At 70.2% G+C, this 162,190-nt stretch carries 140 protein-coding genes, 4 tRNA genes, 1 pseudogene and 1 riboswitch; of the genes and pseudogenes, 62 read left to right on the top strand and 83 right to left on the bottom strand.

Annotated elements, in window-relative coordinates:
• Nucleotides 1-25 precede the first annotated feature (25 nt).
• Nucleotides 26-601, bottom strand: a complete 576-nt coding sequence (locus O3W51_RS00725) for a TerD family protein (protein ID WP_138351212.1) — start codon at nt 599-601, stop codon at nt 26-28.
• Nucleotides 602-809: 208 nt separating this feature from the next.
• Nucleotides 810-1,334 carry a PadR family transcriptional regulator gene (locus O3W51_RS00720; protein ID WP_138351211.1) on the bottom strand — a complete coding sequence of 175 codons (525 nt, stop codon included), beginning with the start codon at nt 1,332-1,334 and terminating at the stop codon, nt 810-812.
• 116 nt (nt 1,335-1,450) lie between these two features.
• Here O3W51_RS00720 and O3W51_RS00715 point away from each other — a divergent pair, with 116 nt between their 5' ends.
• From O3W51_RS00715 to O3W51_RS00690, 6 genes are all read left to right on the top strand, one after another.
• Nucleotides 1,451-2,017, top strand: a complete 567-nt coding sequence (locus O3W51_RS00715) for a hypothetical protein (RefSeq protein WP_269282830.1) — start codon at nt 1,451-1,453, stop codon at nt 2,015-2,017.
• Between the two features lie 6 nt (nt 2,018-2,023).
• Nucleotides 2,024-3,373 (top strand): carotenoid oxygenase family protein, encoded by a 1,350-nt coding sequence (locus O3W51_RS00710; protein WP_198357262.1) that lies wholly within the window; start codon nt 2,024-2,026, stop codon nt 3,371-3,373.
• A 93-nt stretch (nt 3,374-3,466) separates the two neighbouring features.
• A complete protein-coding gene (locus O3W51_RS00705; protein WP_187144949.1) occupies nt 3,467-4,189 on the top strand; it encodes an aquaporin in 723 nt (240 codons plus the stop codon).
• Between the two features lie 66 nt (nt 4,190-4,255).
• On the top strand, nt 4,256-4,867 hold the full coding sequence (locus O3W51_RS00700; RefSeq protein WP_138351207.1) for a TetR/AcrR family transcriptional regulator: 612 nt from the start codon (nt 4,256-4,258) through the stop codon (nt 4,865-4,867).
• A complete protein-coding gene (locus tag O3W51_RS00695) occupies nt 4,851-6,485 on the top strand; it encodes an acyl-CoA dehydrogenase family protein (protein WP_198357261.1) in 1,635 nt (544 codons plus the stop codon). Before O3W51_RS00700 ends, O3W51_RS00695 begins: the two co-directional genes overlap by 17 nt.
• Nucleotides 6,482-7,285, top strand: a complete 804-nt coding sequence (locus tag O3W51_RS00690) for a crotonase/enoyl-CoA hydratase family protein (RefSeq protein ID WP_138351205.1) — start codon at nt 6,482-6,484, stop codon at nt 7,283-7,285. The genes O3W51_RS00695 and O3W51_RS00690 overlap by 4 nt, the downstream gene beginning before the upstream one ends.
• A gap of 163 nt (nt 7,286-7,448) precedes the next feature.
• Here O3W51_RS00690 and O3W51_RS00685 read toward each other — a convergent pair.
• Nucleotides 7,449-7,531 (bottom strand) — tRNA-Leu (locus O3W51_RS00685).
• Between the two features lie 414 nt (nt 7,532-7,945).
• On the opposite strand from O3W51_RS00685, the gene O3W51_RS00680 reads away from it, so the two are divergent.
• The 6 genes from O3W51_RS00680 to pknB all read left to right on the top strand — a co-directional run bounded on the left by O3W51_RS00680 (nt 7,946) and on the right by pknB (nt 15,896).
• Nucleotides 7,946-8,806, top strand: coding sequence for an FhaA domain-containing protein (locus O3W51_RS00680; protein ID WP_138351204.1), 861 nt, complete (start codon nt 7,946-7,948; stop codon nt 8,804-8,806).
• A 10-nt stretch (nt 8,807-8,816) separates the two neighbouring features.
• Nucleotides 8,817-9,332, top strand: coding sequence for an FHA domain-containing protein FhaB/FipA (locus O3W51_RS00675; protein WP_138351203.1), 516 nt, complete (start codon nt 8,817-8,819; stop codon nt 9,330-9,332).
• A 51-nt stretch (nt 9,333-9,383) separates the two neighbouring features.
• Nucleotides 9,384-10,892 carry a PP2C family protein-serine/threonine phosphatase gene (locus tag O3W51_RS00670; protein WP_269283049.1) on the top strand — a complete coding sequence of 503 codons (1,509 nt, stop codon included), beginning with the start codon at nt 9,384-9,386 and terminating at the stop codon, nt 10,890-10,892.
• A gap of 22 nt (nt 10,893-10,914) precedes the next feature.
• Nucleotides 10,915-12,297 (top strand): FtsW/RodA/SpoVE family cell cycle protein, encoded by a 1,383-nt coding sequence (locus O3W51_RS00665; protein ID WP_138351201.1) that lies wholly within the window; start codon nt 10,915-10,917, stop codon nt 12,295-12,297.
• On the top strand, nt 12,294-13,757 hold the full coding sequence (locus O3W51_RS00660; RefSeq protein ID WP_138351200.1) for a peptidoglycan D,D-transpeptidase FtsI family protein: 1,464 nt from the start codon (nt 12,294-12,296) through the stop codon (nt 13,755-13,757). The genes O3W51_RS00665 and O3W51_RS00660 overlap by 4 nt, the downstream gene beginning before the upstream one ends.
• A 177-nt stretch (nt 13,758-13,934) precedes the next feature.
• On the top strand, nt 13,935-15,896 hold the full coding sequence (gene pknB, locus O3W51_RS00655; RefSeq protein WP_138351199.1) for a Stk1 family PASTA domain-containing Ser/Thr kinase: 1,962 nt from the start codon (nt 13,935-13,937) through the stop codon (nt 15,894-15,896).
• A gap of 92 nt (nt 15,897-15,988) precedes the next feature.
• Here pknB and O3W51_RS00650 read toward each other — a convergent pair whose 3' ends face one another.
• The 6 genes from O3W51_RS00650 to O3W51_RS00625 all read right to left on the bottom strand — a co-directional run bounded on the left by O3W51_RS00650 (nt 15,989) and on the right by O3W51_RS00625 (nt 20,675).
• Nucleotides 15,989-16,681, bottom strand: coding sequence for a class E sortase (locus tag O3W51_RS00650; protein ID WP_244809293.1), 693 nt, complete (start codon nt 16,679-16,681; stop codon nt 15,989-15,991).
• A 43-nt stretch (nt 16,682-16,724) separates the two neighbouring features.
• A complete protein-coding gene (locus O3W51_RS00645) occupies nt 16,725-18,239 on the bottom strand; it encodes a class E sortase (RefSeq protein WP_269282808.1) in 1,515 nt (504 codons plus the stop codon).
• Nucleotides 18,236-18,874, bottom strand: coding sequence for an aminodeoxychorismate/anthranilate synthase component II (locus tag O3W51_RS00640; protein WP_138351196.1), 639 nt, complete (start codon nt 18,872-18,874; stop codon nt 18,236-18,238). The genes O3W51_RS00645 and O3W51_RS00640 overlap by 4 nt, the downstream gene beginning before the upstream one ends.
• Nucleotides 18,871-19,065 carry a hypothetical protein gene (locus tag O3W51_RS00635; RefSeq protein ID WP_138351195.1) on the bottom strand — a complete coding sequence of 65 codons (195 nt, stop codon included), beginning with the start codon at nt 19,063-19,065 and terminating at the stop codon, nt 18,871-18,873. Before O3W51_RS00635 ends, O3W51_RS00640 begins: the two co-directional genes overlap by 4 nt.
• A gap of 61 nt (nt 19,066-19,126) precedes the next feature.
• On the bottom strand, nt 19,127-19,849 hold the full coding sequence (locus O3W51_RS00630; protein ID WP_138351194.1) for a class E sortase: 723 nt from the start codon (nt 19,847-19,849) through the stop codon (nt 19,127-19,129).
• 43 nt (nt 19,850-19,892) lie between these two features.
• Nucleotides 19,893-20,675 carry a DUF881 domain-containing protein gene (locus O3W51_RS00625; protein WP_244809289.1) on the bottom strand — a complete coding sequence of 261 codons (783 nt, stop codon included), beginning with the start codon at nt 20,673-20,675 and terminating at the stop codon, nt 19,893-19,895.
• A gap of 140 nt (nt 20,676-20,815) precedes the next feature.
• Here O3W51_RS00625 and crgA point away from each other — a divergent pair, with 140 nt between their 5' ends.
• Nucleotides 20,816-21,070 (top strand): cell division protein CrgA, encoded by a 255-nt coding sequence (gene crgA, locus O3W51_RS00620; RefSeq protein WP_138351193.1) that lies wholly within the window; start codon nt 20,816-20,818, stop codon nt 21,068-21,070.
• Nucleotides 21,071-21,335: 265 nt separating this feature from the next.
• Here the strand turns inward: crgA and O3W51_RS00615 are convergent, their stop codons facing one another.
• Together O3W51_RS00615 and O3W51_RS00610 are read right to left on the bottom strand one after the other, a co-directional pair.
• Nucleotides 21,336-22,184 carry a rhomboid family intramembrane serine protease gene (locus tag O3W51_RS00615; protein WP_138351192.1) on the bottom strand — a complete coding sequence of 283 codons (849 nt, stop codon included), beginning with the start codon at nt 22,182-22,184 and terminating at the stop codon, nt 21,336-21,338.
• A gap of 84 nt (nt 22,185-22,268) precedes the next feature.
• Nucleotides 22,269-22,802, bottom strand: coding sequence for a peptidylprolyl isomerase (locus tag O3W51_RS00610; RefSeq protein ID WP_138351191.1), 534 nt, complete (start codon nt 22,800-22,802; stop codon nt 22,269-22,271).
• Nucleotides 22,803-23,041: 239 nt separating this feature from the next.
• On the opposite strand from O3W51_RS00610, the gene O3W51_RS00605 reads away from it, so the two are divergent.
• Nucleotides 23,042-23,776, top strand: coding sequence for a DUF5324 family protein (locus O3W51_RS00605; protein WP_138351190.1), 735 nt, complete (start codon nt 23,042-23,044; stop codon nt 23,774-23,776).
• A 166-nt stretch (nt 23,777-23,942) separates the two neighbouring features.
• Here the strand turns inward: O3W51_RS00605 and O3W51_RS00600 are convergent, their stop codons facing one another.
• The 3 genes from O3W51_RS00600 to O3W51_RS00590 form a co-directional block, all read right to left on the bottom strand.
• Entirely contained in the window at nt 23,943-25,610 is a 1,668-nt protein-coding gene (locus O3W51_RS00600; RefSeq protein WP_138351189.1) for an MFS transporter, read from the bottom strand.
• Between the two features lie 46 nt (nt 25,611-25,656).
• Nucleotides 25,657-29,025 (bottom strand): BTAD domain-containing putative transcriptional regulator, encoded by a 3,369-nt coding sequence (locus tag O3W51_RS00595; protein ID WP_187144948.1) that lies wholly within the window; start codon nt 29,023-29,025, stop codon nt 25,657-25,659.
• A gap of 83 nt (nt 29,026-29,108) precedes the next feature.
• Nucleotides 29,109-29,181 (bottom strand) — tRNA-Ala (locus O3W51_RS00590).
• Between the two features lie 100 nt (nt 29,182-29,281).
• On the opposite strand from O3W51_RS00590, the gene O3W51_RS00585 reads away from it, so the two are divergent.
• Nucleotides 29,282-29,833: a helix-turn-helix domain-containing protein gene (locus O3W51_RS00585; RefSeq protein ID WP_269282792.1), complete on the top strand. Its 552-nt coding sequence runs from the start codon at nt 29,282-29,284 to the stop codon at nt 29,831-29,833.
• A 29-nt stretch (nt 29,834-29,862) separates the two neighbouring features.
• Nucleotides 29,863-31,164, top strand: coding sequence for a serine/threonine protein kinase (locus O3W51_RS00580; RefSeq protein ID WP_198357241.1), 1,302 nt, complete (start codon nt 29,863-29,865; stop codon nt 31,162-31,164).
• Nucleotides 31,165-31,170: 6 nt separating this feature from the next.
• Here the strand turns inward: O3W51_RS00580 and O3W51_RS00575 are convergent, their stop codons facing one another.
• The 12 genes from O3W51_RS00575 to dnaA form a co-directional block, all read right to left on the bottom strand.
• Nucleotides 31,171-32,484 (bottom strand): hypothetical protein, encoded by a 1,314-nt coding sequence (locus O3W51_RS00575; RefSeq protein ID WP_269282788.1) that lies wholly within the window; start codon nt 32,482-32,484, stop codon nt 31,171-31,173.
• Nucleotides 32,484-34,394 carry a vWA domain-containing protein gene (locus tag O3W51_RS00570; protein ID WP_269282785.1) on the bottom strand — a complete coding sequence of 637 codons (1,911 nt, stop codon included), beginning with the start codon at nt 34,392-34,394 and terminating at the stop codon, nt 32,484-32,486. The genes O3W51_RS00575 and O3W51_RS00570 overlap by 1 nt, the downstream gene beginning before the upstream one ends.
• A 186-nt stretch (nt 34,395-34,580) precedes the next feature.
• Nucleotides 34,581-34,721 (bottom strand): DLW-39 family protein, encoded by a 141-nt coding sequence (locus O3W51_RS00565; RefSeq protein ID WP_018559211.1) that lies wholly within the window; start codon nt 34,719-34,721, stop codon nt 34,581-34,583.
• Nucleotides 34,722-34,901: 180 nt separating this feature from the next.
• Nucleotides 34,902-34,975, bottom strand: a tRNA-Ile gene (locus O3W51_RS00560).
• A 62-nt stretch (nt 34,976-35,037) separates the two neighbouring features.
• Complete coding sequence (locus O3W51_RS00555) at nt 35,038-35,745, bottom strand: DUF3566 domain-containing protein (RefSeq protein ID WP_138351184.1); 708 nt, start codon at nt 35,743-35,745, stop codon at nt 35,038-35,040.
• Between the two features lie 3 nt (nt 35,746-35,748).
• Nucleotides 35,749-38,334, bottom strand: a complete 2,586-nt coding sequence (gene gyrA, locus O3W51_RS00550; protein ID WP_138351183.1) for a DNA gyrase subunit A — start codon at nt 38,332-38,334, stop codon at nt 35,749-35,751.
• A 41-nt stretch (nt 38,335-38,375) separates the two neighbouring features.
• Nucleotides 38,376-40,409, bottom strand: coding sequence for a DNA topoisomerase (ATP-hydrolyzing) subunit B (gyrB, locus tag O3W51_RS00545; protein WP_138351182.1), 2,034 nt, complete (start codon nt 40,407-40,409; stop codon nt 38,376-38,378).
• A 257-nt stretch (nt 40,410-40,666) separates the two neighbouring features.
• Nucleotides 40,667-41,248 (bottom strand): DUF721 domain-containing protein, encoded by a 582-nt coding sequence (locus tag O3W51_RS00540; protein ID WP_138351181.1) that lies wholly within the window; start codon nt 41,246-41,248, stop codon nt 40,667-40,669.
• Nucleotides 41,245-42,378: a DNA replication/repair protein RecF gene (gene recF, locus O3W51_RS00535; protein WP_164295672.1), complete on the bottom strand. Its 1,134-nt coding sequence runs from the start codon at nt 42,376-42,378 to the stop codon at nt 41,245-41,247. The genes O3W51_RS00540 and recF overlap by 4 nt, the downstream gene beginning before the upstream one ends.
• 31 nt (nt 42,379-42,409) lie before the next feature.
• Nucleotides 42,410-43,285, bottom strand: a complete 876-nt coding sequence (gene gnd, locus O3W51_RS00530) for a phosphogluconate dehydrogenase (NAD(+)-dependent, decarboxylating) (protein ID WP_138351179.1) — start codon at nt 43,283-43,285, stop codon at nt 42,410-42,412.
• Between the two features lie 65 nt (nt 43,286-43,350).
• Entirely contained in the window at nt 43,351-44,481 is a 1,131-nt protein-coding gene (gene dnaN, locus O3W51_RS00525; protein WP_138351178.1) for a DNA polymerase III subunit beta, read from the bottom strand.
• An 833-nt stretch (nt 44,482-45,314) separates the two neighbouring features.
• A complete protein-coding gene (gene dnaA, locus O3W51_RS00520; RefSeq protein WP_138351177.1) occupies nt 45,315-47,087 on the bottom strand; it encodes a chromosomal replication initiator protein DnaA in 1,773 nt (590 codons plus the stop codon).
• Nucleotides 47,088-47,483: 396 nt separating this feature from the next.
• Between dnaA and rpmH the strand changes: the two genes are divergently transcribed.
• From rpmH to O3W51_RS00475, 9 genes are all read left to right on the top strand, one after another.
• A complete protein-coding gene (rpmH, locus tag O3W51_RS00515; RefSeq protein ID WP_138351176.1) occupies nt 47,484-47,621 on the top strand; it encodes a 50S ribosomal protein L34 in 138 nt (45 codons plus the stop codon).
• Between the two features lie 19 nt (nt 47,622-47,640).
• The gene (rnpA, locus tag O3W51_RS00510) at nt 47,641-48,012 is read left to right on the top strand and encodes a ribonuclease P protein component (protein WP_138351175.1); all 372 of its coding nucleotides are present in this window, start codon (nt 47,641-47,643) and stop codon (nt 48,010-48,012) included.
• Nucleotides 48,009-48,341 carry a membrane protein insertion efficiency factor YidD gene (gene yidD / locus O3W51_RS00505; RefSeq protein WP_138351174.1) on the top strand — a complete coding sequence of 111 codons (333 nt, stop codon included), beginning with the start codon at nt 48,009-48,011 and terminating at the stop codon, nt 48,339-48,341. The genes rnpA and yidD overlap by 4 nt, the downstream gene beginning before the upstream one ends.
• A 3-nt stretch (nt 48,342-48,344) precedes the next feature.
• Complete coding sequence (gene yidC / locus O3W51_RS00500; protein ID WP_138351173.1) at nt 48,345-49,484, top strand: membrane protein insertase YidC; 1,140 nt, start codon at nt 48,345-48,347, stop codon at nt 49,482-49,484.
• 26 nt (nt 49,485-49,510) lie between these two features.
• Complete coding sequence (locus tag O3W51_RS00495; RefSeq protein ID WP_138351172.1) at nt 49,511-50,029, top strand: Jag family protein; 519 nt, start codon at nt 49,511-49,513, stop codon at nt 50,027-50,029.
• 102 nt (nt 50,030-50,131) lie between these two features.
• Complete coding sequence (rsmG, locus tag O3W51_RS00490) at nt 50,132-50,896, top strand: 16S rRNA (guanine(527)-N(7))-methyltransferase RsmG (RefSeq protein WP_138351171.1); 765 nt, start codon at nt 50,132-50,134, stop codon at nt 50,894-50,896.
• Nucleotides 50,897-51,129: 233 nt separating this feature from the next.
• On the top strand, nt 51,130-52,179 hold the full coding sequence (locus O3W51_RS00485; RefSeq protein ID WP_138351170.1) for a ParA family protein: 1,050 nt from the start codon (nt 51,130-51,132) through the stop codon (nt 52,177-52,179).
• A complete protein-coding gene (locus tag O3W51_RS00480; protein WP_138351169.1) occupies nt 52,176-53,270 on the top strand; it encodes a ParB/RepB/Spo0J family partition protein in 1,095 nt (364 codons plus the stop codon). The genes O3W51_RS00485 and O3W51_RS00480 overlap by 4 nt, the downstream gene beginning before the upstream one ends.
• A 263-nt stretch (nt 53,271-53,533) precedes the next feature.
• The gene (locus tag O3W51_RS00475) at nt 53,534-54,151 is read left to right on the top strand and encodes a GNAT family N-acetyltransferase (RefSeq protein ID WP_138351168.1); all 618 of its coding nucleotides are present in this window, start codon (nt 53,534-53,536) and stop codon (nt 54,149-54,151) included.
• Nucleotides 54,152-54,247: 96 nt separating this feature from the next.
• On the opposite strand, the gene trxA is transcribed toward O3W51_RS00475, so the two are convergent.
• The 7 genes from trxA to O3W51_RS00440 form a co-directional block, all read right to left on the bottom strand.
• The gene (gene trxA / locus O3W51_RS00470; RefSeq protein ID WP_138351167.1) at nt 54,248-54,586 is read right to left on the bottom strand and encodes a thioredoxin; all 339 of its coding nucleotides are present in this window, start codon (nt 54,584-54,586) and stop codon (nt 54,248-54,250) included.
• Nucleotides 54,587-54,634: 48 nt separating this feature from the next.
• A complete protein-coding gene (trxB, locus tag O3W51_RS00465) occupies nt 54,635-55,585 on the bottom strand; it encodes a thioredoxin-disulfide reductase (protein ID WP_138351166.1) in 951 nt (316 codons plus the stop codon).
• A gap of 101 nt (nt 55,586-55,686) precedes the next feature.
• Nucleotides 55,687-56,589, bottom strand: a complete 903-nt coding sequence (locus O3W51_RS00460) for a hypothetical protein (RefSeq protein ID WP_244809287.1) — start codon at nt 56,587-56,589, stop codon at nt 55,687-55,689.
• Nucleotides 56,586-57,263, bottom strand: coding sequence for an RNA polymerase sigma factor SigM (sigM, locus tag O3W51_RS00455; protein WP_138351165.1), 678 nt, complete (start codon nt 57,261-57,263; stop codon nt 56,586-56,588). The genes O3W51_RS00460 and sigM overlap by 4 nt, the downstream gene beginning before the upstream one ends.
• A gap of 21 nt (nt 57,264-57,284) precedes the next feature.
• Nucleotides 57,285-58,988 (bottom strand): protein kinase family protein, encoded by a 1,704-nt coding sequence (locus tag O3W51_RS00450; protein ID WP_269282761.1) that lies wholly within the window; start codon nt 58,986-58,988, stop codon nt 57,285-57,287.
• 124 nt (nt 58,989-59,112) lie between these two features.
• Entirely contained in the window at nt 59,113-61,221 is a 2,109-nt protein-coding gene (gene murJ / locus O3W51_RS00445) for a murein biosynthesis integral membrane protein MurJ (RefSeq protein WP_138351163.1), read from the bottom strand.
• A gap of 43 nt (nt 61,222-61,264) precedes the next feature.
• On the bottom strand, nt 61,265-63,664 hold the full coding sequence (locus tag O3W51_RS00440; RefSeq protein ID WP_138351162.1) for a DUF6049 family protein: 2,400 nt from the start codon (nt 63,662-63,664) through the stop codon (nt 61,265-61,267).
• 145 nt (nt 63,665-63,809) lie between these two features.
• On the opposite strand from O3W51_RS00440, the gene O3W51_RS00435 reads away from it, so the two are divergent.
• On the top strand, nt 63,810-65,225 hold the full coding sequence (locus O3W51_RS00435) for a CCA tRNA nucleotidyltransferase (RefSeq protein ID WP_138351161.1): 1,416 nt from the start codon (nt 63,810-63,812) through the stop codon (nt 65,223-65,225).
• Nucleotides 65,226-65,357: 132 nt separating this feature from the next.
• Here the strand turns inward: O3W51_RS00435 and O3W51_RS00430 are convergent, their stop codons facing one another.
• From O3W51_RS00430 to O3W51_RS00415, 4 genes are all read right to left on the bottom strand, one after another.
• Nucleotides 65,358-66,146, bottom strand: a complete 789-nt coding sequence (locus O3W51_RS00430) for an LppU/SCO3897 family protein (RefSeq protein WP_187144947.1) — start codon at nt 66,144-66,146, stop codon at nt 65,358-65,360.
• Between the two features lie 48 nt (nt 66,147-66,194).
• Entirely contained in the window at nt 66,195-67,484 is a 1,290-nt protein-coding gene (locus tag O3W51_RS00425) for an MFS transporter (RefSeq protein ID WP_138351160.1), read from the bottom strand.
• A gap of 147 nt (nt 67,485-67,631) precedes the next feature.
• Nucleotides 67,632-68,711: an inositol-3-phosphate synthase gene (locus tag O3W51_RS00420; RefSeq protein WP_138351159.1), complete on the bottom strand. Its 1,080-nt coding sequence runs from the start codon at nt 68,709-68,711 to the stop codon at nt 67,632-67,634.
• 20 nt (nt 68,712-68,731) lie between these two features.
• Nucleotides 68,732-69,382, bottom strand: a complete 651-nt coding sequence (locus O3W51_RS00415; RefSeq protein ID WP_138351158.1) for a PadR family transcriptional regulator — start codon at nt 69,380-69,382, stop codon at nt 68,732-68,734.
• Between the two features lie 381 nt (nt 69,383-69,763).
• Here O3W51_RS00415 and O3W51_RS00410 point away from each other — a divergent pair, with 381 nt between their 5' ends.
• Nucleotides 69,764-72,502 (top strand): transglycosylase domain-containing protein, encoded by a 2,739-nt coding sequence (locus O3W51_RS00410; RefSeq protein ID WP_198357237.1) that lies wholly within the window; start codon nt 69,764-69,766, stop codon nt 72,500-72,502.
• Between the two features lie 93 nt (nt 72,503-72,595).
• Nucleotides 72,596-74,137, top strand: coding sequence for a glycosyltransferase family 87 protein (locus tag O3W51_RS00405; RefSeq protein ID WP_138351156.1), 1,542 nt, complete (start codon nt 72,596-72,598; stop codon nt 74,135-74,137).
• Nucleotides 74,138-74,155: 18 nt separating this feature from the next.
• Here the strand turns inward: O3W51_RS00405 and O3W51_RS00400 are convergent, their stop codons facing one another.
• The 3 genes from O3W51_RS00400 to O3W51_RS00390 all read right to left on the bottom strand — a co-directional run bounded on the left by O3W51_RS00400 (nt 74,156) and on the right by O3W51_RS00390 (nt 76,745).
• The gene (locus O3W51_RS00400; protein ID WP_138351155.1) at nt 74,156-75,187 is read right to left on the bottom strand and encodes an alanine racemase; all 1,032 of its coding nucleotides are present in this window, start codon (nt 75,185-75,187) and stop codon (nt 74,156-74,158) included.
• A gap of 36 nt (nt 75,188-75,223) precedes the next feature.
• Nucleotides 75,224-76,345 carry a lipid II:glycine glycyltransferase FemX gene (locus tag O3W51_RS00395; protein ID WP_138351154.1) on the bottom strand — a complete coding sequence of 374 codons (1,122 nt, stop codon included), beginning with the start codon at nt 76,343-76,345 and terminating at the stop codon, nt 75,224-75,226.
• 97 nt (nt 76,346-76,442) lie between these two features.
• Nucleotides 76,443-76,745: a hypothetical protein gene (locus O3W51_RS00390; RefSeq protein ID WP_138351153.1), complete on the bottom strand. Its 303-nt coding sequence runs from the start codon at nt 76,743-76,745 to the stop codon at nt 76,443-76,445.
• Between the two features lie 256 nt (nt 76,746-77,001).
• Here O3W51_RS00390 and rpsF point away from each other — a divergent pair, with 256 nt between their 5' ends.
• From rpsF to O3W51_RS00350, 8 genes are all read left to right on the top strand, one after another.
• Complete coding sequence (gene rpsF / locus O3W51_RS00385) at nt 77,002-77,292, top strand: 30S ribosomal protein S6 (RefSeq protein WP_138351152.1); 291 nt, start codon at nt 77,002-77,004, stop codon at nt 77,290-77,292.
• A gap of 65 nt (nt 77,293-77,357) precedes the next feature.
• The gene (locus O3W51_RS00380) at nt 77,358-77,966 is read left to right on the top strand and encodes a single-stranded DNA-binding protein (protein WP_138351151.1); all 609 of its coding nucleotides are present in this window, start codon (nt 77,358-77,360) and stop codon (nt 77,964-77,966) included.
• 43 nt (nt 77,967-78,009) lie between these two features.
• Nucleotides 78,010-78,246, top strand: coding sequence for a 30S ribosomal protein S18 (gene rpsR / locus O3W51_RS00375; protein ID WP_031512678.1), 237 nt, complete (start codon nt 78,010-78,012; stop codon nt 78,244-78,246).
• A gap of 17 nt (nt 78,247-78,263) precedes the next feature.
• Nucleotides 78,264-78,710 (top strand): 50S ribosomal protein L9, encoded by a 447-nt coding sequence (gene rplI, locus O3W51_RS00370; protein WP_138351150.1) that lies wholly within the window; start codon nt 78,264-78,266, stop codon nt 78,708-78,710.
• A 230-nt stretch (nt 78,711-78,940) separates the two neighbouring features.
• Nucleotides 78,941-80,548 carry a phenylacetate--CoA ligase family protein gene (locus tag O3W51_RS00365; protein ID WP_198357236.1) on the top strand — a complete coding sequence of 536 codons (1,608 nt, stop codon included), beginning with the start codon at nt 78,941-78,943 and terminating at the stop codon, nt 80,546-80,548.
• A gap of 3 nt (nt 80,549-80,551) precedes the next feature.
• Nucleotides 80,552-81,112: a DUF4188 domain-containing protein gene (locus O3W51_RS00360; RefSeq protein ID WP_198357235.1), complete on the top strand. Its 561-nt coding sequence runs from the start codon at nt 80,552-80,554 to the stop codon at nt 81,110-81,112.
• Nucleotides 81,109-82,224 carry a GNAT family N-acetyltransferase gene (locus O3W51_RS00355; protein WP_138351149.1) on the top strand — a complete coding sequence of 372 codons (1,116 nt, stop codon included), beginning with the start codon at nt 81,109-81,111 and terminating at the stop codon, nt 82,222-82,224. Before O3W51_RS00360 ends, O3W51_RS00355 begins: the two co-directional genes overlap by 4 nt.
• Entirely contained in the window at nt 82,221-83,306 is a 1,086-nt protein-coding gene (locus tag O3W51_RS00350; RefSeq protein WP_187144946.1) for a hypothetical protein, read from the top strand. The genes O3W51_RS00355 and O3W51_RS00350 overlap by 4 nt, the downstream gene beginning before the upstream one ends.
• Here the strand turns inward: O3W51_RS00350 and O3W51_RS00345 are convergent.
• Nucleotides 83,284-84,651 carry an MATE family efflux transporter gene (locus O3W51_RS00345; protein ID WP_138351148.1) on the bottom strand — a complete coding sequence of 456 codons (1,368 nt, stop codon included), beginning with the start codon at nt 84,649-84,651 and terminating at the stop codon, nt 83,284-83,286. The genes O3W51_RS00350 and O3W51_RS00345 overlap by 23 nt on opposite strands.
• A 422-nt stretch (nt 84,652-85,073) precedes the next feature.
• On the opposite strand from O3W51_RS00345, the gene dnaB reads away from it, so the two are divergent.
• The gene (dnaB, locus tag O3W51_RS00340) at nt 85,074-86,570 is read left to right on the top strand and encodes a replicative DNA helicase (RefSeq protein ID WP_187144945.1); all 1,497 of its coding nucleotides are present in this window, start codon (nt 85,074-85,076) and stop codon (nt 86,568-86,570) included.
• Nucleotides 86,571-87,086: 516 nt separating this feature from the next.
• Entirely contained in the window at nt 87,087-89,444 is a 2,358-nt protein-coding gene (locus tag O3W51_RS00335; RefSeq protein WP_198357234.1) for a PKD domain-containing protein, read from the top strand.
• A gap of 97 nt (nt 89,445-89,541) precedes the next feature.
• On the opposite strand, the gene O3W51_RS00330 is transcribed toward O3W51_RS00335, so the two are convergent.
• On the bottom strand, nt 89,542-90,366 hold the full coding sequence (locus O3W51_RS00330) for a MerR family transcriptional regulator (protein WP_138351146.1): 825 nt from the start codon (nt 90,364-90,366) through the stop codon (nt 89,542-89,544).
• A gap of 98 nt (nt 90,367-90,464) precedes the next feature.
• On the opposite strand from O3W51_RS00330, the gene O3W51_RS00325 reads away from it, so the two are divergent.
• The 5 genes from O3W51_RS00325 (at nt 90,465) to O3W51_RS00305 (ending at nt 96,305) form a co-directional block, all read left to right on the top strand.
• The gene (locus O3W51_RS00325; RefSeq protein WP_138351145.1) at nt 90,465-91,862 is read left to right on the top strand and encodes a serine hydrolase domain-containing protein; all 1,398 of its coding nucleotides are present in this window, start codon (nt 90,465-90,467) and stop codon (nt 91,860-91,862) included.
• 110 nt (nt 91,863-91,972) lie between these two features.
• The gene (locus tag O3W51_RS00320; RefSeq protein ID WP_138351144.1) at nt 91,973-92,722 is read left to right on the top strand and encodes a DUF4097 family beta strand repeat-containing protein; all 750 of its coding nucleotides are present in this window, start codon (nt 91,973-91,975) and stop codon (nt 92,720-92,722) included.
• Nucleotides 92,723-92,986: 264 nt separating this feature from the next.
• Complete coding sequence (locus O3W51_RS00315; protein WP_138351143.1) at nt 92,987-93,631, top strand: HAD family hydrolase; 645 nt, start codon at nt 92,987-92,989, stop codon at nt 93,629-93,631.
• 321 nt (nt 93,632-93,952) lie between these two features.
• On the top strand, nt 93,953-95,473 hold the full coding sequence (locus O3W51_RS00310; RefSeq protein ID WP_269282722.1) for a globin domain-containing protein: 1,521 nt from the start codon (nt 93,953-93,955) through the stop codon (nt 95,471-95,473).
• Nucleotides 95,466-96,305 carry a pyridoxamine 5'-phosphate oxidase family protein gene (locus tag O3W51_RS00305; protein ID WP_269282718.1) on the top strand — a complete coding sequence of 280 codons (840 nt, stop codon included), beginning with the start codon at nt 95,466-95,468 and terminating at the stop codon, nt 96,303-96,305. The genes O3W51_RS00310 and O3W51_RS00305 overlap by 8 nt, the downstream gene beginning before the upstream one ends.
• 39 nt (nt 96,306-96,344) lie before the next feature.
• Here O3W51_RS00305 and O3W51_RS00300 read toward each other — a convergent pair whose 3' ends face one another.
• The 4 genes from O3W51_RS00300 to O3W51_RS00285 form a co-directional block, all read right to left on the bottom strand.
• Nucleotides 96,345-96,857: an NUDIX domain-containing protein gene (locus tag O3W51_RS00300; RefSeq protein WP_269282715.1), complete on the bottom strand. Its 513-nt coding sequence runs from the start codon at nt 96,855-96,857 to the stop codon at nt 96,345-96,347.
• 177 nt (nt 96,858-97,034) lie between these two features.
• Nucleotides 97,035-97,934, bottom strand: coding sequence for a LysR family transcriptional regulator (locus O3W51_RS00295; RefSeq protein WP_269283042.1), 900 nt, complete (start codon nt 97,932-97,934; stop codon nt 97,035-97,037).
• A 211-nt stretch (nt 97,935-98,145) separates the two neighbouring features.
• Entirely contained in the window at nt 98,146-99,288 is a 1,143-nt protein-coding gene (locus O3W51_RS00290) for a cystathionine gamma-lyase (RefSeq protein ID WP_138351140.1), read from the bottom strand.
• Nucleotides 99,289-99,511: 223 nt separating this feature from the next.
• Nucleotides 99,512-99,889 (bottom strand): phage holin family protein, encoded by a 378-nt coding sequence (locus tag O3W51_RS00285; RefSeq protein ID WP_138351139.1) that lies wholly within the window; start codon nt 99,887-99,889, stop codon nt 99,512-99,514.
• Between the two features lie 58 nt (nt 99,890-99,947).
• Here O3W51_RS00285 and O3W51_RS00280 point away from each other — a divergent pair, with 58 nt between their 5' ends.
• Nucleotides 99,948-100,265 (top strand): cupin domain-containing protein, encoded by a 318-nt coding sequence (locus tag O3W51_RS00280; protein ID WP_138351138.1) that lies wholly within the window; start codon nt 99,948-99,950, stop codon nt 100,263-100,265.
• 143 nt (nt 100,266-100,408) lie between these two features.
• Nucleotides 100,409-100,624, top strand: coding sequence for a DUF5326 family protein (locus tag O3W51_RS00275; protein ID WP_138351137.1), 216 nt, complete (start codon nt 100,409-100,411; stop codon nt 100,622-100,624).
• 116 nt (nt 100,625-100,740) lie between these two features.
• Here O3W51_RS00275 and O3W51_RS00270 read toward each other — a convergent pair whose 3' ends face one another.
• From O3W51_RS00270 to O3W51_RS00260, 3 genes are all read right to left on the bottom strand, one after another.
• On the bottom strand, nt 100,741-102,234 hold the full coding sequence (locus O3W51_RS00270) for a flotillin family protein (RefSeq protein ID WP_187144944.1): 1,494 nt from the start codon (nt 102,232-102,234) through the stop codon (nt 100,741-100,743).
• 182 nt (nt 102,235-102,416) lie between these two features.
• Entirely contained in the window at nt 102,417-102,617 is a 201-nt protein-coding gene (locus O3W51_RS00265) for a hypothetical protein (protein ID WP_138351136.1), read from the bottom strand.
• A gap of 58 nt (nt 102,618-102,675) precedes the next feature.
• Nucleotides 102,676-103,986, bottom strand: coding sequence for a YibE/F family protein (locus O3W51_RS00260; protein ID WP_138351135.1), 1,311 nt, complete (start codon nt 103,984-103,986; stop codon nt 102,676-102,678).
• A gap of 61 nt (nt 103,987-104,047) precedes the next feature.
• A riboswitch (TPP riboswitch) is annotated at nt 104,048-104,160 on the top strand.
• Between O3W51_RS00260 and thiC the strand changes: the two genes are divergently transcribed.
• Nucleotides 104,154-105,971: a phosphomethylpyrimidine synthase ThiC gene (thiC, locus tag O3W51_RS00255; protein ID WP_138351134.1), complete on the top strand. Its 1,818-nt coding sequence runs from the start codon at nt 104,154-104,156 to the stop codon at nt 105,969-105,971. (Overlaps the previous riboswitch by 7 nt.)
• Nucleotides 105,972-106,088: 117 nt before the next feature.
• Here the strand turns inward: thiC and O3W51_RS00250 are convergent, their stop codons facing one another.
• The 5 genes from O3W51_RS00250 to O3W51_RS00230 all read right to left on the bottom strand — a co-directional run bounded on the left by O3W51_RS00250 (nt 106,089) and on the right by O3W51_RS00230 (nt 113,051).
• A complete protein-coding gene (locus tag O3W51_RS00250) occupies nt 106,089-107,543 on the bottom strand; it encodes an amino acid permease (RefSeq protein WP_138351133.1) in 1,455 nt (484 codons plus the stop codon).
• Nucleotides 107,544-107,700: 157 nt separating this feature from the next.
• A complete protein-coding gene (locus O3W51_RS00245; RefSeq protein ID WP_138351132.1) occupies nt 107,701-108,657 on the bottom strand; it encodes a hypothetical protein in 957 nt (318 codons plus the stop codon).
• Nucleotides 108,658-109,371: 714 nt separating this feature from the next.
• Nucleotides 109,372-110,262 (bottom strand): hypothetical protein, encoded by an 891-nt coding sequence (locus O3W51_RS00240; RefSeq protein WP_331284027.1) that lies wholly within the window; start codon nt 110,260-110,262, stop codon nt 109,372-109,374.
• A gap of 148 nt (nt 110,263-110,410) precedes the next feature.
• On the bottom strand, nt 110,411-111,655 hold the full coding sequence (locus O3W51_RS00235) for a metallophosphoesterase (protein WP_269282692.1): 1,245 nt from the start codon (nt 111,653-111,655) through the stop codon (nt 110,411-110,413).
• Nucleotides 111,656-111,950: 295 nt separating this feature from the next.
• On the bottom strand, nt 111,951-113,051 hold the full coding sequence (locus O3W51_RS00230; protein ID WP_138351129.1) for a LacI family DNA-binding transcriptional regulator: 1,101 nt from the start codon (nt 113,049-113,051) through the stop codon (nt 111,951-111,953).
• A gap of 293 nt (nt 113,052-113,344) precedes the next feature.
• Here O3W51_RS00230 and hisC point away from each other — a divergent pair, with 293 nt between their 5' ends.
• The 5 genes from hisC (at nt 113,345) to O3W51_RS00205 (ending at nt 122,485) form a co-directional block, all read left to right on the top strand.
• Nucleotides 113,345-114,418 (top strand): histidinol-phosphate transaminase, encoded by a 1,074-nt coding sequence (gene hisC / locus O3W51_RS00225; RefSeq protein ID WP_138351128.1) that lies wholly within the window; start codon nt 113,345-113,347, stop codon nt 114,416-114,418.
• 207 nt (nt 114,419-114,625) lie between these two features.
• On the top strand, nt 114,626-116,134 hold the full coding sequence (locus tag O3W51_RS00220) for a cytochrome ubiquinol oxidase subunit I (RefSeq protein WP_244809282.1): 1,509 nt from the start codon (nt 114,626-114,628) through the stop codon (nt 116,132-116,134).
• A 16-nt stretch (nt 116,135-116,150) separates the two neighbouring features.
• Nucleotides 116,151-117,152, top strand: a complete 1,002-nt coding sequence (cydB, locus tag O3W51_RS00215) for a cytochrome d ubiquinol oxidase subunit II (protein ID WP_138351126.1) — start codon at nt 116,151-116,153, stop codon at nt 117,150-117,152.
• Between the two features lie 67 nt (nt 117,153-117,219).
• The gene (cydD, locus tag O3W51_RS00210) at nt 117,220-120,732 is read left to right on the top strand and encodes a thiol reductant ABC exporter subunit CydD (protein WP_138351125.1); all 3,513 of its coding nucleotides are present in this window, start codon (nt 117,220-117,222) and stop codon (nt 120,730-120,732) included.
• Between the two features lie 37 nt (nt 120,733-120,769).
• Nucleotides 120,770-122,485, top strand: a complete 1,716-nt coding sequence (locus O3W51_RS00205; RefSeq protein WP_138351124.1) for a sensor histidine kinase — start codon at nt 120,770-120,772, stop codon at nt 122,483-122,485.
• Nucleotides 122,486-122,532: 47 nt separating this feature from the next.
• Here the strand turns inward: O3W51_RS00205 and O3W51_RS00200 are convergent, their stop codons facing one another.
• From O3W51_RS00200 to O3W51_RS00175, 6 genes are all read right to left on the bottom strand, one after another.
• The gene (locus O3W51_RS00200; RefSeq protein ID WP_381584511.1) at nt 122,533-123,390 is read right to left on the bottom strand and encodes a Cof-type HAD-IIB family hydrolase; all 858 of its coding nucleotides are present in this window, start codon (nt 123,388-123,390) and stop codon (nt 122,533-122,535) included.
• 112 nt (nt 123,391-123,502) lie between these two features.
• Nucleotides 123,503-123,952 carry a hypothetical protein gene (locus tag O3W51_RS00195; protein WP_138351122.1) on the bottom strand — a complete coding sequence of 150 codons (450 nt, stop codon included), beginning with the start codon at nt 123,950-123,952 and terminating at the stop codon, nt 123,503-123,505.
• A gap of 8 nt (nt 123,953-123,960) precedes the next feature.
• Nucleotides 123,961-124,938 carry a MerR family transcriptional regulator gene (locus O3W51_RS00190; RefSeq protein WP_138351121.1) on the bottom strand — a complete coding sequence of 326 codons (978 nt, stop codon included), beginning with the start codon at nt 124,936-124,938 and terminating at the stop codon, nt 123,961-123,963.
• A gap of 16 nt (nt 124,939-124,954) precedes the next feature.
• A complete protein-coding gene (locus O3W51_RS00185) occupies nt 124,955-125,848 on the bottom strand; it encodes a metal-dependent hydrolase (protein ID WP_269282679.1) in 894 nt (297 codons plus the stop codon).
• A 75-nt stretch (nt 125,849-125,923) separates the two neighbouring features.
• On the bottom strand, nt 125,924-127,726 hold the full coding sequence (locus O3W51_RS00180; RefSeq protein ID WP_269282676.1) for an SDR family oxidoreductase: 1,803 nt from the start codon (nt 127,724-127,726) through the stop codon (nt 125,924-125,926).
• A complete protein-coding gene (locus O3W51_RS00175) occupies nt 127,723-128,592 on the bottom strand; it encodes a M24 family metallopeptidase (protein WP_198357229.1) in 870 nt (289 codons plus the stop codon). Before O3W51_RS00175 ends, O3W51_RS00180 begins: the two co-directional genes overlap by 4 nt.
• 273 nt (nt 128,593-128,865) lie before the next feature.
• Between O3W51_RS00175 and O3W51_RS00170 the strand changes: the two genes are divergently transcribed.
• The 4 genes from O3W51_RS00170 to O3W51_RS00155 are packed head-to-tail and all read left to right on the top strand — an operon-like array spanning nt 128,866 to nt 132,493.
• Nucleotides 128,866-129,900: an ABC transporter ATP-binding protein gene (locus tag O3W51_RS00170; RefSeq protein ID WP_381584722.1), complete on the top strand. Its 1,035-nt coding sequence runs from the start codon at nt 128,866-128,868 to the stop codon at nt 129,898-129,900.
• Nucleotides 129,890-130,828 carry an ABC transporter permease subunit gene (locus O3W51_RS00165; RefSeq protein WP_138351116.1) on the top strand — a complete coding sequence of 313 codons (939 nt, stop codon included), beginning with the start codon at nt 129,890-129,892 and terminating at the stop codon, nt 130,826-130,828. The genes O3W51_RS00170 and O3W51_RS00165 overlap by 11 nt, the downstream gene beginning before the upstream one ends.
• Complete coding sequence (locus O3W51_RS00160) at nt 130,825-131,742, top strand: ABC transporter ATP-binding protein (protein WP_138351115.1); 918 nt, start codon at nt 130,825-130,827, stop codon at nt 131,740-131,742. Before O3W51_RS00165 ends, O3W51_RS00160 begins: the two co-directional genes overlap by 4 nt.
• 31 nt (nt 131,743-131,773) lie before the next feature.
• On the top strand, nt 131,774-132,493 hold the full coding sequence (locus O3W51_RS00155) for an ABC transporter permease (protein WP_138351114.1): 720 nt from the start codon (nt 131,774-131,776) through the stop codon (nt 132,491-132,493).
• A gap of 37 nt (nt 132,494-132,530) precedes the next feature.
• Here O3W51_RS00155 and O3W51_RS00150 read toward each other — a convergent pair whose 3' ends face one another.
• Both O3W51_RS00150 and O3W51_RS00145 read right to left on the bottom strand, forming a co-directional pair.
• On the bottom strand, nt 132,531-133,787 hold the full coding sequence (locus O3W51_RS00150; RefSeq protein WP_381584505.1) for a CynX/NimT family MFS transporter: 1,257 nt from the start codon (nt 133,785-133,787) through the stop codon (nt 132,531-132,533).
• A gap of 35 nt (nt 133,788-133,822) precedes the next feature.
• Entirely contained in the window at nt 133,823-134,533 is a 711-nt protein-coding gene (locus O3W51_RS00145) for a FadR/GntR family transcriptional regulator (protein WP_138351113.1), read from the bottom strand.
• Nucleotides 134,534-134,647: 114 nt separating this feature from the next.
• Between O3W51_RS00145 and O3W51_RS00140 the strand changes: the two genes are divergently transcribed.
• Together O3W51_RS00140 and O3W51_RS00135 are read left to right on the top strand one after the other, a co-directional pair.
• The gene (locus O3W51_RS00140; protein ID WP_138351112.1) at nt 134,648-135,268 is read left to right on the top strand and encodes a YceI family protein; all 621 of its coding nucleotides are present in this window, start codon (nt 134,648-134,650) and stop codon (nt 135,266-135,268) included.
• Nucleotides 135,269-135,350: 82 nt separating this feature from the next.
• Nucleotides 135,351-136,112, top strand: a complete 762-nt coding sequence (locus O3W51_RS00135; protein WP_187144943.1) for a rhomboid-like protein — start codon at nt 135,351-135,353, stop codon at nt 136,110-136,112.
• Here the strand turns inward: O3W51_RS00135 and pdxR are convergent.
• The 10 genes from pdxR to O3W51_RS00085 form a co-directional block, all read right to left on the bottom strand.
• Nucleotides 136,057-137,391 carry a MocR-like pyridoxine biosynthesis transcription factor PdxR gene (pdxR, locus tag O3W51_RS00130; protein WP_138351329.1) on the bottom strand — a complete coding sequence of 445 codons (1,335 nt, stop codon included), beginning with the start codon at nt 137,389-137,391 and terminating at the stop codon, nt 136,057-136,059. The two genes, O3W51_RS00135 and pdxR, sit on opposite strands and share 56 nt — an antisense overlap.
• Nucleotides 137,392-137,552: 161 nt before the next feature.
• The gene (locus O3W51_RS00125; protein ID WP_138351111.1) at nt 137,553-138,371 is read right to left on the bottom strand and encodes an HAD family hydrolase; all 819 of its coding nucleotides are present in this window, start codon (nt 138,369-138,371) and stop codon (nt 137,553-137,555) included.
• The gene (serS, locus tag O3W51_RS00120) at nt 138,368-139,645 is read right to left on the bottom strand and encodes a serine--tRNA ligase (RefSeq protein WP_138351110.1); all 1,278 of its coding nucleotides are present in this window, start codon (nt 139,643-139,645) and stop codon (nt 138,368-138,370) included. Before serS ends, O3W51_RS00125 begins: the two co-directional genes overlap by 4 nt.
• A 553-nt stretch (nt 139,646-140,198) precedes the next feature.
• Nucleotides 140,199-141,125: a prephenate dehydratase gene (gene pheA, locus O3W51_RS00115; RefSeq protein ID WP_138351109.1), complete on the bottom strand. Its 927-nt coding sequence runs from the start codon at nt 141,123-141,125 to the stop codon at nt 140,199-140,201.
• Between the two features lie 27 nt (nt 141,126-141,152).
• A complete protein-coding gene (gene efeB, locus O3W51_RS00110; protein ID WP_138351108.1) occupies nt 141,153-142,451 on the bottom strand; it encodes an iron uptake transporter deferrochelatase/peroxidase subunit in 1,299 nt (432 codons plus the stop codon).
• Entirely contained in the window at nt 142,448-144,331 is a 1,884-nt protein-coding gene (locus tag O3W51_RS00105) for a copper resistance protein CopC (RefSeq protein ID WP_138351107.1), read from the bottom strand. Before O3W51_RS00105 ends, efeB begins: the two co-directional genes overlap by 4 nt.
• An 11-nt stretch (nt 144,332-144,342) precedes the next feature.
• A complete protein-coding gene (locus O3W51_RS00100; RefSeq protein WP_138351106.1) occupies nt 144,343-144,825 on the bottom strand; it encodes a copper chaperone PCu(A)C in 483 nt (160 codons plus the stop codon).
• On the bottom strand, nt 144,822-145,466 hold the full coding sequence (locus O3W51_RS00095) for an SCO family protein (RefSeq protein WP_138351105.1): 645 nt from the start codon (nt 145,464-145,466) through the stop codon (nt 144,822-144,824). The genes O3W51_RS00100 and O3W51_RS00095 overlap by 4 nt, the downstream gene beginning before the upstream one ends.
• A gap of 154 nt (nt 145,467-145,620) precedes the next feature.
• Entirely contained in the window at nt 145,621-146,343 is a 723-nt protein-coding gene (locus O3W51_RS00090) for a YcnI family copper-binding membrane protein (RefSeq protein WP_138351104.1), read from the bottom strand.
• Nucleotides 146,344-146,452: 109 nt separating this feature from the next.
• Nucleotides 146,453-147,235 (bottom strand): hypothetical protein, encoded by a 783-nt coding sequence (locus O3W51_RS00085; protein ID WP_232484877.1) that lies wholly within the window; start codon nt 147,233-147,235, stop codon nt 146,453-146,455.
• Nucleotides 147,236-147,440: 205 nt separating this feature from the next.
• Here O3W51_RS00085 and O3W51_RS00080 point away from each other — a divergent pair, with 205 nt between their 5' ends.
• The gene (locus O3W51_RS00080; RefSeq protein ID WP_138351102.1) at nt 147,441-147,884 is read left to right on the top strand and encodes an ATP-binding protein; all 444 of its coding nucleotides are present in this window, start codon (nt 147,441-147,443) and stop codon (nt 147,882-147,884) included.
• A 21-nt stretch (nt 147,885-147,905) separates the two neighbouring features.
• On the opposite strand, the gene O3W51_RS00075 is transcribed toward O3W51_RS00080, so the two are convergent.
• From O3W51_RS00075 to O3W51_RS00065, 3 genes are all read right to left on the bottom strand, one after another.
• Nucleotides 147,906-148,451 (bottom strand): ArsR/SmtB family transcription factor, encoded by a 546-nt coding sequence (locus O3W51_RS00075; protein WP_187144942.1) that lies wholly within the window; start codon nt 148,449-148,451, stop codon nt 147,906-147,908.
• Between the two features lie 81 nt (nt 148,452-148,532).
• Nucleotides 148,533-149,984, bottom strand: a complete 1,452-nt coding sequence (locus O3W51_RS00070; RefSeq protein WP_381584494.1) for an aminopeptidase P family protein — start codon at nt 149,982-149,984, stop codon at nt 148,533-148,535.
• 147 nt (nt 149,985-150,131) lie between these two features.
• Complete coding sequence (locus tag O3W51_RS00065; protein ID WP_138351099.1) at nt 150,132-151,685, bottom strand: PP2C family protein-serine/threonine phosphatase; 1,554 nt, start codon at nt 151,683-151,685, stop codon at nt 150,132-150,134.
• Nucleotides 151,686-152,264: 579 nt separating this feature from the next.
• Here O3W51_RS00065 and O3W51_RS00060 point away from each other — a divergent pair.
• Both O3W51_RS00060 and O3W51_RS00055 read left to right on the top strand, forming a co-directional pair.
• Nucleotides 152,265-152,951, top strand: coding sequence for a bifunctional DNA primase/polymerase (locus tag O3W51_RS00060; RefSeq protein WP_138351098.1), 687 nt, complete (start codon nt 152,265-152,267; stop codon nt 152,949-152,951).
• A 219-nt stretch (nt 152,952-153,170) separates the two neighbouring features.
• Nucleotides 153,171-153,818 carry a hypothetical protein gene (locus O3W51_RS00055; protein ID WP_269282606.1) on the top strand — a complete coding sequence of 216 codons (648 nt, stop codon included), beginning with the start codon at nt 153,171-153,173 and terminating at the stop codon, nt 153,816-153,818.
• Between the two features lie 269 nt (nt 153,819-154,087).
• Here the strand turns inward: O3W51_RS00055 and O3W51_RS00050 are convergent, their stop codons facing one another.
• From O3W51_RS00050 to O3W51_RS00040, 3 genes are all read right to left on the bottom strand, one after another.
• Entirely contained in the window at nt 154,088-155,050 is a 963-nt protein-coding gene (locus tag O3W51_RS00050; RefSeq protein ID WP_138351096.1) for a DUF5926 family protein, read from the bottom strand.
• A gap of 173 nt (nt 155,051-155,223) precedes the next feature.
• Nucleotides 155,224-155,769, bottom strand: coding sequence for an ATP-binding protein (locus O3W51_RS00045; protein ID WP_138351095.1), 546 nt, complete (start codon nt 155,767-155,769; stop codon nt 155,224-155,226).
• A gap of 143 nt (nt 155,770-155,912) precedes the next feature.
• A complete protein-coding gene (locus O3W51_RS00040; protein ID WP_244809280.1) occupies nt 155,913-156,743 on the bottom strand; it encodes a glycerophosphodiester phosphodiesterase in 831 nt (276 codons plus the stop codon).
• A gap of 205 nt (nt 156,744-156,948) precedes the next feature.
• Here O3W51_RS00040 and O3W51_RS00035 point away from each other — a divergent pair, with 205 nt between their 5' ends.
• Nucleotides 156,949-158,724, top strand: a complete 1,776-nt coding sequence (locus O3W51_RS00035) for a S1C family serine protease (RefSeq protein ID WP_269282595.1) — start codon at nt 156,949-156,951, stop codon at nt 158,722-158,724.
• A gap of 75 nt (nt 158,725-158,799) precedes the next feature.
• Here O3W51_RS00035 and O3W51_RS00030 read toward each other — a convergent pair whose 3' ends face one another.
• From O3W51_RS00030 to O3W51_RS00020, 3 genes are all read right to left on the bottom strand, one after another.
• Nucleotides 158,800-159,465: a response regulator gene (locus O3W51_RS00030; protein WP_138359515.1), complete on the bottom strand. Its 666-nt coding sequence runs from the start codon at nt 159,463-159,465 to the stop codon at nt 158,800-158,802.
• Nucleotides 159,458-160,507 carry a sensor histidine kinase gene (locus O3W51_RS00025; protein ID WP_138359517.1) on the bottom strand — a complete coding sequence of 350 codons (1,050 nt, stop codon included), beginning with the start codon at nt 160,505-160,507 and terminating at the stop codon, nt 159,458-159,460. Before O3W51_RS00025 ends, O3W51_RS00030 begins: the two co-directional genes overlap by 8 nt.
• Before the next feature lie 164 nt (nt 160,508-160,671).
• On the bottom strand, nt 160,672-161,214 hold the full coding sequence (locus tag O3W51_RS00020; protein ID WP_138359513.1) for a hypothetical protein: 543 nt from the start codon (nt 161,212-161,214) through the stop codon (nt 160,672-160,674).
• 200 nt (nt 161,215-161,414) lie between these two features.
• Between O3W51_RS00020 and O3W51_RS00015 the strand changes: the two genes are divergently transcribed.
• Nucleotides 161,415-161,501 (top strand) — tRNA-Ser (locus O3W51_RS00015).
• 59 nt (nt 161,502-161,560) lie between these two features.
• On the opposite strand, the gene O3W51_RS00010 is transcribed toward O3W51_RS00015, so the two are convergent.
• Together O3W51_RS00010 and O3W51_RS00005 are read right to left on the bottom strand one after the other, a co-directional pair.
• Nucleotides 161,561-161,791, bottom strand: a complete 231-nt coding sequence (locus tag O3W51_RS00010; RefSeq protein WP_138359511.1) for a hypothetical protein — start codon at nt 161,789-161,791, stop codon at nt 161,561-161,563.
• Between the two features lie 165 nt (nt 161,792-161,956).
• Nucleotides 161,957-162,190 (bottom strand): annotated as a pseudogene (locus O3W51_RS00005) (bifunctional DNA primase/polymerase); the annotation flags it as partial.

Below are 162,190 nucleotides of genomic sequence, written 5' to 3'. Positions count from 1 at the left end.
GGCCCTTCCGCAGGTGACGCCGAGGTCAGAGGTTGACGCCGAAGTCCTGCGCGATACCGCGCAGCCCCGAGGCGTAGCCCTGGCCGACGGCCCGGAACTTCCACTCCGCGCCGTTGCGGTACAGCTCGCCGAAGACCATCGCGGTCTCGGTGGAGGCGTCCTCGGTGAGGTCGTAACGAGCCAGTTCGTTGTTGTCCGCCTGGTTCACCACACGGATGAACGCGTTGCGGACCTGGCCGAAGCTCTGCTGACGGCTCTCGCCCTCATAGATCGAGACCGGGAACACGATCTTGTCGACCTCGGGCGGAACGGTCGCGAGGCTGACCTTGACGGCCTCGTCGTCGCCCTCGCCCTCACCCGTGAGGTTGTCGCCGGTGTGCTCGACAGAACCGTCCGGGCTCTTGAGGTTGTTGAAGAAGATGAAGTGCTTGTCCGAGACAACCTTGCCGGTCGTATCGACCAGCAGCGCACTCGCGTCCAGGTCGAAGTCGGTGCCGGTCGTCGTGCGCACGTCCCAGCCCAGGCCGACGGTGACCGCCGTCAGTCCGGGGGCCTCCTTCGTCAGCGAGACATTGCCGCCTTTGGAGAGGCTGACACCCATGATGGACTCCCTGCTCAATCCGGCGCGGGCCGCGCCGCTTGACGATTCCTTTGCCCAATAGCTCCAACGGACACCACCCTGCCCCGGTTCCCGCCGGCCTGCCACCCTTGCGCGGCCGGTCCGCACCGGCCGCTCCGCCACTCGGCCGATCGGTGCCGATCCAGCGGCTCCGCGTGCCGGCGCCGGGCACCCGGCACCGGCACGCGGTTCAGCGCGCGCGGCCCGCGACCTGGTCGGCGGCCCAGCGGGCCCATTCCTCCTGCATGGCGGTGAAGCGCAGCCCGTACTCCAGGGCCAGCCGGCCGTAGACGGACGGCTGGTCGTCGCCCCAGTCCACCGCCGCCTCCAGCTCCTTCAGCGAGGCCCGGTGATCGGCCGCGCGGGAGGCCTCGTTCCCGAGGTACGCGCACGCCTCCACCGGAGTGAGCACGCCCAGGAAGAAGACCCGCAGCAACGTTTCGCTGCGGCGCACCCGGTCGGGTTCCGTCTCGGTGAGCCAGTGCCGCAGCTCGGCGAGGCCTTCGTCGGTGAGGGCGTACTCCTTGCGGCCGCGCGGTCCTTCCGCGGCCACTTCCAGCAGGCCCGTATCGGCGAGACGCCCCAGCTCGCCGTAGACCTGGCTCTGGGTCGCGGGCCAGACATTGGCGAGGGAGGTCTCGAACAGTTTCATCAGGTCGTAGCCGCTGGCCGGACGTTCGACCAAGAGGCCCAGCAGTGCGTGGCGGAGGCTCATGTGGTCCATCCTACCTTCCACTCTTGACACGTCAATGCTGGACGTTCTACTTTTGACACGTCGGAAATGGAATACCGGAAACCCGGACACCAGACCGGACCACTGGAAGGCTTGTCATGAACTACCTGCGCGGCTTCATCCCCTGGATCGCCTTCGCCGCCGTCTCCTCGGCCGGCTGGCAGTGGGGAGCCCTCACCGGTCTTGTCCTCGGCATCTGGCTGCTGATCCAGAACCGCAAGGCGGGCATCGCCGCCGAGTCCCAGATCCTGGAGTTCAGCACGATCGCGTTCTTCGCGGTCCTCAGCGTGGTCGCCTTCTCCCGTCCGGACTCCGGCCTGGAGGACTACAGCGGGGCGCTCTCGCTCGGCTGGCTGGCCGTCACCGCCTGGGCCACCCTCGCCGTCCGCCGCCCCTTCACCACCGGCATCGCCAAGCGCCAGGCGCCGCCCGAGGTGTGGAACACCCCGGTCTTCCGCCGGATCAACGTGGTGATCACCGCCGCCTGGGCCGCCGCCTTCACCGTGACCGCCGCCGTACTGATCCCCATCTACGCCGCGGACCTGGGCAGCGGTGTCTCGATCCCGGTCCAGGTCGCCGGCTTCGTGGTCCCCGCGCTCTTCACCGCCCGTTACCCGGACCGCGTCCGGGCCCGCCTCTCCGAGCCCGGCACGCAGGAAGGCTGACCCCGCATGACCCAGCAGCCCGCCGTCGCCCCGCACCTGTCCGGCAACTTCGCCCCCGTCGCGGAGGAACTGACCGCCTACGACCTGCCGGTCACCGGATCGATCCCACCCGAGCTGACCGGCTGGTACTTGCGCAACGGCCCCAACCCGCAGGACGCCGCCTCCCCGCACTGGTTCTTCGGCGCCGGGATGGTGCACGGCGTCCGTCTGGAAGGCGGCCGCGCCACCTCGTACCGCAACCGCTGGGTCCGTACCTCGACCTTCACCCACGGCGCCCGGATCTATGACGACCAGGGCAATCTGGATCTCACGGCCGGCCCCGCCAACACCCACATCGTCCGGCACGCGGGCCGCACCCTCGCCCTGGTCGAGGCCTCGTTCCCGTACGAGATCGACTGCCGCCCGGGGCATGAGCTGGAGACCGTCGGACCGCACGACTTCGGCGGCCGGCTCGAGACCCCGATGACCGCCCACCCCAAGACCTGCCCGACCACCGGGGAGCTGCACTTCTTCGGTTACGGCGGGCTCACCGCGCCGTACCTCACGTACCACCGGGCCGACGCCTCCGGCGAGTTGGTCGTCAGCCGCCCCGTGGACGTCCCGGCGCACACGATGATGCACGACTTCCATCTCACCGCCTCCCACGTGGTGTTCATGGATCTGCCCGTGGTCTTCAACCTCCAGGAGGCCATGCGCCCCGGCGGCGGCATGCCGTACCAGTGGGACCCGGCCTACGGCGCCCGGCTCGGCGTGCTGCGCAGGGACGATCCGTACGGCGTCGTCCGCTGGTTCCCGATCGACCCCTGCTACGTCTTCCACGGGCTCAACGCGTACGACGAGGGCGACGGTGACCGGATCGTCCTGCACGTCACGCGCTATCCGCACCACTACGCGCCGGATCTGGTCCACCGGCCCGCCACCTTGTGGCGCTGGACGCTGGACCTCGTGACGGGCACCGTCGCCGAGGAGCAGATCGACGACCGGCCGTGCGAGTTCCCCCGGGTCGACGACCGGCTCGCCGGACAGCCGGCCCGGTTCGGCCATGTCACCACGGCCGAGGGTCTGGGACGCGGGCCGGTGGCCGGCGCCCTGGTCCGCTACGACCTGCGGACCGGCGGCGTCACCAGCCATGAGTTCGCGCCCGGCCGCACCCCCGGCGAAGCCGCCTTCGCCCCGGTGGACGACCTCGCGGGCGGCCCCGGCTGGCTGCTCACCTATGTGTACGACGCCGGCACCGGTACCAGTGACCTGGTGATTCTGGACGCCGAGCACCTCGCCGCCCCGCCGGTCGCGACCATCCACCTGCCCCAGCGGGTGCCCTACGGATTCCATGGCAACTGGCTTCCCGACCAGTGAGCGGCCCTCTGGAACCGGCCGATGGCGATACCGAACCTGTCTCATTTCCAAGATACGGAAACAATATTCCGAAATAGGCCGCAGAATCTGGGTATGCAGACACAGGCCGTGCCGGCGCGGGAAGCCACCCCGCCAGCTGTCCCGCCGCTCAGGAAAGCCGCCGCCGAACTGGTCGGCACCGCCGCCCTGGTGGCCGTCGTGGTCGGCTCCGGCATCCAGGCCACCCGCCTCAGCCACGACGTCGGGGTGCAGCTGCTGGCCAATGTGCTGGCCACCGCCCTGGGACTCTGGGTGCTGATCACCCTCCTCGCCCCGGTCTCCGGCGCGCATCTCAACCCCGTGGTCACCCTCGCCGACTGGTGGACCGCACGCGGCGGCCCGACCGCGTACGGCGCCCGGACCGTGGCCCTCTACGTCCTCGCGCAGACCACCGGCGCCATCGCCGGATCGGTGCTCGCGGACGCCATGTTCGACCGCCCGCTGATCAGCTGGTCCACCCACGACCTGTCGGCCGGGCATCTGCTGCTGGGCGAAGTCGTCGCCACCACCGGACTCGTCCTGCTCGTCACCGGCCTGGTCCGCAGCGGCCGTACGCAGCTGGCACCCGTCGCCGTCGCGACCTATATCGGCGCCGCCTGCTGGTTCACCTCCTCCAGCTCGTTCGCCAACCCCGCCGCCACCGTCGGCCGCTCCTTCAGCGACACATTCACCGGCATCGCCCCCGGATCACTGCCCGGCTTCATCGCCGCCCAGCTGACCGGAGCCGTCCTCGGACTGGCCCTGGCCACCGCGCTCTTCACCCCGAAGAAGCCCTGAGGGAGCCCCCGTGGCAGCCAGGACCGGGTCTTGATGAAGAACTGAATCACTGCTTCACTTCTACGCATGCCCTACCGCAGGACCCCCACCATCCAGGCGCGCCTCGACGCCCAGCGCGACGCCGTACTCCACGGAGCGGTCGAGCTGCTCGCCGAACGCGGATACGCCGCCTGCTCGGTGGCCGCGGTCGCCGAACGGGCGGGTATCGCGGCCGGCAGCGTGTACCGCTCGTTCCCCAGCAAGGCCGAGCTCGTCGCGGAGCTGTTCCGGGTGGTCTGCAGCCGGGAGGTCGAGGCCGTCCGGGCCGCCGCCAACCGGCCCGCCGACCTGCCCGACCGGGTCGCCGCGATCATCGAGACCTTCGCCGGACGGGCCCTGAAGTCACCGCGGCTGGCCTACGCCCTGCTCGCCGAGCCGGTCGACGCCGCCGTCGACGCCGAACGGCTCGTCTTCCGCCGCGCGTTCCGCGATGTGATCGCGGAACAGATCGCCGCCGGCGTCGCCTCCGGACGACTGCCGGCCCAGGACCCCCAGCTCACCGCCGCCGCCCTGGTGGGGGCCGTCGGAGAAGCCCTCGTGGGGCCGCTCGCCGACGGCGGCGCACCCGACGACCTGATCCCCGCCCTCGTCTCCTTCGCCCTACGCGCTCTGGGAGGACGCAATGCCGCAGACTCATGAGGTCACCAACCAAGCACCGCCCCTGACCGGCCACGATGTCGCCGCCGACGCCACCCTCATCGAGGGCCTGCACCGCCAGGGCGCCGGCTGGTCCGAGGACTCGCTGCACACCCTGGGAACGCTCGCCGGCACCGAACACGCCCAGGAATTGGGCCGGTTGGCCAACGAGAACGAACCGGTGCTGCGCACCCACGACCGGTACGGCAACCGCATCGACGAGGTCGAGTTCCACCCCGCGTGGCACGAACTGATGGACACCGCCGTCAGCCACGGCCTGCACGCGGCCCCCTGGCGCGACGACCGGCCCGGCGCCCATGTCGCCCGCGCCGCCAAGCTCTACGTCTGGGGCCAGGTCGAAGCCGGCCACATCTGCCCGGTCTCCATGACGTACGCCGTCGTCCCCGCCCTGCGCGCCAACCCCGCGCTCGCCGCCGCGTACGAGCCGCTGCTCGCCGCCCGCGAGTACGACTTCGGGCTCCGCGCCCCGGCCGGCAAGCGCGGTCTCATCGCCGGTATGTCGATGACCGAGAAGCAGGGCGGCTCGGACGTCCGCAGCAACACCACCCGGGCCGTTCCGGCCGGTGGCGAGGCCGGCACGTACACGCTGACCGGCCACAAGTGGTTCACGTCCGCGCCCATGTCGGACCTGTTCCTGACCCTCGCGCAGGCCCCCGGCGGCCTCTCCTGCTTCCTGCTGCCGCGCGTCCTCCCCGACGGCACCCGCAACCGCATCCAGCTGCAGCGCCTCAAGGACAAGCTCGGCAACCGCTCCAACGCCTCCGCCGAGATCGAGTACGACGGCGCCCTCGGGTATCTCGTCGGCGAGGAGGGCCGCGGGGTCCGCACCATCATCGACATGGTCAACCTGACCCGTCTGGACTGCGTCCTGGGCACCGCCACCGCCATGCGTGCCGGGCTGATCCGGGCCGTCCACCACACCGCGCACCGCTCGGCGTTCGGTGCCCCGCTCATCGACCAGCCGCTGATGCGCAACGTCCTGTCGGACCTCGCCGTCGAGTCCGAGGCCGCCACCACCGTGGCGTTCCGGCTGGCCGGCGCCACCGACCGCGCGGCGCGCGGCGACGCCGCCGAGGAGTCCTTCCGCCGGCTGGCGCTCGCCGTCACCAAGTACTGGGTGTGCAAACGCGGCCCTGTGCACGCCGCGGAAGCCCTCGAATGCCTCGGCGGCAACGGCTACATCGAGGAATCGGGCATGCCCCGCCTCTACCGCGAGGCACCGCTGCTGTCGGTCTGGGAGGGCTCGGGCAACGTCTCCGCGCTCGACGCACTGCGCGCGATGGCCCGTCAGCCCGACTCCGTCGAGGCGTTCTTCGCCGAGATCGACCTGGCGGCGGGCGCCGACCGGCGGCTGGACGCGTCCGTGGCGGAGCTCAAGAAGGAGCTCGGCGACCTCACCGACCTCGAATTCCGCACCCGCCGCATCGTGGAGTCGATGGCGCTGGTCCTGCAGGGCTCGCTGCTCGTCCGGTACGGCAGCCCCGCGGCCGACGCCTTCTGCGCCTCCCGGCTCGGCGGCGACCACGGCCGCGCCTTCGGCACCCTCCCCGCCGGCACCGACACCGCACCCCTCATCGACCGCGCCCGCCACCTCCTGTGACCGCCCCCGACGACGCGCCGGAAGACCCCGCCGACGCCCCGGTCCAGGTCGAGCGCGACGGCCCCGTCACCACCGTCGTCCTGAACCGCCCCGGGGCGCGCAACGCCGTCGACGGCCCCACCGCCGCCGCCCTCGCCGCAGCCTTCCGGGACTTCGACGCCGACCCCGACGCCGCCGTCGCCGTCCTGTGGGGCCGGGGCGGCACGTTCTGCGCCGGCGCGGACCTCAAGGCCGTCGGCACCGCCCGCGGCAACCGGGTCGCCGAGGACGGCGACGGCCCGATGGGACCCACCCGGCTGCGGCTCTCCAAACCCGTCATCGCCGCGATCAGCGGCCACGCCGTCGCGGGCGGACTGGAACTCGCCCTGTGGTGCGATCTGCGGGTCGCCGAGGAGGACGCCGTCCTCGGCGTCTTCTGCCGCCGCTGGGGCGTTCCGCTGATCGACGGCGGCACCGTCCGGCTGCCCCGCCTCATCGGCGAGAGCCGGGCGACGGACCTGATCCTCACCGGCCGCCCGGTACCCGCCCCCGAGGCCCACGCCATCGGCCTCGTCAACCGCCTGGTACCCCCCGGCGAAGCCCTGCGGGCCGCCCGCGAACTCGCCGCCGACATCGCCCGCTACCCCGCCGCCTGCATGCGCGCCGACCGAGAGTCCACCCGCACCCAAGCCGGCCTCCCCGAACCCGAAGCCCTCCGCCAAGAACTCCACAACGCCTCCGCCGCCCTCGCCGGAATCACCGAAGGCGCCCACCGCTTCACCTCCGGCCTCGGCCGCCACGGCGACTTCGACACCATCTGACGACCCGCCGACGGTGATGTGCGGCACGAACAAGTGCCGCACATCACACCGACCCGCCGCACACCGGCCGGAGCACAGGACACCGAACCACCCGGACAACGAAAAACGGCCCCTCCGAGCGACTTTCGTCACTCCGGAGAGACCGTTCAACGGTTCTACTCTGTGCGCGAGGGGGGATTTGAACCCCCACGTCCCGAAGGACACTGGCACCTGAAGCCAGCGCGTCTGCCGTTCCGCCACTCGCGCAATAAGTGGCGCCGGTCGATGCTCCTTCACTCTCCGGACCGTGGTCCGGGCAGTGCGGGAGCGCCTTCCGACTCGAGAAGATTAGCACGGCGGCAGGGGTGGAATCACACCCGTTTCCGCCCGCCCACCGGGGCGGACACGGCCCGGGGCCGGAGCCCGTCCGGGTGTCGGGCTCCGAAGGCGTCCGCGCCGTGTACCCCGGCTCCCACCGGGCAGGGTTGTCCGGAGAGCACCGCGCTGTACGGCCGCGCCCCCGGTTGCGGGACACTGGACAGGAGCCGCATCTACCATCCGAGTGGACCGTGTGAGGGTTGACACTGCTCCGTCCCACGGGATCGGGGAACCAGCCGTTTTCCCGGCGCGTGGATACGATCAGTAAGCAGTATCGGAAGAGCCCGAGGAGGGAGGTGCCCCATGGGAGTAATGAAGCGCTTCGAGCAGCGTCTCGAGGGCTTTGTGAACGGCACCTTCGCCAAGGTGTTCAAGAGCGAGGTCCAACCGGTCGAGATCGCGGGCGCGCTCCAGCGTGAGTGCGACAACAACGCCACGATCTGGAACCGCGACCGCACTGTGGTGCCCAACGACTTCATCGTCGAGCTGAGCACGCCCGACTTCGAGCGACTCAGTCCGTACTCCGTGCAGCTCGGCGAGGAACTCGCCGGCATGGTGAAGGACTACGCCAAGCAGCAGCGCTACACCTTCATGGGCGGCATCAAGGTCCACCTGGAGAAGGCCGACGACCTCGACACCGGCCTGTACCGGGTGCGCAGCCGCACGCTCGCGTCCAGCGAGTCCCAGCAACCGCAGCCCCACCAGCAACAGCAGCCGCAGCCGATGCAGCGGCACGAGCCGCCGCGCACCGCGGCGCCGTATCGTCCCTCGGGACCGCCCCCGATGCCGGCGGGACCGCCTCCGGGCGGACGTGCCGGCGGACCGGCACCCGTGACGCGGCTGCCCGGCGCCGGATCGCCCTCGGGCGGTCCCGGCGGCGGCGCGGTGCGGCGCTGGATCGAGATCAACGGCAACCGGCACCAGATTTCCCGGCCGACGCTCGTTCTCGGCCGCAGCACCGAGGCTGATGTCAGGGTCGACGACCCCGGCGTCTCGCGCCGGCACTGCGAAATCAGGGTCGGATCGCCTTCCGTGGTCCAAGACCTCGGATCAACAAACGGCATTGTGGTGGACGGGCAGCACACCCAGCGCGCTACGCTCCGCGACGGCTCTCGCATCGTCGTCGGGAGCACCACCATCGTGTACCGGCAAGCCGAAGGGTGAAGCGGGGGCAATGTCAGAGCTGACCCTGACGGTCATGCGGTTGGGTTTCCTCGCCGTACTGTGGCTGTTCGTCATCGTCGCGGTACAGGTCATCAGAAGTGACCTGTTCGGGACCCGGGTGACCCAGCGCGCGGCACGGCGCGGGGCCGACCAGTCCCGCCCGCCGCAGCAGCGCCAACAACAGGCGCAGAACCAGCGGCAACAGCCGCAGAACAACCGACAGCGCCGTGGCGCCCCGACCAAGCTGGTCGTCGCCGAGGGCTCGCTGACGGGTACCACGGTCGCGTTGCAGGGCCAGACCATCACGCTCGGCCGGGCGCACGACTCAACAATCGTGCTCGACGACGACTACGCGTCCAGTCGGCATGCCAGGATCTACCCGGACCGGGACGGCCAGTGGATCGTCGAGGACCTCGGATCCACCAACGGCACTTATCTGGACCGGAATCGGCTGACCACGCCGACCCCGGTGCCGATCGGCGCGCCGATCCGCATCGGGAAGACCGTCATCGAGCTGCGGAAGTAGTCGCACAATGGGCGAGCGGAGCCAGCGAGCGAGAGGGTGGGCAGCGTGCGGATGTACCCGGAGCCGACGGGCGAGGTGCGCATGACTCTGAGCCTGCGTTTCGCCGCCGGTTCGCACAAGGGCATGATCCGGGAGGGCAACGAGGACTCCGGCTATGCCGGTCCGCGCCTGCTCGCGATCGCCGACGGCATGGGCGGCCAGGCGGCCGGTGAGGTCGCCTCGTCCGAGGTGATCTCCACCATCGTCACGCTCGACGACGACATTCCCGGTTCCGACATCCTGACGTCGCTCGGCACCGCCGTGCGGCGCGCCAACGACCAGCTGCGCGTCATGGTCGAGGAGGACCCACAGCTGGAGGGCATGGGCACCACGCTCACCGCTCTGCTGTGGACCGGGCAGCGGCTCGGTCTCGTCCACGTCGGCGACTCCCGCGCGTACCTGCTCCGCGACGGTCTGCTCACGCAGATCACGCAGGACCACACCTGGGTGCAGCGGCTCGTCGACGAGGGCCGGATCACCGAGGAGGAGGCCACCACCCACCCGCAGCGCTCCCTGCTGATGCGCGCGCTGGGCAGTGGCGAGCACGTGGAGCCGGACCTGTCGATCCGCGAGGTGCGGGTCGGCGACCGGTATCTGATCTGCTCCGACGGGCTCTCGGGTGTCGTCAGCCACCAGACGCTCGAGGACACCCTCGCGGGGTACCAGGCACCCAACGAGACCGTGCAGGAGCTGATCCAGCTCGCGCTGCGCGGTGGCGGCCCCGACAACATCACCTGCATCGTCGCCGACGTCCTGGACGTGGACGACAGCGACACGCTGGCCGGACAACTGAACGACACCCCGGTGGTCGTGGGCGCCGTCGCCGACAGCCAGCTGCCGCTCTCCGACCCGCGGCATCTGCAGACCCCGGCCGGCCGCGCCTCGGAGCTGGGCCGCACGCCCCCGCCGCAGCAGACGGGCCCCGCGGGCTCCTTCGGCCCGCCCGGCAGCGGCGATCCGACGATGGCCGGCGCGGCGCCGATGGGCTCCTTCGGCTCGTTCGACGACGCGGACCTCGACAAGCCGGTCAAGAAGCGCAAGTGGCTGAAGCGCTCGGTGATCCTGGTCGTCATCCTCGGCGTCATCGGCGGCGGCCTGTACGCCGGCTACCGCTGGACGCAGACCCAGTACTACGTCGGCGCCAAGGACCAGCACGTCGCCGTCTACCAGGGCATCGACCAGAAGCTGGCGTGGATCAGCCTGTCGAAGGTCCATCAGGACCGCCCCGAGATCGAACTCAAGTACCTGCCGGCCTACCAGCGCGACCAGGTCGAGGCCACGATCGCGCTGAGCAGCCTCGGCCAGGCCACCGACAAGGCCGACGAGCTGGCCAAGCAGGCCGACGTCTGCAAGAAGGTCGAAACGAGCAAGACCAACGCCGCGAAGGCCAAGGCCGCCGCGAAGGCGGCTCAGGACAAGCTGAACAAGCCGACCGGCACCGTCCCGACACCTGGCCCCACTGGCCCCACCCTCTCGCCCGACGAACAGAAGCTGGCCCCGCAGTGCGGCACCCAGCAGTAGTACGAGGAGGGGGCAGCTCTTCATGAGTGCCAGCAACACCAGCACCATCTCTTCCGTCGGCGCACCCAGCCGGCGCAACACCGAGCTCGCACTGCTCGTCTTCGCCGTTCTGATCCCGGTCTTCGCGTACGCCAACGTCGGCCTGGCCAAGGACGGCTCGCTGCCCGCCGGCCTGCTCGCCTACGGCCTCGGCCTCGGCCTGCTCGCGGGCATCGCGCACCTCATCGTGCGGAAGTTCGCGCCGTACGCGGACCCGCTGATGCTGCCGATCGCGACGCTGCTCAACGGCATGGGTCTGGTGTTCATCTGGCGGCTGGACCTGGAGCCCTCGCTGGGCAAGGCGATGGCGCCGACCCAGCTGATGTGGTCCACGCTCGGCGTCGCGCTCTTCGTCGCCGTGCTGGTCGTGCTCAAGGACCACCGGATCCTGCAGCGCTACACCTACATCTCCATGGTGGTGGCGCTGGTCCTGCTGATCATGCCGGTGTTCTTCCCCGGCATCAACGGCGCCAAGATCTGGGTCACCATCCCGGGTGTGGGTTCGCTGCAGCCCGGTGAGTTCGCGAAGATCATCATCACCGTCTTCTTCGCCGGCTACCTGATGGTCAAGCGGGACGCGCTGGCGCTCGCCAGCCGCCGCTTCATGGGCCTGTACCTGCCGCGCGGCCGCGACCTCGGCCCGATCCTGGTGCTGTGGGTGCTCAGCCTGCTGATCCTGGTCTTCGAGACCGACCTCGGCACCTCGCTGCTCTTCTTCGGCCTGTTCGTGATCATGCTGTACGTCGCCACCGAGCGCACCAGCTGGATCGTCTTCGGCCTGGTGCTGTCGGCCGCCGGCGCGGTCTTCGTCTCCACCTTCGAGCACCACGTCAAGGACCGCGTCGACAACTGGCTGAACCCGCTCGCGCTGGTCAACGGCGGGGTCACCGAGACCGCCCAGACGATGTACGCGTTCGGCTCCGGCGGCATGTTCGGCTCAGGACTGGGCCAGGGGTACTCCCGGCTCATCGGCGGTATCGCCCCGAAGAGCGACTACATCCTCGCCACCGTCGGCGAGGAGCTCGGCCTGGCCGGCCTGATGGGCGTCCTGCTGCTCTACGGGCTGCTCATCGAGCGCGGTGTCCGCACCGCCCTCGCGGCCCGCGACCCGTTCGGCAAGCTGCTCGCGATCGGCCTGTCGGGCGCCTTCGCGCTGCAGGTCTTCGTGGTCGCCGGCGGCGTCACCGGCCTCATCCCGCTGACCGGTATGACCATGCCGTTCCTCGCCCAGGGCGGTTCGTCCGTCATCGCGAACTGGGCCCTCGTGGCCATCCTGCTGCGCATCAGCGACACCGCGCGACGCCCGGCACCCAGCCCCGCCCCGTCAACCGATGCCGAACCGACCCAGGTGGTGCGCACCCAGTGAACAAGCCCCTGCGACGGGTCGCAGTCTTCTGCGGCCTGCTCGTCCTCGCCCTGCTGATCCGCGTCAACTATGTGCAGTTCGTCACGGGTGACGAACTGGCGAACGACAAGCACAACCGGCGCGTGAGCATCAACCAGTTCGCCCAGCCGCGCGGCGACATCGTCGTCGGCGACAAGTCGCTCACCGGCAGCGTCGAGACGCCCGGCAGCGACTTCAAGTACAAGGCGACCTTCAAGGACGGCCCCATGTGGGCCCCCGTCACCGGCTACGCCTCGCAGGCCTACCAGACGTCGTTCCTCGAAGGCGTCTACGACAAGTTCCTCACCGGCAACGACGACCGGCTCTTCTTCAACCGCACCATCGACATGCTGACCGGCAAGGAGAAGCAGGGCGGCAAGGTCATCACGACCCTGAACGCCAAGGCCCAGCTCGCCGCGTTCACCGGCCTCGGCAACAAGAAGGGCGCGGTCGCCGCGCTCGACCCCCGTACCGGCGCGATCCTGGCGCTGGCCAGCACGCCCTCGTACGACCCGTCGTCCATCGCCGGCACCTCCAAGAAGACCGACGAGAAGAACTGGCTGGCCCTGCAGAAGGCCAACAACCCCGACGACCCGATGCTCAACCGGGCGCTGCGCCAGGTCTACCCGCCCGGCTCGACGTTCAAGGTCGTCACCGCCGCCGCGGCGCTGGAGAACGGCCTCTACACCGACGTCGACGCCGAGACCAGGTCGCCACTGCCCTACAAGCTGCCGCAGAGCTCGCGGAACCTGGAGAACGAGGGCGACCTGCCGTGCAAGAACGCCTCGCTGCGGGTGGCCCTGAAGGTGTCCTGCAACACCGTCTTCGGCCGCATCGGTCAGGACCTCGGTAAGGACAAGATGCGCGAGGAGGCCGAGAAGTTCGGCTTCAACAAGGAGATCCTGACCCCGGTCCGCGCCGACGCCAGCGTCTACTCCAAGAACATGGACGAGCCGTCCAACGTGCTCTCCGCGATCGGCCAGTACAACACCGCGGCCACCCCGCTGCAGATGGCCATGGTCGCCGCCGCCATCGCCAACGACGGCAAGCTCATGCAGCCGTACATGGTGGACAAGCTGCAGGCGCCGAACCTGAACGTGATCGAGCAGACGAAGCCCGAGACGTACTCGCAGCCGGTGTCGGCCGCCAACGCCCAGAAGCTCCAGCAGATGATGGAGACCGTGGTCAAGGAGGGCACCGGCACGAACGCCCAGATCGACGGCGTCACCGTCGGCGGCAAGACCGGCACCGCGCAGAACGGTGTCGGCAACAGCAAGAACCCGTACGCCTGGTTCATCTCGTACGCCAAGACCGCCGACGGCTCCCCGGTCGCCGTCGCCGTCGTCGTTGAGGACTCCGACGCCTCCCGTGGCGACATCTCCGGTGGCGGCCTGGCCGCGCCGATCGCCAAGAAGGTCATGGAGGCCGTACTGAACAAGTGACGCGGGGAACGTGACGCACGTCACCCACCGGGCAGTTTCCACCCCATAACCACCCCATCGCCGCACGTGGCGATACCGGTCGGATATCGGGACCCGGTCACGTCCCGGATCCATCGAGCGTGCCGGGTACCGTATGCCCGAGCATCCACAGGGCACGGTTAGGGAAGGGCAAGAGCTATGGAAGAGCCGCGTCGCCTCGGCGGCCGGTACGAGCTGGGTTCGGTGCTCGGCCGCGGTGGTATGGCCGAGGTGTACCTCGCCCACGACACCCGGCTCGGCCGCTCCGTCGCTGTGAAGACGCTCCGGGTGGATCTCGCCCGCGACCCGTCCTTCCAGGCCCGGTTCCGCCGTGAGGCCCAGTCGGCCGCCTCCCTGAACCATCCGTCGATCGTCGCCGTGTACGACACCGGCGAGGACTACGTCGACGGTATCTCGATCCCTTACATCGTCATGGAGTACGTCGACGGCTCCACCCTCCGCGAACTGCTGCACTCCGGGCGCAAGCTGCTGCCCGAGCGCTCGCTGGAGATGACCGTCGGCATCCTGCAGGCCCTGGAGTACTCGCACCGCGCCGGCATCGTGCACCGTGACATCAAGCCCGCGAACGTGATGCTCACCCGCAACGGCCAGGTCAAGGTCATGGACTTCGGCATCGCCCGCGCCATGGGCGACTCCGGCATGACGATGACGCAGACCTCCGCCGTCATCGGCACCGCCCAGTACCTCTCTCCCGAGCAGGCCAAGGGCGAGCAGGTCGACGCCCGCTCCGACCTCTACTCGGCCGGCTGCCTGCTGTACGAGCTGCTGACCGTGCGCCCGCCGTTCGTCGGCGACTCCCCGGTGGCCGTGGCGTACCAGCACGTGCGCGAGGACCCGCAGCCCCCGTCGGTCTGGGATCCCGAGATCACCCCCGAGATGGACGCCATCGTCCTCAAGGCGCTGGCGAAGGACCCGGACTACCGGTACCAGTCCGCCGACGAGATGCGCGCGGACATCGAGTCGTACCTCGACGGCCAGCCCGTGGGGGCGACCGCCGCCATGGGATCCGTCGGCTACGGCGGGTACGGGGACGGCGCGGCGACCACGGCGCTGCCCTCGCAGAACCCCGCGACCTCCATGCTTCCCCCGGTCCGCGACGACGACGGGGGCTACGGCTACGACGACCGTCCCGACCGCCGCCGGCAGAAGAAGAACCACACCTCGACCGTGCTGCTGGTGCTGGCCGGCATCCTCGTCCTGGTCGGCGCGATCTTCCTGGGCCAGGCGCTGTTCAACAAGAAGGGCGCGCCGGATTCCCTGACGGCCCCGAACCTCGTCGGCAAGTCCTTCGCCGACGCCCAGAGCGCGGCCGCCAACCTCGACCCGGCCATCAAGGTCGTCAAGGGCGAGACCAAGTTCTGCGACGCCCAGCCGGCGAACTCGGTCTGCGACCAGCTGCCGAAGGCCAACGACCCGCTCGCGGCCGACAAGACGATCACGGTCTCCATCTCCAAGGGCGTCGCCCCGACCTCCGTCCCGGACGTCGTCAACGACAAGTTCGAGGACGCCAAGAAGACCCTTGAGGACAAGGGATTCCAGGTCAAGGAGGTGACCGAGACGTCCAACACCAAGGACGACGGCACGGTCACCAAGCAGGACCCCGCGGGCGGCACCCTCAAGCCGAAGGACACGGTCGTCACGCTGACCGTCGCCAAGAAGCCCGAGGAGATCACGGTCAAGGACGTCACGCAGATGCCCCTCGCCCAGGCGAAGCAGACGCTCATCGACCAGGGTCTGAAGGTGCGGACCCAGGACGAGGAGTCGGCCGACAAGCCGGTGGGCTCCATCATCCGGCAGGACCCGGCGGGCGGCAGCACGGCCCAACCGGACCAGACGGTCACCCTGTTCATCGCCAAGGCGCCGCAGCAGCAGAACCTCACCGTCCCCGGTGACCTGGTCGGCAAGACGCTGAAGGACGCCAAGAACCAGCTGGAGGGCATGGGCCTGAAGGTCCAGGTCCTCGGCCCCAAGAAGGACGACGCGGTCGTCGCCCAGTCCTTCCCGCAGGCGAACCAGCCCGTCCAGCAGGGCGGCACGGTCCAGCTCTTCACCACCGGTGGAACCGGCGGCGGGGACAACGGCGGCCTGTTCGGCAACTGACAGCGCCGGACCGGGCAGCAACCGGAGCACGAGCACAACGAGGGGGCCACGGACACCGCGTCCGTGGCCCCTTCGTGCTGCTGCTCCGTCTGTCAGCCCAGTTCGGCGGGCGGGGTGCGGTTCGCGTCGACCTTGTCGGTGCGGACCAGTTCGGCCCAGACCACGTAGCGGTACCGGGAGGTGTAGACGGGGGTGCAGGTGGTCAGGGTGATGTAGCGGCCCGGCTTCTTCCTGCCGGAGTCCGCCGGGATCTGGTCGATGACGCCGACGTTGTACTTCGAGGTCTCGTCGAGGACCGAGTAGACCTTGTAGACGTACCAGGTGTCCTTGTCCTCGAAGACGACCGGATCGCCGTTCCTGAGCTTGTCGATGTTGTGGAACTTGGCGCCGTGGCCGTCCCGGTGGGCGGCGAGGGTGAAGTTGCCCTGCTTGTCCCACGGCATGGCCGACTTGACGGGCTGGTCGTAGTAGCCGGCGACGCCCTCGTTGAGGATGTCGGTGTCGGTGCCCTTCTTGACCAGGACCTCGAAGTTCCTGCCCATCGCGGGGACATGGAGGAACCCGATGCCGTCCTTGGTGTCGAGGCCGCGGGGGCCGGGGGCGGCCCAGCCCTGCCGGACCTTGTCGCCGTCCCGCTTCGCGTGGCGATCGGCTATCACGTTCGTCCACCACAGCGAGTAGACGACGAACAGGGCGAGCACCAGCCCTGCGGTGATCAGCAGTTCACCGATCACACTGATGATGGCCGCGACCGGGCCCCGCCCGCCGCGATTGGTCGTCGTCACCGCTGTTCCGTTCTGTGGCAGTCCGTTGTCCGGCCGGGGCCGGTCAGTCGGGCAGCGCGGCAGGCTTGCCCTGACTGCGCGGCCGTTCCTCGACCATCTTGCCCCAGACGATCATCCGGTAGGTGCTGGTGAACTCCGGGGTGCAGGTGGTCAGGGTGATGTAGCGGCCCGGCTTGGTGAATCCGGAGCCCTGCGGGACCGGCTGGATCACCTTGACGTTCGAGGGGGAGGTGCTCGGCAGCACACTCGTCATCTCGTACGTGTAGTACGTGCTCTCGGTCTCGACCACGATCTTGTCGCCCGGCACCAGCTTGTTGATGTAACGGAACGGTTCTCCATGGGTGTTGCGGTGGGCCGCGAGCGCGAAGTTGCCCTGCTTGTCCCACGGCATCGCCGTCTTCAGCGCACCCGTGTAGTGGCCGATCATGCCCTTGTCCAGGACGCTGTGCTTGGAGACGCCCTCGGCGATCGGGGCCTTCACATCCAGTTTGGGTATGTACATGATCGCGAAGCCCTGGCCGGGGGAGAAGGCGTCGGCCTTGCGGTCGTCGTTCTTCTTCGCGCTCTTGTCGTTGTTCCACTGGTTCTGCAGCGCGCTGGTCGCACCGCTGGCCTGCTGATGGGCGCGGATGTTGGTCCACCAGAGCTGGTACGTCACGAAGAGCAGCATCAGCACGCCGACCGAGATGAACACCTCGCCGATCACCCGGCTGAGGATCACCGCGGCGCTGTCCTTGGCCGCCCGCTCCGCCCGTCGGGCCTCCAGGCGGGTCATGGGGACCGCCGGAGCCGCCTGGGCGCTCTCGGAGGCCGTGGAGGCGGTGGAGGCCCCGGAAGCCGCCCGGCCCCTGGCGCGGTGCCCAGCGCCCTGCTTGGCCGCCTTACGGCGCTCGGCACGGCCGCCGGGCGCCGGAGCACCCGTCGTGGGAGTGCCCGTCGGCGTGGCCGCGGTTTCGTCCGCGGCGCCGGTCGCGCCGGGTGCTCCGGTCCCGGCCGGCTCGTCCGGCGTTCCGTCCGGGCGCACGGCCGGGAACTGCTCCGTCTCGCCGGGCACGCCCCTGCGCCGGACCCTGGGGGGCGCGGGCGCGGGGGTGGGCGCCGGTACCGGCGCGGGCGCCGGAGTGGATACGGCGGGCCCCGCGTCGTAACCGCTGGCGTACCCGCCCTCGTACGTCCTGCCGTATCCCTCGTCGTACGCGGCGGGCGCCTCGTCGTACGCGGGCGGCGGCGCGGGCGCCTGCTGCTCCGGCGATACGGACGTCTGCTGCGGCGCCTGCTGGGACGCCTGGTGGGACGCCTGGTGCGGCATCTCGTGCGGGCGGAACCAGGGGGAGCCGATGACCTCCTGGCCCGCGTCGGAGGCGTCGGCAGGTGCCGGTGGTGCGGGTGTTGACGGTGCTGCGGGTGTGGGAGGGGGTTCCGCCGCTTCGGCCGGCGCCCGAAGCGGCCCGCGGCCCGGAAGGGGGTCGCTGAGCGGGTCCGCGAGCTGTCCGACCGCCACCGCGAACTGCCCCGTGTCCTCGTAGGACGGGGGCTCGTCCGGGCGGAGCCCGGTCACGCCCCGGCCCTGCCGACCACGGGCGCCAGTCCCGTCGAACGGTCGGGGGCGCCTTCGTCTCCGCACGCCACCAGCCAGTTGGCGAGCATCAGATGGCCCCATTCGGTGAGCACCGACTCGGGGTGGAACTGGACGCCCTCGACAGCCGCGTCACGGTGCCGCAGCCCCATGATGATGCCGCTGTCGGTCCAGGCCGTGACCTCGAACTCCGGCGGCACGGTGTCCCGTTCGACCGCCAGTGAGTGGTAGCGCGTCGCGGTGAAGGGCGACGGCAGCCCGGCGAACACCCCGGTCCCGGTGTGCGTCACGGCCGAGGTCTTGCCGTGCAGCAGCTCGGGCGCCCGGTCGACCACGCCGCCGTAGGCGACGGCCATGGACTGCAGGCCCAGGCAGACGCCGAAGACCGGTACCCCGGTCTCCGCGCAGTGCCGGACCATGTCGATACAGACCCCGGCCTGCTCCGGCGCGCCGGGGCCGGGGGAGAGCAGCACCCCGTCGAAGCCGTCCTGCGCGTGCGCGAGCTCGACCTCGTCGTTGCGCAGCACCTCGCACTCGGCACCGAGCTGGTAGAGGTACTGGACCAGGTTGAAGACGAAGCTGTCGTAGTTGTCCACGACGAGGATGCGAGCGGTCATCGGACGGCGGCCATCCCGTTCGTCGCGTTCATACCGTTGTCCACGGTCACATCGTTGAACGGCAGCAGCGGTTCGGCCCACGGGAAGACGTACTGGAACAGGACGTACACGACAGCCAGGGCCAGCACGAGCGAGATCAGCGCTCTGAGCCACACGTTGCCCGGCAGATGCCGCCAGATCCAGCCGTACATGCGCTGCCTTCCTTCCCGGTTCCCCGGAACAGAGTAAGGGGAGATCGGCGGGACCGGTGGCCTACCCGGACAAACCCTTCGGCCGGCCCTGCTCGGCAGGGCTCACCGTCTCCAGGTGCGCCCAGGCGATGAGCCGGTGGCTGTGGCCCCACTCGGGGTCGCAGGTCGTCAGCGTCAGATAGCGGCCCGGCGCGGTCCAGCCGGACTCCCTCGGCACCGGGTCGATGACGCCGACGTCGGTGGGGACGGTACGGAAGGGGTCGCGGTCCAGGACGTACGTGTACCAGGACGTGCCGTCGAAGAGGTAGACGCGGTCGCCCTTGCGCAGCTTGGGGAAGTCCTTGAAGGGATCGCCGTAGGTGCGCCGGTGGCCGGCCACCGAGAAGTTGCCGGTCTCCCCGAGCCGCGCGGTGTCCGTGTAGTGCCCCAGCCCCTTCTTCAGCACGCCGGAGCCGGTGCCCTGCAGGACGGGCTTGTGCCAGCCGGAGCCGAGCCGGGGTATGTACATGACGGCGAACGACGTGCCGTTCCGGTACGGCGCCGGGGCCGCCGCAGGCGGGGCGGCGGACGGTGTGCCGCCCGTCGCGGTCGGGGCGGGGGTGGGTTCCGCGGGGGCCAGGGATCCGGTGGCCCAGGTGTTCTGCAGCCGGTCGAGCTCGCCGTTCATCGCGCTGTCCGCGCGCACGCCGGTCCAGAACAGGATGTAGACGACGAAGAGGACGATCAACGCACCCGCGGTGACGCACAGTTCGCTCAGCGTCCGCACCACCAGCCGGATCGCCATCGGCGCCCCCGCCCCCTCGCCCCGCCGCCGGTCGCGAATCCGGTCAGGAGACGGGCTTCGCGTAGTGGAGATCCACTGTGCCGGAGTAGCCGGGAAGAGTCACCCGGTTGTCCGCCCCCACTTTCCAGCCGAGCCCGTAGGCGTTGACGTACTGGAGGTAGTTCTGGATGGTCGCGTTCCGGTCGATGGCGGCGCGCAGCTTCTTCTGGTCACCCACAGCGGTGATTCTGTACGGCGGGGAGTAGACGCGGCCCTGGAGGATCAGGGTGTTGCCGACGCAGCGGACCGCGCTGGTGGAGATCAGCCGCTGGTCCATGACCCGGATGCCCACCGCTCCGCCCTCCCACAGCGCGTTGACCACGGCCTGCAGGTCCTGCTGGTGGATGACCAGGTCGTTGGGCTCCGGGTCGGGCACGCCGGGGACGAGCGCGGTGGCGTTCGGCGGGGCGTCGTTGAGGGTGACGTTCAGCGCCGGGCCGGTCAGCGCCTTCGTGCCGGCTTCCTCTTCGAGCGCATCGAGCTGCTTGCGGTTCGCGTCGGTGGCGCCGATGCCCTGGCGGGTGAGGGTGTCGACATCGTTCCGGACCGCGGTGAGCTGCTTCTCCAGCTCCTGGTTCCGGCTGCTCTGCTTGCGCACGTTGTCCGAGAGCTTGGGCAGCGGGTCGTCGCTGCGGATGTTGACGCCCTTGGCCGTGTCGAAGCTCATCCAGAAGATCAGTCCGGCGAGCGCGAAGACTCCCGCACTGAGCGTCCGCAGTACTACGGTGCGGGTGGAAGGACGAGCGGGAGAAGGACGGGAGGAGGGCGCGTCGCCGGAATCGGTCACCGTACCCTTGTCTCCTTCACACCCGAGGAAGCACTACGCTAACGGACGCCCGTCCGCGGTGGTGCCCCCACCCGCCCGGCCAGCCTCACATCCCCGACATCCCCGCGCGGTTACGCAGCGCATCGACAGGAGAGTCCCTCGTGCCGAAGTCACGGATCCGCAAGAAGGCCGACTTCACTCCGCCGCCGGAGAAGACGCAGTCGATAAAGCTCAAGTCCGGCTTCAACTGGGTCGCGCCCCTGATGCTGGCGCTCTTCGTCATCGGCCTGGCCTGGATCGTCCTCTTCTACGTCACGCAGGGCAGCCTGCCGGTCGACGCGCTGGGGAACTGGAACATCGTGGTGGGCTTCGGCTTCATCGCGGGCGGATTCGTGGTCTCCACGCAGTGGAAGTAGCCGGCTCCCGAGCTGGCCCGGACGGTTCTCCCCAGAGTTGTCCACACGGTTATCCACAGTGGGGAAAAGGTCGGAAGATCTGTGGATAACCTCTACGAGGTTGACGCCGGTGTGACCGGTGGCCGATGTGTCGGCCACCGGTCTTTCGTTGATCTTGCAGGGAAAACACGATGCGGTGACCGCACGCACACACGTTCCCCACAGGGTGCACAGGATCGGGTACTCGTTGTGGATAACGTCTGATCAACGCCAGTGGTAACGCCCTTCAGGCGGTGATCTGAGCCACGGCGATCCAGCTGGCCACGAGGGTGGCCGCCAGCACCGCCGCACAGGTCCCCCACTGCACCAGATCGCGCCGCTCGCGCGGTGCGTACGCCATCCCGATCGCGATCACCGTGCCGGCCGCGAGGCCGCCGAGGTGGCCCTGCCAGCTGACGTTCGACCAGGTGAAACTGAAGAACAGGTTCAGCCCGAGCAGGATCAGGATCGGCCGCATGTCCATCCGGCTGCGCCGCATGAAGACGGCGGTGGCCCCGAAGAGGCCGAAGATCGCCCCGGAGGCCCCCAGCGCGCCCGGGTACGGGGCGAGCAGCAGGACCAGAGCGCTGCCGCCGAGCCCCGAGATCAGATACAGCGCCAGATAGCGGGCCCGGCCGAGCGTGGCCTCCAGCGGCGCACCGATCCACCACAGCGTCAGCATGTTGAAGCCGATGTGCCAGTACTCCTGGTGCGCGAAGACCGAGCTGATCAGGCGGTACCACTGGTCGGGGCCCTCGGACACGCCGATGCAGTACTGCCGCACCACGGGGTCGCAGTACGCGTACAGCGACAGGTCACCGGCGAGCCGGTCGCCGAGCGCCTGCACCAGCACGAAGACCGCCAGGTTCAGCCCGATGAGGATCTTCGTGACCAGGTGCGGGTCGGCGGCCACCGTGCCGCCCACGACCGTACGCGGCGCGGGTGTCGTCCGCCGGGCCTCGCCCAGGCACTCCGGGCACTGGAAGCCCACCGAGGCGCTGACCATGCACTCCGGGCAGATCGGCCGCTCGCAACGGGTGCAGCGGATGCCGGTCTCGCGATCGGGGTGCCGGTAGCAGCAGACCGCCTGGTCCATGAGGTCCTCTTCCTGGGGACGCGCGTCGCCCTGCCCCTCCATACGGACGGGCAGGGCGCAGTGTTCCCGAAGAGTACGGCGCGATCAGCCCTCGCGGGTCTCGATCACGACCGACTCGATCACGACGTCCTGCACCGGGCGGTCGGTGCGCGGGTTGGTCGGGGTGGCGATGATCGCGTCCACGACCTTCTGGCTGGCCACGTCGGCGACCTCGCCGAAGATGCTGTGCTTGCGGGTCAGCCACGTGGTCGGGGAGACCGTGATGAAGAACTGGGAGCCGTTGGTGCCCGGGCCGGCGTTGGCCATCGCCAGCAGGTAGGGCTTGTCGAACCCGAGGTCGGGGTGGAACTCGTCCGCGAACTCGTAGCCCGGACCGCCGGTGCCGTTGCCCAGCGGGTCGCCGCCCTGGATCATGAAGCCGGTGATCACACGGTGGAACACCGTGCCGTCGTACAGCTTCGCGTTGGTCGGCTTGCCGGTCTTCGGGTCGGTCCACTCACGCGTGCCCTCGGCGAGCTCGACGAAGTTCTTCACCGTCTTCGGTGCGTGGTTCGGCAGGAGCCGGACCTCGATGTCCCCGTGGTTGGTCTTCAGGGTCGCATAGAGCTGCTCGGCCACGATCTACCTTCCATAGTCTTCGCTGACAGGGACAAATCCTCGCACGGACGGGGAGTGGCCGTCGGCTTCCCCGGCTCTATCGCGTACCGGCGCGCATCGTGGCATCGTCTGTGGGAGCTCTCCGTGTGCCCCGCCTTGACCCATATGCCCGGTCGCACATGCCGGACCGGCCCTAAACAGGCATGATTTCAAATCGGGTGGATAGGCGAAAACCGTACGCCACCGAGGAGGAGGTTCCTGTGACCCGCATCGACAGCGTGCGCAACGCAGCCGGGCAGACCAAGGACAGCATGCAGCACGCCGCTGAGGTGGTCGCTCCATACGCCGTCACCGCCAAGGACAACGCCGCGCACTACGCGGACGAGGCGAAGATCTGGCTGACGCCCCGAGTGGCGACCGCCGCGCAGAAGGCACACGCCGCACTACCGCCCAAGGTCGCTTCGGCTGTGGACACCGCGGCCGTGAAGGCCGCGCTGACCGCACGCCAGGCCAATGAGTACGCGGCCCCCCGGGTCGGACACGCGGTGGAGGTCACCCGTGCCGCCGCGGGCCCCGCCCGTGACGAGGCCCTGGCACGTGGCGCGGCCGCCCTGGCCGCACTGCAGGGCAGGGTGTCCGTCGCCGAGATCGACAAGCTGGGCCGGCAGCACCGTCGTCGTGCCAAGGCGGGCAAGGCCTTCAAGCGCCTTGTGGTGCTCGGCATGATCAGCGGGGCCGGTTACGCCGCGTGGAAGTGGTGGAGCAAGCAGACCAACCCGGACTGGCTGGTCGAGCCCGCCCCGCCGACCGAGGTCGCGGACCGGGCCACGCTCAACGGCAGCGGCCCGACCCTCGTCGGCATGGACCGTACGGACAAGGCCGACCCGCTCGACAAGGTCGACGGCTCGCCCGTGGAGCCCCTCGACCCCGAGGTACAGGCGAAGCAGGCCGAGGCGGACCGGGTCGATCGCCCGGATCACGGCGACGAATCCTGACCTCGCACCGCCCCTGACCCACGGTCCGGCCCTGAGCTCGGTCCGACTCGGCAACCAGTGGCGCCGGGGTCCTGGACCTCCTATCGATACAGCGCGTACGCACCACATGCCGGAGGGCGGGAGACCAGTACGGTCTCCCGCCCTCCGGCATGCGCGGGGATACGGGTCAGCGTCCGACCAGTTCCCTGATGCCGTCGGTGCCGTCGGTGCCGTCGGTCCCGTCGGCCACGTCGGCCACGTCGTCGGCCGTCCCGCCGTCCTTCCCGCCGTCCTTCTCGTCGGTCGGTTCGTCGATCACCGCCGGGACGCCCCGCAGGGTGTGGAACGCGATCACCGCCGCGACGGCGATCAGGACGGCGCCCGCCAGGGTGGTGACGTGCATGCTGTGGGTGAAGGCCTGGCTCGCCGTCTCGGCGACCTGCCGCCCCATCGGGCCTGACAGCTGCGCGCCGGGCCCGACCGCCCCGCCGACCGATTCCCTGGCGGCCTGGGCCGCACCGGCCGGAACGCCCGCCGGCAGGTCGAGACCGTTGCGGTAGACGCCGGTCAGTACCGAGCCGAGGACCGCGATGCCCAGCGCCCCGCCGAGCTCCATCGCCGTCTCGGAGATCGCCGCCGCGGCGCCCGCCCGCTCCTTCGGCACGCTCGCCATCGCCGTGTCGAAGGTGACGGTGAACGTCAGCGTGATGCCCGCACCGTTGACGATCAGAGCGGGCAGCAGCAGCCAGTAGCTGGAGTCCGGGGTGACCAGGCCGAGACCGACCATGCTGACCGACATCAGGACCAGGCCCAGGGCCACCACCTTGGCCCGGCCGATCCTGGGCACCAGGGCGGAGGACAGCGGCGCGGCGAAGGCGGCCGACAGCGGGCCGGGGAGCAGCGCCAGGCCCGCCATCAGCGGGGACCAGCCGCGGACGACCTGGAAGTAGAGCGAGAAGGCCAGCGAGAGCGAGGCCGAGGCGAAGATCGCGACCAGGTTGGCGCTGATGGAGCCGGTGAAGGCCGGGTTGCGGAAGAGCCTGATGTCCAGCAGCGGTGAGGCGATGCGGGTCTGGCGCCGGACGAAGACGATCAGGCAGCCGACACCGATCGCGGCGGCCATCCACACCGACGGCTCGTGCACACCGTCACGGGTGGCCGTCTTGATGGCGAAGATGACACCCAGCAGACCGGCGATCGAGAGCGGGACGCTGATCCAGTCCAGCCGTCCCGGGTCGGGGTTACGGGACTCAGGGAGCACGATCGCACCGGCGATCACGACCGCCAGCAGGACCGGGACGTTGATCAGGAAGACCGAACCCCACCAGAAGTGGTCCAGCAGCGCGCCGCCGACGACCGGGCCGAGCGCGAAGCTGCCCGCCCCGACGCCGCCGGAGATGCCCACGGCCGTGGTGCGCTCGCGGGGGTCGGTGAACACGTTGCGGACGATCGACAACGTCGACGGCATGATCGTCGCGCCGGCCACACCCAGCAGCGCGCGGGCACCGATGAGCATCTCCGGGCTGGTGGCGTACGCGGTGAGGACCGAGGCCACCCCGAAGGCGCCGGCGCCCAGCAGCAGCAGCTTCTTGCGGCCTATCCGGTCACCGAGGTTGCCCATCACCACCAGCAGGCCGCCGAGGGCGAACCCGTAGATGTCCGCGATCCACAGGATCTCGGTGCCCGACGGCTTCAGGTCGGTGACGAGCGAGGGGATCGCGTAGTTGAGCACGCTGGTGTCGATACCGAGCAGCGCCGCCGCCACGCAGCAGATCGCCAGTACGGCCCAACGCCGGGGGTCCGAGGGGGTCGTGGAGGTCTGCGCACTCGGCGCCACCTGCTGATTCTTCGTCATGCCGGTGACTGTGTCAGAGCGTTCTGACCGGTCACTGACCGTTCGCTTACCGCGCAGCGTCGAAGTCCGTCAGCGCCACGACCGTCTGTTCACGGGAGAGCGCGACACCGCGGGCGTGCGCCGCGGCGAAGGCCGCTTCGCCGAGCGCGGCGCGGGCGGCGGCGCCGACCCGGGCGGTGTCCCGGTCGGGCGGCACCTCGGCGCCGCGCAGCGTCCGGGCGACGCCGAGCAGCAGCGCGGCCCGCTCCGGGCCGCCCTCCAGCAGCGCCAGGCCGGCCAGCGCCTCGGCGAAGCTCGCGGCGACCGGGCCGTTGCGGCTCACCAACTCGGCCTCGGGAACCTGGCGGTAGTAGCCGCGGGCCCGCTCCGGGTCCCCCTCGGCCTCGGCGATCCTGGCCAGCCCGATCAGGATCAGCGATCGGTTCATGTCGAGACCGGCCCACCCGGTACCGCTCTCGCCGAGGGCCAGCTCGCAGAGGGCGCGGGCCCCGGCCAGCTCACCACGCGCCCGGGCGACCTCGCCCAGGCCGAGGTGGGCCATCGCCATGCAGTCGGGCGCACCGGCCCGGCCGGACAGCTCGACCACCCGCTCGTAGTCGGCGCGGGCCGCCTCGGTGTCTCCGTCCCGCGCGCTGCGTTCGGCCCGTCGGCACAGCAGTTGCGCCATGTCCTCGATCGCGCCGAGCGGTTCGACATAGCCGAGCGCCTCGTCGGCCAGCGCCGCGGCCCGCTCGTTGTCGCCCTGCCAGTCGGCGAGCTGCGCCAGTACGTCGAGCGCGTTGGCCATCGCCCAGCGGTCGCCGAGCACCCGGAAGCCGGCCAGCCCGGCGCTGAACTCCCGCTCCGCGAGGGCGGTGTCGCCCCGCACCATCCAGTGCGCGTAGCCCTGGCCCAGATGCAGCAGCGCCACGGCCCAGGGGTCACGGCCCGGATCGTCCAGGGTGAGCGAGATCAGCTCGGCGGCGTCAGCGGTGGGCGCGCCCATGGCCATCGCCCAGATGACGGTGAGGCTGGGGAAGCGCTGCGGAATGTAGCCGAGGGAGGCCATGACCGCGTCGGCGGCCGCGGTATGCGCGCCCAGTTCCCGGTTGTCGGAGACGCCGTTGGCCGCCGCGAGCACGCACAGCACGTACTCCTCGTCGAGCCCCTCGGGCGCCTGCGGCCCGATGAGGTCCAGCAGCTCGCGGGCCGGGCCCGCGCCCTCCAGCCGCACGCCGCGCAGCAGCCAGTACGTGGACAGCGGGGCCAGCAGCCGCAACGCCGTCCCGGTGTCGCCGTCCTCCACCCGCCGGCGGAGCGCGGTGTGCAGGTTGTCCTGGTCGACGGAGAGCCGCCGCAGCCAGTCGAGCTGCTCCGCGCGCCGCAGACGGGGCTCCGCCTCGCCGACCAAAGCGAGGAAGTACCGGGCGTGGGCGCGGCGCAGGGCCGCCGTCTCACCGGCTTCCGCGAGCCGCTCGGCGCCATAGGCGCGGATCGTCTCCAGCATCCGGTAGCGGACGCCGTCGGCGCCCTCGGGACGATGGGCGACGACCAGGGACTTGTCGACGAGCGAGTCGATCAGATCGAGCACGTCGAACGCGTCGACCCCGGCCTCCCGCGTCCCGCCGCCGTCCGTACCGCCGCCGTCCGCCACGTCGTCGTCCGTCGTGCGGTCCGCGCAGACGGCCTCGGCCGCCTCCAGCGTCCAGCCACCGGCGAAGACCGAGACCCGGCGCAGGACGGCGCGTTCGGGCTCCGTGAGCAGGTCCCAGCTCCAGTCGACGACCCCGCGCAGCGTCTTCTGACGGGGCTGGGCGGTCCGGCTGCCGCGGGACAGCAGCCGGAACCGTTCGTCGGGCCGGATCCCGGGCCCGTACTCACTCTGCTCCGGCGCCGCGGAGACCACGCCGAGCCGGGAGGCGATCTCGGACGCGGACATCGAGCGCAGCCGGGCGGCGGCCAGTTCGATGGCCAGCGGCAGTCCGTCGAGCGCCGTGCACACCCGCAGGACGGCATCGAGATCGGCGGCCAGCTCGAAATCGGGCTGCACGGCGACGGCCCGCTCGGTGAACAGTCGCACCGCCGGGAACGCGAGCGCGCGGACATGGTCCGTGCCGGGCGGCGGCAGCCGCAGCGGGGGGATCGGGCAGAGCGTCTCGCCGGGGATCCCCAGCGGTTCGCGGGTGGTGGCCAGCACCCGCAGCTCTCCGCAGTCCCCGAGCAGCCGGCCGACGATCTTGGCGATCTCGCCGACGACATGTTCGCAGTTGTCCAGCACGAGCAGCAGCGGGCGGTCGGCCAGGGCCGCGGTGACCCGGTCGACCGGATCGGGCGCCGGACCGGCACCAGGCATCACCCCGGCCTCGCGCAGTCCGAGCGCGCCCTGGATCGCGTGCGGCACCTCGGCGGCATCGGCGAGGCCGGCGAGCTCGACGAAACAGGCCTCACCGCCGTACCGCCCGGCCGCCTCGATCGCGATCCGGGTCTTACCCGCACCACCCGGGCCGATGAGGGTGACGAGCCGGCCTTCGGACAGCTGGGCACCGATCCGGTCCAGCTCCTCGTCACGGCCGACGAAACTGGTGAGCTGCGTGGGCAGCACGAAGCGCGGTCGGGCCGGCTCGGAGACCGTCGGCGATGCGGAAGCCGTGGGCGTCGTGGGCGATGTTCCACGTGGAACATGCGCGTGCGCGGCGGGCGTCAGCTCCGGATCCCCGCGCAGCACCGCCAGGTGAACGGCGGCCAGCTCCGGTCCCGGGTCCGCCCCCAGCGTGTCGGCGAGCTCGCTGCGAGCCGCCTCGTACGCCTCCAGCGCCTCGCTCTGCCGCCCGCTGCCGTACAGCGCCCGCATCAGCTGGCCACGCAGCCGCTCACGCAACGGATGCGCGTCGACGAGCTCCCGCAGCCCGGCGACCAGCTCCCGGTGCCCGCCGAGCGCCAGTTCGGCCTCCATCCGGTCCTCGGCGGCCGAGATCCGCAGCTCCTCCAGCCGCGTCACCTGCACCTGCGCGAACGGGGCGCCGTCCACATCGGCCAGCGCGGGCCCGCGCCACAGCTCCAGCGCCTCCCGCAGCAGAACAGCGGCACGCGCGGGATCGCCCGCCGCCAGCGCCTCCCGGCCCTCCGCGCTGAGCCGCTGGAAACGGTGCGAGTCGACGTCGTCGGGGTCGATCGCGAGCCGGTAGCCCGCCGGATGGAACTCGATCTTCTGCGGCAGCACCTGGCGCAGCCGGGACACCTGCGACTGGAGGGCGTTCGCGACCCCGGCCGGCGGATCCTCCCCGTACAGGCCGTCGATCAGCCGTTCGGGCGTCACCACCCGGCCCGCGTCGAGCAACAGCAGCGCCAGCAGCGCCCGGCGCCGCGGCCCACCCAGCGCGACCGCGCTGCCGTCCGCGTTCCAGACCTGCGTCGCGCCAAGGATGCCGAACATCACGCCCCCGATTGTGCAGCACCGGCTGATGATCCGATACGCAAATCAGCGCGGGACCGCTGACGGTCCCGCGCTGATCAACACTGTGGAGCCTAGGAGATTCGAACTCCTGACATCTGCCTTGCAAAGGCAGCGCTCTACCAACTGAGCTAAGGCCCCTCTTCGCAGAACAGCGTACCTGTTCCGGGACGCGACCCCGACCCAGTATCCCGGTCCGTAGGATGCTTTGCAGGATTCACGGCCGCAAACAGGAGTGCGTATGGACCCCTCTCCGCACGACGCCGCCAGCCGCGCGCAGGAGCTGCAGCGCAATTGGTACGGCGAACCGCTGGGCGACCTCTTCCGCCGCCTCATCGGCGATCTCGGGCTGAACCAGGCGCGGCTGGCGGGCGTGCTGGGGCTCTCAGCACCGATGCTCTCGCAGCTGATGAGCGGTCAGCGCGCGAAGATCGGCAACCCGGCCGTCGTCCAGCGGCTGCAGGCACTCCAGGATCTCGCCGGGCATGTCGCGGACGGCAGCGTCACGTCCTCCGAGGCGACCTCGCGGATGGACGACATCCGGCAGTCGTCCGGCTCCTCCGTCCTCACCGGCACCACCCACAGCTCCTCCTCGGGCTCCGCCGCCGGCGCCGCCCGGCATGTCGTACGGGACATCCAGTCGCTGCTGCGGGCCGTCGCGTCCGCCGAGGAGATTGCGGAAGCGGCGAACACCCTCGCCTCCAGCCATCCACACCTGGCAGAGTTCCTCCATGTGTACGGCGCCGGGCGGACCGCGGAAGCGATCGCCCACTACGAGGCGCACCAGGGCTGACCGGAATAGCAGGGGGCGGGTCGCAGACCATGGGTGAGGTCTTCGCAGGCCGGTACGAGCTGGTCGACCCGATCGGACGCGGCGGCTCGGGCGCGGTCTGGCGCTCCTGGGACCACCGGCGGGGACGCTATGTGGCGGCGAAGGTGCTCCAGCAGAGCGACGCGCACGCCCTGCTGCGCTTCGTCCGCGAGCAGGCGATGCGGATCGACCATCCGCACGTCCTGGCACCCGCCAGTTGGGCCGCCGACGACGACAAGGTCCTGTTCACCATGGACCTGGTCCGGGGCGGATCGCTCTCGCACCTGATCGGCGACTACGGGCCGCTGCCCCCGCACTTCGTGTGCGCCCTGCTCGACCAGCTGCTCTCCGGGCTGACGGCCGTCCACGCCGAAGGCGTCGTGCACCGGGACATCAAGCCCGCCAACATCCTGCTGGAGGCCACCGGCACCGGACAGCCGCACCTGCGGCTGTCGGACTTCGGCATCGCCATGCGCAAGGGCGAGCCGCGGCTGACCGAGGTCAACTACGTCGTCGGCACCCCGGGATACTTCGCGCCCGAGCAGATGATGGGCGCGGAACCGGACTTCCCGGCCGATCTGTACGCGGTCGGCCTGGTCGCTCTCTACCTGCTCAGCGGGCAGAAGCCGGACGCCCAGGCGATCTACGAGCGCTACCTGAACGAGGGCGTCCCGCGCGCCCCGCAGGGTGTGCCCGAGCCGATGTGGCAGGTCATCGGCAATCTGCTGCAACCCGACCCGGACGCCCGCTTCCGCACCGCCACCGGCGCCCGCAAGGCGCTCTCCGCCGCGGTCGAACTCCTGTCGGTACCCGGCCTGGACGACGAGCCGGTCGAGGTCTTCGACCAGATCGGCCCGCTGCCCGAGGGCTTCGACGCCCAGGGCCCGCACCGGAAGCGGCGTCGGGCACGCCCCGAGGAAACCAGCAGCTTCCACCTCCCGGCCCCCCAGACCCCACCGGCCCCGTCCCCGGAGTACGCACCGCAGCAACCGTCCGCGTACGGCTACCCGCAAACCGGAACCCAGACCCCACCGCCCCCCGTCCACAACCCGTACACGACGGCAGTAGCACCCCAGACCCAGCCCCACACAGACGGCCTGTCCCAGCCCCCAGCAGAGGCCCCCACAGGCGCACCCCAGCTACCGGAGCCCACCCGCCCGTACACAGCGGCAGCACACCCCACCCCGCCCGCCGCTTTGCACCCGGTTCCGCAGACACGCCGACCGGGACCACCGGCAAAGCTGGTGATCCCGATCCTCATCGTCGCCGCGCTCTGCTTCGCGGTCGGCATCTGGGCGCTGACAGCGGCCTGAGTTCAGCTACCAAGCAGGCGGCGGCCCGTACCCCGACTGCGGCGGCTGCGGCGACTGAGCCGCAGCCGCAACGCGCGGCCGCCGCCGCGCCGCCACCACCCACACCGCCAGACTCAGCAGAAGCACCGTGCCCGCCCCGAGCGCCGCGAACGCCACCAGCCGCATCGTGGAGGAGCTCGAACCGCCACCCGTCGCCGTCCCGTCGGCCTTCGCCAGGTCGTCCCCGCCGATGCCGAACCCGGCCTTGGCCGCGTCCCCGTCGTACCCCGGCGAAGGGGCCACCGCGCCCTTGACGTCCAGCCGCAGGGTGACGCCGATCGGCCCGTTCACGACGTCCTTGACGCCCGGGTGCACGCTGACCGCGAAGTAGTACCAGCCGGCGAACCGGGTGGCCGAGACCTTGCTGCCGCTCTCGAACCGGTTGGCGTACGAGACCGGTACGGTCTGGCCGGTGATCGACGTCTGCTTGCCGGCGTAGGACTCCGTGTCGTCGTCGATGTGGCCGCGGGCGGGGTTGTACGCGTCGACCCGCACTCCGGCGCTCTGGAAGCCGTTCTCCTTGGCCGCGGGCGCGTTCGCGAAGTCGGCGAAGAGCACCGCGTGCTGGCCCCAGTCCACCGGCACCTTGTAGAAGCGGGTCTCGCCGGGCAGCACCTTGTCGTTCCAGATGCCGCTCTTGATGGCCGCCGCATTGTCGAAGCTCGTGCCGCCCTGCGCCGGCTTGGGGGTACCGGTCACCGGCGTCGGAGACGCCTCCGTGGCGCTGGAGGCGGGCGCGGGCTTGGCGTCGGCCTTGAGGGCCGGCTCCGACATGAAACGGATCTCGACGGGCCACTCGGCCGGGTCCGACGTCCCGGCGCTCTCCCGCTTGATCTCCAGGGTGTAGCGGTTGGCCTCCTGGCACCGCCCGTCCTTCTCGATGGTCCGCGCCGTGTAGCCGCCGACCGGCCGCGCAGCCCCGTCGTTGTCGAAGTGCGCGTCGAAACTGTCGCAGTCGGTGCCGTCGGCGCTCTGCAGCTTGAGGTCGATGCCGTCGCCGTAGGCGACCTTGGCGCCCGGCTTCGGAATGGCGAACGCCGACAGGTACGCCGAGGACTTCGCGTCCAGGTCCACGCCGTAGTACTTGGTGTCACCCACCTTGAGGGTGTCCTTGTAGGTGCCGCCCGGGGTGAGCGCCTGGGCCTCGGCCGTCGTGGCCGCGCCCTTCACCGCCGTGCCCTGCGGCTGCCACACGGGCACGGCGGCGTCCGCCAGTGCCGTGCCCTGCAGCCCGGCGAGCGTCACGCCGGCCACCGCCACCCACAGTCCGCGTCCGCGCATTACGCTCCGCCCCTCTTCGTCCGGCGCACCAGCGCCACCCCGCCGACGGCCGCGAGCGCGACCGCCCCGCCCGCTGCTGCCGCGATCATGTCCTTGCCGGTCATGAATCCGGTCCTGAATCCTCCCCCGTCCGAGCCGCCGCTGTCGCGGCCCGCGGCCGAATCGCCGCCCTTGTCGGAAGCTGCGGCATCGTCCTTGGCCTGGCCCTTGGCCAGCGCCGGTGCCTGGTACTGCGGCCCGGCCAGTTCGTCGCCCGTCACATTGACCCGCAGGACGACGCCGACCGCCGCGTTCCTCGCCAGCCGCGCGGCCTTCGGGCCGAGCGACACGGCGATGTAGTAGTCCCCGGCGCTGTGCACCGCGGCGGCCGAGCCGCCGACGACCCAGCGGTTGGTCCAGGTCACCGGCACCGTCCCGAGCCCCACGGACAGGAGTTTGCCGGTGTAGCTGCGGTGGTCGTCGCCGCCGGAGGCGTCGCGCACCGGCTGCCGGCCCGGCCCGTACGTCCCCGTCTCGACGTAGCTCCAGACGGAGGCCGCGGACGCGTCGTCCAGCACCGGTTCGTTGGCGAACTCGGCCGCATAGCTGAGCTGTTGTCCCCAGCCCAGCCGCACCTTGTAGAAGCGCGTCTGCGCGGGCAGCAGCTTGTCGCGCCAGACGCCCTTGGTGAGCGCGGCCGCGTCGTTGAAGCCGGTGCCGCCCGTGATGTCCTTCGGGTCGCCGGCGAGCGGCGCGGGCTTGTCGCCGTACTCGGTCTCGGCGGCCGCGGGCGTGGTCCCGGCCTTGAGCGGTGCCTCGCTCCCGTACCGGATCTCGATCGGCCACCGGCCCTGGTCGGAGCCAGGGGCGCTCGTCCGGTGCACCGAGAGCAGGTACTGACCGGCCTTGTCGCAGCTGCCGTCGCCCTTGGCGGTGGGCACCCGGCTCACCGCCGCCGTGACGATCATCGCGCCCTCGTCCTGCCCGAAGTGCGCGGATCCGGTGTCGCAGGTGAACGCGTACTGGCCGGCCGACGCCGCCTTCAGCTCGATGCCGTCGCCGTAGCCGACCTTCACGCCCGGTTGCGGAACCGCGGTCACCGCGAGGTCCGCGGTGGCGGTGGCGTCCAGGCCTGCCGCGTACCAGCGGGTCTCTCCCGGCCCGATGGTGTCCAGGTACTGCCCCGGCCCGATGGCGGCCGCCCACGCCGCCGTCGCGCCGCCCGTGATGCGGGTGCCGTCGAAGCGGTACGCGTCGGCGCTGAGCTGGGACGCGCGCACCAGCTGCCGGGCGAGCGCCGCGGCGTCGGGGGCGTCGTAGTAGGCGCCGTGTCCGGCCCGGGCGACGCACTCCAGCTCCTCGCGGGCGGCGCCCTTCACCTGGAAGCCGATGGTGTCGATCCGCAGACCGATCCCGTCCCCGGCCAACTGGGCCGCCACCTCGCAGGGCTTGGGCGCCCCGCAGTTGGACTCGCCGTCGGAGATCAGCAGGATCGTGCGCCGGCCGTCCTTGGGCAGGTCGCCCGCGGCCCGGGTCAGCGCCAGGGCGGTCGGGGTGTCCCCCTTGGGCTGGACGGCCGCCACGGCCCGCTTCATCGCGTCCCGGTCCAGCGGGACGACGGGCTCGGCGAGCTGGGTGTCGTCGCAGCCGTGCGGCTTTCCGGCGCCGTAGACCCGCAGCCCGGTCCTGTGACCGTCCGGCAGGGTGTCCACGACGGTGTTGACGGCCTTGCGGGCCGACTCGATCCGGGTGCCGCCCGAGCCGTCGGGCCCCGCCATCGATCCGGACGAGTCCAACACCATGATCAGGCTGTCGTCCGCGGCCGGTACGGCGGCCTGCGCGGCCGCCGGCCCGCCGAGCACCGCGAGGACGGAGATCAGCAGTCCGCCGCTCACCGCCCCGGCAGCCACGCGCCACTGTGGTCGTTGCATGCTGTGCTCCCCCTCGACCGGACCCGGCTTTGTTTGCTACCGCGAAGGTATTGATTTGCGTGAGCAAACTCAAGATGTTTCCCGTCACGGTCCCGCAACAGCGGGCGACCCCTCACGGAGCGGGCGGCCGGCACAGCAAGAGGCCCCGACCGCTGTGCGGTCGGGGCCTCGGAGCACTTCGGCGTCTCAGACGCTCGCGCCGGAACCTGCCGGTACGGAGTCGGTCGCTTCCGTCCACAGATCCTGCTCGGCGCGGTCCGCCTGGATCTGGCGGTACACGAGGAGCCCGCCGATGGCGGCCAGTGCCACCAGGAGAAACTTCTTCACCGCGCGACCTCGTCCTTCTTGGATTGGGAGAGCCCTGACGCGCCCGACTATACACACCGGCCGATACCGAACGGTGACCTGCACCCGCTCCAACTGCCGTACCGGACAGCAGCCGGACAGCCCGCCGGAGACAGCAAACGGCCCGTACGGATCAGGATCCGTACGGGCCGTTCAACGCGGTGGGCCTAACAGGACTTGAACCTGTGGCCTCTTCCTTATCAGGGAAGCGCTCTAACCGTCTGAGCTATAGGCCCGCGCTGCAACGAAAGATTAGCGCACCACAGGCCATGTCCCAAAATCGGAATCCGGCGCCCGGCTACTCGTCCTCGGCGAGGGTCAGCTCGACGCCCCCGACGAAGCCCGCGGACATGTTGTAGATGAAGGCACCGAGGGTGGCCAGCGCCGTCGCGAGGACCACATCGATCACCGCGATGACCGTGGTGATGACCAGGACGCGGGACAGCGACAGGAAGGACACCAGGTCGAAACCACCGCTGCCACTGCCACCGCCCTCCGCCGTCGTCGCGTCGCTGATCGTGCTGCCGACGGTGCTGAAGACGCCGATCGCGTCCAGCACCATCCACAGCACCGCCACCGCCACGATCGTGCAGATGCCCAGCGCGATGGAGAGCAGGAAACTGACCTTCATCACCGACCAGGGGTCGGCCCTGGCGACCCGCAGCCGCGCCTTGCGCGTCCGCGGGACGGTACGGGCGGCGGGACGCGGCCTGCGGACGCCCGCGGCGGCCGGCGCCCCCACGCCGGCCCCCTGAGCGGCCGGCGGCGCGTACGCCTGCGCGGGCTGGTGCGGAGGCTGCTCCGGCGCACCGGGCACCCCCGCGCCATACGTTTGAAGCGGGCCCGCATGGTGCGGCGGACGTGTGTCAGTCACGGTGGATCCCCCCTGATGCGGGCCGCTGTCCGTGGAGGAGCCAGGGGCACCGCCGGCACCGGCCTGGGCGGCCGCCTGCGGCCGGTCCGGGCCTGTCGTCCCACCAGCAGCGGCGCCCGTGGCTCCACTCACGGCCTACTCCTCGATTTCAGCGGCCACGGGCTGGTCGCCCTCGGCCTCTTCGGCGTCGACCTCATCGGCCTCTGCCCCAGCCTCGGCATTGCGGGCGATACCGACGACGGCATCCCGCTTGCCAAGGTTGATCAGTTGGACGCCCATGGTGTCACGGCCCGTCTCCCTGACCTCGTTGACCCGCGTACGAATCACTCCACCGCTGAGGCTGATGGCGAGGATCTCATCCGTCTCCTCGACCACCAGCGCCCCGACGAGGGAACCGCGGTCCTCGACGATCTTCGCCGCCTTGATACCGAGTCCGCCACGCCCCTGGACGCGGTATTCGTCCACCTTGGTGCGCTTGGCGTACCCGCCGTCCGTGGCGGTGAAGACGAACGTACCCGGCCGGACCACATTCATCGAGAGCAGTTCGTCGCCCTCTCGGAAACTCATGCCCTTCACGCCCGACGTGGCACGGCCCATCGGGCGCAGCGCGTCGTCCGTCGCGGTGAACCGGATGCACTGGGCCTTGCGGCTCACGAGCAGCAGATCGTCCTCCGCCGACACCAGCTCGGCACCGATCAGCTCGTCGTCCGAACCGTCCGCGGCCTCGCGCAGGTTGATGGCGATGACGCCGCCGGCCCGCGGGGAGTCGTAGTCCTTGAGCGCGGTCTTCTTGACCAGGCCCGCCTTGGTGGCGAGCACCAGGTACGGCACGGCCGCGTAGTCCCGGATCGCGAGGATCTGGGCGATCTTCTCGTCCGGCTGGAACGCCAGCAGGTTCGCGACGTGCTGGCCGCGGGCGTCCCGCCCGGCGTCCGGCAGCTCGTACGCCTTCGCCCGGTAGACGCGGCCCTTGTTGGTGAAGAACAGCAGCCAGTGGTGCGTGGTGGAGACGAAGAAGTGGTCGACGATGTCGTCCTGCTTCAGCTTCGCGCCGCGTACGCCCTTGCCGCCGCGCTTCTGCGACCGGTAGTCCTCGGTCTTGGTGCGCTTGACGTAACCGCCGTGCGTGATCGTGACGACGATGTCCTCTTCGGCGATCAGGTCCTCGATGGACATGTCACCGTCGAAGGGGATCAGCTTGCTGCGCCGGTCGTCGCCGAACTTGTCGACGATGACCGCCAGCTCCTCGCTGATGATCTGCCGCTGCCGCTCGGGCGAGGCCAGGATCGCGTTGTACTCGTTGATCTTGGCCTGCAGCTCGTCGTGCTCCGCGACGATCTTCTGCCGCTCCAGGGCCGCGAGGCGCCGCAGCTGCATCTCCAGGATCGCGTTGGCCTGGATCTCGTCGATCGACAGCAGGCCCATCAGGCCCTCACGGGCGATCTCGACCGTGTTGCTGCGCCGGATCAGCGCGATGACCTCGTCGATCGCGTCCAGCGCCTTGAGCAGACCGCGCAGGATGTGCGCCCGCTCCTCGGCCTTCCGCAGCCGGAAACGCGTACGGCGGACGATGACCTCGACCTGGTGCGTCACCCAGTGCCGGATGAACGCGTCGATCGACAGGGTGCGCGGCACGCCGTCGACCAGCGCCAGCATGTTCGCGCCGAAGTTGGTCTGCAGGTCGGTGTGCTTGTACAGGTTGTTCAGCACGACCTTGGCGACCGCGTCGCGCTTGAGCACCACGACCAGGCGCTGCCCGGTGCGCGAGCTCGTCTCGTCGCGGACGTCGGCGATGCCGGCGACCTTGCCGTCCTTCACCAGGTCGGCGATCTTCTGCGCGAGGTTGTCCGGGTTGACCTGGTACGGAAGCTCCGTGACCACCAGGCACTGGCGGCCCTGGATCTCCTCGACATTGACGATGGCGCGCATCGTGATCGAGCCGCGGCCCGTGCGGTACGCGTCCTCGATGCCGCTGCGGCCCACGACCAGCGCGCCGGTCGGGAAGTCCGGGCCCTTGATCCGCTCCAGGAGCGCGTCCAGCAGCTCCTCGTGCGAGGCCTCGGGGTTCTCCAGGTACCACTGCGCACCGGCCGCGACCTCGCGGAGGTTGTGCGGCGGGATGTTGGTGGCCATGCCGACCGCGATGCCCGCGGAGCCGTTGACCAGCAGGTTCGGGAAGCGCGCCGGGAGGACCGTCGGCTCCTGGTTACGGCCGTCGTAGTTGTCCTGGAAATTGACGGTGTCCTCGTCAATGTCGCGGACCATCTCCATCGACAGCGGCATCATCTTGCACTCGGTGTACCGCATGGCGGCGGCCGGGTCGTTGCCCGGGGAACCGAAGTTGCCGTTGGAGTCCACGAGCGGCATGCGCATCGACCAGTGCTGGGCGAGGCGGACCAGGGCGTCGTAGATCGAGGAGTCGCCGTGCGGGTGGTACGTACCCATGACGTCACCGACGACACGGGCGCACTTGTAGAAGCCCTTCTCGGGCCGGTAGCCGCCGTCGTACATCGCGTACAGCACCCGGCGGTGCACCGGCTTGAGGCCGTCACGGACGTCGGGCAGCGCACGCGACACGATGACGGACATCGCGTAGTCGAGGTAGCTGCGCTGCATCTCCGTTTCGAGGCCCACCGGCTCGATGCGCACGGTGGAGATCTCGGCATCGGCGGGCACGGCCGCCTCGTCGTCGGGCGTCACAGGGGGATTCTCGTCGGCCATTGCTGGTCAAAGTCCTTTCGGGCGGCGGCGGTGGGGCCGACTCAGATGTCGAGGAAGCGGACGTCCTTGGCGTTGCGCTGGATGAACGAGCGCCGCGCCTCGACGTCCTCACCCATCAGCACCGAGAACAGGTCGTCGGCCTGCGCGGCGTCGTCCAGGGTGACCTGGCCGAGCACACGGTGGTCGATGTCCATGGTGGTGATCCGCAGCTCCTCGGCGTTCATCTCGCCGAGGCCCTTGAAGCGCTGGATCGCGTCTTCCCGGACCCGCTTGCCCTGCTGGCGGCCGATCTCCATCATCGCGTCGCGCTCGCGGTCCGAGTACGCGTACCCGAAGTCGTCCCGGCTCCACTTGATCTTGTAGAGCGGCGGGCGCGACAGGTACACATGGCCGGCCTCGACCAGCGGGCGCATGAAGCGGAAGAGGAACGTCAGCAGCAGGGTGTTGATGTGCTGACCGTCGACGTCGGCGTCCGCCATCAGGATGATCTTGTGATAGCGGAGCTTCGAGATGTCGAAGTCCTCGTGCACACCGGTGCCGAACGCCGAGATCAGCGCCTGGACCTCGGTGTTCTGCAGGATCTTGTCGATCCGCGCCTTCTCGACGTTGAGGATCTTGCCGCGGATCGGGAGGATCGCCTGGTACTGCGGGTTACGGCCCGACTTCGCGGAACCACCGGCCGAGTCACCCTCGACGATGAAGATCTCGCACTTCGTCGGGTCGTTCGACTGGCAGTCGCTCAGCTTGCCCGGCAGCGACGCGCTCTCCAGCAGCCCCTTGCGACGGGTCAGGTCACGCGCCTTGCGGGCCGCGACCCGCGCGGTGGCCGCGTTGATCGACTTGCGGATGATGTCCGCGGCCTCGTTCGGGTTGCGGTCCAGCCAGTCCGTGAGGTGCTCGTGCACGGCCTTCTGCACGAAGGTCTTCGCCTCGGTGTTGCCCAGCTTGGTCTTCGTCTGGCCCTCGAACTGGGGTTCGCCCAGCTTGACCGAGATGATCGCCGTCAGACCCTCGCGGATGTCCTCGCCAGCGAGGTTGTCGTCCTTCTCGCGAAGGAACTTCTTCTCGCGCGCGTAGCGGTTGACCAGCCCGGTGAGCGCCGCACGGAAGCCCTCCTCGTGCGTACCGCCCTCATGGGTGTGGATCGTGTTCGCGAAGCTGTAGACACCCTCGGTGTACTGGGTGTTCCACTGCATCGCCACCTCGACGGAGAGCAGCCGCTCCTTGTCCTCCGCCTCGATGTCGATCACGGTCGGGTGGATCAGCTCGCCCTTGCGGGAGTTGAGGTGATTCACGAAGTCGACGATGCCGCCGGGGTAGTAGTACTTCACCGCACGCACCCGGGGCGCGTCCTCCGGCTCCTCGACCGTCTCGGCGCCGACGGTGGCCTTCGCCGACTCCCGCTCGTCGGTCAGCGTGATCGTCAGGCCCTTGTTGAGGAAGGCCATCTCCTGCAGCCGCCGGGACAGCGTCTCGAAGGAGTACTCGGTGGTCTCGAAGATGTCCGGGTCGGCCCAGAACGTCACCGTGGTGCCCGTGGTGGACGACGGCTCGTTCTTCGCCAGCGGAGCGGTCGGAACACCCAGCTTGTAGTCCTGCGTCCAGCGGAAGCCGTCGCGGTTGACCTCGACGGTGACCTTCGTCGACAGCGCGTTGACGACCGAGACGCCGACGCCGTGCAGACCGCCGGAGACGGCGTAGCCGCCGCCGCCGAACTTGCCGCCCGCGTGCAGCACGGTCATGACGACCTCGATGGCGGGCTTGCCCTCGGACGCGACGATGTCCACGGGGATACCGCGGCCGTTGTCGACGCAGCGCACGCCGCCGTCCGCCAGGATCGTCACGTCGATGGTGTCCGCGTGCCCGGCGAGGGCCTCGTCGACCGAGTTGTCGACCACCTCTTGGACGAGGTGGTGCAGGCCGCGCTCACCGGTGGAGCCGATGTACATGCCCGGACGCTTACGGACCGCGTCGAGGCCCTCGAGCACGGTGATCGCGCTGCCGTCGTAGACCGGACTGGAGTTCTCGTTGGGGTTGCCGGAATCGGCCACGAAGCGCCCTTTCTGGCACAGCACGAGCCGTCTCCCGCCGAGCGGGATCGGCTGCGTCGTTCGACATGTACCGCGACTGGGCGGCTTACGTATCAGTCTACCGGTAGCGCCGACATGAATGGGTGTTTGCCGGTACCTGAGTTCCCACGTGCCGTCCTGAACCGCACTCACCCGACTCCCTACACGTGGACCAGGGCCAGAAACGGCTCACGCAGGCGTCCAGGGCTTCCGGCTGTCAACCCTCGACTACGGTGAGCAGGGTCTCAGCGGACCCACGGCTCTCACCCGTATGTGTCGCCCGGGCCCTTGCTGCCCGGCGCGCGCAGCCGGCCGTAGGTACGCGGCGGCCCCATCGGGCCCAGCACCTTGATCAACTTCACCGTGCCATGGCCCAGATCGCTGTTCAGCCGCGCCACCAGCGTCGGAGCCAGCAGCCGCAGCTGCGTCGCCCACGCCGTCGAGTCGCACTGCACCGTCAGGACGCACTCCTCCTCGTCGTACTTCGCCGGCTCGCAGTGCTGCGCGATGTCCTCACCGACGATCTGCGGCCAGCGGCCCATCACCCCGCCCACCGCGGCCGGCGCCTCCCAGCCGCGCTCGGTGATCAACCGGCTGATCGCGGCACCCAGCGGCAGCGGATCCCGGCCGTCGGCGCGCGCACCGCTGCGCAGGCCCCCGCGGCGCGCCTGCTTCTTCTGCTGCGTCGCCGCGCCCCGCGCCCGCGCCTGCTCCTTGGCGGCGCGCAGCGCGACCCGCGCCAGGTCGACGCCGGACAGCCCGTCGCCCGGGGTGTCCGCGTCCGGTGCTCCTGGTGCGGCCGGTTTTCCCGCGTCCCGGCCGTCCGCCGGCAGCTGCCCGCTCATGACACACGCTCCGCTGCGCCCTGCTCGACGGCGAATCGCGCCCCTGCCAGCAGATCCGGCACATCGTCCTCCACAGCCGCGGTGACCAGTACCTGTTCGCCCGGCGCCACCAGCTCGGCCAGCCGCCGGCGGCGCTTGGCGTCGAGCTCGGCGAAGACGTCGTCCAGGATCAGCACCGGCTCCCTGCCGTCCGCGCTCAGCAGCTCGTACGACGCCAGCCGCAGCGCCAGCGCGTACGACCAGGACTCGCCGTGGCTCGCGTAGCCCTTCGCCGGCAGCCGGCCAAGGTTCAGCAGCAGATCGTCACGGTGCGGGCCGACGAGCGTCACCCCCCGCTCGATCTCCTGCTTGCGGGACTCGCCCAGTGCCTCCAGCAGCAGCCCGGACAACTCCTCCCGGCCGCTCGCTCCGGCGAGTCGTTCGCCGATCGAACTGCGGTACTCCAACGCGACAGGACCGCCCCCGGGAGCCAGCTGCTCGTACGCCTTGTCGGCCAGCGGCTGCAGCGCGGCCGTCAGGTCCAGGCGCTGCGCGAGCAGCTCCGCGCCGACGCCCGCCAGATGCTGGTCCCAGACGTCCAGCGTCGACAGGTCCCCGCCCTTGCCGCCGTGCCTGCGGGCCATCGCCGCGCTCTTCAGCAGCGTGTTGCGCTGTTTCAGCACCCGCTCGTAGTCCGAACGGGTACCCGCCAGCCGCGGGGTGCGGGTCGTGAGCAGTTCGTCGAGGAACCGGCGGCGCTCTCCGGGGTCGCCCTTCACCAGGGCGAGGTCCTCGGGCGCGAACAGCACGGACCGCAGAATGCCCAGCACATCGCGCGGCCGGACCTGGTTCGAACGGTTGATCCGGGCCCGGTTCGCCCGGCCCGGATTGATCTCCAGCTCGATGAGCTGCTGGCGGTCGCCCTGCACCACCTGGGCCCTGACCACCGCGCGCTCCGCCCCCGACCGCACCAGCGGCGCGTCGGAGGCCACCCGGTGGCTGCCCAGCGTGGCCAGGTACCCGACCGCCTCGACGAGGTTCGTCTTGCCCTGCCCGTTGGGGCCCACGAAAGCGGTGACGCCCGGGTCGAGCGGTACCTCGACCCGGGCGTAAGAACGGAAGTCGGCTAGCGACAGGTGCGCTACGTGCATGGCTGTGCGCCGGCCTCCCCGGTAATGACTACTACTTGTTCTCGACCGCGTGGCCGCCGAACTGGTTACGCAGCGCCGCGATCATCTTCATCTGCGGGGAGTCGTCCTGGCGGGACGCGAAACGGGCGAACAGCGATGCGGTGATCGCCGGCAGCGGCACCGCGTTGTCGATCGCGGCCTCCACCGTCCAGCGGCCCTCGCCCGAGTCCTGCGCGAAGCCGCGCAGTTTCTCCAGGTGCTCGTCGTCGTCCAGCGCGTTGACCGCCAGATCGAGCAGCCAGGAGCGGATGACGGTGCCCTCCTGCCAGGAGCGGAAGACCTCGCGGACGTCGGTGACGGAGTCCACGGCCTCCAGCAGCTCCCAGCCCTCGGCGTAGGCCTGCATCATCGCGTACTCGATGCCGTTGTGAACCATCTTCGCGAAGTGGCCGGCGCCGATCTTGCCCGCGTGGACCGAGCCGAACTCACCCTCGGGCTTGAGCGCGTCGAAGATCGGCTGCACCTTGGCGACGTCCTCGGCGGAGCCGCCGTACATCAGCGCGTAGCCGTTCTCCAGGCCCCAGACACCGCCGGAGACGCCGCAGTCGACGAAGCCGACGCCCTTGGCCTTCAGCTCCTCGCCGTGCTTCTCGTCGTCGGTCCAGCGGGAGTTCCCGCCGTCGACGACGATGTCGCCGGGGGAGAGCAGGCCGGCCAGCTCGTCGATGGTCGACTGGGTGGCCGCACCGGACGGGACCATCACCCACACGACCCGCGGACCCTTGAGGGTGTCCACAAGCTCCTTGAGGCTGTGGACATCGGCGACGTCCGGGTTCCGGTCGTAGCCGATGACGGTGTGGCCCGCGCGGCGGATGCGCTCGCGCATGTTGCCGCCCATCTTGCCGAGACCGATGAGACCGAGCTCCATCACAGATCCTTCGTTCGAAGCGTGCCTGACCTAGACCGAGCCTACGACGGCCCCGCGCGACCGGCTCAGCCGGAGAGGCGCACCGGCATGATCAGGTACTTGTACGCGTCGTCCGCCTCCGCGTCCACCGCCGGGCGGCCGCTGAGCAGCGCGGGCTTGGTGGAGGTGGTGAAGGAGAGCTGGGCGACCGGCGAGTCGATCGCGCTGAGCCCGTCCAGCAGGAACGTCGGGTTGAAGGCGATCGAGATGTCGTCGCCGTCGAGCTTGGAGTCGACCCGCTCCACAGCCTGTGCATCGTCGCTGGAGCCGGCTTCCAGGGTGAGGACGCCCTGCTCGAAGCTCAGCCGCACCGGGGTGTTCCGCTCGGCGACCAGCGCGACGCGCTTGACGGCCTCGACGAAGGGCGCGGTCTCGATGACGGCGACCGAGGCGAACTCGGTCGGGAAGAGCGTGCGGTATTTGGGCAGGTCGCCTTCGAGCAACCGGGTGGTGGTGCGGCGCCCGGCGCCCTCGAAGCCGATCAGGCCCTCACCGGCGCCGGAGCCCGCCAGCGCGATGGAGACGGTGTCTCCGCTGGTCAGGGACTTGGCGGTGTCCAGCAGGGTCTTGGCGGGCACCAGGGCGACCGCGGAGATGTCCGCCTGCTCGGGCTTCCACATGAACTCGCGGACCGCGAAGCGGTAGCGGTCGGTGGCGGCGAGGGTGACCGTGTCGCCCTCGATCTCGATCCGCACACCGGTCAGCACCGGGAGGGTGTCGTCACGGCCGGCGGCGATGGCCACCTGGGCGGCCGCGGCGGCGAAGACCTCACCGGGCACCGTGCCGGAGGCGACCGGCATCGCGGGCAGTGCCGGGTACTCCTCCACAGGCAGGGTGTGGAGTGTGAATCGCGAGCTGCCGCAGACCACGGTGACCCGGGAGCCCTCGGTGGAGATCTCCACAGGCCTGTTGGGAAGTGCCCGCGTGATGTCGGCGAGCAGGCGGCCGGAAACGAGGACCGTGCCGTCCTCCTCGACCTCCGCGTCGACCGCGACCCGGGCCGAGACCTCGTAGTCGAAGCCGGAGAGGCTGAGCCTGCCCTCCTCCGCCTTCAGCAGCAGTCCGGCGAGGACCGGTACCGGGGGACGGGCCGGAAGGCTGCGGGCTGCCCAAGCCACTGCCTCGGCGAGTACGTCGCGCTCCACCCGGATCTTCACCGGAACCGCCTCCTGCTTGTTGCTGGCTGTCGGTGAACAGTCTGACAGCCGCCGCCGACAGTCGGTGCGGGTTGAGGTCAAGCCGGGCAGGGCGGTGTCGGGCGGCTCCGGCCCGAGTTGTTCACAGCCCATGCTTCCAAGCAGGTTCCCAGTTATCTATACGTAGTCGTAGTAATAGGTGTTGTGGATACCGTGGATAAGTGGTTCCTGCGCAGGTCAGAGCACGTTTTTTATCCACCGCGCCTGTGGGCGGAGGCGGTGCATAACCACCCGCTTCTGTGGACAGCCAGAAGTTGTGCACACCGCATACACAGGGGACCCCCACTTCTCCCCAGCACTGTCCCCAGAAATACCCGGGTTCTCCCCAGCCCAATCCACCCCCTTGGTGTGACGCGGTTCACTCTCCCCGGGGACAGACGCCGTTTTGTTGCCGAACAGTGGACAAACGTGTGGAGAAGCTGTGTACAACCCCCTTCAGGCTGTGGGCGGCCGGTGGACAACCTCCGGACCGACCGGTAACCACAATCTCTGTCCACAGGCTGTGGACGAAGGTTTCCCACAAATCCACAACCCACTGACCTCGCCTGATGAGTATGCAGCGGGCCTGCCTGTGGAGGCAGTTGGGACAACTTCCCAGTCCCCAGGGTGTGGACGGCCGTTTCCGGCCCAACCTGTGGAGAAGCCCCGGTCAGGACCCGGGATTCGAACAAAAAGAAGCGCCCCGGGAGTTCGACTCCCGGGGCGCTGAACGTTTCCACCGTGCTTCAGCTGTCATTGAGGCCGTGATTGAGGCCGTTGTCCGAGCCCTGGACGGGCCCTGGACGCGCTCAGGATCAGCTCTTGATGCGGTTCGTCAGCTCGGTCACCTGGTTGTAGATGGACCGCCGTTCGGCCATCAGCGCCCGGATCTTGCGGTCCGCGTGCATCACCGTCGTGTGGTCGCGGCCGCCGAACAGCGCGCCGATCTTCGGCAGCGACAGGTCCGTCAGCTCACGGCACAGGTACATCGCGATCTGACGGGCGGTGACCAGCACCCGGCTGCGCGAGGATCCGCACAGGTCGTCCACGGCCAGACCGAAGTACGCCGCGGTCTCCGCCATGATCGCGGGCCCGGTGATGTCCGGCACCGAGTCCTCGCCGCCCGGGATCAGGTCCTTGAGGACGATCTCGGTGAGCTGCAGGTCCACCGGCTGCCGGTTCAGGCTCGCGAACGCGGTGACGCGGATCAGCGCGCCCTCCAGCTCGCGGATGTTCCGCGAGATACGCGAGGCGATGAACTCCAGCACCTCGGGCGGGGCGTTGAGCTGCTCCTGCACCGCTTTCTTGCGCAGGATCGCGATCCGGGTCTCCAGCTCGGGCGGCTGGACGTCCGTGATCAGGCCCCACTCGAAGCGGTTGCGCAGCCGGTCCTCGAGGGTGACCAGCTGCTTGGGCGGCCGGTCGGAGGAGAGCACGATCTGCTTGTTCGCGTTGTGCAGGGTGTTGAAGGTGTGGAAGAACTCCTCCTGCGTCGACTCCTTGCTCGCGAGGAACTGGATGTCGTCGACCAGCAGGATGTCCATCTCCCGGTACCGCTTGCGGAAGGTGTCGCCCTTCCCGTCGCGGATGGAGTTGATGAACTCGTTGGTGAACTCCTCCGAGCTCACGTACCGCACCCGGGTGCCGGGGTAGAGGCTCCGCGCGTAGTGCCCGATGGCGTGCAGCAGGTGGGTCTTGCCGAGCCCGGACTCCCCGTAGATGAAGAGCGGGTTGTAGGCCTTGGCCGGCGCCTCGGCGACCGCCACGGCCGCCGCGTGCGCGAACCGGTTCGACGAGCCGATGACGAAGGTGTCGAAGAGGTACTTCGGGTTCAGCCGGGCGGTCGGCTCGTTCGGGGCACTGCCCTGGCTGCTGCGGCCGGGGGGCGCCTGGTCGTGGCGGCCCTGCTGGTCGCGGTGTCCGTCCCGGGGTCCGGAGTCGTGGCGCCCCGAGTCGTGCCGGTCGCGCTCCGGCGGCTGCGACCGGTAGCCGGACTGCGGCGCCGGCGGATAGGACTCACGGTCGCGGTCCGCCGGGTAGCGGTCCCGGTCGCTCTGGTAGCTGTCGCGCTCCTGGAAGCCGCCGAGCCGCGGCTGCTGCCAGGGGTCGTCGGCGGCGGGCCGGGGCGGCCACTCGTCGGTGCCCGGGCGTCCTGGCGGGTGGTCGGGGTAGGCCCGGCGCATCCGGGGGCCGTCGTCGTGGGACGGGCGGTCGGACTGCGGCCGGTCGTAGGACTCGTCGTACTCCCGCCGGTGCTGGCCGTACGGAGCGGGCTCCTGGACCGGCTCCTGCGGGGCCGGCGCCGGACCGTCCTGGTCGCCGCCGGACGCGACGGCGATGGCGATGCCGACCGGGTGTCCGAACTCACGGCTGAGGACTTCGGTGATCAGTGGCAGCAGGCGCCCTTCGAGGACGCTCTTGGCGAACTCGTTCGGGGCGGACAGCACCGCGGTGCCCGCGACGAGGGCGAGCGGCTGGGTGCGCTTGAGCCACTCCGCGTCCTTCGGCTTGAGGTCCTCGCTCTCCACCAGGATCTTCTGGAGTACGCGGGGCCACACTGCGGCTAGATCGGCAGATACGTCAGCCACAGTGCACGCTCTCTCAGTCGCTGGTGGTGCCGAGGAATCCCACGAAGGTGTGGTTCTTGGGACGGACGGGAAGGATGTCGGGTCGGGTGTGCGGTAGATGCCCGAGTTCGGCCACGGTAGTCAGCGCAGGCCCAGTGGTTCAAGTCGTTGTCCACAGGCTGTGCACAAACGGAGCCCCAGGTGACCCCGGTTTGACCGGATGGGTCAACCGCACGTACCGTATCGAGGTCGAGTTGTCGATGGCTGCTGCCGCCTGCCTACCGATGGGCGAGGATCTACCGGGACCCCCTGGAAGATCGTCAAGCGGTGCACCTAAATGGTCCGCGAGTTTTTCGTGGGCGCACGGTGACAGCCAGGCGACGTCCCGCCTCATCCGATTTTCCCTGGAGCCCCCGAGTGAGCAAGCGCACCTTCCAGCCGAACAACCGCCGCCGCGCCAAGACCCACGGCTTCCGTCTGCGGATGCGCACGCGTGCAGGCCGCGCCATCCTGGCGACGCGCCGCGTCAAGGGCCGCGCCCGCCTGTCCGCCTGATCGCAACAGGTCACATGCCGTGCTGCCCACCGAGAATCGGCTGAGGCGGCGCCAGGACTTCGCGGCAGCGGTACGCCGAGGACGCCGAGCGGGTCGCCCGCTTCTGGTTGTCCATCTGCAGGCAGAGACCATGGACCCGCACGTATCGGGGGGGATCACTCCCCCGGCACGTGCGGGTTTCGTCGTGAGCAAAGCAGTCGGCGGAGCCGTGCAGCGCAACCTTGTGAAGCGCCGGCTGCGGCACCTGGTACGCGAGCGGCTGGCCCTGCTGCCCCCCGGTAGCCTGGTAGTCGTACGAGCGCTGCCCGGAGCGGGTGGTGCTGACCATGCACAGCTGGCCCGCGACCTGGACGCCGCCCTGCAGCGGCTGCTGGGAGGGGTTGCGCGATGAAGTACCCACTGCTGGCGCTGATCAAGGTGTACCAGTGGACCATCAGCCCCTTGCTGGGCCCGGTCTGCCGGTACTACCCCTCCTGCTCGCACTACGGGTACACGGCCATCGACGTGCATGGAGCGGTAAAGGGGTCGGCACTGACCGCCTGGCGCATCCTGCGGTGCAATCCGTGGTCGCCCGGTGGTGTCGATCATGTTCCGCCACGTAAACGCCCCCCGTGGCACGATCGGCTGCGCAACTTGTTGCGCAACAGCAAGGGCGGTCCCTCCGCCGTCGCTGAGACCAGCCCGGCCGCAGAGACCTCGCCCCATGCTCAAGGAGCCTGATTAGTGGACACGATCTCGAATCTGTTCAGTTTTATCACCACGCCGGTCTCCTGGATCATCGTCCAGTTCCACTCGGTGTACGGGAAGATCTTCGGCGCCGACAGTGGCTGGGCCTGGGGCCTGTCCATCGTGTCGCTCGTGGTCCTGATCCGGATCTGTCTGATCCCGCTGTTCGTGAAGCAGATCAAGTCGACCCGCAACATGCAGGCGCTCCAGCCGAAGATGAAGGCGATCCAGGAGCGCTACAAGAGCGACAAGCAGCGACAGTCCGAAGAGATGATGAAGCTGTACAAGGAGACGGGTACCAACCCGCTCTCCTCGTGCCTGCCGATCATCGCCCAGTCGCCGTTCTTCTTCGCCCTGTACCGCGTGCTGAGCAGCATCGCCAACGGCGACACGATCGGTGCGATCAACCAGCCGCTGCTGGACAGCGCCAAGAAGGCGCACATCTTCGGTGCTCCGCTGGCGGCCAAGTTCACCGAGAGTTCCGACAAGGTCGCGGCGCTGGGTGCCTCCATCACCGACGTCCGGGTCGTCACCGCGATCATGATCGTCATGATGTCGGCGTCGCAGTTCTACACGCAGCGCCAGCTGATGACGAAGAACGTCGACATGACGGTCAAGACGCCGTTCATGCAGCAGCAGAAGATGCTGATGTACGTCTTCCCCGTCATGTTCGCCGTGATGGGTATCAACTTCCCCGTGGGTGTCCTCGTCTACTGGCTGACCACCAACCTGTGGACCATGGGCCAGCAGATGTTCGTCATCCGCCGGAACCCGACGCCGGGCAGCCTGGCCTTCAAGCAGCGCCAGGACCGGCTGCGGGCCAAGGGCAAGCTGGTGGAGCCGCCCGAGGAGATCGCGGCCAAGGAGGCCGTCGAGGTCGCCCGCGCCAACCGCCAGCAGCCGAAGCGGCAGACCAAGGCGCGCCGTACGACGGCCGCCGGCGCCGCTCAGGGTTCCGCGTCCGGATCGTCGGCCTCGGCCGCTTCGGACAAGACCGGTGACAAGCCGAGCCTGACGAAGAAGGAGCCCGAGGACGCCAAGCCGTCCGGCGGCTCCACCGCGTCCGGCTCCCCCAGAACGTCCAAGGGCGGACAGCGCAAGGGTCAGCAGCGCCCCAAGCACCCGTCCAAGAAGTAGTGCAGAACCTGATGAGGAGCCCATCCGTGACGGAAGGCAACAGCACCACTGTGACCGACGGCGGCTCCGCCGATCGCCTGTCCCGCCTTGAGCAGGAAGGCGAGATCGCAGCCGACTACCTGGAGGGTCTGCTCGACATCGCGGACCTCGACGGGGACATCGACATGGATGTCGAGGGCGAGCGAGCTGCTGTCTCGATCGTCGGCGACTCCTCCAGCCGTGACCTGAACAAGCTGGTCGGGCGGGACGGCGAGGTGCTTGAGGCACTGCAGGAGCTGACGCGTCTCGCGGTGCACCGGGAGACCGGCGACCGCAGTCGGCTGATGCTGGACATCGGTGGCTTCCGGGCCCGTAAGCGGACCGAGCTGGCGCTGCTGGGCGCCAAGGCGGCGGACGAGGCGAAGGACACCGGGCAGCCGGTCAAGCTGGACCCGATGACGCCGTTCGAGCGCAAGGTCGTGCATGACGCGGTCGCCGCCGCGGGGCTGCGCAGCGAGTCCGAGGGCGAGGAGCCCGAGCGCCGGGTGGTCGTGCTTCCGGTCTGATCGGGCCGGGCACGGCCCGGTACGGCTCAGTCGGCCCCGTCTGCTCGCGGACGGGGCCGATCCTTGTAAGCCTGGAAGTCGCGGTGTGCGGCAACGGGATCGATGGAAAGGACAGTCCTCGTGACGGAGGCAGCGGCGGAGGCGGCGGCGGAACTTCCCGCACCGCCCGAGCAGGCGCAGGCAGTGTTCGGCGAGCGTTTCGCCGATGCGGTCCGCTATGCGGAGCTGCTGGCCGACGCGGGGGTGCGCCGGGGGCTGATCGGTCCTCGTGAGGTGCCCCGGCTGTGGGAGCGGCATCTGCTGAACTGTGCGGTGCTCTCCGAGGTGATCCCGCAGGACATGACGGTGTGCGATGTGGGCTCCGGGGCGGGACTGCCCGGGATTCCGCTGGCGCTGGCCCGCCCTGATCTGCAGATCACCCTGCTGGAGCCGCTGCTGCGGCGGACCACGTTCCTCGACGAGGTGGTCAAGCTACTGGCGCTGTCCAATGTGACCGTGGTTCGGGGGCGTGCCGAGGAGATGGTGGGCAAGCTCCCGGCGGTGGATGTGGTGACGGCCCGCGCGGTGGCCCCGCTGGAGCGGCTGGCCGGCTGGGGGCTTCCGCTGCTGCGTCCGCACGGCGAGATGGCCGTTCTGAAGGGGGACACGGCCGAGGAGGAGCTGAAGGCGGCGCGGGCCGCGCTCGGCCGGCTCGGTGCCGTGGAGAGCTCGGTGGTGCAGGTCGGCGAGGGCGTGGTGGATCCGCTGTCGACGGTGGTGCGGGTCGTGGTCGGGGAGAGCCCCGGCGGCGTGCGGGCGGCGACGCGCAGGGCGAAGGCGGCGCGAGCCAGCCGGGCGGCGAAGAACTCGGGCCGGCGCCGGTACTGAGGCGCGTTCTACTCCATACAAACGGCCAAAACGACATAATCCGGAGTGTCTCCGGGATAACGGGCACATCGCTGTGCATCGTGTTCCACGTGAAACGTCGCTCCCTGCTCCCAGGAGTCCTCAGCCGCGGTCGTGCCGCGGCTGAGGCGCGCGCCAAGAAGCCCTCAAAGTCGGCCCATGAGGTGGATTCATCCACAGGCAGTCGGGCCTCGCTGGTTCACGACCCCGAAAGCATGGCAGGCTCTGTGCATTGCGAGCCTGTAGTCGAGGAGAGTGAATCCTTGCGGTCCGACGCCAACATCGCGGGGCCGATGACCGATCCGGTCCCCGGTCCCCGTTCGGAATCATTCGGGGGTGATGTTTCACGTGAAACATTGCCCCCGATGGACGACACCCCCATCGGTCGCGCCGCCCAGTTGGCGGTCGAAGCGCTCGGTCGGGCCGGCGAGGGGCTCCCTCGGCCGGCTCAGACCCGAGTGATGGTGGTGGCCAATCAGAAGGGCGGGGTCGGGAAGACCACGACCACGGTCAACCTTGCCGCATCGCTCGCCCTGCACGGGGCGCGGGTGCTGGTGATCGACCTCGATCCCCAGGGCAACGCCTCCACGGCGCTGGGCATCGACCACCATGCCGATGTGCCGTCGATCTATGACGTCCTGGTGGAGAGCCGACCGCTCTCCGAGGTCGTACAGCCGGTCCTCGATGTCGAGGGGCTGTTCTGTGCGCCGGCCACGATCGACCTCGCCGGTGCCGAGATCGAGCTCGTGTCCCTGGTGGCACGGGAGAGCCGGCTGCAGCGGGCCATCGAGGCCTATGAGCAGCCGCTGGACTATGTCCTCATCGACTGCCCGCCGTCGCTCGGCCTGCTCACCGTCAACGCTCTGGTGGCCGGCGCCGAGGTGGTCATCCCGATCCAGTGCGAGTATTACGCGCTGGAAGGCCTGGGGCAGCTGCTGAAGAACGTGGATCTGGTCCGCGCTCATCTCAACCCCAAGCTGCATGTATCAACCATCCTGTTGACCATGTACGACGGCCGGACCCGGCTCGCCGCGCAGGTCGCGGATGAGGTGCGTACCCACTTCGGCAAGGAAGTGCTGCGCACGAGCATCCCGCGCTCGGTCCGGATCTCGGAGGCACCCAGCTACGGCCAGACCGTGCTGACCTACGACCCGGGCTCCAGCGGGGCACTGTCCTACCTCGAAGCGGCGCGTGAGATGGCGTTGCGCGGCGCCGAGGGCACCAATGAGCATGATCAGCACAGCATGTCGGAGGGGATCCAGTGAGTGATCGACGCAGAGGGCTCGGCCGTGGTCTAGGCGCGCTGATCCCGGCGGCACCGTCATCGGCGGGTACATCGCCGTCAGCGGTACCGCTGCTGACCGCGGACCGGAGCTTGCTGGCGGCCACCAAGGTCGCCGGTCTGAACTCCAGAGCCCAGGATGCTCCGCCGACGGTGGACATCCCGGTTTCACGTGAAACAGAGCCGGATCCGCCGGCAGCCGAAGCGCCCCCGGCGCCGAGCGCCTACTTCGCCGAGCTGCCGATCGACTCGATCACGCCGAACTCGCGTCAGCCCCGTGAGGTGTTCGACGAAGAGGCGCTGAACGAGCTCATCACCTCCATCAAGGAAGTGGGCCTGCTCCAGCCGGTCGTCGTGCGACAGGCGGGGCCGGAGCGCTATGAGCTCATCATGGGCGAGCGCCGGTGGCGGGCCTGCCGGGAGGCCGGTCTGGAGAACATCCCGGCCATCGTCCGGGCGACCGAGGACGAGAAGCTTCTCCTGGACGCGCTCCTGGAGAACCTGCACCGCGCCCAGCTGAACCCGCTGGAAGAGGCGGCGGCCTACGACCAGCTGCTGCGCGACTTCGCCTGCACGCATGAGCAGTTGGCCGACCGGATCGGGCGCTCACGCTCCCAGGTCTCCAACACGCTGCGCCTGCTGAAGCTCTCTGCACCCGTGCAGCGACGGGTCGCGGCCGGAGTGATCTCCTTCGGACACGCGCGCGCTCTGCTCTCCCTGGAGGACGGGGAGGATCAGGATCTGCTGGCGCACCGCATCGTGGCCGAGGGGCTGTCGGTGCGGGCGGTCGAAGAGATCGTCACCCTGATGAACGCCGAGCCGCAGAGCGCGAAGAAGGCGGTGGGCCCGAGGGCCGGACGGCGGGTCTCCCCGGCGCTGACCAATCTCGCCACCCGGCTGTCGGACCGGTTCGACACCCGGGTGAAGGTCGACCTGGGGCAGAAGCGCGGAAAGATCGTGGTGGAGTTCGCCTCGATAGAGGATCTGGAGCGGATCCTGGGGACGATGGCCCCCGGTGAAGGCAAGGTCCTGGAGAGCAGGCTCGACGAGGAGTCCGACGACGACGTCGAATGAGTCCGCCGTTCAGGGGAGCGGGTGGTGTTCCGGCCGGAACACCACCCGCTCTTTGCTTGTCCTCAGTGTCCTGGGACAGGGGGCGAGACTACGATGCGTAGGGGTAGGGAGCCTCTCTGGGGAGGGAAGCCCATGCGTGCGTCGAAGGTCGGACTGGAGCACGAGCGGCACATGGCCGCTCTCGTAGCAGCGGGACTGGGCTTGGGGGCGGTGGGGGGATTCGTGGGCAGTTTGGTTCGCGACAGAAATGAGGGCCTGGCCGTATGGGGCGTCGGCTCGTTCCGCTCACGTTGGACAACCTCTCGGATCTCCCCAAGCGCTGCAGATCGTGCGTCTTCTGGGAACTCGATCCGGTAAGCGGTGAGGCCGCCGTGCAGGCGGGCAAGCCGGAGCTGGAGAAGGAGGCCTGGATCTCCGCGGTCCTGCTGGAGTGGGGCTCGTGCGGCCGGGTGGTGTACGTCGACGACGTCCCGGCCGGCTTCGTCCTCTACGCGCCGCCGGCGTATGTCCCGCGCTCCATGGCCTTTCCCACCAGTCCGGTGTCACCGGACGCCGTGCAGCTGATGACCGCCAGGATCATGCCCGGGTACCAGGGGCAGGGCATCGGGCGGGTATTGGTGCAGACGGTCGCCAAGGACCTGGTACGCCGTGGAGTCAAAGCGGTCGAGGCGTTCGGCGACGCCAAGTGGGCCGAGCCGGGCTGTGTCCTGCCGGCCGACCACCTACTCGCGGTGGGCTTCAAGACGGTACGCGCCCATCCGCGTTATCCCCGGCTGCGGCTGGAGCTGCGATCGACGATCTCCTGGAAGGAAGACGTCGAGATGGCGATCGACCGGCTGCTGGGAGCCGTCCAGAAGGAGCCGGTCCTCAGGCCACTGTGAGGTGTGGACACCCCGGAACGCGAACAGGCCCGCTCCTTCGAGGAGCGGGCCTGTTTCACGTGGAACGGTCGAACGGTGGAACCGGACGACGTCGTCTCAGACGGCGTCGCCGATGAAGTCCGCCAGATCGCGCTTGATGGCGGCCTTCGGCTTGGCGCCGACGATGGTCTTCACGACCTCGCCGCCCTTGTAGACGTTGAGCGTCGGGATCGACATCACGCCGTACTTGGCAGCGGTGACCGGGTTCTCGTCGATGTTGAGCTTGACGATGGTGATGTCCTCGGCGTGCTCCTCGGCGATCGCCTCCAGGGAGGGGGCGATCTGCCGGCACGGGCCGCACCACTCGGCCCAGAAGTCGACCAGCACGGGCTTGTCGCTGGCGAGGACCTCCTCGGCGAAGGTCGCGTCGGTCACAATCTTGGTCTTGCCGGCCACGGCAGTCTCCTCAGGCTTGATACGTGTGGGGGAGAGGGTTGGTGAGGGTCAGGCGGTCTTCTCGGCGTCCGCGAGGGCGGCGAGGAAGCGTTCGGCGTCCAGCGCGGCCGAGCAGCCGGTGCCGGCCGCCGTGATCGCCTGACGGTAGGTGTGGTCCACGACGTCACCGGCGGCGAAGACACCGGAGATGTTGGTACGGGTGCTGGGCGCGTCGACCGTGAGGTATCCCTCGCCGTCCAGTTCCAGCACACCCTTGAACAGCTCGGTGCGCGGGTCGTGGCCGATGGCGATGAACAGCCCGGTGACGGGCAGCTCCGAGCTCTCACCGTTCTTGGTGCTGCGCAGCGTGAGGCCGGACAGCTTGTTCTCGCCGTGGATCTCAGCGACTTCGCTGTCCCACACGAACGAGATCTTCGGGTCGGCGAAGGCGCGCTCCTGCATGGCCTTCGAGGCACGCAGGCTGTCGCGGCGGTGGACGATCGTCACGGACTTGGCGAAGCGGGAGAGGAACGTCGCTTCCTCGATCGCCGTGTCGCCGCCGCCGATGACGGCGATGTCCTGGTCCTTGAAGAAGAAGCCGTCACAGGTGGCACACCAGGAGACCCCGCGGCCGGAGAGCTGGTCCTCGTTGGGGAGGTTCAGCTTGCGGTGCTGGGAGCCGGTGGTGACGATGACGGCCTTCGCCCGGTGGACGGTGCCCTCGGTGTCGGTGACGGTCTTGATGTCACCGCTGAGGTCCACCGCGACCACGTCGTCGGGGATGAGCTCGGCGCCGAAGCGCTCGGCCTGGGCGCGCATGTTGTCCATGAGGTCCGGGCCGAGGATGCCCTCGCGGAAGCCGGGGAAGTTCTCCACCTCGGTGGTGTTCATCAGCGCACCGCCTGCGGTGACCGATCCCTCGAAGACCAGCGGCTTCAGGGCGGCGCGCGCTGTGTACAGCGCGGCGGTGTAGCCCGCAGGCCCGGATCCGATGATGATCACGTTACGGACGTCGCTCACGGGTGTCTTCCTCGTCTCTACCGACTACTGCGGGGCCCTGGCGGGACTCTCGTCCTGCCTAACGGATCCTAAGGGTCCAGCATTCCCGCAGTGGTACGCCGTCAGCGCGCGTACGTGTCCTGGCGAAGTACCCGGCCCGGCTTGGTGGAGCAGCCGGCGTCCACGACATACAGATCGACATGGGCCGGGTCGCCGGGATGCGGAAGGACCACCAGATACGCGTCGGTGCCCTCGTACGGTTCGTGTGCGGAGGCGAGCGGCTGCTCGGAGCGGTGGATGCCGTTCTGCACACACGGCGGCAGGGGGACGGACTGGGTGCGCAGCGGCGTGGTGGCGGGGGTGTCGGAGCCGAGCGCCGGGGACTGCGGATCCTTGCCGCTGACGACGTGCGCCGGGAGACCCAGGAGCTCATGGACGCGCGCTTTCAGGGCGCTGCCGGCCTCGGCGACATTCGGCGATTCGCCGGGCTGCCGCGCGGTGGCGTGAACGCCCGCGTCCTTTCTGGCCGAATCGTTGGTCTTGTTCGACGTCAGGTCGACGGAGTGCAGCAGGACGCCGCCGAGACCCAGGACCGCGACCGTGGAGGCCGTGACGAGCAGTGTCCTGGCCCAGCGGCGCCGGGGGCGGGCGTGGCCGCGTCCGGGTCCCGTGGAGGCCGGAGAGTGGCCGGTGGGCCGATCGGCCGCCGCCGCTGTTCCACGTGGAACCGATGCGTCGGCTGTTTCACGTGGAACAGCCGGGGGCGCCGTCGAGTCGAGCAGTGCTTCGGCGGCGAGTGCGGCATCGATGCGGCCGGCGATGTCGGCGGGCATGCGCGGGGGGCCGGGGAGTGTGCCCAGCAGGTTGCGGATCTCGTCCAGCGAGGTGCGCACGTCGGAGCAGAGCGCGCAGCCGTCGAGATGGCCGCGTACGTCCGCGGAGCGGCCCGGCGGAAGGAGGCCTTCGGCCAGGTCCGAGATCTCCGAGACCTCGGGGTGTGCGTCCATCCCCGTCGTCGAAGTCACTGGTGGCCACCTCCGCCCTTTTCCGTTGCCGTCTCTGGGACGGATGTCCCCTCCGTCCGGTTCCTTCCCCGGCCTGGGTCCGCGTTACTCCCCTGGTCGGCGCGCAGATGAGTGAGGAGTGGAAGGAGCCGTGCCCGGCCGCGCGCGCATCTGCTCTTCACGGTGCCGGTCGGCACATCGAGTACGGCGGCGGCCTCGGCGACGGGGTAGCCCTGCATGTCCACCAGGACAAGGGCGGCGCGCTGATCGGGAGGCAGGGTGGCCAGGGCGGTGATCAGTTCGCGGTGGAGCTCGCCGCGCTCGGCGGGGGCGGCGGCGGATTCATGCGGTTCGAGGAGCGTCTCGAAGCGGTCCTCGTCGACGACGGGGGAAGTGCGCCGGGAGACGGTTTTGCGCGCCCGGTCCAGGCACGCGTTCACGGTTATCCGGTGCAGCCAGGTGGTCACCGCGGACTGGCCCCGGAAGGTGTGGGCGGCACGGAAGGCGGACACCAGAGCGTCCTGGACGGCGTCGGCGGCTTCCTCGCGGTCCCCCAGAGTGCGCAGAGCGACCGCCCAGAGGCGGTCGCGGTGGCGCCGGACGATCTCCCCGAAGGCGTCGGGGTCTCCCGCGACGTGCCGGGCGAGGAGATCAGCGTCGCTGGCCTCCTCCCCCGGCTTGCTGCCGTCGTCCACAAGCGCCTCCCCGTCCGCTGCTCAGCTGTTGCCGAGGACCTTTATTTCCGTGATGCCGCCACGGAAGCCACCACCGGACTCGGGCGGCAGGTCGGTGATGTGGATCAGGATGTAGCGCGTTTCCACCTGCTGGCCGGCGGTCACCTGAACGGTGCTCCCGGCCTTGGCCGCCGGGGCGAGCCGCTGCGGGAAGGCCGCCAGGGTGGTGGGCTGGGAAGCGTCCGGTGCCGCGGCCAGAACCTCCACGGTCTGGCCGGGTACCCACATCGTGAGGTCGATGCCGGTGACCTTACGCCGGCTGCCCAGGTCGACGATGATGCCACTGCCCTGGATGCGGTTGGGCAGGTTGCCGAAGTTCGACTGGCCCTTGTAGTTGCTGGTGATCCAGGAGGTGTCGGCCTTGCCGTCGACGGCGAACGCGACCTTGTCGGGCGCTATCGGGGCGGCCAGCGGCGAGAACTCACTGGCCGAGGAGATGGCCAGCGGTGTGCCGGGAGCGGCGCTGCTGGGGTCCTGGCCGGCCCGCTGGGAGTTGCCGGTGTCTTCCTTGCTCTGTTCCTCGCGGCCCATGAGGGTGTCCGCGAGCTGCCAGCTGCCCAATCCCAGCGCGGCGATCAGCAGCGCGGAAACGGCCCACTTGAGTACCTTGCCGGTGCGGCCGGGAAGGGCCGGCGGCGGAGCGGGGGACGCCGGTGCCGGCCGGGGCGTGGCGGGCGTCTGGCGGTAGGGGCCCTGCTGGTACGTGGTGCGCTGGTACGGCGAGATGTCCGGCTCAGGGGGCTTGATCCGGGGCAGGCCGGCGACCGCTCGAGCCAGCTCCTCCGGAGTGGTGCACGGCGAATCCTCGCGGGAGGCGGTGGCGCCCTCGTTGACGAGCGCGCGCATAGCGATCTCGGACAGCCCGCGGTGGACCCCCGCGCGCACCTGGTCGGGGGCGACGAGCCCGACGGCCTTGGGCAGGCCGGTGAGGCCGTACGCGTCCTCCTCGTAGGGCCAGCGCCGGGTGAGCGAGGCGTAGAGCAGCGCGCCGATCGCCTCGGTGTCCTCGCGCTGCGGGCGCTCGGACTTCAGGCCGCGCAGCGCGGCGGTGACGGCGAGGCCGCGGATGCGGTACTGCCCGGAACCGGTGCGCAGTACGGAGCCCGGGCTGAGCCGCAGATGCGCCAGTCCCTCGCGGTGGGCGGCGGCCATGGCCTGGGAGACCTGGCTGACCATCTGGTAGGCGTCGTGCGGCTCCAGCGGTCCGGCGGCCAGGCTGTCACTGAGCGCGGCGGCGTCGGGGAGCCATTCGTGGATGACGTAGACGAGGTCGTTCTCCTCGACCGCGTCGAGGACCTGGACGAAACGGGGATCACCCAGGAGTGCGGCCGAACGGGCGGCCGCGAGCACCTGACGGGCCCTGGAGTGGTCGGCGGGCAGGAGATGGATGCCCACGGCACGCCGTAGCTTCTCGTCGACCGCCCGCCAGCTGCTGAAGCCGTCGAGGCGGGTGACGCACTCCTCCAACTGGTAGCGGCGGGCCAGCTTGTGGCCGCTGTGGAGTTCCGGCGGCTTGCTCTTGCCCTTGTGCTGCTCCGCTGCCTCGTCCTGCGGTTCGTCCCGCGCGTCCTGGGGGTTGTCCTGATCCGTCGTCTCGTCGGGTGTGGCCCCGTCCTGCTGGACGGTGGGCGGCGGTTCGCCGCTCTCGTTGGCCACTCCGACGGCAGCCGTACTCCGATCCGCCACCGTCGTTCCTGCCTCCCCATCCGTTGCGCGATCCCACTTCAGAGCCAAGGCCAATTGTGCCCACAGTCCGGCTCTATGCACGACACACGGCGGGAGCCGATGGTTGCCCGCCGTGTTCTTTCGATCAGCGGCCGAGTCTGCCGCGCACCATTCCGACCATCGCGGTCATTTCCTCGATCCTCATACGCTTGGCGGCGATGTAGAAGACGCCGATCAGCAGTGCGCCGCCGACGATCAGGGAGACCAGCGAGCCGGAAGCCCCGCTGCCCAGGGTCCGGGTGATGCCGTAGACCGCGACCCCGGCGGCCAGGGCGGCGGGGACGCAGGCGCCGGTGAGGCGTGCGTACGTCCGGGTGATGCGCTTGCCGTCGAGGTCGCCGCCCAGCCGGGTGCGCAGCCGCCTGACGGCGACGCCGACGCCGACCGCGTAGGCCAGCCCGTAGGAGAAGGCCATACCGACCACGGCCCAGCGGGAGGGGAGCACGACGAAGCAGACCGCGGACGCGACGGCGTTCACCGCGGCGACGATCACCGTGTTGTAGAAGGGGGTGCGGGTGTCCTCGAAGGCGTAGAAGCCGCGCAGCACGACGTACTGCACGGAGAACGGGATCAGTCCGATCCCGAAGGCCATCAGGATGAATCCGATGTTGCGCGCGGAGTCCGTTCCGGTGCCGGCGTACAGCAGGCTGCACATCGGGACGCCGAGGGCGAGGAAGGCGAAGGCGGCCGGGACGATGGCCACGGCCGAGGTGCGCAGGCCGTAGGAGATGTCGTCGCGGACCGCAGGTGAGTCCCCGTCGTGGGCGGCGCGGGAGATCCGGGGCAGCACGGCGGCCATGACGGAGACCGTGATGATCGCCTGCGGCATCTGCCAGATCAGCAGTGCGTTGTTGTAGGCGGTGATGCCGGTGCCCTGGAAACCGAGCTTGTCGGCCTCGGACCCGGCCCAGGTGGCGAGCTGGGTGACGACGATGAGGCCGGCCTGGTTGGCGAGGACGAAGAAGAACGTCCACTTGGCCAGCTTCGCGGCGTGGCCGAGTCCGTGGCCGCGCCAGTCGAAGCGCAGCCGGAACTTGAAGCCCGCCTCGCGCAGATAGGGCAGCATCGCGATGGACTGCACGGCCAGGCCGAGCAGGGTGCCGATGCCGAGCAGCTGGATGCCCTCGGGGGAGATCGTGGTGGCGTCCATCTTGGTCGTGCCGTAGGAGCCGTAGACCCAGATGAACATGCCGAAGGTGAAGATGACGACGATGTTGTTGAGGACCGGGGTCCACATCATCGCGCCGAACTTGCCTCGGGCGTTGAGGATCTGCCCCATCACGACGTGCACACCCATGAAGAAGATCGTGGGCAGGCAGTAGCGGGCGAAGGTCACCGCGACGTCGAAGGTGGCCGGGTTGTCCGCGATCTTCGTGGACATCATGCGGACCAGCAGCGGGGCCGCGATCACGGTGAGCGTGACGATGCCGCCGAGAATGACCATGACGAGGGTCAGCAGCCGGTTCGCGAACGCGGTGCCGCCGTCCTCGTCGTCCTTCATCGCGCGGACCAGCAGCGGGACGAAGACGGAGTTGAGGCCGCCGCCGACGGTGAGGATGTAGATCATCGTGGGCAGGACCATCGCGACCGCGTAGGAGTCGCCGAGGGTGGCGACACCGATCGCCGCGGCGATGACCAGGGTGCGGACGAAGCCGGTGAGGCGGGAGACCAGGGTGCCGGCCGCCATCAGGGCGCTGGACTTCAGGATGCTGCCGCCACGGCCGGCGGAGCGCGGCGCGGGGACCGGGGCCGCCTGCTGCTCCGGCTCGGGCACAACAGGCTCCACGGGCGGCCCGACGGGCGCCGCGGTGGGCTGCTGGTCGCGGTACAGGTGCGCGAACGCGTCGTAGGGGGGCGGCTCCTCGGCCGCGTGGGTCACCAGGTCGTCCACCCCGACGTACTGCGTGGTGGCGTCGTCGCCGTACGGCATCTGGTACTGCTGTTGCTGCGGGGGCCACGGCTGCCCGTAGGGCGGGGGCGGCGGCGGAGGGTGCGCGGCGCGGTCGTAGAGCGCCTCGCCGACGGGGTCCTGCGCGGTCGGATCCTGCTGCTGGTACGGATCGTGGGCGTAGGTGTTCTGCAGATAGGGGTCCGGCGGGACCGGGTGGGAGCCCGGGGGTGGCGGCGGTACCTGTGCGCGCGGATCTCCGGCCGGAGTCTCCCGGTCGCGGTCACCGTCGTACGGCGCGTTCATCTGCCCCACCTTATTGATTGTCCGCTGTCGAGACCCGGCCTGGCTATCGGTCCACCTTCTCACCCGGCGGGGACGGGTCCGTGTTTTCCGGGGCGGTGTCCGGAGCCGGGTCACCCGGCTGCCCGGCTTCGGCGCCGACCGCACCGTCGCTCTCTTCCAAGCCGTCCGCACCGCCCGTACCGTCCGCACCATCGGCACCGTCAGTGCCGTCGTCGCCGTCACCGGCCGCGTCGCCGTCGTCGTCCCCGTCGGCATCGGTGCCACCCGCTCCGGCGGCCGCCTTGCGCTTGCGCTGGTTGTACATCTTCACGCCGGCCAGCGCGAGGAGCAGCAGGCCGCCGGCGATCACCAGCATCACGGTGTCGGTGATCGAGGTGACCTTGACGTTGAACGAGATCGGATCGCCGTACTTGACGCCGTCCTTGGTGTAGAGCTGGGCGGTCACCTGCGCCAGGCCGTTCGCGCCCGCCTTGGTGGGGAACTTCAGCGAGCGGGTGTGGCCGCCCTCGACGGTGACCGGCTGGGGGTCGCCGACGTCCAGCCGGATCTGCGCGCTGGAGGTGAGCCGCAGTTCCAGACCGGTGACGGCCTGCCCGAGTTCGTTCTTCACGGTGACCGGGATCGTGGCACTGCGCCCGGACAGCGTCAGGTTGGTCTTGTCCAGGATGTGCACCGAGCCCATGAGGTCGGTGAGGTAGGACCCGATGGAGTTACGGAACAGCGAGGCGCCGATGGGGTCGCCGCGCCAGGCGTTGGACATCGAGCGCAGGACCGCCGCGGTGAAGGGGACGGTGACCCGGTCCTTGCGGCTGAGGATCACCGTGAATCCGTTGAGCTGGCCCTGCGTCCGCTGGATGTCCTGGAACGCGCTGGTGCTGATCTCCTGCTTGCGCAGGTAGTCGGGGTACGCGGAGGTGCCGGGCACCTTGTGGTTGGCGGCCGGGTCCGCGGGCGCCTTGGTGGCCGCGTCGAAGCTGATGGTCTGCGCCCAGGGGCTGTGGCCGACCGCGGCGATGCCCTGGGCCATCTCCTGGGCCTGGGACGCGGTGGGCATGCGCTGCGGCGCGACGACGATGCTGCGCTGCTTGGTCGGCGCCTGCATGGTGATCATCAGGGTCTGGGAGAGGAACTCCTGGACCGCGAGGGTCGACGCCGAGGCGCTCGTCATGTCGCCCGTGAACGCCTTGGAGAGCACGGCGTCGCTGACCACCGCCGTGGTGCCGCCGCTGATCGGCCGGGCGGACGTCGGGGTGTAGGCGAGCGAGCCGGTCTCTCCGAAGCTGTCGCTGCGCGCGATCAGCTTGTCGGCGCCGCCGGCGGTGGCGATGTCCACGATCGACGGATCGACGGCGCCGTCGGCCGGCCAGGCCACATTGGAGGTCGGTTCCAGGCCGAGGATCGTGTCGACGGTCCTGACCCCCAGATCCGTGGCCGTCTTGAGGTGGCCGAGGGTCGCGGGGACGTCCTTGCCGTGATGGGCGATCGAGGCGATGTCGGTGTCACCGAAGGGCAGCGACACCACCTCATGGCCGGCGGTCGCGGACTTCAGGTCGTTGAGCCACTGCTTGGCGTTCTCGGTGCCCGTACCCGGCGTGGTGTGCGCGACGTCCCCGTCCGGACCCAGTACCCGGTAGCTGCGGGTCATGAAGTCGACGGTGGCGAGCAGGTCCGGATCGACGACCCAGGTGATCGGCAGGGTCTTGCCCAGCTCCACCAGCTCCTGCAGCCGGCCGCCGGGGGCGAGATCCGCCGCGAGGTCGTCGTCCAGGAAGATCGGGCTCTGCTGGTCGTCGGTGTCGCTGCGCACCGCCAGATGCGGCCGGTCGGCCAGCGGCCACAGGAAAGTGAACTGGGTCGGCTTGGCCTCACCCTTCGCATACCAGGGGAGAAACGTCCGCTGGATCCCCAGGACGTGGTTGTAGGCCTCGTCGGCGGTCTGGCCGTTGAGGGTGACTCCCAGCTGGTAGACGCCGTCAGCACCCAGCTCCAGGGCGCTCACGGGCACCTTCAGGGAGAAGGCGCTGCTCGCGCCGGACGGGATGTCCGCCAGCTTGGCCGTGTGCTCGGTGATCAGGCTGCCGTCGTCTCCGGTGCTCCCGGTGCGTGCGGCGGCGGAGCTGATCGCGCTGCGGCTGGTCAGCGGGCTGCTGGAGGAGACCCGCAGTCCGGCCTCGGCATGGGTGATCGTGGCCCGTCCGGTGTTGGTGACGGTGCCCTCGACGGTGATCGTGCCGTCCTTGGCCGGGGTGACCGGGTCCACGGATTCCAGGGACACCTGGGCGGTCCGTGATCCGGTACCGGCCGAGGCGGCGTAGGAGGCGGGTGCGGCGTGCACCTGCAGCAGGCCCGCGAAGAGCGACGCCCCGGCGATCAGCGCGGCCGCGCGGCGTAGCCGCCGCGGACGAGCCGTGGGTGTACCGGGTGACTGTGCCGCCTCGCCCACTCGTTTGCCCGTCCTGTCGTCAATCGGATGTGCGTCCTGGCATGTTAACGATCGGGCGAGAGGCAAAGTGCTGCGGACTGCTCCATGTGGACCGGGGACATAACGCGGAGGCCAGGAGGCTCGCGGCCACGTACCCTTTTACGTTGTGCCGAATGCCAACAATGACCCCCAGATCCAGCAGGCCCCTCACACGGTCGCGCCGGTCGCCGAAGACCTCGGCCGCCGCTTCCAGGAAGCCGGCTTCAAGCTCGCCCTCGTCGGCGGCTCGGTCCGTGACACCCTGCTCGGCAGGCTCGGCAACGACCTGGACTTTACGACCGACGCCCGCCCGGAACAGGTGCTGAAGATCATCCGGCCCTGGGCGGAGGCCGTGTGGGAGGTCGGTATCGCCTTCGGCACCGTCGGGTGCATGAAGGACGGCTTCCAGGTCGAAGTCACCACCTACCGGTCCGAGGCTTACGACCGGACCTCCCGCAAGCCCGAGGTCTCCTACGGCGACACCATCGAGGAGGATCTGGTCCGCCGCGATTTCACGGTCAACGCGATGGCCGTCGCGCTGCCGGGAAGCGTCTTCGTCGACCCGTACGGCGGCCTCGACGACCTGGCCGGACGGCTGCTGCGCACTCCCGGTACGCCGGAGGACTCCTTCTCCGACGACCCGCTGCGGATGATGCGCGCCGCGCGCTTCGCGGCCCAGCTGGACTTCGAGGTCGCTCCCGAGGTCGTCGCCGCGATGACGGCGATGGCGGACCGTATCGAGATCGTCTCGGCGGAGCGGGTCCGGGACGAACTGAACAAGCTCATCCTCTCGGACAACCCGCGCAAGGGTCTGCGGCTGCTGGTCGACACCGGGCTGGCGGAGCGGGTACTGCCGGAGCTCTCGGCGCTGCGCCTGGAGCGTGACGAGCACCACCGGCACAAGGACGTCTACGAGCACTCGCTGACCGTCCTGGAGCAGGCCATCGACCTGGAGACGGACGGCCCCGACCTGGTGCTGCGGCTGGCCGCGCTGCTGCACGACATCGGAAAGCCGCGGACCCGGCGCTTCGAGTCCGACGGCCGGGTCTCCTTCCACCACCACGAGGTGGTGGGCGCGAAGATGACCAAGTCCAGGATGGCCAAGCTCAAGTACCCCAACGACATGATCAAGGACGTCGCGAGGCTCGTCGAGCTGCATCTGCGGTTCCACGGGTACGGCACCGGGGAGTGGACGGACTCCGCCGTCCGGCGTTACGTGCGGGACGCGGGCCCGCTGCTGGGCCGGCTGCACAAGCTCACCCGGTCCGATTGCACGACACGGAACAAGCGCAAGGCGGCGGCGCTCTCCCGTACCTATGACGGGCTGGAGGAGCGGATCGGCGAGCTCCAGGAGCGGGAGGAGCTCGATTCGATCCGCCCGGACCTGGACGGCAACCAGATCATGCAGATCCTGGATGTCCCGCCCGGTCCGGTGATCGGCAAGGCCTACCAGTTCCTGCTGGAGCTGCGGCTGGAGAACGGCCCGATGGCCGAGGAGGACGCGATCGCCGCACTCAAGGAGTGGTGGGCGACGCAGGGCTGACCGCTCCGGCGGATGCGATGTTCCACGTGGAACATGGCACGGCCCGGACAGGCCCGGACGGCGCGAGGGGCGATGTTCCACGTGGAACATCGCCCCTGCGTGCGTCCGTGAACCGGGTGGGACCAGGTGGGACTACTTGTCCTTCAGGCAGAGCAGGAAGTCGCTGCCGCTACCGGACTCGGTGTACTGGTAGCGGAAGTCCGGTGCTGCCGCCGAGCACTTCTCTCCGGCCTCGGTGCTGCCGTACGTGCCACTAATCACCGCCAGCACCTTGTACTGCGCCTTGGCGTCCGTGCAGGAGACGACCTCCAGGTCCGGGTTGGTGTTGCTGGTGCTACCGCGGTGCATGCAGTCGCCGACGGCGGCCGTGCTGGCGCTCTTGTCGAGCGCGTTCACCCCGATGATCGCGGCGATCACGATGAGCGGGACCAGGATGCCGTAGGCACCCACCCGCCCGAAGATCGGCTTTCCGGGCTCGCGGGGCGGCCCCCAGCCACCGGTGGGCGCGGGGAGCTTGTTGAACTTGCCGCGTGCGCCCAGGTTGATGAGCAGGGTGACCGGCGTGATGACGAACGAGGCGATGCCCCACCAGCCCTGCCACAGGGTCTTGGTGGTCATGTCGCGGTGCGTGGCTATGCCGCAGGAGCGGCAGTAGTTGGCCTTCAGCTTGAGGAATCGCATGATGACCAGGAAGCCCTGGTGACCGCGGACCGTGGCGTGGACTGCGGGGTAGCCACCGCAGAAGGTGCACGCGCCGGGCTGGGCTCCCTGCTGGGGATACGGCTGCGTTCCCTGCTGCCCGAACGGGTTGCCGCCCTGCGGCGGTTGCGGCTGGCCGTACGGGTTCCCGCCCTGGGGCGGCTGCGGCTGCCCGTACGGGTTGCCGCCCTGCTGGTACTGCGGTGGCGGTGAAGTGGTCATGGGTGTCCCCCGAATGGGATGTATGAGCGACGTAAGAACGGGCGAACACTACTGGAGACCCCTGACACGGAGCATCGCCAGGGCCACCACCGCGTACAGCAGGGCCAGTAGGGCGATCAGCAGAGCGGACCGGCCGTCCGGCGGAAGCATCAGGGCGGCGACCGCCGCGGCGCCGACGAAGGCGACGTTGAAGGCCACGTCGTAGAGCGAGAAGACCCGTCCCCGGTACGCGTCGTCGACCGAGGACTGGACGACGGTGTCGGTGGCGATCTTGGCGCCCTGGGTGCAGATGCCCAGGGCGAAGGCGGCCACCAGCATGGGCGCGGGGTCGAACGGCAGGGCCAGCGGCGGGAGAAGCACGGCGGCGGACCCGGCGCAGACCGTGATCCAGCCGGCGGTGCCGAAGCGGGCGGTGGCCCAGGGCGTGACGACGGCGGCGGCGAAGAAGCCCGCACCCGAGACCCCCACCGCGAGTCCGAGCAGGGCCAGCCCACCGCTGCCGTCGTCGCCCGGCCGGTCCGACGCGGTGTTCCAGGCGTAGCGGCACAGCATCAGCAGGACGACGGTGAGTGCGCCGTAACAGAAGCGCAGGGCGGTCATGGCGGCCATGGCCCGCACCGCGGCCGGGCGGCTGCGCAGATGGCGCAGCCCCTCCGCGAGGCCGTGCACGGTGCCGGTCAGCGCTGTGCCGAGGCGTGGTTGGACGAGGTCCGGGTCGGGGCCGAGGAGGTCGCGGTCCAGGGCGAGGGCGGCCAGGCCCGCGCAGAGGTAGACGAACGCGGCGAGCAGCACCACGGTCGCGTCGGCTCCGGCGCCCTTGGCGAGGCCGAGGTGGACGAGGAAGGCGAGGCCGCCGCCGGCCGTCGCGGCCAGCGTTCCCGCTGTCGGCGACAGCGAGTTGGCCATCACGAGCCGCTCCCGGTCCACGACGCGCGGCAGCGCGGCCGACAGCCCGGCCAGGACGAAGCGGTTGACGGCGGTGACGGACAGCGCCGACAGATAGAACAGCCAGTCCGGGACATGCGCCAGGATCAGCGCGGCCGTGCCGCAGGACAGCACCGCGCGCAGCAGGTTGCAGTACAGCAGGACCTGGCGGCGCCGCCAGCGGTCCAGCAGCACCCCGGTGAACGGCCCCAGCAGCGAGTACGGCAGCAGGAGCACGGCCATCGCTGAGGCGATGGCGGCGGGGGACGCCTGCTTCTCGGGCGAGAACACGACGTACGTGGCGAGCGCGACCTGGAAGACGCCGTCGGACAGTTGGGACAGCAGGCGCACCGCGAGCAGCCGCCGGAAGTCGCGCAGCCGCAGCAGTACGCGGAGATCGCGCACAACAGCCATGGGCACAGCCTCACATGACGCGTCAGGCCCCGGGTGCACCACCCGGGGCCTGACGGTTACGCGTCGTGCGTGATCGGCGGTTCAGCGGCGATCAATGGCGATCGGCGGTTACGTGCCGATCGACCGGTGAGCCAGAGCCGGCTGGGCTCAGCGCTCGACCTCGCCCTTGATGAACTTCTCGACGTTGTCGCGGGCCTCGTCGTCGAAGTACTGCACCGGCGGGGACTTCATGAAGTACGAGGACGCCGAGAGGATCGGGCCACCGATGCCGCGGTCCAGGGCGATCTTCGCGGCACGCACCGCGTCGATGATGACGCCGGCCGAGTTCGGGGAGTCCCAGACCTCGAGCTTGTACTCCAGGCTCAGCGGGACGTCACCGAAGGCGCGGCCCTCGAGGCGGACGAACGCCCACTTGCGGTCGTCGAGCCACGCCACGTAGTCCGACGGGCCGATGTGCACGTTGTCGGCACCCAGGTCGCGGTCGATCTGCGAGGTGACGGCCTGCGTCTTCGAGATCTTCTTCGACTCGAGGCGGTCGCGCTCCAGCATGTTCTTGAAGTCCATGTTGCCGCCGACGTTCAGCTGCATGGTGCGCTCCAGCAGGACACCGCGGTCCTCGAAGAGCTTCGCCATCACACGGTGCGTGATCGTGGCGCCGACCTGCGACTTGATGTCGTCACCGACGATCGGCACACCGGCCTCGGTGAACTTGTCCGCCCACTCCTTGGTGCCGGCGATGAAGACCGGGAGGGCGTTGACGAACGCGACCTTGGCGTCGATGGCGCACTGCGCGTAGAACTTCGCAGCGACCTCGGAGCCGACGGGCAGGTAGCAGACGAGAACGTCGACCTGACGGTCCTTGAGGATCTTGACGATGTCGACCGGGGCCGCGTCCGACTCCTCGATGGTCTCGCGGTAGTACTTGCCGAGACCGTCGTGGGTGTGACCGCGCTCGACGGTGACACCGCTCTGCGGAACGTCGCAGATCTTGATCGTGTTGTTCTCGCTGGCGCCGATGGCGTCCGCGAGGTCGAGGCCGACCTTCTTCGCGTCGACATCGAAGGCGGCCACGAACTCGACGTCACGCACGTGGTAGTCACCGAACTGCACGTGCATGAGGCCAGGCACGCGGCCGTTCGGGTCGGCGTCCTTGTAGTACTCGACACCCTGCACCAGCGACGCGGCGCAGTTGCCCACGCCAACAATGGCTACGCGAACCGAACCCACGGTTGCTCCCTGTGTAATCGTCACGCGGTTCCCCGGTCTCCGGGTTGGCCGCCATGTTCTTGAGTGTTGCGGTCTTGTGTGTTGTCGTCCTGCTTGGCCGACGGGCGCGTGGTGCGCCCGTTGCGCTCGGTCTCGATCAGCTCGTTGAGCCAGCGGACCTCGCGCTCCACCGATTCCATGCCGTGCCGTTGCAGCTCGAGCGTGTAGTCGTCGAGCCGCTCACGGGTGCGCACCAACGAGGCGCGCATCTTGTCCAGGCGTTCCTCGAGGCGGCTGCGCCGCCCCTCGAGGACGCGCATCCGAACGTCCCGTGACGTCTGGCCGAAGAAGGCGAAACGAGCCGCGAAGTGCTCGTCCTCCCATGCGTCCGGCCCTGAGTGGGCGAGGAGCTCCTCGAAGTGCTCCTTGCCCGCCGTGGTCAGCCGGTAGACGATCTTCGCCCGGCGGCCGACGAGGGGAGCGGCCAGCGGATCCACGTCCGGAACCGTCTCCTCGATCAACCAGCCCTGGGCGACCAGCGTCTTCAGGCAGGGATAAAGGCTGCCGTAGCTGAACGCGCGGAACACACCGAGCGAGGTGTTGAGCCGCTTGCGCAGCTCGTAACCGTGCATCGGGGATTCGCGCAGCAGGCCGAGAACAGCGAATTCGAGGATCCCGGAGCGCTTGCTCACTGCCCCCGCCTCTCCGTCCTGGCCACCGCTGAACCCGGGTCCGCCCCGGTGTGTGGTGGTGCTTGTGCCGACTCGATGTATCGACTCGATACATCGCGACGATAGAACGGCTTGATCTATCTGGCAAGGCGGCCCGCGGTGACCGGTGTCACATCGGGAAACCTGTGAAGGCCCAGCCGCCCGTTATGTGACGAAGGTTGGTGTCACAGGGCTTTTGAGCCTGCGTACTCTGTTCGCCATGCAGAGCACCGGGAACCCTGTGACGCGCGTGAGCGTCTTGGTCCTGGGTGCAGTGCGGCCTGACACTGCCGCACTCAGGGGGACCCACGGATATTCATTGCCGCCTTCAGGCGATCCCGCCTGTTCTAGGAGTAGCTGTTCATGAGCGATCACCGTCGCAAGCCGCCGCAGTCGCCCGGCGGCGGCCGCGCAGCCGCCCGGCGCGGAGCGCAGCAGCAACCGCCGCCGTCGTCCGGTGGCCGGCGCGCCGCAAACCCGCCGTCCCAGGGACCGTCATCGGGCGGATCCGCCGGTGACGGGCCTTCCTATCCCGGCCGCGCGGCTGCTCGCCGTGCTTCGCAGGGCGGTCGCCGCCGTGCGGCGAACGCTGCCGAGGGCGCGGGTGTCGCGGAAGGCGCGGGCGGTTCCGGTGGCGGCGGGCGCCGCAGGACCGGCGGTGGTGGCAGCGGCAGCGGCAGTGGCAGTGGTCCCGGCCGTCCCCCGAAGAAGCGCTTCATCGACTATCCGCGCTGGGGCAAGACCGGCTGGCGCCACTGGATGCCGTCCTGGAAGCAGGTCACGTCGCTGACCATCGCGTTCCTCGGCACGCTGGTCGGTATCGCGGGCATCGCGTACGCGATGGTGAAGGTCCCGAACGTGAACCTGGCCGCCACCGCGCAGAACAACGTCTACTACTGGGACGACAACACCCCGATGATCGCGACCGGCGGGGAGATCAACCGCCAGATCGTGCCCATCGAGTCGATCCCGAAGGCGATGCAGAACGCGGTCATCTCCGCGGAGAACAAGAGCTTCGAGGGCGACAGCGGCGTCGACCCCATGGGTATCGCGCGAGCCCTGAAGAACATGGCCACCGGCGGTGAGGTGCAGGGTGGTTCGACGATCACCCAGCAGTACGTCAAGAACTCCCGGCTCGACCAGTCGCAGACGATCACTCGTAAGTTCAAGGAACTGTTCATCTCGATAAAGGTCGGCGCCAGTGTGAGGAAGCCGGACATCATGGCCGGCTACCTCAACACCTCCTACTACGGGCGGGGTGCCTACGGGATCCAGGCCGCGGCCCGGACGTACTTCGGGGTCGACTCCGACAAGCTCAACCCGAGCCAGTGCGCGTTCCTTGCCGCGCTGCTCAAGGGCCCGACGTACTTCGACCCGGCCGGTGCGGTGGACATCGACCAGCACGCCACCCCCGAGGCCAACAAGGCACGGTCCATGGACCGCTGGAAGTGGATCCTTGACGAGGAGGTCAAGGACGGCCGCCTGGAGCCCGCGGATCGCGCGAAGTACACGGCGTACCCGATGCCGGGCCCGGTGAAGAAGAACGCGCAGATGGCCGGGCAGATCGGCTATCTGGTGGGGCTGGCCAAGTCCTACGTCACCAGCAACACCAACGTCACGGCCGACATGCTGACCAAGGGCGGCTACCAGATCCACACCACCTTCAACAAGAAGAAGGTGGCGGAGCTGGAGGCGTCGATCAAGGCGGTCCGCGACAAGAACCTGAAGCCGGACACCCGTAAGGACACCTCGGGGAAGAACACCACCCTGGACAAGGACGGCGGGTTCGTCGACAAGTTCGTGCAGTTCGGTGGCGCCTCGATCAACCCCAAGGACGGCGCGATCATCGCCATCTACGGCGGTACCGACGCGACGCAGCACTTCACCAACAACGCCGACGAGACCGGCGCGCAGGTCGGGTCCACCTTCAAGCCGTTCGTCCTGGCGGCCGCGATGACGCACGGATCGCGTGACCCCAAGGGGGGGCCGGAGCAGGGTGACGACGAGCGCACCAAGGTCTCGCCGAAGAGCATCTTCAGCGGTAAGAACGACCTGAAGATCAACACCTACGACGGCAAGCCCTGGCACGACAACAAGGGCGACGAGTGGACCCAGCCGAACGACGACGGCGAGTCCGAGGCGAAGGTCACGCTGCGCGAGGCCATGGAAAAGTCGATGAACTCCCCCTACGTCCAGCTCGGTATGAACGTGGGCACCGACAAGGTGCATGACGCCGCGATCGCGGCGGGTCTGCGGCCCTCCTCGTCGAACGGTCTGAACGACTACAAGAACAGCGTCACGTACTCGATCGGCACCTCGTCGCCCAGCGCGATCCGGATGGCCGGGGCGTACGCGACGTTCGCCGCGAACGGCACGCAGAACGACCCGTACTCGGTCACCAGCGTGTCGGACAAGAGCGGACAGATCTACAAGCACGAGAAGAAGTCGAAGGTCGCCTTCGAGACGAACGTGGCCGACACCGTCACCAACGTGCTGCAGGGCGTGGTCCAAAAGGGCACCGGCGAGCCGGCGAAGCTCGACGACGGCCGCGAGGCCGCGGGCAAGACCGGTACCACCGACGACAACAAGTCGGCCTGGTTCATCGGCTACACGCCGGCGCTGTCGACCTCGATCGGTATGTGGCGACTGGACGACAAGGCCGAGGCCAGCAAGAAGACCTTCCTGTCGATGTACGGGACCGCCGGCAAGGCGAAGATGCACGGTAATTCGTTCCCGGCGCAGATCTGGCACGACTACATGACCGAGGCCCTCAAGGGCACCCCGAAGCAGACCTTCAACGAGCCGTCGAGCGATCCCGGCGAGGTGATGTACGCGCCGGGCACCAGCCCGACGCCCACGCCGTCGCAGACGACGCCCAGCCAGACCCCGTCGACGACCAAGCCTCCGACGACGCCCACGACGACGCCGCCCACGTCGCCGTCGAACACGCCGAGCGGTACGCCGCCGACGTCCTGCGGGCCGCTCGACTGGCCGCCGTGCAACCACACACCCGGTGGTGGCGGCAGCACCTCGCCGACGCCCTCGACCACCCCGCCCCGCAACAACGGCGGCGGTGGGAACAACAACGGTTTCTCCGACTGACGGATGAGCCGTCAGCAGTGCGGCCGGGGCCGCGGAGGGCCAATGCCCTCCGCGGCCTCCTGCCTTCCGGGGCCATGCGGCAGGATGTCCGGCATGACGAGCGTGCGCGAAGACGACCAGCTGGAGGCCCTCGTGCCGCCGACCGACGAGGATCCGCTGGCCGCATCCGCCAGCGAGGTCATCGGCGGGCCGCTGGGACGCCGGGCGGAGATCAGCACCCACCGCTGGTGGAACCCGCTGCGGGTCCTGGTGATCCTGGTCATCGGCATGTTCGCGCTCGGGATGGTGCAGAAGCTGCCCTGCTACAACAGCGGCTGGTTCCAGCCGGGTGACGCGCAGTACATCCACGCCTGCTACTCCGACATCCCGCACCTGTTCGGCGGCCGCGGTTTCTCCACGGGGATCGTGCCGTACTTCGACCGGATCCCGGACGAGGTCTCCACCGACTTCCACTATCTGGAGTACCCGGTCCTGACCGGCCTCTTCATGGAGGTCGCGTCCTGGTTCACCCCGGACGGCGGCTCGGAGCAGCACCGGGAGCAGATCTACTGGCTGGTCAACGCGGGCATGCTGATGGTCTGCGCGGTGGCCCTCGTGGTGTGCGTCGCGCGCACCCACCGGCGCCGGCCCTGGGACGCCCTGCTCGTCGCGCTCTCCCCCGCGCTGGCGCTGAGCGCCACCATCAACTGGGACCTGTTCGCGGTGGCGCTCACCGCGGGAGCCATGCTGATGTGGTCCCGCAGCCGCCCGCTGGCGGCCGGCGTCCTGCTCGGCCTGGCCACTGCCGCCAAGCTCTATCCGCTACTGCTGCTGGGGGCGCTGTTCGTGCTCTGCCTGCGGGCGGGCCGGCTGAGGGCCTTCTGGACGGCCGTGGCGGGTGCGGTGGGCGCGTGGCTGGTGGTGAACCTGCCGGTGATCCTGCTGGCGCGCGACGGCTGGGCGAAGTTCTACTCGTTCAGCCAGGAACGCCGGATCGACTACGGCTCCATCTGGCTCGTCATCAGCCAGCAGACCGGCAAGCCGCTCGACGGCGTCAACTCCTACGCCGTCGCCCTGATGCTGCTGCTCTGCGCGGCCATCGCGGGCCTCGCGCTCTACGCGCCCCGGCGTCCCCGCTTCGCGCAGCTCGCCTTCCTCGTCGTGGCCGCCATAGTGGTCGCCAACAAGGTCTACTCGCCCCAGTACGTGCTGTGGCTGCTGCCGCTGGCCGTGCTCGCCAGGCCGCGCTGGCGGGACTTCCTGGTGTGGCAGGGCTCCCAGGTCCTGTACTTCCTGGGCATCTGGATGCAGCTCGCCTATGTGACGGGCGGCAACAAGCACCACGGGCTGCCCCAGGACGGCTACCACCTGGCGATCGTCATCCACCTCCTCGGCACGCTGTACCTGTGCGGCGTGGTGGTGCGGGACATCCTGCTGCCGGAACGCGACGTGGTGCGCTGGGACGGCGAGGACGACCCGTCCGGCGGCGTGCTGGACGGCGCGCCGGACGTGTTCGTGCTCGGCAGGGCCCATGAACCGCGGCACGCGGCCCCCTTCACCGGGATGCCGGTGGAGTGGGGCGTGGAACGGCACGCACCGGCGGGACAGCGGCCCGTGGAGGGCGGCGGTGCCGCGACAGCGGCTGAGACCGGCTGAGAGGCGTCCTGCTGCGGCTCAGCGGTCCAGGACGCGGTCGAACTGGGTGGTGGTGTGCCGCAGGTGCGCCACCAGCTCGTCACCGACCGCCGGCGGGGCCACGTCGTTGGGCAGGAAGAGGATGGAGACCTGCATGTGCGGGGGCTCCGCGAACCACCGCTGCTTGCCCGCCCACACGAACGGCGACAGGTTGCGGTTGACGGTGGCCAGGCCGGCCCGCGCGACACCCTTGGCGCGGGGCATCAGGCCGTGCAGGGCCTTGGGCGCTTCGAGCCCGACCCCGTGGGAGGTCCCGCCCGCGACCACGATCAGGTGGCCGTCGTCGGAGGCCTTCTGCTGGCGGTACCCGTAGCGCTCGCCCTTGGCGATGCGCGTGACGTCCAGGACCGCACCGCGGTACTCGGTGGCCTCGTGGTCGCCGAGCCACATCCGGGTGCCGATCCGGGCACGGAACTTGGTCTGCGGGAACTGCTGCTGCAGCTGGCCGAGCTCATGCGCCTTGAGGTGGCTGACGAACATCGTGTGCAGCGGCAGCCGGGCGGCGCGCAGCCGCTCCATCCAGCCGAAGACCTCCTCCACCGCGTCGGAACCGTCGGTGCGGTCCAGCGGCAGATGGATGGCGAAGCCCTCCAGCCGTACGTCGTCGATGGCGGCGTGCAGCTTGACCAGGTCGTCCTCGGCGACGCCGTGGCGCTTCATGCTGCTCATGACCTCGATGACGACCCGCGCGCCCACCAGCCCGCGCACGCCCTCGACGGAGGACACCGACCGGATCGCACGGTCCGGCAGCGGTACCGGCTCCTCGCCGAGCCGGTACGGGGTGAGGACCAGGAGGTCGCCGCCGAACCAGTCCTTGATCCTGGCGGCTTCGTAGGTCGTACCGACCGCGAGCATGTCGCTGCCGAGCCGGGTCGCCTCGTCGGCGAGCCGCTCGTGTCCGAAGCCGTAGCCGTTGCCCTTGCAGACCGGGACTATGCCGGGGAACTGCTCGGCCACGGACTGCTGGTGCGCACGCCAGCGTGCGGTGTCGACATACAGGGTGAGCGCCATGGCCTGGTCAGGACCTTTCCTTCGTCTGCTCGCCGGTCAGCGGCGGGACATGTAGATGTCGAGTGCCTTGTGGAGCAGTTTGTTGAGGGGGAAATCCCACTCGCCCAAGTATTCGGCGGCCTGGCCGCCCGTGCCCACCTTGAACTGGATCAGGCCGAACAGGTGGTCCGTCTCGTCGAGGGAGTCACTGATGCCGCGCAGGTCGTACACGCTCGCCCCGAGGGCGTACGCGTCCCTGAGCATCCGCCACTGCATCGCGTTGGACGGCCGGACCTCCCGCTTGTGGTTCGCGGAGGCGCCGTAGGAGTACCAGACGTGCCCGCCGACGATCAGCATGGTGGCCGCGGCCACCGCCTCGCCCTCGTGCACGGCCAGGTACAGCCGCATCCGGTTGGGGTCCTCGTTGTTGAGCGAGGTCCACATCCGCTGGAAGTACGACAGCGGGCGGGGCCGGAAGTGGTCGCGCTCGGCCGTCACCTCGTACAGCTTCTGCCAGACCGGGAGGTCGTCGTAGCCGCCCTGCACGACCTCGACGCCGGCCTTCTCGGCCTTCTTGATGTTGCGGCGCCACAGCTGGTTGAAGCCCTTGAGGATGTCGTCCAGCGAACGGTTCTCCAGCGGCACCTGGTAGACGTAGCGCGGCTGCACATCACCGAAGCCTGCGCCGCCGTCCTCGTTCTGCTGCCAGCCCATCCGGCGCAGCCGGTCGGCCACCTCGAAGGCGCGGGGCTCGATGAACGTCGCCTCGACGTCCCGCAGCCGCTTCACGTCCGGGTCGGAGATGCCGGCCTTGATGGCGGGCGCGTCCCAGCGGCGGATGACGACGGGCGGGCCCATCTTCACCGTGAAGGCGCCCTGCTGCTTGAGGTGCGCCAGCATCGGCTGGAGCCACTCGTCCAGGTTCGGGGCGTACCAGTTGATGACCGGGCCCTCGGGCAGGTACGCGAGGTACCGCTTGAGCTTGGGGATCTGCCGGTACAGCACCAGGCCGGCGCCGACGATCTGGCCGGTCTTGTCGTCGAACCAGCCGAGGTTCTCGGAGCGCCATTCGTTCTTGACATCCGCCCATGCCGGAACCTGGCAGTGACTGGCCGAGGGCAGGCTCTGGATGAATGCCAGATGCTGCTCACGGCTGATGGTCCTCAGGGTCAAGCTCATGCGGGGCGCTCCCCATCGCTACGACTGCGGTCTTATCTGCGCCGAAGCCTACTGCGATCGGGGAACCGCCCCGCCAGCCCTGTGGACAAGTCTCCGGTCAGCCGCCGAAGAACCCTCCGTGTGCCATACCCAGGTAGAAGCCGACCGCGGCCGCGCCGAGCCCGATGATCAGCGCGAAGCGTTCGGCGGTGGTGACCGAGATGAATTGCCCGTATCCCCCGGTGATGATCCCGGCCAGGCCGGTCAGGGAACTGAGCAGATGCAGGCTGTCGAAGATCGACGTGACGATGGCGATGCCACCGAGGACCAGGCTGACCGCGACCAGCGTGTTCTCCAGGGGATGGGCCTGGCCGTCGGTGTTGAACCTGAGGCGATGGGTCCGAGCCGCTTGCTGTGCCATGGGAGACCTCCGTAACGGAGCCGTAGCGCATCGTAGCGCCGTTCCTACCCGATGTGTACAGATTGAGGGCATTAGCGGCCGGATTTCAACCGGAGGCGGTTGTCCGGGTAGTCTGTACGGTCTGCACCGGTGTCTGCGCTGGTCCACAACGATCCACCGTGATTGTCAGTGGTCGGCGCTACCGTTGCGACGCAATGCAAACCCTCCTGCCACGGAAATGCCGTGGCCGCTGAGTCCAAAGGAGGTGGGTTCCACAATGCGTCACTACGAGCTCATGCTCATTCTCGACCCCGATCTCGAGGAGCGCGCTGTCTCCCCGCTGATCGAGAACTTCCTCACTGTCGTCCGCAACGGCGGCGGCAGCGTGGAGAAGGTCGACACCTGGGGCCGTCGTCGCCTCTCGTACGAGATCAAGAAGAAGGCCGAGGGTATCTACTCGGTCGTCGACCTCAAGGCTTCGCCCGAGGTCGTCAAGGAGCTCGACCGTCAGCTCAACCTGAACGAGTCGGTTCTCCGGACCAAGGTCCTCCGCCCGGAACTGCACTGAGCCTGCGGGCTTAGAGCAGTACCGGTTCCGAGAAGCAGCCAGCACACCGCCGAGAGGTCACCACCATGGCAGGCGAGACCGTCATCACGGTCGTCGGCAATCTCGTCGACGACCCCGAGCTGCGCTTCACCCCGTCCGGTGCGGCGGTCGCGAAGTTCCGTGTCGCGTCCACACCCCGCATCTTCGACAAGCAGACCAACGAGTGGAAGGACGGCGATGGCCTCTTCCTCACGTGCTCGGTCTGGCGTCAGGCGGCGGAGAACGTAGCGGAGTCGCTGCAGCGAGGCATGCGCGTCATCGTGCAGGGCCGGCTGAAGCAGCGGTCCTACGAGGACCGCGAGGGCGTCAAGCGGACGGTCTACGAACTGGACGTCGAGGAAGTCGGCGCCAGCCTGAAGACCGCGACCGCCAAGGTCACCAAGACGACCGGCGGCGGCCGTAGCGGCCAGCAGGGCGGTTACAGCGGTGGCGGTGGCGCACAGGGCGGCCAGGGTGGCGGCAACTGGGGCGGAAGCTCCGGCGGCGGCCAGCAGGGCGGCGGCGGTGCTGCTACCGACGACCCCTGGGCGACCAGTGCTCCGGCCGGCGGTGCCCAGCAGGGCGGCGGCGGAAGCTGGGGAGGGAACTCCGGTTCCTCCTCCGGCGGCGGCTTCTCGGACGAGCCGCCCTTCTAAGGGCGTCACGACACCAACTTCTTGATCAAACAGGAGAGACATCATGGCGAAGCCGCCTCCGCGCAAGCCTAAGAAGAAGGTCTGCGCGTTCTGCAAGGACAAGACCGTTTACGTGGACTACAAGGACACGAACATGCTGCGGAAGTTCATTTCCGACCGTGGCAAGATCCGTGCCCGCCGCGTGACCGGCAACTGCACGCAGCACCAGCGTGACGTCGCCACGGCCGTGAAGAACAGCCGTGAGATGGCACTGCTGCCCTACACGTCGACCGCTCGCTAAGGAAGGGTGACCGAAACATGAAGATCATCCTCACCAACGAGGTCTCCGGCCTCGGCGCCGCAGGCGATGTCGTAGAGGTCAAGTCCGGCTACGCCCGCAACTACCTGGTCCCGCGCGGTTTCGCGATCGCCTGGACCAAGGGTGGCGAGAAGGACGTAGAGCAGATCCGTCGTGCGCGTCGGATCCGTGAGATTCACACCCTTGAGGACGCGAACGCCGTCAAGGCGAAGCTGCAGTCCGTCAAGGTGCAGCTGACCACCCGCGCGGGTGACAGCGGCCGACTGTTCGGTTCCATCACGCCGGCCGACATCGCTGCGGCGATCAAGGCCGCCGGTGGCCCGGACGTGGACAAGCGTCGTGTCGAGGTCGGTACGCCGATCAAGACCCTCGGCGCCCACAAGATCTCGGTGCGTCTGCACCCCGAGGTCGAGGTCAAGCTCGACCTTGAGGTCGTTGCTGCCTGATCTGCCGCGCTTCGGCGCAGCGCGAAGGACCGGTACCCCGCAGGGGGTGCCGGTCCTTCGTTCGTTCCGGGATGTTTCACGTGGAACATCCCATCGGCCGGCGGATGTTCCACGTGAAACATCGCACCCGAGTGCCCTCGTGGATGCCGCGCGTACTCAGGTAGGTACGGGGCCCGGAGTGAGTAGCGCAGCCCATACAGAGGACGGGGCCGCGCGGCCACCATGTGGGCATGGCAATGGGAAGCTTCGCGCGGCAGTGGCTGCTGAGAATCATCAGCTTCGGGCTCACCGCTCTGTACCGGCTCTACCGGGTGCACCCCTTCGTATGGCGGGTGATGGCCCGCAACTACCGCCCGTGGATGAGCGGTTTCGCCCGCCTCCACGCATGGATGACCTGCCAGTTCGCGGCGCTGGACGTACCGGCGTACGCCGCGCACCTGGAGAACGGCGGCTGGCGGTTCCGCTGGTTCCGGCTCGACTCCTACCCGGCCACCGACAAGGAGTCGTACGTCAAGGCGTACCCGGAGGAGATGCGCTGCTGGAAGGGGCGGGTGGAGATCGCCGGCAGCGTGGTCGACGAGTCCTCGGGCTCGTCCGGCACTCCGTACAACTGGGTGCGCAGCCGCCGCGAGTTGAACACCGTGCACCGCAATGTGGCCGGCTACACCAGCCTCGTCTTCCCCTCCAAGCGGCTCTTCGTGATCAACGCCTACTCGATGGGCGCCTGGGCCACCGGCACCAACACCGGCATCGCCATGGCCCGGATCGCCACCGTGAAGAACACCGGGCCCGATCTGGAGAAGATCGTCGACACGCTGCGGCACTTCGGGCCGCGCTACGACTACCTGGTCACCGCCTACCCGCCGTTCCTCAAGCATCTGCGGGACCGGCTGGCTGGTGAGTCCTGGTTCGAGGAGAAGGGCTACCGGCTCGCGGCGATGGTCGGCGGCGAAGGGATGACCGAGGCGCTGCGCGACTACGTCGGCGATGTGTTCGGCAAGGTCCGCTCCGGCTACGGCGCGTCCGACCTCACCATCGGGATGGGCGGCGAGACCACCTTCAGTGTCTGGCTGCGCCGGATGATGCGCGAGGACGCCACCGTCAGGGCGGCCTTCCTGGGCCCGGACGAGCAGCGGTTGCCGATGGTCTTCCAGTACAACCCCCTGGAGACCTATCTGGAGACCGCCGGCGACGACCGGACCGGCGAGGTGCTCTGCACCATCAACTCCACCGCCGTCATGGCTCCCAAGCTCCGCTACAACATCGGCGACGAGGGCACGTTGATGTCCTTCCCCCAGGTCTGGGACATCCTGCGGGAGCTCTTCGCGGACCGCCCGGTCCTGCTGCAGCGCGCGGAGGCCGCCGCCCTGCGCGAGAAGATGCGGCTGCCCCTGCTGTTCCTGTACGGGCGGGCCGACTCGACCGTCTCCTACATGGGCGCCAACATCTACCCGCAGGACGTCGAGTACGGCCTGTACGAGGGCAATCCGATGGCGGACCGGATCGAGAGCTTCTGTCTGGCGCTGGAGGAGGGCGACGACCTGGAGGCGCGGCCCGTCGTCCATGTGCAGCTGCGGGAGGGGACGGTGCTGGACGCCGACGGGACCGTGAAGCTCGCGGAGGTGTGCCGGGCGGGCGTGCTGCGGCATCTCGCCGCCTGCAGCCGGGACTTCGCCCAGTCGCTGACGGAGGACTCCTCGGCCGGCGAGGTGGCGGCGCGGGTGCACCCGTACGGCTCGGGGCCGTTCGCGGGTGGAACGGGGACCGCGGCCGGTGGCAGCAGTCGCGGCATCAAGAACAAGTACCTGCTCGGTGCGACCGCGAAGGGCGGTGCCTGAACCATGCGCAGTACCGACTTCTCCCTCACCCCGGCGCCAGGACAGGCCGGTGCCATGTTCGTCGGCGCCACCCGCTACTCGGGGCTGCGCGCGATCATCACGCTGGGCCCCGGCTATGTGCGGATGGTCCGCGAGATGAAGCGGATGAAGGGCTATGTCTGGCACAAGGTGTACTGGCGCTTCCCCTTCACCCTGGGCACGATCGCCTTCTTCGCCGACCGCGACGAACTGCTGAAGTTCGCCCGGGGCAAGGCCCATCACGAGCTCATGTGCTGGCTGACGGACGAAGGCAAGGGCCGCGCGACCGGCGGCTGGATCCGCATCTACACGGCGGACGCGGCCGGGTACACCAACGGCGTCTGGCGGGCCGAGGACGGTGCGCTGTCCCACGTCGACACCTTCGAGCCGCTGAGCACGGAGCTCTCCGCAGGGCGCGCACCGCGCCCCGTCAAGCATGTGCGGCACGAGAAACGGCGTGCGCAGCGCAGTGCGGAGCCGCGTGCGGCGGCGGGCGGCGCAGCGCCGGCGGCGCGCTGCCCGGAGCACCTGGACGGCAGGCCGTGACCATCACCGTCACCAAGGTCGGCGGACGGAGCGAGCTGCGGGAGTTCTGCGAACTCCCGCTGCGGCTCCACCCGCGCGACCGCTACGTGCCGACCCTGGAGCCCCAGATCCGCACGTGGTACCGGGAACGGACCGTCGAGCTCCATGTCGCGCGCGATACGGCCGGCACTCCCGTGGGCCGGATCTGTCTGCACCGCTACCCCGGGTTCGACAGCAGGATCGGCAAGCGCGCCCAGCTCTTCGGGCTCACCGAGTTCGCCGATCCGCAGGACGTCGGGGAGGACGTCGCCAAGGAGCTCTTCGATCTGACCGAGCGGGCCGGTGCGGGAACGGAGGTGGCGTTCGGGCCGGTCAGTCTGCTGCCCAACCAGTCGGGCGGTGTCATCACGTCGGGGTTCGGGGACCGCGGGTTCATCGACTCCGCCTGGAACCCGGCGTACTACCCGGCTGCCTACGAACAGCACGGCTTCACCCGGCGGTTCGGCGCCGACACCTGGGTCTGCGAGAACCTCGACGGTCCCGGCGCCGTCGACCCCGGCCAGGCGTTCCTGTTCGACGACAGCCGCATCGCCGCTGAGGGGCTGCGGATCCACCACGGCTCGCGGCGGAAGCTGGCGGAGCAACTGCCGCTGCTGCGCGGCATGCTCAACGCCTCCTTCGCCCAACTCGGCTACTACACCGAGATCTCCGCCGCCGAGCTGGCGGCCCAGACGGACGGGCTGGCCCATCTCCTCGACGAGCAGCTGCTGCTCTATCTGACGGCGGAGGGCGAGCCGGTCGCGTTCGTGCTCGCCGTCCCCGACATCTCGGAATTCGTCATGGCGACCCGTGGCCGGCTGGGGCTCCCGCAGCAACTGCGGCTGCTGGCCACCCGCGGCCGGTACCGCAGCGAAGCGGTACTGATCATCAAGGGGACGGTGCCGGGTCACCAGGGGAAGGGCTATCTGACGCTCCTCGCCCGGGAACTGCACCGCGATCTGCGCAGCGGCGGCTACCGGACGTTGCGCAGCACCTTCGTCGAGCACGGGAACGCCGCGTCGGCCGCGCAGTACCGGCGCGTCGGCGGCCGACCGCTGCACGGCTACACCTTCTACGAGAGGGCAATGCGGTGAGCAACCGGGACTCGGTCCACTGGACGGCGGTGCTGCGGGAGCGCGAGGAGCTGTGCCGCCGCGCGCCGAGCGCGCACAACACGCAGCCCTGGGTGCTGCGCTACGACAACGACGCCGTCGAAGTGGGCTGGGACCCGGCCCGGGAGCTGCCCGACGGCGACCCCGGCCGCCGCGATCTGTTCCTGTCCCTGGGCGCCTTCGTGGAGACCTGTCTGATCGTCGCGGCGGACGCCGGCCTCGCGATACGCGCCGAGATCACCGTCGACGAGGAACGGCGAACGGCCGCCCGGCTGTTGCCGGCGCCCGATCTGTACGCGACGCCTTTCAGCGCGCGGACCGTCGGGCTGCGCGGCTGCGCGAGGGGCGTCCACACCGGGGGACGGCTCACCGCGGCGGACCTCGGCGCCGCCAGGACCGGGCTGGAACGGACGAGCCTGGTGGAAGTGCCCGCGCGCGAACTCGCGGGCCTCGCGGTACGCGCCGACCGGTGGCTCTTCGGCAGTGCCCCGGTGGTGCGGGAACTGCGCACCTGGCTACGGCTGAACCGGAGCCATCCGCGGTACGCGGCCGACGGTCTGACGTACGAGGCGCTGGCCATGTCTCGCGTGGAGGCTGCGGGGCTGCGGGTGGTGCTCATACCGGGCGTCTACGGGGTGCTGCGGCGCCTCGGGCTGGCCCGGCTGCTGGCCGCTTCGCAGAGCGGGCTGCTGCGCTACGAGGGCAGCGTCCTGGTCCTCACCGCGCCGGCCGGACCCGCCGCGTCCGGCGCCGGTGCGGCGGCCGGGCCCCCGGCCGCCCTGGTCCAGGCCGGACAGGAGCTCGTGCGGGTCTGGTACGGCCTCGCGGAGCGGGGGATCGCCGTGCATCCGCTGAGCCAGATCCTCGACTGCCCGCGGACGGAACGGGAGCTGGCGCGGCACCTGGGAGGCCGTGAACGGCCGCTCGCCGTCTTCCGGGCGGGCCGGGCGGCCGGACCATCGGTACGGTCGGCACGGATCGGCGGAACGGGGAACCGGTCCCGGACCACCGCCGCGTCCCCCGCGGCAGGGAAGAGGACGGCTACGCCCGCACCGCACCGGTGACGATCCAGCGGCCGGACCGCGCCCGCAGCTGGAGCGCGACGAGCCGGGTCAGCATCATCAGCGTCATGGCCCACCACAGGGCGGTGAGGCCGCCTCCGAGGGCCGGGACGGCGAGCGCGACGGGGGCGAAGACGGCCAGCGTGGCGAGCATGGACCAGGCGAGATAGGGCCCGTCGCCGGCGCCCATCAGGACACCGTCGAGGATGAAGACGATGCCGGAGACCGGCTGGCTGACGGCGACCACCAGCAGGACCGGCATGAGGGCACTCCGCACGGACGGGTCGGAGGTGAAGAGCGTCGCGATCAGCGGGCGGCTCGCGACCACCAGCAGGCCCAGCAGCACGCCGGAGGCGATGCCCCACTGCACCATCCGGCGGCAGGCGGCCCGGGCGCCCGCAGGGTCGTCGGCGCCCAGATAGCGGCCGATGATGGCCTGCCCCGCGATGGCGATGGCATCGAGTGCGAAGGCCAGCAGCGACCAGAGGGTGAGCGTGATCTGGTGGGCGGCGATCTCGGTGTCGCCCAGGCCTGCGGCGACCGCGGTGGCGATCAGAAGGACCGCCCGCAGGCTCAGTGTGCGGATCAGCAGTGGAACGCCCGCCTGGGCGCAGGCCCGGATGCCGGCGGCGTCCGGGCGCAGCGACGCGCCGTGCCGGCGCGCTCCGCGGACGACGACGTACAGGTACACCACGGCCATGGCGTTCTGGGCGATGACCGTTCCCCAGGCCGAGCCGGCGATGCCCAGTCCCGCGCCGTAGACCAGGGCCGCGTTGAGCCCCGCGTTGGCCGTGAAGCCGCCGAGCGCCACGTAGAGCGGCGTCCTGGTGTCCTGGAGGCCGCGCAGCACGCCGGTGGCGGCGAGGACGGCGAGCATGGCGGGGATGCCGAACGCGCTGATCCGCAGGTAGGTGACGGCGAACGGTGCGGCGGTGTCGGACGCTCCGAAGAGGCCGACGAGTGCCGGAGCGGTGGGGACGACGAGCGCGATGACGGCAACGCCGAGCAGCAGGGCGAGCCAGATGCCGTCCATGCCCTGGCGGATCGCGCCCGGCAGGTCGCCCGCGCCGACCCGGCGGGCCACGGCGGCGGTGGTGGCGTAGGCGAGGAAGACGAAGATGTTGACGGCGGTGGTCAGCAGGGCGGCCGCGACGCCGAGCCCGGCGAGCTGCGGGGTGCCGAGGTGGCCCACGACCGCGCTGTCGACCATGACGAAGAGCGGCTCGGCGACGAGGGCGCCGAAGGCGGGCACGGCGAGTGCGATGATCTCCCGGTCGTGCCGCCGCCGGGTCTCCTTGGAGAGATGGCTGGGGCGGCTCTTCTGGGGAGGCTCGGCGACCGGGTTCACCCGCTCAGGATAATCATCCACAAGTAATACCTGCAAGGCCTGATCAGCTATTACGGGCGACTGCGTAGAGTGATCTCCTCCGCGTGGTTTGTCGCGATCTTGGCCCGAGGGCGAAAGTTTTTCTTCTGCACAGCCCGCGGATGATAAAACGCCAGGTCAGGGCAGTTCGGGTCGGCTGATTGTGTGTTTGTCCACAGCGGTTTCCCAAGGCCTGTGCACAGGTTGAGGCGGCTTCTCCACAGGTTGGATGCCTCCGTCCACAGGGCCTGTGGATAACCGTCTTGGCCAACGGTCTCCTGGGCCCTACCGTGAGCCCCCTGCCCGACGCGCCGTACGAGGAGCCGGGTGTCTCAATTGTCAGAGCCGTGGCGTAAGAAAGAGACGCACGGTATGGCGCCAGGTCGGACGGAGGAGGTGGCGGGGTGACCCAACCCGAACCCGCGGACGACCACTGGGGGGACGAACCGCCGTTCCCCCCCGACAGCGGTCCTGGTGACCGGCTGCCGGTCACCCACTTCCGTTCCGGACAGGGCGGCAAGCGCAACAAGAAGGACGACGGCGAGGACCGCAGCAACTGGTCCGAGGGCGGCGGCGGTTTCGAACGCGTACCGCCGCAGGACCTCGACGCCGAGCAGTCCGTCCTCGGCGGCATGCTGCTGTCCAAGGACGCCATCGCCGATGTCGTCGAGGTGCTCAAGGGCCAGGACTTCTACCGTCCGGCCCACGAGACCATCTACACCGCGATCCTCGACCTGTACGCCCGGGGTGAGCCGGCCGACCCCATCACCACCGCCGCCGAACTGGTCAAGCGCGGTGAGATCACCCGCGTCGGCGGCGCCCCGTACCTCCACACCCTGGTCAACGCGGTCCCCACCGCGGCCAACGCCGAGTACTACGCCGAGATCGTGCACGAGCGCGCCGTCCTGCGCCGCCTCGTCGAAGCCGGCACCCGCATCACCCAGATGGGATACGCGGCCGACGGCGACGTGGACGAGATCGTCAACTCCGCCCAGGCGGAGATCTACGCGGTCACCGAGCAGCGCACGTCCGAGGACTACCTCCCGCTCTCCGAGATCATGGAGGGCGCCCTCGACGAGATCGAGGCGATCGGGTCCCGCAGCGGCGGGATGTCCGGCGTTCCCACCGGGTTCACGGACCTCGACTCACTGACGAACGGCCTCCACCCGGGCCAGATGATCGTCATCGCGGCCCGCCCCGCCATGGGCAAGTCGACCCTGGCGCTGGACTTCGCCCGCGCCTGCTCGATCGGCAGCGGTATGCCCAGCGTCGTGTTCTCCCTCGAAATGGGCCGCAACGAGATCGCGATGCGCCTGCTGTCGGCGGAGGCACGGGTCGCGCTGCACCACATGCGGTCCGGCAGCATGACCGACGAGGACTGGACGCGGCTCGCCCGGCGGATGCCGGACGTGTCGGCGGCGCCCCTCTTCATCGACGATTCGCCGAACCTGTCGATGATGGAGATCCGCGCCAAGTGCCGGCGCCTCAAGCAGCGCAACGATCTGCGGCTGGTCGTCATCGACTATCTGCAGCTGATGCAGTCCGGTGGATCCCGGCGTCCCGAGAGCCGTCAGCAGGAGGTCTCGGACATGTCCCGAAACCTCAAGCTGCTGGCCAAGGAGCTGGAAGTCCCCGTCATCGCGCTCTCGCAGCTGAACCGTGGCCCCGAACAGCGCACGGACAAGAAGCCGATGGTCTCCGACCTCCGTGAGTCCGGCTCCATCGAGCAGGACGCCGACATGGTCATCCTGCTGCACCGCGAGGACGCCTACGAGAAGGAGTCCCCGCGCGCGGGCGAGGCCGACCTCATCGTCGCCAAGCACCGTAACGGCCCCACCGCGACGATCACCGTTGCTTTCCAGGGCCACTATTCACGCTTTGTGGACATGGCGCAGACCTGAGTCCTGAAAAGGGTATGAGCGGGCGATAAAACGGGTGTTCTTGAGGGCATCCGGATCTGTATTCTTACCGGGTACTATCCTGAGATTTGCCTGAGAGAAACTGGGGGGCCAGTGTCTCATCGTCGTCTTGCAACGACGGCTGCCGCACTTGCAGCCGGCGTTGCCCTTATACCGGGATTGGCTTATGCGGACAATTCACCGCATGCCGTTCCCCATAGCAGTGGACCGAGTGCCGCTGCCGCTCTGACCAGGGCAGCGTCCTCGAATTTCACCACCTTCTCCAGCCCCGCGGCGAAGCAGGTCCGGGAGCGCAGGCCGCTGGCCCGCGGAGTGCAGCCGCGGGACGAGGGCACTGGTAGGACGATTTACGCAGTATCGGCGATCTCCTGCGATGTCGATACCGGGACGGGCGCACAGGATGCCCCCTATTGCCTGATTCAGAACGCGGTGAATGCGGCGGTCCGGGGTGACACCGTCCAGATAACCGGCAGCACGGGGTATTTCTCCCAGGAGTCGGTGACGGTCAAGACCTCCGGAATCAGGATCGTCGGAATCGGCGGCCAGGCGTGGATCAACTCGTCAGGACAGCGGCCGGCCCTCGAACTGGACGGCGTCACCGATGTGACGGTCAGCAACATGATGCTGGAGTCGTACGGCACGCCCGCGGTTGTGATCAAGGGCTCGTCCAACATCAAGCTGGACGGCGACTATGTCGACCTCAACCCCAACACCCACGGGGTGGACGCTCTCACCATCGACGGCGCGTCCAGCAACGTGACCGTGAGCCGGACGTATGTCGACGCGGGCTTCTGGGGTGCCGGGCCCGCGGCCAGCGGGATTTCCGTGGCCTCCGGCGCGAGCGACATCACGCTCGCCGGCAACGTCCTGGCGGCGACCGGCATCACCGCCACCGGAGTGGCCGGCCTGGACGTCACCGGCAACACGATCCAGCGGGCGTGCGCGTCCGCCATCGACATCCAGGGCGCCTCGACCGGCGTTCACCTGGAGAACAACCTGCTGGAGGACACCAACCCGAACACGGACTACATGTTCGGCGGCTTCAAGTCGCAGTGCACGGCGGCCCAGCAGACCTGGGCGCCGGACATCACCGTCTCCGAAGGGTCGAGCGCCGGCACCACGGCCGACTACAACGCCTTCTACATCCACGGCGATGACGCGACCGCGCCCTACAGCTGGTCCGGAACGACGTACCCGACGCTCGCCGCCTTCCAGGCCGGCGCGGCCCAGGGCGCACACGACGTGATCGACACCAAGAAGGCGAACGGGGCCTATCTCAGGGCGAACAAGTCCGCCAACGTCGACATGCTCCTGGTGCCGGGTTCGGCCGCGATCAACTCCGCGGACCCGAACGCGCCCGGCCGGCTCGGCTCGGACTTCTACGGCGTGAGCCCGTACACCAGCCGGGGAGCCGTCCAGTACGTCAACCCCAACGCCCAACTCGCGGTGGCCCTGTCCGGGACGCACACGAGCGCGTACGCGATCTCGCTCAACGCGGACGTCACGACCGCGCTCGTGCCGATCACCGCCAAGGTCAGCTGGGGTGACGGGACCACGAGCAACCCGGACGTCTACGGTTCCGGGCGGGTGACCCTGCCGCACCGGTACGCGAAGCTGGGGACATACACGATCACCGTCACGGTCGCCGACAACGTCGGGAACACGGTGTCCAACACCGTCACGGCGAGGACGGCGGGTTCGGCCTACACGGCCTACGGGCCGACCCGGGTGCTCGACACCCGGACCGGTACCGGCGCGCCGAAGGCCAAGGCGAAGGCCCACGCGGTGACCAAGGTGCAGATCGGCGGCAACGGCGGCATTCCGGCCGGAGTGACCGCGGTGGTCCTGAACGTCACGGTCACCCGCGCCGACGGCTTCGGCTACATCACGGCGTACGGCGACGGTGACGCGCGGCCGAGCACCTCGAACGTCAACTTCACCGCGGGCCAGACCGTTCCGAACCTGGTGATCGTCCCGGTGGGCGCCAACGGCTACGTCGATCTGTACAACGGCGCCTCCGCCACCGTCGACCTGATCGCCGATGTCGCCGGGTACTTCACCCAGTCCGCGTCCAGCGGCTACACACCGGTGTCGCCCGCCCGTCTCGTCGACACCCGGAACGGCACCGGGGTGGCCAAGGGGCAGATCGGCGCCAACGGATCGTTCGCCGCCCAGATCGCCGGGAACAGCAAGGGCCACCTGCCGGCCTCCGGCGTCACCGCGGTCGCGCTCAACGTGACCGTGACCGGCTCCAAGGGCTCCGGCTTCCTCACCGTCTACCCGGACGGCGGGAAGACGCCGCTCGCGTCCAACATCAACTACGGCACGAACCAGACCATCGCCAACGCGGTGATCGTGCCGGTCGGTGCCGACGGCAAGATCCGGGTCTTCAACGGCAGCACCCGGTCCACCGACGTCCTCGTCGACGTCGTCGGCTACTACAGCGCCGCGAGCAAGAGCGCCTACCTGCCGGTCGATCCGGTCCGGGTGCTCGACACCCGCGCCTCGTACTGGCACAGCGGCCCGATGTACCCCGGGGGCTACATCTACACCCCCCTCGGCGCTGACGAGCCCGACATCACGGCGTTCGCGCTCAACACCACCGTGACGGACACCAAGGGGGCCGGTTTCCTGACGGTCTCCCCCGACCCGTACTCGGAGTACCAGTACGAGAGCGGCAGCGCGGGCTGGCCGACCCGGCCCGGCGTGTCCACGCTGAACTGGCTGCGCGGACAGACCGTTCCGAACCTGGTCCAGGCGAGCCCCGGCCCGTACGGCATCATCGACTTCTGGAATTCGGGCACCGGGAGCGTCAACCTCGTCATCGACGCCTTCGGGTACTACCAGAACGACTAGGACCCACCAGTAGGTGACCCAGGGCCGGGGCCCCGGGGCGGCGATCCACGCCCCTCCGGGGCCCCCGCCGTATCCCCTCGTGTCCGGTGCCGTCGGGTCAGGACTGGGCGATCGGTTCCTGGAGCTCGGTGACCCACTTGTCGTGGTCCTCCGGGCATTCGAGGTAGAGCTCGCGGGGATAGCCGGTGGAGCGGGCGCCGGTGGAGTCGATCCACCGGGCCAGGGTCTGGGCCGTCGACACGATGTCGTCCATGGAACCGTGGTGCACGACCGTGGCGGCGCTCCCGATCGCCGGCAGGTCCACGATCGTGAAGTCGTGGCCGGCCGCCGGGTCGGCGGTGACGGTCAGTCCGGCGTGGACGGTGATCGCACCGTCGCCTTCCGGGGCGTCCTCGTAGTAGGCGACCCCCGGTCCGGTGACGGCCACACCCGCGGCCTCCAGCCGGCGGCACAGCTCGTCGTAGAGCGGGCCGATGACCGGTCCGATGTGCTCGGGGCCGAACCCGATGGCGGTGCCGGTCAGCTCGGCCACCCGGACCGCTGGAATGCGCTTGACCACGACGTCGTCGGCAGCCATGCGTCCCTCACTTTCGATCGACCGGAGCCTCGCCTCGACATGCGTCAGCCGCGTGGCGGTGGCCGCCATCGCCTCCTCCAGCTCCGCCCGGCGCAGCCGCAGCATGCCGCGCAACTGCTCGGCGCTCACCTGCTCGTCCAGGATCGACCGGACCTGTTCGAGGCTGAAGCCGAGGTCCTTCAGAGCGATGACGCGATGGAGCCGGGACAGCTGGCCGGCTTCGTAGAAGCGGTAGCCGCTGGCGGGGTCGACGCGGGCGGGCCGCAGCAGCCCGATCGCGTCGTAGTGGTGCAGCATGCGGACCGATACCCGTCCGTGCTTGGCGAAGTCTCCGATGGTGAACATGACGTCTCCTAGTGCAGGCCCTCACACAGTGTCAGAGTCAAGCGCGACCGCCGGAAACCCTTGGAGCGACCGGCGCCGTTTCTGCGAGGCTGACCCGTATGTCCGAGACACCTGAAGTGCCGCCCGCCGCACCTGCGGCCGAGGAACTGCTGCCCACCACCCGTCGTGCCCTGCTGCACCGGCTCGCCCGAGGACAGGCCGAGGGCCGTACGCCGTCGATGGTGGGGGCGGTGGTGCGGGACGGGGCCACGGTCTGGACGAGTGGCCGCAGCATGATGGAGGGGCACGGCCCCGATGGGGACACCCAGTACCGGATCGGGTCGCTGACCAAGACCTTCGTGGCGGTGCTGGTGATGCGGCTGCGGGACGAGGGCCTGCTGGACCTGGCGGACCCGCTCGGTCTGCACCTGCCCGACACCGAGCCGGGCCGTGCGACGATCGCCCAACTCCTCGCGCACACCTCAGGACTGGCGGCCGAGACGCCCGGTCCGTGGTGGGAGCGCACCTCCGGCGATCTGCGCCCGGAGCTGGCCGACCTGCTCGGCGCGGAACCGATGAAGCATCCGGCCGGCCGCGTCCATCACTACTCCAACCCGGGGTTCGCCCTGCTGGGCGCGCTCGTGGAGAAGCTGCGGGGGAAGCCGTGGGGCGACGTGCTGCAGGCGGAGGTGCTGGAACCGCTGGGCATGACCCGGACGACGCTGCTGCCGCAGGCACCGCACGCGGGTGGCTGGGCGGTGCATCCGTGGGCCGATGTGATGCAGCCGGAACCGCTGCACGACACGGGGCTGATGGCGCCGGCCGGCCAGCTCTGGTCCACGGCGGACGATCTGTGCCGCTGGGCGGTGTTCCTGGCCGGGGGCGACGAGCGGGTGCTGAGCGCCGCGACCGTCGCCGAGATGCGTACCCCGGCGGCGGCGCCGGCCGGGGAGGACCAGGACGCCGGCTACGGGCTGGGCATGCAGCTGCTGCGCCGTGACGGCCGGCTGCTGGCGGGACACACCGGGTCCATGCCGGGCTTCCTGGCGACGCTGTGGGTGAGCGTCGAGGACGGCGTGGGAGCACTGGTGCTGACCAACGCCACCTCCGGGCCGCGGGTCGCCTCCATCGCGGCCGACCTGCTGGCGATCGTGGCGGACAACGAGCCGCGCTTCCCCGAGCCGTGGCGCCCGCGGTCGGCGGCGGATCCAGCGCTGCTGGCCCTCACCGGCCCCTGGTACTGGGGCACCACCCCGTTCGTGCTGCGGCTGCGCGCGGAGCGCGACGTGGAGCTGACGGCACTGGACGGGCGGGGCCGTGGTGCCCGGTTCAGGGCGGAGCCGGACGGTACCTGGACCGGTCTCGACGGCTACTACGCCGGCGAGACGCTGCGCGTGGTGCACGGCGACGACGGCGAGGTGCGCCATCTCGACCTGGGGTCCTTCGTGTTCGCCCGGGAGCCGTACGACGAGGCCGCCGGGGTGCCGGGAGGTGTGGACCCGGAGGGCTGGAGGTAGTGCTAGCACCCGTACCAAGAGACCTGAAGACCGCATGGGACCGGATGGTGGCGGACCTTAGGTTGGTTGCGGAGCGTCGGACGAGGGTTCCGGCGATCGGGGAGACTGTGATGACAGCCAAGCGTTCCGCCGTACTGATCGTGTCCGCGCTCGTCCTGGGGGCCGCGCTCACGGGCTGCGACGGGGTGAGCATCCACAGCAGCCCGGAGCACAAGGCCGTCGATGACGCGAAGGCCGCGGGCCCGGTCAGTGCCGTCGAGGTGGGCACCGGAAGCGGGGATGTCCGCATCCGGCCGGGCACGGGTGACGGGGTCACCATCCACCGGACGGTGCGCTATCACGGGGACGACAAGCCGACTCCCGGGCAGAAGGTCGAGAACGGCCGGCTGACGTTCACCAACGGCTGCGACGACTGTTCGATCGACTACGAGCTGACCGTGCCCGCCGGGGTGAGCGTGAAGGTGAGCACGGGCAGCGGGGAGGTGGAGGTGCAGGGGGTCGCGTCGGCGGACCTGACGACGCACTCGGGCGATATCGACGTCTCCGGGATCGCGGGGGCGCTGACCACCTCGGCGAGCTCCGGCGATCTGACCGCCACCGGACTCGGTGGAGCCGACGTCAGCGCGACCGCGTCGTCGGGCAACATCCGGCTCACGTTCGCCAAACCGCCGCAGAAGGTCCTGACGAAGGCGTCGTCGGGCGATGTCACCGTCCAGGTGCCCGGGGGACCGTACGCGATCGATGTCAGCACGGGTTCCGGCGACAGGACCGTGTCGGTGCCGACCGACCCGTCGGCCACCGCGCGCATCCAGGCGAAGACGGGCTCCGGCGATGTCACGGTCAGCCGAGTGGGGCCCTGAGCCGTCGCTGAGGGCGCTCCAGGGCCGATGACGTTCAGCACCCGCGGCACCTGATGATGTTCCACAGCCGCGATGTTCCACGTGGAACATCGCGGCCGCAGCCGTGGTGCGGTCCGGCGGGCGGCGGTGTCTGGGCGGCCAGGGCGGGGGCCGCCGGAGCGGCGGGTCCGCCGCACAAAACGAGTGGCCCGATCGGTCGATCCCGTCGCACGCTGGGAGTATCTCCGCGTAGGCGGGATCGGTACGAAGCAGGGAGACGCTCGCGTGGCACGGCTGCACATTTTCGACATGGACGGCACCTTGATGCACGGCTCCTCGGCGAGCCTGGAGCTGGCCAGGGAGCTGGACATGGTCGAGGAGATCCGGGAACTGGAAGGCGGCCTGATCCGGGGCACGCTGGACCCGCCGGGGTTCGCGGAACGGGTGTACGCCCTGTGGGCGACGCTGACGGAGGAGCGGCTGAAGGCCGCCTTCGAGGGTGCGCCGTGGCTGGACGGGATACGCGAGGTCTGGACGGAGATCGCCGATCGCGGTGACCACTGCGCGGTGATCTCCCTGTCGCCGGACTTCTTCGTGGGGCGGCTGCGCGAGTGGGGCGTGCACGAGGCGCGCTCGTCGGTCTTCCCGCCGGTGCCCTTCGCGCCCGAGGCGGTACTCGATCTGGCGGGGATCCTGGTGCCGGAGTCGAAGGTGGGCATCGCCGATGAACTCTGCGCGCAGTACGGGGTGACGCGGGCGGACTGTGTGGCCTACGGGGACTCGCTGTCGGACGCGGCGCTGTTCGGGGTGGTGCCGACGTCGGTGGCGGTGAATGGTGACCACTATGTACGGGATCTGGCCACTCATGCCTATTCGGGTCGCGACTTGCGTGAGGCCTTTGCCCTGGTGAATCAATTTGATCGCGAATGACCGAATGAGGCCACAACTGATACCCGGCTGACGTTGTCCAAACCGAATTCCGTGACTTTGTGGGAAGGGTCACGGGATTTGGCCAACGTGCTCCGGTGAATCGGCCAACGGGGGTTGTCGAACAGCGCGTTCCGGGTATGGTCGACTGCGTTCGAGCGCCTCGGGCCGCCGCAAGCCGACGGATCCTAACCTGAATGCAGCCCCGTTTCCTGTGCTTCCGGCTATTTGTCCGATGCGCCGCCCCAGCGTGACACGCTCGCACCTCACCACGCGTGACGCACGTCGGGAAATCGACCGGGGAAGTTCGAGGCGAAGTTCACGATGGACGCTCTGACCACCAACTCGGCCGAGACGGATCCGAACCGGGGCTGGTTCACTCCGCCCGAACGGGAAACCGACTCGCATCAACGCACGGCGGACGGCGGTGAATCCGAAATACCCAGCAGATCCCCGGCCGCCATAAGACCCGTCGGCAGGGCCGCAGCCCGCAAGCAGCGGGCCCAGCAACAGGCGGACCAGCACGAGCAGGAGCAGGCACAGGAACGAGCGCAGGAGCAGGCGGACCACCGGGCGGATCAGCCGCCGGACCGGCAGACACCTCCGCCGGCGGCCGCGCCGATATCCGCCCCGGAACCCGCCCCGGCCCGCATCGCGGACCCCGCGCCCGCAGCGGCGCCGTCCCGCTCCACCTTTGAGGCCGCACCCGCGTCCGCGGCCTCGCCGGACGCGCTGCTGATCCGGCGGACCATGGCGGAGATCGGTCCGGTCGCCGACCGGACCACCGGCTACTTCTACGCCCTGCTGTTCATCCGGCACCCGGAACTGCGCGAGCTCTTCCCGGCGGCCATGGACGCCCAGCGCGACCGGATCCTGAAGGCCCTGCTCACCGCGGCCGAGCACATCGACAACACCGAGACCCTCGTCGAGTACCTGACCAACCTCGGCCGCGGCCACCGCAAGTACGGGACGCAGCCGGAGCACTACCCCGCCGTCGGCGAGGCCCTGATCGGGGCGCTCAGCCGGTACGCAGCGGCGGTCTGGGACCCGCTGACCGAGGCCGCCTGGGTACGCGCCTACACGGTGATCTCGCAGGTGATGATCGACGCGGCCGCCGCCGACGAGCGGCACGCGCCGCCGTGGTGGCAGGCCGAGATCGTCTCGCACGAGCCCCGCACCCAGGACATCGCCGTGGTGACCGTGCGGCCCGACCAGCCGTACCCGTTCCTGGCCGGCCAGTACACGTCGCTCGAAACCCCCTGGTGGCCGCGGGTGTGGCGGCACTACTCCTTCGCCTCGGCGCCCCGCTCGGACGGTCTGCTGTCCTTCCACGTCAAGGCGGTCCCGGCCGGCTGGGTCAGCAACGCGCTGGTGCACCGCGCGCGGCCGGGCGACGTCATCCGGCTCGGCCCGCCGGCCGGCTCCATGGTCGTCGACCACACCACGGACAGCGGACTGCTGTGCGTCGGGGGCGGTACCGGCATCGCGCCGATCAAGGCGCTGGTCGAGGACGTCGTCGAGCACGGCCGCAAGCGCTCGGTCGAGGTCTTCTACGGTGCGCGCCACGACCACGACCTGTACGACCTCGACACGATGCTCCGTATGCAGGAGGAGCACTCCTGGCTCTCCGTGCGACCGGTGGTCGCCGACACCCCGAGCAGCAGCCTGTCGGGTCCGCTGCCGGACATCGTGCGGCAGTACGGCCCCTGGGAGGCGTACGACGCCTACCTCTCGGGCCCGCCCGGGATGATCCGCAGCAGTATGGACGCGCTGGTCGGCGGGGGTATGCCCTCGCACCGCATACGGCACGACGCTCTGGAGGAACTGGTGGCGGCGGGTGACTAGCCCGGTGGAACGACCGGGCAGCGACGGCGAGCACCTGCTCCAGACGGAGCTGGGCACCGGTGTGCGCGCGGACCGGTTCTACGACGACCAGGTGCGGGACCGGCTCAATCCGCGGATGCGGGAGTTCGTCGCCCGGCAGGAGATGTTCTTCCTGTCCACGGCGGACCGGCGCGGGGAGTGCGACAGCACCTTCCGGGCCGGGCCGCCCGGTTTCGTGCGGATTCTGGACGACAGGACGCTCACGTATCCCGAGTACCGGGGCAACGGGGTCATGGCGTCGCTCGGCAACATCCGCGAGAACCCGCATGTCGGGATCCTGCTGATCGACTTCGCCCGGGACCGGATCGGGCTGCACATCAACGGCCGCGCGCTGTTGGTCCCGGACGAGCGGATGCGCGCCGAGCACCCGGACCTGCCGGAGGATCCGGTGCCGGGCCGCCGTCCGCAGATGTGGGTCGAGGTGGAGGTCGAGGAGGCCTACATCCACTGCTCGAAACACATTCCGCGGCTGGTCCCCGCGCCGCTGCAGAAAGGTTCCGGCACCGGCGGCGGGCGGTCGTGGGGCACCGACGACGTACGCCGCAAGGGCGGTGACCACTTCGGGGTGGCGGCGGAACGCAGGCCGGTACAGCCCGTGCCGGCGTCCGTGCCGGAGGCTCCTGTGCCCGTACCCGTGCCCGTGCCCGAACCCGTACCCGAACCCGTACCCGAACCCGTACCCGTGCCCGTGCCCGTGGCGCGGGTGGCGGCCGCGCCGCCCGGTCCTGCGGAGCAGCGGCGCGCCCGGCGCGGGCGGCGGCTCCGCGGCTGGTTCCTCCGGCAGGCGGGCTGACCCACCGAGGACTTCCGGGGCGCCGGTCCGCCGACCGGATCAGCCCAGGTCGGGGCCGACCAGTCCCAGTACGCCTTCGATGTTCGCGTCGAGGTAGTGCCGCAGCGTCAGCGGCACCACCTCGACGGAGGCCAGCCCGACCCGGCTGAACGGCACACGGACGACGTCGTACGTCCCGCACGGATCGTCCACCTCGGGGCCGTGCCGGCGGGCCGGGTCCATCGAGGCGAGCCGGCACACGAAGAAGTACTGCACCTTCACGCCGTGGGCGCCGTTCTCCGCGAGGTGCTCGACGGTGTCGACGAAGGCCGGGACGACGTCGGTGATCTTGGCTCCCAGCTCCTCGTCCACCTCACGGTGCAGGGCGTCGACGACCGAGGGGTCGTCGTCCTCCACGCCGCCGCCCGGAGTGATCCAGTACGGGGCGAGGCCGGGCTTGGTGCGCTTGATGAGGACCATGCAGTCGCCGTCGAGCAGGATCGCGCGGGCGGTGCGCTTGACCACCGGGCGGGTGGCAGGGGCTTCGGCCGGAGTTGCGTTCTCCAGGGGCATGGTTGAGATCTGCCGCGACACAAGGATCGACAAACGCACCGGGAGCAGTGAATCGGAGCATTCGATTCCCGTTGGCGCGTCACCGGCGCTCGCCGAGCGCCGTCGGCCACGTGCCGAGGCCGCTCGATCCGGCCTCGGCGGCCCTGGCAGCCTTGGCATGGCCGGTGGTCCGGCGGCCTACCAGCCCTGTGCGGCGGTCAGCAGCCGATCGTGCGCCCGCGCGAGGTGGGGCAGTGCGAGGGTGCCGACCCGGGTGGCCAGGAAGTAGGTCCGCAGCGGTGGCACGGGAGGCTCCAGCAGCAGCGTGATCTCACCGGCGGCGAGCGCGGCGGCGCACAGATAGCGGGGCAGGACGGCCAGCCCGGCGCCGTCGCGTACGCAGTCCAGGACGGCGCGCAGGTCGGGGACGACGACCGCGGGATCCCGGGTGGGCTTGGCGTCGAAGACGGCCGACCAGTACTGGGACAGCAACCGGCATTCCTCGTCGGAGGTGACGACGGGCAGGTCGTCGAGCAGCTGCGGGCCGTGGTCGCGCACTCCGTGCGGGCCGCCGGCCCGTTCCCGCCAGGCGGGAACGGCGACCAGGGCGTACTCCTCGTCCCACAGGGGTACGGCCGCTATCAGCCGGTCGCGGGGCTGCACGCTGACGACGGCCAGGTCGTGGTGGCCGGCGGCGAGCCCGGCCAGCGCCTCGTCGTCGCCGCTGAGCGAGACCCGCAGGTGCAGCCCGTCGGTGACCAGCGGCGCCAGGGCGGGCAGGATGCGCAGCGCGGTGAACTCGGCCGGGCCCGCCAGATGCAGGCTGTGGGTGCCGGGGCCGTCGTCGTCGGGAGCCGCGGCGGTGATCTCCAGCAGCGCGTCGAGGTGCGGGGCGACCTTGTGCGCGAGCTCGTCGCCCACGGTGGTGGGGGCGACGCCGCGGGGCAGCCGCAGGAAGAGCGGGCGGCCGACCTGCCGCTCCAGCGTGCGTATCTGGCCGGTGACGGCGGGCTGGGACAGGCCCAGGAGCTGGGCGGCCCGGGTGAAGGAACCAGCCCGGTGCACGGTGACGAAGGTACGCAGGAGGGCCAGATCCACCATGGTCTCCTCACAGACAGAACCTGACGCATCGTCAAGTATAAATTTATCGATAGGTCGTACCAGGTACTGTGATTGGACACTGACGCAGAGTCAACTAGCCTTGTTCGAGCGCGTCTTCGCGCGTTGCGCCAGGGCGGTTCGAGCCACGAGGGGGGAGGCTCGAACCGCCCATTCTGCGTAGGGCTCCCTGCATATATGCGTAGGGGCCCTACTTTGCGGCGTCCAGGGCGCGGGTGACATCGGCGACGATGTCACCCGCGTCCTCCACGCCCACCGAGAAGCGGATGAAGCCGGGCGGAACCGCGTCGCCGCCCCAGCGGGCCCGGCGCTCGGCCGTGCACTGGACGCTGCCGAAGCTCGTCGCCTCGATGGTGATCCGGAGCGCGGAGAGGAAGCGCTCGGCGTGCTCCTTGTCGGGCAGCGTGAAGGAGACGACGCTGCCGAAACGGCGCATCTGGCGGGCGGCGAGTGCGTGCGCCGGGTCGGTGGACAGGCCGGGGTGGCGCAGCCCGGTCACCTCCGGGCGGTCGGCGAGCGCCGTGGCCAGCTCCAGGGCGTTGGCGGCCTGCCGGTCCACGCGCAGCGAGAGGGTGGCCAGCGAACGGTGTGCGAGCCAGGCCTCCATCGGGCCGGGGATCGCACCGACGGTTGCGCGCCACATCCGGGCCTGTTCGGCGAGCTCGGGATCGCGGGTGGTCACGTAGCCGAGCAGCAGGTCGCCGTGGCCGGTCAGGGCCTTGGTGCCGCTGGCGACCGAGAAGTCGGCGCCGAGGTCGAGCGGGCGCTGGCCGAGCGGGGTGGCCAGGCTGTTGTCGACGGCGACCAGGGCGCCCGCCGCGTGCGCGGCGTCGGCGAGCCGGCGGATGTCACAGACGTCCAGGACGGGGTTGGACGGGGTCTCCAGCCACAGCAGGCGCGCGCCGTCCAGCAGGGCCCGCTGCGCGTCGTCGCGGGTCGGTGCGAGGCGCACGGTGACTCCGTACGACTCCAGCCGCTGTTGGAGGGCCCGGGTCGTCTGGTAGCAGTCGGAGGGCAGGACGACGGTGTCGCCCGCGCGCATCTGCGACAGGAGCACGGCGGAGACCGCGGCCATCCCCGAGGCGAAGACGGTCGTCCTGGCGGTCGGGTCGGCGGGGGACTCCAGCTCGGAGATCGCGTCTTCGAGCAGGGTCCAGGTCGGGTTCTGCTCCCGGCCGTAGGTGTACGGGCCGGTCGCGTCGCCGGGCAGGTGGAAGTGTGAGACGAAGGTGGGGCCGGGGAGGGAGGGCTCGTACGGCTGGGCGGGCGGGCGTCCGGCGTGGACGCTGCGGGTACTTTCACCGCTGCCGCTCGGGCTGTCGTACTCGGCCATCGCTGCCTCCTGGGACCTGGGGGTCGCACCTGATGCGCGTGTGCGCGCGGGTTCAGTCAACCCGATCCCGGGTCGGTGCCCGGGCCCTCCGGGGCGGGGGTCCGAAATCGTATATTTACGTGCCTGGCGGCCCACAAATACACGGCAGCATTTCGGACCCCCACCCCTACGGTCCCGGTCACCTCCGGCGCTCGTAACGGCATCGGGCCGTCCTCCTCGGTGCTCAGTCCTCGTCCGGCAGGAGCATGTTGAGGGCCCAGGACACGATGCTGATGATCAGGCCGCCGATCAGCGCCGCCCAGAAGCCCTCGACGTGGAAGTCGAGGCTGAGCTTTCCGGCGAGCCAGGAGGTGAGCAGCAGCATCAGGGCGTTCACGACCAGCGTGATGAGGCCCAGGGTGAGGATGAACAGGGGGAAGGACAGGAGTTTGACGACCGGCTTGACCAGCCAGTTCACCAGTCCGAAGACCACGGCGACCAGGATGACGGTGAGGACCTTGTGCCAGGTGTCGTCACCGGTGAGGGTGATGTCCTTGACCAGCCAGATGGCCACACCGAGGGCCCCGGCGTTGGCGAGTGTCTTGACGACGAAATTCTTCATGGTGTGATCGTGGCAGAACTGATCGCCCGGGCAAGAGATGCGACGAGGGAGAGCTGCGATGAAGGTGTTCCGGCTGGACGATCTGGAGGCGGAGCGGGCCGCCAACAACGGGGCTTATCTCAGCTTTCTGCGCGAACGGAACATGTCGGCGGGGCTGTACGCGCTCCAGGCCGGGGAGCTCGATCCGCAGACCCCGCACCAGCAGGACGAGATCTATCTGGTGGTGAGCGGCCGGGCGGCGATCACCGTGGGGGAGGAGACGACCACGGTGGCCCGGGGCAGCGTCGTCTATGTGCCGGCCGGGGTGCCGCACCGCTTCCACCACGTGACGGAGGACCTGCGGGTCATGGTCGTCTTCTCGCCGCCGGAGGCCTGAACCCCGGCGACTGAGGGTCGGACCCTGGGGTTCCGTAGGGGAACGGTCAGGGAAGGATCGGGTCTCCGACCCCTCCGCCGGCCCCCTTGTCGGCTCTAGAGTCGAAGCACGGGGACAACGAAGGAATCTGGAGGGAAACAGTCATGGAAGAGCTGGTCAAGGGTCTGCCCTGGTGGATCAAGTGGGTTGCGATCCCGGTGATCGCTCTCGTCGTCTTCGGCGGCTTGATCATGAGCCTGGTCGGCTTCGTCATCGGGCTGCTGTTCAAGGTGCTGGTCTTCGCGGCGCTGGTCGGCGGGCTGATCTTCCTGGTGAAGAAGTTCACCTCGGGATCCTCGTCCTCGCATCGTGACTGGTAATCCCCCGGGGGGCCGGAACCCGTACATCCCGTCCGCAGGCGGCACCCGCCGCGCCGGGCGGGGGCGGCGCGGCGCGATGACGCGCCCCGCCCCCGCCCTCACACGTGCTTCGCGGATCAGACCTGGTCGTCGTCCTGCAGCGGTATCAGATGGCTGCGGGGCGTCGATCCGTTGGGGGACGCCGGCGGCGGCACGGTGCCGGCGCCGTTCTCCGTGCCCATCGACGCGAGCAGCTGGCGGGCCAGTCCGAGCCCGGTGCCGCCCATGGTGAGTGCCTTCGCGAACATGTCGGACATACCGTCCGCGCCGTTGAGCAGCACCATGTGCTCCACGTTGCCGAACGCCGAGGCGCCCGCCTTCACGATCTCCGGCCAGTTCTCGGCCAGCTGCTGAGCGACCACGGCCTCCTGGTTGGTGGCCAGTGCCTCCGCGCGCGCCTGGATCGACGCGGCCTCGGCCAGGCCCTTGGCCTTCGCCGCCTCGGCCTCCGCGAGCCCGCGGGCCTGCGTCGCCGCCGCCTCGGCCTCACCGGTCGCCCGGGTGGCCGCCGCCTGGGCCAGCCCGCTGACCTTCGTCATCTCGGCCTGCGCGGCCGCGGCTATCTTGACCCGGTTGGCTTCGGCGATGGCCGCCAGCTCGGTCTCCTTCGCCTTGGCCTGTGCCGCGGAGATGCGCACATCGCGTTCGGCCTCGGCCAGCGTCCGCTTCTCGTACGCCTTCGCGTCCGCCGGCTTTCTGACGTCGACCTGGAGCTGCTGCTCGCGCCGCTGCGCCTCCAGCTCCGCGACGCGGGTCTCCTGGACCACGACCTCCTGCTTGGCCGCGGCCTCCGACAGCGGTCCTGCCTGCCGTGACGTCGCGGCCGCCTTGTCCCGTTCGGCCTGGTAGCCGGCCTGCAGGATCTCGCTGTCCCGGGTCGCCTCAGACATCCGGGCGGCGGCCTTCTGCTCCGCCTCGGTGGCCAGCCGGTCCGCCTCGGCCTGGGCGATCCGCGCGTCCCGGTGGACGGCCGCGGCGTGCGGCGCGGCCAGGTTCTTGATGTACCCGGTAGGGTCCTCGATCTCGTGGATCTGCAGCGAGTCGATGATCAGGCCGAGCTTCTCCATCTCCGAGCCGGAGGCGGCCCGGGTCTGCCCGGTGAGCTTCTCGCGGTCACGGATCATGTCCTCGACCGTCAACCCGCCGACGATCGACCGAAGATGACCGGCGAAGACGTTGTGCACCCGGTCGCCCATGAACTTCTGCTGGTCCAGGAAACGGCGGGCGGCGTTGGCTATCGACACGAAGTCGTCGCCGACCTTGAAGATGACGACTCCGCGCACCTTCAGCGGAATGCCCTGCTGCGTCACACAGTCCACCAGCAGCTCGGTCTCGTTGAGATCGAGCGAGAGCTTGCGCACGGCCTGGACACCGGGGACCACGAACGTCCCGCGCCCCGTGACGATACGGAATCCCAGGCCCTCCTCGATGCCCTCGGTCCGGTGCCGGGAACCGGAGATGACAAGCGCCTCGTTCGGCTCCGCGACCCGCCACATCAGCTTGAACAGCCCGATCACGATGATGATTGCGGCGAGAACGAGTCCCGCCACGACGCCGATGATCATCGGCATACGCCCCCCTCACAGCGGCCCCCATGCGGGGCCTGACGAACGCGAGTGTGCTCCCGCGCAAGGCCGCGGTGAACACCCTGACGGAACCTTGGCGCAGTCTTGATACGAAGCCCGCTCGGCCGAAGCCGGAAGCTCACATCAGCTGCCGCCGGAAGCTCACCCGGCCGAGGTCTGAAGCCCGCTCAGCCGAAGGCCGCGGCCACGTAGACCGTCCGCGGAGCCTGGTATTCCACGACCACGATCTGCGTCCCGGTCTCTATCCGCTCGCCCGGTGTGACCGGATACGCCAGGAACGCCTCGGCGCCGCCCCGTACTTGGACGATCACCTCGCCGACCAGCCCCGGGCCGATCCGCCCCGTCACCCTGCCCTGCAGCCCGATCATCCCGGCCATCGTCCCCCCGTTCACCGCCGCCACCCGCCCCCGCGGGTGCGGCCTGCCGCTACTTCCCCCGGCGCCGGTGGCCGCCGCCGGTCCTCGCGGGGAGAGTGTCCCCCGCCTTCGGTCCGCCCGTCCTCGTATTGTGCCGGTCGGCACTGACAACGAGCGCCGCCAGCAGCGTTGTCAGGGGAACCGACGCGACCAGGCCGATGCTGCCGACCAGCGTCCGGACGATCTCCTCCGCCACCAGTTCGCTGCTGGCGACCCGCAGCACCCCGCTGCGCGCCACCGAGAACAGCAGCAGGAGCGGCAGCGCCGCACCCGCGTACGCCATCACCAGGGTGTTCACCACCGACGCGATGTGGTCCCGGCCGATCCGCATGCCGGAGCCGTAGAGCTTGCGCCAACTCGCGCCGGGGTCGGCGTCCTTGAGCTCCCACACCGCCGAGGTCTGGGTGACCGTCACATCGTCCAGGACGCCCAGCGAGCCGATGATGATGCCGGCCAGCAGCAGGCCCTTGATCTCGATGCCGGGGTAGAGGGTGTGGACCAGCCCGGTCTCGTCCGAGGTGTTGCCCGTCAGATGCGCCCAGGAGATGAAGACCGAGCCGAGGATCCCGATCAGGAAGAGCGAGCACAGCGTGCCGATCACCGCCACCGACGTGCGGGCGTTGAGCCCGTGGCACATGTAGAGCGCGATCAGCATGATCGCGCTGCCGCCGATCACCGCCACCAGCAGTGGATCGTGGCCGTGCAGGATCGCCGGGAGGATGAAGAGCGTCAGGATCGCGAAGCTGATGACCAGCGCGATCAGTGCCATCAGACCGCGCAGCCGGCCGACGGCGATCACCGCGAGCGCGAAGATCACGGCCAGCAGTGCGAGCGGGAAGCCGCGGTCGACATCCGTCACCGCGTACTGCAGCTCCTTCGGAGCGTCGGGTGCGTACGCCACCACCACGCCCTGGCCCGCCGTGTAGCGGCGGGTCTGGTCGGGATGCACGATCTCGGTGAACGTCCGGCCCTTGTCCTTGCCCGTGGTGACCTCGATGGTCGCCTTCTCGCAGCGTTCCGGCGCGGAGGCGGCGGCGCCGGGCGTGGACTGTGCCGGTGACTGTGTGTTCGCCTCGGCGCAGGCGACGTCGTCGATCCTGGTGACGCGCGCCTGCTGGGTCTGCTGGTCGAAACCGACCCCGGTGCGTGCGTGCGGGGGCGCCCCACCCGGCCACAGCACGATCAGCCCGGCGAGCACCGCCGCGGTGAAGGGCACCAGAACCACCGCGATGACCTTGCGGAGATGCTTGGAGACCGGCGGCACCGGACCGTGACCGTGGGTGTGCGAGTGCGCGTGGGGCGACGCCTGGGGAGTGTCCACGGACCGATCATCGCAAGACCCCCTGGTGTGCGTTCGTCCGCACCCGCTACCGTGGGGGCACCTTTGCAATCGCGGGAGCTCGGAGCACCGGGCTGAGAGGGCGCTGAAGAACTGCGCCGACCGCTGAACCTGTTACCGGGTAATGCCGGCGTAGGGAGTTGGGTCTCATGACCACGCAGGATGCACGCATGCCTGTCTCCGTTCAGCCCGTTTCGACGGATAAGCCCGTTTCGGCGGAGCCGTCCGTCGCTCCGGAGAAGCGCGAGCCCGGCTGGCACAAGGGCTACCTGACCGGCACCAGGCCGGACATCCAGGTCCCCGTGCGCCAGGTGCACCTCACCACCGGCCGTGACGTGACGCTGTACGACACGTCGGGGCCGTACACCGATCCGAACGTCACCACCGACGTCCGCCGCGGCCTGGCGCCGCTGCGGGAGAACTGGATCATCGGCCGCGGCGACACCGAGGAGTACTCGGGCCGCCCGGTCCGCCCCGAGGACGACGGGATCAAGCACACCTCCCCCCGCGGCGGTCTGCGGAACCTCGACGCGGTCTTCCCCGGCCGCCCCCGGATTCCCCGCAGGGGCCGGGACGGCCAGGCGGTGACGCAGCTCGCGTACGCCCGCCGCGGCGACATCACCCCGGAGATGGAGTACATCGCGATCCGCGAGAATGTCTCCCCCGAGGTGGTGCGCGAGGAGATCGCGGCCGGCCGGGCCGTCATGCCGATGAACGTGAACCATCCCGAGATCGAGCCGATGATCATCGGCAAGCGGTTCCTGGTGAAGGTCAACGCCAACATCGGCAACTCCGCGGTCACGTCCTCCATCGAGGAGGAGGTGGACAAGATGACCTGGGCCACCAAGTGGGGCGCCGACACGGTCATGGACCTGTCCACCGGCCGCAACATCCACACCACCCGTGAATGGGTGCTGCGCAACTCCCCCGTGCCGATCGGCACCGTCCCCCTCTACCAGGCACTGGAGAAGGTCGACGGCAAGGCCGAGGAGCTCACCTGGGAGGTCTACAAGGACACCGTCATCGAGCAGGCCGAGCAGGGCGTCGACTACATGACGGTCCACGCCGGCGTGCTGCTGCGGTACGTCCCGATGACCGCCCGCCGCAAGACCGGCATCGTCTCGCGCGGCGGCTCGATCATGGCGGCCTGGTGCCTCGCGCACCACAAGGAGTCGTTCCTCTACGAGAACTTCGAGGAGCTCTGCGACATCCTCGCCTCCTACGACGTCACGTACTCGCTCGGCGACGGCCTGCGCCCCGGCTCCATCGCGGACGCCAACGACGAGGCGCAGTTCGCGGAGCTGCGGACGCTGGGCGAGCTGAACACCATCGCCAAGCGGCACAACGTGCAGACCATGATCGAGGGCCCCGGGCACGTCCCGATGCACAAGATCAAGGAGAACATCGACCTCCAGCAGGAGATCTGCGAGGAGGCGCCGTTCTACACGCTCGGCCCGCTCACCACCGATGTCGCGCCCGCCTACGACCACATCACCTCGGGCATCGGCGCCGCGATGATCGCCTGGTGGGGCACCGCGATGCTCTGCTACGTCACGCCCAAGGAGCACCTGGGCCTGCCCAACCGCGACGACGTCAAGACCGGCGTCATCACGTACAAGATCGCGGCCCACGCGGCGGACCTGGCCAAGGGCCACCCGGGGGCGCAGGACTGGGACGACGCCCTGTCCGACGCCCGCTTCGAGTTCCGCTGGGAGGACCAGTTCAACCTCGCCATGGACCCGGACACCGCGCGTGACTTCCACGACGAGACGCTGCCGGCGGACGGCGCCAAGACCGCGCACTTCTGCTCCATGTGCGGTCCCAAGTTCTGCTCGATGAAGATCAGTCAGGACATCCGCAAGGAGCACGGCGGGGACCTGCTGCTGGACCCGGAGGCCGGGATGCGGCAGAAGTCCGAGGAGTTCGCGGCGAGCGGTAACCGGGTCTACCTGCCGCTGGCGGACTGACGACGGCCCGCTGACCACCGCACATGCGTGAGGTCCCGGTGGGAATCCCACCGGGACCTCTGCGGTGCACCGACGTCGGGTCGTGCGCGTCAATCGGGTCGATCGGGTACCGCCGGGTCAGATCAGGTCCATGGCGGCCACTTCGTCGGGACGGCCGTAGCTGACCGGTCCCTGGAAGCGCTTCCGCGCGGTGGCGAACCACCAGACGGTGGCGATGAGCAGCACCACACCCAGGGCGATCGGGGCGTAGTTGAACGAGGTCGTGGTGATCGGGGAGACCTGGGGCAGCATGAACAGCACGCTGCTGAGGACGATCCAGGTCACGGCGACCGATCCGACGACCTTGCCGTAGCGCCCGAGGTTCCAGGGGCCGGACTCGAACTCGTCGCCCAGGCGCAGCCGCAGGAAGATGGGCACGCCGTAGGCGAGGAACAGCCCGACGACATTGACGCTCACAATGGCGGTGAAGGCGGTGTGGGACCACCAGCCGGGCAGTACCAGAACGATGGAGCAGGCCGCCGCGAGCCATACCGCCTTGACGGGCGTACGGGTGCGCGGGGACACGGAATGCCACCAACGCGAACCGGGCATCGCACCGTCACGGGAGAACGCGAAGATCTGCCGGGTATTGCTGGTCATGTTGGCCAGACCGCAGAACAGCATGGCGCCGATGACGATCAGCAGCAGCAGCTTGGCGGTGCCCATGCCGAGCGCGTCGATGAGAATCTGCACGGGCGGTGCGGCGGAGCTCGCCTCGGCGGCGTAATCACGAATCGCGTACACCAGGGCGAGCATGAGAATCAGGCCGATGCCGGCGGAGTAGGCGATCGACCGCATGATGCCCTTGGGCGCGTTGACCGTTGCCTGCACGGTCTCTTCCGACATGTGGAAACTGCCGTCGAAGCCGGTGAAGGTCCAGCTCGTGACGAGCAGACCGAGCATCGCGCCGTAAATCCCGTTGGAGAAGCCGGTGTTGTTCTCGAAATGCGTGACGAAGGAAACCGACTGGTGGTGGTCGGGTATGACGGTCAGACAGACGACGATCACGACCATGCCGATGAACAGCCACCACACGGATATGCGGTTCAGCAGGGCGATCAGCTGCACCGTGTAGGTGTTGGCGAGCGCCTGCAGCAGCAGGATCACCGCCGTGATGCCCACGGTGCGCTGCGCCGTCACCTCGTAGTCGGTCCACTGCATCGCGATGAAGGCCTGGATGAACGTGGCGGCGGCGTAGCCGGTGGCGGCCGTCCCGCCCACCTGGCCGACGAAGTTCAGCCAGCCGGTGTACCAGGACCAGGCGCCGCGGTGCCGCTTGGCGAGCTTGCCCGCGGAGAAGTACAGCGCGCCGCTGGTCGGATAGGCGGAGGCGATCTCTCCCATCGAGGCGCCGACGAACAGCACCATGATGGACACGCCTATCCAGCCGAATATGAGAATCCGCGGACCGCCGGCCGCCATGCCGAAACCGAACGAGGAGAAGATACCGGCGATGATGTTGATGATGGTGAAAGAGATCGCGAAGTTGTCAAACGCGCGAAATCGCCGGGTAAGTTTCCGCGGATAGCCCATGGCATGCAGCGTCGCGTCGTCGTCGAGGGCGGCGACGGGCGCTGGAGGACGAAGGGTTTTCGAGTGTGAAAGAGATCTGTGCTCGGTCACAACCGCAGCCTTTCTGAGACATGGAGGACGGGAGGACTTCGTCGTGCGATGTGGAGCGGAATAGGGATCAGGCGGCACTCGGAATCGGCAGTCCGCACAGCTTTCTGGCCCTGGTCAGTTGTTCCTCGGGCGCTCCGAACGCACTCCAGGGCATACGGGACGCATAGGGTCCTGACGCCGTGAGCACTTCCCGCGCCTCGAATTCGAGCTTCGCCATGACCAGGGCATGCGCCAGATAGGCCAGGTCGAGCACCGGGGTGAACCGGTACTTGGCCGTCTCGGGAAACCAATGGGTGTAGATCCCCATCGTGGTCGCTTTCCACTGGGGCTGTTCCCAGGTGCGGTCCGCCAGCAGTGCGGAGGGGTCGTAGTCCTCGACCAGCGCCACCAGAGGCAGCAGCCGCAGCGGCGAGGAGGTCGGTGCCCGGTGGCTCAGGAACGAGGCGACGTCCCATCGCGCGCTCGCCGAGCCGCCGTTGCGGGTGAAGAAGAAGGCCAGGAACCGGTGGTGCGCCTCACGGTGCCAGGGGTCGAGCCGGAGGATGTGGGCGAAGAGGTACCAGGGACCGGTCGGCTCGGTCAGCAGTCCGCGCGGCGCGGGATCGCGGGGTCGCTGGAGCCGGGTGAGCGCCAGTTGGGTCACCCAGGGAGTCGGGTCGGTCGGCAGCATCTCCGAGGCCCGTTCGCACGCGCCCTGCGCTATGCGGACCAGCGCGCCCTCACGGAGATCGCCGGCGTCGGCCATCCGTAACGCCCGGAGCATCGCCACCCGCGCCCACAGCAGCGCGGACTCGGCGCTGGGTTCCTCGGCCAGCCAGCGTTCGGCCAGGTCGGAATCCGCTGCCTCGGAGGCCAGTACGAGGGACCGGTGGGCCCGCACTTCGAAATCCCCGCGGGTCTCCTTCAGGATCTCGCTGGCGCTGAGGTACCGCCCGGCCTTCACATCCATGCACGCTCGGGCCAACTGACGATCATCGGCCGCCGGATGCCACACGTACTGCCCCTCGAACGAGCCAGCAGTCACTATCCCCCTCCAGATCCTGCAGACGACACCACCCGCACCCGCACATTCCGGTCATGCTGAATTCAGCCAGACCCTCTGAATTCAGCCAGGCACCTTCCGTAGATCCATCGGCAGCGGGTCACACCCTACTCATCATCAACTCGTATCGAAACCAGTCGTCCGGAGCAACTCGTTCCACGCCAATTGCCGTCTGCGGCAATGCAGTCGGGCCCGATCCGCGCGGTTCGACTCCGGCCGTCCGGGTTGTCGAGCAGTGTGCGCCGAAGTATGCACATGGCATATGCGCGGACAGGTGGGAACGTCCCGTCGGCACTCTCCGGATCGAATACCACGGGAGCGATGGCGCGCCGCTGACCTGCGGTTCTGCGGGAAGTCCCGTTGGGGGCGCGCCCATTCGAAACACTCTCGAAGGCGAAGTTGTCCACGGATTGGACTTTGTGGGCCGGCGGCGGCATTGCGTTAACGTTTCAACCAGTTGGGCGTGGAGCCGCAGCTTTCTCGCGCGGCTTCAGGTCCCTTCCGCTGTCCGCGTAGTCGGGGACGCCGCCCGGGCCCGGTGCCTGACGCGCTCGACACCGGGGTGAGACGGGCTACGCCGTACCGCCTCCGGCGCGCACCGTAGGTGCGTTCATGCGTCACATGGGGGCGGATGGCATCAAATTCGCACTATAGGTGCGGACTTCCGCATTCCGCCCATACTCACAACCGGGTGCGCTATCTCGAACCCTCGTCCGGGCCCGTGAAGTCGGGGCTCGAAAAGTCCGGACTGGAGAAATCGGGGCTGGAGAATCGATGGCCCGGTCCTGGGGATTCCTCGGGGCCGGGACTGGTGAAGTCCGGGCGGGAATAGCCGAGTCGGGGCATTCGTGAGGGCTGGCTGCCGTTGGAGCGCGGAGGCTCGAAGTCCGGATGCGGCGCCAGGGCGGCGTTCGTTCTGGCCTCGGCGAGGAAGGGCAGGACGCCGCGGTCGCGCAGGGCGCGCCGCCACGCCTCGCGGGCGGCGGCGACCTCGGGCGGCAGCGAGTCGGAGTCGTCGTCATGGATGGCGCTCGCGCTGTCGCGCAGGGCGGTGAGGAGCAGGCCGACCATCCCGACCAGGATCCCGCACCCGGTGACGCCCGCGAAGAGCCAGCCGGCGGTGCGCAGCGGTGCGGCGATGGCGGGTTCCGGCGTCATCGCGTGCAGGACGTAGCCGATCAGCAGGAAGATCAGCGCGGCGGTGCCCGCCAGGAGGGGTGTCAGCACGGCGACCACCGAGAACAGCCCGGCGCCGGAGCCCGCGGAGTCCGCTACGCCCATGGCGGCGTAGCTGAACGCCCGGTTGTCCGCGGCCGTCACGGGCTCCGTCCGGCGGATGACCGCGGACTCCTCGAGGGCCTCGCGGATCTGCTCGCGAACCTTCAGGTACTGCTGGTACTCCGGTGCGGCGCAGGCGGAGATGACCTCCGCGGCGCTCAGCGCCATGGTGCGCAGCTGTTCGCTATTGAGCACGCCTTCGTGCCCGCCGTGCTCGTCGTGCCCGGTGTCCGCGGAGTGCAGTGCGTCGTCGAGGACTCGTTCGAAGTCCGGGCGGTCTTCGTTGAGCAGGTGTGGAGCGCTGTTCATGTGCATCCCCCGATGCTCCGTCTCCGGACCTCCCCGCTGAATGTGGAGCCGGTCGGCCGGTGAAGCGGAGGAGAGCGTGCCTTACGGATATAGCGATGGTAGAGCGCGGGATGAGGGGGTGACAGAGTGCTTCCCGGAAATCTGCCGATCAGGAAAGGGGTGGGAGTTCGGCAACGAGCAGTCGGCCGTCCATGGTTACGCCACCGTCCATTGCCAATGCCAAGTTCTCGGCATATGCCATCGGGCCATTGACGACCGGGGTGCGTTCCTCCCCGTCCGCGGTGTATTCGCCGCCGACCTCGCCGAGCAGGTACGGGATGGGGCTGTGGCCGTGGACGACCTGGTGGCCGCCGTAGGTGTCGAGGAGTTCCCGGGCGGCCTGCGGGCCGTTGTCGCCGCGGAAGGCGAAGCGCTTGGTGAGCTTGCGGAACAGGTCCCAGCACTCGTCCGCGTCGCCGCGCTGGAGGATGCCGGTGACGGCGTCGTTCATCGCGTCGATGGTGGTGCCGTAGTCGAGGTACGCCGTGGTGTCGGAGTGCAGCAGCAGATGACCGTCGGTCAGGTGCGCCGCGTCGAGCCGGGACATCCACGTCAGATGGCGGTCCTCCAGCCGGTCCATGTCGGAGGGCTGGCCTCCGTTGAGCCGCCAGGCGGCGAGGAACGACGCGGTGCCACCGGTGGAGTTGACGGGGGTGTCGCCGAAGCGGTGGGCGCCGAGCAGCAGCAGCTCATGGTTGCCCATGATGGCCTTGGCGTAGCCGCCCGCGGCGGCCGCCTCGGCGGAGAGCTGCATGACGAGCTCGATGACGCCGATGCCGTCCGGACCGCGGTCGGTGAAGTCACCGAGGAACCACAGCCGGGCGGTGCCCGCCGACCAGTGGCCTTCGGCGTCGATGAGGCCCTGGGCGTGGAGCGCCGTACGCAGCTCGTCGATGTACCCGTGGACGTCGCCGACGACGTAGAGCGGACCGGGCTGGTCCGCGTCGACGGGAGCTATCACCGGGAGGTCGTGCGCGGTGGGGGTGTAGTCCTCCGGCACCAGACGGGTGTCGAGCTGGGTCGCCTCGTACCCGGCCGGGGGCGCGGCGGCCGGCACCTGGACCGGGGCCGCCGGCGCGGCGAAGGACGCGGGCGCACCTGCCGGCCCGTCCGCACCGATCGCGGCACCGGTACCGGGCGCACCGGTACCGGGCGCACCGAGAACGCCTGGTGTGCCTGGCAAGACGGGAGCACCGGAAGCGTCGGCGAACCCGTACGACCCGTTGCCGGGCGCGGCTGCCTGACCGGTCTGCCGACCGCCTTCCGGTCCGGCCTCCGGACCCGCGTCCGGACCTGCCGGACGCCAGCTCACCATCGCCTTGAGCACGGGCCCGTGACCTGCCCCCTGTGTCATCGACCCCTCCACCATCGCGCCGCCATCCGCCCATCATAGGAATGACGCTGTCGTGGTGTGACATACCTGGGTGCCGGGTTTTCGGCCGGTGCCGACAAACACCCCCTAAATCGGCGTCCTGGGGCGGTCCGGCGGCCGATTCGGGTTCCTGCTCGGACTCCTGTGCCGACTCCTGAACAGGTTTCCGCACGGAGTCCGGTGCGAACTTCCGCGCGGGGTTCCGGTTCCGGATCCCCGCGCGGACTTCCCGGCGGCTCGTGCGCGGTGGTGCGGTTCGGGTTTCCCGGGCCAGGCGTCAGCCCCCGGCCGGACTGCGCGGGGGACTCACCGTGGTGCGGTGCGTACGGCGCTGGGACGAGGTGCGGACGATGAGGTCGGTCTGCATGATCTGCTGGACGGGATGGGTGGCACCCACCCCTTCGATCGCGTCGATGAGGAGCTGGACCACCGCGGTGCCGATCTTCCCCGGTTTGAGGGACAGCGTGGTGATCGGCGGTTCGGTGCTCGCGTAGACGCTGCTCTCGCTGCAGCAGACCAGCAGCAGATCGTCCGGCACCCGCAGCCCGTAGCGGCGGGCGGCGGCCAGCAGATCGGTGCCGTTGGGGTCGAAGAGACCGTAGACGGCGTCGGGCCGGTCGGGACGGGCGAGCAGCCGGTCGGCGGCGACGGCGCTCGCGCACGGGTCGTGGGCGGGGTAGGACTCGTAGACCGGCTCCTGGCCCACCCGCTCGCACCATTGCAGGTACGCGGTGGTGGAGAGCCGGGTGTAGGTGTCGGTGCTGGTACCGGTGAGCAGGCCGATCCGGCGGGCTCCGGCGGCGGCGAGGTGGTCGAGGATGCCGAGGACGGCTTCCTCGTGGTCGTTGTCGACCCAGGCGTGGACGGGGAGGCTGCCGGCGGGCCGGCCGTCGCTGACCACCGGTACGCCCTGGCGGACGAGTTCCATGACGACGGGATCGTGGTCGGAGGGGTCGATGACCACGGTGCCGTCGAGTGCGACGTTGCTCCACACGTCATGGCGTGAGGAGGCGGGGAGGATGACCAGGGCGTAGCCCCGGGCGAGGGCGGCCGAGGTCGCGGCTCTCGCCATTTCGGCGAAGTACGCGAACTCGGTAAAAGTGAACGGTTCTTCGCCGTAGGTGGTGACCGTCAGGCCGATTAAGCCCGATCGGCCGGTGCGCAGTGTGCGGGCTGCCGCGGACGGGCGGTAACCCAGCCGTTCGGCGACCTCCCGGACATGGCGGCGGGTGGCGTCGGGCAGTCGGCCCTTGCCGTTGAGTGCGTCGGAGACAGTCGTGATCGAGACACCGGCGGCAGCGGCGACATCTCTGATGCCTGCCCGCTCGAGCCGGCGTCCGATGGGCCGGCTCGCCTGGTGGTTCCCTGCTGCTGTCATGGCGACCCGATAGTAGGGCGGGGTTGGTCCGTCCGCTGGGGCCCCGAAAAGGCATTCAGACGGTACGTTTCTGCAAGATCAAGAGTGCCTTGTGGGGTGTAATGTGCAGCTCGCAAGCGCTTTCTTCGCGTGAGTACCGGCGTCGCGGGGACGATCTCCTGCCCATTGGTTCGTATTGCGGGGAGGTATCAACTCACTCCTACGAGGGATGCGCACCACCGCGTGCGCCACCGGCGCACGGTGTGGCGCACGGCACTTTCCCACTCCCTCACGCCCCCTCGTATGGTGTGGTCATGACCCCGAAGCTGCGCGCGGAACTGGACGGCATCCCCACCTACAAGCCCGGGCGACCCCCGGTCTCGGACGAGGGTGCTCCGGCCTACAAGTTGTCCTCCAACGAGAACCCCTTCCCGCCGCTGCCCGGCGTGCTGGAGGCGGCCACCGCCGCCGCGGGTTCGTTCAACCGTTATCCCGACGCCGCGTGCACCGAGCTGATCGCCGAGCTGGCGCACCGCTTCGGAGTGCCGCAGACGCACATCGCGACCGGCACCGGCTCGGTCGGCGTCGCGCAGCAGCTGCTGCAGTCGACCGCGGGGCCGGGTGACGAGGTCATCTACGCCTGGCGTTCCTTCGAGGCGTACCCGATCATCACGCGGATCAGCGGCGCGACGCCGGTGGAGGTACCGCTCACCGACGGCGAGGACCACGACCTGGACGCGATGGCGGACGCCATCACCGACCGGACCCGGCTGATCTTCATCTGCAACCCCAACAACCCCACGGGCACCGCGGTACGCCGTGCGGCGCTGGAACGCTTCCTCGACCGGGTGCCGTCCGATGTGCTCGTGGTCCTCGACGAGGCGTACCGCGAGTTCATCCGGGACGCCGACGTGCCGGACGGTGTCGAGATCTACCGCGACCGCCCGAACGTCGCGGTGCTGCGCACCTTCTCCAAGGCGTACGGCCTGGCCGGTCTGCGGGTAGGCTTCGCCATCGCGCACGAGCCGGTCGCGGCCGCGCTGCGCAAGACCGCGATGCCGTTCGGTGTGAGCCAGCTCGCGCAGGACGCGGCGGTCGCGTCGCTGCGCTCCGAGGAGGCCCTGCTGGAGCGGGTGGCCGGCCTGGTCACCGAGCGGGACCGGGTCGTCGGGGCACTGGCCGCGCAGGGCTGGGCGCTGGCGGAGACGCAGGCGAACTTCGTCTGGCTGCGGCTGGGGGAGCGCACCCTGGACTTCGCCGCGGCGTGCGAGCGGGCCGGGGTGGCGGTACGGCCGTTCCCGGGCGAGGGCGTGCGGATCACCATCGGCGAGACCGAGGCCAACGACCTGCTGCTGAGCACGGCGGACGCGTTCCGCAAGGAGCTGTAGCTCCCTTTACCACCTGCCGTTTTCGCCCCCTTCCACCCCCCGGTGGGAGGGGGCGAACTGCTGTGCGCGATACTTAGCTTGTGAATGCGTTCACTTTCACAAGCGGACGTGTTTGCCCCCTTTCCTATGGGTTCCACGCGAGGGTTGGGGGGAAAAGTTCGAGTTTGGACCGGTGCAGGTGAACCGGTACAGGTAAGGAGTCGTGACGTGCAGCTCTCGCTGGAAACCGTCGACGTCGCGCGATGGCAGTTCGGCATCACCACCGTCTACCACTTCCTCTTCGTCCCGCTGACGATCAGCCTCTCCGCGCTCACCGCGGTCCTGCAGACCGCATGGGTCCGCAGCAAGAACGAGAAGTACCTCAGGGCCACCAAGTTCTGGGGCAAGCTCTTCTTGATCAACATCGCCATGGGCGTGGCCACCGGGATCGTCCAGGAGTTCCAGTTCGGGATGAACTGGTCGGACTACTCCCGGTTCGTCGGGGACATCTTCGGAGCCCCGCTCGCCTTCGAGGCACTGATCGCGTTCTTCTTCGAGTCCACGTTCATCGGGCTGTGGATCTTCGGCTGGGACAAGCTGCCGCAGCGCATCCACCTCGCCTGCATCTGGATCGTCTCGATCGGCACGATCCTCTCCGCGTACTTCATCCTGGCCGCGAACTCCTGGATGCAGCACCCGGTCGGCTACACCTACAACAAGGTGACCGGCCGCGCCGAGCTCACCGACTTCTGGAAGGTCATCACCCAGGACACCACCCTGGTCGTGGTCTTCCACACCATCACCGCGGCCTTCCTCACCGGCGCCGCGTTCATGATCGGCATCTCCGCCTACCACCTGGCGCGCAAGAAGCACATCGCCGTGATGCGCACCTCACTGCGGCTCGGCCTGGCCGTCGCCGTCGTCGCGGGGCTGCTCACCGCGATCAGCGGTGACTCGCTCGGCAAGGTCATGTTCAAGCAGCAGCCGATGAAGATGGCCGCCGCCGAGGCGCTGTGGGACGGCGAGGGGCCGGCCCCGTTCTCGATCTTCGCCGTCGGCGATGTCGACAAGGGCCACAACAAGGTCGCCGTCGAGATCCCCGGGATACTGTCCTTCCTCGCCGACGGCAACTTCTCCTCGTACGTGCCCGGCATCAACGACATCAACAAGGCCGAGCAGCAGAAGTACGGCCCCGGTGACTACCGGCCGAACATCCCCACCGCCTACTGGGGCTTCCGCTGGATGATCGGCTTCGGGATGACATCCTTCGCGGTCGGCCTGGCGGGACTGTGGCTCACCCGCCGCAAGCTCTGGGTCGCCGAGGAGCACCGCACCGGCGAGGACGAGGCGCCGAAGCTGATGCTCACCAGGAACACACCGTTCGGCGACCGGTTCGCCGCCTGGTACTGGCGGATCGCGCTGTGGACGATGGTCTTCCCGCTGCTGGCCAACTCGTGGGGCTGGATCTTCACCGAGACCGGCCGCCAGCCCTGGGCCGTCTACGGGCTGCTCCGCACCTCCGACGCGGTCTCCCCCAATGTCTCCACCGGCGAGGTGTTCGGCTCGCTGATCGCCTTCACCCTGCTCTACGCGGTGCTCGCGGTCGTCGAGATCAAGCTGCTGCTGAAGTACGCCAAGGCCGGACCGCCCGAGCTGACCGATTCCGACCGGAATCCGCCCACGAAGATCGGCGGCGACTCCACCGACGCCGACCGGCCCATGGCCTTCTCGTACTGAGAGGAAGGAGCGCGACATGCACCTGCACGACGTCTGGTTCGTACTCATCGCCGTCCTGTGGACCGGCTACTTCTTCCTGGAGGGCTTCGACTTCGGGATCGGGATCCTCACCAAGCTGCTGGCCCGCGACCGCCCCGAGCGCCGCGTACTGATCAACACCATCGGCCCGGTCTGGGACGGGAACGAGGTGTGGCTGCTCACCGCGGGCGGCGCGACGTTCGCCGCGTTCCCCGAGTGGTACGCCACGCTCTTCTCCGGCTTCTATCTGCCGCTGCTGATCATCCTGCTCTGTCTGATCGTCCGCGTCGTCGCCTTCGAGTACCGCTCCAAGCGGTCGGAGGACCGCTGGCAGACCAGCTGGGAACAGGTGATCTTCTGGTCCTCGCTGCTGCCGTCCGTGCTGTGGGGCGTCGCGTTCGCCAACATGGTGCGCGGTGTGAAGATCGACGCGAACAGGGAGTACGTCGGCACCTTCTGGGATCTGCTGAACGTCTACTCGATCCTCGGCGGGCTCGTCACCCTCACGCTCTTCACCTTCCACGGCGCGGTGTTCGCCGCGCTCAAGACGGTCGGCGACATCCGGACCCGGGCTCGCAGGCTCGCCTTCCGGCTGGGCATCACGGCCGCGGTGCTCGCGGTGCTCTTCCTGGGCTGGACCCAGAAGGACAGCGGTGACGGCACGACGCTCGGCGCGCTGATCGTCGCGGTGGTGGCGCTGGTCGCGGCGGTCCGGATGATCTGGATCGGCCGTGAGGGATGGTCGTTCGTCTTCTCCGGCATCACGATCGCGGCGTCGGTGGCGATGCTCTTCCTGGCGCTCTTCCCGAACGTCATGCCGTCCTCGCTGAACGCCGCGTGGAACCTCACCGTCACCAACGCCTCGGCGACGCCGTACACGCTGAGGATCATGACGTGGTGCGCCGCGGTCGCGACGCCGGTCGTGCTGATCTACCAGGGGTGGACGTACTGGGTGTTCCGCAAGCGGATCGGCACCCAGCACATCGCCGAAGTCCACTAGCCACGGTCAGACAGGGTCCGGGGCCCGTTGCGGCCGGCCGAGCTCTTCGCCGAAGGGAATGTTCCACGTGAAACCAGTCGATCCGCGTCTGCTCCGGTACGCCCGCGCCAGCCGCGTCTTCCTCGTGGCGTCCGTGGCCCTCGGCCTGGCCGGGGCGGGGCTGGTCGTCGCCCAGGCGATGCTCATCGCCGAGATCGTGGTCGGCGGATTCCAGCACGGTCTCGACGCCGGCGAGCTGCGCACTCCGCTGCTGCTGCTCGCCGCCGTCGCGGCCGGCCGCGGGATCGTCGCCTGGCTGACCGAGCTGTGCGCGCACCGCGCCAGCGCGGCCGTCAAGTCGGAACTGCGCGGCCGGCTGCTGGAACGGGCCACCGCCCTGGGCCCGTCCTGGCTCTCCACCCAGCGCACCGGCGAACTCACCACGCTCGCCACCCGCGGGGTCGACGCGCTCGACGACTACTTCGCCCGCTATGTGCCGCAGCTCGGACTGGCCGTGGTCGTACCGGTCGTGGTGCTGGCCCGGATCGTCACCTCGGACTGGGTCTCGGCGCTCACCATCGCGCTGACCCTCCCCCTCATCCCGCTGTTCATGGCGCTGATCGGCTGGGCCACCCAGGACCGGATGAACCGTCAGTGGCGGCTGCTCGCACGGCTGTCCGGGCACTTCCTGGACGTCGTCGGCGGCCTTCCCACCCTGAAGGTCTTCGGCCGGGCCAAGGCGCAGGCCGAGTCCATCCGCACCATCACCGACGAGTACCGGCGCGCGACCATGCGGACGCTGCGGATCGCGTTCCTGTCGTCGTTCGCCCTGGAACTCCTCGCGACGATCTCCGTGGCGCTGGTCGCCGTGGGCATCGGCATGCGGCTGGTCCACGGGGATCTGGACCTCTACACCGGGCTCGTCGTCCTGGTGCTCGCGCCCGAGGCGTATCTGCCGCTGCGGCAGGTGGGCGCGCAGTACCACGCGGCCGCCGAGGGGCTGGCCGCCGCGGACGAGGTCTTCGCCGTCCTGGAGACGGCTCCGGCCACCGCCGGGACGCTGCCCGCCCCCGATCTGCGGCACGCGGTCATCACCGTGGACGGTCTGACGGTGCACCACGAAGGCCGCGAGCGGCCCTCGCTCTCCGAGGTCTCCTTCACTGTCTCCCCCGGTGAGACGGTCGCCGTCGTCGGTCCCAGCGGTGTCGGCAAGACCACGCTGCTGGCCGCGCTGCTCGGCTTCGCGCAGCCGTCCGGCGGCCGGATCCTGGTCGACGGCACCGATCTGGCGTCTCTCGACCCCAGGAGCTGGCACCGGCAGATCGCCTGGGTCCCGCAGCGGCCGCATCTCTTCGCCGGGACCGTCGCCGAGAACGTCCGCCTGGCCCGGCCGGATGCCACCGACGAGCAGGTGCGGGCCGCCCTCCGTGACGCGGGCGCCCTCGACTTCGCCGGCCTGGACACTCCGCTCGGTGAGGGCGGCTCCGGAATCTCCGCAGGGCAGCGCCAACGGCTCGCCCTCGCCCGCGCCTTCCTGGCCGACCGTCCGCTGCTGCTGCTCGACGAGCCGACCGCCAACCTCGACGGTGACACCGAGGCGGCCGTGGTGGCCGCCGTCCGCCAGCTGGCGGTGGGCCGCACTGTCCTGCTCGTCGTCCACCGGCCGGCCCTGCTCGCGGTGGCCGACCGCACGATCCGGCTGCGGCCCGCGGCGGTCGAGGTGACCGCCGTCAGAGACCGGAGTCCCCTGGCAGCCCGTCAGGGACCGCTGTCGGCCGGCACGTCGACCACGTCGCCCGTCCTGCCCGTGGACGCGTCGCCCGCCGCCGATGGGGGACGTCCGCTGCGGCGGGTGCGCCGGATGGCGGGGCCGTTGCGCGGACGCTTCGCGCTGGCGCTGCTGTTGGGGGCGCTGGCGCTCGGGTCCGCGGTGGGTCTGATGGCGACGTCCGGATGGCTGATCAGCCGGGCGTCGCAGCAGCCGCCGGTGCTGTATCTGATGGTCGCGGTCACGGCGACGCGGACGTTCGGGATCGGGCGGGCGGTGTTCCGCTACGCGGAGCGGCTGGTGTCGCACGACGCGGTCTTCCGTTCGCTCGCGGATCTGCGGGTGGCCGTCTACCGGCGGATCGAACGGCTCGCGCCGGCGGGCCTGCGGGAGACGCGGCGGGGCGATCTGCTCTCCCGGCTGGTCGCGGACGTCGACGGACTGCAGGACTACTTCCTGCGCTGGCTGCTGCCCGCCGGTGCTGCGGCGGGTGTCTGTGTCGCGTCGGCGGCGTTCACCGGCTGGCTGCTGCCCGAGGCGGGCGTGGCGCTGGCGGCCGGTCTGCTGATCGCGGGCGCGGGTGTCCCGGCGCTGTCCGCCGTCCTGTCGCGGCGGGCCGAGCGGCGGCTCGCGCCGGCGAAGGGCGAGCTGTCGACGCAGGTCGTGGACCTCCTGACCGGTACCGCCGAGCTGACCGTGGCGGGCGCGCTGCCGGGCCGGCGGGAGCGCGCCGCGCGCTCCGACCGCATCCTCACCCGGATCGCCGCCCGGTCCGCCGCGACGACCGCGCTGGGCGCCGGACTGGCCGCACTGGTGTGCGGTCTGACGGTGGTGGCCTGTGCTTACGCCGGGATCCAGGCGGTACGGGACGGCCGGCTCGACGGGGTCGCCCTGGCGGTCGTGGTGCTCACCCCGCTCGCCGCGTTCGAAGCGGTCACGGGGATGCCGCTCGCGGCGCAGTACCGGCAGCGCAGCCGGGCGGCGGCGCTGCGGGTGCACGAGGTGCTGGACGCGCCGGATCCGGTCCGGGAGCCGGAGCGGCCGGCCGAGCCGCCGGCGCTGCCGTTCCCGCTGGTCGTCCGGGATCTGACGGCCCGCTACCCGGGCCAGGACCGGCCCGCGCTGGCCGGGCTGGACCTCGAACTGACGCAGGGCCGCAGGATCGCGGTGGTCGGCCCGTCGGGTGCGGGCAAGACGACCCTGGCGCAGGTGCTGCTGCGCTTCCTCGACGCGGAGAGCGGTTCGTACGCTCTCGCCGGTACCGAAGCGGCCGCGCTGGACGGCGACGAGGTACGCCGGCTGGTCGGTCTGTGCGCGCAGGACGCGCATGTCTTCGACAGCTCGGTCCGCGAGAACCTGCGGCTGGCGCGCCCGGCCGCCGATGACGACGCGCTGCGCGCGGCCCTTGCCGCGGCCCGGCTGGACGCGGACCTGGACACGCTCGTCGGCGAGCACGGGGCCCGGCTGTCCGGCGGGCAACGCCAGCGCCTCGCGCTGGCCCGCGCGCTGCTCGCCGACTTCCCCGTCCTGGTGCTCGACGAGCCGGCCGAGCACCTGGACCTGCCGACCGCGGACGCGCTCACCGCGGATCTGCTCGACGCCACCCGGGGCCGTACGACCGTGCTGATCACGCACCGGCTGGCGGGCCTGGCCGGGGACGCCGTCGACGAGATCGTCGTCCTCGACCGGGGCCGCGTCGTGCAGCGCGGTACGTACGCGGAGCTGGCCGCCGTCGAAGGACCGTTCCGCCGCACCCTCGAACGGGAGCGCGCCGCGGACCTGGCGGCGGACGCGGCCGGAACGACGGACGCGGTGGGCCTGGTAACGGTCTGACCGGCGGGGACAAAGCGGACCAAATACGCTGAGGGACATGGCAGACGACAGTGCGCCGACCACTCTCAGCTTCCAGGGCATGGCCTCCCAGATCACCGTGCGCCTGCCCGAGCTGCTGGAGGCCGTCGTCTCCGTCGGTACCGGCCTCGAGCTGCACACGACGCTGCGCAGGATCGTCGAGACGGCCGCCGAACTGGCCTCCGCCCGCTACGCGGCGCTCGGTGTGCTCAACGCCGACGGCACCGGCCTCGCCGACTTCGTCACCCACGGCATCGCCGAGGAGGACGCCGACCGCATCGGCGCCCTCCCGGACGGCCGTACGGGGTTGCTCGGCGAGCTCATCCGCCATCCGGTGCCGTTGCGGCTGGCCGACCTGACGAAGGACCCGCGGTCGTCGGGGGCCCCGCCGGACCACCCCCCGATGCACGCCTTTCTCGGGGTGCCGATCCGCGTCCACACCGAGGTCTTCGGAAACCTGTACCTGACCGAGAAGCGCGGTGGCGGTGAGTTCACCGAGGAGGATCTGCATGTGGTGCGGATCCTGGCCACCGAGGCGGGGATCGCGCTCGGCAACGCGCGGCTGTACGAGGCGACCCGTCAGCGCGAGCGCTGGATCAACGGCTCGGCCGCCCTCACCACCGCACTGCTGACGGGCGACGCGGCCGAGGACGCGCTGGACGTCGTCGCCGAGCAGGCCCGCAAGCTGGCCGAGGCCGCCGCCGGGCTGGTGCTGCTGCCGACCGCGGAGGGCGGTCTGGAGGTCGTCGCGGTCTCCGCGGACGAACCGGCCGGGATGCTCGGCACCGTCATCGAGGCGGCGAGCCCGGTCGCCGAACTGCTGCTGAACGGGGAGCCGGTCTTCGTCGACGACTCCTCCATGGACGTGCGGATGACCACGCATCTGGCGCCCCGGTTCGGGCCCAGCATGATGCTTCCGCTCAAGAGCAACGGCCGGGTGATCGGCACGCTCGCGCTGCCGCGCGAACGCGGCGGCAAGCTTTTCACCGAGGTGGAGCGCACGCTGGCCACCCAGTTCGCCGCGCAGGCCGCGCTGGCGCTGCTGCTGGCCGACGTTCAGCGCGACCGGGAGCGGCTGGCGGTCTACGAGGACCGCGACCGGATCGCCCGTGACCTGCACGACCTCGTCATCCAGCGGCTGTTCGCGACCGGTCTGATGCTGCAGGGCGCCCAGCGCCGCTCGGTGGTCCCGCAGGTGCGGGACGGGATCGGCAAGGCCGTCGACGAACTGGACGCCACTATCCAGGAGGTGCGCACCGCGATCTTCGCGCTCCAGCAGGCCCCCGCCGACGCGCCGGCCGGCCTGCGGACGCGGGTGCTGCGGGAGATCGGCACGGCGGCCGTACCGCTGGGCTTCCAGCCGTCCGTGCGGTTCGTCGGGGCGGTGGACGCGCTGGTCGGTGAGCTGACCGTGAAGAACCTGATCGCCGCACTGCGGGAGGTGCTGTCGAACGCCTTCCGGCACGCGGGCGCGAGCCGGATCGACGTGGTGATCGACGCGACGGTCACCCTTCCGGGCGACGCCGGGGGCGGCGGTGACGGCGACGCGGACGGGGACGGTGTGACCGGAGTGCGGCTGACGGTCACCGACGACGGGGTGGGCATCCCGGAGGACGGCCGCCGCAGCGGACTGAGCAATCTGGCGCGCCGGGCGGAGGCCCTCGGCGGGTCGAGCCGTTTCGGGCCGGGGCCGGACGGCGTGGGGACGACGGTCGTCTGGGAGGCGCCGCTGTAACGGCGGCTGTCCCGTGAGTTCCGTGCCGTCGGGTCCGTCCTGCCGGTTCAGTTGCTGCGGGCCGCCAGGATCCGCTCGATGATCCGGGCGACGCCGTCGTCCTCGTTGGCGGTGGTGCGGTGTGTGGTGGCGGCCAGGACCGCGGGGTGCGCGTTCGCGACCGCGTACGAGGTGCCCGCCCAGCTGAGCATCGCCAGGTCGTTCGGCATGTCGCCGAACGCGACGACCTCATCGGCCGACACACCGCGCTCCGCGCAGCACCGGGCGAGGGTGGTGGCCTTGCTGACCCCCGGGCCGCTGATCTCCAGCAGCGCGGACGCGCTGGAGCGGGTGATCTCGCCGTGCTCCCCGGCGGCGCTCAGCGCCATGGCGAGGAACGCGTCCGGGTCGGCGTCCGGGTGCTTGGCCAGCAGTTTCAGTACCGGTGCGCCGTTGTCGGCGAGCAGTTCCTCGGCGGGCGCGATCACCGCGTCGGGCATCGGGGCGTACGGCGGGTACGCGGGCTCGTACGAGAAGCCGTTCGTCCGTTCCACGGCGAAGGTCGTGCCGGGGACGGCCGCGCGCAGCGCGTCCACGACCGTGAGAGCGTCCTTCGTGTCGAGCGGGTACGCGGCGAGCAGCGTGCTGCGGTGCAGGTCGTAGACGGCGGCGCCGTTCGCGCAGATCGCCATCCCGTGCCGGGCGGTGTGCTCGGCGACGACGTTCATCCAGCGGGCCGGCCGCCCGGTGACGAAGAAGACCTCGATACCGGCCGCTTCGGCGTCCGCGAGCGCGGCGATCGTCCGGGCCGAGACCGTCTTGTCGTCACGCAGCAGCGTGCCGTCGAGGTCGGTGGCGATCAGCCGGGGCGTGCGGGCCGACGGGCGGGCGTCCGGGGACTGGGGATGCTCGGGGGCTGAGGTCACACCCCCCATCCTCCCGTATACGGCCACGACACCCGTACACAGGTACGGGCGCGCCGCGCCCGCGGACGGCCGCGGCAGGCCCCCCATGGCACGAGCGGCTCGTGCGGTCCGGTCAGCGGCCGACCTGGCGGGCCAGCCACGGTGAGAAGTTCGTGCCGGGGACCAGCTCCCGATAGGTCTCGTCGCCGGGAAGCGACACGATCAGCCAGCGCTGCAGAAACCGGGTCTTCACCCGCACCAGGCCGCGGTACACCGAGTCCAGGAACGCGGGGACGCTGTCACGCGGCACATCGTGGAACTCCACCCCGTCGACGATGATCTTTGCGTCGCCCTCGGAGTACAGCTCGATCTCCACCGCGGGTGATCCACCGAGTTCGACGTAGGCCTCGTGCGGCAGCGAACCGTCCGGATCGGCGACGGAGAACGCGCCCGCCCCGCTGCGGCGTGCGGACCGGTCGGCGCCGATGTCGTCGGTGACCCTGATCTCCAGGTTCTCCCGCCGCGCGATCTCGCGTACGGCGGTGACGGCGGCCTGGGTGGTGGGCAGCTGCTGGTGGCTCATGGAAATGATCATCCCTGGCCGTTCGGGCCGCCGGTCTGCGGGCCGTCCGTCCGCGGGCCGTCCTCGGAGGGGAGGCCGGCCAGGGTGTCCATGGTGCGGGCCCGCACTTCCCGTTCGGCGGCGGCGGCGATGAAGGCCGGGACGTTGCGGCGGCCGACCAGCTCGCGGACGGCGCCCACCGTGTCCGTCGGCAGCGAGACCGGGACGTGGGCCGGCTCCGCCGGGGGCGGCACGTCCGCCGCGAGATCGCCGAGGTGCCGTCTGACCTGCTCGGTGGCCATCATGCGCATCGCGCGGGCCAGTTCCGCGTCGATGGTCTGCTGGGCGAGCGGCCGCAGCCGCCGGACGAGGGACGCCGCCTCCGCGGCCTCCGCGTCGGTGGGCGGATGGTCCAGATAGCGCTGGAAGACATGCTCGGTGGTGAACTGCAGAAACCGCTCCGAGATGTACTCGACCTGGATCCGCAGCTCCCGCAGATGACCGGTGATCGCGGTCAGCGGGACGCCCGCCGCGTAGAGCTCGGCGGCGACCGCCAGTTCCTGGGGACTGGGGACGAGGAACTCGTCCTCGCTGCCGGGGACCGTCTCCAGCACCCCCAGGTCCAGGGCGTCGATGATCGCGGCCTGGTCGGGGACCCCGCCGAACGCCTCGGTCAGCTCGGCGCGGGTGATCCGCGCCGGAGTCTCGTCGGACCAGGGCCGGTCCACCTCGTTGACCAGGCCGAGGACCCCGCCGAGCCCGGTGCCCGCGTCCCACGCCTCCAGCAACTCCTTGATGCTGGCCAGCGTGTAGCCGCGCTCCAGGAGGTCGGCGATCTGCCGCAGCCGGGCCAGGTGCGTGTCGTCGTACACATTGGCCCGGCCCCGGCGTTCAGGTTTCGGCAGCAGCCCGCGGTCCTGGTAGCCCCGGATCGTCCGGACCGTGGCGCCGCTGAAGTGGGCCAGGTCCTCGATCCGGTAGGCGCGATGCTCGGCGGAGACGGTCAAACGGTCCTCCCTGGACTCACGAGGCGGCCGCGCGGCCTATCGCGCCCGCCGCGATCCGTGCCGCCGGGGAACTCGCCAGGTACTCGACAGCCCTGCGCAGAGACCCCTCCTGTGACGGATGGTACGACCGCCGGAGGTATCTGGGCATGGCCATGTTCAGCGCGGCCCAGGAGGGCAGCAGCCCCTTGGCGGCCGCCGCGCGGTGGTCGCGGAAGCGGTACCTGCCGTGCGGCAGCTGCGGATCGTGCCGCATCAGGTAGCGGGCCCCGGTCACCCAGAGATAGGCGAGCGCCGGCCAGGCGATGACCATGCCCTCCGCGCGGCGCAGATAGCGGGGCAGCCCCTCCCCGGCGACGTGCTGGTACATGTCGAAGGCGACGGCCCGGTGCTCGACCTCCTCGGCGCCGTGCCAGCGCAGCAGATCCAGCATCACCTCGTCGGTGCCGGCATCGTCCAGCGCTTCGGCGGCCAGGATCCAGTCCCCGAGCACCGCCGTGAAGTGCTCGATCGCGGCGATGAGCGAGAGCCGGAACTTCAGCCACTTGGCCCTCGGTATCGGTGAGCCGAACGGCGGCTTCTCCCCTAGGAGGACGTCGAACATCCACTCCACATGCCGGGTGTAGCGGTCGGTGTCGAGGTTCTGCTCGGCCAGATGCTCCAGGACGTAGGCGTGCTGCACGCTGTGGGTGGCCTCCTGGCCCATGAACCCCTTGACGTCCTTGAGCAGTTCCTCGTCCGTGACCAGGGGCAGGGCTTCCTTGAAGACCTTGACGAACCACCTCTCCCCGGCGGGGAGCAGCAGGTGCAGCACATTGATGACATGGGTCGCGGTCGGCTCGTCCGGGATCCAGTGCAGCGGCGTCCGCTTCCAGTCGAACGAGACCCGGCGCGGTTTGATCGCGTAGCTCATGGTGTCGTGACCTCCTTACAGGGCCTACCGGGGCTTAACGGGGGCTTACCGAGGTGTGCGGCGACTCGCCGGGGCTTACAGCGGCGGGTCGAGACGGGCCAGGCCGCGCAGCGCCCTGGGGGACAGTCGGCCCAGCAGCCGGGCGCCGCGCGCCTCAGGGGTGACGGGGACGACGGCGGAGTTGCGCATCACCGCGCGCACGATCGCCTCGGCGACCTTCTCCGGCGGGTAGTTGCGCAGCCCGTACAGCCGGGACGACCTGGCGCGGCGCCGCTCCTGCTCCGCGTCGGTGACCCCGGCGAAGCGGGTGGTCGAGGTGATGTTGGTGTTGACGATGCCGGGGCAGATGGCGCTCACCCCGATGTCGTGCGGGGCCAGTTCGGCGCGCAGGCATTCGCTGAGCATCAGCACGGCCGCTTTGGAGGTGCTGTACGCGGGCAGCGCGCGCGACGGCTGGAAGGCGGCGGCCGAGGCGGTGTTGACGATATGGCCGCCCTGGCCGCGGTCGACCATCTGCCGGGCGAAGAGCCGGCAGCCGTGGATGACACCCCACAGGTTCACGTCCAGCACCCGCTTCCAGTCCTCGGTGGTGGTGTCGAGGAAGGAACCGGCCAGACCGATACCGGCGTTGTTGACGACGACGTCGGGCACGCCGTACTCGGTGGCGGTCTTCTCCGCGAGCTTCTCCATGGCCTGCTCGTCGGAGACGTCCACGGTCTCGGCCCAGGCGCTCGGCGCGCCGATCAGCCGGGCCAGTTCCGCGGTGCGGGCCGCGGACTCCGCGTCCCGGTCCACCGCGATGATCCGTGCCCCCGCCTCGGCGAAGGCGAAGGCGGTGGCTCGTCCGATGCCGCTGCCGGCGCCGGTCACCAGCACCAGCTGGCCTGCGAACCGCTCACCGGCCGGGCCGGGCTTCTCCGGGGTCTTCCGGGCCGGACGGCCCTCTTCGTTGGACGTCACGAACTCACCGATCCACTGGGCGATCTGATCCGGGCGGGTGCGCGGCACCCAGTGCTTGGTCGGAATGGTGCGGCGCCGCAGGTCGGGGACCCACTGCTCCAGCTCGTCGTAGAGCTTCTCCGACAGGAACGGGTCACCGGTCGGGGTGATCAGCTGCACCGGCACATGGGCGTAGGCGTCCGCGCGCGGCGCGCGCAGCCGGTCCCTGACGTTGTCCCGGTAGAGCCACGCGCCGTGCGCGGCGTCCTCGGGCAGCGAGGCCGTCGGGTAGTCCGCCGAGGAGATCTTCTCGGCGCGGGCGAGCAGCTTGGGCCACTGCCTGCCGAGCACTCCGCGCCAGGCCAGCTCCGGCAGCACGGGGGTGTGCAGGGCGTACACGTACCAGGACTTGGCGCCCTGGCCGAGGAGCTGGGCGAGCCGGCGCGGGGTGGGCCGTGCGACGCGCTGCTTGATCCAGTGGCCGAAGTGGTCGAGGGAGGGGCCGGAGATGGAGGTGAAGGTGGCGATCCGGCCCTCGGTCCGCCCCACCGTGGCGAACTCCCAGCCCTGGACCGAGCCCCAGTCGTGGCCGACGAGGTGGACCGGCCGTTCCGGGCTGACGGCGTCCGCGACGGCCAGGAAGTCGTCGGTCAGCTTCTCCAGCCGGAAGCCGCCGCGCAGCGGTTCCGGCGCCGTCGAGCGGCCGTGGCCGCGCACGTCGTAGAGCACCACATGGAAGCGGTCCGCGAGCCGGTCGGCGACCTGGGACCAGACCTCCTTGCTGTCGGGGTAGCCGTGCAGCAGCACCACGGTGGGCAGCGACGCGTCCCCGTACTCGGCGACGCACAGCTCCACCCCGTCCCCCGCCACCCGGCGTTCGCGCGCCGCCCCCGGCCCGCTGCCGTTCCCGGTCCCGTCTCCCGCGCCGTCCCGGCTCATACGGCCAGCCCCGCTTCCTTCCACCGCTTCACATGCGGCAGTTCGTCGTCCAGCCAGTACGCGTCCGTCGCGGTGACCACGAGGATCTCCTCGAACTTCGCCCCGGTCCCGCGGAATCCGAGATGGGGCTCGACCGCCCACAGTCCGGGCTGCGGCGGGTGGTCGGACATCCGGTACGGGCTCCACAGCGGGGACCAGCCGTCCCGGTGGCCGTGCAGCGCGTCCTTCGCCAGCCCCTTGAGGCTCTGGATGCCGAAGCCGGCGATCTGCGGGGACCAGCGCCGCTCCCGCACGCGGTCGACCTTGTGCGCTATGACGCCGAACGGATAGGCGCGGTGGCGGTTGGCGTACCCCTGCTTCGCCATCAGCTGGTCCACGTCCTCGTAGATCGCCCGCAGCGAGCGGCGCTCGCGCACCTCACGCAGGATCAGCTCACGGTGCTCGCGCAGATCAGCCAGCAGCCGGTCATGGACCGGGTTGAGGCCGAGGCAGCCGGAGTACCCGATGTCGGCGGTGTACCCCTTGTAGATCGGGGCGGTGTCCAGGATGAAGGGCATCCCCGGCTCCAGCCGGCGCTGCGTGGGGAAGAACTGCAGCGGCACCTTGAAGCCGGTGAAGGCCGTCCGGTCCCCGAACCAGGCGAACGGCAGATGGAACCAGTCCCGCACGCCCCGCTCGCGCAGCCACTCCCGCATCATGCGGGCGGCCTCCCGCTCGGTCACGCCCGGTTTCAGCTGCGCCGCGACCGCCTCGGCGCACGCGTACGCCAGCCGCTGCACCTCCCGGAACCCGTCCAGCCCGTCCGGATTCCCGCCCCGCCCGTCCGAACCGTCCAGTACGTCCGACCCGTCCGATGGATGACTCATCACTACCGCCCACCCCTCAGTACGGCACCCAGCACGGCATGCGCCAACCCTGACATCGATGAATGTGACATCACTTCATGGCAGGGTCAAGAGTGCCCGCACCGCCTGTGGAAAACTCCGGGCCACCGCTGTCCCGGACCGCCATGACCCTGACATCCGTCCCGCGCTCGGAGGACATCCCCTACGGGAGGTCAGCCCGCAGGACTACCCCGATGGGGCCCCGGAGGGGGACGCTCCGATGTGGTCCGCGCCACTACCGTCGACAACGTGACTGTGATCGTGACCGAAAGCCTGAGCAAGCGGTACCCAAGGGTGACCGCCCTGGACCGGCTCTCCGTGGACATCACCCCCGGCGTGACCGGGCTGGTTGGTGCCAACGGGGCCGGCAAGTCGACCCTGATCAAGATTCTGCTGGGTCTGTCCCCGGCCACCGAGGGCCGTGCCGCCGTGCTCGGACTCGATGTGGCCACCGAAGGCGCGGCCATCCGCAGTCTCGTCGGGTACATGCCCGAACACGACTGCCTGCCGCCCGATGTGTCGGCGACCGAGTTCGTCGTCCACATGGCGCGGATGTCCGGGCTGCCGCCCGCCGCGGCCCGCGAGCGCACCGCCGACACCCTGCGCCACGTCGGGCTGTACGAGGAGCGGTACCGCGCCATGGGCGGCTACTCCACGGGCATGAAGCAGCGCGTCAAGCTGGCGCAGGCACTCGTGCACGATCCGAAGCTGGTCCTCCTCGACGAGCCGACCAACGGCCTGGACCCGGCGGGCCGCGACGAGATGCTCGGACTGATCCGCCGGGTCCACAGCGACTTCGGCATCTCCGTCCTGGTCACCTCGCACCTTCTCGGCGAGCTGGAACGCATCAGCGACCACGTCGTCGTCATCGACGGCGGAAAGCTGCTGCGCTCCTCCTCCACCAGCGACTTCACGCAGGCCACCGCCTCGCTCGCGGTCGAGGTCACCGACACCGACCGGCACCCGCACGGCACCGACGCGCTGCGCGTGGCGCTGACCGCACTCGGGGTCTCGGTGCAGGGCGAAGGCCCTGGATCCGGCGGCGCGAACATCGGGCACATCCTGCTGGTCGAGATGGACGGCGAGGCCACCTACGACCTCATCCGGGACGCGGTCGCCGAACTCGGCCTGGGCCTGGTCCGGATGGAACAGCGACGGCACCGGATCGCGGAAGTCTTCAGCACGGACGACGCGACGGACGACGCGACGGACGACGACTCCGACGTCCTCGAGACCGCAGGCGCCACCGGCAGCCGACCGAAGAAGGGAGGCAGCCGAGATGCAGCCTGACACCGTTCCCGCACCCGTACCCGCCCCCGCATCGCCGGAGGCCCAGCGCAGCGCCGATGTCATCCACAACATCGGCTACCGGCACTACGACGGCCCGCGCCTCGGCCGCGGCTACGCCCGCGTCTCGCTCTTCTCGCAGAGCCTGCGCGGCGCCTACGGCCTCGGCCGGTCGGCGAAGTCCAAGGTGCTGCCGATGCTGCTGTTCGCCGCGATGTGCGCTCCGGCGCTGATCATCGTCGCGGTCGCCATCGGCACGAAGATGACCAAGCTGCCCATGCAGTACATGCAGTACACGATCTTCCTGCAGATGGTCATCGCGCTCTTCGTCGCGGCCCAGGCCCCGCAGTCCGTCTCCCGCGACCTGCGGTTCAAGACGACACCGCTGTACTTCTCGCGCCCCATCGAGCGCATCGACTACGTCGCCGCCAAGTTCGCGGCGATGACGGCCGCGCTGTTCATCCTCACCGCGGTGCCGCTGGTCATCCTCTACGTCGGCGGGCTGCTGGCGAAGTTCGGCTTCGCCTCCCAGACAGCCGGATTCGGGAAGGGAATCGTGGCCGCTCTCCTGCTCTCCCTGCTGCTGGCGGGCATCGGCATGGTCATCGCCGCCATCACGCCGCGCCGCGGCTTCGGCGTCGCCGCGATCATCGCGGTCATCGCCATCTCGTACGGCGCGGTCAGCGCGGTCCAGGGCGTCGCCTACAGCCAGGGCAACTTCGACGCGGAGGGCTGGTTCGGCCTCTTCTCCCCGATCAGCCTGCTGGACGGCGCACAGTCCTGGTGGCTCGGCGCCACCGTCTCGAACCCGGGCAACTACGGCCCGCCCAATGCCTTCGCGGGCATCGTCTACCTGCTCGTGCTCCTCGCCGTGATCGCCGGCTGCTTCGGCCTGCTGATGCGCCGCTACCGGAAGGTCGGACTCTCGTGACGACGATCACCATCGACAACGTCTCGCGCTGGTTCGGCAACGTGGTGGCGGTCAACGACGTCACCATGTCGATCGGCCCCGGCGTGACGGGCCTGCTCGGCCCGAACGGCGCGGGAAAGTCCACGCTCATCAACATGATGGCCGGCTTCCTCGCCCCGTCCACCGGCTCCGTCACCCTCGACGGCACGCGGATCTGGCGGAACGAGGAGGTGTACCACCACATCGGGATCGTGCCCGAGCGGGAGGGGATGTACGACTTCCTCACCGGCGCGGAGTTCGTCCTCGCCAACGCCGAGCTGCACGGACTGCCGGACCCCGGCGCCGCCGCCCACCGGGCGCTGGCGACCGTCGAGATGGCGTACGCGCAGGACCGCAAGATCGACACGTACTCCAAGGGCATGCGGCAGCGCGTGAAGATGGCCTCGGCTCTCGTCCACGACCCGTCGGTGCTCCTGCTCGACGAGCCCTTCAACGGCATGGACCCGCGCCAGCGGCTCCATCTCATGGACCTGCTCCGGCAGATGGGCGCCGACGGCCGCACCGTGCTGTTCTCCTCGCACATCCTGGAGGAGGTCGAGCAGCTCGCGAGCCACATCGAGGTCGTGGTGGCCGGCCGGCATGCCGCCTCCGGTGACTTCCGCAAGATCCGCCGCCTGATGACGGACCGCCCGCACCGCTACCTCGTACGGTCCAGCGACGACCGGCAGCTGGCCGCCGCGCTCATCGCGGACGCGTCGACGGCCGCGATCGAACTCGACTGGTCCGAGAAGGCGCTGCGCATCCAGGCGATCGACTTCTCCGGCTTCACGGAACTGCTGCCGCGCGTCGCCCGCGAACACGGCATCCGGCTGTACACGGTCTCGCCGTCCGACGAGTCCCTGGAGAGCGTCTTCTCCTACCTGGTCACGGCGTAAGCGGCCCAACGGCCTTAAGGAGCCCACAGCGATGTACAACCCCACCGTGGCCCGGCTCACCTTCCGGGCGCTGCTCGGCAGGCGCCGCGCACTCATCCTCTTCGCGCTGCCCGCGCTGCTGATCGTCATCTCCGTCGCCGTGCGCGCCCTGGCCGGTGTGGACGACAACGTCACCAGCGACCTGCTGGGCGGCTTCGCGCTCGCGACGATGGTGCCGCTGATCGGCGTCATCGCCGGTACCGGCGCCATCGCGCCGGAGATCGACGACGGCTCGATCGTCTATCTGCTGGCCAAGCCGCTGAAGCGGCCGTCGATCATCCTGACGAAACTGACCGTCGCGATCGGCGTCGCCATGGCGTTCTCGGCCATCCCGACCTTCATCGCCGGTTACATCCTGAACGGCAACAGCCAGCAGCTCGCGGTCGCCTACGGCATCGCCGCGGCCGTCGCGTCGATCGCCTACGCCGCGGTCTTCCTGCTGCTGGGCGTCGTCACCCGGCACGCCGTGGTGGCGGGGCTCGTCTACGCGCTGGTCTGGGAATCCCTCATCGGCAACCTCGTCCCGGGCGCCCGCACCCTCAGCGTCCAGCAGTGGTCGCTGGCACTGGCGCAGAAGATCGGGGGCGGCGACATCGTGCAGTCCGACGTCGGGCTCCCGGTCGCGATCGTCCTGCTCGTCGCGGTGACCGTCGCCGCCACCTGGTTCGCCGCGCAGCGGCTGCGCTCGCTGACCCTGGCGGGCGAGGAGTAGCCGGGCATCGACGGACGGGAGGGGCGGGGGCCGGGGGTCAGACCTTGCGGTCCCTGCCCGCGCCCAGTCCCGCGGCGAGCTGCGCGCCGCACAGCAGCAGCATCAGCACGATCGGGGCGGTCCAGCCGCCGCTGCTCTGGTAGAGCGCGCCGGCCGCCAGCGGTCCGGCGGCGGCGAGCAGATAGCCGACGCCCTGGGCCATGCCCGACAGCCGTGCGGCGGTGAACGCGTCCCGGCTGCGGAGCACGATCATCGTCAGCGCCAGCCCGACGGCGCCGCCCTGGCCGACGCCGAGCAGGGCGGCCCACGCCCAGGCGCCGCCGACCGGGTCCACCAGGAGCCCGACGTATCCGGCGGCGGTCAGACTCACGGCGACGGCCACCAGCGGACCCTGGTTGCGCATCCGGCCCGCGAGCAGCGGGAAGACGAACGCGCCCACCACCTGGATCAGGTTGCTGACGGCGAAGACGACCCCCGCGGTGCCCTTGCTCATTCCGTGGTCGGTGAGGATCGTCGGCATCCACGCGATGACGACGTAGACGAGCAGCGACTGCAGGCCCATGAAGCAGGTGACCTGCCAGGCCAGCGGCACCCGCCGGAGCCCGGCGTCCCGGACCGGAACCGGGCTGTTCGTCCGGGGAGCGGCGGCCGCGGCGAAACGGGTCCTGCGGGACAGCACCACCTGCGGGAACCAGACCGCCGCGGCGACGGCCGCCGGGAGGGCCCAGAACGCCAGGGCGGCCTGCCAGCTGCCGCCGAACGACTTCTCCAGGGGGACGGACACCCCGGCGGCCGTCGACGCGCCGATGACCATCGCGCAGGTGTAGAGCGAGGTCATGCTCGCGGCCCGGTGCGGGAAGTCGCGCTTGATCAGGCCGGGCATCAGCACGTTCAGCAGGGCTATCGCCGTTCCCAGCAGGATGCTGCCGGCGAACAGTGCCACGACCGAGGACAGCGACCGCACCACGATCCCGGCAGCCAGCGCCGCCAGCGCGGCGAACAGCACCTGTTCGGTGCCGAACCGCTGCGACAGCCGGGGCGCGACCATCGAGCCGAGCCCCAGGAAGAGCACCGGCACCGACGTGACCAGGCTGCTCACCGTCGAGGAGAGCCCGTAGTGCGCGCTGACGTCGCCGACCAGCGGCGCCATGCTGGCCAGCGCGCCCCGCATGTTGAGCGAGGCCAGCACGATGCCGGCCAGCAGCAGTACGGGGTGGGAGAGCAGCCGGGGCGACCCGGACGGGTGGCCGGGCTCCGCGTCGACGAGCGGGACGGTGGCGGTCGGACGTGCCAAGGCGGGCCCCTTTCCAAGGGTGGTGGCGAGGTGATTCAGCTGGTCGGGTGGTCCGGTGCCGCGGCGAGGAGGGCTTCGACCGCACGCAGCGGCTCCCGCAGCAGCGCCCGCGCGGCGCTGTCGGCGGCCTGCGGGTCCCCTGCCTCGATGGCGTCGACCAGCGCGGTGTGCGCCGCCAGGTCGATCGGCGGCATGTCGCTGTCGCCGACCGCGGCGAGGAGTGTCTCGCGGACCGAGGAGCTGAAGTAGCGGTAGACCTCGGTCAGCGCGGCATTGTGCGCGGCCTCCACGACGTACTGGTGGAAGCGGACGTCGTCGTCGGCCTGCGCCCCACCGGTCAGTTCCGCGCCGTGGTCGTGCACGCTGCCGAGCGCGGAGCGCATCCGCTCCAGGTCCTCCGGCGTCCGCCGGGCGGCGGCCAGCCGGGCGCCTTCCGCCTCCATCGCGATCCGCAGCTCCAGCACGTCGCGGATACCGGCCCTGCGCATGCCCAGGAGCACGGCGGCGGGGTCGGCCCGGGAGATCACGTAGGTGCCCTGGCCCTGCCGTGACTCCAGCTGGCCGGCGTGCGCGAGCACCCGGACCGCCTCGCGGACCGTGTTGCGGCCCACGCCGAGCAGGTCGGCGAGCTCGTGCTCGGTCGGAATGCGCATCCCGACCTGCCAGGTACCGGCGGCGAGCTGCTCGCGGAGCTGCTCGACGACGGTGTCGACCAGGGATCTGCGGTCGGCTGCGTGGAGTGTCATCCGGTCATCCTACAACTGCATCCGTGACTCATTCGAGTGAGGTTGTTGAAAGTTAAATGGAATGGAGTTATGGTGAATGAAGTTGAACGTTGAACTACTCGTAAGGAGCACATCATGGGACTCTTCAACCGCACCAAGACCACCACGGGCAGCACCGCGGGCGTCGCCGTGGCGACCGGCCCCGCCGCCGGCGACCTCTCGCACCTCACCGGCGAGTACACCGTCGACCCGACCCACAGCGAGATCGGCTTCTCCGTCCGGCACGCGATGGTCACCACCGTCCGCGGCCAGTTCGCCGAGTACGAGGGCGCGCTGCACCTCGACGGCAGCAACCCGCACCTGTCCACCGCCGAGCTGGTCATCAAGGTCGCCAGCATCGACACCAACCAGGCCCAGCGCGACGAGCACCTGCGCACCGGTGACTTCTTCGACGCCCCGGCCTTCCCGGAGATCACCTTCCGCTCCACCGACGCCGAGCGCCTCGGCGAGGACTCGTACCGCATGACGGGCGACCTCACCATCAAGGGCACCACCCGCCCGGTCACGCTCGACCTCGCCTACAACGGCTCCGCCAAGGACCTGTACGGCAACGAGCGCGTCGGCTTCGAGGGCACCGCGAAGATCGACCGCACCGACTGGGGCCTGAACTACAACGCCGCCCTGGAGACCGGTGGCGTCCTCATCGGCGAGCAGGTCAAGCTGCGCTTCGACATCTCCGCCATCAAGGGCGCCTGACACCCCCTGCCGGGTGTGCGCGATCAAGAACGTCCGAAACGCGATTGGCCGGGTCAGCCGGCCCTGACAGATGATGTGGGGGATGGCCGCAGAGCAGGACACCCCGATCCCCGTCGAGCGCCGCCGCATCACCCTCCAGGGTGTGGGGCGCTTTGGCGCTTCCTGGGTGCGTTCCTCCCCCGGGACCCACATCTGGCTGCTGATCCTGACGATCACGACCTGTGTGGTCGCCGTCGTGTCACCCCACGTGCGGGCGTACCTGCTGCACCACGTCAGCACCAACCTCATCGAACTGCGGCAGCACCCGGTCCGGGTGCTGCTCGCCAGTGCCCTGTGGGTGGCGACCCCGTCCGGCTTCGCCATCTACTTCGTCTTCTACGAGCTGATCCACGCGCCCGCCGAACGCTGGATGGGCACCTGGCGCTGGCTCGTCGTCGTCGCCACCGCGCACATCGGGGCCACGCTCGTCAGCCAGAAGGCCGTACTGTTCGGCATCCATTACGACCGGCTGCCGCGTTCCCTCGCCCACACCGTCGACGTCGGGGTCAGCTACGGGATGGCCGGTGTCGTCGGCGTGCTGACGTACCTGGTGCCGCGTCCCTGGCGGTGGGGCTATCTGCTGGGGATCCTGACGTTCTTCACCGTGCCCGTCCTCACCAGCCGCACCTTCACCGACCTCGGGCATCTCACGGCCGTTCTCATCGGCCTGGCCTGCTACGGGCTGACGCCGACCGCGCGGAAGCCGGACGGCCCGCACCGGCCGGAGCCCCGTAACGGCCGTCGGCCGGTCAGCGACCGCCGGCCGGCGGAAGCGCCCGGCACAGCGCTTCCAGAGCGCCGCTGAACGCATGGTCGGACGGCGTGCCGTAGCCGACGACCAGCCCGTCCTGCACATCCATCGCGCTGTCGGGATGCCGGTATCCGGCCAGGCCGTCCAGGACGAGACCGTGCCGCGCCGCGGCACGGACCGCGGCGCTCTCGGTGCCGGGCGGAAGTTCCAGCACGGCGTGCAGCCCGGCCGCGACGCCGGAGACGCCGATGTGCGGGGCGCGCTCGGCCAGCGCGGCGACGAGCTGGTCGCGCCGCAGGCGGTAGTGCTGCCGCATCCGGCGAACATGGCGGTCGTACGCGCCGGAGGCGATGAAATCCGCGAGGGTCAGCTGGTCCAGGGCGCCGGCCGTGGCCTCCCGCTCGCCCTTGGCCGCCACCACCTGTTCCACGAGCGGTCCCGGAAGCACCATCCAGCCCAGCCGCACCGCCGGTGACAGGCTCTTGCTGACCGATCCGAGGTAGACGACGCGTTCGGGTTCGAGGCCCTGCACCGCGCCGACCGGCTGCCGGTCGTAACGGAATTCCCCGTCGTAGTCGTCCTCCAGGACGATGCCGCCCGTCGTCCTGGCCCAGTCGACGACGGCCGCCCGCCGATCCGGGCCGAGCGGACCGCCGGTCGGGAACTGATGGGCGGGGGTGAGCAGCACGGACTTCGCGCCGCTCGCCGCCAGATCCCTGGTCCGTGCGCCCTCCGCGTCGACGGCCAGCGGCACCGTACGCATCCGGGCCGCCGCCAGGATGCCGCGGTGGAAGGCCAGCCCGTACGCCTCGACGGCCATCGGGCCGCGCAGCACCTGGACCAGCAGCCGCAGACCATGGGCGAAGCCCGAGCAGACGACGACCCTGGCGGGGTCGGTACGCACCCCGCGGGCGCGGGCGAGGTACTCGGCCAGCGCCTCGCGCAGCTCGGGGCGGCCGTGCGGGTCACCGGGACCGAACGCCTCGGTGGGCGCGGCGGTCAGCGCGCGGCGGGCGGAGGTGAGCCAGGCGGCGCGGGGGAAGCTGCCGGCGTCGGGCTGGCCCTGCAGCAGGTTGTACGCGGGCCGCGCGGTGCGCGGGGAGGGTGCGGCGACGGCGGGGGCCGGGTTCGGCTTCGGTGGCGCGGTGCGCGGCGCGACGCGGGTGCCGGAGCCCTGGCGGGCGGTGAGCCACCCCTCGGCGACGAGTTCGGCGTACGCCTCCGCCACGGTGTTGCGGGCGATGCCGAGGTCGGCGGAGAGCGAGCGGTAGGGCGGCAGCCGGGTGCCGGGGGTGAGCCGGCCGGTGCGGATCGCCTCGCGTAGCGCCCGCATCAGCGAGGCGCGCCGGCCGCCGGGGCCGGTCAGCTCCAGATGGAGATCGCTGCCGATGGACCCGTCGGGACCCGGCCCCGCACCGTCAGCCGCACGCGCATCCCCACCCGCCGGATTGACCCTGCGAACCGTCATGGGAACGCACGCTACTCCCGGTCGCCCTAGGAGGTGATGGCGAAGAGCCGTTCCAGGACGACCGCGATGCCGTCCTCGTCGTTCGAGGTGGTGACCTCGTCCGCGACGGCCTTCAGTTCGTCGTGCGCGTTGGCCATCGCGACGCCGTGCGCGGCCCACGCGAACATCGGCAGATCGTTCGGCATGTCGCCGAAGGCGATGGTGTCGGCGGCCGTCAGGCCCAGCCGGCGGGCGGCGATGGAGAGGCCGGTGGCCTTGCTGAGGCCGAGCGGCAGCAGTTCGACGATGCCCTCGCCGGCCATCGTCACCCCGACCAGATCGCCCGCGACCTCGCGTGCGACCCGGGCCAGACCGTCGTCACCCAGGCCCGGGTGCTGGAGGTAGAGCTTGTTGAGCGGGGCGCTCCACAGCTCGCTGTCGTCCTGCATGTGGATGACCGGCAGCTCGGGGTTGTGCTGGTACCCCGCGCCGATCAGGACCTCGCCGTCCAGGCCGTCCCGGCTCGCGGCCAGGAAGAGCGGGCCGATCTCGGCCTCGATCTTGGCCAGCGCGAGTCCGGCGAGCTGGCGGTCCAGCGTCACGGACGTCAGCAGCCGGTGTTCACCCGCGTGGTAGACCTGCGCGCCCTGCCCGCACACCGCCAGGCCCTCGTAGCCCAGGTCGTCCAGGATGTGCCGGGCCCAGGGCACGGAACGGCCGGTGACGACGATGTGCGCGGCGCCCGCCGCGGTGGCCGCGGCGAGCGCCGTCCGCGACCGTTCCGAGACGGTGTGGTCGCTGCGCAGCAGCGTGCCGTCCAGGTCGGTGGCGATCAGCCGGTACGGGAGGGGCGCGGAGGAGCTCACTTGCTGACCGGCTCCAGGAACTCACGGCCGCCCAGGTACGGGCGCAGGATCTCCGGGACCCGGACCGAGCCGTCGGCCTGCTGGTGGTTCTCCAGGATCGCCACGATGGTGCGCGGTACGGCGCACAGCGTGCCGTTGAGCGTGGCGAGCGGGCGGGTGCCGTTCTCGTCACGCAGCCGGATCGACAGCCTGCGGGACTGGAACTCGGTGGTGTTCGACGTCGAGGTCAGCTCGCGGTACTTGCCCTGGGTCGGGATCCACGCCTCGCAGTCGAACTTGCGCGACGCCGAGGAGCCCAGGTCGCCCGAGGCCAGCTCGATCACCTGGAACGGCAGTTCCAGGGCGGTGAGCCACTGCTTCTCCCACTCCAGGAGCCGCTGGTGCTCGGCCTCGGCGTCCTCCGGCGTGGTGTAGACGAACATCTCGACCTTGTCGAACTGGTGCACCCGGATGATGCCGCGGGTGTCCTTGCCGTACGACCCGGCCTCGCGGCGGTAGCAGGGCGAGAAGCCCGCGTACCGCAGCGGCAGCTTGGCCGCGTCGATGATCTCGTCCATGTGGTACGCGGCGAGCGGGACCTCGGAGGTGCCGACCAGGTACAGGTCGTCCTTCTCCAGGTAGTACACGTCGTCGTCGACCTGGCCGAGGTAGCCGGTGCCGGCCATGGCCGCGGGCTTGACGAGGGTCGGGGTCAGGATCGGGACGAAGCCGGCCGCGGTGGCCTGCGCGATCGCCGCGTTGACCAGGGCCAGCTCCAGCAGCGCGCCGACGCCCGTCAGGTAGTAGAAGCGCGAGCCGGAGACCTTGGCGCCGCGGTCCACGTCGATGGCGCCGAGGATCTCGCCCAGTTCCAGGTGGTCCTTGGGCTCGAAGCCCTCGGCGGCGAAGTCGCGCGGCGCACCGAGCTGCTCGAGGACGACGAAGTCCTCCTCGCCGCCGATCGGCGCGTCCGGGTGCACGAGGTTGCCGAGCTTGAGCAGCAGGCTCTGGGCCTCCTGCGCGGCCTCGTTCTGCTCCGCGTCCGCGGCCTTGACCGCGGCCGAGAGCACGCCGGTCTTCTTCAGGAGTTCGGCCTTCTCGTCCCCCTGGGCCTTGGGGATGAGCTTGCCGAGCTGGCGCTGCTCGGCGCGCAGTTCGTCGAAGCGATGACTGGACGACCTGCGCCGCTCGTCGGCGGAGAGGAGGGCGTCGACGAGCGCGACGTCCTCTCCACGGGCGCGCTGGGAGGCGCGCACACGGTCGGGGTCCTCACGAAGCAGGCGAAGGTCAATCACGGCTACAGGCTACCGGGGCGGCGGGGTCCGACGCGACAAGTTAAGGGCTTTTGGTGGCGTTATGTCCGTTTCTGGGAAAAGGGGAGCGAAATGCAATAACGGACAAAAGGGTGCCGTCAACCGAATTCACCGCATCCCTCCATCGGGGCACCGCCCTTGTGGAGAACGGGAGTTGGGAGGGGGTGCGGACCCGAGTTATCCACAGGTGGATGGGGATTCTTTTCCTTTGTCCACAGGTTGTGTGTGCGAACTGTGGAAGACGGAGTTGATCGTTCCGGACGCCCGGTGCTCGGCGAAGGATTCCCGGTCCAAACCCTCTTAACACTCACTTTCGAGTGAGAAGTGTTCCCCCTATAGAGTTGATCAGAGGAATTGGGCTGACGAAGGGTGACCTGGGCCACTGTGGACGGGCTCGGTGCCTGTGTGCCGATTTGTCGACTAGGTCAGATTGGTCTGTCGACTTATCCCCAGTTATCCCCAGGCTGGACCTCGGGCCTGTGGATAACTCAGTGGACAACTACGGGGACACCGGCGGGCCGCCTTGGAGGGCAGCTCAGCCCCGCCCGTCCAGCGCCCGGCCCAGCCAGTCGGCGGCGTCGGTGAACTCGCTGTCGGTCGTGCCGGGGCGTACCTGGGGACGGACCTCGTCGGCCCGCGGGTACGAGCCCAGGAACCGGACCTGCGGGCAGATCCGCTTGAGCCCCATCAGCGCCTCGCTGACCCGCCGGTCGGTGATGTGCCCCTCGCAGTCCACCGAGAAGCAGTACCGGCCGATGCCCTCGCCGGTCGGCCGGGACTCGATGCGCACCAGGTTCACACCGCGCACCGCGTACTCCTGCAGGAGCTCCAGCAGCGCGCCCGGGTGGTCGTCGCCCAGCCAGAAGACGGCCGAGGTCTTGTCCGCGCCGGTCGGCGCCGCCGGGCGGGCCGGGCGGCCGACCAGGACGAAGCGCGTCGCCGCGTTCTTCGCGTCATGGATCTCGGTGACGAGCGGTTCGAGACCGTACGTGGACGCCGCGAACTCGCCCGCGAACGCGCCGTCGAACCGGCCCTCCTGCACCAGCCGCGCCCCGTCCGCATTCGACGCCGACGACTCCCACAGCGCGTCCGGCAGCTGGGCCCGCAGCCACTTGCGCACCTGCGGCTGGGCGACCGGGTGGCCGGTCACCGTCTTCACGTCCTTGAGCTTCGTGCCCGGCCGCACCAGCAGCGCGAACGCGATCGGCAGCAGGACCTCGCGGTAGATCATCAGCGGCACGCCGGTCGCCAGCTCGTCCAGGGTGGCGGTCACGCCGCCCTCCACCGAGTTCTCGATGGGCACCAGCGCCCCGCCGGCCTCGCCGTTGCGCACGGCGTCCAGCACGGCCGGCACCGACACCATCGGGACCAGCTCCCGGGTCGCCGCCTCGGGCAGCGTTCTGAGCGCGGCCTCGGTGAAAGTGCCTTCAGGACCCAGATAGGTGTAGCGGCTAGCCGACATACCGTCACCCTAATGCGCCGGACGGGTTCACGACTCCAGCAGCCGCTGCCCCACGTACTCACCGGGGCCCGGCGCGCCGGGGACCGCGAACAGGGCGCTCGACTCATGGCGCAGAAAGCGGGACAGCCCGTCCCCGCGGTCCAGTTTCCGCTGTACGGGGACGAATCCCCGCTGCGGATCGGCCTGCCAGCAGACGAAGAGCAGACCGGCGTCCGGGGTCCCGTCGGAGCCGATGCCGTCGTGGTACGAGAACGGCCGGCGGAGCATCGCCGCTCCGCCGTTCGAGGCAGGCGCCGCGACCCGGATGTGCGCGTCGCCCGCGATGGCCGGCGCCCCCTGGGCGTCCCGCTTGTCCAGGTCCACCGGGGTCGTCCCGGTACCGCCGGACAGCGGTGAGCCGTCCGACTTGCGGCGGCCGATCACCTTCTCCTGCCGCTCCACGGACAGATGGTCCCAGGAGTCGAGCAGCATCCGGATCCTGCGCACCACCGCGTACGAGCCGCCCGCCATCCACTGCGGTGAGCGGGCCGTGCCGCCGGCCGGAACGAAGATCCGGCGGTCGAAGTCCGGGTCGGTGGGCTTGGGGTTGTTGGTGCCGTCCACCTGGCCCATGAGATTGCGGGACGTCATCGGCCGCGGGGTCGCGCCGGGTGTGCGGTTGAAGCCGTTCATCTGCCAGCGCACCCGGGCGGTGTCCCCCGCGGCCTTCTGCAGCACGCGCAGGGCGTGGAAGGCGACGAGCGCGTCGTCGGAACCGATCTGCACCCACAGGTCGCCGTTGCTGCGGGCCGGGTCCAGCGCGTCCGCGGAGAACGGCGGGAGCGGCGCGAGGGCCTGCGGCGCCCGGTCCTCCAGACCGGTCTTCGGGAACAGCGAACCGCCGAACCCGAAGGTGACGGTCAGCGAGTTCGGGCCCGCGTCGTAGGCGATCTGGTCGTCGCCGGTCTCCAGTCGGCCGCCGATCAGCTGCTCGGCCGTCGCCGACCAGCGCCTGAGCAGCGCCGCGACGTTCTTGCGGGTCTGCCCCGCGGTGAGATCGAAGGCCACCAGATGGCCCCGGGCCTGCTGCGGGGTGGTGATGCCGGCCTGGTGCGCGCCGTCCCGGAAAGGGACGCCGGTCGCGCCGACCGAGGCCGGCGTCGCCGGCTCGTCCCGCAGGGCGGCGGCGCCGAAGGCCCCGCCCGCGCCGCCGACGACCAGACCCGCCGCGCCCGCGGCTCCTGCGGTGCCGAGCAGCCGTCGCCGGGTGAGGTGCCGCCCGGCGGGGAGCTCGTCGGCGGCGCGCTCGTCCGTGGTCCGGTGTTCGGTCGTCCGCTGCTCGGTCATGACGTGATCTCTACGTTCTTGGTCTCGGTCACCTGGTCGATCTCGGAGGTCCGCACGGTGACGGACACCTCCCACGTTCCGGCCATCGGCAGCTGCACCGAGGCCGCGGTCCAGTGGCCGACGTCGAGGTGCTGCAGCGGTACGGGCAGCGGGCCGATGTTCTTGGCCTTGAGGGTGAATTCGAGCTTCACCTCGGGCACGTCGACCGGCACCGGATCCGCGCCGGAGATCAGGACGTGCACCTCGTTCTGGCCGACCCGGCCCGGATCGATGGTGATCAGGGCCTGGCCCTTCCCCTTGGGGCCGCCCGTGTCGTACGGGATGCGCACGCTGAGCGGCAGCCCGGAGGAGGAGGTGGCGGGGGCGGGCGCCGAGCCGGTCTTCGCCTGCGCCGCGCGGCCCGGCTGGGTGCCGGTGAGCAGCGTCGTCACGGCGAGGACGACCACCGCGACCACGACCTCGGCCAGCACGGACTTGCGCAGCCCGCTGCGTTCGAGGTCGGCCTCGCGGGTGCGCTTGGCCTGGGTCCTGTCCCGCGCGGTGCGCTGGAGCCGCAGTTGCGCCTGGCGGGCGGGGTCGGTGGACGAGCCGGCCACGACGCGTTCCGGCCGCTTGACGGCCGCCGCGGCGGTGACGGGGACGGCGGGCGCGCCGAGCCGCGCGGTCCAGCGGCGCGACAGCCAGGCCAGCTCGACGAGCAGGACGACCAGGCCGATCTTGACGAGCAGCAGCTGCCCGTAGGAGGTGGAGACGAAGGCGTCCCACGAGCCGAGCTGCCGCCAGGACTGGTAGATGCCGGTCGCGACCAGCGTCGTGACCGCCGCGAAGCCGATGCGGGAGAACCGCTGGACGGCTTCGCGTTCGATGCCGAGCCCCGCCACCAGGGAGGTCAGCAGGGCGGTCAGGCCGCCCAGCCACACCGCCATCGACAGCAGGTGCACGACGTCGACCGGCATGGCCAGGGCGGACTGGATGCCGACGGAGGCGTGTTCCGCCATCGCCCAGGTCGCGGCGATACCCGTCGCGATGACGCCGCCGCCGATGCCCAGCCCCCAGGCGAGGTCGGCGCGCTCGGCCCGCTCGCTCTCGTTGGCGGGCGTTCCGCGTTTGGCGTACGAGCCGAACAGGACCGCCAGGAAGACGGCGGCGGCGGCGAGCAGCAGCAGTCGGGACAGCAGGGCGGCGCCCGGCCGGGTGTTGAGGACGTCGCGCATCACGCCGAGGTCGAACGCGTCACCGAGCCCGCTGCCGTTCACATATGGCCCGCGCAGCATCAGCAGCGCGATGGTGGACGCGACGAGCGCGACCCAGCCGCCGACCGCGATCCGCTGCATGGGGCGCAGCAGCGCGCCGCGCGGCCAGCACACGGCGAGGAAGACGGAGGAGCCGACGAGCAGCGCGTACCCGGCGTAGGCGATGTAGCGCCCGATGCCGTAGAGGACGCCCGCGGCGCCGCCGCCGACGGCCTGGTCCTGGTCGGCGAGGACGACGGTGGTCTTGGAGGGGGCGCCGACGGAGAACGTGAAGGCGCCCGCGACCGGGTGGCTGTCCTCCGAGACGGCCTTCCAGGCGACGGTGTAGGTCCCGTCGCCGAGTCCGGCGCGCAGCGCGACCACGGCGGTGGAGCTGTTGCCGTTGGCGTGCTGTGGCGTGCCGCTGTCCACCCGGCCGCCGGCCGGGTCGAGGACCCGCAGCGAGTCGGCGGACAGCAGCACGCCTTCGGAGAAGGTGAGCAGCACCTGCTGCGGCGCCGTCTTGACGACGGAGTCCTCCCCGGGGTTGGTGTTCACCAGCGCGGCATGCGCCGAAGCCGGGGCGGCGGCCCCGAGCACGACGGCGAGCAGGGCGCCCAGTACGACCAGCGCACGCCTGATGGTCATCGTTGCTCCCCTCAGTCCTTCGGCCGGTAGCCGGTCGGCTCGACCGGCACGGTGACGCCGATCGGGCCCGCCTCGGCGAAGTGCAGTTCCATGGACACCTTGTCGCCGGCCACCGGCTTGTGCGTGAGTTCCCTCAGCATCAGATGATTTCCGCCGCTGCTGAGCGTAAGCCGCCCGCCCGCCGGGACGGTCAGGGAGTTCACCTTGCGCATCCGGTTGTCGGTGGTGGTGTGCAGGGTGATGTCGGCGGCCAGGTCGCTGCTGACCGAGGTGAGTTCCGCGTCGGTGTCGCCGGTGTTGGTGACCGTGAAATACCCGGCGGCCATGTCGGCCATCACCGGCTGCGGTATGTACGCCCCGCTCACCGCGAGCTTCGGCCCCTTCGTCCCGGCGTGTGCCGAGGCGTCGGACGCCGAGGAACAGCCGGCGAGCGCGAGGCAGCCGCCGAGGGCGACGGTGGCGATCAGGGCATGGGCGGGCCTGGGGCGCCTCACGGTGCCTCGCTCCTGATGAGCTTCGGCAGGTCGGCGGCGAACTCGTCCGAGGTGGTGCCCGACATGTAGAGCACATGTCCCTTGTCGTCCTTCGGCCAGAAGGCCAGGACCTCGGCGCCGTGGGTGACGGTGATGCTGCCGTCCTTCTCCGTCACCGGCTTCTCGATGCCGACGCCGACGGATTTCGCGGCCTTCTGGATCGTGCCGAAGTCACCGGTCAGGCCGATGAAGTCCTTGTCCTGGGCGGCCAGCCACGAGCCGAGGCGCTGCGGGGTGTCGCGTGCGGGGTCGGTGCTGACGAACACGACCCGCAGTTTCTCCTGGTCGGGCTTGGACATCCGCGACTTGGCGATGGCGAGGTCGCTCATCGTCGTCGGGCACACGTCCGGGCAGTGGGTGTAGCCGAAGAAGAGCAGAACGGGCCGGCCCGCCGTCTCCTTGACCAGGTCGTACGGCTTGCCGTGGGTGTCGGTGAGGGTCAGTTGCGGCTTGTTGAAGGGGGCGTCGAGGAGGGTGCCCGGCTTGGACGCCGCTCCGGAGACGACCGCGAGCGGTTCCTTGGAGTCGCCGCTGGAGGCCCCGCATCCGGCGAGGGCCGCGACGGCCGCCAGGGCCACGCCGATCTTGATCGTTGTACGCATGAAGTTTCCCGGGGAGTGCGATGGCGGGGCCGGGCGGCCGTACGGGCCGGCGGCGTACCGATGCGACGGCGTACCGGGACTCGCGGGGTCCCGGCACCACGTACGGAGCATCGGACGTGCCGACGACGTGCCTTACGGCCGCCCGGCCGGTGCGTCAGGCGGAGGTGCGGCGGCGTCCGGCCAGGACACCGAACGCGACGCCGATGACGCCGATGACGATTCCGGTGATGCCCAGGATCCGCGCGGTCGAGTCACTGCTGTCGGAGTCGGCGGCCGCGGCGGTCGTGGTGTCCTTCGCCTTGGCGTCGGCGGCGGGGGCCGCGGCACCGTGGGCGTCCGTCGCCGCCGCGGTCAGCTTCAGCGCGGGCGCCGGGTTGGCCGGCTCGGCCGCGCCGGCCTTCTCCTCCTCGATCCAGCGGACGACCTCGTTGTTCGAGTACGTCTGGAGGGCCTTGAAGACCAGCTGGTCCGTGTCGTCGGGCAGCGGCCCGAACGAGACGGGGAACTGCTGGAACTGGCCGGGCTCGATCGTGCCGCCGCTCCAGGTGATCTTCGTGACGGCCTCGGTCACCGTCTTGCCGTGCATGGTCATGGGCTTGGCGAGCTTGGTCTTGGTGACCTCCACCTTCCAGCCGGGCACGGCCTGGGTGGAGACGGACGCGATCGGGTGGTCCGCCGGCAGGTTCACTTCGACCTTGATCGTCGAGGCGTTGTCCCGCTCGTTCGGGACCTTGAACGCGACGGTGCTGTAGCCGCCCTTGGGGGCGCTGCTGGGCGTGACGGAGACATGGGCGAAGGCCGGAACGACGGCCATCAGCAGCGCGGAACCGGTGAGCGCGCCGACGGTGGTCAGGCGGCGCATGCGGGAACTGTTCATGAGAGGACTCCACGGTGAGTGGTGAGGGAAGGGCCGGCGCGTATGCGGAACGCGCGAGACCGCCGTCCCCGTGGACCGGTGGGAACCGGACCGGTGGAGACCGCTCGCGTCAGACCGCCAGGGCGTAGGCCGGTGGCCCGCGCCGCGGCAGGCTGTGGCGCAGCCGTACGCTGCGCGCCGATCCCCGCCCGGTGGCGAACCGGCGGGGCCGGAGCGCGGCGAGCCGGTCGTCGGCCGCTCCGGCTACCAGGACGCGCACCAGCGCGACGAGTACGCCGCGCAGCACGTCGGCCGACAGGCTCACCAGCCGCCACAGGGCGGCCTCGCCGCGCCGCAGCAGCCATCCGACGGCCAGCGCGGCGAACAGGTGCGCGAGCAGCATCGGCAGCGAGTACGCCATCGCCGCGTGCATTCCGGTGATCCCGGTGTCACCCGTTCGAGTGACGGGGCTCATGGACATCGCCGACGCCGGGTCGATGCCGGCGTCGCGGACGATCCGTTCCGCGCTCTGCTGCGTGAGGGCCGCCGACGAGGTGTGGCTGCCGCACAGCAGCCGGCCGGCCAGCGCCAGGACACCGGCGGAGCCGTCCCGGCCCGTCGCGGGGTCCGTGCAGGCCTGTCCGGCGCCGAACACGGCGTGCAGCGCGAGCTGCCCCAGAGTGAGCGTCGTGGCGATCCCCCGGAGCGACCGTTCCCGCCCGGCCAGCGGCGCGGCCACGGCGAAGACCACGAGGGACCCCACCACCAGCGCGCCGGCCGGCACCCCGTGACGGGACGCCAGTCCGTGCCCGGCCGCGGACAGCACGACACAGACCGCGGTGAACACCGCGGCCCGCAGCAGTCGCAGCCCGGCGCCCGCGCGCACGGGGGAAACGGAGGATGGGGATGCCATGACGGGCGTCATCCTCTCACCGCCGGGAACCGGCGCATACGGGGGGTGTCCGGCTTGCGGGGGTGCGGGCGAGTCGCCCTTTTACACCTGTACGCCGGGGTCCCACATCCGCCGAATGAGCGGCATCACGTCAAGAGGACGCTTACGGGGCGCAATTCGTGGCTATAGGTATCCGTAAGTCGAGCCGCGGCCTGGAGGCTGGAGCATGAGCATCTGGTGGTCTCTCCACTTGCGGCGCGAGGCCGCGAGCGTTCCGCTCGCCCGACGACTGCTGCTGGGGACGATGCAGACCGCCGGTGTGGACCCGGAGATCTGTTACGACCTGTCGGTGGCACTGTCCGAGGCCTGTGCGAACGCGGTGGAACACGCGGGCGAGGGTGACTACAGCGTGACGGCGCGCATCGACGGCGACCGCTGCCGTATCGAGGTCGCCGACTCCGGCCCGGGCTTCGCGCCCGACCGGCCACGTCACCAACTCGCCCGGCCGCTGGCCCTGAAGGGCCGGCATGCCGAGGACGGACGGGGACTGTTCCTCATCGAGGCGCTGGTGGACCACGTCCACTTCCACAACCGGCCGGGCCACGGCGCCGTGGTGACGATCGACAAGGTCCTCAAGTGGCGGGACGACTCGCTGCTCAAGGCGTCCTGAGCTGAGGGAGATCCTCCGGCGCTAAGGGGCGGCGGGGTCTTCCTCGGCCTGCTCTCCGGCCTCCTCATCGGCCTGCACGAGGAACGCCATCACCGTGGCGCCGAGCAGGACCGAACCGGGGGTGTGCGGGGCGCGGGCGGCCTCGTGCAGGTCGGCGAGGAGCTCCGCCATGCGCGTGCGGAAGGTGTCCCAGGCCTCGGGCGCGACCCACAGTTCCGCGTCGGAGGTCACACCGTCCTGCCCGGGTGCCCGGCGGGCGGCCCGGTCGCGCAGGTTGTGCGCGAGCGCCTCGGCGAGCAGCGGGGCGCCGTCCTGCCGGTTGGACAGCGGGGTGCCGTGCACGGTGCGGTAGCGCCGTTCCCTGCCGCCCCGGTGGGAGCGGACCTCGGTGAGCTCGACGAGTCCTGCGGCGTCCAGCCGGCGCAGATGCTGGCTGGCCAGCGCGTGCGAGATGCCCAGCTCCCGGGAGAGCTCCGCCGCGGAGAGCGGGGCGGCCCACATCAGCGACAGCATGCGCAGCCGTACCGGATGGGCCAGGGCGCGCAGCGCGGGGTCGGTTGTCGTCACGGCGGCCAGTAAACCGCCCCGGGTGCCGTATCGCGGCGCCCGAGGCGGTTCACACAGGTCACGCATGCCGAGCTCTGCGTGTCAGCCCTTGAGGCCGGCCATCCACGCCTCGACCTCGTCGGAGCGGCGCGGCAGCCCTTCCGACAGGTTCCGGTTGCCGTCGGCGGTCACGAGGATGTCGTCCTCGATGCGGACGCCGATGCCGCGGTACTCGGCCGGCACCGACAGGTCGTCCGCCTGGAAGTACAGACCGGGCTCGACGGTCAGCACCATGCCGGGCTCCAGCACGCAGTCCACGTACGTCTCGGTCCGCGCGTGCGCGCAGTCGTGGACGTCCAGGCCGAGCATGTGGCCGGTGCCGTGCAGGGTCCAGCGGCGCTGCAGGGCGAGCTCCAGGACCCGCTCGACCGGGCCCTCGACGAGGCCCCACTCGACGAGCTTCTCGGCGAGCACGCGCTGCGAGGCGTCGTGGAAGTCGCGGTAGGCGGCGCCGGGCTTGACCGCCGCGATGCCCGCCGACTGCGACGCGTAGACCGCGTCGTAGATCTTGCGCTGGATGTCGCTGAACCGGCCGTTGATCGGCAGGGTCCGGGTGACATCGGCGGTGTAGAGGCTGTGGGTCTCCACACCGGCGTCCAGGAGCAGCAGCTCGCCGGAGCGGACCGGGCCGTCGTTGCGCACCCAGTGCAGGGTGGTGGCGTGCGGTCCTGCCGCGCAGATCGAGCCGTAGCCGATGTCGTTGCCCTCGACGCGGGCCCGGAGGAAGAACGTCCCCTCGATGTAGCGCTCGGAGGTCGCCTCGGCCTTGTCCAGCACCTTGACGACGTCCTCGAAGCCGCGGGCGGTGGAGTCGACCGCCGCCTGCAGCTCGCCGATCTCCCACTCGTCCTTGACCAGCCGGAGCTCGGAGAGGAACTCCTTCAGCTCGGCGTCGCGCTCGGCGGTGACCTTGTCGGTCAGCGCGCCCTCGACGCCCGCGTCGTAGCCGCGCACCACCCGTACGGGTCCGGTCGCCACGGCCAGCTTCGCGACGACCTCGCGGACGTCCGAGCACGGCAGGCCGAGCAGCTGGGCGCCCTCGGCGAGGCTGTTGCGGCGGCCGGTCCACAGCTCGCCCTGGCCGTCGAGCCAGAACTCGCCGTTCTCGCGGCTGGAGCGGGGGAGCAGGTACGCGGTCGCGTCGTGCCCCTGGCCGCCCTTGGCGGGCTCCAGGACCAGGACGGCGTCCTGCGTCTGGTCACCGGTGAGGTGGACGTACTCACTGGACGCGCGGAAGGGGTATTCCGTGTCGTTGGAGCGCGTCTTGAGGTTGCCCGCCGGGATGACCAGCCGCTCGCCCGGGAAACGGGCGGACAGCGCGGCCCGGCGGCGGGCGGCGTGGGGCGCCTGGGCGATCGGCCGCAGGTCGTGCAGTTCGGTGTCGGCCCACTCGGACTTCATCAGCTCGGCGAGCTCGTCGGAGACCTCGGGGTAGAGACCGTTCTTACGCTGCTTGATCGGCTGCTCTTCGGCCGCTTCGACCTCTTCGGACACGTCCTGCCTCCTCGCAATAGACCGATCCATCGTATGTGCGTACGGAAGGCCGGTTACAGAGGGCTTAGGTCACGAAGTGCGGCAAAGCGGACCTGGCGGGTTCTGGCGGGTCCAGGGGGGTCCAGCGGGTTCGGGGGGATGGGGGGCTCAGTCGAAGCGGACGACGAGCAGGACGACGTCCTCCGCGCTGTCGAGGGTGTCGAGCCCGTCCGGCAGCACGGTGCGCAGCACGTGGTCGGCGAGCAGGTCCGGGTCGTCGCGGGTGGCGCGCGGCGCGCTCTGGGCGGCGGCGTGCAGCCGGGCGAGCGCGCGGTCCATCGGTTCGCCGGTGCGGTGCAGCAGGCCGTCGGTGTAGAGCAGCAGCGTTTCTCCGGGCTCCGGCCGGACCTCGACGCTGGGAGCCTCCCAGCAGCTCAGCATGCCCAGCGGGGCCGACAGCGAGGTCTCGACGTACTCGATCCGGTGGTCGCCGATGATCAGCGGCGGGCAGTGTCCCGCGCCGGCCAGGACGAGCTTGTGCTGATCGGGTTCCGCGTACGCGAACAGCGCGGTCGCCGAACGGGCGGGCTCGGTGAGCCGCAGCAGCAGCTCCAGGTCGGACAGGACGGCGACCGGGTCCTCGCCCTCCATGACGGCGTAGGCCCGCAGCGACGCCCGCAGCCGGCCCATCGCGGCGACCGCGCTGGGACCGGAGCCGGTGACGCCGCCGACCGCGAGGCCGAGCGCGCCTTCGGGGAGTGGCAGCGCGTCGTACCAGTCGCCGCCGCCCCGCGGCCCGGTGTCGTGGCGTACGGCCATCCGTACGCCGGCGACCCGCGGCAGCCGGGCGGGCAGCAGCTCCTCGGCGAGGGTGGCGAGGGTGCCGCGGGCGCGGCTCAGTTCCAGCTGGCGGGCGATGTGTTCGGCGGCGTACCGGCCGTAGAGACCGACGAGATGGCGCTGGCGTTCGACCGGCGCGGCGGGTTCGTCGTACAGCCAGACGGCCGCGCCGAGGTGGCCGGTCCGCTCGGTGGTGAGCCGCAGCGCGTAGCTGGCGTCGAAGCCGAGGTGCGCGGCGACCTCGCGGTGCCGCGGGTCGAGGCCGGGCTCGTGGGGCAGATCGGGGTGGATGATCTCGTCGCGGCCCGCGGGACGGTCGCTCTCCGTGGCGCCGGACGCGTTCGCGGCAGCGGTCGTGGGTGTCGTCACGGGCGTTGTCGTGGGCGCCGAGGTGTCCGCGGGCGCGGTCCCGTCCGGGCCGTCCCCGGTGCCGGTGGGGCCGCCGGGGATGGCCGCGCCGGCGGTGCTGCCGGTGCTGTCGGTGCTCTCGTCGGTGCCGTCGAGCAGGATCCCGTAGGAGGCGGCGCCGTGCGGCACGGTCTCGATGGTGCCCAGGTCGGCGTGGCCGAGGCCGAGGCCGACGGTGGTGTCGGGACCCAGCCGGTCGGCGGGTTCCAGCACGAGCAGACCGCGGCGCGCACCGACCAACGCGGCGCCGGCCCGCAGCACTTCCCGCAGCGCTTCGTCGAGGCCGGTGGTGCGCGCGAGGCGTTCGGTGAGCTCATGGAGTGTGGTGAGATCGGAGATCCAACAGGCCAGCCGGTCCTGGACGGCGGCGAGCCGATCCACGGGGCGGCATTCGGCCGCAGGGGCGGAAGTGTGTGGCGCGGCGGGAATGGGTGGCTTGGTTCCGGCCACTTTTGGCACCCGGGTGGTGCTCATGGCCGACGGCTTCCCGTGAGATCACGGCCTGCGCGACGAACAGTGCTATTTGTCGGCGATTCAGGATTTTTGCCGACTCGCGTGCGGGGCTTGATGAAGCAGGTCAATTGCGTCAATAGCATCGCAAACCCCCATATCGTGCTGCGCCGCTACCAGGTTTCCACTTGTACACGCCTGATCGTGGGCATGTCCAGGATTGTGCTGGTAGAAGGAGTGGTGTCGTACTCCGAAAGCTTGGCCGAAAATGACCACACCCGAAGACAATTGACGGTCGACTGATGCCGTCCAACAGCGCGTCATATTCACGGTGGTGGGTAGGAACCCGGTGTCTGGCTCCAGCGTCCTACTAGTAGATGACGGCCGGCCTACCCCCGAGTGGCGGGGTGTTCCCACCCCCAGCGGAACCGCACAGCGCGGCATACAGAGCAGACAGAACAGCAAGCGCCATGCGTGCGCCACCCCTCGCCACGTTCCACGCTCGGCTAGCAGCGTGATGCGCTGCCTTGTAAGCGGTGTGCTCGAGATTACGTTGTGTCATGGGCAGATCCTCTGAGCGTTAACGGAAAGGAACTTTGCGCTATGCGCGAGATCCTCGGAAGGCGACGCAAGCTCTCGTTCCGGTGGAGAGGCCAGTCCGCGCTGCTCAGCGCGGTTCTCACCTACACGGAACAGTGGAAATGGCCGGTGGTGCCCGGTGTCGGGCACGACCGCCGCGGTTCCTGGCGGGCGGCGGGGGCGCAGCCATGCGCCTGCCCACGCCCGGACTGCCCCGTCCCCGGCGTGCACCCGCACGATCCCGGACTCATGGCGGCCACCCGCGACCCGCGCATGGTGCGCTGGTGGTGGACGGCCCGCCCCGACGCGCCCGTGGTGCTCGCGACGGGCGACCGCGTCTCGGCGGTCAGCCTGCCGGCCGTGGCCGGTGCGCGGGCCCTGGACACCCTCGACCGGCTGGGCGTCCGGCTCGGCCCGGTGGTGGCCACCCCGACGCGCTTCGTTCTGCTCGTCGCCCCGTACTCCCTGGAGGAGTTGGGCGAGTTGCTCGATTCCCACGAATGGGTGCCCAGCTCATTGCGCTATCACGGGGAGGGCGGCTACGTGGCGCTGCCGCCGTCGAGCAGCAGCGGGGGACAACTGCGGTGGATCCGGCCGCCGGTGGTCGACGACGGCGCCACGTCGCCGTGGCTGCCGAGCGTGGCGCTCATCGTGGACACCCTCGTCCGCGCGGGCCGGACGGCACCGGACGGAACGCACCTCACGTACTGAACGCACCTCACGTACTGACGGGACACGCCTCCACGTGATGAGGGGGCCGGGGAGAGGCGCTCGTCGGCCCGGTCCGGCGGGCTCTCGGCGGCGTCACTCGTTCGGGTAGCAGCAGGGGGCCGTTGCCCGGTATACGGGGCAATGGCCCTCTTTTCTGCGTGATGGGCCCGATATGTTCGGCGCACCGCACCAGCCGCAATCCTTGACAGGTGGAACCCGATGGAGCGCGCTCCGAATCTGCGCATGATCGCCCTCACCAGTGTGATCGCGCTGGCGGTGGTGCTGCCGTTGGCCGCCGCCACGGCGGGTCCCTCCGGCCCCGCGGGTCCGCCGGCCCGCGCCGCACGGAGCGACAGGCCGCAGTCCGTGCCAGGGGTGGCGGACGGTACCGGCGCGGGGACCGTCGACGGCCTGCTCCCGGGGCTCGGGCCGGCCTCCGGCGGTTCTTCGGCCGCAGGTAGCGCTCCAGGGCCGTCCGGGGGCTCGGCTGCGGGTCCGGGCGCCGGCTCCGGCGCGCTGCGGCCGGTCGCGGCCTGCGGGCCCCAACTCACCTCGCCCGAGGGCGTCCAGGCGCAGACCTGCACCATCGCCGTAGGCGGCGACACCTGGGCCCGTACGTACTACCGGAACGGGACCGGCGGCCCGCTCGGCGGAGTGCTGACCCTGATGCGCCCCGACGGCCGGACGGTACGGGTGGAGTGCTCCGTCGGGGCGGGGAACGGTCCCGGTTCGTGCGAGACGCCGCGCGAGCGGACGGTGAAAGCGGTTTCGCCGGATGACGGCACGGCGGAGATCTACAGCGCTGTTGCGGAGTTCGCTTCGGCGGGAAGTGAGCGAATGCTGCTACGGGCCGGTAGCAATCGGTAGCAATAGCTGAACAGAAAATCAGCCAATGTAGATCAACTTCCGGACATCGCCTAGTGAGGGGCGGATCCGGGCATGGCAAAACCCGGTCGCTGGCGACGGGGGATGCACCAGCGACCGGGCTGTTTAAACGGTAACAAGAATTCTTCCGTACGCAAATTCGCGAGAAGGAGCCGGAAGCCGTAATTGCCGGTGGGCAGGCGGAGTTGTGACCGGAGTCACTCGTTCCGCGGCGGCCCGCCGCAGTGCGGGCCGCCTCCGTTCCGCCCGGCTCAGCTGAGCGTGATCTGCCGGTTCATGAAGCCGCTGCGGGCGCGGCGCTCGTCCCCGGTCAGCGGCGCGGTCGCACCGAGCGCCTCCAGGAGCCGCTCGCCGAACGCGGCGGCCGGCTTCTCGACCTCGTCCGCGCCCATGCCCACCGGCAGGTCCCACACCGGCACGACCAGCCCGTGCGCACGGAACGAGCCGACCAGGCGGGTGTTGTCGCCGAGCGAGGACGCCCCGGCGGCGTGCAGCCGCGCCATGGCGTCGAGGAGCTGCTCCTCCGGGTGCGACATCACCCAGCGCAGGTGGTTCTTGTCCGGCGTCTCGCACCAGTACGCGGCGTCCACACCGGACAGCCGGACGGTCGGGATCGCCGCGGCGTTGGCGCGTTCCAGCGAGGCCGCGATGTCGCCGGAGGCGTCACCGGCGTTCTCCAGCCAGAACTCGAAGCCGGTGTGCACCACGGGCTCGAACGGCGCGTCCAGGTCCAGCAGGTCCTGCATGCGCGGGCCGTCGCCGTCGGTGCGCGCGCCCTCGACGGGCGAGCCCGGCTCGGCGGTCAGCGCGCGCTGCAGGATGTCGGCGAGACCGCGGCTGAGGTCGCCGGAGGCCGTGTCGTTCTGCAGGCCCAGCAGGACCTTGCCGCTGTCGCGGCGCAGCCCCGGCCACGCCATCGGCAGCACGGTCGCCAGCGTCAGCGACGGCACGTCGGCGGGCAGCCCGCCCTTGAGCGTCAGCTCGACGGTGGCGGCCGGCACCAGCTCGCGGAGCGCCACCCAGTCGCATTCGCCGGGCAGCCCCTCGAAGGGCCGCAGGACCAGCTCGGTCACCGCGTGCGAGGCCTCGCGGCCGTGGCACGCCTTGTACCGGCGGCCGGAGTTGCAGGGGCACGGCTCCCGCGCGCCGACTACTGGGATCTCCCCGTCGACGATCTGCGGGGCATTCGTCTTCGTCGGGCGCTTCTTGGCCATGGCTCGATCTCTCCCGGTACGGCTACGTTTCGGCCGTGAGCCTAGCGCTCGCCGGGCCCCCAGCCGGAAACGCGCGGGGGAAACCTTCGACGGATCCGGGAAAGAGCGGCGAACAATCGCCGTCAGAACGCTGCCTCGCGGCCTTGTCCGGGACGGGCTCCGCCCCGGGACCGCTACGGAAGATCGTCGAACGGGTCCGCGAAATCGATGGGGATGTCCAGCCGCGGCACCAGGTCGTCGCGCCGCGCGTGGCGGCTTCTGACCGGCAGCAGGGCCCATACGGTGACCTCGCCGGGCCCGTCCCGCACGCCCCAGCGCAGCGACAGGTTGCTGACGATGCCCAGTCCGCGGCCGCCCCGTGCGGTGAGCGACGGGCTGGCCGGCAGCGGGCGGGTCGGGCCGCCGCCGTCGGTCACTTCCACGCTGAGCAGGCCGTCGTCACCGATCCGCCACGCGGCGCGGATGCCGCAGGGGTCGGCCGCGTCGTCCGCCTCGCCGGGTCGTTCGTCCGGGCCGTCGCAGAGGGGACGCGCGTGCCGGTAGGAGTTGCTCAGCAACTCCGACAGGATCAGCACCGCGTCGTCCACCACCGGCTCCGGCACCTCGTGCGCACACAGCTCACTACGGAGCCTGCGCCGTGCCTCCGCCACGCCCATCGGACCATGCGACAGGGCCATGGTCGAGGACGTCGGCACCTCTTGGGCCACCACCAACGCCACCCCCGAGACCTCCTTCACCCCACGCCACGGGATGAATGCCCCCTTGGACTGGACCGGAAACAAGCCAACTGCGATCTATTGGGGCACTCACATCGGTCGAACACGGTCCGAACGCGCCGGTGCACTCCCCGTAATACCGTTATTTACCGCCCCAATTGGGACAGCACCAGCTTCGGCCGATTGGTGATGATCGCATCGACCCCGAGCCGCACACACAGGTCGACGTCCGCCGGCTCGTTCACCGTCCACACATGGACCCGGTGCCCGGCCCGGTGCAGCCGTGCGACGTACCCCGGATTCGCCCGCAGGATCCGCATGCTCGGACCGGCGATGCGCACCCCGGCGGGCAGCCTGCCGTCGCGGTGCCGCGGCGAGACGTACTGCATCAGATAGACGGTCGGCAGCGCCGGCGCCGCCGTGTGCACGCGGCGCAGCGAACGGGACGAGAAGCTCATGACGCGCACCGCGGAGCGCTCCCCCGGCGGCGGCGCGTCGAGGCCGAAGCGGCGCAGCAGTTCCAGCAGCCGCTCCTCGACCTGGCCGGCCCAGCGGGTGGGGTGCTTGGTCTCGATCGCCAGCTCGACCCGCCGTTCGGTGTCCGCCACCAGTTCCAGCAGCCGCTCCAGGGTCAGCACGCTGCTGCGCTCGTCGTCGGTGGTGTCCGGGGCCTCACCGTCGGTGTGCTGCCCCTTCCACGAACCGAAGTCGAGCGTGGCGAGGTCGGCCAGCTCCATCGACGAGACGGCGCCGCGGCCGTTGGACGTACGGTTCACGCGCCAGTCGTGGACACAGACCAGTTCGCCGTCGGCCGTCAGCCGGATGTCGCATTCCAGGGCGTCGGCACCGTCCTCGATGGCCCTGCGGTAGGCCGCGAGCGTATGTTCGGGTACGTCCTCGGACGCCCCTCGGTGGGCGACGACCTGGATCGGGTTCCCGTCCGGGAACGCATCCCGGACCGCATGCGCAGAAGTCACCGGGCTATGGTGCCATCGCTGCGCGTCGCGGTGGAAAGCAGACCGCCCGCGCCTGGGCACCGCCACACCCCCGGCTCCATACGCGGGCCATAATCCCCGACTCCATACGCGGGCCATACACAGCTACCGCTTACGGCGGTCCGACACCCAGTGGGAAATGCTGTGTCCAGTCCGACACCCGCGCTCTGACCATAGGAGAACCGCTGTGAGCACCGAGAACGAGGCCGGCCAGGTCCCGGCTGCGCCCGAGTCCGGCGCGGAGTCGGTCGCGCCGGAGCGCGGCGAGCTCTCGAAGGCGCCCCTCCCGGCCGAACCCGCCGCTCCCGCCGCCCCGCCCGCGCCTCCGGCCGAGCCGCCGACCGCCGTCCTGCCGGTGGTGCCGCCGGCCCCGGCCGAGGTCCCCGCGCCCGCCGCGCCGGTGGCCGACGACCTGCCCGCACCGGTGCCGGCCTCCGTGTCGCACGGGGATCCCACGCCGCCCGCGGCGTACAGCGAGCCCGACACGTCGTACCGCGAGCCCGTCCCGTCCTACGGGGAGACCGCCGCGCCCGCGTCGTACCGCGAGGTCGCCGCGTCCTACACCGAGGCCGCCGCGTCCTACAGCGAGCCCGCCGCGGACCCGTACGCCACGCCTGCCGCGGACCCGTACGCCACGCCCGCCGCCGTGCTGACCGCGGCGCCCGGCCAGTCGCAGCCCGACCCGTCGCAGGCGCACGCCCAGCAGCCGTACCCGGGCGCCCCGCAGACGGCGCAGTTCCCGCAGTACGCCGGTGCCGTCCCGCAGCCCGGCCAGCCGGGCGGTCCCGGCGGCCCGGTGTGGGGCACTCACGTCCCCGTACCGCCGCCCGGTGAGCGCAAGCCGCGCGGCATGGGTTCGATGGTCGCCGCCGTGCTGGTGGCCGCGCTGGTCGCCGGTGGTGTCGGCGGTGGCGTCGGCTACTGGGCCGCACGGCACGAGGACAACTCCAACTCCACCACCGTCAGCTCGTCCTCGGACCCGAAGGTCCTGGACCGCGCGCCGAACTCCGTGGCCGGCATCGCCGCGAAGGCGCTGCCGAGCGTCGTGACGATCGAGGCGTCGGGCGGCAGCGAGAGCGGCACCGGCACCGGCTTCGTCTTCGACAAGCAGGGCCACATCCTCACCAACAACCACGTGGTGGCCCCGGCCGCCGACGGCGGCAAGCTGACCGCGACGTTCTCCAACGGCAAGAAGTACGACGCCGAGGTCGTGGGCCGAGCCCAGGGCTACGACGTCGCCGTCATCAAGCTGAAGAACGCCGGCGACGCCAAGCTCGACCCGATCCCGCTCGGCGACTCCGACAGCACCAAGGTCGGCGACGCCACCATCGCCATCGGTGCCCCCTTCGGCCTCTCCGGCACCGTCACCACCGGCATCGTCAGCGCCATGCACCGTCCGGTCGCGTCCAGCGACGGCCAGGGCGCCAGTGCCTCGTACATGAGCGCCATCCAGACCGACGCCTCGATCAACCCCGGCAACTCCGGCGGCCCGCTGCTGAACGCCAACGGCGCGGTGATAGGCATCAACTCGGCCATCCAGTCCGCCGGTGGCAGCGGCGACGGCCAGACGCAGGCCGGCAGCGTCGGCCTCGGCTTCGCCATCCCGATCAACCAGGCCAAGCGCGTCGCCACCAACCTCATCGCGACCGGCCAGCCCGTCTACCCGGTGATCGGCGTCTCCCTCGACACCCAGTACCGCGGCGAGGGCGCCAAGGTCACCGAGAACGGCAACAGCGGCAACCCGGCGATCGTCCCCGGCGGCCCCGGTGACAAGGCGGGCCTGAAGGCCGGCGACATCATCACCAAGTTCGACGACACCGTCATCGACAGCGGCCAGACCCTGATCGGCGCCATCTGGCAGCGCCAGCCCGGCGACAAGGTCACCATCACCTACACCCGCGGCGGCAAGACCTCCACCGCCACCCTCACCCTCGGCAAGCGCGACGGGGACGAGAAGAACTGACCCTGGCGGTCAGGAACGACAGGAGGTGAGGTGCCGGGCGACCCGGCACCTCACCTCCTGTCGTTTCCCGTGCGCTCAGGCGAGTCCCCCCGCGATGGCGCGGCGCACGGCGTCGGCCCGGTCGCGGATGCCCGCCTTGGCGAACAGGTTGTTGATGTGGGTCTTGACGGTGGCCTCGCTGATGAACAGATTCTCGGCGATGGCCCGGTTCGGCAGGCCCTGGCCGATGAGGGTGAGCACCTCGCGCTCGCGGCGGGTGAGGTCCGCCGGCAGCGGCTGCTCCGGCGCGGGCGGCTGGGTGCGAACGGAGGCGAGGAGCCGGTTCTGGACCTCGCGGTCGAGCACGGACTGGCCGGCGGCCGCCGCCCGGATGGCCCGGACGATGTCCTGGCGACCGGCGTTCTTGGTCAGATAGCCGCGGGCTCCGGCGCTCAGCGCGGCCAGGATCGAGTCGTCGTCGGCGAAGGTGGTCAGCACGACGACGGCCACCTCGGGGTGGTCCTCGGTCAGCCGGCGGGTCGTCTCGATGCCGTCCATGCGCGGCATGCGCAGATCCATCAGCACCACGTCGACCGGCCCGGCGGCGACCGCGGTCAGCACCTCGGTGCCGTCCGCCGCAGCAGCGACGACGTCGATGTCCTCGGCCAGCGCGAGGACCGCGGCCAGCGGTTCCCGGACGGCGGCCTGGTCGTCGGCGACGACCACCCTCAACGGCTGGTGTTCCTCGGTCCGTTCACTCATACGGGATCACTGCCTCCACCTGCCAGCCGCCCTGGTCCGGTCCCTCGGTGACCGGCCCCGCGGTGATGGTGCCACCCAACAGGGCGACGCGTTCGCGCATTCCGATCAGTCCCATGCCGCTGCCGGCGCTCACGGGCGCCGTACGGGTGGCGGGCCGGTTCCGGATCCGCAGCTCCGTCGAGACGGCGAACGCCAGCTCCACCGCGACCTCCCCGCCGGGCGCGTGCCGGGCCGCGTTGGTCAGCGACTCCTGGGCGATTCGCAGCAGGTTCTGGCCCACCTGGGCCGGCACCTCCCGCTCGGTCCCGGTGACGGTGAGGGCGTCGTGGTGCCCGGACGATGCGAGCATCGCGGTCAGGCTCTCCAGCAGCGGCAACGCGTCCTCGCGCAGGGCATGCACGGTCCACTGCGCCTGTTTCAGGCTCTCCTTGACGAGGCTGTGCGCCTTGTCGTTGGCCTCCCGGACCTTCGCCAGGTCACCGGTGTCGAGCAGCGCGTCGGCCAGCTCCAGCTGCATGTTGATCCCGGCCAGCGAGTGCGCCAGGACGTCGTGCACGTCGCGGGCGATGCGGCTGCGCTCGGTCAGCACGGCGGTCCTGGCCTCGGCCCGGGCAGCACGCTCGGCGGACTCCGCCGCCTCGAGCACCGCCTGGAGCGCCCGCTGCCGGCCGCGGCGGACGATACCGGGCAGGACCGGGATGCCGGTGGCCAGGCCGACGGTCCAGGGCAGGACGTGGTAGCCCGGACCGAGGCGGAAGTAGAGGGCGCCGGCGCACAACAGGCTGCACAGCAGCGCGAGAACGAGGGCCGGCCGGGCCTCGAGGCGGTAGCCGATGTGGCCGGCCAGGAAGAAGGCGAAGAGGTAACCCGATCCGCTGCTGCTGACGCCGATCAGCGCGGCCGCCGCGATGATGCCGAACGTCAGCCAGTACAGGGCGAAGCGCGGCGGCACGTCGGTCTCGGGCAGCGTCCGGGCCAGCAGCACCGCGCAGTTGATCACGAAGAGGACGGCGACCGCCAGGCCGCGCCCGCTGAAACCCATGGGCCGGATCGTCACGACTCCGGCGACGATGACCCCGACGGCCACCAGCCAGAGCCCCCAGGGGTCCCGCGCGGGAAACGGCCGGCGGGCCGGCGCCTGGTGGGGCGCCGACCCGGGGCCGGGGGCGTTGTCGGGTATGGGCACGGCGTGACGATAGCCCACGGTCAGGCGGCGCGTTCGAGGGTGGACCTGCCGCGGTTCATGGTCCGGGCCGGCTTCAGGTGGGCCGTGATCCGGCTCCGTATGAAGATCGTGGCGAGGCGGGTGACCACCTCGGTCAGTGCCATCAGGACGAACGCCGCGACCCAGGCCTGGTCGCTGGTGATGTGGTGGGTGATGCTGAACCGGGCCACGTCGTCGGATCCGCCGTGACTGACCCACAGCTGGAAGCCCATCCGGGCTCCCATGCCGAGCACCCACAGAGCCGCCGAGACCAGACCGGCCTTGATCAGGAGGTGCCCGCCCACAGAACGGATCCGGGTGTAGACCCCGCCGGCGATGCCGAGGACGGCGCCCGCGCCCACGAGGGCGCCGATCAGCACCAGGTCGTTGCCCGCGGTGGGGATCGAGTCGAGGTACGTGTAGGCCACGAAGCTCACGATCCCCAGCGGAATCAGGAAGGACCGGAGGTCCAGGCGGCCTTCCCGCAGCTGCCGGAAGACGACGAGGACGAGGGCGATGTCGGTGATCCACTCGGTTGTTGTCATGCCCCAAGCCTGCTGCCGCACGGCTTTTCGCACCTGGACCCATGGGTGGAACCACGGGTGGAGATTCACCGGACGGGCCCGTCGGCGGGTGCTCCGACCGCCCTTTCGGGGAGCGAGCGGGCCAGGTGCCGGCCACCGGCCCTCCCGGAGCGCGTCAGACGCTAGGCTGTAGCCGCTCCACCGCAGGTGGGCGGGGCACGGGAGGATTGCCCGAGCGGCCTAAGGGAACGGTCTTGAAAACCGTCGTGGCAGCGATGTCACCGTGAGTTCGAATCTCACATCCTCCGCAGTACGAAGGGGCGTCCGCAGGTGCGGGCGCCCCTTCGTCGTCTCTCGGGAGCAACTCTCAGAGCCGGTGCACCTGGTAGGAGCGGTGGCGGCCCGGGACGCGGGAGAGGACGCCCTTGCTCTCCATGATCTGCAGATGGTGGGCGACCGTCGCGGGGCTGCGCAGGCCGACGGCCGCGCCGATCTCCCGGACGGTCGGCGGATAGCCGTAGAGGTCCGTCCACTCGACGATGACCTTCGCGATCTGCTCCTGGCGATCGGTCAGGTACCGGGGCCCGTCCGCGCTCATGGCCGCGCCCTCTCGTTCGTCACGCTACTCGTGGGGTCCGGTGCCGTGGCCCGGGTGGTCATCTCTCGGCGGACTCCGTGGAGCGGCGAGCCGGCGCAGGGCCGTGCGAGCTGCGGGCGCGAGCCCGAACGCGTCATGGCTCGGCAATTCAAGCACGTGTTCGAATTATGGCGCAGCCTGGCGGGCGGCGGAGGCGATGGTGGCGGCGGCTTCCTGGCGGGGGAGACCGGTCCTGGTGGCGGCGTCGATGAGGGCGGGGGCGAGGGAGTCGCCGTGGCCGGATTCGTAGGCGCGGCAGGCGGCCCAGTAGAGGCGCGTGTTGCGCTGGCCGCGCGGGGAGTCGCGGACGAACTGGACGAGGGCGAGCGCGTGGCGGGGGGCGGTGCGGCGGGGTAAGGG

The sequence above is a fragment of the Streptomyces sp. H39-C1 genome (genome assembly GCF_027158125.1).
Lineage (GTDB): Bacteria > Actinomycetota > Actinomycetes > Streptomycetales > Streptomycetaceae > Actinacidiphila > Actinacidiphila fildesensis.
The sequence above is the reverse complement of the archived record's forward strand: the minus strand, read 5'-3'. Positions and strand labels throughout refer to the sequence as shown.

Excerpts from the sequence above, each read along its gene's own strand:
- O3W51_RS00380 (WP_138351151.1), top strand. The coding sequence starts at position 77,358 with ATGGCAGGCGAGACCGTCATCACGGTCGTCGGCAATCTCGTCGACGAC.
- murJ (WP_138351163.1), bottom strand. The coding sequence starts at position 61,221 with ATGAACGCGCCGTACGACGGTGACCGCGACCGGGAGACTCCGGCCGGA.
- rpsR (WP_031512678.1), top strand. The coding sequence starts at position 78,010 with ATGGCGAAGCCGCCTCCGCGCAAGCCTAAGAAGAAGGTCTGCGCGTTC.
- rpsF (WP_138351152.1), top strand. The coding sequence starts at position 77,002 with ATGCGTCACTACGAGCTCATGCTCATTCTCGACCCCGATCTCGAGGAG.
- O3W51_RS00725 (WP_138351212.1), bottom strand. The coding sequence starts at position 601 with ATGGGTGTCAGCCTCTCCAAAGGCGGCAATGTCTCGCTGACGAAGGAG.
- O3W51_RS00230 (WP_138351129.1), bottom strand. The coding sequence starts at position 113,051 with ATGACAGCAGCAGGGAACCACCAGGCGAGCCGGCCCATCGGACGCCGG.
- O3W51_RS00135 (WP_187144943.1), top strand. The coding sequence starts at position 135,351 with ATGGCCGCAGAGCAGGACACCCCGATCCCCGTCGAGCGCCGCCGCATC.
- O3W51_RS00310 (WP_269282722.1), top strand. The coding sequence starts at position 93,953 with ATGGACGCTCTGACCACCAACTCGGCCGAGACGGATCCGAACCGGGGC.
- O3W51_RS00475 (WP_138351168.1), top strand. The coding sequence starts at position 53,534 with ATGGGGCGTCGGCTCGTTCCGCTCACGTTGGACAACCTCTCGGATCTC.
- thiC (WP_138351134.1), top strand. The coding sequence starts at position 104,154 with ATGACCACGCAGGATGCACGCATGCCTGTCTCCGTTCAGCCCGTTTCG.
- O3W51_RS00570 (WP_269282785.1), bottom strand. The coding sequence starts at position 34,394 with ATGCAACGACCACAGTGGCGCGTGGCTGCCGGGGCGGTGAGCGGCGGA.
- O3W51_RS00060 (WP_138351098.1), top strand. The coding sequence starts at position 152,265 with ATGCGCGAGATCCTCGGAAGGCGACGCAAGCTCTCGTTCCGGTGGAGA.
- O3W51_RS00095 (WP_138351105.1), bottom strand. The coding sequence starts at position 145,466 with ATGCGTACAACGATCAAGATCGGCGTGGCCCTGGCGGCCGTCGCGGCC.
- O3W51_RS00635 (WP_138351195.1), bottom strand. The coding sequence starts at position 19,065 with ATGTACGGCTGGATCTGGCGGCATCTGCCGGGCAACGTGTGGCTCAGA.
- efeB (WP_138351108.1), bottom strand. The coding sequence starts at position 142,451 with ATGACCGAGCAGCGGACGACCGAACACCGGACCACGGACGAGCGCGCC.
- gyrA (WP_138351183.1), bottom strand. The coding sequence starts at position 38,334 with ATGGCCGACGAGAATCCCCCTGTGACGCCCGACGACGAGGCGGCCGTG.
- O3W51_RS00575 (WP_269282788.1), bottom strand. The coding sequence starts at position 32,484 with ATGCGCGGACGCGGACTGTGGGTGGCGGTGGCCGGCGTGACGCTCGCC.
- hisC (WP_138351128.1), top strand. The coding sequence starts at position 113,345 with ATGACCCCGAAGCTGCGCGCGGAACTGGACGGCATCCCCACCTACAAG.
- O3W51_RS00700 (WP_138351207.1), top strand. The coding sequence starts at position 4,256 with ATGCCCTACCGCAGGACCCCCACCATCCAGGCGCGCCTCGACGCCCAG.
- O3W51_RS00090 (WP_138351104.1), bottom strand. The coding sequence starts at position 146,343 with ATGAACAGTTCCCGCATGCGCCGCCTGACCACCGTCGGCGCGCTCACC.
- pdxR (WP_138351329.1), bottom strand. The coding sequence starts at position 137,391 with ATGCGGGCGCTACGCGAGGCGATCCGCACCGGCCGGCTCACCCCCGGC.
- O3W51_RS00580 (WP_198357241.1), top strand. The coding sequence starts at position 29,863 with ATGGGTGAGGTCTTCGCAGGCCGGTACGAGCTGGTCGACCCGATCGGA.
- O3W51_RS00705 (WP_187144949.1), top strand. The coding sequence starts at position 3,467 with ATGCAGACACAGGCCGTGCCGGCGCGGGAAGCCACCCCGCCAGCTGTC.
- O3W51_RS00020 (WP_138359513.1), bottom strand. The coding sequence starts at position 161,214 with ATGACAACAACCGAGTGGATCACCGACATCGCCCTCGTCCTCGTCGTC.
- O3W51_RS00360 (WP_198357235.1), top strand. The coding sequence starts at position 80,552 with ATGCGCAGTACCGACTTCTCCCTCACCCCGGCGCCAGGACAGGCCGGT.
- recF (WP_164295672.1), bottom strand. The coding sequence starts at position 42,378 with ATGCACGTAGCGCACCTGTCGCTAGCCGACTTCCGTTCTTACGCCCGG.
- yidD (WP_138351174.1), top strand. The coding sequence starts at position 48,009 with ATGAAGTACCCACTGCTGGCGCTGATCAAGGTGTACCAGTGGACCATC.
- O3W51_RS00205 (WP_138351124.1), top strand. The coding sequence starts at position 120,770 with ATGGCAGACGACAGTGCGCCGACCACTCTCAGCTTCCAGGGCATGGCC.
- O3W51_RS00365 (WP_198357236.1), top strand. The coding sequence starts at position 78,941 with ATGGCAATGGGAAGCTTCGCGCGGCAGTGGCTGCTGAGAATCATCAGC.
- cydB (WP_138351126.1), top strand. The coding sequence starts at position 116,151 with ATGCACCTGCACGACGTCTGGTTCGTACTCATCGCCGTCCTGTGGACC.
- O3W51_RS00275 (WP_138351137.1), top strand. The coding sequence starts at position 100,409 with ATGGAAGAGCTGGTCAAGGGTCTGCCCTGGTGGATCAAGTGGGTTGCG.
- O3W51_RS00390 (WP_138351153.1), bottom strand. The coding sequence starts at position 76,745 with ATGGCACAGCAAGCGGCTCGGACCCATCGCCTCAGGTTCAACACCGAC.
- O3W51_RS00600 (WP_138351189.1), bottom strand. The coding sequence starts at position 25,610 with ATGACGAAGAATCAGCAGGTGGCGCCGAGTGCGCAGACCTCCACGACC.
- O3W51_RS00670 (WP_269283049.1), top strand. The coding sequence starts at position 9,384 with ATGTACCCGGAGCCGACGGGCGAGGTGCGCATGACTCTGAGCCTGCGT.
- O3W51_RS00195 (WP_138351122.1), bottom strand. The coding sequence starts at position 123,952 with ATGAGCCACCAGCAGCTGCCCACCACCCAGGCCGCCGTCACCGCCGTA.
- O3W51_RS00330 (WP_138351146.1), bottom strand. The coding sequence starts at position 90,366 with ATGTTCACCATCGGAGACTTCGCCAAGCACGGACGGGTATCGGTCCGC.
- O3W51_RS00175 (WP_198357229.1), bottom strand. The coding sequence starts at position 128,592 with ATGAGTCATCCATCGGACGGGTCGGACGTACTGGACGGTTCGGACGGG.
- O3W51_RS00240 (WP_331284027.1), bottom strand. The coding sequence starts at position 110,262 with ATGAACAGCGCTCCACACCTGCTCAACGAAGACCGCCCGGACTTCGAA.
- rsmG (WP_138351171.1), top strand. The coding sequence starts at position 50,132 with ATGGAAAGGACAGTCCTCGTGACGGAGGCAGCGGCGGAGGCGGCGGCG.
- O3W51_RS00395 (WP_138351154.1), bottom strand. The coding sequence starts at position 76,345 with ATGAGCTTGACCCTGAGGACCATCAGCCGTGAGCAGCATCTGGCATTC.
- O3W51_RS00320 (WP_138351144.1), top strand. The coding sequence starts at position 91,973 with ATGACAGCCAAGCGTTCCGCCGTACTGATCGTGTCCGCGCTCGTCCTG.
- O3W51_RS00640 (WP_138351196.1), bottom strand. The coding sequence starts at position 18,874 with ATGACCGCTCGCATCCTCGTCGTGGACAACTACGACAGCTTCGTCTTC.
- O3W51_RS00055 (WP_269282606.1), top strand. The coding sequence starts at position 153,171 with ATGGAGCGCGCTCCGAATCTGCGCATGATCGCCCTCACCAGTGTGATC.
- O3W51_RS00715 (WP_269282830.1), top strand. The coding sequence starts at position 1,451 with ATGAACTACCTGCGCGGCTTCATCCCCTGGATCGCCTTCGCCGCCGTC.
- O3W51_RS00025 (WP_138359517.1), bottom strand. The coding sequence starts at position 160,507 with ATGGGTTTCAGCGGGCGCGGCCTGGCGGTCGCCGTCCTCTTCGTGATC.
- O3W51_RS00140 (WP_138351112.1), top strand. The coding sequence starts at position 134,648 with ATGGGACTCTTCAACCGCACCAAGACCACCACGGGCAGCACCGCGGGC.
- O3W51_RS00085 (WP_232484877.1), bottom strand. The coding sequence starts at position 147,235 with ATGGCATCCCCATCCTCCGTTTCCCCCGTGCGCGCGGGCGCCGGGCTG.
- O3W51_RS00250 (WP_138351133.1), bottom strand. The coding sequence starts at position 107,543 with ATGGGCTATCCGCGGAAACTTACCCGGCGATTTCGCGCGTTTGACAAC.
- O3W51_RS00485 (WP_138351170.1), top strand. The coding sequence starts at position 51,130 with ATGGCAGGCTCTGTGCATTGCGAGCCTGTAGTCGAGGAGAGTGAATCC.
- O3W51_RS00185 (WP_269282679.1), bottom strand. The coding sequence starts at position 125,848 with ATGAGCTACGCGATCAAACCGCGCCGGGTCTCGTTCGACTGGAAGCGG.
- O3W51_RS00105 (WP_138351107.1), bottom strand. The coding sequence starts at position 144,331 with ATGACCATCAGGCGTGCGCTGGTCGTACTGGGCGCCCTGCTCGCCGTC.
- O3W51_RS00270 (WP_187144944.1), bottom strand. The coding sequence starts at position 102,234 with ATGCCGATGATCATCGGCGTCGTGGCGGGACTCGTTCTCGCCGCAATC.
- O3W51_RS00695 (WP_198357261.1), top strand. The coding sequence starts at position 4,851 with ATGCCGCAGACTCATGAGGTCACCAACCAAGCACCGCCCCTGACCGGC.
- O3W51_RS00285 (WP_138351139.1), bottom strand. The coding sequence starts at position 99,889 with ATGAAGAATTTCGTCGTCAAGACACTCGCCAACGCCGGGGCCCTCGGT.
- O3W51_RS00665 (WP_138351201.1), top strand. The coding sequence starts at position 10,915 with ATGAGTGCCAGCAACACCAGCACCATCTCTTCCGTCGGCGCACCCAGC.
- O3W51_RS00540 (WP_138351181.1), bottom strand. The coding sequence starts at position 41,248 with ATGAGCGGGCAGCTGCCGGCGGACGGCCGGGACGCGGGAAAACCGGCC.
- O3W51_RS00425 (WP_138351160.1), bottom strand. The coding sequence starts at position 67,484 with ATGGCTGTTGTGCGCGATCTCCGCGTACTGCTGCGGCTGCGCGACTTC.
- O3W51_RS00675 (WP_138351203.1), top strand. The coding sequence starts at position 8,817 with ATGTCAGAGCTGACCCTGACGGTCATGCGGTTGGGTTTCCTCGCCGTA.
- O3W51_RS00400 (WP_138351155.1), bottom strand. The coding sequence starts at position 75,187 with ATGGCGCTCACCCTGTATGTCGACACCGCACGCTGGCGTGCGCACCAG.
- O3W51_RS00430 (WP_187144947.1), bottom strand. The coding sequence starts at position 66,146 with ATGACCACTTCACCGCCACCGCAGTACCAGCAGGGCGGCAACCCGTAC.
- pheA (WP_138351109.1), bottom strand. The coding sequence starts at position 141,125 with ATGTCGGCTAGCCGCTACACCTATCTGGGTCCTGAAGGCACTTTCACC.
- O3W51_RS00235 (WP_269282692.1), bottom strand. The coding sequence starts at position 111,655 with ATGACACAGGGGGCAGGTCACGGGCCCGTGCTCAAGGCGATGGTGAGC.
- O3W51_RS00265 (WP_138351136.1), bottom strand. The coding sequence starts at position 102,617 with ATGATCGGGCTGCAGGGCAGGGTGACGGGGCGGATCGGCCCGGGGCTG.
- pknB (WP_138351199.1), top strand. The coding sequence starts at position 13,935 with ATGGAAGAGCCGCGTCGCCTCGGCGGCCGGTACGAGCTGGGTTCGGTG.
- O3W51_RS00180 (WP_269282676.1), bottom strand. The coding sequence starts at position 127,726 with ATGAGCCGGGACGGCGCGGGAGACGGGACCGGGAACGGCAGCGGGCCG.
- O3W51_RS00630 (WP_138351194.1), bottom strand. The coding sequence starts at position 19,849 with ATGGCGATCCGGCTGGTGGTGCGGACGCTGAGCGAACTGTGCGTCACC.
- O3W51_RS00720 (WP_138351211.1), bottom strand. The coding sequence starts at position 1,334 with ATGAGCCTCCGCCACGCACTGCTGGGCCTCTTGGTCGAACGTCCGGCC.
- O3W51_RS00325 (WP_138351145.1), top strand. The coding sequence starts at position 90,465 with ATGTCCGAGACACCTGAAGTGCCGCCCGCCGCACCTGCGGCCGAGGAA.
- O3W51_RS00010 (WP_138359511.1), bottom strand. The coding sequence starts at position 161,791 with ATGAGCGCGGACGGGCCCCGGTACCTGACCGATCGCCAGGAGCAGATC.
- O3W51_RS00405 (WP_138351156.1), top strand. The coding sequence starts at position 72,596 with ATGACGAGCGTGCGCGAAGACGACCAGCTGGAGGCCCTCGTGCCGCCG.
- gnd (WP_138351179.1), bottom strand. The coding sequence starts at position 43,285 with ATGGAGCTCGGTCTCATCGGTCTCGGCAAGATGGGCGGCAACATGCGC.
- O3W51_RS00290 (WP_138351140.1), bottom strand. The coding sequence starts at position 99,288 with ATGGCCGAGTACGACAGCCCGAGCGGCAGCGGTGAAAGTACCCGCAGC.
- O3W51_RS00410 (WP_198357237.1), top strand. The coding sequence starts at position 69,764 with ATGAGCGATCACCGTCGCAAGCCGCCGCAGTCGCCCGGCGGCGGCCGC.
- O3W51_RS00145 (WP_138351113.1), bottom strand. The coding sequence starts at position 134,533 with ATGACACTCCACGCAGCCGACCGCAGATCCCTGGTCGACACCGTCGTC.
- O3W51_RS00065 (WP_138351099.1), bottom strand. The coding sequence starts at position 151,685 with ATGAGCACCACCCGGGTGCCAAAAGTGGCCGGAACCAAGCCACCCATT.
- rplI (WP_138351150.1), top strand. The coding sequence starts at position 78,264 with ATGAAGATCATCCTCACCAACGAGGTCTCCGGCCTCGGCGCCGCAGGC.
- O3W51_RS00300 (WP_269282715.1), bottom strand. The coding sequence starts at position 96,857 with ATGCCCCTGGAGAACGCAACTCCGGCCGAAGCCCCTGCCACCCGCCCG.
- O3W51_RS00680 (WP_138351204.1), top strand. The coding sequence starts at position 7,946 with ATGGGAGTAATGAAGCGCTTCGAGCAGCGTCTCGAGGGCTTTGTGAAC.
- O3W51_RS00155 (WP_138351114.1), top strand. The coding sequence starts at position 131,774 with ATGTACAACCCCACCGTGGCCCGGCTCACCTTCCGGGCGCTGCTCGGC.
- O3W51_RS00710 (WP_198357262.1), top strand. The coding sequence starts at position 2,024 with ATGACCCAGCAGCCCGCCGTCGCCCCGCACCTGTCCGGCAACTTCGCC.
- O3W51_RS00050 (WP_138351096.1), bottom strand. The coding sequence starts at position 155,050 with ATGGCCAAGAAGCGCCCGACGAAGACGAATGCCCCGCAGATCGTCGAC.
- O3W51_RS00585 (WP_269282792.1), top strand. The coding sequence starts at position 29,282 with ATGGACCCCTCTCCGCACGACGCCGCCAGCCGCGCGCAGGAGCTGCAG.
- O3W51_RS00030 (WP_138359515.1), bottom strand. The coding sequence starts at position 159,465 with ATGAGTGAACGGACCGAGGAACACCAGCCGTTGAGGGTGGTCGTCGCC.
- O3W51_RS00080 (WP_138351102.1), top strand. The coding sequence starts at position 147,441 with ATGAGCATCTGGTGGTCTCTCCACTTGCGGCGCGAGGCCGCGAGCGTT.
- O3W51_RS00280 (WP_138351138.1), top strand. The coding sequence starts at position 99,948 with ATGAAGGTGTTCCGGCTGGACGATCTGGAGGCGGAGCGGGCCGCCAAC.
- O3W51_RS00615 (WP_138351192.1), bottom strand. The coding sequence starts at position 22,184 with ATGGACCAGGCGGTCTGCTGCTACCGGCACCCCGATCGCGAGACCGGC.
- O3W51_RS00165 (WP_138351116.1), top strand. The coding sequence starts at position 129,890 with ATGCAGCCTGACACCGTTCCCGCACCCGTACCCGCCCCCGCATCGCCG.